Annotated in this window: 203 protein-coding genes, 1 tRNA gene, 1 other RNA gene, 3 pseudogenes and 1 riboswitch (2 of these 209 running past the window's edge); of the genes and pseudogenes, 121 read left to right on the plus strand and 87 right to left on the minus strand. The window is 62.9% G+C overall.

Annotated features, from left to right (window positions below):
- Together NKJ55_RS02330 and NKJ55_RS02335 are read left to right on the plus strand one after the other, a co-directional pair.
- Window positions 1–253 carry the 3' portion of an isocitrate lyase/PEP mutase family protein gene (locus NKJ55_RS02330; protein ID WP_352448503.1) on the plus strand. Its footprint begins 551 nt before the window's first position, so 253 of the gene's 804 nt are visible here — the last part of the coding sequence; the start codon falls outside the window, past its left edge; its stop codon occupies window positions 251–253.
- Between the two features lie 14 nt (window positions 254–267).
- A complete protein-coding gene (locus tag NKJ55_RS02335) occupies window positions 268–1,266 on the plus strand; it encodes a proline racemase family protein (RefSeq protein WP_352448504.1) in 999 nt (332 codons plus the stop codon).
- Here the strand turns inward: NKJ55_RS02335 and NKJ55_RS02340 are convergent.
- Window positions 1,263–1,958, minus strand: a complete 696-nt coding sequence (locus tag NKJ55_RS02340; RefSeq protein WP_352448505.1) for a sulfate transporter family protein — start codon at window positions 1,956–1,958, stop codon at window positions 1,263–1,265. The two genes, NKJ55_RS02335 and NKJ55_RS02340, sit on opposite strands and share 4 nt — an antisense overlap.
- Before the next feature lie 215 nt (window positions 1,959–2,173).
- Here NKJ55_RS02340 and NKJ55_RS02345 point away from each other — a divergent pair, with 215 nt between their 5' ends.
- Window positions 2,174–3,166, plus strand: coding sequence for an adenosine kinase (locus tag NKJ55_RS02345; protein WP_352448506.1), 993 nt, complete (start codon window positions 2,174–2,176; stop codon window positions 3,164–3,166).
- Window positions 3,167–3,350: 184 nt separating this feature from the next.
- Here NKJ55_RS02345 and NKJ55_RS02350 read toward each other — a convergent pair whose 3' ends face one another.
- Complete coding sequence (locus NKJ55_RS02350) at window positions 3,351–5,630, minus strand: NADP-dependent malic enzyme (protein ID WP_352448507.1); 2,280 nt, start codon at window positions 5,628–5,630, stop codon at window positions 3,351–3,353.
- 203 nt (window positions 5,631–5,833) lie between these two features.
- Between NKJ55_RS02350 and mutS the strand changes: the two genes are divergently transcribed.
- Entirely contained in the window at window positions 5,834–8,482 is a 2,649-nt protein-coding gene (gene mutS, locus NKJ55_RS02355; protein WP_352448677.1) for a DNA mismatch repair protein MutS, read from the plus strand.
- A 75-nt stretch (window positions 8,483–8,557) separates the two neighbouring features.
- On the opposite strand, the gene NKJ55_RS02360 is transcribed toward mutS, so the two are convergent.
- From NKJ55_RS02360 to NKJ55_RS02370, 3 genes are all read right to left on the minus strand, one after another.
- Window positions 8,558–9,403, minus strand: a complete 846-nt coding sequence (locus NKJ55_RS02360) for an aldo/keto reductase (protein WP_352448508.1) — start codon at window positions 9,401–9,403, stop codon at window positions 8,558–8,560.
- A gap of 109 nt (window positions 9,404–9,512) precedes the next feature.
- Window positions 9,513–9,899: a CopM family metallochaperone gene (gene copM / locus NKJ55_RS02365; protein ID WP_023676379.1), complete on the minus strand. Its 387-nt coding sequence runs from the start codon at window positions 9,897–9,899 to the stop codon at window positions 9,513–9,515.
- Window positions 9,900–9,942: 43 nt separating this feature from the next.
- The gene (locus tag NKJ55_RS02370; RefSeq protein WP_352448509.1) at window positions 9,943–12,447 is read right to left on the minus strand and encodes a heavy metal translocating P-type ATPase; all 2,505 of its coding nucleotides are present in this window, start codon (window positions 12,445–12,447) and stop codon (window positions 9,943–9,945) included.
- Window positions 12,448–12,674: 227 nt separating this feature from the next.
- On the opposite strand from NKJ55_RS02370, the gene NKJ55_RS02375 reads away from it, so the two are divergent.
- The 5 genes from NKJ55_RS02375 to NKJ55_RS02395 all read left to right on the plus strand — a co-directional run bounded on the left by NKJ55_RS02375 (window position 12,675) and on the right by NKJ55_RS02395 (window position 20,007).
- Window positions 12,675–15,473: a [protein-PII] uridylyltransferase gene (locus tag NKJ55_RS02375; RefSeq protein ID WP_352448510.1), complete on the plus strand. Its 2,799-nt coding sequence runs from the start codon at window positions 12,675–12,677 to the stop codon at window positions 15,471–15,473.
- Between the two features lie 46 nt (window positions 15,474–15,519).
- On the plus strand, window positions 15,520–17,118 hold the full coding sequence (murJ, locus tag NKJ55_RS02380; protein WP_352448511.1) for a murein biosynthesis integral membrane protein MurJ: 1,599 nt from the start codon (window positions 15,520–15,522) through the stop codon (window positions 17,116–17,118).
- 281 nt (window positions 17,119–17,399) lie between these two features.
- Window positions 17,400–18,482, plus strand: a complete 1,083-nt coding sequence (trpS, locus tag NKJ55_RS02385) for a tryptophan--tRNA ligase (RefSeq protein WP_352448512.1) — start codon at window positions 17,400–17,402, stop codon at window positions 18,480–18,482.
- A gap of 185 nt (window positions 18,483–18,667) precedes the next feature.
- Window positions 18,668–19,159, plus strand: coding sequence for a universal stress protein (locus NKJ55_RS02390; protein WP_023676385.1), 492 nt, complete (start codon window positions 18,668–18,670; stop codon window positions 19,157–19,159).
- A gap of 278 nt (window positions 19,160–19,437) precedes the next feature.
- Window positions 19,438–20,007, plus strand: coding sequence for a NifU family protein (locus NKJ55_RS02395; RefSeq protein ID WP_023676386.1), 570 nt, complete (start codon window positions 19,438–19,440; stop codon window positions 20,005–20,007).
- A 110-nt stretch (window positions 20,008–20,117) separates the two neighbouring features.
- Here NKJ55_RS02395 and NKJ55_RS02400 read toward each other — a convergent pair whose 3' ends face one another.
- The 4 genes from NKJ55_RS02400 to NKJ55_RS02415 form a co-directional block, all read right to left on the minus strand.
- Entirely contained in the window at window positions 20,118–20,735 is a 618-nt protein-coding gene (locus tag NKJ55_RS02400; RefSeq protein WP_352448678.1) for a L,D-transpeptidase, read from the minus strand.
- Between the two features lie 338 nt (window positions 20,736–21,073).
- Window positions 21,074–21,199, minus strand: coding sequence for a hypothetical protein (locus NKJ55_RS02405; protein WP_352448513.1), 126 nt, complete (start codon window positions 21,197–21,199; stop codon window positions 21,074–21,076).
- On the minus strand, window positions 21,200–21,328 hold the full coding sequence (locus tag NKJ55_RS02410) for a hypothetical protein (RefSeq protein ID WP_302893588.1): 129 nt from the start codon (window positions 21,326–21,328) through the stop codon (window positions 21,200–21,202).
- A gap of 112 nt (window positions 21,329–21,440) precedes the next feature.
- Window positions 21,441–21,767 carry a GYD domain-containing protein gene (locus NKJ55_RS02415; RefSeq protein ID WP_023717906.1) on the minus strand — a complete coding sequence of 109 codons (327 nt, stop codon included), beginning with the start codon at window positions 21,765–21,767 and terminating at the stop codon, window positions 21,441–21,443.
- Between the two features lie 150 nt (window positions 21,768–21,917).
- On the opposite strand from NKJ55_RS02415, the gene NKJ55_RS02420 reads away from it, so the two are divergent.
- Complete coding sequence (locus NKJ55_RS02420; protein WP_023717905.1) at window positions 21,918–22,217, plus strand: DUF1330 domain-containing protein; 300 nt, start codon at window positions 21,918–21,920, stop codon at window positions 22,215–22,217.
- Window positions 22,218–22,885: 668 nt separating this feature from the next.
- Here NKJ55_RS02420 and NKJ55_RS02425 read toward each other — a convergent pair.
- The gene (locus NKJ55_RS02425) at window positions 22,886–23,209 is read right to left on the minus strand and encodes a hypothetical protein (protein WP_352448514.1); all 324 of its coding nucleotides are present in this window, start codon (window positions 23,207–23,209) and stop codon (window positions 22,886–22,888) included.
- Between the two features lie 213 nt (window positions 23,210–23,422).
- Here NKJ55_RS02425 and NKJ55_RS02430 point away from each other — a divergent pair, with 213 nt between their 5' ends.
- Window positions 23,423–23,923: an MmcB family DNA repair protein gene (locus NKJ55_RS02430; protein WP_352448515.1), complete on the plus strand. Its 501-nt coding sequence runs from the start codon at window positions 23,423–23,425 to the stop codon at window positions 23,921–23,923.
- A 424-nt stretch (window positions 23,924–24,347) separates the two neighbouring features.
- Here the strand turns inward: NKJ55_RS02430 and NKJ55_RS02435 are convergent, their stop codons facing one another.
- From NKJ55_RS02435 to NKJ55_RS02475, 9 genes are all read right to left on the minus strand, one after another.
- A complete protein-coding gene (locus NKJ55_RS02435; protein ID WP_352448516.1) occupies window positions 24,348–24,710 on the minus strand; it encodes a nuclear transport factor 2 family protein in 363 nt (120 codons plus the stop codon).
- Window positions 24,711–24,787: 77 nt separating this feature from the next.
- On the minus strand, window positions 24,788–25,261 hold the full coding sequence (locus NKJ55_RS02440) for a carboxymuconolactone decarboxylase family protein (protein WP_352448517.1): 474 nt from the start codon (window positions 25,259–25,261) through the stop codon (window positions 24,788–24,790).
- A 110-nt stretch (window positions 25,262–25,371) separates the two neighbouring features.
- Window positions 25,372–26,925, minus strand: a complete 1,554-nt coding sequence (locus tag NKJ55_RS02445) for an alpha/beta fold hydrolase (protein WP_352448518.1) — start codon at window positions 26,923–26,925, stop codon at window positions 25,372–25,374.
- A 104-nt stretch (window positions 26,926–27,029) separates the two neighbouring features.
- Complete coding sequence (locus tag NKJ55_RS02450; RefSeq protein WP_352448519.1) at window positions 27,030–27,338, minus strand: formate dehydrogenase subunit delta; 309 nt, start codon at window positions 27,336–27,338, stop codon at window positions 27,030–27,032.
- Window positions 27,328–28,158: a formate dehydrogenase accessory sulfurtransferase FdhD gene (fdhD, locus tag NKJ55_RS02455; protein WP_352448520.1), complete on the minus strand. Its 831-nt coding sequence runs from the start codon at window positions 28,156–28,158 to the stop codon at window positions 27,328–27,330. The genes NKJ55_RS02450 and fdhD overlap by 11 nt, the downstream gene beginning before the upstream one ends.
- 3 nt (window positions 28,159–28,161) lie before the next feature.
- Complete coding sequence (gene fdhF / locus NKJ55_RS02460) at window positions 28,162–31,074, minus strand: formate dehydrogenase subunit alpha (RefSeq protein ID WP_352448521.1); 2,913 nt, start codon at window positions 31,072–31,074, stop codon at window positions 28,162–28,164.
- A gap of 12 nt (window positions 31,075–31,086) precedes the next feature.
- On the minus strand, window positions 31,087–32,643 hold the full coding sequence (locus tag NKJ55_RS02465) for a formate dehydrogenase beta subunit (protein WP_352448522.1): 1,557 nt from the start codon (window positions 32,641–32,643) through the stop codon (window positions 31,087–31,089).
- Window positions 32,640–33,119: a formate dehydrogenase subunit gamma gene (locus NKJ55_RS02470; protein ID WP_352448523.1), complete on the minus strand. Its 480-nt coding sequence runs from the start codon at window positions 33,117–33,119 to the stop codon at window positions 32,640–32,642. The genes NKJ55_RS02465 and NKJ55_RS02470 overlap by 4 nt, the downstream gene beginning before the upstream one ends.
- Window positions 33,120–33,252: 133 nt before the next feature.
- Entirely contained in the window at window positions 33,253–34,152 is a 900-nt protein-coding gene (locus NKJ55_RS02475) for a LysR family transcriptional regulator (RefSeq protein WP_352448524.1), read from the minus strand.
- A 194-nt stretch (window positions 34,153–34,346) separates the two neighbouring features.
- Between NKJ55_RS02475 and NKJ55_RS02480 the strand changes: the two genes are divergently transcribed.
- Window positions 34,347–34,988 carry a DUF47 domain-containing protein gene (locus tag NKJ55_RS02480; RefSeq protein ID WP_023676807.1) on the plus strand — a complete coding sequence of 214 codons (642 nt, stop codon included), beginning with the start codon at window positions 34,347–34,349 and terminating at the stop codon, window positions 34,986–34,988.
- Window positions 34,988–35,992, plus strand: coding sequence for an inorganic phosphate transporter (locus tag NKJ55_RS02485; RefSeq protein ID WP_352448525.1), 1,005 nt, complete (start codon window positions 34,988–34,990; stop codon window positions 35,990–35,992). Before NKJ55_RS02480 ends, NKJ55_RS02485 begins: the two co-directional genes overlap by 1 nt.
- 38 nt (window positions 35,993–36,030) lie before the next feature.
- On the opposite strand, the gene NKJ55_RS02490 is transcribed toward NKJ55_RS02485, so the two are convergent.
- Entirely contained in the window at window positions 36,031–36,408 is a 378-nt protein-coding gene (locus tag NKJ55_RS02490) for a VOC family protein (protein WP_352448526.1), read from the minus strand.
- Window positions 36,409–36,601: 193 nt separating this feature from the next.
- Between NKJ55_RS02490 and NKJ55_RS02495 the strand changes: the two genes are divergently transcribed.
- The 4 genes from NKJ55_RS02495 (at window position 36,602) to chrA (ending at window position 42,373) form a co-directional block, all read left to right on the plus strand.
- A complete protein-coding gene (locus NKJ55_RS02495) occupies window positions 36,602–37,786 on the plus strand; it encodes an Mrp/NBP35 family ATP-binding protein (protein WP_352448527.1) in 1,185 nt (394 codons plus the stop codon).
- Between the two features lie 238 nt (window positions 37,787–38,024).
- Window positions 38,025–39,830, plus strand: coding sequence for an IlvD/Edd family dehydratase (locus tag NKJ55_RS02500; protein ID WP_352448528.1), 1,806 nt, complete (start codon window positions 38,025–38,027; stop codon window positions 39,828–39,830).
- A 318-nt stretch (window positions 39,831–40,148) separates the two neighbouring features.
- On the plus strand, window positions 40,149–40,988 hold the full coding sequence (locus tag NKJ55_RS02505; protein WP_352448529.1) for a chromate resistance protein ChrB domain-containing protein: 840 nt from the start codon (window positions 40,149–40,151) through the stop codon (window positions 40,986–40,988).
- A complete protein-coding gene (gene chrA, locus NKJ55_RS02510; protein WP_352448530.1) occupies window positions 40,985–42,373 on the plus strand; it encodes a chromate efflux transporter in 1,389 nt (462 codons plus the stop codon). Before NKJ55_RS02505 ends, chrA begins: the two co-directional genes overlap by 4 nt.
- A gap of 3 nt (window positions 42,374–42,376) precedes the next feature.
- Here chrA and NKJ55_RS02515 read toward each other — a convergent pair whose 3' ends face one another.
- Together NKJ55_RS02515 and pdxR are read right to left on the minus strand one after the other, a co-directional pair.
- Window positions 42,377–43,966, minus strand: coding sequence for a trimethylamine methyltransferase family protein (locus NKJ55_RS02515; RefSeq protein WP_352448531.1), 1,590 nt, complete (start codon window positions 43,964–43,966; stop codon window positions 42,377–42,379).
- Between the two features lie 193 nt (window positions 43,967–44,159).
- On the minus strand, window positions 44,160–45,653 hold the full coding sequence (pdxR, locus tag NKJ55_RS02520; protein WP_023676815.1) for a MocR-like pyridoxine biosynthesis transcription factor PdxR: 1,494 nt from the start codon (window positions 45,651–45,653) through the stop codon (window positions 44,160–44,162).
- 255 nt (window positions 45,654–45,908) lie between these two features.
- Between pdxR and pgi the strand changes: the two genes are divergently transcribed.
- Window positions 45,909–47,552 (plus strand): glucose-6-phosphate isomerase, encoded by a 1,644-nt coding sequence (pgi, locus tag NKJ55_RS02525; RefSeq protein WP_352448532.1) that lies wholly within the window; start codon window positions 45,909–45,911, stop codon window positions 47,550–47,552.
- Between the two features lie 5 nt (window positions 47,553–47,557).
- On the plus strand, window positions 47,558–48,280 hold the full coding sequence (locus NKJ55_RS02530; RefSeq protein ID WP_352448533.1) for an HAD family hydrolase: 723 nt from the start codon (window positions 47,558–47,560) through the stop codon (window positions 48,278–48,280).
- Here the strand turns inward: NKJ55_RS02530 and NKJ55_RS02535 are convergent.
- Together NKJ55_RS02535 and NKJ55_RS02540 are read right to left on the minus strand one after the other, a co-directional pair.
- Window positions 48,264–48,998: a class I SAM-dependent methyltransferase gene (locus tag NKJ55_RS02535; protein ID WP_352448534.1), complete on the minus strand. Its 735-nt coding sequence runs from the start codon at window positions 48,996–48,998 to the stop codon at window positions 48,264–48,266. The genes NKJ55_RS02530 and NKJ55_RS02535 overlap by 17 nt on opposite strands.
- A 7-nt stretch (window positions 48,999–49,005) precedes the next feature.
- Window positions 49,006–50,637, minus strand: a complete 1,632-nt coding sequence (locus NKJ55_RS02540; protein WP_352448535.1) for a long-chain-fatty-acid--CoA ligase — start codon at window positions 50,635–50,637, stop codon at window positions 49,006–49,008.
- Between the two features lie 16 nt (window positions 50,638–50,653).
- On the opposite strand from NKJ55_RS02540, the gene NKJ55_RS02545 reads away from it, so the two are divergent.
- The 6 genes from NKJ55_RS02545 to NKJ55_RS02570 all read left to right on the plus strand — a co-directional run bounded on the left by NKJ55_RS02545 (window position 50,654) and on the right by NKJ55_RS02570 (window position 56,728).
- Window positions 50,654–51,349: a hypothetical protein gene (locus tag NKJ55_RS02545; RefSeq protein ID WP_352448536.1), complete on the plus strand. Its 696-nt coding sequence runs from the start codon at window positions 50,654–50,656 to the stop codon at window positions 51,347–51,349.
- A gap of 94 nt (window positions 51,350–51,443) precedes the next feature.
- Window positions 51,444–53,036, plus strand: coding sequence for an ABC transporter substrate-binding protein (locus NKJ55_RS02550; RefSeq protein ID WP_352448537.1), 1,593 nt, complete (start codon window positions 51,444–51,446; stop codon window positions 53,034–53,036).
- A 58-nt stretch (window positions 53,037–53,094) separates the two neighbouring features.
- Window positions 53,095–54,102 carry an ABC transporter permease subunit gene (locus NKJ55_RS02555; protein WP_352448538.1) on the plus strand — a complete coding sequence of 336 codons (1,008 nt, stop codon included), beginning with the start codon at window positions 53,095–53,097 and terminating at the stop codon, window positions 54,100–54,102.
- A 1-nt stretch (window position 54,103) separates the two neighbouring features.
- Window positions 54,104–55,021: an ABC transporter permease subunit gene (locus tag NKJ55_RS02560; protein ID WP_023676823.1), complete on the plus strand. Its 918-nt coding sequence runs from the start codon at window positions 54,104–54,106 to the stop codon at window positions 55,019–55,021.
- Window positions 55,022–55,025: 4 nt separating this feature from the next.
- A complete protein-coding gene (locus NKJ55_RS02565) occupies window positions 55,026–55,901 on the plus strand; it encodes an ABC transporter ATP-binding protein (protein ID WP_023676824.1) in 876 nt (291 codons plus the stop codon).
- Window positions 55,898–56,728, plus strand: a complete 831-nt coding sequence (locus tag NKJ55_RS02570; protein WP_352448539.1) for a dipeptide ABC transporter ATP-binding protein — start codon at window positions 55,898–55,900, stop codon at window positions 56,726–56,728. Before NKJ55_RS02565 ends, NKJ55_RS02570 begins: the two co-directional genes overlap by 4 nt.
- A 22-nt stretch (window positions 56,729–56,750) precedes the next feature.
- On the opposite strand, the gene NKJ55_RS02575 is transcribed toward NKJ55_RS02570, so the two are convergent.
- The gene (locus NKJ55_RS02575) at window positions 56,751–57,671 is read right to left on the minus strand and encodes a LysR family transcriptional regulator (protein WP_352448540.1); all 921 of its coding nucleotides are present in this window, start codon (window positions 57,669–57,671) and stop codon (window positions 56,751–56,753) included.
- 93 nt (window positions 57,672–57,764) lie between these two features.
- On the opposite strand from NKJ55_RS02575, the gene NKJ55_RS02580 reads away from it, so the two are divergent.
- Complete coding sequence (locus NKJ55_RS02580; RefSeq protein ID WP_352448541.1) at window positions 57,765–58,637, plus strand: NAD(P)H-dependent oxidoreductase; 873 nt, start codon at window positions 57,765–57,767, stop codon at window positions 58,635–58,637.
- Here NKJ55_RS02580 and NKJ55_RS02585 read toward each other — a convergent pair.
- The 16 genes from NKJ55_RS02585 to NKJ55_RS02660 form a co-directional block, all read right to left on the minus strand.
- Window positions 58,568–59,860 (minus strand): cysteine desulfurase-like protein, encoded by a 1,293-nt coding sequence (locus NKJ55_RS02585; RefSeq protein WP_352448542.1) that lies wholly within the window; start codon window positions 59,858–59,860, stop codon window positions 58,568–58,570. The two genes, NKJ55_RS02580 and NKJ55_RS02585, sit on opposite strands and share 70 nt — an antisense overlap.
- A gap of 29 nt (window positions 59,861–59,889) precedes the next feature.
- Window positions 59,890–60,564 carry an amino acid ABC transporter permease gene (locus tag NKJ55_RS02590; protein WP_292656040.1) on the minus strand — a complete coding sequence of 225 codons (675 nt, stop codon included), beginning with the start codon at window positions 60,562–60,564 and terminating at the stop codon, window positions 59,890–59,892.
- Between the two features lie 108 nt (window positions 60,565–60,672).
- Window positions 60,673–61,464 carry an ABC transporter substrate-binding protein gene (locus tag NKJ55_RS02595; RefSeq protein WP_352448543.1) on the minus strand — a complete coding sequence of 264 codons (792 nt, stop codon included), beginning with the start codon at window positions 61,462–61,464 and terminating at the stop codon, window positions 60,673–60,675.
- A gap of 178 nt (window positions 61,465–61,642) precedes the next feature.
- Window positions 61,643–62,038, minus strand: a complete 396-nt coding sequence (locus NKJ55_RS02600) for a RidA family protein (protein ID WP_352448544.1) — start codon at window positions 62,036–62,038, stop codon at window positions 61,643–61,645.
- Between the two features lie 72 nt (window positions 62,039–62,110).
- The gene (locus tag NKJ55_RS02605) at window positions 62,111–63,259 is read right to left on the minus strand and encodes an acyl-CoA dehydrogenase family protein (protein WP_352448545.1); all 1,149 of its coding nucleotides are present in this window, start codon (window positions 63,257–63,259) and stop codon (window positions 62,111–62,113) included.
- Between the two features lie 224 nt (window positions 63,260–63,483).
- Window positions 63,484–64,296 carry an enoyl-CoA hydratase family protein gene (locus NKJ55_RS02610; RefSeq protein WP_352448546.1) on the minus strand — a complete coding sequence of 271 codons (813 nt, stop codon included), beginning with the start codon at window positions 64,294–64,296 and terminating at the stop codon, window positions 63,484–63,486.
- Window positions 64,293–64,763 (minus strand): MarR family winged helix-turn-helix transcriptional regulator, encoded by a 471-nt coding sequence (locus tag NKJ55_RS02615; RefSeq protein WP_023676834.1) that lies wholly within the window; start codon window positions 64,761–64,763, stop codon window positions 64,293–64,295. Before NKJ55_RS02615 ends, NKJ55_RS02610 begins: the two co-directional genes overlap by 4 nt.
- A complete protein-coding gene (locus NKJ55_RS02620) occupies window positions 64,757–65,530 on the minus strand; it encodes an SDR family NAD(P)-dependent oxidoreductase (protein WP_352448547.1) in 774 nt (257 codons plus the stop codon). Before NKJ55_RS02620 ends, NKJ55_RS02615 begins: the two co-directional genes overlap by 7 nt.
- Window positions 65,527–67,821, minus strand: a complete 2,295-nt coding sequence (locus tag NKJ55_RS02625; RefSeq protein WP_352448548.1) for a bifunctional salicylyl-CoA 5-hydroxylase/oxidoreductase — start codon at window positions 67,819–67,821, stop codon at window positions 65,527–65,529. The genes NKJ55_RS02620 and NKJ55_RS02625 overlap by 4 nt, the downstream gene beginning before the upstream one ends.
- 143 nt (window positions 67,822–67,964) lie before the next feature.
- A complete protein-coding gene (locus tag NKJ55_RS02630) occupies window positions 67,965–68,564 on the minus strand; it encodes a VOC family protein (protein ID WP_352448549.1) in 600 nt (199 codons plus the stop codon).
- An 80-nt stretch (window positions 68,565–68,644) separates the two neighbouring features.
- A complete protein-coding gene (locus tag NKJ55_RS02635) occupies window positions 68,645–69,475 on the minus strand; it encodes an ATP-binding cassette domain-containing protein (RefSeq protein ID WP_352448550.1) in 831 nt (276 codons plus the stop codon).
- Window positions 69,468–70,358, minus strand: coding sequence for an ABC transporter ATP-binding protein (locus tag NKJ55_RS02640; protein ID WP_352448551.1), 891 nt, complete (start codon window positions 70,356–70,358; stop codon window positions 69,468–69,470). The genes NKJ55_RS02635 and NKJ55_RS02640 overlap by 8 nt, the downstream gene beginning before the upstream one ends.
- A complete protein-coding gene (locus tag NKJ55_RS02645) occupies window positions 70,355–71,203 on the minus strand; it encodes an ABC transporter permease (protein WP_352448552.1) in 849 nt (282 codons plus the stop codon). The genes NKJ55_RS02640 and NKJ55_RS02645 overlap by 4 nt, the downstream gene beginning before the upstream one ends.
- Window positions 71,196–72,203, minus strand: a complete 1,008-nt coding sequence (locus tag NKJ55_RS02650; protein ID WP_352448553.1) for an ABC transporter permease — start codon at window positions 72,201–72,203, stop codon at window positions 71,196–71,198. Before NKJ55_RS02650 ends, NKJ55_RS02645 begins: the two co-directional genes overlap by 8 nt.
- A 64-nt stretch (window positions 72,204–72,267) precedes the next feature.
- Window positions 72,268–73,794 (minus strand): ABC transporter substrate-binding protein, encoded by a 1,527-nt coding sequence (locus NKJ55_RS02655; RefSeq protein WP_352448554.1) that lies wholly within the window; start codon window positions 73,792–73,794, stop codon window positions 72,268–72,270.
- Window positions 73,795–73,901: 107 nt separating this feature from the next.
- Window positions 73,902–75,476 carry a phytoene desaturase family protein gene (locus NKJ55_RS02660; protein ID WP_352448555.1) on the minus strand — a complete coding sequence of 525 codons (1,575 nt, stop codon included), beginning with the start codon at window positions 75,474–75,476 and terminating at the stop codon, window positions 73,902–73,904.
- A 117-nt stretch (window positions 75,477–75,593) separates the two neighbouring features.
- Between NKJ55_RS02660 and NKJ55_RS02665 the strand changes: the two genes are divergently transcribed.
- From NKJ55_RS02665 to NKJ55_RS02685, 5 genes are all read left to right on the plus strand, one after another.
- Window positions 75,594–76,385: a cyclase family protein gene (locus NKJ55_RS02665; protein ID WP_352448556.1), complete on the plus strand. Its 792-nt coding sequence runs from the start codon at window positions 75,594–75,596 to the stop codon at window positions 76,383–76,385.
- 149 nt (window positions 76,386–76,534) lie between these two features.
- Complete coding sequence (locus tag NKJ55_RS02670; protein ID WP_352448557.1) at window positions 76,535–78,106, plus strand: phytoene desaturase family protein; 1,572 nt, start codon at window positions 76,535–76,537, stop codon at window positions 78,104–78,106.
- Window positions 78,106–78,585, plus strand: a complete 480-nt coding sequence (locus NKJ55_RS02675; protein ID WP_352448558.1) for a MarR family winged helix-turn-helix transcriptional regulator — start codon at window positions 78,106–78,108, stop codon at window positions 78,583–78,585. The genes NKJ55_RS02670 and NKJ55_RS02675 overlap by 1 nt, the downstream gene beginning before the upstream one ends.
- 42 nt (window positions 78,586–78,627) lie before the next feature.
- Complete coding sequence (locus tag NKJ55_RS02680) at window positions 78,628–80,781, plus strand: thiamine pyrophosphate-dependent enzyme (protein ID WP_352448559.1); 2,154 nt, start codon at window positions 78,628–78,630, stop codon at window positions 80,779–80,781.
- Entirely contained in the window at window positions 80,774–82,369 is a 1,596-nt protein-coding gene (locus NKJ55_RS02685) for an indolepyruvate oxidoreductase subunit beta family protein (protein WP_352448560.1), read from the plus strand. Before NKJ55_RS02680 ends, NKJ55_RS02685 begins: the two co-directional genes overlap by 8 nt.
- 183 nt (window positions 82,370–82,552) lie before the next feature.
- On the opposite strand, the gene NKJ55_RS02690 is transcribed toward NKJ55_RS02685, so the two are convergent.
- On the minus strand, window positions 82,553–83,638 hold the full coding sequence (locus tag NKJ55_RS02690) for a DUF4238 domain-containing protein (protein ID WP_352448561.1): 1,086 nt from the start codon (window positions 83,636–83,638) through the stop codon (window positions 82,553–82,555).
- Window positions 83,639–83,855: 217 nt separating this feature from the next.
- Window positions 83,856–84,896, minus strand: a complete 1,041-nt coding sequence (locus NKJ55_RS02695) for a DUF4238 domain-containing protein (protein ID WP_352448562.1) — start codon at window positions 84,894–84,896, stop codon at window positions 83,856–83,858.
- A gap of 544 nt (window positions 84,897–85,440) precedes the next feature.
- Between NKJ55_RS02695 and NKJ55_RS02700 the strand changes: the two genes are divergently transcribed.
- A complete protein-coding gene (locus NKJ55_RS02700) occupies window positions 85,441–86,010 on the plus strand; it encodes a hypothetical protein (protein WP_352448563.1) in 570 nt (189 codons plus the stop codon).
- A gap of 84 nt (window positions 86,011–86,094) precedes the next feature.
- Here the strand turns inward: NKJ55_RS02700 and NKJ55_RS02705 are convergent.
- Window positions 86,095–86,170: transfer RNA gene (locus NKJ55_RS02705), tRNA-Thr, on the minus strand.
- Between the two features lie 354 nt (window positions 86,171–86,524).
- Here NKJ55_RS02705 and NKJ55_RS02710 point away from each other — a divergent pair.
- A complete protein-coding gene (locus NKJ55_RS02710) occupies window positions 86,525–87,676 on the plus strand; it encodes a hypothetical protein (protein ID WP_352448564.1) in 1,152 nt (383 codons plus the stop codon).
- A 102-nt stretch (window positions 87,677–87,778) separates the two neighbouring features.
- Here the strand turns inward: NKJ55_RS02710 and NKJ55_RS02715 are convergent, their stop codons facing one another.
- Both NKJ55_RS02715 and NKJ55_RS02720 read right to left on the minus strand, forming a co-directional pair.
- On the minus strand, window positions 87,779–89,380 hold the full coding sequence (locus NKJ55_RS02715; RefSeq protein WP_352448679.1) for a cisplatin damage response ATP-dependent DNA ligase: 1,602 nt from the start codon (window positions 89,378–89,380) through the stop codon (window positions 87,779–87,781).
- A gap of 238 nt (window positions 89,381–89,618) precedes the next feature.
- A complete protein-coding gene (locus tag NKJ55_RS02720) occupies window positions 89,619–90,629 on the minus strand; it encodes a ligase-associated DNA damage response exonuclease (protein WP_352448565.1) in 1,011 nt (336 codons plus the stop codon).
- Window positions 90,630–90,737: 108 nt separating this feature from the next.
- Here NKJ55_RS02720 and NKJ55_RS02725 point away from each other — a divergent pair, with 108 nt between their 5' ends.
- Together NKJ55_RS02725 and NKJ55_RS02730 are read left to right on the plus strand one after the other, a co-directional pair.
- The gene (locus tag NKJ55_RS02725) at window positions 90,738–91,682 is read left to right on the plus strand and encodes a class I SAM-dependent methyltransferase (RefSeq protein WP_352448566.1); all 945 of its coding nucleotides are present in this window, start codon (window positions 90,738–90,740) and stop codon (window positions 91,680–91,682) included.
- A gap of 55 nt (window positions 91,683–91,737) precedes the next feature.
- On the plus strand, window positions 91,738–92,094 hold the full coding sequence (locus NKJ55_RS02730; protein ID WP_352448567.1) for a hypothetical protein: 357 nt from the start codon (window positions 91,738–91,740) through the stop codon (window positions 92,092–92,094).
- A gap of 7 nt (window positions 92,095–92,101) precedes the next feature.
- On the opposite strand, the gene NKJ55_RS02735 is transcribed toward NKJ55_RS02730, so the two are convergent.
- Together NKJ55_RS02735 and NKJ55_RS02740 are read right to left on the minus strand one after the other, a co-directional pair.
- Window positions 92,102–92,965, minus strand: coding sequence for a prephenate dehydratase (locus tag NKJ55_RS02735; protein ID WP_023717847.1), 864 nt, complete (start codon window positions 92,963–92,965; stop codon window positions 92,102–92,104).
- A 32-nt stretch (window positions 92,966–92,997) separates the two neighbouring features.
- Window positions 92,998–93,726 carry a 3-deoxy-manno-octulosonate cytidylyltransferase gene (locus NKJ55_RS02740; RefSeq protein ID WP_023676856.1) on the minus strand — a complete coding sequence of 243 codons (729 nt, stop codon included), beginning with the start codon at window positions 93,724–93,726 and terminating at the stop codon, window positions 92,998–93,000.
- 191 nt (window positions 93,727–93,917) lie between these two features.
- On the opposite strand from NKJ55_RS02740, the gene NKJ55_RS02745 reads away from it, so the two are divergent.
- From NKJ55_RS02745 to NKJ55_RS02775, 7 genes are all read left to right on the plus strand, one after another.
- Window positions 93,918–94,571 carry a c-type cytochrome gene (locus tag NKJ55_RS02745; protein WP_352448568.1) on the plus strand — a complete coding sequence of 218 codons (654 nt, stop codon included), beginning with the start codon at window positions 93,918–93,920 and terminating at the stop codon, window positions 94,569–94,571.
- A 173-nt stretch (window positions 94,572–94,744) separates the two neighbouring features.
- Window positions 94,745–96,628 carry an extracellular solute-binding protein gene (locus tag NKJ55_RS02750; protein WP_352448569.1) on the plus strand — a complete coding sequence of 628 codons (1,884 nt, stop codon included), beginning with the start codon at window positions 94,745–94,747 and terminating at the stop codon, window positions 96,626–96,628.
- Complete coding sequence (locus NKJ55_RS02755) at window positions 96,628–98,496, plus strand: extracellular solute-binding protein (protein ID WP_352448570.1); 1,869 nt, start codon at window positions 96,628–96,630, stop codon at window positions 98,494–98,496. Before NKJ55_RS02750 ends, NKJ55_RS02755 begins: the two co-directional genes overlap by 1 nt.
- A 279-nt stretch (window positions 98,497–98,775) precedes the next feature.
- A complete protein-coding gene (locus NKJ55_RS02760) occupies window positions 98,776–99,870 on the plus strand; it encodes a microcin C ABC transporter permease YejB (protein WP_352448571.1) in 1,095 nt (364 codons plus the stop codon).
- The gene (locus NKJ55_RS02765) at window positions 99,870–101,009 is read left to right on the plus strand and encodes an ABC transporter permease (protein ID WP_352448572.1); all 1,140 of its coding nucleotides are present in this window, start codon (window positions 99,870–99,872) and stop codon (window positions 101,007–101,009) included. The genes NKJ55_RS02760 and NKJ55_RS02765 overlap by 1 nt, the downstream gene beginning before the upstream one ends.
- Window positions 101,006–102,637, plus strand: coding sequence for an ABC transporter ATP-binding protein (locus NKJ55_RS02770; RefSeq protein WP_352448573.1), 1,632 nt, complete (start codon window positions 101,006–101,008; stop codon window positions 102,635–102,637). The genes NKJ55_RS02765 and NKJ55_RS02770 overlap by 4 nt, the downstream gene beginning before the upstream one ends.
- 95 nt (window positions 102,638–102,732) lie before the next feature.
- Window positions 102,733–103,674: a 2-hydroxyacid dehydrogenase gene (locus tag NKJ55_RS02775; RefSeq protein ID WP_352448574.1), complete on the plus strand. Its 942-nt coding sequence runs from the start codon at window positions 102,733–102,735 to the stop codon at window positions 103,672–103,674.
- Window positions 103,675–103,699: 25 nt separating this feature from the next.
- Here NKJ55_RS02775 and NKJ55_RS02780 read toward each other — a convergent pair whose 3' ends face one another.
- The 3 genes from NKJ55_RS02780 to NKJ55_RS02790 are packed head-to-tail and all read right to left on the minus strand — an operon-like array spanning window position 103,700 to window position 105,427.
- On the minus strand, window positions 103,700–104,002 hold the full coding sequence (locus NKJ55_RS02780) for a Dabb family protein (RefSeq protein ID WP_352448575.1): 303 nt from the start codon (window positions 104,000–104,002) through the stop codon (window positions 103,700–103,702).
- A 25-nt stretch (window positions 104,003–104,027) separates the two neighbouring features.
- Window positions 104,028–104,969 (minus strand): NAD(+) diphosphatase, encoded by a 942-nt coding sequence (gene nudC, locus NKJ55_RS02785; RefSeq protein ID WP_352448576.1) that lies wholly within the window; start codon window positions 104,967–104,969, stop codon window positions 104,028–104,030.
- A gap of 38 nt (window positions 104,970–105,007) precedes the next feature.
- On the minus strand, window positions 105,008–105,427 hold the full coding sequence (locus NKJ55_RS02790) for an HIT family protein (protein WP_352448577.1): 420 nt from the start codon (window positions 105,425–105,427) through the stop codon (window positions 105,008–105,010).
- A gap of 358 nt (window positions 105,428–105,785) precedes the next feature.
- On the opposite strand from NKJ55_RS02790, the gene ffs reads away from it, so the two are divergent.
- From ffs to NKJ55_RS02855, 13 genes are all read left to right on the plus strand, one after another.
- Window positions 105,786–105,882, plus strand: an RNA gene (gene ffs, locus NKJ55_RS02795) — signal recognition particle sRNA small type.
- Window positions 105,883–105,986: 104 nt separating this feature from the next.
- Complete coding sequence (locus tag NKJ55_RS02800; RefSeq protein WP_352448578.1) at window positions 105,987–107,807, plus strand: DNA polymerase III subunit gamma/tau; 1,821 nt, start codon at window positions 105,987–105,989, stop codon at window positions 107,805–107,807.
- A 32-nt stretch (window positions 107,808–107,839) separates the two neighbouring features.
- Window positions 107,840–108,163 carry a YbaB/EbfC family nucleoid-associated protein gene (locus NKJ55_RS02805; protein ID WP_023676870.1) on the plus strand — a complete coding sequence of 108 codons (324 nt, stop codon included), beginning with the start codon at window positions 107,840–107,842 and terminating at the stop codon, window positions 108,161–108,163.
- 221 nt (window positions 108,164–108,384) lie between these two features.
- Window positions 108,385–109,323: a cell wall hydrolase gene (locus NKJ55_RS02810; protein WP_352448579.1), complete on the plus strand. Its 939-nt coding sequence runs from the start codon at window positions 108,385–108,387 to the stop codon at window positions 109,321–109,323.
- A 122-nt stretch (window positions 109,324–109,445) separates the two neighbouring features.
- On the plus strand, window positions 109,446–110,051 hold the full coding sequence (gene recR, locus NKJ55_RS02815) for a recombination mediator RecR (RefSeq protein ID WP_352448580.1): 606 nt from the start codon (window positions 109,446–109,448) through the stop codon (window positions 110,049–110,051).
- A gap of 178 nt (window positions 110,052–110,229) precedes the next feature.
- Window positions 110,230–111,507 (plus strand): lytic murein transglycosylase, encoded by a 1,278-nt coding sequence (locus tag NKJ55_RS02820; RefSeq protein WP_352448581.1) that lies wholly within the window; start codon window positions 110,230–110,232, stop codon window positions 111,505–111,507.
- Window positions 111,508–111,708: 201 nt separating this feature from the next.
- Window positions 111,709–113,352, plus strand: coding sequence for an ABC transporter substrate-binding protein (locus NKJ55_RS02825; protein ID WP_352448582.1), 1,644 nt, complete (start codon window positions 111,709–111,711; stop codon window positions 113,350–113,352).
- A gap of 31 nt (window positions 113,353–113,383) precedes the next feature.
- Entirely contained in the window at window positions 113,384–114,451 is a 1,068-nt protein-coding gene (locus tag NKJ55_RS02830) for an ABC transporter permease (RefSeq protein WP_352448583.1), read from the plus strand.
- A 13-nt stretch (window positions 114,452–114,464) separates the two neighbouring features.
- Entirely contained in the window at window positions 114,465–115,385 is a 921-nt protein-coding gene (gene nikC, locus NKJ55_RS02835) for a nickel transporter permease (RefSeq protein WP_352448584.1), read from the plus strand.
- Window positions 115,386–115,395: 10 nt separating this feature from the next.
- A complete protein-coding gene (locus tag NKJ55_RS02840) occupies window positions 115,396–116,229 on the plus strand; it encodes an ABC transporter ATP-binding protein (protein WP_254816190.1) in 834 nt (277 codons plus the stop codon).
- Entirely contained in the window at window positions 116,226–116,975 is a 750-nt protein-coding gene (locus NKJ55_RS02845) for an ABC transporter ATP-binding protein (RefSeq protein WP_352448585.1), read from the plus strand. Before NKJ55_RS02840 ends, NKJ55_RS02845 begins: the two co-directional genes overlap by 4 nt.
- Window positions 116,976–117,019: 44 nt before the next feature.
- On the plus strand, window positions 117,020–117,334 hold the full coding sequence (locus NKJ55_RS02850) for a hypothetical protein (RefSeq protein WP_352448586.1): 315 nt from the start codon (window positions 117,020–117,022) through the stop codon (window positions 117,332–117,334).
- A gap of 286 nt (window positions 117,335–117,620) precedes the next feature.
- Complete coding sequence (locus NKJ55_RS02855; protein WP_352448587.1) at window positions 117,621–118,898, plus strand: 4-aminobutyrate--2-oxoglutarate transaminase; 1,278 nt, start codon at window positions 117,621–117,623, stop codon at window positions 118,896–118,898.
- A 63-nt stretch (window positions 118,899–118,961) separates the two neighbouring features.
- Here the strand turns inward: NKJ55_RS02855 and NKJ55_RS02860 are convergent, their stop codons facing one another.
- A complete protein-coding gene (locus NKJ55_RS02860; protein WP_084643033.1) occupies window positions 118,962–119,564 on the minus strand; it encodes a sulfotransferase family protein in 603 nt (200 codons plus the stop codon).
- Between the two features lie 117 nt (window positions 119,565–119,681).
- Entirely contained in the window at window positions 119,682–120,935 is a 1,254-nt protein-coding gene (locus NKJ55_RS02865; RefSeq protein ID WP_352448588.1) for an NAD(P)/FAD-dependent oxidoreductase, read from the minus strand.
- A 426-nt stretch (window positions 120,936–121,361) separates the two neighbouring features.
- On the opposite strand from NKJ55_RS02865, the gene NKJ55_RS02870 reads away from it, so the two are divergent.
- From NKJ55_RS02870 to trmB, 18 genes are all read left to right on the plus strand, one after another.
- On the plus strand, window positions 121,362–122,651 hold the full coding sequence (locus NKJ55_RS02870) for an imelysin family protein (RefSeq protein WP_352448680.1): 1,290 nt from the start codon (window positions 121,362–121,364) through the stop codon (window positions 122,649–122,651).
- A gap of 56 nt (window positions 122,652–122,707) precedes the next feature.
- Entirely contained in the window at window positions 122,708–123,019 is a 312-nt protein-coding gene (locus NKJ55_RS02875; protein ID WP_023676882.1) for a (2Fe-2S)-binding protein, read from the plus strand.
- A complete protein-coding gene (bfr, locus tag NKJ55_RS02880) occupies window positions 122,985–123,470 on the plus strand; it encodes a bacterioferritin (RefSeq protein WP_023676883.1) in 486 nt (161 codons plus the stop codon). The genes NKJ55_RS02875 and bfr overlap by 35 nt, the downstream gene beginning before the upstream one ends.
- 12 nt (window positions 123,471–123,482) lie before the next feature.
- Complete coding sequence (locus tag NKJ55_RS02885) at window positions 123,483–125,081, plus strand: di-heme oxidoreductase family protein (RefSeq protein WP_352448589.1); 1,599 nt, start codon at window positions 123,483–123,485, stop codon at window positions 125,079–125,081.
- Window positions 125,081–126,154 carry an imelysin family protein gene (locus NKJ55_RS02890; RefSeq protein WP_352448590.1) on the plus strand — a complete coding sequence of 358 codons (1,074 nt, stop codon included), beginning with the start codon at window positions 125,081–125,083 and terminating at the stop codon, window positions 126,152–126,154. The genes NKJ55_RS02885 and NKJ55_RS02890 overlap by 1 nt, the downstream gene beginning before the upstream one ends.
- Before the next feature lie 2 nt (window positions 126,155–126,156).
- The gene (locus NKJ55_RS02895; protein ID WP_352448591.1) at window positions 126,157–127,263 is read left to right on the plus strand and encodes a DUF1513 domain-containing protein; all 1,107 of its coding nucleotides are present in this window, start codon (window positions 126,157–126,159) and stop codon (window positions 127,261–127,263) included.
- A 160-nt stretch (window positions 127,264–127,423) separates the two neighbouring features.
- Window positions 127,424–128,206 (plus strand): tRNA (adenosine(37)-N6)-threonylcarbamoyltransferase complex dimerization subunit type 1 TsaB, encoded by a 783-nt coding sequence (tsaB, locus tag NKJ55_RS02900; RefSeq protein ID WP_352448592.1) that lies wholly within the window; start codon window positions 127,424–127,426, stop codon window positions 128,204–128,206.
- On the plus strand, window positions 128,206–128,700 hold the full coding sequence (gene rimI, locus NKJ55_RS02905; protein ID WP_352448593.1) for a ribosomal protein S18-alanine N-acetyltransferase: 495 nt from the start codon (window positions 128,206–128,208) through the stop codon (window positions 128,698–128,700). The genes tsaB and rimI overlap by 1 nt, the downstream gene beginning before the upstream one ends.
- Before the next feature lie 21 nt (window positions 128,701–128,721).
- A complete protein-coding gene (gene olsA / locus NKJ55_RS02910; protein WP_352448594.1) occupies window positions 128,722–129,522 on the plus strand; it encodes a lyso-ornithine lipid O-acyltransferase in 801 nt (266 codons plus the stop codon).
- Window positions 129,523–129,585: 63 nt separating this feature from the next.
- A complete protein-coding gene (miaB, locus tag NKJ55_RS02915; RefSeq protein WP_352448595.1) occupies window positions 129,586–130,995 on the plus strand; it encodes a tRNA (N6-isopentenyl adenosine(37)-C2)-methylthiotransferase MiaB in 1,410 nt (469 codons plus the stop codon).
- Window positions 130,996–131,021: 26 nt separating this feature from the next.
- Entirely contained in the window at window positions 131,022–132,071 is a 1,050-nt protein-coding gene (locus NKJ55_RS02920; RefSeq protein WP_023676891.1) for a PhoH family protein, read from the plus strand.
- Between the two features lie 17 nt (window positions 132,072–132,088).
- Window positions 132,089–132,586 carry an rRNA maturation RNase YbeY gene (gene ybeY, locus NKJ55_RS02925; protein ID WP_352448596.1) on the plus strand — a complete coding sequence of 166 codons (498 nt, stop codon included), beginning with the start codon at window positions 132,089–132,091 and terminating at the stop codon, window positions 132,584–132,586.
- A 28-nt stretch (window positions 132,587–132,614) separates the two neighbouring features.
- The gene (locus tag NKJ55_RS02930; RefSeq protein ID WP_352448597.1) at window positions 132,615–133,688 is read left to right on the plus strand and encodes a hemolysin family protein; all 1,074 of its coding nucleotides are present in this window, start codon (window positions 132,615–132,617) and stop codon (window positions 133,686–133,688) included.
- A gap of 17 nt (window positions 133,689–133,705) precedes the next feature.
- Window positions 133,706–134,176, plus strand: coding sequence for a VOC family protein (locus NKJ55_RS02935; protein WP_352448598.1), 471 nt, complete (start codon window positions 133,706–133,708; stop codon window positions 134,174–134,176).
- A gap of 87 nt (window positions 134,177–134,263) precedes the next feature.
- Window positions 134,264–135,850, plus strand: coding sequence for an apolipoprotein N-acyltransferase (gene lnt / locus NKJ55_RS02940; protein WP_352448599.1), 1,587 nt, complete (start codon window positions 134,264–134,266; stop codon window positions 135,848–135,850).
- Between the two features lie 137 nt (window positions 135,851–135,987).
- Complete coding sequence (locus NKJ55_RS02945) at window positions 135,988–136,407, plus strand: helix-turn-helix domain-containing protein (RefSeq protein WP_023676895.1); 420 nt, start codon at window positions 135,988–135,990, stop codon at window positions 136,405–136,407.
- Window positions 136,408–136,737: 330 nt separating this feature from the next.
- Entirely contained in the window at window positions 136,738–138,027 is a 1,290-nt protein-coding gene (gene metK, locus NKJ55_RS02950; protein ID WP_023676896.1) for a methionine adenosyltransferase, read from the plus strand.
- A gap of 11 nt (window positions 138,028–138,038) precedes the next feature.
- A complete protein-coding gene (trmB, locus tag NKJ55_RS02955; RefSeq protein WP_352448600.1) occupies window positions 138,039–138,740 on the plus strand; it encodes a tRNA (guanine(46)-N(7))-methyltransferase TrmB in 702 nt (233 codons plus the stop codon).
- 60 nt (window positions 138,741–138,800) lie between these two features.
- Here trmB and NKJ55_RS02960 read toward each other — a convergent pair whose 3' ends face one another.
- Entirely contained in the window at window positions 138,801–138,965 is a 165-nt protein-coding gene (locus NKJ55_RS02960; protein ID WP_352448601.1) for a hypothetical protein, read from the minus strand.
- 281 nt (window positions 138,966–139,246) lie between these two features.
- Here NKJ55_RS02960 and rimP point away from each other — a divergent pair, with 281 nt between their 5' ends.
- The 10 genes from rimP to NKJ55_RS03010 all read left to right on the plus strand — a co-directional run bounded on the left by rimP (window position 139,247) and on the right by NKJ55_RS03010 (window position 151,622).
- The gene (gene rimP, locus NKJ55_RS02965; protein WP_023676900.1) at window positions 139,247–139,879 is read left to right on the plus strand and encodes a ribosome maturation factor RimP; all 633 of its coding nucleotides are present in this window, start codon (window positions 139,247–139,249) and stop codon (window positions 139,877–139,879) included.
- Window positions 139,880–139,926: 47 nt separating this feature from the next.
- The gene (gene nusA / locus NKJ55_RS02970) at window positions 139,927–141,522 is read left to right on the plus strand and encodes a transcription termination factor NusA (RefSeq protein ID WP_023676901.1); all 1,596 of its coding nucleotides are present in this window, start codon (window positions 139,927–139,929) and stop codon (window positions 141,520–141,522) included.
- Window positions 141,523–141,560: 38 nt separating this feature from the next.
- Window positions 141,561–142,211, plus strand: coding sequence for an RNA-binding protein (locus NKJ55_RS02975; RefSeq protein WP_352448602.1), 651 nt, complete (start codon window positions 141,561–141,563; stop codon window positions 142,209–142,211).
- Entirely contained in the window at window positions 142,208–144,775 is a 2,568-nt protein-coding gene (gene infB, locus NKJ55_RS02980) for a translation initiation factor IF-2 (RefSeq protein ID WP_352448603.1), read from the plus strand. Before NKJ55_RS02975 ends, infB begins: the two co-directional genes overlap by 4 nt.
- A 123-nt stretch (window positions 144,776–144,898) precedes the next feature.
- Window positions 144,899–145,324: a 30S ribosome-binding factor RbfA gene (rbfA, locus tag NKJ55_RS02985; protein ID WP_352448604.1), complete on the plus strand. Its 426-nt coding sequence runs from the start codon at window positions 144,899–144,901 to the stop codon at window positions 145,322–145,324.
- A complete protein-coding gene (gene truB / locus NKJ55_RS02990) occupies window positions 145,324–146,283 on the plus strand; it encodes a tRNA pseudouridine(55) synthase TruB (RefSeq protein WP_352448605.1) in 960 nt (319 codons plus the stop codon). The genes rbfA and truB overlap by 1 nt, the downstream gene beginning before the upstream one ends.
- 134 nt (window positions 146,284–146,417) lie before the next feature.
- The gene (gene corA, locus NKJ55_RS02995) at window positions 146,418–147,512 is read left to right on the plus strand and encodes a magnesium/cobalt transporter CorA (protein ID WP_352448606.1); all 1,095 of its coding nucleotides are present in this window, start codon (window positions 146,418–146,420) and stop codon (window positions 147,510–147,512) included.
- Between the two features lie 140 nt (window positions 147,513–147,652).
- Window positions 147,653–147,964 (plus strand): 30S ribosomal protein S15, encoded by a 312-nt coding sequence (gene rpsO, locus NKJ55_RS03000; RefSeq protein ID WP_280940423.1) that lies wholly within the window; start codon window positions 147,653–147,655, stop codon window positions 147,962–147,964.
- A 407-nt stretch (window positions 147,965–148,371) separates the two neighbouring features.
- A complete protein-coding gene (gene pnp, locus NKJ55_RS03005; protein ID WP_352448607.1) occupies window positions 148,372–150,519 on the plus strand; it encodes a polyribonucleotide nucleotidyltransferase in 2,148 nt (715 codons plus the stop codon).
- An 89-nt stretch (window positions 150,520–150,608) separates the two neighbouring features.
- Window positions 150,609–151,622, plus strand: a complete 1,014-nt coding sequence (locus tag NKJ55_RS03010) for a class I SAM-dependent methyltransferase (RefSeq protein ID WP_352448608.1) — start codon at window positions 150,609–150,611, stop codon at window positions 151,620–151,622.
- 36 nt (window positions 151,623–151,658) lie between these two features.
- Here NKJ55_RS03010 and fabI read toward each other — a convergent pair whose 3' ends face one another.
- The 3 genes from fabI to fabA all read right to left on the minus strand — a co-directional run bounded on the left by fabI (window position 151,659) and on the right by fabA (window position 154,347).
- Window positions 151,659–152,471, minus strand: a complete 813-nt coding sequence (fabI, locus tag NKJ55_RS03015) for an enoyl-ACP reductase FabI (protein ID WP_023676910.1) — start codon at window positions 152,469–152,471, stop codon at window positions 151,659–151,661.
- A 13-nt stretch (window positions 152,472–152,484) separates the two neighbouring features.
- Window positions 152,485–153,705, minus strand: a complete 1,221-nt coding sequence (gene fabB, locus NKJ55_RS03020) for a beta-ketoacyl-ACP synthase I (protein WP_352448609.1) — start codon at window positions 153,703–153,705, stop codon at window positions 152,485–152,487.
- A gap of 123 nt (window positions 153,706–153,828) precedes the next feature.
- Window positions 153,829–154,347, minus strand: a complete 519-nt coding sequence (gene fabA / locus NKJ55_RS03025) for a 3-hydroxyacyl-[acyl-carrier-protein] dehydratase FabA (RefSeq protein ID WP_023676912.1) — start codon at window positions 154,345–154,347, stop codon at window positions 153,829–153,831.
- A gap of 240 nt (window positions 154,348–154,587) precedes the next feature.
- Here fabA and irrA point away from each other — a divergent pair, with 240 nt between their 5' ends.
- Together irrA and NKJ55_RS03035 are read left to right on the plus strand one after the other, a co-directional pair.
- A complete protein-coding gene (gene irrA / locus NKJ55_RS03030; RefSeq protein WP_023676913.1) occupies window positions 154,588–155,019 on the plus strand; it encodes an iron response transcriptional regulator IrrA in 432 nt (143 codons plus the stop codon).
- A 10-nt stretch (window positions 155,020–155,029) separates the two neighbouring features.
- Window positions 155,030–155,391, plus strand: a pseudogene (locus tag NKJ55_RS03035) (DUF4260 domain-containing protein).
- A gap of 81 nt (window positions 155,392–155,472) precedes the next feature.
- Here the strand turns inward: NKJ55_RS03035 and NKJ55_RS03040 are convergent.
- The gene (locus NKJ55_RS03040; protein WP_023676915.1) at window positions 155,473–156,030 is read right to left on the minus strand and encodes an SH3 domain-containing protein; all 558 of its coding nucleotides are present in this window, start codon (window positions 156,028–156,030) and stop codon (window positions 155,473–155,475) included.
- A 157-nt stretch (window positions 156,031–156,187) separates the two neighbouring features.
- On the opposite strand from NKJ55_RS03040, the gene NKJ55_RS03045 reads away from it, so the two are divergent.
- Entirely contained in the window at window positions 156,188–157,189 is a 1,002-nt protein-coding gene (locus NKJ55_RS03045) for a 2-hydroxyacid dehydrogenase (RefSeq protein WP_352448610.1), read from the plus strand.
- A 56-nt stretch (window positions 157,190–157,245) separates the two neighbouring features.
- On the opposite strand, the pseudogene NKJ55_RS03050 reads toward NKJ55_RS03045, so the two are convergent.
- From NKJ55_RS03050 to NKJ55_RS03090, 9 genes and pseudogenes are all read right to left on the minus strand, one after another.
- Window positions 157,246–157,733 (minus strand): annotated as a pseudogene (locus NKJ55_RS03050) (GNAT family N-acetyltransferase).
- Window positions 157,730–158,491 (minus strand): molybdopterin-synthase adenylyltransferase MoeB, encoded by a 762-nt coding sequence (locus tag NKJ55_RS03055; RefSeq protein WP_352448611.1) that lies wholly within the window; start codon window positions 158,489–158,491, stop codon window positions 157,730–157,732. Before NKJ55_RS03055 ends, NKJ55_RS03050 begins: the two are co-directional and overlap by 4 nt.
- Before the next feature lie 76 nt (window positions 158,492–158,567).
- Window positions 158,568–159,716, minus strand: a complete 1,149-nt coding sequence (recF, locus tag NKJ55_RS03060; RefSeq protein ID WP_352448612.1) for a DNA replication/repair protein RecF — start codon at window positions 159,714–159,716, stop codon at window positions 158,568–158,570.
- 26 nt (window positions 159,717–159,742) lie between these two features.
- On the minus strand, window positions 159,743–160,861 hold the full coding sequence (dnaN, locus tag NKJ55_RS03065; RefSeq protein WP_023676920.1) for a DNA polymerase III subunit beta: 1,119 nt from the start codon (window positions 160,859–160,861) through the stop codon (window positions 159,743–159,745).
- Between the two features lie 199 nt (window positions 160,862–161,060).
- Window positions 161,061–162,533 (minus strand): chromosomal replication initiator protein DnaA, encoded by a 1,473-nt coding sequence (gene dnaA / locus NKJ55_RS03070; protein ID WP_023676921.1) that lies wholly within the window; start codon window positions 162,531–162,533, stop codon window positions 161,061–161,063.
- A gap of 915 nt (window positions 162,534–163,448) precedes the next feature.
- A complete protein-coding gene (gene rpsT / locus NKJ55_RS03075; protein WP_023676922.1) occupies window positions 163,449–163,715 on the minus strand; it encodes a 30S ribosomal protein S20 in 267 nt (88 codons plus the stop codon).
- A 160-nt stretch (window positions 163,716–163,875) separates the two neighbouring features.
- Entirely contained in the window at window positions 163,876–164,649 is a 774-nt protein-coding gene (locus NKJ55_RS03080; protein ID WP_352448613.1) for an enoyl-CoA hydratase, read from the minus strand.
- 24 nt (window positions 164,650–164,673) lie between these two features.
- On the minus strand, window positions 164,674–165,564 hold the full coding sequence (mutM, locus tag NKJ55_RS03085; protein WP_352448614.1) for a bifunctional DNA-formamidopyrimidine glycosylase/DNA-(apurinic or apyrimidinic site) lyase: 891 nt from the start codon (window positions 165,562–165,564) through the stop codon (window positions 164,674–164,676).
- Window positions 165,557–166,798: a phosphopentomutase gene (locus NKJ55_RS03090; protein WP_352448615.1), complete on the minus strand. Its 1,242-nt coding sequence runs from the start codon at window positions 166,796–166,798 to the stop codon at window positions 165,557–165,559. The genes mutM and NKJ55_RS03090 overlap by 8 nt, the downstream gene beginning before the upstream one ends.
- 159 nt (window positions 166,799–166,957) lie before the next feature.
- Here NKJ55_RS03090 and NKJ55_RS35570 point away from each other — a divergent pair.
- A pseudogene (locus NKJ55_RS35570) lies at window positions 166,958–167,086 on the plus strand (phosphate/phosphite/phosphonate ABC transporter substrate-binding protein); the annotation flags it as partial.
- A gap of 102 nt (window positions 167,087–167,188) precedes the next feature.
- Here NKJ55_RS35570 and NKJ55_RS03095 read toward each other — a convergent pair.
- The 3 genes from NKJ55_RS03095 to NKJ55_RS03105 all read right to left on the minus strand — a co-directional run bounded on the left by NKJ55_RS03095 (window position 167,189) and on the right by NKJ55_RS03105 (window position 168,974).
- On the minus strand, window positions 167,189–167,809 hold the full coding sequence (locus tag NKJ55_RS03095) for a TadE/TadG family type IV pilus assembly protein (protein WP_352448616.1): 621 nt from the start codon (window positions 167,807–167,809) through the stop codon (window positions 167,189–167,191).
- Window positions 167,810–167,839: 30 nt separating this feature from the next.
- Window positions 167,840–168,400 carry a TadE/TadG family type IV pilus assembly protein gene (locus NKJ55_RS03100; RefSeq protein WP_023676927.1) on the minus strand — a complete coding sequence of 187 codons (561 nt, stop codon included), beginning with the start codon at window positions 168,398–168,400 and terminating at the stop codon, window positions 167,840–167,842.
- 151 nt (window positions 168,401–168,551) lie between these two features.
- Complete coding sequence (locus tag NKJ55_RS03105) at window positions 168,552–168,974, minus strand: pilus assembly protein N-terminal domain-containing protein (protein ID WP_352448617.1); 423 nt, start codon at window positions 168,972–168,974, stop codon at window positions 168,552–168,554.
- A gap of 342 nt (window positions 168,975–169,316) precedes the next feature.
- Between NKJ55_RS03105 and NKJ55_RS03110 the strand changes: the two genes are divergently transcribed.
- From NKJ55_RS03110 to NKJ55_RS03150, 9 genes are all read left to right on the plus strand, one after another.
- Entirely contained in the window at window positions 169,317–169,487 is a 171-nt protein-coding gene (locus tag NKJ55_RS03110; protein ID WP_023676929.1) for a Flp family type IVb pilin, read from the plus strand.
- A gap of 148 nt (window positions 169,488–169,635) precedes the next feature.
- The gene (locus NKJ55_RS03115) at window positions 169,636–170,154 is read left to right on the plus strand and encodes an A24 family peptidase (RefSeq protein WP_352448618.1); all 519 of its coding nucleotides are present in this window, start codon (window positions 169,636–169,638) and stop codon (window positions 170,152–170,154) included.
- A 189-nt stretch (window positions 170,155–170,343) separates the two neighbouring features.
- Window positions 170,344–171,159: a Flp pilus assembly protein CpaB gene (gene cpaB, locus NKJ55_RS03120; protein ID WP_023676931.1), complete on the plus strand. Its 816-nt coding sequence runs from the start codon at window positions 170,344–170,346 to the stop codon at window positions 171,157–171,159.
- On the plus strand, window positions 171,156–172,682 hold the full coding sequence (locus NKJ55_RS03125) for a type II and III secretion system protein family protein (protein WP_352448619.1): 1,527 nt from the start codon (window positions 171,156–171,158) through the stop codon (window positions 172,680–172,682). The genes cpaB and NKJ55_RS03125 overlap by 4 nt, the downstream gene beginning before the upstream one ends.
- A 14-nt stretch (window positions 172,683–172,696) precedes the next feature.
- On the plus strand, window positions 172,697–173,431 hold the full coding sequence (locus NKJ55_RS03130) for a CpaD family pilus assembly protein (protein ID WP_352448620.1): 735 nt from the start codon (window positions 172,697–172,699) through the stop codon (window positions 173,429–173,431).
- 55 nt (window positions 173,432–173,486) lie between these two features.
- Complete coding sequence (locus NKJ55_RS03135) at window positions 173,487–174,770, plus strand: CpaE/TadZ family protein (protein WP_352448621.1); 1,284 nt, start codon at window positions 173,487–173,489, stop codon at window positions 174,768–174,770.
- 29 nt (window positions 174,771–174,799) lie between these two features.
- Window positions 174,800–176,308, plus strand: coding sequence for a TadA family conjugal transfer-associated ATPase (locus NKJ55_RS03140; protein ID WP_352448622.1), 1,509 nt, complete (start codon window positions 174,800–174,802; stop codon window positions 176,306–176,308).
- Between the two features lie 29 nt (window positions 176,309–176,337).
- Window positions 176,338–177,351, plus strand: a complete 1,014-nt coding sequence (locus NKJ55_RS03145) for a type II secretion system F family protein (protein WP_023676935.1) — start codon at window positions 176,338–176,340, stop codon at window positions 177,349–177,351.
- Window positions 177,352–177,360: 9 nt separating this feature from the next.
- The gene (locus NKJ55_RS03150) at window positions 177,361–178,377 is read left to right on the plus strand and encodes a type II secretion system F family protein (RefSeq protein ID WP_023676936.1); all 1,017 of its coding nucleotides are present in this window, start codon (window positions 177,361–177,363) and stop codon (window positions 178,375–178,377) included.
- A 112-nt stretch (window positions 178,378–178,489) separates the two neighbouring features.
- Here the strand turns inward: NKJ55_RS03150 and NKJ55_RS03155 are convergent, their stop codons facing one another.
- Window positions 178,490–179,311 (minus strand): tetratricopeptide repeat protein, encoded by an 822-nt coding sequence (locus NKJ55_RS03155; RefSeq protein WP_352448681.1) that lies wholly within the window; start codon window positions 179,309–179,311, stop codon window positions 178,490–178,492.
- A gap of 123 nt (window positions 179,312–179,434) precedes the next feature.
- Here NKJ55_RS03155 and NKJ55_RS03160 point away from each other — a divergent pair, with 123 nt between their 5' ends.
- The 5 genes from NKJ55_RS03160 to pdeM all read left to right on the plus strand — a co-directional run bounded on the left by NKJ55_RS03160 (window position 179,435) and on the right by pdeM (window position 185,396).
- Window positions 179,435–180,799, plus strand: a complete 1,365-nt coding sequence (locus tag NKJ55_RS03160; RefSeq protein ID WP_352448623.1) for a leucyl aminopeptidase family protein — start codon at window positions 179,435–179,437, stop codon at window positions 180,797–180,799.
- A gap of 69 nt (window positions 180,800–180,868) precedes the next feature.
- A complete protein-coding gene (locus NKJ55_RS03165; protein WP_023676939.1) occupies window positions 180,869–181,219 on the plus strand; it encodes a MarR family winged helix-turn-helix transcriptional regulator in 351 nt (116 codons plus the stop codon).
- Window positions 181,220–181,232: 13 nt separating this feature from the next.
- A complete protein-coding gene (locus NKJ55_RS03170) occupies window positions 181,233–182,093 on the plus strand; it encodes a C40 family peptidase (RefSeq protein ID WP_352448624.1) in 861 nt (286 codons plus the stop codon).
- 67 nt (window positions 182,094–182,160) lie between these two features.
- Window positions 182,161–184,683 carry a ligase-associated DNA damage response DEXH box helicase gene (locus tag NKJ55_RS03175; protein WP_352448682.1) on the plus strand — a complete coding sequence of 841 codons (2,523 nt, stop codon included), beginning with the start codon at window positions 182,161–182,163 and terminating at the stop codon, window positions 184,681–184,683.
- Window positions 184,680–185,396, plus strand: a complete 717-nt coding sequence (gene pdeM, locus NKJ55_RS03180; protein WP_352448625.1) for a ligase-associated DNA damage response endonuclease PdeM — start codon at window positions 184,680–184,682, stop codon at window positions 185,394–185,396. The genes NKJ55_RS03175 and pdeM overlap by 4 nt, the downstream gene beginning before the upstream one ends.
- A 2-nt stretch (window positions 185,397–185,398) precedes the next feature.
- Here pdeM and NKJ55_RS03185 read toward each other — a convergent pair whose 3' ends face one another.
- The 3 genes from NKJ55_RS03185 to NKJ55_RS03195 are packed head-to-tail and all read right to left on the minus strand — an operon-like array spanning window position 185,399 to window position 190,007.
- Window positions 185,399–186,334 (minus strand): dimethyl sulfoxide reductase anchor subunit family protein, encoded by a 936-nt coding sequence (locus NKJ55_RS03185; protein WP_352448626.1) that lies wholly within the window; start codon window positions 186,332–186,334, stop codon window positions 185,399–185,401.
- 11 nt (window positions 186,335–186,345) lie between these two features.
- Window positions 186,346–187,080, minus strand: coding sequence for a 4Fe-4S dicluster domain-containing protein (locus tag NKJ55_RS03190; protein ID WP_352448627.1), 735 nt, complete (start codon window positions 187,078–187,080; stop codon window positions 186,346–186,348).
- Window positions 187,077–190,007 (minus strand): molybdopterin oxidoreductase family protein, encoded by a 2,931-nt coding sequence (locus NKJ55_RS03195; protein ID WP_352448628.1) that lies wholly within the window; start codon window positions 190,005–190,007, stop codon window positions 187,077–187,079. Before NKJ55_RS03195 ends, NKJ55_RS03190 begins: the two co-directional genes overlap by 4 nt.
- A gap of 278 nt (window positions 190,008–190,285) precedes the next feature.
- On the opposite strand from NKJ55_RS03195, the gene NKJ55_RS03200 reads away from it, so the two are divergent.
- Window positions 190,286–191,188 (plus strand): LysR substrate-binding domain-containing protein, encoded by a 903-nt coding sequence (locus NKJ55_RS03200; protein ID WP_352448629.1) that lies wholly within the window; start codon window positions 190,286–190,288, stop codon window positions 191,186–191,188.
- A 5-nt stretch (window positions 191,189–191,193) separates the two neighbouring features.
- Here the strand turns inward: NKJ55_RS03200 and NKJ55_RS03205 are convergent, their stop codons facing one another.
- The 4 genes from NKJ55_RS03205 to NKJ55_RS03220 all read right to left on the minus strand — a co-directional run bounded on the left by NKJ55_RS03205 (window position 191,194) and on the right by NKJ55_RS03220 (window position 198,325).
- Window positions 191,194–192,450: an Hsp70 family protein gene (locus tag NKJ55_RS03205; RefSeq protein ID WP_352448630.1), complete on the minus strand. Its 1,257-nt coding sequence runs from the start codon at window positions 192,448–192,450 to the stop codon at window positions 191,194–191,196.
- A gap of 108 nt (window positions 192,451–192,558) precedes the next feature.
- Window positions 192,559–193,350 carry a TIGR02186 family protein gene (locus NKJ55_RS03210; protein ID WP_352448631.1) on the minus strand — a complete coding sequence of 264 codons (792 nt, stop codon included), beginning with the start codon at window positions 193,348–193,350 and terminating at the stop codon, window positions 192,559–192,561.
- Entirely contained in the window at window positions 193,350–194,273 is a 924-nt protein-coding gene (locus NKJ55_RS03215; protein ID WP_023676949.1) for a sulfite exporter TauE/SafE family protein, read from the minus strand. The genes NKJ55_RS03210 and NKJ55_RS03215 overlap by 1 nt, the downstream gene beginning before the upstream one ends.
- A gap of 191 nt (window positions 194,274–194,464) precedes the next feature.
- The gene (locus NKJ55_RS03220; protein WP_352448632.1) at window positions 194,465–198,325 is read right to left on the minus strand and encodes a peptidoglycan-binding protein; all 3,861 of its coding nucleotides are present in this window, start codon (window positions 198,323–198,325) and stop codon (window positions 194,465–194,467) included.
- 552 nt (window positions 198,326–198,877) lie between these two features.
- Here NKJ55_RS03220 and NKJ55_RS03225 point away from each other — a divergent pair.
- From NKJ55_RS03225 to NKJ55_RS03255, 7 genes are all read left to right on the plus strand, one after another.
- Window positions 198,878–199,339 carry a MerR family transcriptional regulator gene (locus tag NKJ55_RS03225; protein WP_023677331.1) on the plus strand — a complete coding sequence of 154 codons (462 nt, stop codon included), beginning with the start codon at window positions 198,878–198,880 and terminating at the stop codon, window positions 199,337–199,339.
- 237 nt (window positions 199,340–199,576) lie between these two features.
- A complete protein-coding gene (locus NKJ55_RS03230) occupies window positions 199,577–201,373 on the plus strand; it encodes an acyl-CoA dehydrogenase (protein WP_352448633.1) in 1,797 nt (598 codons plus the stop codon).
- Window positions 201,374–201,612: 239 nt separating this feature from the next.
- On the plus strand, window positions 201,613–202,782 hold the full coding sequence (locus tag NKJ55_RS03235; RefSeq protein ID WP_352448634.1) for an acyl-CoA dehydrogenase family protein: 1,170 nt from the start codon (window positions 201,613–201,615) through the stop codon (window positions 202,780–202,782).
- Between the two features lie 31 nt (window positions 202,783–202,813).
- Complete coding sequence (locus tag NKJ55_RS03240; RefSeq protein WP_352448635.1) at window positions 202,814–204,022, plus strand: acetyl-CoA C-acetyltransferase; 1,209 nt, start codon at window positions 202,814–202,816, stop codon at window positions 204,020–204,022.
- A 12-nt stretch (window positions 204,023–204,034) separates the two neighbouring features.
- Window positions 204,035–206,254: a 3-hydroxyacyl-CoA dehydrogenase NAD-binding domain-containing protein gene (locus NKJ55_RS03245; RefSeq protein ID WP_352448636.1), complete on the plus strand. Its 2,220-nt coding sequence runs from the start codon at window positions 204,035–204,037 to the stop codon at window positions 206,252–206,254.
- Between the two features lie 82 nt (window positions 206,255–206,336).
- A complete protein-coding gene (locus tag NKJ55_RS03250) occupies window positions 206,337–206,981 on the plus strand; it encodes a S24 family peptidase (protein WP_352448637.1) in 645 nt (214 codons plus the stop codon).
- An 11-nt stretch (window positions 206,982–206,992) separates the two neighbouring features.
- On the plus strand, window positions 206,993–207,832 hold the full coding sequence (locus NKJ55_RS03255) for a thermonuclease family protein (protein ID WP_352448638.1): 840 nt from the start codon (window positions 206,993–206,995) through the stop codon (window positions 207,830–207,832).
- Here the strand turns inward: NKJ55_RS03255 and NKJ55_RS03260 are convergent.
- Window positions 207,795–209,450, minus strand: coding sequence for a lysine--tRNA ligase (locus NKJ55_RS03260; protein ID WP_352448639.1), 1,656 nt, complete (start codon window positions 209,448–209,450; stop codon window positions 207,795–207,797). The two genes, NKJ55_RS03255 and NKJ55_RS03260, sit on opposite strands and share 38 nt — an antisense overlap.
- Window positions 209,451–209,696: 246 nt before the next feature.
- On the opposite strand from NKJ55_RS03260, the gene NKJ55_RS03265 reads away from it, so the two are divergent.
- On the plus strand, window positions 209,697–210,107 hold the full coding sequence (locus NKJ55_RS03265) for a tellurite resistance TerB family protein (RefSeq protein WP_352448640.1): 411 nt from the start codon (window positions 209,697–209,699) through the stop codon (window positions 210,105–210,107).
- Window positions 210,108–210,121: 14 nt separating this feature from the next.
- Here NKJ55_RS03265 and NKJ55_RS03270 read toward each other — a convergent pair whose 3' ends face one another.
- A complete protein-coding gene (locus tag NKJ55_RS03270) occupies window positions 210,122–210,973 on the minus strand; it encodes an ABC transporter substrate-binding protein (RefSeq protein ID WP_352448641.1) in 852 nt (283 codons plus the stop codon).
- Between the two features lie 269 nt (window positions 210,974–211,242).
- On the opposite strand from NKJ55_RS03270, the gene NKJ55_RS03275 reads away from it, so the two are divergent.
- The 3 genes from NKJ55_RS03275 to NKJ55_RS03285 all read left to right on the plus strand — a co-directional run bounded on the left by NKJ55_RS03275 (window position 211,243) and on the right by NKJ55_RS03285 (window position 213,475).
- Window positions 211,243–211,974 (plus strand): helix-turn-helix transcriptional regulator, encoded by a 732-nt coding sequence (locus tag NKJ55_RS03275; RefSeq protein ID WP_023677341.1) that lies wholly within the window; start codon window positions 211,243–211,245, stop codon window positions 211,972–211,974.
- A 97-nt stretch (window positions 211,975–212,071) separates the two neighbouring features.
- Entirely contained in the window at window positions 212,072–212,710 is a 639-nt protein-coding gene (locus NKJ55_RS03280; protein ID WP_023677342.1) for an acyl-homoserine-lactone synthase, read from the plus strand.
- A 15-nt stretch (window positions 212,711–212,725) separates the two neighbouring features.
- Entirely contained in the window at window positions 212,726–213,475 is a 750-nt protein-coding gene (locus tag NKJ55_RS03285) for an enoyl-CoA hydratase-related protein (RefSeq protein WP_023677343.1), read from the plus strand.
- Between the two features lie 24 nt (window positions 213,476–213,499).
- Here the strand turns inward: NKJ55_RS03285 and ppk2 are convergent, their stop codons facing one another.
- Window positions 213,500–214,402: a polyphosphate kinase 2 gene (gene ppk2, locus NKJ55_RS03290; RefSeq protein ID WP_352448642.1), complete on the minus strand. Its 903-nt coding sequence runs from the start codon at window positions 214,400–214,402 to the stop codon at window positions 213,500–213,502.
- Window positions 214,403–214,599: 197 nt separating this feature from the next.
- On the opposite strand from ppk2, the gene NKJ55_RS03295 reads away from it, so the two are divergent.
- The 3 genes from NKJ55_RS03295 (at window position 214,600) to NKJ55_RS03305 (ending at window position 217,828) form a co-directional block, all read left to right on the plus strand.
- Window positions 214,600–215,862 (plus strand): ATP-binding protein, encoded by a 1,263-nt coding sequence (locus NKJ55_RS03295; protein WP_352448643.1) that lies wholly within the window; start codon window positions 214,600–214,602, stop codon window positions 215,860–215,862.
- A 116-nt stretch (window positions 215,863–215,978) separates the two neighbouring features.
- A complete protein-coding gene (gene phoU, locus NKJ55_RS03300) occupies window positions 215,979–216,704 on the plus strand; it encodes a phosphate signaling complex protein PhoU (protein WP_023677346.1) in 726 nt (241 codons plus the stop codon).
- Window positions 216,705–216,820: 116 nt separating this feature from the next.
- A complete protein-coding gene (locus NKJ55_RS03305) occupies window positions 216,821–217,828 on the plus strand; it encodes a magnesium and cobalt transport protein CorA (RefSeq protein WP_023677347.1) in 1,008 nt (335 codons plus the stop codon).
- A gap of 158 nt (window positions 217,829–217,986) precedes the next feature.
- Here the strand turns inward: NKJ55_RS03305 and NKJ55_RS03310 are convergent, their stop codons facing one another.
- Window positions 217,987–218,511: a GcrA family cell cycle regulator gene (locus NKJ55_RS03310; RefSeq protein WP_023677348.1), complete on the minus strand. Its 525-nt coding sequence runs from the start codon at window positions 218,509–218,511 to the stop codon at window positions 217,987–217,989.
- A gap of 355 nt (window positions 218,512–218,866) precedes the next feature.
- Between NKJ55_RS03310 and NKJ55_RS03315 the strand changes: the two genes are divergently transcribed.
- The 3 genes from NKJ55_RS03315 (at window position 218,867) to NKJ55_RS03325 (ending at window position 222,165) form a co-directional block, all read left to right on the plus strand.
- Window positions 218,867–220,066: an aspartate aminotransferase family protein gene (locus NKJ55_RS03315; protein ID WP_352448644.1), complete on the plus strand. Its 1,200-nt coding sequence runs from the start codon at window positions 218,867–218,869 to the stop codon at window positions 220,064–220,066.
- Between the two features lie 14 nt (window positions 220,067–220,080).
- Window positions 220,081–220,992, plus strand: coding sequence for an ornithine carbamoyltransferase (argF, locus tag NKJ55_RS03320; protein WP_254816329.1), 912 nt, complete (start codon window positions 220,081–220,083; stop codon window positions 220,990–220,992).
- Window positions 220,993–221,154: 162 nt separating this feature from the next.
- Entirely contained in the window at window positions 221,155–222,165 is a 1,011-nt protein-coding gene (locus NKJ55_RS03325) for an Hsp33 family molecular chaperone (RefSeq protein WP_352448645.1), read from the plus strand.
- Between the two features lie 6 nt (window positions 222,166–222,171).
- Here NKJ55_RS03325 and apaG read toward each other — a convergent pair whose 3' ends face one another.
- Window positions 222,172–222,564, minus strand: coding sequence for a Co2+/Mg2+ efflux facilitator ApaG/CorD (gene apaG / locus NKJ55_RS03330; protein ID WP_023677352.1), 393 nt, complete (start codon window positions 222,562–222,564; stop codon window positions 222,172–222,174).
- Between the two features lie 226 nt (window positions 222,565–222,790).
- On the opposite strand from apaG, the gene NKJ55_RS03335 reads away from it, so the two are divergent.
- Window positions 222,791–223,945 (plus strand): glycosyltransferase, encoded by a 1,155-nt coding sequence (locus tag NKJ55_RS03335; RefSeq protein ID WP_352448646.1) that lies wholly within the window; start codon window positions 222,791–222,793, stop codon window positions 223,943–223,945.
- A gap of 36 nt (window positions 223,946–223,981) precedes the next feature.
- Here the strand turns inward: NKJ55_RS03335 and NKJ55_RS03340 are convergent, their stop codons facing one another.
- Complete coding sequence (locus NKJ55_RS03340; RefSeq protein WP_031211967.1) at window positions 223,982–225,172, minus strand: O-succinylhomoserine sulfhydrylase; 1,191 nt, start codon at window positions 225,170–225,172, stop codon at window positions 223,982–223,984.
- Window positions 225,173–225,242: 70 nt separating this feature from the next.
- Window positions 225,243–225,320: riboswitch (SAM riboswitch) on the minus strand.
- Window positions 225,321–225,455: 135 nt separating this feature from the next.
- On the opposite strand from NKJ55_RS03340, the gene NKJ55_RS03345 reads away from it, so the two are divergent.
- Window positions 225,456–226,550 (plus strand): 2'-deoxycytidine 5'-triphosphate deaminase, encoded by a 1,095-nt coding sequence (locus NKJ55_RS03345; protein WP_352448647.1) that lies wholly within the window; start codon window positions 225,456–225,458, stop codon window positions 226,548–226,550.
- Between the two features lie 16 nt (window positions 226,551–226,566).
- Here NKJ55_RS03345 and NKJ55_RS03350 read toward each other — a convergent pair whose 3' ends face one another.
- The 3 genes from NKJ55_RS03350 to mmsB form a co-directional block, all read right to left on the minus strand.
- Entirely contained in the window at window positions 226,567–227,019 is a 453-nt protein-coding gene (locus NKJ55_RS03350; protein ID WP_023677356.1) for a hypothetical protein, read from the minus strand.
- Between the two features lie 27 nt (window positions 227,020–227,046).
- Window positions 227,047–228,039: an AraD1 family protein gene (araD1, locus tag NKJ55_RS03355; protein WP_352448648.1), complete on the minus strand. Its 993-nt coding sequence runs from the start codon at window positions 228,037–228,039 to the stop codon at window positions 227,047–227,049.
- Window positions 228,040–228,229: 190 nt separating this feature from the next.
- Window positions 228,230–229,182, minus strand: partial view of a multiple monosaccharide ABC transporter permease gene (gene mmsB, locus NKJ55_RS03360; protein WP_292659525.1) — the 3' portion only. Its footprint extends 340 nt past the window's final position; only the last 953 of its 1,293 coding nucleotides appear in the window; its start codon lies beyond the right edge, outside the window; its stop codon occupies window positions 228,230–228,232.

Here is a 229,182-nt window from a genome sequence, read left to right on the forward strand (position 1 = left end):
CGAGATGGTGCGAACCGTCTGCTCGGCGCTGACCAAGCCGGTCAACGTCATGGCCAGGCCCGGCTTCACCATCGCCGACCTGGCCATGGCGGGGGTAAAGCGCGTCTCGCTCGGCCCATGGCTGACCAATTTCGCCTTCGGCATGCTGGAGACCGCGGCGCGCGAGATCCAGCAGGATGGCACGTTCGGCTTCATCCGCGCCGCCATGCCGTTCGGCAAGCTGCAGGCGCTGTTTGCCAAATCTTCAGCCTAGGTCGGGCCCGGCGAATGACGCTCACCGTCGTCGACATGCACACCGGCGGCGAGCCGCTGCGGATCGTCACCGGCGGCTACCCCGACATTCCCAAGGGCACGATCCTCGAAAAGCGTGCCTATGTGCGCGACTATCTCGATCATCTCAGAAAGATCCTGATGTTCGAGCCGCGCGGCCATTACGACATGTATGGCGCGCTGCTGGTGGAGCCCGACCTGCCGGGCGCCGACCTCGCGGTGCTGTTCATGCACAATGAGGGCTATTCGACGATGTGCGGCCACGCCATCGTCGCGCTCGGCCGCTACGCGGTCGACGAACGGCTGGTGGCGCCACGCGAGCCGCTGACGACGGTCAACATCGAAGCGCCATGCGGGCTGATTTCGGCTGCGGTCGAGGTGAGGGACGGCAAAGCCGGTGCGGTGTCCTTCGAAAGCGTGCCGGCGTTTCTGTTTGCCGGCGACCAGCGGATCGAGCTGCCGGGCTATGGTCCGGTCGGCTTCGACGTCGCCTATGGCGGCGCCTTCTATGCGCTGGCCGAATGCCGCCAGTTCGGGCTGGAATTCGGCAGGAACCGCGTCCGCGATTTCGTCGATGCAGCGACCGCGCTGACTGATAAGCTGAAGGCCGAATTGCCGCTGTTGCATCCCGACCACGCCGATCTCGCCTTTCTCTACGGTACCATCCTGACCGACGGACAGGATGCGTTCTCCGATACGCCGACCAAAAACATCTGCGTTTTCGCCGAGGCCGAGGTCGACCGTTCGCCGACCGGCTCCGGCGTCACCGCGCGGCTGGCGGCCATGCACGCCAAGGGCCAGATCGAGATTGGCCGAACGCGGCTGTTCGAGAGCATCGCCGGCTCGCGCTTTTCCGGCGCCGTCGTACGCACGGCCACAGCCGGGCCGCATGACGCGATCATCGCCCGCGTCGGCGGCCGCGCCTATTACTCAGGGCGGGCCGAATTCATCGTCGAGGACGATGATGAACTGGGGCGCGGCTTTCTGCTGCGCTAGCTCCCTTCCCGTGCCGAGATCGCCTTGTGCAGATGCACCATCATGGCGGCGGCGAACAGCGGCGTCAGAAGGTTGAGCAGCGGCACGGCGAGGAAAGCGGCGACCACCAGCCCGGCCAGGAACACGGCGATGGAGTGCTTTCTGCGCAACGCCTTGGCCTCGGCCTCCGGGCGAAAGCGCATGGCGGCGAACTCGAAGAATTCGCGCCCGAGCAGATAGCCGTTGACGACGAAGAAGGCGGCAATGTTGATGCCCGGCACCAGGAGCAGCAGCAGGGCGACGATATTGCCGAGGATGACGACGCCGAAGAACCGGATCGCCAGCACCAGCGAGCGCAACGCCGGCACGGCGCGGCCGGGCGGGTCGTTTGGATAATCCGTGCGCTCGACCACTTCGGCGACGTCGTCGAGGAACAGGCCGGCGATGATCGCCGTCACCGGCGCGATGAGCAGCGCCAAGCCCAGCGCAAGGCCGATGCCGGCGACGACGGCGCCCAGCCATCCGGCCCAGGAGGGTAGGGCGGGCAGCCATCCATCGATCCACGGCCAGGCCAGCCATTCGAACAGGCTCTTGATCCCGAACCAAAGCGCCGCCAGCGCCAGCAAGGTCAGCGCCAGCGTCTTCAGGAACACGGAACGGAATTCGGGCGAGAACAGCCGGCTCAAGGCGGCGCGGGCGGCGTCGAGGATCACGGCGTTTCCAATTCCATGTCAAACGAGGCCCATGGGCGATATTTCGGGATAGGCGGAGACAGGTCGCGAGACAAGCGCAAACCGCGCGATACGAAGCATCTGCGTTCTGCCCGGATTTATAACTCGCGGCCTAGGCAAAGCCGCATCAAACCGCTAGACCCGCCCGCGCCCGGCGTGGCAGAAAGCCGGTGGGTTTTTGGCGGAGACATGAATTGATGCCGGACTATGACGTGCTTTGTATCGGGAATGCCATCGTCGACATCATCGCCCAGTGCGACGAGGCGTTCCTGGAGACGAACGGCATCATCAAGGGCGCGATGAATTTGATCGACACGAGGCGCGCCGAACTGCTCTACAGCCGCATGGGCCCGGCCATCGAAGCCTCGGGCGGCAGCGCCGGCAACACGGCGGCGGGCGTCGCCTCCTTCGGCGGCCGCGCCGCTTTCTTCGGCAAGGTCTCCAACGACGCGCTCGGCGAAATCTACGCGCATGACATCCATGCCCAGGGCGTCGCCTTCGACACCAGGCCGCTTAACGGCGAACCTCCGACAGCGCGCTCGATGATCTTCGTCACGCCCGACGGCGAGCGCTCGATGAACACCTATCTCGGCGCTTGCGTCGAGCTCGGCCCGGAGGACGTCGAGGCCGACAAGGCGTCGGGCGCCGCCGTCACTTATTTCGAGGGCTATCTGTGGGACCCGCCGCGCGCCAAGGAGGCGATCCGGCAGACGGCGAAGCTCGCCCATGCCGCCGGGCGCGAAGTGTCGATGACATTGTCGGACTCGTTCTGCGTCGACCGCTACCGCGACGAGTTCCTCGATCTCATGCGCTCCGGCACCGTCGACATCGTCTTTGCCAACAGCCACGAGATCAAGTCGCTCTACCAGACCGCGTCGTTCGACGAGGCGCTGGCCCAGATCCGCAAGGATTGCAAGATCGCCGCCGTCACCCGCTCGGAAAAGGGCTCGGTGATCGTGCGCGGCGACGAGACCGTGACCATCAATGCGACCAGGATCCGCGAGCTGGTCGACACCACCGGCGCCGGCGACCTCTACGCCGCCGGCTTCCTCTACGGCTACACGCAAGGCCGCAGCCTGAAGCAGTGCGGCGATCTCGGCTCGCTAGCGGCCGGGCTGGTCATCCAGCAGATCGGCCCAAGGCCACGCCAGAATTTGCGCAGAGAGGCCGAGCAGGCGGGGCTGCTGTAGCGGCACCTCTTCCTTCTCCCCCTGTGGGAGAAGGTGGATCGGCGCGCAGCGCCGAGACGGTTGAGGGGTGCTGGACGGAGTGCTGCCGGTGCCAAGCTGGAACACCCCTCATCCGACCGAGCTTCGCTCGGCCACCTTCTCCCCCAGGGGGAGAAGGGAGAGGCGCTGCTGCTGCCCCCGCTCGTCAAGCTCCCGCGCTATACGCCGCAATCGCTGCCATGTTGACGATGTCCGAATCCTTGGCATTGAGCGAGACGATCTGAACCGGCTTGTTCAGGCCGACCAGCAGCGGGCCGATGACGGTCGAGCCGCCGAGCTCCTGCAGCATCTTGGTCGAGATCGAGGCCGAGTGGAAGGCCGGCATGATCAGCACATTGGCCGGGCCGGTCAGCCTGATGAACGGGTACTGCGCCATGGCGCGGGCGTTGAGCGCCACGTCGGCGGCCATCTCGCCGTCATACTCGAAATCGACGCGGCGCTTGTCGAGGATGCGCACCGCTTCCTGGACGCGCTCGGAGCGCTCGCCCTGCGGATGGCCGAAGGTTGAATAGGCGAGCATGGCGAGCCTCGGCTCGTAGCCCATGCGGCGGGCGAAACCGGCGGCCTCCTCGGCGATGTCGGCGATCTCGACGGCATCCGGCATGTCATGCACCGCGGTGTCGGCAACGAGGACGGTGCGACCGCGCGCCAGCACGATCGACACGCCGATGACGCAATGGCCAGGCCTTGCGTCAATGACGCGGCGGATGTCGTCGAGCGCCGTCGAATAGTTACGGGTAACGCCGGTGACAATGCCGTCGGCATCGCCCAGCGCCACCATGCAGGCGGCGAAATGGTTGCGGTCGTTGTTGATCAGCCGCTGGCAGTCGCGGAACAGAAAGCCTTTGCGCTGCATGCGCTCGTAGAGATAGTCGGTGTAGACCGAGTTGCGCCGCGACAGCCGCGCATTGATGATCTCGATGCCTTGCTTGCCGAGATCGATGCCGGCGTTCCTGGCGTTTTCCTTGATGATGTCGTCGCGGCCGAGCAGGATGGCGGTGCCGAGCCGCTGGTTCACATAGGAGACGGCGGCGCGCATCACCTGCTCCTCCTCGCCCTCGGCAAAGACGATGCGCTTGGGCTGGCGGCGCACCCGGTCGTAGATGCGCTGCAGCGTCGAGGCGATCGGGTCGCGGCGCGCGGAAAGCTCCTGCGCGTAGCGGTCGAGATCGAGGATCGGCTTGCGCGCGACGCCGGAGTCCATCGCCGCTTTGGCCACCGCAATCGGGATGGCCGAGATCAGGCGCGGATCGAACGGCACCGGGATGATGTAGTTGGGGCCGAATTTCGGCCGCATGCCCTGATAGGCGGCGGCGACGTCGTCGGGCACGTCCTGGCGCGCCAGTTCGGCGAGCGCTTTGGCCGCGGCGATCTTCATGTCGTCGTTGATGGTGGTCGCCCGCACATCGAGCGCGCCGCGGAAGATGTAGGGGAAGCCAAGCACGTTGTTGACCTGGTTGGGATAGTCGGACCGTCCCGTCGCCATGATGGCGTCGGTGCGGATCTCGGCGACCTCCTCAGGCGTGATCTCGGGGTCGGGATTGGCCATGGCGAAGATGATCGGGTTCTTGGCCATCGACTGCACCATTTTGGTGGTCAGCGTGCCTTTGGCCGAGAGGCCGAGGAACACGTCGGCGCCGTCCAGCGCCTCGGCCAGCGAGCGCGCGCCGGTTTTCACGGCATGCGCCGATTTCCACTGGTTCATGCCTTCGGTGCGGCCCTGGAAGACGACGCCCTTGGTGTCGCAGAGGATGATATTTTCGGGCGCAAAGCCCATCGCCTTCATCAATTCGATGCAGGCGATGCCGGCAGCGCCGGCGCCGTTGCAGACCATTTTCGTGGTCTTCATGTCGCGGCCGGTGATTTCCAGCGCGTTGATCAGGCCGGCAGCCGAGATGATGGCGGTGCCGTGCTGGTCGTCATGGAAGACCGGGATATCCATCAGCTCGCGCAGCCGCTGCTCGATGATGAAGCATTCCGGTGCCTTGATATCCTCGAGGTTGATGCCGCCGAAGGAGGGTCCAAGGAAACGCACGCAGTTGATGAATTCGTCGGCATCCTCGGTGTCGACCTCGAGATCGATGGAATCGACATCGGCGAAGCGCTTGAACAGCACCGCCTTGCCTTCCATCACCGGCTTCGAAGCAAGCGCGCCGAGATTGCCGAGGCCGAGGATGGCGGTGCCGTTGGAGATGACCGCGACCATGTTGCCGCGAACCGTATAGTCGAAGGCGCGGCTCGGGTCCTCGGCGATGGCGAGAACCGGCACGGCGACGCCCGGCGAATAGGCAAGGCTGAGATCGCGCTGCGTCGCCATTGGTTTTGTGGCGACGATCTCCAGCTTGCCGGGGCGGCCCATGGCATGGAATTCCAATGCCTCCTGGGCGCTGACGGAGGGCCCGTTGCTTTCGGTTTTCTTGGCCATGGTACTTTTGGTTTCCTCGCCCGTACGGCACCGCTTGAGATGGGTGCGCATGCTTTCTTTTGTGGAAGGTTCGGGATTAAGGCTACACTTCGCCGCTGTAAACCGCCAAGCATGGCTTGCAAAATTTTGGAAGCAGCTTCTTGAACGACGAGACGCCCATTCGAAGCGACAACGCCACGCCGGCCTTCGCGCCGGCGACGCCGATGATGGAGCAGTATATCGAGATCAAGGCGGCGAACCCGGATTCGCTGCTGTTCTACCGCATGGGCGATTTCTACGAGCTGTTCTTCGACGATGCCGAGAAGGCAAGCCGGGCGCTCGGCATCGTGCTGACCAAGCGCGGCAAGCATCAGGGGCTCGACATCCCGATGTGCGGCGTGCCGGTGCATGCCGCCGACGATTATCTGCAGAAGCTGATCGGCCAGGGGTTCCGCGTCGCCGTCTGCGAGCAGATCGAGGATCCGGCCGAGGCGAAGAAGCGCGGCGGCAAATCGGTGGTGCGCCGTGACGTGGTGCGGCTGGTGACACCCGGCACCATCACCGAAGACAAATTGCTGGCGCCGTCGGAATCGAGTTTCCTGATGGCGCTGGGACGGGTCAAGGGCGGGGCAGAGCACGCTTTTGCCTTAGCCTGGATCGAGATCTCGACCGGTGTCTTCCGCGTCGCCGAGACAACCGCCGACCGGCTGCTCGCCGATGTCTTCCGCGTCGATCCGCGCGAGCTGATCGTCGCCGAACCGGTGTTTTACGACCCGGAGCTGAAACCGGTCTTCGACGTGCTCGGCCGCGTCGCCAGCCCGCAGCCGCCGTCGCTGTTCGATTCGGCTTCGGCCGCCGGCCGCATCGCCCGCTTCTTCGAGGTGGCAACGCCGGATAGTTTCGGCACATTTTCGCGCGCCGAACTGTCGGCGATCTCAGGTGTCATCGCCTATGTCGAAAAGACGCAGAAGGCCGAGCGGCCGCCGCTGTCGCGGCCGCAGCGCGAGGAGCAGGGTTCGACGCTGTTCATCGACCCGGCGACGCGCGCCAATCTGGAGCTGCTGCGCACGCTGTCCGGCAGCCGCGACGGGTCGCTGTTCAAGGCGATCGACCGCACGGTGACCGGTGGCGGCGCAAGGCTGCTCGCCGACCGCTTGATGGCGCCGCTGACCGACCCGGCGGCAATCGCTGCAAGGCTGGACTCGGTGTCGTTCTTCCGCTCCGAAACGCGCCTCTGCCAGGCGGTGCGGGCAAGCCTGAAGAGCGTTGCCGACATGCCGCGCGCCCTGTCCAGGCTGGCGCTCAACCGCGGCGGCCCGCGCGACCTCGGCGCGCTGCGCGCTGGTTTCGAAGCGGCCGGCGCCGTCGCCGAACTGTTCGGCCAAACCGCCTTGCCGGGCGAACTGACCGCGGCGTTGGGAGCCATCAAGGCACTGCCCAGTGAACTGGCGGCGCATCTGACGCAGGCGCTCAGCGACGAGCTGCCTCTGCTGAAGCGCGACGGCGGCTTTGTCCGCGGCGGCTACCACGCCGAACTCGACGAGATGCGGGCACTGCGCGACGAGTCGCGAAAAGTGATCGCCGGGCTGGAGCGTTCGCTGATCGACGAGACCGGCATCCGCTCGCTGAAGATCAGGCACAACAATGTGCTCGGCTATTATATCGAGGTCACCGCAAACCACCATGCGCTGATGACCGGCAGCGACGGCGCCAAGGCGCGCTTCATCCATCGCCAGACCATGGCCAACGCCATGCGCTTCACCACCACGGAGCTCGCCGAGCTGGAATCGAAGATCGCCAATGCCGCCGACCGGGCGCTGGCGATCGAGCTTGCCGCTTTCGAGGCGCTGACGGCGGAAGTCGTCGGCCAGGCCGACACGATCCGCGCCGGCGCCGAAGCGCTCGCCGTGCTCGACGTTTCGGCCGCACTTGCCTTGCTTTCCGAGAGCGAGGCCTGGTGCCGGCCGCTGGTCGATGCGAGCCTTGCCTTCGAGATTTCGGGTGGACGTCATCCGGTGGTCGAACAGGCGCTGCGGCGTTCCGGCGAAGGCCCGTTCGTCGCCAATGATTGCGATCTGTCGCCGCAAGGCGATGCTAAGGCCGGCGCGATCTGGCTGCTGACCGGCCCCAATATGGGCGGCAAATCGACCTTCCTCAGGCAAAACGCGCTGATCGCCATCCTCGCCCAGACCGGCTCCTTCGTGCCGGCGGCATCAGCCCATATCGGCGTCGTCGACCGGCTGTTTTCGCGGGTCGGCGCCTCCGACGATCTGGCGCGCGGCCGCTCCACCTTCATGGTCGAGATGGTCGAGACGGCGGCGATCCTCAACCAGGCAGGCGAACGCGCACTGGTCATCCTCGACGAGATCGGCCGCGGCACCGCCACCTTCGACGGCCTGTCGATCGCCTGGGCGGCGGTCGAATATTTGCACGAGAAAAACCGCTGCCGGGCGATCTTCGCCACGCATTTCCACGAAATGACGGCGCTGGCCGGAAAACTGCCGCGGCTCTCCAACGTCACCATGCGGGTCAAGGAATGGGAGGGCGACGTGGTCTTCCTGCACGAGGTCGGCAAGGGTGCGGCCGACCGTTCCTACGGCGTCCAGGTAGCGCGGCTGGCCGGCCTGCCGGAAGCGGTCGTCGGCCGGGCCAAGGAAGTGCTGCACCAGCTTGAAGCAGGCGAGGTCTCGGGCAAGGCCAACCGTCTGGTCGACGACCTGCCGCTGTTTTCCGTGGCGGCGAAGCGGGAAGCGTCGAAGCCGGCGAAGAGTGACGGGCTGGGCGCGGCGCTAGCGGAGATCAATCCCGACGAGATGACGCCAAGGGAAGCGCTGGAGGCGCTGTACCGGCTGAAGGGGATGGCTGGGAAGTAGTGCTCGTCCGATAGCGCTCTACGGCACCCCCCTCTGTGACGGAACGCTGCTTTGGCTTGCCTTCCGCCCCACCCCTCAAATCATCGCCAGGCCCGACTTCCGCCTCGGCGGCGGAAAAGCGCGATCAATTTCGGCGAAATCTTCGCTCGTGAGCGCGATGTCCAACGCCGCGACATTCTGCCGGATATGCTCCGGGCGGCTGGCCTTCGGAATGGCAATGATGCCGTCCTGCGCCATCACCCAGGCAAGCGCGATCTGCGCCGGAGTCGCATCGTGGCGAGCGGCGATGGCATCTAACCTGGCATTGCGCGCCAATACCCCCTGATCGACCGGCGAATAGGCCATCAGCGGCATGCCGCGTTGCCGGCTCCACGGGGCGAGGTCGAACTCGACGCCGCGCTGCGACAGATTGTAGAGCACCTGGTTGGTCTGGACATTGCCGCCGGCCGGCAATCGGACCAGCTCCTCCATCTCGCCGGTATCGAAATTGCTGACGCCCCAATGGCGGATCTTGCCGGCTGCCTTCAACGCTTCGAACGCCTCTACCGTTTCCATCAAAGGCACGCTGCCCGGCCAATGCAGCAGATAAAGATCGATGCGGTCGGTGGCGAGATGCCTCAGGCTGTTCTCGCAGGCCCGTTTCACGCCGGCGCGTGAGGCATTGGACGGCAGCACCTTGGAGACCAGGAAGACCTCGTCGCGGCGCCCGGCGATGGCCTCCGCCACCACCTCCTCGGCGCCGCCGCTGGCATACATTTCGGCGGTGTCGATCAGCGTCATGCCGAGATCCAGCCCGAGCATCAGGGCATTGGCCTCGTCGCCACGGCGGCGGCCGTCCTCGCCCATCTTCCAGGTGCCCTGGCCGAGCACCGGCACGGCTTCGCCGCAGGGCAGGGTGGTCGTTCTTATCGTCGATGGCATGGCATGCTCCAGTCCGAGGCCCGGATAGCACCATAGCCGCCAAGGGAAATCCAGGTGAAGCAGAAATCCAGGTGAAGCCTCTCGCCCGGATTCCCCGACAGCGTGACGCCTACTTCACCGGATGGGCAGCGAGCCAGTCCTGCATCTGCTTGATCTCGGCTTGCTGCGCGGCGATCACTGCTTCCGCCAGCTTGCGGATTTCCGGGTCCTTGCCATTGGCGAGCTCGACCTTGGCCATGTCGATGGCAGCCTGGTGATGCGGGATCATGCCGCGGGCGAAATCGACATCGGCATTGCCGGAATATTCGATTGCCATCATGTCGGTATGCATCTTGTCCATCGCCGCCTTGTAGCCCTCGGTCGAGGGGCTCTGCGCGCCCATTGCGCCCATGTCGTGCTTCATCTCCTCGGCTTGTGCCGGAACACTTTCGAGGAAAACGGCAAGCAGCATTCCCGCCGCCATCATCAGCAGCACGATCTTCTTGGCCAAGGTCATTCATCGTCTCCTTTTTTGAACAGGGTCTATCTGGAATGTTTACTCAGAGTTTCAACGTCCTGAGCCGCAATGCGTTGGCGATCACCGAAACCGAAGACAGGCTCATCGCCGCCGCCGCGATCATCGGCGACAGCAGCGTGCCGGTGAGCGGATAAAGCACGCCGGCAGCAACCGGCACGCCGAGCACATTGTAGAGGAAAGCAAAAAACAGGTTCTGGCGGATGTTGCGGATCGTCGCGCGGGCCAGCGTCCTCGCCCTGACGATGCCGTTGAGATCGCCCTTGACCAGCGTAATTCCCGCACTTTCGACCGCAACATCGGCGCCTGTGCCCATGGCGATGCCGACATCGGCGGCGGCCAGTGCGGGCGCATCGTTTACCCCGTCGCCGGCCATGGCAACGCCGGCACCGCCGGCGCGCAATTCCTCGACCAGCGCGTTCTTCTGTTCGGGCAAGAGCCCGGCACGCACCGCGTCGATGCCGAGCTTGGCGGCGATGGCCTTGGCGGTGCGCTCGTTGTCGCCGGTCGCCATGACGATCTTCAGCCCGCTGTCATGCAGCGCCTTGATCGCCTCGGCGGTGGTCGCCTTGATCGGGTCGGCAACGGCGACGAGGCCGGCGAGCCGGTTGCCGACAGCAACGAACATCGCGGTCTTGCCGTCGGCCTGCAGCGCCTCGGCGCTGGCCAGGACCGCCGCCGTGTCGATGCCGAGATCGGCCATCATCGCGGCATTGCCGAGCGCCACCTTCTGCCCCGAAACCGTGCCGGAAACACCCTTGCCGGTGACGGCCTCGAAACCGCCGGCGTCCGGGATATTCACCCCGCGTTCGCGGGCGCCGTCGACGATCGCCTCGGCCAGCGAATGCTCCGAGCCTTTTTCCAGCCCGGCGGCGAGCGCCAGCAGCTCGTCCTGCGGCATACCCTCGACGCCGACGACGTCGGTCAGTCGCGGCCGGCCTTCGGTCAGCGTTCCCGTCTTGTCGACGATCAGCGTATCGACCGAGGCAAAGCGCTCGAGCGCCGCCGCTTCCTTGATCAGCACGCCGGCATGCGCGCCGCGCCCGGTGGCGGTCATGATCGACATTGGCGTGGCAAGGCCGAGCGCACAGGGGCAGGCGATGATCAGCACCGAGACCGCCGAGACTATGGCAAAGACCAGGCTGGGTTCCGGTCCGACGATCGCCCAGGCGACAAACGCTATGATCGCGACCAGCACGACGGCCGGGACGAAGTAGAACGAGACGCGGTCGGCCAATCCCTGGATTGGCGCGCGTGAACGCTGCGCCTTGGCGACCAGCTCGACGATGCGCGCCAGCGTCGTCTCGGCGCCGATCTTTTCGGCGCGCATGATCAGCGAACCATTCTTGTTGAGCGTGCCGCCGGTGAGGTTGTCGCCTTCGGTCTTCTCGACCGGCAGCGGCTCGCCTGTGATCATCGATTCATCGATGGAAGAGCGTCCTTCGAGCACAGTGCCGTCGACCGGCACGGCGTCGCCTGGGCGGATGCGCAAGCGGTCGCCGGCCTTGACCGTATCGAGCGGCACGTCGTTTTCGGAACCGTCCGCGCCGATCAGCCGCGCCGTCTTCGGCGCCAGGTCGAGCAGCGCGCGGATCGCCGAGCCGGTTTTCTCGCGGGCGCGCAATTCCAGCACCTGGCCAAGGAACACCAGCGCGACGATCACCGCCGCCGCCTCGAAATAGACCGGCACGGTGCCGTCATGGCCGCGGAACTGGTGCGGAAAGAGGCCTGGAAACAGCGTGGCGACGACGCTGTAGAGATAGGCGGCACCGACGCCGAGCGAAATCAGCGTCCACATATTGGGGCTGCGGTTGAGGACCGAGTCCCAGCCGCGGTGGAAGAACGGGAATGCCGCCCACAGCACCACCGGGCTGGCCAGCGCCAGCTCCAGCCAGACCTTCGCCCGCTCGTCGATAATGGCCTGAAACGTCAGGCCGAGCATCGGCGCCATGGCGATGAGCAGCAACGGCACGGACAGCACCGCGCTCACCCAAAAGCGCCTGGTGAAGTCGACCAGTTCCGGGTTAGGCCCCGCGTCGCCGGTCGGCACGCCCATCGGCTCCAGCGCCATGCCGCAGATCGGGCAGGAGCCGGGCTTGTCGCGGATGATTTCGGGATGCATCGGGCAGGTGTATTGCGTGCCCTTGGGCATCGGCTGCGGCGCCGGCCTGTCGCCGAGATATTTTGCCGGCTCGGCTTCGAACTTCGCCTGGCAAGCGGCCGAGCAGAAATAGAAGCCCCGGCCCTCGTGCCGCAAAAAGTGCTTGGCCGTGGCGCGATCGACGCTCATGCCGCAGACGGGATCGGTTGCGGTCAGGTATTTTCCCGGCTCGGCGACGAATTTCGCGCGGCAGCTCTCGCTGCAGAAATGATAGCGATGGCCGTCATGCTCGGCCGTCGGCTTGCCGGCAGCCGGATCGACGGTCATGCCGCAGACCGGATCGCGGACGACGGCGTCCGCAGCAGAGGAGGCGCCTTTTGCCGAGCAGCAGCTGCCATGGGTGTGATGATGGTGATCGGAATGCGTCATGCCGAAAGCCCCTGTATTTCGATGTTGCGGCGGAGGTAGTGCTTCCAGTAACTGGAAGGTCAAGGGCTGATTTCGATTTTTCGTGGCCAGGCCCAAACTGCACCGGCCGCGGGCATGAGACGATCGTCCCGTTCCACGGCTGCGGAGAACGCGTCCGTCCGCCCCATACCCAGCGCCGCGAAAACGCGCTATAGACGCCGCCGAAACGGCGAGGCCGAACGGCATTTATGGCAAGAATATCCCTGAAGCTCGAGGAACTGATCGACGGCGAAGCCTTGCGCCGCGAGATGACCGAACTGACCGCGGCCACGGCAGGCGACGGCTCCGGCAAGGCCGCGCGCAGCGGCGTTCTCAAGCTTCTCAAAAGCCGACTAGCCGACGGCCGCACGGTCGCCGAACGCATGCTGATGGACGATGGCAGCGGTACCGCCTGCGCCGCCCGGCTGTCGCATCTGATGGATGAGATCATCCGCGCGCTCTACGACTTCGCCGCCACCCATGTCTATCGCGTCAAAAACCCGTCATCGGCCGAGCGCATGGCGGTCGTGGCCGTCGGCGGCTATGGCCGTGGCACGCTGGCGCCCGGGTCCGACATCGACCTGCTGTTCCTGCTGCCCTACAAGCAGACGCCATGGGGCGAGCAGATCGTCGAATACATGCTCTACATGCTGTGGGACCTCGGGCTGAAGGTCGGCCATGCCACCCGCAACATCGACGAGTGCCTCAGGCTGTCGCGCACCGACATCACCATCCGCACCTCGATCCTGGAGGCGCGCTTCCTGTGGGGCGAGCAAAAGCTCTATGACGAGCTTTTGCAGCGCTTCGACCACGAGGTGGTGCGCACCACCGGCCCCGAATATGTCCAGGCCAAGCTCGCCGAACGCGACGAGCGCCACGCCAAGGCCGGCGAGAGCCGCTATCTGGTCGAGCCCAACGTCAAGGACGGCAAGGGCGGCCTGCGCGACCTGCAGACGCTGTTCTGGATCGCCAAATATTTCTACCGCGTGCGCACCGGCGAGGAACTGGTCGACAAGGGCGTCTTTACCGACGCCGAATACAGGGAATTCCAGAAGGCCGAGGATTTCCTATGGGCGGTGCGCTGCCACATGCATTTCCTCACCGGCAAGGCCGAGGAGCGGCTGCATTTCGACATCCAGCGCGACATTGCCGAGCGGCTGGGCTACACCACCCATCCCGGCCTGTCGGCGGTCGAACGCTTCATGAAGCACTACTTCCTCGTCGCCAAGGATGTCGGCGACCTGACCCGCATTTTCTGCGCCGCGCTGGAAGAAGAGCAGGCCAAGCATGTGCCGGGCTTCAACCGCATCTTCCTCACCTTTTCGCGCCGCAAGCGCAAGCTCGCCGGCACGGCCGATTTCATCGTCGACAACCACCGCATCAACATTGCCGACGACGAGGTGTTCGAGCGCGATCCGGTTAACCTGCTCAGGCTGTTCTGGTTTGCCGACAAGCATGGCCTTGAATTCCACCCCGATGCGCTGAAGCTGTTGACCCGTTCGCTCGGCCTCGTCGGCAAGGCGCTCAGGCGCGACGAGGAGGCCAACCGGCTGTTCCTCGACATCTTGACCTCGGACCGCAATGCCGAGCTCAATCTGCGGCGCATGAACGAGGCCGGACTGCTGGCAAAGCTGATCCCGGATTTCGGCAAGATCGTCGCCATGATGCAGTTCTCGATGTACCACCACTACACGGTGGACGAGCACCTCATCCGCTGCATCGGGGTGCTGGCGGAGATCGAGCGCGGCGACGGGGAAAAGATCCATCCACTCGCCCACTCGCTGATGCCGGGGCTGAAGAAGAGCCGCGAGGCGCTCTATGTCGCCGTGCTGCTGCACGACATCGCCAAGGGCAGGCCGGAGGACCATTCGCAAGCCGGCGCCAGGATCGCCCGGCGCATCTGCCCGCATATGGGGCTCTCGCCGGCCGACACCGAAACGGTCGCCTGGCTGGTCGAGAACCACCTCGTCATGTCGATGACGGCGCAGACCCGCGATCTCAACGACCGCAAGACGATCGAGGATTTTGCCGCCATCGTGCAGTCGGTCGAACGGCTGAAGATGCTGCTTGTGCTTACCGTCTGCGATATCCGCGGCGTCGGGCCTGGGGTCTGGAACGGCTGGAAGGGCCAGCTGCTGCGTACGCTCTATTACGAGACCGAGCTTTTGTTGACCGGCGGGTTTTCGGAGGTGTCGCGCGCCAAACGGACGGCGGCGGCGCGCGAACAACTGGCCGAGGCGCTTGCCGACTGGCCGGAAAAGGCCCGCAAGCGTTATGTCGGCCAGCACTACGAGAACTATCTGCTGGCGGTCGATCTTCCCGACCAGCTCCGCCATGCCGAATTCATCCGCGAGGCCGATCACGCCGGCAAGAAGCTCGCCACCATGGTGAAAACCCACCAGTTCGAGGCGGTGACCGAGATCACGGTGCTGGCGCAGGACCATCCGCGCCTGCTTTCGGTGATTGCCGGCGCCTGTGCCGCGGCCGGCGGCAACATCGTCGACGCGCAGATATTCACCACCTCGGATGGTCGGGCGCTCGACACCATCCTGATCTCGAGGGAGTTCGACCTCGACGAGGACGAGCGCCGCCGTGCCGAGCGCGTCGGCCGGCTGATCGAGGACGTGCTGTCGGGCAAGAGCTGGCTGCCCGAAATGATCGAGAAGCGGACCAAGCCGCGGCGCGGCGCCAAGGTTTTCCGTATTCCGCCACGCGCCGAGATCCGCAACACCCTGTCGAACCGTTTCTCGGTGATCGAGGTCGAGGGGCTGGACAGGCCGGGCCTTCTGTCGGAGATCACCGGCATGTTGTCGGACCTGTCGCTCGACATCGCCTCGGCCCACATCACCACCTTCGGCGAAAAGGTCATCGACACGTTCTACGTCACCGATCTCACCGGCCAGAAGATCGACAGCCCGTCGCGCACCGCGACCATCCGCAACAGGCTGATCGCGGTGCTCGAGGGCACGGCGTCCGAGCGCGGCAAGACCAAAACGGCCGCCGAGTGACCGTTACCTTCCATTTGCCCCAATCGCACAGGCAGTCTTCAAGCGCATGAGCCTTGTCAAGAAATTCGCCACGGTCGCTTCCGGCACTCTGATGAGCCGCGCCCTCGGTTTCGGCCGCGAGATGCTGATGGCTGCCGCACTCGGCACCGGGCCGATCGCCGACGCCTTCAACGCCGCCTTCCAGTTTCCCAACACCTTTCGCCGGCTGTTTGCCGAAGGCGCCTTCAACGCCGCCTTCGTGCCGCTGTTCGCCAAGGAGATCGAGACGCACGGCACCGACGGCGCCAAGCGCTTTTCCGAAGAGGTGTTCGGCGTCTTGTTCACGGCGCTGCTGGCGCTGACCATCGCCATGGAACTGGCGATGCCGCTGATCGTGCGCTATCTGGTGGCGCCGGGCTTTGCCGACACGCCGGGAAAATTCGAGACGACGGTGGCGCTGGCGACCGTCATGTTCCCCTATCTGATCTGCATGTCGCTCGGCGCCATGATGGCCGGCATGCTGAATTCGCTGCGCCGCTATTTCGCCGCCGCGGTGGCGCCGGTGTTCCTCAACGTCATCCTTATCGCCGTGCTTGCCTATGCCTGGTACAAGGGTTCGGACGCCCGCACCGTCGGTTTCGGGCTGGCCTGGGGCGTGCTGGCGGCCGGCCTGGTGCAGCTGGCGATCGTCTGGGCGGCGGTGCGCCATGCCGGCATTTCGATCGGCTTCCGGCGGCCGAAGATGACGCCGAACGTCAAGCGGCTGCTGATCCTGGCGCTGCCGGCGGCGATCACCGGGGGCATCACCCAGATCAACCAGCTGATCGGCACGGCGATCGCGTCGGCGCAGGACAGCGCGGTGTCGTCGCTGGCCTATGCCGACCGCGTTTACCAGCTGCCGCTGGGCGTCGTCGGCGTCGCCGTCGCCATCGTGCTTTTGCCGGAACTGTCGCGGGCGCTGAAATCGGGCAATCTGGTCGAGGCCGCCAATCTGCAGAACCGCTCGGTCGAGTTTACCCTTTTCATGACCTTGCCTGCGGCGGCCGCGCTGCTGGTCATGTCCGAGCCGATCGTGCGGCTGGTCTATGAGCGCGGCGCCTTTGCCGCCAACAATTCGACGCCGACGGTCGCGGCAATCCTGGCGATCTTCGGGCTCGGCCTGCCGGCCTTCGTGCTGATCAAGGCGTTCACCCCAGGCTATTTCGCTCGCGAGGACACGCGCACGCCGATGATTTTCGCCGCCATCTCGGTGGCGGTTAACATTACGACGGCACTGACGCTGTTTCCGACGATGGGCGCGCCCGGCATTGCCGTTGCCTCCGCTGTCGCCGGCTGGGTCAATGCGGCAATGCTGCTCGCCGTGCTGATCCGGCGCGGCCATTGGGGCCGCGACGTGCCGCTCATGAAACGCATCCCGCGGCTGGTGCTGTCGGCGGCGGTGATGGCAGCGGCGCTCTATTTTGCCGAACACTGGTTCGCCGCAAGGCTCGCCTCCGGCTCGCCGCTGGTGATCAAGGCGGTAACGCTGCTTGCGCTCGTCGCCGGCGGGGCGCTGCTTTACTTCGTCACCGCCTTCGCCATCGGCGGTGCCGATTTCGGCATGATCCGCCGCAATATCGGGCGCAAGGGCTCCCAGCCGGTCAAGGAGCAATCTCCGGATCCGTGAGGGGGAAAATTCATCAGCGCCAATTTTGTTCTTGCTTTGTGCCGGCAGCTATGCTATTAATCCCGGTATGGTGCTAATTGGCTCCAACAACCCGCCCACCGAGGCGGGTTTTTGTTTCTGGTCGGCGCCATCCCTCAAACAGCCTTCTGTTCGGCCGACGTCAAAGCCTGCGCGCCCTGGCCAACGCCCCTCTTGATCGTCTCCTCGCTCTCGTCCATAAGCGCGCCGTCGCAAGACTTTCGCCGCGCGCGAAACGGCCCTCCACAAGCCAGGGAAACACCATGACCGACCTCAACCGGCCCGCCTTCAAGCCACTCGTCTTTTCCGGCGTCCAGCCAACCGGCAATCTGCATCTCGGCAATTATCTCGGCGCCATCAAGAAATTTGTCGCCCTGCAGGACACCTCCGACTGCATCTACTGCGTCGTCGATCTGCATTCGCTGACCGCACAGCTCGTCTATGAGGATCTTCAGGACCAGACGCGTTCGATCACCGCGGCGTTTCTCGCCTCCGGCATCGACCCGACCAAGCACATCGTCTTCAACCAGTCGCGGGTGATGCAGCACGCCGAGCTTGCCTGGATCTTCAACTGCGTGGCGCGCATCGGTTGGATGAACCGCATGACGCAGTTCAAGGACAAGGCCGGCAAGGACCGCGAGAACGCCTCGCTCGGCCTGCTCGCCTATCCCTCCCTGATGGCCGCCGACATCCTCGTCTACCGCGCTACCCACGTGCCGGTCGGCGACGACCAGAAGCAGCATCTGGAGCTGACCCGCGACATCGCGCAGAAATTCAACAACGACTTTTCGGACCGCATCGCCGCGCTTGGCGTCGGCGTCGAGATGCAGGTCGGCGAAGAGACGGTGAACGGCTATTTCCCGCTGACCGAGCCGGTCATCGGCGGCCCGGCAGCGCGCATCATGTCGCTGCGCGACGGTTCGAAGAAGATGTCGAAATCCGATCCGTCGGACCTGTCGCGCATCAACCTGACCGACGATGCCGACGCCATCTCGAAGAAGATCCGCAAGGCCAAGACCGACCCGGAGGCTTTGCCCGGCGAACTGGACGGGCTTGCCGGCCGGCCGGAAGCGGAAAACCTCGTCGGCATCTATGCCGGCCTCGCCGAAATCTCGAAAGAGGCGGTGCTGAAGGAATATGGCGGCCAGCAGTTTTCGGTGTTCAAGCCGGCGCTGGCCGACCTTGCGGTGGAAAAACTGGCGCCGATCGCCGGCGAGATGCGCCGCATCTCCAGCGACCGCGCCTACGTCGACGCGGTGCTGCGCGATGGCGGCGAGCGTGCCGGCACATTGGCCGAAGCGACCATGAAGACCGTGCGCGACATTATCGGCCTGCTGCAAGGCTAATGCATGTCGCGCAAAAGTGTGCAGCGGTTTTGCGATAACGACATGCATAAAACAAGAACCTGAAGCGCGTCGCTGGTCGAACGCGACGCGCTTTAAGCTGCACCAGCATTGCCACAGCCGCCGGTCGCTTGCGGGCGGGCTGTGGCGGTGGCAGATTGCGGCCGAAACCATCGAACAGGGTGAATATGGTCTCCAAACGCCTCAGCCGCGAAGTCGGTCATCGCCGCAAGTTCCTGGCGATCATCGACGACACGCCCGAATGCGAGCGCGCCGTCGCCTACGCCTCGAAGCGGGCGCAGAGCACGGGCGGCGTACTGGTGCTGCTCTATGTCATCGAGCCGGATGATTTCCAGCACTGGCTGGGTGTCGAGAAGATCATGCGCGAGGAGGCGACCGCCACGGCGCGTGCCGCACTCGACAGCTACGCCAACAAGGTGCGTCAGAAGCTCGGCATCGAGCCGGAACTGGTGGTGCGCGAGGGCAAGCCGACCGAAGAGATCCACAAGCTGATCGAGGAAGACCAGGACATTGCCATCCTGGTGCTGGCGGCAGGCGCCGGCAAGGAAGGGCCTGGGCCGCTGGTCGGCGCGGTCGCCGGCAAGGGCGCCGCCTTTCCGATTCCCGTCACGGTGGTGCCGCAGAACCTGTCGGACGAGGAGATCGACAGCCTCGCCTGAGATGTGCTGATATTCAGGTGAGGCCGGCCTGCAAGTGGCGGCTTCCTGCGCTTCCGGTGCTCACGTACCAAAAGTACGCTCCGCTCCGGTTCTCGGAAACCACCATTTTCGGCTCGGCCTGACCTGAATCTCAACACATCTCCAATCGTTTCAGCGAACTAGCAAAACATTCCGCCAGCCAGCCGTTCCCCCCGATGCCTTTCGCTTGAATGTCGGGCGGATAAAGCCTAATTAGAATTATTCCAAACTAGCTGCCCGAAACGGGCACGGAGACGGCCATGTTCATCCAGACCGAGTCGACGCCAAACCCGGCGACGCTGAAATTCCTGCCCGGCAAGGAAGTGCTGCAAGAAGGCACCGCCGATTTCCGCGATGCCGATAGCGCCGCGACGGCTTCGCCGCTCGCCGGCCGGCTGTTCGAAATCCCCGGCGTCACCGGCGTCTTCTTCGGCTATGATTTCATCACCGTGACCAAGGACGGCCCCGACTGGCAGCATCTGAAGCCGGCTATCCTCGGCGCCATCATGGAGCATTTCATGTCCGGCGCCCCGGTGATGGCCAAGGCCGGCCCCGCCGCCGAGACCAGCCAGACCGGCGAATTCTACGACAAGGCCGACGAGGAGCTGGTCGTCACCATCAAGGAGCTGCTCGACACGCGGGTGCGCCCGGCGGTGGCCCAGGATGGCGGCGACATCACCTTCCGCGGCTTCGAGAACGGCACCGTGTTCCTGCACATGAAGGGCGCCTGCGCCGGCTGCCCGTCGTCGACGGCGACGCTGAAGCACGGCATCCAGAACCTGCTCCGGCACTTTGTGCCGGAAGTGCAGCATGTCGAACAGGTCTCCTGACGCGACGTTCCATCGTCAACATGGATAGACAACAAAAAACCGGGCCAAAGTGCCCGGTTTTCTGTTTGCGACGTCTGTGTTGTTGCCTAGACGGTCCGCGTATAAGGGTTTTATATCACAATGACCTTGGCGCCGACCGAGGTGCGGTCGTAGAGGTCGATAATGTCCTGGTTCATCAGCCGGATGCAGCCCGATGACATCGCCTTGCCGATCGAATTCCATTCCGGGCTGCCATGCAGGCGATAACCCATGTCGCCACCCTTGTTGAACAGGTACATAGCGCGCGCGCCGAGCGGGTTCTTCAACCCCGGCTCCATGCCACCGGCAAACTTGGCCAGTTCCGGCTGGCGCTTGATCATCTGCGAAGGCGGTGTCCAGGTCGGCCATTCGCGCTTCAGTGCGATATGGGCGGTGCCGTGCCATTCGAAACCCTCACGGCCGACGCCGATGCCGTAGCGCATCGCTTCGCCGTCGCCCATGACGAAATAGAGGAACTTGTTCTGCGTATCGACGATAATGGTGCCCGGCTTTTCCCTGGTGTCGTAGTCGACGATCTGCCGGCGGTATTTGAACGGCACCTTTTCGATCGGAACGCGCGGCAAATGATAGCCGGCGTCGGTCACCGCGCCGTAGTTGTTGGTGAAGATCTGCGAGCCGATGGTGCTGCAACCGGCGACAGCCGTCGACAGCGCCAGGGCCGCGACGATTGCAAGTGACTTCATGCGCATGAAAAGGTCCGATGCCTGCCCAAACAACAGCGGCTCGAGTCGGCCGCTTTTTTCATCTTCATTCATGCTGGCATTTGCTTTGCTTGCCAAGCGGGCGATGCCTACATCCTTGGACTTGCGTGCTGGTAAACCTGCGACTATGGCATTTCGGCAACAGCCCCCGCAGGATTATGTTGCAAAATCAATGGGCCAGGAACAAGAACCCCGAGCCGAGGAAATCACTCATGGATGTCGGTGACGCTGCCCGGCGCTCTGGCCTGCGGCCAAGATCATCCGTTGCAACGAGGAGATCGGCCTGAGACGCGGCCGCCGCAAGGGAAAGTCCAGACAGGCCGGGTTTAATAAAGGACGCCGCGAAGCACGGTCCAAGCCAGAAGCCCGAACGTGCCGATCACCACCAATGCACCAAGGACCGTGCCGATCTTTTCAGGCAATCCATCGGGGCGACCAGGATCGTTGGCCATTCAACTATCGATCATGACGTAGGCCGCACCAAACACGGCAACGATAATTGCCCCAAGCACCGCCCAGCCTCTGATGGCCGAGCGGATTTCCTCCGGCGTCGCCGATTTCCGGTCGTCATCTTCCGTCATCTAATGCTCCTCCTAGAATCCGTGGCAGACATTGAAAGCGCAAGCTGCAACGTGCGCCGTCCGAGAGCAAGCGTTCCCCAGCCTTCGACACTCCGCAAAGCGCGGGCGGCGGTCACGATCCCGGCGGGCGGTACCGGATCGACTTCGCTTTGCCAAGCGCGTCCATCGTCTCTTCGACACTTAACAGGACGGTGGTCTCGTACGAGCTGAGCGCGCCTCCCGCACCGATGGCGAGCATGACGGATGCCATCGACACGTTGTCCGGCGCCTCCCATAGGTTCCAGCCATCGTACTCCCCGAAGGCATACCAGAACCCGTGCAGCTTTCCGCCGACCGACTCGATGTAGGAACGGGCAGCCTCGCGTCTATCCTCGGGATTATCCATCAAGCGCGCCCAGGTTTCGGGCCTGTAGCTGAATCGCGTGAGATACATCGGCATGGTTCGTCTCCTCCCAGAGCTGCCCCCACCAAGACAGTTAAGCGCCCCAATCCGGGAGAACGCGAGTCGTTTCCGAGGCGTAGTACCGCTGGCTTAGTTGCGGGGGCGCTAATAGACCTGTTTCAATGTTTTTTTCAGGGAGTAAGGTCAATGGCCGCGTATCTCATTGCTGATGTAGACATAACCGACGCCGCCGTTTTCGAGGAATACCGCCGGGACGTGCCGGCAACCGAAGCCCGCTATGGGGGGAGGTACATCGCTCGCGGCGGAGCCACCAAAGTTCTGGAGGGCGATTGGGAACCTCATCGCCTCGTCATTGTCGAATTCCCGGACATGGCGTCCCTCCTGGCATGGTACGACTCTCCAGAATACGGCCGCCTCAAAGCCATCCGCGAACGCTGCGCAAAGACGAGAATTATTGCTCTGGAGGGGATGATGCCGGTTAGCTGAGGGCCGGGTCGATGACAATGGCAAATCTAAGTTGCCATATCTGGTGCGGCCCGGCGACGGGACAGGAGCATTCTGATATGAATCAGCAAGCTTTGAACTTGCGGGCGGGAAATGACGGTCAATGATGGGAGGATGGCGCCGGAAGCACTCATTGAACGGGACCTACAAATCAATATGACCCAACACCAGATCGGCAGGCGGTGTTACAGCGTGACCTAGGGTTGTGTCATGGCGTTGAAAATGCCGGCGCCAACTATCGCACATAAGGCTGCGGCCCCAAGCCCTCCCACAATGATGCACCACCAGGCGCGGCCATTTCCCGGAAGCACGGGATTCATTTTTATCATCCGTCGCGCCAGAAGCCCCTGGTAGAGTGCATAAGAAGACCCGAAACCGGCGAGCCAAATGACGGAAAATACGACGCCCCGCGCGAGCATCCTGTTGAGCCTGGTTTGCTCGGCCGTCAAACTCGTATTCTCAGTAGCCATGCTTCGCCACCTTTGTGGTCACGCTATGACCACTCGGGCCTGCAGCGGTGAATATTAGATCAACGGCGACGCCTCGCGAAAACATAGCTCCGTCACCCGTAGGAATTGCATTGCTAACGCGAGCGGCACGCCTTGTGGAAGGGCGGGCCTTTATCGTTTCTCAAAAGGCAATTATGTACTTTACAAACGGGAAGGCCTGAAGACGCGGGTAGGTCCTTCTTCGGGGTCGATCACCAGCACAACGTTTTCTGGGTTTTGCCAAGGCAACAACATCACGTAGGCCGCAAAATCGTCTTCAGGGAAATGGTTGAAGCCACCACCGGCTACAAACATTTGCGGGTGCTTGCTGCCGCCAAAGCTATCCTCGACGCTGTTAAGTTGTTGGAAGGGGGCGCGCTCTGCCAGCCATTCCTGTATGCTCTCGAAGAGAATGGGCAGGCCGTTCGGGCTCGATAGAGCTTCAGCAGAAGACGTACAAAGCACCACACCGCTCACGACGCTCATTGTGACTCAGCCATTGCCTAACGGGCCTTCTTGCCCGTCTCCAGCCGTTCGAAAGCAGCTTCTTCGTTGTGGAAGTGTGGCTCGAAAAGGACACTCATAACCCGGATTCCTACTGTGGATTCAAGGTATCAGGCACATCGCCGTGTTTGTAAAGTGCGTAATCGCCCGCAAAAACGGTTCAAACCGTGAACAAAATCTGCCATGGTATCCTCCATGCCGATCATCTCACCTCTACCCCTCAATCCGCTCATCGACGGCCGCCAGTCGGAGCGTGCCATGCTGGTCAGGCGTGGCGTGCAGCGGCTGCTCAAGCAGATGGGCGCGCATGTCTTGCCCGAACTGTCGCTGGCCACCGGCCGGCGCGCCGATCTCGTCGCGCTGACCCGCCAGGGCGACATCTGGATCATCGAGATCAAATCCTCGATCGAGGATTTCAGGGTCGACCGCAAATGGCCGGACTACCGGCTGCATTCCGACCGGTTCTTCTTCGCCACGCATCCCGGCGTGCCTTCCGAAATCTTTCCGGAGGAATGCGGCTTCATTCTCTCCGACGGCTATGGTGCCGAGATTCTGCGCGATGCGCCCGAGCACCGCATGGCGGCGGCGACGCGCAAGGCGCTGATGCTGCGGATCGCACGCGCCGGTGCGTCGCGGCTGCTCGCGGCCGAGCTTGCCGGCGTGTCGGTGCCGGCGCTGGACGGCGAGAGCGAGTAGGGGTTTGCGCTCTCCGTACTTATAGACGTCGCGCTGCCCCTCATCCGGCTGCCGCCACCTTCTCCCCGTAAGTGACGGGGAGAAGGGAGTAAGCCGGACTGCTATTCCACGATGCGGTAGATGTTCCACAGGCTGGTGCCCGACACGACATAGGGCTCCATTTCCTTGCCCCATTTGGCGTGCGCGGCGATCTTGCCGATCCTGGCGAAGAACGCCTCCAACTGGCGAGGCTTTCGACCTGCTGGTGGGACTCGACCGTCGCTTCCCGCGCGCCGATCGATCCGGTCATGGTCTGGAACTTGAGGTCGTCGAGACCGACCTGCGTGCCGATCTCGCGTTCTCATTCTTTAACAGTTCGAGCACGGTCTGCTTGTGGCCGAACTTGGCGTCGATCTGCCATCTGGCACTGAACATCGCCGCCTCCTTATTCGTCCCAGGCCTGCACGACCGTCTGCCGTGCGATCTGGCCGTTCTTCAGCTCCAGCATCGCCGCGCAGAATACCTTGGTCCCGTCCGGATAGGAGCAGGCCTGGGTGAAGGCGAGATTGTTGCCGTCGGCGATGGTGGTGTCGACCTTGTGGGTCATCGCCCGACTGCAAATGTCGTCCCAGAACGTGGTGATCGCTGCGCGCCCGCGGATTTCGCGCGGCTTGCTCGGCGGGTTGTTGCGGTCGATCACCCGCACCAATGCGTCGTCGGCATAGAAGCTCGCCAGCAATTTTCCATCACGGCCCTCAATCGCCTTCTTGATCGCAGCGCCGTCTATCGTCTGTGTCTTGGTCAGCATTTTTTCCTCCATAGGCCCGTCTTCACCGGGCGTTCAATTGATCAGAACCGCCCGGCGCTCATAGACGGGCAGGTGGTTCACTGCGACTTCGCCTTGACGGCCGCGAACACCTCGTCGGACTGCTTCTTGAAAGTGGCGAGATCGACCTGGCTGCCGTTGAGCATCGTCGACCAGTGGCGCACGATCGCCGCCATCGCCACCGCCTCCTTGATCTCCTCGTCGCTGGCGCCATTGAGCTTGGCCGCCTGCGTGTGGAAATAGATGCAGTACTGGCAGGGGATCTGCGAGGCGACGGCGAGGCCCATCAATTCCTTGGTCTTGCCGTCGAGCGCGGTGTTCGGGTTGAGCTGCACGCCCTTGATCTCGGCCCAGGCGCCGGCAACGGCGACATCCGGCAGCGTCTTGAACATGTCCGGCACCGAGCCGAGCGTTGCCTGGATGTCCTTGTAGGCAGCGGTCGCTGAGGCGTCTTCGGCCTTGGCAGGAACGATCGCCAACAGCGCGCCAACGCCTGCCGCCAGCACCAGTGATTTGAGTGTCGACTTCAGCATTTTATTCCTCCCTTCGCAGCGCCTTCCCGGCGACATCCGCCTGGCCTGCATGGGACGAAGTGATAGCGCTTACGCATGCCTGGCCGCTTCGTCCGAAAGCGCCATGGCTCCTATGGCCCGTGCGGGCCAGCGTGCCGGGCCGAGAACGCCGCCGCCGCCGCCCGCGACGGCAGGTCCAGCTTGAGCAGAATATTGGCGACGTGGCGCTTGACGGTGTGTTCGCTCAGCCCGAGTTCGGCGGCGATCGCGGCATTGCTCTTGCCATCGGCGATGAGGTTCACCACCTCGCTTTCGCGCGCCGTCAGTGCGGCCGGCTCGGCAGCCTTGGCCTTCGGCCGGCAGGCCGGCTCCAGATGCTGTTCCGAGGTCGCCTGCACCAGCGCCAGCGGCTCATCCAGCTCGTCAAGCGCGATGCGCCCGGCGTCATTGAAATGAAGGCCTGAACCGGCGGCGAGGTCGGCGACCAGCCGCGAAGCGAGGATGTCGCCGCGCCCGGCATGCGCGGCAAGCTGCATCGTCACGCGCGCCGTCAACCCCGTCGGCGGCCCACGCAACTCGACCTCGCCGACATGCACGCCCTGCGCGCTGGCGATGCCGATCTCCTGCGCCGCATCGCGCAGCGCCGCCGCGCAGCGTACGGCCCGCGCCGGGCCGTCGAAGCGCGCCATCATCAGCTCGCCATGCGTGCCGGCCGGGCGGCCGCCATGGCGCCCGACCAGCAGCCGCCATGTTTCCTGAAAACGCTGGGTGCGCTCGCTCCATATGCGGTCGCCAAGCCGCGCCGTGTCGTAGATCCGGGTGACCAGCAGTGCAGCCAGCACGCGCTCGGCCTCGGCAACGGCGCGCGCGCCGGTCAGGAACTCCTCGATCAGATCGGCCACCCGATCGACATCGCCGGTCCAGATCGGATGGTCGCGCCCGGCCACCTCGACCAGCCGCGAATTCGGGATCTTCCTTGCCAGGAAGCGGCTGGCCTCCGGGTCGACGCGCGCATCGTTGCGGCGATGGATGAGCAGCGTCGGTGCGCTGATCGCCGCCAGCACGCCGCGCACGTCGATAGCTGCATTCATGCGGGCCAGGGCGATTGCCGCGGTCGGGCTCGCCGACAGCCGCTCGAAGCGCGCCCACCATGTGGCGAAACGCGGATCGTCGACGCGGCCGGGCGCGAAATGCGGCAGGGTGGCGCCGGTGCCCCATGCGGTCTCCGCCGTCGCGATGAACGCCTCAAGGCGTTCCGGCGGCATCACCCATTTGTGGAAATGCGCATAGCCGCCATAAAGCGCCAGCGCCCGCGTCCGCTCCGGGTAGGTGGCGGCGAACAGCATTGCCATCGGCGCGCCTTCCGAAGCGCCGAGCAAGGCGGCGCGGCCGCTGCCGGTCGCATCCATCACCGCGCGCACATCGTCCATGCGGGTTTCGAGGCTGGGCAGGTGGTGGACATCGACGCGGTCGGACAGACCGGTGCCGCGCTTGTCGAACAGGATCAGCCGTGAGAACGCGGAAAGCCGCTTCAACAGCCGGGTGTAGCCCTCGTCTTCCCAGTGCAGGTCGAGATTGGAAATGAAACCCGGCACGAAGACGAGATCGAGCGATCCCTGGCCGACCACCTGATAGGCGATCCGCACGTCGCCACTGAGCGCGTATCGAGTTTCGATCGGCCTCACGAGTTGCCCGCCCGACCCGACGATTTCCTGTCGCCGATCATAGCAGAGGCGCGTAGCTTGCGGCAGATGAAACCTTAGAGCGAGTGAATATAGGCCCGCGGCGCCTACTTCTGTGACGCGGCGGTCGTCTCGGTGTTCGCTCCGCCAGCGCTGAAACCTGCGCCCTCCGGCGCGCCCGGCCGCTTGATCCTGGGCGCGGCCGCGACGACAAGTTCGTTGAACCCTTCGCCGCCGCTGTCCAGCATCTCGAACAATTGCCGGCGCATCCTCGGCTCCCAGAACTTGTTGATGTGCTCGGCGACGCCGGCAATGCCTTGCTCGCGCGGCTTTGAGTGGAAAAAGGCGGCGATCTGGTTGGCCATGCGAACCAGCTTTTCGCTGGTGCTCATGAGGTGGCCTTCGTCATGCGACATGCTTGGCAACTCCGGAAACCACGCGGTCAGGATGGGTGAAAATATCGAAATCGTCGCCGCGCACCAGCGCCACCAGCGTCATGCCGGAATCGTCTGCGGTGCGGATGGCAAGTGCGGTCGGCGCCGAGACGGCAATGATGACGGCCGAGCCGATCGCCGCGGTCTTCTGCACCATCTCGACCGAAACGCGCGACGTGACGACGACCGCACCGTTGGCGCCGTCGATACCGGCTTTGGCCAGCGCGCCGGCCAGCTTGTCCAGCGCGTTATGGCGGCCGACATCCTCGCGCGCCATGACGATGCCCTTGCCGGGAAGGTAAAAACCGGCGGCGTGGACGGCACCGGTCTCGGCGTGCAGCGGCTGCAGCTTCGACAAAAGCTTGACCGAGCGGACGATGTCATTGGCCTGAAGTGTAAGTTGCGACGCACCGACCGGGTTTACCGAGCGCATTGCCTCCTCGATGGATTCGATGCCGCACAGCCCGCAGCCGACCGGCCCGGCGAGCCTGCGCCGCCGCGCTTCGAAGCGGGTGTTGGCCTGGTCCTTCAGCCGGATCTGGATATCGATGCCGGCGCCGTGATCCTCGACCTCGATCGCTTCGATTTCGTCCGGCGAGGCAATGATGCCTTCGGTCAGCGAGAAGCCGAGCGCGAAATCCTCGAAATCAGCCGGGCTTGCCATCATCACCGCATGCGTGGTGCCGGCAAAGGAGAACGCCACCGGCGTCTCTTCCGGCACCATGCGGTTGGCGGCCGCAGTGCCGCCGGCGCGGCGCGCGAGACGCGAGATCTGCGAAATGGCTTTGCGGCGCGCGGTCAAGGACTACTCCGCCGCTTCCAACTTCGCGATGCGGCGGCTTTGCTTTGCCTGCTCGTCATAGTCGCGCTGCCATTCCGACGGGCCGTTGGATGCACCCACCTGCACCGCGGTCACCTTGTATTCCGGGCAGTTGGTCGCCCAGTCGGAGAAGTCGGTGGTGATGACGTTGGCCTGGGTGTCGGGATGGTGGAAGGTCGTATAGACGACGCCCGGCGACACCCGCTCGGTGATCAGCGCGCGCAGCGTCGTCTCGCCGGAGCGGCTGGTCAGCCGCACCCAGTCGCCGTCGCGCAGGCCGCGATTTTCGGCATCGTGCGGATGGATCTCCAGCCGGTCCTCGCTATGCCAGACCACATTGTCGGTGCGCCGGGTCTGCGCGCCGACATTGTATTGCGACAGGATGCGGCCGGTGGTCAGCAGCAGCGGGAAGCGCGGTCCGGTCCTTTCGTCGGTCGCGACGTATTCGGTGCGGATGAACTTGCCCTTGCCGCGCACGAAGCCGCCGATATGCATGATCGGCGTGCCTTCCGGCGACTTCTCGTTGCAGGGCCACTGCACCGAGCCCACCCGGTCGAGAAGGTCGAAGGAAACGCCGGCGAAACTTGGTGTTGTCTTGGCGATCTCGTCCATGATCTGGGACGGATGCGTGTAGTTCCAGCCGAGGCCGAGCGCCTTGGCGAGCTCCTGCGTCGCTTCCCAGTCGGCATAGCCGCATTTCGGCTCCATCACCTTGCGCACCATGTTGATGCGGCGCTCGGCATTGGTGAAGGTGCCGTCCTTCTCGAGGAACGTCGAGCCGGGCAGGAACACATGCGCGTAGTTGGCCGTCTCGTTGAGGAAGAGGTCGTGCACGACGACGCATTCCATCGCGGCGAGACCGGCGGCGACATGCTTGGTGTCGGGGTCCGACTGCAGGATGTCCTCGCCCTGCACATAGAGCCCCTTGAACGAGCCGTCGACGGCGGCGTCCAGCATATTGGGGATGCGCAGGCCGGGCTCGTCGTCGAGCTTGACGCCCCACAGGCTCTCATAGATGGCGCGCACCGCGTCGCCTGAAATGTGGCGATAGCCGGGAAGCTCGTGCGGGAACGAGCCCATGTCGCAGGAGCCCTGCACATTGTTCTGGCCGCGCAGCGGATTCACGCCGACGCCCGGCCGGCCGATATTGCCGGTCGCCATGGCGAGGTTGGCAATGGCGATGACGGTGGTCGAGCCCTGGCTGTGCTCGGTCACGCCGAGGCCGTAATAGATCGCGCCGTTGCCGCCGCGGGCGTAGAGCCGCGCCGCGCCGCGTATGTCGTCGGGATCGACATTGGCAAGCTGGCCGACCACTTCCGGGCTGTTTTCCGGCAGCGCCACGAACGATGCCCAGTCCTGGAACTCGTCCCAGTCGCAGCGCTCGCGGATGAACGCCTCGTCGAACAGGCCTTCGGTGACGATGACATGGGCAAGCGCGGTCAGCATGGCGACGTTGGTGCCCGGCTTCAGCGGCAGATGGAACTGAGCTTCGACATGGGCCGAGCGCACGATGTCGGTGCGGCGCGGATCGAGCACGATCAGCCTGGCGCCCTGGCGCATGCGCTTTTTCATGCGCGAAGCGAACACCGGATGCGCATCGGTCGGATTGGCGCCGATCAGCAGGATCACGTCCGTCTGCTCGATCGAATCGAAGTCCTGCGTGCCGGCGGAGGTGCCGAAGGTCTGGCCGAGACCATAGCCGGTCGGCGAATGGCAGACGCGGGCGCAGGTATCGACATTGTTGTTGCGGAAGCCCTGCCGGACAAGCTTCTGGACGAGGTAGGTCTCCTCGTTGGTGCAGCGCGAGGAGGTGATGCCGCCGATCGAGGTGCGGCCGTACTGGTATTGGATGCGGCGGAATTCATTCGCCGTGTGGGTGAGCGCCTCTTCCCACGACACTTCGCGCCACGGATCACTGACCCGCTCGCGGATCATCGGCTTCAGGATCCGGTCCTTGTGCGTCGCATAGCCATAGGCGAAGCGGCCCTTGACGCAGGAGTGGCCGTGGTTGGCCTTGCCTGCCTTGTAGGGCATCATGCGGATGACCTCGTCGCCCTTGACCTCGGCCTTGAACGAACAGCCGACGCCGCAATAGGCGCAGGTGGTGACGGTCGAGCGCTCGGGCAGGCCTTTCGCCAGCACGGTCTTTTCCCTCAGCGCATCGGTCGGGCAGGCCTGCACGCAGGCCCCGCACGACACGCATTCGGAATCGACGAACGCCTCGTGCATGCCGGCCGAGACCCTGGATTCGAAGCCGCGGCCCTCGATGGTCAGCGCGAAGGTGCCCTGCACCTCCTCACAGGCGCGCACGCAGCGCGAGCAGACGATGCACTGCGTCGGATCGTAGGTGAAATACGGGTTCGATTCATCGCGGGCGATGTAATCGATGGTCAGCGAGCCATGGCCGGGCGCCACGCCGTTTTCCTGCTTGACGTGGTTGCGGCCGTCCACGCCAAAGCGGTTCTCGATCAGGCCGACCGTCCTGACGATCTTGTCGAACTCGCTGGCGCCAGTGCCGGCCTTCTCGCCCCACGCCGCAGGATGGTCGGAGACGTAGAGTTCCATCACGCCGCGGCGAATGGCGTCTAGCCGATCGCTCTGCGTATGCACGACCATGCCTTCGCCGACCGGCGTCGTGCACGAGGCCGGCGTGCCGCCGCGCCCGTCGATCTCGACGAGGCAGACCCGGCAGGAGCCGAACGAGTCCAGCATGTCGGTTGCGCACAGTTTCGGGATTTCGACGCCGGCTTCCATCGAAGCGCGCATGATCGAGGTACCGGCCGGCACCGTTATCGACTTGCCGTCGACGGTCAGCGTCACTTGCTGCTCGGCTTCAGAGGCAGGTGTGCCGTAGTCGATTTCTTGGACCAGCGATTTGATGTCGAATGCCGCGTTCATGCCTGTCCGCTCCTATTCCGCTGCTTCGGCGACCGGCGTCGGCCGAAAGTCGTCCGGGAAATGGTTGAGTGCACTCATCACTGGATATGGGGTGAAGCCGCCGAGAGCGCAAAGCGAGCCGAACTTCATCGTGTTGCAAAGGTCGGTGACCAGCGCGATCTGCTTTTCCGGTTCGACGTTCTGGGCGAGCCGGTCCAGCACCTCGACACCGCGCGTCGAGCCGATGCGGCACGGCGTGCACTTGCCGCAGCTCTCGATGGCGCAGAATTCCATGGCAAAGCGTGCCTGCTTCAGCATGTCGGCGCTGTCGTCGAAAACGACGATGCCGGCATGGCCGATCAGCCCGTCCTTGGCGGCAAACGCTTCGTAGTCGAACGGCGTGTCGAACAGCGCGCGCGGGAAATAGGCGCCGAGCGGGCCACCCACCTGCACCGCTTTGACCGGGCGTCCCGTCGCCGTGCCGCCGCCGATATCGTCGACGATCTCGCCCAGCGTCATGCCGAACGCCGCCTCGTAGAGACCGGGATACTTGACGTTGCCGGCAATCTGGATCGGGATGGTGCCGCGTGAACGGCCCATGCCGAAATCCTTGTAGAAGGCGGCGCCCTTGTCCATGATCACCGGCACCGAGGCCAGCGAGATGACGTTGTTGATCACTGTCGGCTTGCCGAACAGGCCCTTGTGCGCCGGCAGCGGCGGCTTGGCCCGCACCTGTCCGCGCTTGCCTTCGAGGCTGTCGAGCAGGGCGGTTTCCTCGCCGCAAACATAGGCGCCGGCGCCGACGCGCACTTCCATGTCGAATGAATTGGCCGAGCCGAGCACATTGACGCCGAGCACGCCGGCCTTGCGGGCGATCTCGACGGCCTTCTGCATCACCGCCACCGCGTGCGGATATTCGGAGCGGATATAGATAAAGCCCTTGGTCGCGCCGGTGGCGATGCCGGCGATCGCCATGCCTTCGATCAGCACGAAGGGGTCGCCTTCCATGATCATGCGGTCGGCGAACGTGCCGGAATCGCCTTCATCGGCATTGCAGACGATGTATTTGCGGTCGGCCGACGTATCGAGCACAGTTTTCCATTTGATGCCAGTCGGGAAGCCGGCGCCGCCACGACCGCGCAGCCCGGACTCGGTCACCTGCTTGACGACCTCGGCCGGCGTCATCGCCACTGCATTCTGCAGGCCCTTCAGCCCGCCATGCGCCTTGTAGTGATCGAGCGACAGCGGATCGGTGACGCCGCAGCGCGCAAAGGTCAGCCGCGTCTGCCTGGCAAGGAACGGGATCTTGTCCGGTGCGCCCAGCCAGCGCTTGTGGTGGCCGCCGGTGAGAAAGCCGCAGTCGAACAGGCTTTTGACGTCGGAGGGCTTCACCGGCCCATAGGCGACGCGGCCACTAGCTGTTGCCACTTCGACCATCGGCTCGAGGAAATAGGCGCCGCGCGAGCCGTTGCGCACGATCTTGGCCTCGATGCCGCGCTCGGCCAGTTCCGCCCGAATCGCCTTGGCGACCTTTTCCGCGCCGAGCGCCAGCGCGCCGGAATCGCCGGGAATATAGATACGCGGGATCATGAGCGCACCTCGGCAACGATCTCGTTGAGCTTTTCGTCGTCGAGCCGACCGATCACCTCCCCGTCCAGCATCGCCGACGGTGAGCAGGCGCAAAGGCCGAGGCAATAGACCGGCTCCAGCGTCACCGAACCGTCACGGGTTGTCTCGTGGAAGCCGATGCCCAGCAATGATTTGAGCTTGGCGGCGATCGCATCCGAACCCATCGACTGGCAGGCTTCCGCCTGGCAGAGCTTCAGCACATGGCGGCCAGCCGGCTGGCTGCGATAATCGTGATAGAAGGTCACGACGCCGTGCACCTCGGCCCTGGAGATGTTCAGCGCCTCGGCGATGACCGGAAGCGCGTCCTGCGGCACATAACCGAACTCTTCCTGGATGCCGTGCAGGATCGGCAGCAGCGGGCCTTCGAGGCCTTTCAGCTCGTGGATGATCGCCGCGGTGCGCGATGCGATCTCGGTACTTGCAGGCTGCATCGTCATGCAGCGCCCTCCCTGGTCGTGGCGGTCTTCCGCTAAGTGCTTAGGAAATCAGAGGAAACCCGCTAAATCAATAAAGCCGATCCGTTGCTCGATAGAAATTTTCTATCGTTCGCAGTCACCAGCATTGTCTAGCCTAGCGGCGGCCGCGGAAATCGTCCGCCAGCGCCATTGCCTCGTCCAACAGCGCCGAGACGAGCGGCGTGTGCGGTTCGCGCCGCGCCGCCACCAGCCCGACCGTGTGGCTTGCGTCGGGCTCGACGATCGGGATCGCCCGGATCGGCTCGGAAAAACCGAAGGTTTCCGAGAGGTTAAGCGGCATGATCGACGACCATTTGCCGGTGCGGATATGCGAAAACAGCACGATCATCGAGTTGGATTCCAATGTCGGCCGCACCTGCACGCCGGCTTCGGCCAGATGCTGGTCGATGATGCGGCGGTTCTGCATGTCCGGCGTCAGCAGGCAGAGCGGCAGCTGGCTGAGTTCCGCCCATGTCACTTTGTCGCGGTCGGAATAGGGGTTCCCGACGGCGGTGATCAGTTGGTAGCGCTCGTCGTAGAGCGGCACGCTGGTGACGCGTCCGAGCGGCTCGTTGTCGAGATAGGTGACGCCGGCGTCGATGTCGAAATTGCCGAGCAGCGACAGCACCTCGATTGAGGTCCGCGACAGCACCGAGAAGGTGACGCCGGGGTGCTTTGCCCGAAACGGCGTCGTCAGTCGCGCCACCATGGCCAGCGCCGTCGGGATCGCGGCGATGCGGATGCGCCCTGACAGGCCGTGGCGTGCCGCCCGCATCTCCTCGCGCATGGTCCTGCTGTCGCCGACGATGCGGCGCGCCCACACCAACACCTGCTTGCCTTCCGGCGTCAATCCCTGGAAGCGCGAGCCGCGCAGCACCAGCATCACGCCGAGCTGGCCTTCCAGCTGCTTGATGCCGGCCGAAAGCGTCGGTTGGGTGACGCCGCACACCTCCGCCGCCCGACCGAAATGTTCTTCCCTGGCAAGTGCTATGAAGAATTCCAGCTTGTCGATCATGCCGTCGGGAGCCTGTCACGGACGCTGTGTCCGATTGTAGCGCGCAACGTCGTGGAAATCGCCTTCGGCCGCAAGCCGCCTGTGTAAATCGCCCGCATCCACATCTTTCAGCCGGCTTACTGTTTCCCGCGATGGAATGCGGCGCTATGTGGATGAGACGGGGGTCGTGGACTGGACACGACGGGAGATCGAACATGCTGGGCTGGTTCCGCAAGCTTTTGCCGCGCGAAGATCGCTTCTTCGACCTGTTCGAGCGGCATTCCCGCACCGTGGTCGGTGGCGCCGAGGCACTGCAGCAGCTTTTGCAGGGCAACGACATCGACCGCTGGTGTCAGACGATCATCGATCTCGAGGACGAAGCCGATCAGATCACCGCGGAAGTGCTGCTGGCCGTGCGCCGCTCCTTCATCACGCCCTTCGACCGTGGCGACATCAAGGACCTGATCCAGTCGATGGATGATGCCATCGACATGATGCACAAGACCGTCAAGACGGTAAAGCTGTTCGAAAAGAAGGAATTCGACCCGCTGATGCAGGAAATGGGGGGCGTCATCGTCGAGGCCGCCAAGTTGGTGGCCGAGGCGATCCCGCTGCTCGGCAAGGTCGGGGCGCATACGGTGCGCCTCAACGCCATCGCCGAGGAAGTCATGCGCGCCGAAGGCCGGGCCGACGACCTGCACGAACAGGGCCTGAAGGACCTGTTCAAGCGGCACGGCCGCAGCGATCCGATGGCCTATCTGATCGGCAGCGAGATCTACGGCCAGCTGGAAAAGGTGGTCGACCGCTTCGAGGACGTCGCCAACGAAATCAGCGGCATCGTCATCGAGAACGTATAGTGGAAGCCGCGATAGCCTTTCCGGTGCTGGTCGGCCTTGTCGTCGTCGCGCTGTTCTTCGATTTCCTCAACGGCCTGCACGATGCCGCCAACTCTATCGCCACCATCGTCTCCACCCGGGTGCTGCGGCCGCATTATGCGGTGTTCTGGGCGGCCTTCTTCAATTTCATCGCCTTCATGTTCTTCGGTCTCCACGTAGCGGAGACGCTCGGAACCGGCATCATCGACGCCAGCATCGTCACGCCGGCAGTGGTCTTCGCAGCACTTGTCGGCGCCATCGTCTGGAATATCGTCACCTGGCTCGTCGGAATTCCGTCCAGCAGCTCGCACGCGCTGATCGGCGGTTTGGTCGGCGCCGGCGTTGCCAAGGCAGGCACCGGTGCCATCGTCTGGACCGGGTTGGGCAAAACGACGGCGGCCATCGTGCTATCGCCGGCGGCAGGTTTTCTGCTGGCGCTCGTCCTGATCCTCGCGGTCTCCTGGCTGTTCGTGCGGCGGACGCCGTTCGCCGTCGACAGCACCTTCCGCGTCATGCAGTTCTTTTCCGCCTCGCTCTATTCGCTCGGCCATGGCGGCAACGACGCGCAGAAGACTATGGGCATCATCGCCGTGCTGCTCTATTCGCAAGGCATGCTCGGCGCGAATTTTTACGTGCCGCTGTGGGTCGTCATCACCTGTCAGTCGGCGCTGGCGCTGGGCACGTTGCTCGGCGGCTGGCGCATCGTCCACACCATGGGCTCGAAGATCACCCGGCTGAACCCGATGCAGGGTTTCTGCGCCGAGACCGGCGGAGCGATCACCCTGTTCGCCGCCACCTGGCTCGGTATTCCTGTATCGACCACGCACACGATCACCGGCGCCATCATCGGCGTCGGCGCCGCCCGCCGCGTCTCCGCCGTTCGCTGGGGCATTGCCGGTAACATCGTGGTGGCATGGATCGTCACCCTGCCGGCAACCGCGGCGATCGCGGCTCTCACCTACCTCGCGGTCGGCCTGGCATGGTGACAGCACCGTAGCACTGCGCGGCAGGCGATGCGCCGTATCTACCTATCCACAAGGTTCAGGATGTTGCCGTCCGGATCCTTGAACCATGCGACCTTCATGCCCTGACCGACATGAACATCGCCCTCCAGCGTCAGGCCTGGCATGTCGTAATGCTCGAAGGTCACGCCCTTCGATTTCAATGCCTCAACGATCTTGCCGAGTTCGTCGCCGACCGTCCATGTCACAGCCGTCGCCTTGTTGGTTCCAGCGAAGTTCGAACGGTAGACGTTGATGCTGGTGTCGCCGCTTTTATAGACGATCAGTTCGCCACCTTCATTGTGCACCTCTTTCAGGCCAAGGACCCCTTCGTAGAATGCCCTGGCCTTGGCCAGGTCCTTCACGGCGAGATTGGCCGTCGCGTTGCTGTTTGCGAGCATGATTCGTCTCCTTCCCTGGCTGTCATTCCATGCTCATGAAATAGGCTGCGTTGCCGATTTGGCGACCGCTGCTCCCACTGGAAATGCCGTCATATGCTCGCTGCCTCCCCGATACGCCGCTGCAATTGGTGGTCCATCGCTTGGTTCTGTTCCGGAACTGCATTATCTGGAGCGGAAAAGTAGAGGAAAACTCATGCCCGCCGCCAATGAAAACGTGACCAAGGAAATCGTTATCGAGCGCCTGAAGACGGTCAATGGGCCGGATTTCACCGGCAATATCGTCGACCTCGGCCTGGTTTCCGAGATTTTCATTGCCGATGCCAAGGTGTTCTTTTCGATCACCGTTCCCGCTGCCCGTGCCCAGGAGATGGAACCGCTGCGTGCGGCGGCCGAACGTGTCGTCAAGGCGATCCCCGGTGTTGCCGGCGCCGTGGTCGCGTTGACGGCGGAAAAGAAGGGCGGCGGCATGGAGGCGCCGGTTCCGCAAAGACCGGCTCAGAGGCCCGCTCCGCCGGCCGCACCTGCGCGTCCCGCGCCGCAGGCGCCCGCCTCGCACAGCCAGGGCAAGCGCGGCGTACCCGGCATCGAAGCGATCATCGCCGTCGCTTCCGGCAAGGGCGGCGTCGGCAAGTCGACCACCGCCGTCAATATCGCCCTTGGGCTTGCCGCCAACGGGCTGCGGGTCGGGGTGCTCGATGCCGACATTTATGGCCCTTCCATGCCGCGTCTGCTCAACATTCGTGGCAGGCCGCAGACCGTCGACGGCAAGATCCTGAAGCCGATGCAGAATTATGGCCTCAAGGTCATGTCGATGGGCTTCCTCGTCGATGAGGAGACGCCGATGATCTGGCGCGGGCCGATGGTGATGTCGGCATTGACGCAGATGCTGCGCGAGGTCGAATGGGGACCGCTTGATGTGCTCGTCGTCGACATGCCGCCCGGCACCGGCGACGCCCAGCTGACCATGGCCCAACAGGTGCCGCTGGCCGGCGCCGTCATCGTCTCGACGCCACAGGACTTGGCCCTGATCGATGCGCGCAAAGGCCTCAACATGTTCAGGAAGGTCGACGTGCCGCTATTGGGTATCGTCGAAAACATGAGCTATTTTCTCGCCCCCGATACGGGAAAACGCTACGACATCTTCGGCCATGGCGGCGCGCGCCGCGAGGCCGAGCGTCTCGGCGTCACCTTCCTTGGCGAAGTGCCGCTCGAGATGGGCATCCGCGAAAGCTCCGATGCCGGCACGCCGGTGGTGGTCTCCAAGCCGGATGGCGCTGAGGCGAAAATCTATCGCGACATCGCCGCCAGGGTCTGGGACCGCGTCAATGAAGAGCGCGGCGCGGCCGAGGCTGCAGTGCCGAGCATCGTGTTCGAGTGATGCGGATGTCCCTCCCCCAAGTGGGCCCCTTGAGGGGGAGGGTGGCCGGAAGGGTCAGGTAGGGTCCGCGGCGACGCGCTCCAACTCTCCGGGATAGCGGGCTGACAAACCACGATCCCGTCTAGCGCGGAGGCAGATGTATGTCTTTCGTACCAAAGAGCGGATTCGGATGGCGCGTGCCCCTTGCCTGCTCCCGCGCGTTGTCATATCGATTTGTCATACAAATACGGAGACCACGATGGCAGGCCCCCCCACTCACAAGAAAAAATTTCGCTCGCAGGAGTGGTTCGACAATCCCGACAATCCGGGCATGACGGCACTCTATCTGGAGCGCTACCTGAATTACGGGCTGACGCGGGCCGAACTGATGTCCGGCAAGCCGCTGATCGGCATCGCCCAGACCGGCTCGGACCTGTCGCCCTGCAACCGCCATCACATCGAACTGGCCAAGCGCGTGCGCGAAGGCATCGTCTCGATGGGTGGCATCCCTTTCGAGTTCCCTTGCCACCCGATCCAGGAGACCGGCAAGCGGCCGACTGCTGCACTTGACCGCAACCTTGCCTATCTCAGCCTGGTAGAGGTGCTCTACGGCTATCCGCTCGACGGCGTGGTGCTCACCATCGGCTGCGACAAGACGACGCCGGCCATGCTGATGGCCGCGGCCACCGTCAACATTCCGGCTATCGCGCTTTCGGTCGGCCCGATGCTCAACGGCTGGCACAAGGGCAAGCGCACCGGCTCCGGCACTATCGTCTGGGAATCGCGCCAGCGCCTGTCGGCCGGCGAGATTGGCTATGACGAGTTCATGGATATCGTTGCCTCCTCGGCGCCGTCGACCGGCTATTGCAACACGATGGGTACCGCCACCACGATGAATTCGCTGGCCGAGGCGCTCGGCATGCAATTGCCGGGCTCGGCCGCTATCCCCGCCCCCTATCGCGAGCGCGGCCAGATCGCCTACGAGACCGGAAAGCGCATCGTCGACATGGTGCATGAGGATCTGAAGCCCTCCGACATCATGACCCGTAAGGCCTTCGAGAACGCCATCGTCGTCAACTCGGCGATCGGCGGCTCGACCAATGCGCCGATCCACCTCAACGCCATCGCCCGCCATCTCGGCGTTTCGCTCGACAATGACGATTGGCAGAAGGTCGGCCTCAACATACCGCTCATCGTCAATCTGCAGCCGACGGGCGAATATCTCGGCGAGGACTATCACCATGCCGGCGGCGTGCCGGCCGTGGTCGCCGAACTGATGAAGGGCGGCCTGCTGCCCTATCCGGAAGCCATGACAGCTAACGGCAAGACCATCGGCGACAATTGCAGCGGCGCCGTCAACGAGAACCTCGACGTCATCCGCACGGTTGCCGAGCCGTTGAAAGCCAATGCCGGCTTCATCAATCTCAAGGGCAATCTGTTCGATTCGGCGATCATGAAGACCAGCGGCATCTCGCCCGAATTCCGCGAGCGCTATCTGTCGAACCCGAAGGACCCCGAAGCCTTCGAGGGCAACGCCATGGTCTTCGACGGCCCCGAGGACTATCACGCCCGCATCGACGACCCGGCACAGGGCATCGACGAGCACACCATCCTGTTCATGCGCGGCGCCGGCCCGATCGGCTATCCCGGCGGCGCCGAAGTCGTCAACATGCAGCCGCCTGCCTATCTGATCAAAAAGGGCATCCACGCGCTGGCCTGTATCGGCGACGGTCGCCAGTCGGGCACGTCGGGCTCGCCATCGATCCTCAACGCCTCGCCGGAAGCCGCCATCGGCGGCGGCCTGGCGCTGCTGAAGACCGGCGACCGCGTCCGCATCGACCTGCGCAAGGGCACCGCCGACATCCTCGTCAGCGACGACGAGATCACGCGGCGCCGCGCCGAGCTGCAAAACAATGGCGGCTATCAGTATCCGAAGCACCAGACGCCCTGGCAGGAAATCCAGCGCGGCATGGTCGACCAGTTTTCCGAAGGAATGGTGCTGAAGCCGGCGGTGAAATACCAGGATGTGGCTCATACAAGCGGCGTGCCGAGGGACAATCACTGACCAGGGTCCGTCGCACGAGCCAGCCGCCGGTGCAGGCAATTTGCCGAGGTCAGCGCCAGGAGGGGTAGGGGTGGGGGTACATCGTAGAGCGAAAGCCTCGGCTTTCCACCTGCGATAGCCTGCCGTTAATGGGCAGAAATGCCCGGCACAGGGTTGGACGCGGTCATTTGTCAACAGCGATTGCTCCCGCGAGAACGGCAATGCTTGACAAGCGGGCGTGACAAATCCACGATCATCGCAAGGGGTGCATCGCGACGACCCCGTGAGGCGTCAGCCCAACGTTCGCGTCCAAGCTTCTCTTTCAAGGAGGTGGACGCCATGCCGTCAACAACCGCTATCACTGTATCGCAACTGTCCCGTCTGATTGGGCTGCCGGGTGCACCCGCAATCATCGACGTCCGCATCGATGATGACTACAACGCCGATCCGCGCCTGCTGCCGGGGTCGGATCGTCGTGATTTCAGGAGTGTCTCGAACTGGGCTGCCGACTTCGCCGGCAGGCAAGTGACAGTTGTCTGCCAACAGGGAAAAAAGCTCTCGCAAGGCGTGGCCGCATGGCTACGGCAGGAGGGCGTTGCCGCCGAATCGCTCGATGGCGGGTTTGAAGCGTGGCGCGATGCCAAGGGCCTTCTCGTTCACGCCGACAAGATACCGCCCGCCGATGCCAAGGGCCGCACCGTTTGGGTGACGCGTACGCGCCCGAAGATCGACCGCATCGCCTGCCCCTGGCTGATCCGGCGCTTCATCGATCCTCACGCGGTCTTTCTCTTCGTCGAGCCGGCCGAAGTGGCGGCCGTCGCCGATCGCTTTCAGGCCATCCCCTTCGACATCGAGAACGTGTTCTGGAGCCACCGCGGCGAACGCTGCACCTTCGACACCATGATCGAGGAGTTCGGGCTCAAATCCGAAGCGCTCGATCGCCTGGCCACGATCATACGCGCTGCCGATACTGCGAGCCTCGATCTTGTTCCACAGGCGGCCGGGTTCCTGGCCGCCTCGCTTGGCCTGTCACGGATGTTTCGCGACGATCTGGAGCAGCTCGAGGCCGGCATGCTGCTTTACGATGCGTTCTTCCGCTGGTGCCGCGATGCCACCGAGGAGACGCATAACTGGCCGGTCGCCGGCGCAGTCAGTCTCGGCACAGGCAAACCATCGTGAGCGCCGTCCTTTCGAAAAAGCCGGCGGAGATTCAGGAGCCCGCTGTGCCGAGCTTCCGGCAGGCCGTGAAGGTCTGGGCAAAAATCGGCGTGCTCAGCTTTGGCGGCCCGGCCGGGCAGATCGCGCTCATGCACAAGGAACTGGTCGAGGAACGGCGCTGGATCGGCGAACAGCGCTTTCTGCATGCGTTGAACTACTGCATGCTGCTGCCTGGCCCCGAGGCCCAGCAACTCGCCATCTATATCGGCTGGTTGCTGCACAAAACGGCCGGCGGCCTTGTTGCCGGCATTCTCTTCGTCGTGCCGGGCGCGCTTGTCATGCTCGTCCTGAGCAGCCTCTATGCGCTCTATGGCGATGTACCGCTCGTCGCGGCGCTGTTTTTCGGGGTCAAGGCGACCGTGCTCGCCATTGTCATCGACGCGGTGATCCGGATTGGCAGACGCGCGCTGAAAAACCCGGTCATGGTGTCGATCGCACTCGCCGCCTTCATTGCCATCTACGCGTTGAACGTGCCGTTTCCGCTGATCGTGCTGCTTGCCGGGCTGGCAGGCTGGATCGGCAACCGTAGTGCGCCGGCAGTTTTTTCCGGCGCCTCGCATGGCAAGGGCGATGTTCCCGACATAAAGGGCGTGGTCGATCTGATGTTCGAGCGCGGTGAACTGACCCACGTCAGGCCGACACGATGGCACGCGCCGCGCACTTTGGCGATCTGGCTGCCGATCTGGCTGGGGCCTGTTCTGCTGGTCTGGGCTTTCACCGGCCCTGCCAGCGTTTGGACTCAAATCGGTGGCTTCTTCAGTGTCATGGCGGTCGTCACCTTCGGCGGCGCCTACGCAGCCCTTGCCTATGTCGCGCAGGCAGCGGTCGAGTACTTCGGCTGGCTGGCACCCGGTGAAATGGTCGACGGCCTCGGACTTGCCGAAACCACGCCGGGTCCGCTCATCCTGGTCTTGCAGTTCGTCGGCTTCGTTGCCGCGTTCCGCCAGCCGGGCTTGCTGGCGCCGCTGCTTGCCGGACTGTTTGGCGGGCTGTTCACGCTGTGGGCGACGTTTACCCCATGTTTCCTATGGATATTCCTTGGGGCGCCTTACATCGAAGCGCTGCGCGGCAACAAGGCGCTGTCGGCGGCGCTCGGTGCGATCACCGCCGCCGTCGTCGGCGTCATCATGAATCTCGCTCTATGGTTCGGCTTGCACGTCATCTTCGGCGAAGTGCGCAATGTCGGGCTTGGAATGGACGTGCCGGTGCTTTCATCGATAGACTGGCGCGCGGCGCTGCTTTCCTGTGCCTCGATGATCGCCATTCTGAAGCTGAAGATCGGTATGCTGCCGACGCTTGCCGGATCGGCGCTGGCCGGTGTCTTGTTGCTGGCGGCGAGCGGGTAACGCTCAGCCGCCCATTCTGCTTCGCGGCAGCTTGATCATATCGCCGAAGCGGGCGCGCAATTTGTCGTCGACCGGCTTTGGCACATGGCGCGGGAAGCGTTCGGCAAGCACGCGTTTCTTCTCGATGATCGCCCGCTGCAGGATATCGGGCCTGCCTTTCTCATTCCATTCCTTCGGCGAAAAGCGGTCGCCGACGGCCGGATAGAAATATTCGGTCTGCATCAGCCGCAGCGTCTGCTCGTTGCCGAGATAATGGCCCGGGCCCTTCAGGCAGACATCGGCAATCGTGTCGATCGACAGCGACTCGTCCGTCACTTCGATGCCGCGCACGCAGCGCAGGCAGTGGCCGAGCATGTCGTTGTCGATGATCAGGCTCTCAAGGCAAAAGCCGAGCAGCGAGGCGTGCATGCCGGCCGATTCGTAAACCAGGTTGAGGCCGGCAAGACCGGCCATCACGTCGGTTATGCCCTTTTCGTAGCCGGACTGAATATCAGGCAGTTTCGAATCTGTCATGCCGGCGGCCGAACCACCCGGCAGGTCGTAAAATTGCGCCATCTGCGCGCAGGCCGCGGTCAGCACCGCCTGCTCGGCCGAACCGCCCGACATGGCGCCGGTCCGGAGATCCGAGACAAACGGCCAGGTACCGAAAATCGCCGGATGGCCTGGCTTGATGGCGTTGACGTAGATGAGGCCGACGAGCACTTCGGCGACCGCCTGCACCACGGCGCCGGCAATCGCCGCCGGTGCCGTCGCACCCGCCTGTCCTGCCGACAGCAGCAGGATCGGAATGCCGCCCTCGACGCAGGCTTCGAGAACGCCACAGGCGTCCTCGGCAAACTTCATCGGCGGCACGACAAAGCAGTTCGAATTGGAGACGAAAGGCCGCGCGCGAAAATTCTCTTCGCCGCCCGCGATCGCATAGAGCATGTCGAGCGCCGGCTTGACGTTCTCACGCACGGTAAACGAGGTGCCGACATGCTTCGACGTGCCCATGACGCAGGCGTAGAGCGTGTTGAAATCCATATCGAGCGGGTCGGGAATGTCGCGCGGCACCATCGGCCGCTGAAAGAAATGGATGTTGTCGAGCCCTTCGACCAGGCGCGCGGCATCATAAATGTCCTGCAGCAGCGACTCGCGATACTCACGCTTTTCGACATCGACAAGATGCACCGCAGCACCGGCCGTGCCGTAGTGCACACGCTTGCCCTGGATCACCATGTCGTGCTTCGGATCCTGGCCGTGGAGGGTGAAATGCCGCGCCGCGTTCTTGATGGTGTCGAGCACAAGGCCGCGAGGAAAGCGCAGGCGGCCGTCCTCACTGAAGGTCGCGCCGGCTTTGGTCAGCGCCTCGATGCAGGAGGGGATGGCGTTGGCGAAGCCGACCGTCTCCAGAAGGGTAAGCACGGCCTCGTGGATACGTTCGCAATCGCTGCCGCTGAGCGGGCTGTAGCTTCCGCCTTCGAGGCCGGCACGCACCGGCTTGACGTCGTCGGCAAGCGGTGCCGCCCGCATGGCGCGGCGCGCCTCGCGCCCGCCGGACCGCCGCGAACGCTGGTCTGCGGACACGTCCTGCTTCTCATGGGCCATTGGCATGAAGGACTCCAACTTTAGCTGCGGAGCGGGCGCAGCGGTTGGTCCACCATCGGCCTGCTCCGTCCCCTCTATACAGCGACTATGCCGCCGGCATTGGCACAGCCTATGTGCCAGCCGGTCCCGTCGCATATGCCAAGGAGCTAAAGAACCGGAGCCGCACTACATGCGCCAGGCTCCGGTCGGGGAAGGGAGATCAGGCCGCTGCCGGCCTGCGTCCAGCTGCCGTCGCAAGTTCGCGGATACCGGGTTCGATGTGCTGCAACGCGATCGAGGAAATGCCCAAGCGCATGAAACGCGATGGCTTTTCGGTGCGGTCGAAGAAGCGGTCGCCAGGCTCGATGATGACGCTGCGCGAGGCCGCGGCCTCCGCCAGCCCGCGCGAATCGGTGCCGCGCGGCCCCTCGAGCCAGAGCGACGTGCCGCCGGCCGAATCGGTCGAGCGCCACTCCGGCAGGAAGGCGGAAATCGCATGGACCAGACGCTTGCGCCTCTCGTCGAAGGCGCTCGACAGCCGCCGCACCAGCGCCTCGTGATGGCCGAGCGACAGGAACAATGCGACGGCGCGCTGGTTGTTCGCCGGCGGATGGCGCAGCATGAAGCGGCGGAGCGCCCGAAGCTCGGAGATCAGCCCGGCCGAGGCGACGATGTAGCCGAGCCTGAGGCCGGGAGCCAGCGTCTTCGACATCGAGCCGACATAGACGACGCGGCCGGAGCGATCGAGGCTCTTCAGCGCCTGCTGCGGCGCCTCGTCCAGGAGCTGGCTGTCATATCCGTCCTCGATGATGATCTGGTTGTGCCGGTTGGCGCGCGCCAAAAGCTCCTGCCGCCGCTCTGCCGACAGCGGCACCATGGTCGGGCAATGGTGGCTGGGCGTGACGAAGACGAAGCCGGAATCATTGGGAATGGCCGAGGTTACGATGCCGGAGTGGTCGACCGGAACCGGCTGGATCTCGGCGCCGGCCAGCCGGAAGATCGAACGTGCATCGGGATAGCCGGGGTCCTCCATCGCCACCTTGGAGCCCTTGGTCATCAACAGCGTCGCCAGCATGTAAAGCGCGTTCTGGGCGCCCAACGTCACGATGATCTCGTCCGGATTGGCGAAGATGCCGCGTCGCGGCAGCAGCCGTGCCTGGATCTGCTCGATCAGGAGCGGATCGTCGCGGTCGACCATGTCGGATGCCCAGTTGCGGATTTCGAGCACCGCCAACGCCATGCGGTTGCACTCGCGCCATTCGGCGGTCGGGAACAGCGCCGGGTCGAATTGGCCATAGACGAAGGGGTATGACGACTTGATCCAGTTGTCGTGCTTGGCCGGCGGCGGCATGTCGCTCGCCGCGATCTGCCGACGCGCCTTCCAGTCGATCTCGTTGGCCTGGTCGGGCGCCTTCTGATGCGGCTTGGCCGGCGTCGCCAGCACTTCGGGATTGACGAAATGGCCGCGGCGCTCGCGCGCCACCAGGAAGCCCTGGTCGACCAGTTGCTGGAAGGCCAGCACCACGGTGCCGCGCGCCACGCCGAGTTTTTCGGCAAGAATCCGGCAGGACGGAAGCGGCATGGAAGCCGCGATCTGCCGGTCGAGGATGGCGGCGACGATCGCCTGGCGGATCTGCGCCTGCAGGGTCTGACCGGATTCCGCCGAAATCCGGAACAGGCCGGACCAAATGGCCGTGTCGTTTCGCTGTGGCATGGGAGATGTTCCTCGATGGCCAGCTTTTTTCACATGGCTGGACCAGTCGAATGTACCGGTGGCACAAGGTGTTGCGCCAATCAATTTTTCTGATCGCTGGGATTTATGCCAGTGATCCTTTGAGCCGGCCCACGCTGCGCTGCGGCATCGCTGCGCATTGAAACAGATGGGATTCGACCCGATAGTTTGCCGCGACGACACGCGCCGGAAACATCCGGCCTGATAAGATGCATCTCAAGAGACCGGAGCGAAGCAGTGGATCAATCGCCCTTTCAAAAGCAGCTCGACGCATTGCGCGATCACCGTGCGGCCAAATCGGGCTCGATGCGCGAGGCTTTCGCTGCCGATCCGCAGCGCTTCGAGAAATTCTCCGCCAGTGACGGCGACCTGCTGCTCGACTGGTCGAAATGCGCGGTCGATGCGCGGACTATGGAGTTGCTGGAGAAACTGGCTGAGGCCGCTGACCTCGAAGGCCGGCGCGACGCGATGTTTGCCGGCAAGAAGATCAACGTCACTGAAGGCCGCGCCGTGCTGCACACGGCGCTGCGCAACCTGACCGGCAAGGGCATCGTGCTCGACGGCCAGGACGTGAAGGCGGAAGTCCTTGCCGTACTCGACGCGATGGGTGCCTTCGCCGACGCGGTGCGTTCCGGCAAGGCGGCCGGCGCGACCGGCAAGAAGATCACCGACATCGTCAACATCGGCATCGGCGGCTCCGATCTCGGCCCGGCCATGGCGACGCTGGCGCTGGCGCCCTATCATGACGGGCCGCGCGCGCATTACGTATCCAATATCGACGGTGCCCATATCCACGACACGCTGAAGGGTCTTTCCGCCGAAACCACCCTGTTCATCATCGCCTCCAAGACCTTCACCACGGTCGAGACGATGACCAATGCCGAAACCGCGCGCAGATGGGTCGAGAAGGCGCTCGGCAAGGAAGCGGTCGGCAAGCATTTCGCCGCCGTCTCGACGGCGCTCGACCTGGTCGCCAAATTCGGCATCGCGCCCGATCGCGTCTTCGGCTTCTGGGACTGGGTCGGCGGGCGCTATTCCGTCTGGGGTGCGATCGGTCTGCCGGTGATGATCGCCATCGGCCCGAAGGATTTTCGCGCCTTTCTCGACGGCGCCCATGAGATGGACGAGCATTTCCGCACCGCCCCGCTGGCGAAGAACCTGCCGGCGCTGATGGGGCTGATTGGCTGGTGGCACCGCGTGATCTGCAAATACCCCGCTCGCGCCGTCATCCCCTACGATCAGCGTCTGTCCAGGCTGCCGGCCTATCTGCAGCAGCTCGACATGGAATCGAACGGCAAGAGCGTCACCCTGGACGGCGGCGCTGTAACGACGCCGACCGGCCCGCTGGTCTGGGGCGAGCCCGGCACCAATGGCCAGCATGCCTTCTTCCAACTTCTGCATCAGGGCACCGATTTCATTCCGGTCGAATTCCTCGCCGCTGCCGTCGGCCACGAGCCGGAACTGAAGCATCACCACGACCTTCTGCTTGCCAATTGCCTGGCGCAGTCGGAAGCCTTCATGAAGGGCCGCACGCTTGAGGAAGCCCGAGCGCAGATGCTGGCGAAAGGCATGAAGCCGGCCGATGTCGACAGGATTGCTCCGCACCGCGTCTTCTCCGGCGACCGCCCCTCAGTGACGATCCTCTACAGGAAACTCGACCCCCACACGTTCGGACGGCTGATTGCGCTTTACGAACACCGCGTCTTCGTCGAAGGCACGCTGTTCAACATCAACTCCTTCGACCAGTGGGGCGTCGAGCTCGGCAAGGAACTGGCGACCGGGCTGCTGCCCGTCGTTGAAGGCAAGGAGAACGCCGCAAAGCGGGATGCCTCGACTGCTGGACTGGTGGAATACATCCACCGCTTGCGCGGCCCGGAGTGAAAAGCTTGGCGGACATCAAGGGAATATTGTTCGACAAGGACGGCACGCTCGTAGATTTCAACGCGACATGGCTGGGCATCGCCGACTTCATGGCGATGGATGCGGCCGAAGGCGATCGCTGGAAAGCAGACAGGCTGCTTGCGGCGGCGGGCTTCGACTTCGCCACCAAGCGCTTCAAGCCGGATTCGATTTTTGCCTCCGGCACCAACATGGACGTCGTCGAGCTGTGGTTTCCACGGCTGTCCGACGAGGACCAGATGCTTGCCGTCGCCCGCTTCAACGCCATCACCTCGGCGCAAGGATCGGCAATGGCGGTGGCGCTGCCGGGCGTGGTCGAGACGCTTGGCCTGCTTCACAGAAAATCCTACCGGCTTGGTGTCGCCACCAACGACTCGACCAGCGGCGCGGAAAAGACCCTGGTCACGCTGGGCGTCGCGCAGCTTTTCGACGCCGCCTATGGTTACGACGCGGTGGCCAATCCAAAACCGGCGCCGGATACGATCCTTGCCTTCTCTGATCTGACGGGGCTCAGGCCCTCGGCAATCGCCATGGTCGGCGACAACCGTCACGATCTTGAAATGGCGCGGGCGGGCGGCTGCGGTCTGGCGGTCGGCGTGCTGTCCGGCACCGGCACACGTGAATCGCTGTCCCAGATAGCCGACGTCATTCTGGATTCGGTGGCCGACCTGCCTGATTTTCTTTCGGCGCGGGTCAGCGAGACAGTCTAGACTCGCAGCTAGCTAGTCCGAACGAGAACACGCCGCTCGGTTTCATCGCCGCATTCCTGCCTTCGCCGACATCCGGCACCTCGTATTCGGCCAGCAGGCGAAGCCGCGAGCGGGGCAGATAGGCGCGGCCCGGATCGCCGATCAGCACGGCGATGCCGGCTGCAAGGCAGCGGTCGAGGAAGGGGACGACCCGGCCGGCGAGATCATGGGCGTAGAACAGGTCGCCGACCACCACGACATCCACCGGTGGCGGCGGACCGCTGGTGATGTCTTCGCCAATGATCATGATAGCGACGCCGTTCGCAGTCGCGTTGAGGCCGAGCGCAACCACACCGTTGTGATCGATCTCGGCCGCGATCACCGCGCTGGCTCCGGCCTTCGCCGCCGCGATGCCGACGAGGCCGGAGCCGGCGCCGAGGTCGAGCACGCGACGGCCGGCCACGGTCTCCGGCCGGTCGAATATGTAGCGGGCGAGCACCGCGCCGCCGGCCCAGACATAGGCCCAGTACGGTGGCTCCGGTTCAGGTCCGTCTTCTTCGGTCGCATGTTGGTTCCATTCGAGAAGCCGCCTGAGCCCGCTTCCCGGATGGGCGGTGTAAAGCCGAATTTCGGGAAGCGCGGGCACGGGGGCGATCCGCATGTTCGCCCGGATGAACTGTGCCGGCTCCGGGCGCGAACCTATGCTCACGGCGTTGGCGCCGGCGATGCAATCGCTCAAGCTGCGCCTAGCCCCGCAACGCCCGTCGCAGGATCTTGCCGACCGGTGTCTTCGGCAGCTCGGTGCGGAACTCAATATACCTGGGACGCTTGTAGCCGGTCAGGTTCTCACGGCAATAAGCCGTCAGCATGTCGGCGGTCACTGCCGGGTCCTTCTTGACGACGAACAGCTTCGGCACTTCACCCGAATGCTCGTCCGGCACGCCGATCGCGGCAACTTCGAGTACGCCTGGATGCTGCGCCACCACTTCCTCGAGTTCGTTCGGATAGACGTTGAAGCCGGAAACCAGGATCATGTCCTTCTTGCGGTCGACGATCTTGGTGTAGCCAAGCTCGTCCATGAAGCCCATGTCGCCCGATTTGAAGAAGCCGTCCTCGGTCATCACCTTGGCGGTCTCGTCCGGCCGGTTCCAGTAGCCGGCCATCACCTGCGGTCCGCGGATGCAGATTTCGCCGACTTCGCCGAGCGGCAAATTGTTGCCGTCGTCGTCGCGGATCGCGATCTCGGTCGAGGGCAGCGGCAGGCCGATCGTGCCGGTGTAAACGCCGTCGCTGAATTTGTTGATCGTTGCTCCCGGCGAGGTCTCGGTGAGCCCGTAGGCCTCGCTGATCGGGCAGCCGGTCAGCGCCTTCCAGCGTTCGGCGATGGCCCTCTGCACCGGCATGCCGCCACCCAGCGTCAGGATCAGCGGCTTGAAATCGAGCTTGCGAAAATCCTCATTATTGAGCAGCGCATTGAACAGCGTGTTGAGGCCCGGAAAGATGTGGATCGGGTATTTCTGCAGCTCCTTGACGAAGCCGGGAATGTCGCGCGGATTGGGGATGAGGACATTCTGCGCGCCTTGCTGCATGCCTACCAGCACGTTCGCCGTCAGCGCAAAAATGTGATAGAGCGGCAGCGCGCAGAGGAAGTTCAGATGCGCCGGCTTCGGCTTGACGGTAAAAGCGTCTTCGGCCCACAGCGCGTTCTGCGCGACGTTCGCCAAAATGTTGCTGTGCAAAAGCATCGCGCCCTTGGAGATGCCGGTCGTGCCGCCCGTGTATTGCAGGAAGGCGATGTCGTCGGCCGCGACCCTTGCGGGCCTGAAGGCCTTGCCGGTGCCCGCCTTCAGCGCGGCGTTGAACTTGACATGGCCGGGCAGCGACCATGCCGGCACCATCTTCTTGACGCGGCGTACAACGAAGTTGACGATCGTTCCCTTGAGCCCGCCGAGCATGTCGCCCATCGAGGCGACCACGACATGCTTGACCGCGGTCCTGGCGATCACCGCCTGCAGGGTGCAGGCAAAATTTTCGAGGATGACAATGGCTTGAGCGCCGGAATCCTTGAGCTGGTGCTCCAGCTCGCGCGGCGTGTAGAGCGGATTGATGTTTACCACGACATAGCCGGCGCGAAGCACTGCCATCATCGCCACCGGATATTGCAGCACATTCGGCATCATCAGCGCGACGCGCGCGCCCTTCTGCAGCCCCGTTGATTGCAGATAGGCGCCGAAGGCGGCCGACTGTCGCTCGAGGTCGGCATAGGTGATCGATTTGCCCATGCAGACGAAAGCCGGCCGGCTTGCAAACTGCTTGCACACGGTGACGAGAAAGTCGCCGATCGAGCTGGAGGGCAGGGCGCCGATCTCGGCCGGCACGATCTTTGGATAACTCTTGAGCCACGGTTTTTCCGGCAGGCCGGCGGCCAGCGACGTGATCGCCTTTGGTAATCTCTTGGCCGGACCTGCCGGCAGTCGTGGCGCTGTCGGCACTGCCTTCGCCGCCGGCTTGGCGGCAGACTTTGCAGCAGGCGCCGTCTTGCCGGTTGCCGGTTTAGCAGCCGCTCCAGCCGTGGTCTTCGCCGCCGGCTTCGCGCTTGCCTTCGCGGTAGCCGTCGGCTTGGCGGCGGCCGCTTTTGACTTGACTGCTTTCGATGTTGCCTCGGCCTTTGCTTTCGCCGCGTTGGTTGTCTTTGCCGGTTTTGCCACCTGTCGCTCCCTCAATCGTTCTTATTGTTTCGGCATGCTTGCGCGCCACCACCGCCCTGATCACAACGATATCCCACGCTTGCCGCAATGTCCGGAACGTGGGAAAATCCGGCACGCTGCCCACCTATCTATGTATTGCCACAAGCGACGGCCGTGCAAGCCTCGCCACCTGGAGCGCGGTAAGACTTGCCGTCAAACCTCTCGGCCGCGACCGGTTTTCGGATGCGCATCTCTTGAACCGAACGGCTCGATTCCCACAATTGGCGGCATCGCCGATCAACAAAAAATTGAAGTCGCTAATAATGTCGTGATCTGCGGATTCGGCTCGTTTTTTCCACAATTTGCCGCGTGCCGGAATTTTTTTCTGCTTCCCGTGGGTTAGGCAAACAAGCAGTTCCAAAGCTAGAAAAACGGTGCTTATATGCGGCCTTCGCGAGCCTGATAGAGGGGCTTGGAAGAACATCAGGGAGTGCTCAATGAAAAAGAAACTGACTTTTGCAGCCGCGTTGCTGGCTGCAAGCGTCCTCGGCGGCATGGCCAATGCAAAACAACTGGTCTATTGCTCGGAGGCTTCGCCGGCCGGCTTCGACCCGTCGCCATGGAGCGGCGGCAACGACTTCGACGCCTCGTCGCGCACCATCTATTCGCGCCTGGTCGAGTTCGAGCATGGCAAGACCACCATCTCGCCCGGCCTGGCCGAGAGCTGGACGGTTTCCGACGACGGTCTCGAATACACCTTCAAGCTTCGCCCGGGTGTGAAATTCCAGACGACCGATTATTTCACGCCGACGCGCGACCTCAACGCCGACGACGTGATCTTTTCCTTCGAACGCCAGTGGAAGAAAGAAAGCCCGTGGTACAGCTATCTGGAAGGCACCGGCTGGGAATATTTCACCGGCATGGGCTTTCCCGACCTCCTGAAGGAAATCGTCAAGGTCGACGACCTGACGGTGAAATTCGTGCTGAACAAGCCTGAAGTCGCGTTCCTGCCGGACCTCGGCATGGATTTCGCCTCGATCGTCTCCAAGGAATATGCCGACCAACTCGACAAGGCCGGCACCAGGCAGCAGTTCACCCAGAAGCCGGTCGGCACTGGTCCGTTCCAGTTCGTCGACTATCAGGTCGATGCGGTCGTGCGCTATGCAGCATGGGACGGCTACTATGGCGGGCGACAGAAGATCGACGATCTGATCTTCGCCATCACGCCCGATCCGGCCGTACGCGCGCAGAAGCTGAAGGCAGGCGAGTGCGATATCATGTCATACCCGGCGCCGGCCGACATTGCCGGACTGCAGGCTGACGCGAACCTCAAGGTCGACGAGCAGGAAGGCCTGAACATCGGCTACATGGCTTACAACACGACGCAGCCGCCCTTCGACAAGGTCGAGGTCCGCAAGGCCCTCAACATGGCGGTAAACAAGAAGGCGATCATCGACGCGGTCTATCAGGGCGCCGGCGCGCCGGCCATCAACCCGATCCCGCCGACCATGTGGTCCTATAACAAGGACATCAAGGACGATCCCTATGATCCGGAGGCGGCCAAGAAGATGCTGGCCGATGCAGGCGTCAAGGATCTGTCGATGAAGATCTGGGCTATGCCGGTCAGCCGCCCCTACAACCCGAACGCCCAACGCGTCGCCGAGTTGATCCAGGCCGACTATGCCGCCGTCGGCGTCAAGGCGGAGATCGTCAGTTACGAATGGACCGAGTATCGCCAGCGCGGCAAGGCTAAGGATCGCGACGGCGCCTTCCAACTGGGCTGGACCGGTGACAATGGCGATCCGGACAACTTCTTTTTCCTGCTCGGTTGCGATGCCATCGGCCAGTCCAATTATGCGATCTGGTGCAACCAGGAATTCGAAGCCCTGCTGAAAAAAGGCAAGGCGACGACGGACGTCGCCGAGCGCACCAAGATCTACGAGGAAGCTCAGGTGGTGTTCAAGCGTGAGGCTCCGTGGCTGACCATCGCCCACTCCAAGGTCTTCATGCCGATGAACAAGAAGGTGTCGGGCTTCGTTATGGACCCGCTCGGCATTCATCGGTTTGACGGCGTCGACGTCACCGAATAAGTCCTGAGAAATTGAGCGGCGGCGCTGGACTTCCCGCGCCGCCGTTCTATGAAGCAAGATGCTCCGTTATCTCGTCCACAAGCTCGCTTTGATCATCCCGACCGTGTTCGGCATATCGCTGGCGGCGTTTGCTTTCGTCCGGCTTCTGCCCGGCGATCCTATCCTGGCCCTGGCGGGCGAGCGCGGCGTCAGCCCCGAGCGCTACGCCCAGCTCATCGAGCAGTTTGGCTACAACCGGCCCTATGTCATCCAATACCTGGAATATATCGGCAGGGTCCTGACCGGCGATTTCGGCATATCTATTGCCACCAAGCGGCCAGTGCTCGGCGAATTCCAGGCGCTGTTTCCAGCCACGCTGGAACTGGCGACAGTGGCGTTGATCATCGCCGTCCTGCTCGGCATTCCTGCCGGTATCTTCGCCGCGGTCAAGCGCGGCTCGTGGTTCGACCAGGCTACGATGGGTGTCGCGCTGACCGGCTATTCGATGCCGATCTTCTGGTGGGGGTTGCTGCTCATTATCTTCTTCTCCGGCTATCTCGGCTGGACGCCGGTTTCCGGCCGCATCGGCCTGCAGTATTTCTTCAGGCCGACGACCGGGTTCATGCTCATCGACAGCCTGATCTCCGGCGGGAGCGGCGCTTTCAAATCTGCCGTCAGCCATTTGATCCTGCCGTCGATCGTGCTGGCGACGATCCCGCTTGCCGTCATAGCGCGCCAGACGCGCTCGGCTATGCTCGAGGTGCTGGGCGAGGACTATGTCCGCACCGCGCGCGCCAAGGGCCTGGCGCCTCGCCGCGTCATCGGTCTGCACGCTTTTCGCAACGCGCTGATCCCGGTAGTCACCACCATTGGACTGCAGGTCGGCACCTTGATGGCGGGCGCCATTCTGACCGAGACCATTTTTTCCTGGCCGGGCATCGGCAAATGGATGATCGATGCCATCGGCAAGCGCGACTATGTCGTCGTCCAGAGCGGATTGCTGATCATCGCGCTGATCGTCATGGCGGTGAACCTGATCGTCGACGTGCTCTACGCCGTCATCAATCCGCGCATCCGGGTACAGTGAGATGACCGACGAATCCGCCGCCGAAGCTACCGCCGCCTCCATCCCGACAGGCGGCAGGCAACGGGCTTTCGCCGAGTTCTGGCACTACTTCTCGATGAACACCGGCGCGGTCATCGGCCTTGTCGTGTTTTCGGCGCTGGTGCTGGTGGCGATCTTTGCGCCGTTCGTCGCCCCACATTCGCCCGACGAGCAGTTTCGCGATGCGCTGCTGGCACCCCCTGCCTGGCAGGAAGGCGGCAAATCGATGTTCCTGCTCGGCACCGACGCGGTCGGCCGCGACATGCTTTCACGGTTGATCTTCGGGGCGCGTTTCTCGCTGTTCATCGGTCTGGTGGTCGTTGTCTTCTCGCTCACCAGCGGCATCGTGCTTGGCGTGCTCGCCGGCTATTTCCGCGGCTGGGTCGACACTCTGATCATGCGCATCATGGATATCATCCTGGCCTTCCCGTCGCTGCTTCTGGCGCTGGTGCTGGTGGCGATCCTCGGCCCGGGCCTGTTCAATGCCATGCTGGCGATCGCGCTGGTGCTGCAGCCGCATTTTGCGCGCCTCACCCGCGCCGCCGTGATGGCCGAAAAGAACCGCGAATATGTCATCTCCGCCAAGGTGGCTGGTGCCGGTCATCTTCGCTTGATGGTGAGGACGATCCTGCCGAACTGCCTGGCACCGCTGATCGTGCAGGCGACGTTGTCCTTCTCCAACGCTATTCTCGAGGCTGCGGCGCTCGGCTTCCTCGGTGTCGGTGCGCAGCCGCCGACGCCGGAATGGGGCACGATGCTCGCCTCGGCGCGCGAGTTCATCCTGCGCGCGCCTTGGGTGGTGACCTTCCCCGGCCTTGCTATCCTGATCACTGTGCTTGCCATCAATCTGATCGGCGATGGCTTGCGCGATGCCTTCGATCCCAAGCTGAAGAGGTCATAATCCAATGCCTCTTCTCGAGATCAAGAACCTGACCGTTTCCTTCGACACCGCCGCTGGACCATTCATGGCGGTACAAGGCATCGACCTGTCGGTCGAACCGCGCGAGGTGCTGGCGATCGTCGGCGAATCCGGTTCGGGCAAGTCGGTGGCGATGCTGGCGGTGATGGGGCTTTTGCCCAACACCGCGACGGTGAGGGCCGACCGCATGGCCTTCGACGGCATCGACCTGCTCAAGCTCGGCCCATCCGAGCGGCGCAAGATCGTCGGCAAGGACATTTCGATGATCTTCCAGGAGCCGGTCGCCAGCCTCAACCCGTGCTTCACCGTCGGCTTCCAGATCGAGGAGGTGCTGCGCTTCCATATGGGCATGGACCGCGCCCAGCGCCGGGCGCGTGCCATCGAATTGATGAAGTTGGTCGGCATCGCCGACCCCGAGGAACGGCTGGGCTCCTTCCCGCACCAGATGTCGGGTGGTCAGTGTCAGCGCGTCATGATCGCCATCGCCATCGCCTGCAATCCCAAGCTTTTGATCGCCGACGAGCCAACCACGGCGCTCGATGTCACCATCCAGAAGCAGATCCTCGATCTGCTGGTCGGCCTGCAGGCCAAATATGGCATGGGCCTGATCATGATCACCCACAATATGGGGGTGGTTGCCGAGACCGCCGACCGTGTCATCGTCCAGTACAAAGGCCGCAAGATGGAAGAGGCCGACGTGCTGTCGCTGTTCGAGTCCCCCAAGAGCAACTACACGCGCGCGCTCCTGTCGGCGCTGCCCGAAAACGCCGTCGGCGACCGGTTGCCTACTGTTTCCGACATGCTGTTTGAGCCGGCCCCATCTGTAGTCGCAGCCCGGTCCGCAGGAGGAACCGCCTCATGAGCGTGACGGTAGTCGAAGGCAAGAACATCGTGCGCGACTATCATGTCGGTGGCGGGCTTTTCCGCCCTTCCCGTACGGTTCATGCGGTCAAGGGTGTTTCGTTCAGCGTCGACAAGGGCAAGACGCTGGCCATCGTCGGCGAGAGCGGCTGCGGCAAGTCAACACTCGCCCGCATCATCACCCTGATCGACCCGGCGACCTCCGGCGAGCTTTTCATCGACGGCAAGAAGGTAGACATCGGCAGGAACGGCCTGTCGAAGGAAATGCGCCGCAAGGTCCAGATCGTCTTCCAAAACCCTTATGGTTCGCTCAATCCACGCCAGAAGATCGGCGACGTGCTTGCCGAGCCGCTGCTCATCAACACCGACAGCACGGCCGACGAGCGGCGCGATCTTGCCATGAAGATGCTAAAGAAGGTCGGTCTCGGCCCCGAGCACTTTAATCGCTATCCGCATATGTTTTCGGGCGGCCAGCGCCAGCGGATCGCCATCGCCCGCGCGCTGATGCTCAACCCCAGCCTTCTGGTGCTGGACGAGCCGGTCTCGGCACTTGATCTTTCGGTGCAGGCGCAGGTGCTGAACCTGCTCGCCGACCTGCAGGACGAGTTTCAGCTAACCTATGTTTTCATTAGCCACGACCTGTCGGTGGTGCGCTACATCGCCGACGACGTGATGGTAATGTATTTCGGCGAAGCGGTCGAATACGGCTCGCGCGACGAGGTCTTCGCCGACCCCAAACACAGCTACACCAGGACGCTGTTCGCTGCGACGCCACGTGCCGACGTTGCCAGCATCAAGGCACGTTTGGCGAAGAAGAAGGCCGCCTGATCCGGCGAGGTTTGCCGGTCGGCTACCGCTTCTCGATCCCCGGAATGCCGGAGATCTGCTCGGCGAGAAAGTCGACCAGCAGCCGCACCCGGGCAATGCCCACACGCTCCGGAACGATCAGCATGCTCAGCGGGACGGGAGGCGGAAAATAGCCCGGCAGGACCACTTCCAGCCGGCCGGCCGCCAGGAGATCGTCGACAAGCCAATGGTGGGCGGGTGCGATACCGCGTCCGGCGACAAGGGCTTCGCGCGCGGCAAGCCCATGGTCGACCCGAAATCGATCGCCAAAGGGCACCGCAAAGCGTTTGCCGCCCGGCCCCTGCAGGGCGAGTGTGTCGCTTCCCGCGATGTTCGACATCCGGATGCCTTCATGGCCAGGCAGATCCTGCGGGACAGCCGGTCTGCCCCGCGCCGCCAGATAGGCCGGCGCCGCCACCAGCAGACGCCGGGATTGCCCGAGCGCCCGCAGTTTCATTGAGCTGTCGGTGAGCGGACCCAGGCGAAGCGCAATGTCGACGCCCTCCCGCACAAGATCGATGCGCTCGTCGGTGAGGCTAAGATCGATGCCGATATCGGGATAGCGGTCCTGAAAGGCGAAGATCAGCCGGCTGACGTGCAAGACCCCGAGCGCCGCCGTGCAGGATATCCGGATCGTGCCGGCCGACGCGCCGCGCGTGCCCCGCGCCTCATCGCCGGCCTGCTCAACGAGGCGCAGGACCTGGACGCTGTCGGCATAGTAACGGCTGCCTTCATCAGTCATCGTCACACGCCGGGTGGTCCTGCTGAGCAAGGGCACTCCGACGGCCTCCTCGAGTTCTCGCAAATGCCGTGTGACCGTCGACTGCCCAATTCCGAGCTCGCGCGCCACCGCCGAGAGGCTGCCGCGCTCGGCGACGCGAACGAAGGTGCGCATGCGCTCGAGAGTGACGTCCGATCTATCCATTATTCGGCATTATCTTATACATTTCCTACATATAGTGGATCATTCCGCGGCTGGCTACCTTTGGTGTCTATCGTCCTTCTTCGGAGTAGACCCATGAAAGTCCTGCTTGTTTTTGCTCATCCTGAACCGCGTTCGCTCAACGGCGCGCTGCGTGACGTCGCCATCAGGGAACTCGAGGCCCAAGGCCACGAGGTGCGGGTGTCGGACCTCTATGCCGACGGCTGGAAAGCCGAGGTGGACCGTGCCGACTTTCCGTCGTGGCCGCCCGAAGCACGCTTCCTGCCGGCCGGCGCCTCCAAAAAGGCTTTTGCGACCAACACTCTGACCGATGACGTCAAAGCCGAGATCGACAAGCTGCTATGGGCCGACACCCTGATCCTCCAGTTCCCGCTGTGGTTGTACGCCATGCCGGCGATCCTCAAGGGCTGGGTCGATCGCGTGTACGCCTACGGCTTCGCCTATGGCGTTGGCGAGCACAGCGACAAGCGGTGGGGTGACCGCTTTGGTGAGGGAACGCTCGCCGGCAAGCGCGCAATGCTGATCGTGACCACCGGCGGCTGGGAGGAGCATTATTCCGCCCGCGGCGTTAACGGCCCGATCGACGACCTGCTGTTCCCGATCAATCACGGGATTCTATACTATCCGGGCTACGACGTGCTTCCGCCGTTCGTGGTTTACAGGGTGGACCGTTTCGGGGAGGCGGATTTCGAGCCTGTCGCGGAGCGACTGCGCGAAAGGATGCGAACGCTCGAGACGATCCGGCCCATTCGTTATCGGCAGCAGAATGGCGGCGATTACTTGATCCCAAGCATGCAATTGCGCCCCGGCTTGGAGAACCCGGGTGCGACCGCCTTTGCGCTTCACGAGGATCGCGCCGGCGTCGCCGCCCAGTCCGATCAGGACAGCCGGGCGATGATGATGCGCAGCGCCTCGCCGAAGCGCCGGACCTCCTCGATCGTATTGTAATGCACCAGCGAGGCGCGCACGGCGCCGCTGTCCATGCTGAGGTTGAGCCGCTTCATCAGACGCGGCGCATACATGTGGCCGTCGCGAATGCCGATCTGCATCTCGGCCATTTCCTCGACGATCCTCTGCGGCGACAGCGTGCCGACATTGAAGCAGAAGGTCGGCACGCGTTCGCTGAGGCGTGCCTCTTCGGCCACGCCGTAGATCGTCGCGCCGCAATCTTTGAGCACCGCCAGCATTTCGCGCGCCAGCACCTGTTCGTAGTCGCGGATTGCATTCATGCCGGCGACGATGTTGTCGCGGCGCGACCGATTGTTCTCGGACAAGAAATTGCGGCCGATCGATTCGAGGTAACGCACCGCGGCATCCATGCCGGAGACGTTCTCGTAGATGAACGTGCCGGCTTCGATTTTGTGGGGCGGCTCGTCGGGGATGAAATCCTCGCGGAAGGTCGGCAGGCGCTTCAGAGTTTCGAAGCGGCCCCACAGGAAGCCCATATGCGGCGAGAAATTCTTGTAGCCGGAGCAGACCAGATAGTCGCAATCCCAGGCCTGCACATCGATCAGCCCGTGCGGCCCGTAATGCACGCAGTCGAGGAACACTTCGGCGCCTGCCGCATGCGCAATCGCAGCCACGGAAGCAACGTCGACAATCGAGCCGATCGAATGCGCCGTGACCGTGCAGGCGACGAGCCGGGTGCGCTCTGAGACCAGCGGGCGCAAATCGTCGACATGCAGATTGCCGTCGTCGCGCATCCGCCACCATTTGAACTTGGCGCCGGCGGGCGCCAGCGCCAGCCACGTCGCGATATTGGCGTCGTGATCCATGTCGGTGATGACGATCTCGTCACGCTCCCCGTTTGGGCGCTCGGAAAGCATCTGGCCGATGCCGAGGCTGACCAGGCGGATGAACGAAGTGGCGTTCATGCCGAAGCAGATCTCCGCCGGGTTGGTGGCGTTGATCAGCAAGGCCACGCTTTCGCGAGCGCCGGCGACGGCTTGGTCGACGGTGACGCTGCGGCCATAGCGGCCGCCGCGCTGCACATTATGCGCGACCAAATGGTTGGTGACCGCATCGAGCACGCTTTGCGGGATCTGCGCGCCGGCGGCATTGTCCATGAAGACGAAGTCCCCGGCTTGCTGCAAGGCGGGAAACATGGCGCGGATCGTCTCGACCGGGAAAGCCGCGGCATCGCCGGTTTTCGAAATCTGATGCTGGTTCAAGGTCGTCTCCTGCGAAGTGCGCTGACAGATTAGCGGGTCTTTTCGGTTTGAAAGCGGCGTTCAAGGAGGCTGACGAGACGGACCATCGGCCAGAGAAAGATGAGATAGACCAGCGCCGCGCCGATCAGCGGTGAAGGATTGGCATAGAGCGATTGCGCGTTGGTCGCTTCCTTCAGCAGTTCGGGCAGCGCCACGGTGGAAGCGAGCGAAGTATCCTTGAACATCGAAACGCAATTGCTGGTCATTGGCGGAATGACGACGCGGATCGCCTGCGGCAGCACTACCTTGCGCAAGGTCAGCAAGAACGGCAGGCCGAGCGCCTGCGCCGCCTCGAACTGGCCGCGCGGAATGCTCTCTATACCGGAGCGGAACACCTCGGCCGAATAGGCCGCCATGATGATGGCGAAGGCCATCACCGCGGACGTCCACGATGACAGGCGAATGCCAAGGAACGGCAGCGCATAGTAGATCAGGATCAGCACGACCAGCACCGGCATCGCCCGGAAAATGTCAATGTAGCCGACAGCCAGCAGCCGAAGCGGCTTTGGCGCATAGAGCCGCACCAGGCTGATCGCGAGGCCGACGGGAATACCGATGCCGATGCTCATGATTCCGAGCAGCAGGGTGTTCAGGAAACCGCGCAGCAGCGCCGGCAGGCTGGAGACCATGACGTCGGCGTTGAAGAAGGTGTCCAGCAGCGACATCGCAGCATTTCCGAAACGTTTGGCGTCCCGCGACGCTCGAGCCCGAGCCCGAAATCCGAATCGTGCCGGCATCGAAAGCCGGCGCGACATTTAAGCGTGAACTGCCGCTCAGGCCTTCGGCATAGGAATTTCCTTGACGGTCGAGGAATCGGCAGGTGCGTCGCTGCCGAACCACTTCTTGTGGATCGCGGCCAGCGTGCCGTCCTTCTTCATCGCGGTCAGCGCGTCGTTCAGCTTGCCGAGCAGCGGGTGGTCCTTGGTCATCATCAGACCGTACTGCTCGCCGGTCTTGATGCGCTCTTTTACGGCGAGATCCTTCATCCTGGTGAAAGAATATTCCAGGCCCGGAATATCGCTGACCGCCGCATCGACGCGGCCTGAGCTGAGATCGAGTAGCAAATTCTGCTGCGTGTCGTAGCCCTTGACGTCACTGAACCCGTCCGCTTCCTGGTGGGCCTTGACCCAGGCTTCGCCGGTCGAGCCGGACAGCACGCCGACGATCTTGCCCTTGAGGTCGGCCTCGGCCTTGATCGGGCTGTCGGCCTTCGCGGCGATGCCCATGTCGGAATCATAGTAGGGCTGCGTGAACGACTGAGACTTCAGCCGCTCCGGCGTGATGGTGATCGACGAGATGGCGACGTCGATGCGCTTCGAGGTGGTGGCGGCGAACAGCGCCTGGAAACCGAGATCGGCGATATCAGTGGTCATGCCGATACGCTTTGCCGCCTCATTGATGATGTCGACTTCGAAACCCTCGAACGTGCCGCTCTCGTTCTTGTATTCAAAAGGCGGATTGGTCGGATAGGCGCCGACATTCAGCGTGCCTTCGGCGTAGGCCGGGCCGCCGGCGATGCCGATGGCAGCAGCAAGAAGCAGCAGGTTGCGACGGGTGAAGTTCATTTTCGTTCCCTCTGGTTGTGATCGGACGGGTTTGGCCCCGCACGGTTTTGATGCGTCAAGTGACGGGACTGCCGGAAAGCCCTCCCGGCACGGCAGTCGCAAGACATCGGATGCTATCCAAAGTACCGCGCTTTTCAAGGCGAAAGTTTTAAGCTTAAAAAATTGCCGCGTGTTGCCGTCACTCCGGAATAACCGCCGTGGCCTGGATCTCAACCTTGGCGCGATCCTCGACCAGCGCCATCACCTGCATGGCGGCCATCGCCGGAAAATGCCGGCCGATCACCTCGCGATAAACCTCGCCGATCCCCTTGAGATTGGTCAGATATTCCGCCTTGTCGGTAAAGTACCAGGTCATAGAGGTGATATGTTCCGGCTTGGCGCCGGCCTCGGCGAGCACAGCAACAATATTGGCCAGCGTCTGCCGCACCTGGCCGACAAGATCATCGGTCTCGAAGCGGCCCTGTCCGTTCCAGCCGACCTGCCCGCCGACGAAGACAAGCTGCCCGCGCGCGGCGACGCCATTGGCGTAGCCGACGGGTTTCGCCCAGCCTTCCGGCTGCAGGATGGTGTGCATGTCAAAACCTCCCAATGCTCAAATCCGGTCGCTCAAAACTCGAAGACAATAATTTTCACGCAAACTCCTGTCTCAGGCCGCTCCCATCACTTGCCGTGCAATCACCACCTTCTGCACGTCGGACGCTCCCTCGTAGATGCGTAGCGCCCGGATCTCGCGATACAGGCTTTCGACGATATGGCCCTTGCGGACGCCGTCGCCGCCATGCAGCTGCACAGCCTTGTCGATCACCTCCTGCGCTTTGTCGGTAGCGAACAGCTTGGCCATGGCGGCTTCGCGGGTAACCCGAGCCGCGCCCATGTCCTTGGTCCAGGCGGCACGATAGACCAGCAACGCGGCGGCATCGACATCCAGCGCCATGTCGGCGATGTGGCCCTGCACCATCTGCAGCTCGGCCATCGGCGCACCGAACAGCCTGCGCTCGGCCACTCTTGTGATGCTTTCGTCCAGCGCGCGCCGGGCAAAGCCGAGCGCCGCTGCGCCGACGGTCGAACGGAACACGTCGAGCACGGACATGGCGATGCGAAAACCGTCACCGGGTTTGCCGATCAGCGCCGAGGCTGGAATGCGTGCATTGTCGAAGGACAGCCGGGCGAGCGGGTGCGGCGCGATCACCTCCAGCCGCTCGGCAACGATCAGCCCCTCGGTTTCGGAAGGCACGACGAAGGCGGAAAGCCCCTTGGCGCCGGGCGCCTCGCCGGTACGGGCAAAGACAACATAAAAGTCAGCGATACCGCCGTTGGAGATCCAGGTCTTTTCGCCGGATAAGAGATAGCGGTCGCCGTCACGCGCGGCCGTCATTTCCATATTGGCAACGTCCGAGCCCGAACGCGGCTCCGACAGTGCGAACGCCGAAATCGCCTTACCGGCCCGTGTCTTAGCCAGCCAATGCTGCTGCTCGGGCGTGCCGAACAGGCTGAGTGCGCCGGTGCCGAGCCCTTGCATCGCGAAGGCGAAATCGGCCAGCCCGTCATGACGGGCCAGCGTCTCGCGCGTGAGGCAGAGCGTGCGCACGTCGAGCGGCCCCGGATTGTCCGTGTCGATCGCCGTCGGCTTCAGCCAGCCGTCCTTGCCAAGCCTCGCCACCAGCTCGCGGCAGGCGGCGTCGACATCGTCATGCGCGACCGGCAGGTTCTTGGCGCACCATGCCTCCAGCCGCTCCGCCAGATCGCGGTGGCGATCCTCGAAGAACGGCCAGGAGAGGAAGGAACGGTCAGGCATTGCTGCCTCCACAATTCTCCGGCCCTGGCGCTCCACGGCGCCCCCCTCTGTCCTGCCGGACATCTCCCCCTCTAGGGGGGAGATTGGCGGCTTCGCTACCACGGCTCTCCCTGCGATGTTGGAGATTGGCGAAAGCGGGCCTGATATCCAATCTCCCCCCTTGAGGGGGAGATGGCCGGCAGGCCAGAGGGGGGTGCTGTCCCGCCAGCGTGGAAGCGATCATCTCAATTTCCCTCGAACACCGGCTTCTCCTTAGCCACGAAAGCCGTGTACGCCCGCTCGAAATCGCGGGTCTGCATGCAGATCGCCTGCGCCTGCGCTTCCGCTTCGATCGCCTGGTCGAGACCCATCGACCATTCCTGGTTCAGCTGCGTCTTGGTCATGCCATGGGCGAAGGTCGGGCCGGAAACGATGCACGCGGCCATGTCGAGCGCGTCGGCCTCAAGCGTTGCGGCATCGACCAGCCGGTTATAGAAGCCCCAGCGCTCGCCTTCCTCGGCACTCATCGTGCGGCCGGTATAGAGCAGCTCGGCGGCGCGGCCCTGGCCAATGATGCGTGGCAGGATCGCGCAGGCGCCCATGTCGCAGCCGGCAAGGCCGACGCGGGTGAACAGGAATGCTGTCTTGGCCTGGGGCGTGGCGATGCGGATATCGGAGGCCATGGCGATAATCGCGCCGGCGCCGACCGCCACGCCATCGACCGCCGCAATAATCGGCTTGCCGCAATTCAGCATCGCCTTGACGAAATCGCCCGTCATGCGGGTGAAGGCGAGCAGCGCCTTCATGTCCATCTTGACCAGTGGGCCGATGATTTCGTGGACATCGCCGCCCGAGCAGAAATTGCCGCCATTGGGCAGGAACACCACAGCATCGACATCATCGGCGTAGACAAGGTCGCGAAATATGTCGCGCAATTCGGCATAGCTGTCGAAGGTCAGCGGGTTCTTGCGCTCCGGTCGATCGAGCCGGATCTTTGCGATCTTGCCTTCGACCTGCCAGAGGAAATGCTTCGGCTTGCGGCCGGCCAGCTTCGTCATTCCCGTCCCTCCCAATTGCTGCGGAAGGAGGTCAGCATGCCGGTCAGCCGGCGCGCCTCATCCTCGCTCACATTGCCCAGCAACTCGCCGACCCATTTTTCATGCGCGGCGGCGATCACGGCGAAAATCTTCGATCCCTCTTCCGTCAGCCGCACCATCGAGGTGCGGCGGTCGCCATTGCGTCGGGCCCGCATCACCAACCCTTCCGAGACCAGCCGGTCGATGATGCCGGTGACATTGCCGTTGGACACCAGCAGGAAGCGCGAAAGATCGCTCATCAGCATGCCCTCCGGCGCGCGGTAGAGCGCGGCCATCACGTCGAAGCGTGGCAGCGTTGTGTTGAACTCTTGCCGCAGTCGTTCGCGCAGCTCGGCCTCGATGGTGCGCGAGGCGCGCAGCAGGCGTATCCACAGCCGCAGGCGGTCCTTGCCGGGTCCGGACGGGGCGGGCAGGGGACCGGCTACCATGTCTCACCTCCGGAGATCGAAATCGTCTGCCCGGTAATCGACCGGGCGGCGTCGCCACACAGATAAAGTACCGCGGCCGCAATTTCTTCCGGCTGGATGAAGCGGCCTTGCGGGTTGGTCGCGGCTAGGCTTGTCCGTGCCTGCTCGGACGAGCGGCCGGTCGTTTGGACGATGCGCTGGACGGTGCTCTCCAGCATCTCGGTTTCGACAAACCCTGGGCACACGGCATTCACTGTTATGCCGGACTTGGCGGTCTCGACGGCGAGTGCCCGCATCAGGCCGACGACGCCATGCTTGGCGGCAACGTAAGCTGCGACATAGGGATAACCTTTCAGTCCGGCGGTGGAAGCGACGAAGATGATACGGCCAGTCTTGCGCACTGCCATGCCGGCCAACGCCGGCTTCACCGTCAGGAACGCACCGGTCAAGTTGACGTCGAGCGTGCGCTGCCAGTCTGCCAGCGAGGTCCGCTGCGCCGGGGCACTGCCGGACATGCCGGCATTGGCAACGACGATGTCGAACGCTCCGCGTGCCGCTTCCGCTGCCTCGTAGAGCGACGCCATCGACGTCTCGTCGGTGACGTCGGCGGCAATGGCGAAGATGGACTTGTTCTCCGCGGCGACCTCGGCAAGCGGCTCCACGCGCCGGCCGCAGATGGTCACGTCAATGCCCGCGCCGGCCAGCGCCAGCGCGATCGCGCGGCCGACGCCGGAGCCGCCGCCGGTGACCAGCGCATGACGCCCCGAAATCGTCGCCGCGGCACTCATACTTTCAACCCCGCTGCCGCTTCGCGTTCGGCCAGCCGGTAGAGCTGGTCGCGGCCGGGCAGATAGGGATCCGGCCATTTGACGCCGCGATCGCCAAGCGTGACGGCCGCGTGCAGCGTCCAATACGGATCGGCAAGATGCGGCCTAGCCAGTGCGACGAGATCGGCGCGGCCCGCCATCAGGATCGAGTTGACGTGGTCCGGCTCATAGATATTGCCGACCGCCATCGTCGCCATGCCGACCTCGTTGCGGATGCGATCGGAAAACGGCGTCTGGAACATGCGGCCATAGACCGGTCTTGCCACGGCCGAAGTCTGGCCGGCCGATACGTCGCAGATGTCTACGCCGGCCTCATGCAGCAGCCGCGCGATCTCTACGGCATCGGCCGGCGTCACGCCTTCGATGCCCAGCCAGTCATTAGCGGAGATGCGCATCGAGATCGGCTTCTCGGCCGGCCACGCGGCGCGCACCGCATGAAAGATTTCCAAGGGGTAGCGCATGCGGTTTTCCAGCGAGCCGCCATAGGAGTCGGTGCGCCGGTTGGTCAAGGGCGTGATGAAGGAGGACAGGAGATAGCCGTGCGCGGCGTGGATTTCGAGCATGTCGAAGCCGCAGCGCGCCGCCATCTCGGCCGAAGCGACAAACTGGTCGCGCACCATATCCATGTCGGCGCGGTCCATCGCCTTCGGCACCTGGTTTTCCCGCGACCACGGCACGGAAGACGCTGCCATGACGGGCCAATTGCCTGAGGGCAGCGGCACGTCGGTTCCCTGCCAGCCGAGCCTGGTCGACCCCTTGGCACCGGAATGGCCGATCTGGGCGCAGATCTTGGCCTCGGTTTCGGCATGGACGAACTCGACCAGCCGCTTCCAGGCGACCTCATGCTCGGGCGCATAGAAACCGGGGCAGCCAGGCGTGATGCGGCCCTCCGCGCTGACGCACGTCATCTCGATATAGAGGAGACCGGCGCCGCCCTTGGCCCGTTCGGCGTAATGGGCGAAATGCCAATCGGTCGGACAGCCGTCGACCGCTTTGTACTGCGCCATCGGCGAGACGACGACGCGGTTCTGCAGCGCCATGCCGCGCAGCCGGAACGGCGCGAACATCGGCGCGCGACGCAGATTGTTGCCCCCGGCGCCGGCCTGGCGCTGGAACCACTCCTCGGCGCCGGCCAGCCATTCGGCATCGCGCAGCCGCAAATTCTCGTGACTGATGCGTTGCGAACGCGTCAGCAGCGAATAGTTGAACTGCACCGGATCGAGGCCGAGATAGCGCTCGACCTCCTCGAACCATTCGAGCGAATTGCGCGCCGCCGACTGCAGCTTCAGCACTTCGGTGCGGCGGGCGTCCTCATATTTGCTAAAGGCGGCCTCGAGGTCTGGCTCGGACTCGACATAGTCGGCCAGCGCCACCGCGCTTTCCAGCGCCAGCTTGGTGCCGGAACCGATCGAGAAATGCGCGCTCGCCGCCGCGTCGCCCATCAGCGCCAGGTTCTTGTAGGACCAGCGTTCGCACAAGACGCGCGGGAAATTGATCCACGCCGAGCCGCGGATATGATTGGCGTTGGTCATCAGCGCGTGGCCGCCGAGATGACGGGCAAAGATGCGCTCGCAGACGGCAATCGATTCCTGCTGCGACATCGCGCCGAAGCCGAAGCGCTGCCAGGTCTGCTCGCTGCATTCGACGATGAAGGTCGCGGTATCGCTGTCGAACTGGTAGGCATGCGCCCACACCCAGCCATGCTCGGTCTTTTCGAAGATGAAGGTGAAGGCGTCGTCGAATTTCTGGTGGGTGCCGAGCCAGACGAACTTGCATCTACGAATGTCGATATCGGGCTTGAACACGTCGACGAAGGCGCTCCGCGCTTTCGAGTTCAACCCGTCGGCGGCGACAACCAGGTCGTGCGTCTCCATATATGGCTTGGGATCGGCTATGTCGGTTTCGAAGGCCAGCTTGACGCCGAGTTCGCGCGCCCGCCGCTGCAGCAACGTGAGCAGCCGCTTGCGGCCAATGCCGCAAAAGCCGTGACCGGTCGAGACCGTGCGCACGCCGTCATGGATGACGGCGATATCGTCCCAATAGGCGAAATGCTTGCGGATCCACACGGCGCTGACCGGGTCGTTCTTGGTCAGGTTCGCCAGCGTTTCGGCCGACAGCACGACGCCCCAGCCAAACGTATCATCGGCACGGTTGCGCTCGAACACCGTGACCTCATGCGCGGCATCCCTGAGCTTCAGCGAGATTGCAAAGTAGAGCCCGGCTGGTCCGCCGCCGAGAACCGCAACTTTCATCGTGCGATCTCCTCTTCGCTTCTGTTTGTCGAGTTTACGCCTGAGACGGATTAATTCAAGCTTGAAGTTTCAGGATTGAAACAATCCGCCCCAGAAACCCAGCTTGCCGGCAGTCGGCTTGCGCAGGCCAGGGACGCCCCGGGCTATTTTTCCGGGTTCTTCGGGCTCCACAGCACCGTCTCCGCATCTTTTTCATAGGCCATGCCATTGGGATAGCTGATCGCTTCCAACTGCAAGCCCCAGGGCGCCTGGAAGTAGAGGATGGTCTGGCCGGCGGCAGGGCCTTCGGTAACCGGCAGCGGTCCCATCCGCGTCTTGACGCCCTTGCCGTCAAGATAGGCTTTTGCGGCGGCGATGTCGTCGACATAGAAGGCGATATGGAAGCCGCCTATGTCGCTGTTGCGAGGCGTCAGGTCCTTCTGGTCCGGCGCGGTGTATTTGAACAGCTCGATGTTCGACCCGTGTCCGCAGCGGATCAGGGTGATCTCCTCAATCACCGCCTTGGGATCGACGCCCAGCAGATCCTGCATGAATGTGCCCTTGTCGTCGGCGAACGGGCCGAACGACATTGCCTTCTTGCAGCCAACCACCTCGGTGAAGAAATCGACCGCCTGCTCCATGTCGGGGACGGTGACGCCGGTGTGGTCGTGGCCACGCATGCCGGGAATGGAACTGGCGTAAGCCGTGCCGATGCCTCCCAGCACGGTGGCGGTGAGCACTGGGTAGCGGATTGCATTCTTCATGTCAGTCATCCTCCATCGCGGGACATTTTGCCGGGTGCACGCCTGAGGCCCGCTCTTTAGCGTGCGAATAGGATTGTGTTTCATGCCGGCGCCTTTGCGGCGGGAAGTAGCCAGGCATCATCGATCTCGGGCAGCGGAATGGCGGCGAGCAGATCGCGCGTGTAGCCCTGCTGCGGCTGCTCGAACAAAGCGTCGGTCGCGCTGGCTTCGACGATCGCGCCTTCGCGCATGACGATCACTTGCCGGCAGAGCCGCCGGATCACCGACAGGTCATGGCTGATGAAGGCAACGGTCAGGCCCATCTCCGCTGCAAGCTTTTCCAGCAGCGTCAGGATCTGCGCCTGCGTCGACACGTCGAGGCCGGAGACGATCTCGTCGGCCAGCACGAATTTCGGCGACAGCGCCAGCGCGCGGGCAATGCCGACGCGCTGGCGCTGGCCGCCCGACAATTCATGACGATAGCGGCTGGCGAAGCCTTGCGGCAGGCCGACGCGCTGAAGCGCCTCCGCGACACGATCCCTGAGGTTGTCGCCAAGCCCGTTCTGCTTGAGCGGTGCTGCGATGATGCTGAAGATGGTGCGGCGCGGGTTGAGCGACGACATCGGATCCTGGAAGATCATCTGCAGATTGCGGCGCAGCGGCCGGAGCTCGGCCTCAGGCAGATGTGTGATGTCGCGGCCGTCGAAGATGACCTTGCCGGCGCTCGGCTCCAGAAGCCGCACTAAGGCGCGGCCAAGCGTCGATTTGCCGGAGCCGGATTCGCCGACAATGCCGGTCACCGATCCCTTTGGCAGGTCGAAATCCAGCCCTTTCAGAATCTCGGCCAAGGGCGCGCGGCCGATCAGCGGCTTGCGCGTCATGTCGGGCAGCGCGACCTTCAGCCCGCGCACGGAAAACAGCGGCTCAGCCATGCAGGCGCCTCCAGGCCTGATCGGCGGCGGCGATCTCCGAAGCAAGCCCGGCCAGCACCGCCTCGTCCACCGGCTTCAGCGAAGCGAAGGGGTCGGTGTAGCGTGGCGTCGCGGCCATCAGCGCTCGCGTGTAGGGGTGCTGCGGAGCGGCGAAGAGAGCGGCCGTTTCGGCCTCCTCGACCACCTTGCCGGCATAGAGCACCGAGACCTTCTGGCTGATCTTGGCGACGACGCCGAGATCATGGGTAACGAACAGGATCGCCGTGCCGTGCTCGCGCTGCAGTTGCGCGATCAGCCGCAGGATCTGCTTCTGCACAGTCACGTCGAGCGCCGTGGTCGGCTCGTCGGCGACGATCAGCCTTGGTTCGGCTGCAAACGCCGCGGCGATCAGCACGCGCTGGCGCATGCCGCCGGACAGCTCGTGCGGATAGCATTTGAGGACACGCTCGGGGTCGCGAATCTGCACCTCGTCCAGCAATTGGCGAATACGTGTATCGGCCTTCTCGCCGCTCCAGCCGAGGATGCGCACCAGCCGGTCGGTCATCTGTGGGCCGATTCGCCGTGACGGATTGAGCGCGGTCAGCGGGTCCTGCGGGATCAGCGCGGTGCGCGCGCCGATCAGCGTGCGCCTTGCCTTTGGCTGAAGCTTGCCGAGGTCCTCGCCCTCCAGCAGCATGTCGCCTTCGACGATGCGCACGCTCGAGGGCAGCACGCCAAGCACCGCCTTGCCGATCATCGTCTTGCCGGCGCCGCTCTCGCCGACCAGCGCGCGCACCTCGCCGGGCTCGACGGCGAGCGACACCGAGCGCAGCACGCGCAAGCCATCAGGCAGCACCGCGCTAAGGCTGCGTATGTCAAGGCAGGGTTTCGCCAGCGCGTTCATCGCAGCACCGGATCGAAACGTGCCCTGAGACCTTCGCCGAACTGGCTGAACGACAGCACTGTCAGGATCAGCGTGACCAGCGGGAACACCAGCACCCACCAGGCCTGATGGATCGACAGGCGGCCCTCGGCGATGATGCCGCCCCAGGTTGGGTCGTCGGTCGAGATCGACAGATTGACGAAGGACAGGATCGCCTCGACGATGACGGCAATGCCCATCTCCAGCGACAGCAGCGCGACGATCGACGGCACCACATTGGGCAGCACTTCGCGCAGCATGATGCCGATGCGGCCGTAGCCGGCGATGCGGGCGTTCTCGACATAGTCCATGCGCGACTGGCCCAACGTCTCGGCGCGGATCACCCGGCAGAAGCGCGTCCAGTCGATTACGGCAATGGCAATGATAACCGAGCTCAAGCCGGTACCGAGCACTGCGACCAAAAGGATGGCAAACAGCACCGGCGGAAACGCCATCCAGACATCGACGATGCGCGAGATGATGCGGTCGGCCCAGCCGCCGAAATAGCCGGCGATCAGCCCCAGCGTCGAGCCGACCAGGCAGGCGGCAAGGGCTGCCGCGAAGGCGACGATGAAGGCGATGCGGGCACCGAAGATCAGCCGTGACAGAAGATCGCGGCCGAGGCTGTCGGTGCCGAGCCAGTAGCCGGGCTCAGCACCGCTCAGCCAGAACGGCGGCAGCCGCTCCAGCATCAAATCCTGCGCCAGCGGGTCCTGCGGCGCGACCAACGGCGCAAGAATTGCGGCCAGCAGCGCAATCAGCAGCCAGCCGCCGGCCAGCCACAGGCGGGCGCGCGAGCCATGTCTTGAAATGCGGGCCTCATCCATGGCGCAGCCTCGGATTGAGCAGGGCGTACATCATGTCGACGGCAAGGTTGATCAGCACGAACAGCAGCGCGAAGACCAGGACGATGCCCTGGATCAGCGGCAGGTCGCGGTTGATGACGGCATCGATCGCCATGTTGCCGAGACCTTCATAGGAAAACAGTCGTTCGACGATGACCGTGCCGCCGATCAGGAAGGTGAACTGCACGCCGACCAGCGTCAGCGTCGGCAGGGCCGCGTTCTTCAGCGCCTCGCGCAGGATGACCTGCGTTTCCGAAAAGCCCTTTACCCGCGCCAGCACGACGTAGTCGAGGTCGAGCACTTCCTTCAGCGACTGTTTCAGCAGCTGCGAGATGATCGCGGCCAGTGGCAGCGCCAGCGCAATCGCCGGCATCAGCATGTGTGCCAGCAGGTCCCTGGTCAGGTCGAAGCGCAGCCGTACGATGCTTTCGAACAGATAGAATTGCGTGACGAAGGGCAGATCGAGTTGCGGCGACACCCGGCCGGAAATGTCGAAAACCGGCACCAGCACGCCGAACAAAAGGATCAGCACCAGGCCCCACAGGAAATCGGGAATCGAGAGTGCCGCACCGCTGGCAATGTCGATGCCGGCTTCGACCGCGGTGCCGCGTTCGCGCGCGCCGAGGATCGCCGTCGTGCCGCCGATCGCCAGCGCCATCACAAGCGCGACGATCGCGAGTTCCAGCGTCGCCGGCAGGCGGTTGAAGACCAGGCCCAGAACATCCTGCCGGAGCGAAATCGAAGTGCCGAAATCGCCCCTGACGACACCTGCCAGCCAGATGAAAAATTGCTGGACGATGGTCTTGTCCAGCCCGTAAAGCGCGCGCAGACGCGCGATGTCGGCATCGGTTGCACCGGGCGGCAGCATCATCGCGATCGGATCGCCTGGCGCGACACGGATGACGACGAAGACGACGACGGCCACGCCGAACAGCGTGATCGCCATCGTCAGAAGACGGATCAGGAATCTTTGCAGCAGCATGGTCGCCCGTGGCGGAAAATGCGCGCCGTCATTCCGGACGGCGCGCGACAAGCCGAAGACTGTCTCAGGCCGGGCTCATCAGCGCCGGCAGAAGTGCGCCCGACACATGCTGCACGACATTGACGCCCTTGGCATGCACGATCGGCTGCGCATACTGGATCAGCGGCAGCACATAGGCCTGTTCGGCGATGTATTTGTCGACGGCCTTCCAGCCGGCAATGCGCTTGGCCTCGTCCTTCTCGCCCCATAGTGGATTGATCATGTCGATCAGATCCTGACTGTCCCACACCGAATGCGGGCTCGGGCCATACATGGCAAAACCGGTCGAGGTGGTCGGGTCGCCGATGGCGTTGCCCCAATTGTAGAAGGCCGCCGGCGCCAGCTTGTCGGCGGCGCGCAGCTCGTAGTGCTTGGCGATCTCGTAGACCTCGATCGTCGCCTCGATGCCGACCTTGCGCCACATGCCGACGATCGCCTGGATCATCTCGTAGTCCTTGGGCTTGAAGCCCTTGGTCGTCTGTATCGTGAACTTGACCGGCTTTTCCGGCGAATAGCCGGAGGCGGCCAGCAGTTCCTTGGCCTTGTCCGGATTGTGCTCCACCTTGATCGACGCATCGTAGGCCGCGTATTCCGGCGTCTCCAGCGTATCGATGGGCTGGCCGTAACCGCGCAGCAGCCGGTCGACCAAAAGCTTTTTGTCGACGGCCATCACCGCTGCCTGGCGCACGTTCTTGTCCAGCATCACGTCGATGTCGTTGAAGAAGATCATGCCGATGTCGGAAACGTTCTTGCACGAGCCGGCAAGTCCATCCTTGGCGATCAGGCGGTCATATTCCTCATAGGGGATTTCCAGCGTCACCTGCGAGGAACCGGACTCGATCTCGGCGACGCGGCTCGCCGCATCGGTGACGAACTTGATGGTTACGTTTTCGAAGGCCGGCTTGCCGCCCCAGTAGTTCGGGTTGGCCTTGAGCCGCAGGAAGGCGTTGCGCTCGAATTTGTCGACCATATAGGGCCCGGTGCCGATCGGGGCTTTCTCAAAACCCTCGGCGCCGACCTTTTCGTAATAGGTCTTCGGCATGATGTAGCCGGTCAGGAACGACATCCACTTGAAATACACCGGGTCGAATTGCACGACGTCGCCGGTGATCTTGTTGCCGTCGATCTTGAAGTTGTTGACGTTCTTCCAGACGAACTGGATCGGGTTGCCGGTCTTTTCATCGCCCGCCCGCTGCAGCGACCAGACCACGTCTTCGGCCGTGAATGGCGAGCCGTCATGCCAGGTGACGCCCTCGCGCACCGTCATCATGATCTTGCTGCGACCCTCGTTCCAGCCCCATTCGGTGAGCAGGCCGGGCGCGAAAGAAAGATCCGGCTTCTGCGGGATGAACTGGTCGAACACCGACTGGTAGAGACCCTGGATGGTCGGGTTGACCGCCGAAGGCCCGGTGGTCGGGTCCCAGGACGGCAAATTGACATTGTAGGCGATGGTCAGTTCGCCGGCAGCCTTGGCGATTTGCGGCAGGCCGAGCGCCGTGGCGCCAAGTGCGGCCGCGCCATATCCGAGCAATTCTCGTCTGTTGATTGTCATGGTCGTTCCCCTGTTGCTTTTATGCGCGGTGTCGTTGTCAATCGGTGGGTTCAGGCTCCTTGGGCAACCGCGCCTTGTCCTCCTTCACCCTAGATGAAAAATGGAGCCTACCTCCCGCCAAGTTGTTGCGCGAGCATGAAGCCCGACGCCGCCCCGGTGCCGGCGCCGGGCCATGTTGCCGCCCCGGTCAGATGCAGATTGCCGACCGGCGTGTTCCAGCCAGCGTAACCGCGCGCCGGCCGGAACAGGAAATTCTGCGCCAGATGATGACTGCCGCAGATCTGGTCGCCGCCGACAAGGTTCGGGTTCTCGCGTTCGAGGTCGATGGGCGAGAACACGGCGCGGCCGAGGATCTTCCGACGAAGGCCGGGCGCATAGCGCTCGATAATGTCGAGGACGCGCTCGGCGTAGTGCTCCCTAGCCTCGTCCCAGTGAGCCGCCGCGATCGTGCCCGCCGCATCGCCCACAATCTCGGCCGGCAGCATGCGCACCTGCACCCAAAGCACGTGCTTGCCGTCCGGCGCGCGCGAGGGATCGACGGCCGTCGGCTGGCCGACGACCAGCACTGGTTCGTCCGGCAGCATGCCTGCCATCGCCTGCTGGTAGGTCAGCGACATGGCGTCGAGCGACGGCGAAAGGTGCACATAGGCGAACTGCCGAAGCTCGGCGCCGGCGCGCCAGTCCGGCAGATCGTCGAGCGCCAGATGGATCATCAACGTCCCCGGCGCGTGGCGGAGTTTTTTCACGGCCGTGTCGAAGCCGGTGTCGCCCGATCCGCTAGGCAACAGTTTCCCGGTCAGCGCCTTGGGCGCGACACCGGCGATGACGGCCTTGGTGGCTGTGTGGGTCTCGCCGGAAGCGAGCCGCACGCCGGTCGCTTTGCCGGCCGAAACCGTGATCTCGGCTACATCAGCCCCGGTGACGATCTTGCCGCCGGCGGCCGTGAGCATGCCCGACAAAGCGCGGATAATCGTGTCGGCGCCGCCTCTGCCGAGCACCATGCCGAAGCACTGGTTGGCCATGGATTCGAGGTAAGGGAACACCGCGCCGCCGGCGATATCGGGCGCGAAATCGAGATGCATGCCCCAGGTGGCCAGCGTCGCCCTGACATGCGGTGACTGGAAAGTCTCCTCGAGCCACGCGCGGGGTGAGGAAAGCAGTAATCGACCGGTATCGAGCGCGCCGGCCAAACCCTTCTTGCGCCAGAGGTTCCAGGCGGTGCCGGCGAGCGCACGGCCGCTCATCGGCGAGCCCAGCAGCCGGAACAGATGCTCGGCCTCCGCCGGGAATGCCGCAACCAGACGGCGCCATGTCTGTGCGTCGGCGTCGGAAAAAGCGGCCATGCGCGAGGCGGTCTTTTCCAGGTCGCTGCTGACGCCGAACCAGCTTCCGTCCGGGAAGGCGCTGGCAAAGCAATCGGCCACCGGCGCGAATTCCAGCCCGTGGGTTTTCAATTCATTTGCATATTTCTTGTGAAAGGCCGAGCCGGCGAACAGGCTGAGATTCATCGCGCCGAAATCGTGCCGGAAGCCCGGAAGCGTCAATTCGCGCGTCTGGACGGCGCCGCCGATCGTTGCATTACGCTCGAAAACTGCCGTTTTCCAGCCTTTGAGCGCCAGATGCGCGGCGCATGCCAGACTGTTGTGGCCTGCTCCGACAAATATGGCGTCGAACTCGCTCACGCCCCGTCCCATTTCCTTTATGCTTAAAGATAATTGCAGATGCATATGTTTTCGTCTAGTAGGATATTAAGGGCCGCGAGAGCCTTCAGCACCATCGAGAAAGAGGGAACAGAGACCATGGACACACAACAACTTCTAGGCGAAGTCGCCGGCCAGCTGCTTTCAGGCGCCATCCAGGTGGTCGACCTGACGGCGCCGCTCGGGCCCAACACGCCACTGATCAAGCTGCCGCCGGAACTGGCGGTCGACACGCCGAAGATCGAGATCCACGCCATCTCCGCCTATGACAAGAACGGTCCGTGGTGGGCGTGGAACTGGCTCAAGCTCGGCGAGCATTCGGGCACGCATTTCGACGCACCCAACCACTGGATCACCGGCAAGGATTATCCGGACGGCGCCACCGACACCATTCCGGCGCAGAACTTCGTCGGCCCGGTCAACGTCATCGACTGTTCGAAGCAAGCGGCAGGCGATCACGATTTCCTGCTCACCGTCGATCACATCAAGGCATGGGAAGCCGAACATGGCGCTATCAACCCCGGCGAGTGGGTGGTGATGCGCACCGACTGGTATAAGCGCAACGGCTCGGAAGCCGAGTTCCTTAACGCCAATGAGACCGGACCGCACACGCCTGGCCCGACCGCCGAAGCCATCCAGTATCTGATTAGCAAGGACATCAAGGGCTGGGGCAGCGAGACGATCGGCACGGATGCTGGAAAAGCAGGGGGAATGGAGCCGCCGTTCCCGGCGCATAGCCTGATGCACAAGGCTAACCGCTACGGCCTCGCCAGCCTTTGCAACCTCGACCGGCTGCCGCCGAAAGGCGCGATCCTGATCGCCGCGCCGCTCAAGATCGAGCACGGCACCGGCAGCCCGATCCGCGCGTTGGCGTTGGTGCCAAGGCAATAGGATAGCTGCGGTCTTCGGGAGAAGATCATGTGTGGAAGTGGCACTGTGGTGACGGAGTGGGAGCGGCAGCCTTGCAAAGCTGCGGCTCTACGGCGCGGTAGAGCGCCAATCTCTGCAATTGAACTCCTGCCGGCTAGGAGCACGCATCGATGAGCGCTCCCGATCACATCGTCGTCGGCAGCGGCATCAACGCGCTGGTCTGTTCGGCGATGCTTGGCGGCAAGGGGGCGAAGGTGCTGGTGCTCGAGCGCAACGACCGCATCGGCGGCTGCATGCGCACCGAAGAAATCACCGCGCCCGGCTTCATCCACGACGTGATGGCGACGACCTTTGTCCTGTTCATCACCTCGCCGGCCTATGCGGCGCTGGGCAAGGATCTGGCCCGGCACGGCCTGGAGTTTTGCAACACCTCCACGCCGACCGGTGTGCTGCGCCCGGACGGCAGCCATGCCGTCCTGCGCATCGATCGTATCGCCAATGTAGCGGCGATCAATGCGCTTGCCGCGGGCGACGGCGACCGGCACGCAAACGATGTCGGCGAGATCGAGCGCAACGCCGGTCTGCTGTTCGGACTGCTCGGTGGCAGCCTGTGGTCCTACCCGACGGCCAGGCTGCTGGCGGGTGAAGCCTGGCGGCGCGGCCCGCGTGGCCTTGCCGCCTTTCTCGGCAGCGCGCTGGTGCCGGCGCGCGGTTGGCTGGAAAGCACCTACCAGTCGGAAACCATGCGCGCGCTGTGGGCGCCCTGGGTGCTGCATGCCGGCCTCGGGCCTGAGGACGCGTTCTCCGGCCAGATCGCCAAGGTCATCGCCTTCGCGCTTGAGGCGGCCGGCGCGCCGATCGTCAAGGGCGGTGCCAGGAATCTGCTGGCCGCCTTCGAAGCCCTGATCAGGGAACGTGGCGGCGAAATCCGCACCGGCGCCGACGTCGCGGCTATTGTCCAAAGCGGAGGCCGCGCCGCCGGCGTGCGGCTGGCTTCGGGCGAAACGATCAACGTGAACAAGAGCGTCATCTGCTCGGTCACGCCAACCCAGCTCTACGAGCGGCTGCTCGGCGACGCGGCGCCGAAAGCCGACGTCGAGGCAGCGCAAAAATACCGCTACGGCAAGGGCAATTTCCAGATCCACTATGCCTTGGACAAGCCGCCGGCATGGCGCGGCGAGGGCCTGGACAAGGTCGCGCTGCTGCATCTGACGCCGGGGCTCGACGGCGTCTCGAAGGCCTGCAACGAAGCCGTGCGCGGCATGCTGCCGGAGGTGCCGACCATGTGCGTCGGCCAGCCGCACGCGCTCGACCCATCGCGCTGCCCGGACGGCAAGGCGGTCCTGTGGCTGCAACTGCCCGAGGCGCCACGGCATATCAAGGGCGATGCCGCCGGCAAACTGCAAACACCGGCAGACGGTCGCTGGACCGAGGCGCTGCGCGAAGCCTATGCCGACCGTGCCGAAGCGATCCTCGCCAGCCATATCGATGGGTTCAAGGACAGCGTCATCGCACGCCGCGCCTGTTCGCCGGCCGACCTGGAAGCGATGAACATCAATCTGGTCGGCGGCGACCCCTATGGCGGTTCCTCGACCATCGACCAGTCGTTCCTGTGGCGGCCGTTCAAGACGAGCCGCAATCACGCCACCGGGGTCAGGGGTCTCTACCACATCGGTTCCTCGACCCATCCGGGTGCTGGCTTGGGCGGCGGCTCCGGCTTTCTCCTGGCGGGGAGGCTGTGATGGAACAGAAGGTTGAAAAGCGCCAGCGCATCTCGACTTTGGGCCAGATCGGCCTGCAGCAATTCGCGCCCTATCTGATGAACCGCATCATGGGCCGCTACAACGCCACTTTGCGTGACAATTTCCGCAGGCAGGGCCTGACCATTCCGCAGGTGCGCACGCTGGCCGTGCTGTCGGTCACCGATGGCGTCACCGTCAACGATCTCTCGGTCTATACCGTCATCGAGCAGTCGACCTTGAGCCGGACGCTCGACACGCTGGAGGGGCAAGGGTTTGTGCGGCGCGAGCAGGGGGTCACCGACAGCCGTATCCGCCATGTGCTCCTGACCGACGATGGCCGCGCCGAGTTCGCGCGCGCCTGGCCGGCCATGCACGACGCTTTCGAGGCAATGTTCGACGATGTCGACGATGCCGAATACGCGGCGCTGATCGCGACATTGCAGAAGATGCTGAAGAACATTCGCAAGCACGACATCTGATCTTACGCGCCGCCATCGGGGCGGTAACGGAAGGAGCCCAAAATGGCCGAACGGTCTTTTGCCAAGGAAGTCGAAAAGCTCAGGCTCGGCGCCGGCGAGGAGTTTTCCGGCGAAGGCATTCTCGCCATCACCAAGGCGCTGCTGCAATGCGGCGTCGGCTATGTCGGCGGCTATCAGGGCGCGCCGATCAGCCATTTGATGGACGTGCTGGCCGACGCGCAGGATATCCTGGGCGAGCTCGGCGTGCATTTCGAGGCGAGCGCCTCGGAAGCGACCGCCACCGCCATGCTGGCGGCATCGGTGCACTATCCGATCCGTGGCGCGGCCACCTTCAAGTCGACGGTCGGCACCAATGTCGCCTCCGACGCGCTCGCCAATCTCGCTTCCGGCGGCGTCACCGGCGGTGCGCTGATCATCGTCGGCGAGGATTACGGCGAAGGCTCCTCGATCATGCAGGAGCGCAGCCACGCCTTTGCCATGAAGAGCCAGGTCTGGCTGCTCGACCCGCGACCGAACCTGCCGTCGATCGTCAAGGCGGTTGAGGACGGCTTCGAGCTGTCCGAGGTTTCCAACACGCCGGTCATGCTGCAGGTCCGTATTCGCTGCTGCCATGTCCACGGCCATTTCATCGCCAAGGACAACAAGCGCCCGGCAATGACTGTGGCCGATGCGCTGGAGGCGCCGCGCCGCGACACCGGCCGCATCGTGCTGCCGCCCGCGTCCTTCCTGCACGAGAAGGAAAAGGTGCAGAAACGCTGGCCGGCGGCGGTGGATTTCATCCGCACCAACAAGATCAACGAGTTTTTCGGCCCGGAGCACGGCTCGGTCGGCATCGTCATGCAGGGCGGCATGTACAATTCGGTCATCCGGGCGCTGCAGCGGCTCGGCCTCGCCGACACTTATGGTGACACCGACGTACCGCTCTATGTGCTCAACGCTGTCTACCCGCTGGTCGATGACGAATTCCTGTCCTTCTGCGAAGGCAAGGACGCCGTGCTCGTCGTCGAGGAAGGCCAGCCCAACTACATCGAACAGGCCTTTGCCGCGATGCTGCACAAGGCCGGCCGCGGCACCAAGCTCGTCGGCAAGGAACATCTGCCTATGGCCGGCGAATATACCGGCCAGGTGATGCTCGACGGCATCGGATCGTTCCTGCGTGCCACCATCCCGCATCTGCTGCCAAGCGAGGTCCGCGCGCCGAACAGGATCGGCGACGGGCTCGACACCGCCGACCTGATCAACGTCGTCCCGGGCCGGCCGCCTGGCTTCTGCGTCGGCTGCCCGGAGCGGCCGATCTTCGCCGCCACCAAGCTGGTCGAGCAGGAGCTGGGCAAGCACCACATCGCCTCCGACATCGGCTGCCACCTGTTCTCGATCATGCCGCCTTTCGAGCTAGGTGCCACTACCATGGGCTACGGGCTGGGGCCGGCTTCCGCCTCGGCGTTCAATTCGCCCGATGCCAGGCGCCGCTCGATCTCCTTCGTCGGCGACGGCGGCTTCTGGCACAACGGCCTGACCTCCTCGATCGGCAATGCCGTGTTCAACAAGAACGACGGCGTCATCGTCATCGTCGACAATTTCTATTCGGCTGCGACCGGAGGGCAGGACATCCTGTCGTCCCGCGCCGGCAACAAGACCAAATCGACCAAGCATCCGATCACCGAGGCGGTGAAAGGCATGGGCGTCAAATGGCTGCGCCACATCGACCGCACCTACGACGTAACCAAGATGCAAGACACGCTGCGCGAGGCGCTGACGACGGACGAGAAGGGCCCGAAAGTCATTGTCGCCTCGTCCGAATGCATGCTCAACCGGCAGCGCCGCGAAAAGCCGCTGGTCGACAAGGCGATCAAGGGCGGGACGCGCATAGTCAAGCCGAAATTCGGTGTCGACGAAGATATCTGCACCGGCGACCATGCCTGCATGCGGCTTTCCGGCTGTCCGTCGCTTTCGGTGAAGTCGCTCGACGATCCGTTGCGCGACGATCCGGTGGCGCATATCGACCAGAGCTGCGTCGGTTGCGGCAATTGCGGCGAGGTCGCCGATGCGGCGGTGCTCTGCCCGTCCTTCTACCGCGCCGATGTCGTGCACAATCCGAGCCGCTGGGACCGTTTCCTTGAAGCCGCGCGTCGCGCCACGATCAGTCTCTTGCAGCGGCGCCGTGAAAGCCGGCGCCTGATATTCGCCGATGCTTGACGCCGTTCCATCAACCCGTTCAAAGGCCGGCGCGCCGGATGACGAGCGCGTCATCAAGCTTGCCGTGCTGGCGGTCGGCGGCCAGGGCGGTGGCGTGCTGGCCGACTGGATCACCGACGTCGCCGAGCGCAACGGCTACGTCGCGCAATCGACCTCGGTCGCCGGCGTCGCCCAGCGCACCGGCGCCACCATCTATTATGTCGAAATGTGCCGCGACACCGGCCGCCTGCCGGTCTTCGCGCTGTCGCCGTCGCAGGGCGACGTCGACATCCTGATTGCCGCCGAACTGATGGAGGCCGGCCGCGCCATCATCCGCGGCTTCGTCACGCCCGAGCGCACGACGCTGATCGCCTCGTCGCACCGCATCGCCGCGGTCTCGGAGAAGATCGAGCCCGGCGATGGCCGCGCCTCGTCCTCGAAGGTGCATGCCACGGCGGAAGCCGCGGCCAAGCGCTTCATCGCCTTCGATATGGAGAAGATCGCCGCCGACAATGGCTCGATGATCTCGGCCAGCCTGCTCGGCGCGCTGGCCGGCTCCGACGCCTTGCCGTTTACACGCGAGAGCTACGAGCAGGCGGTCAGTGCCGGCGGCCGCGGCGTCAAAGCCAGTCTCGCCGCCTTCGGCGCCGCCTACGATCGGGCGCGCGGCATCGCGAGTGTGCATTCGGGCGACAAGACTGCACAGCCGGCAGCCGCTGAAACCGGCTCAGCCGCGACGACAAAAGTCAGCGGTCCGGAAAGCCTGTTAAAAGGCTGGCAATCGCTGGCCGCCCGGGTCGATGCTTTGCCGGCTCCTGTCCGCGACATGGCGATGCGCGGCCTGAAAAAAGTGGTCGACTATCAGGACGTTGCTTATGGCGGCGAGTATCTCGACCGGCTCGACCAGGCAGTCGCGCTGGACGATGCCGAACACGCCTACGCGCTGTCGATCGCCGCCGCCAAGCATCTGGCCAACGCGATGTGCTACGACGACATGATCCGCGTCGCCGACCTGAAGACACGCTCTAGCCGCGACCGACGCGTACGCCACGAGGTCGGCGTCAAGGACGGCTCGGTCCTGCAGGTGACCGAATATTTCCATCCGCGCATCGAGGAATTCTGCGGCACGCTGCCGGCCGGGCTCGGCAGCTACATCGAGGCGCGGCCGAAGCTCGCCGCCTTCCTCGACCGCCGCATCAACCGCGGCCGCCATATCCGCACCGACAGTTTCGTCGGCTTTGCCGCATTGTGGTTCATCGGCGGCCTGCGCCGCTGGCGCAGCCGGCTGCTGCGCCACAAGGTCGAGACCACCCATCTCGAGCGCTGGTACGCGCTGGCGCTGGGCCAAGTCGGCCAGGACTACGCGCTTGGCACGGAGATCCTCAACTGCCGCCGGCTGATCAAGGGTTACAGCGACACCCACGCCCGCGCGCAGTCGAAATTCGACCGGGTGCTGTCGGCGCTCGACCTGCTCAAGGGCCGCCCGGACGCCGCAGACTGGATCCGGCGCCTGCGCGAAGCCGCGCTGAAGGACGAGAAGGGCGACATGCTCGACGGCGCGCTGAAGACCGTGGCGTCGCTGGGTGATAGCGACGTTCCATCGAGTTGATCTGTGAAATCTTGGTGCCGCCGCTGATAGCACCAAAACACGAATTCAGTGGAAGCGCTGATCGAGAACTTCCTCGACTCGGACGACGGTGCAGCGTTTCCGGGCAAGCTCCGTGCAGCTCGTCCGACGACCATCTCACGAATCTCATCGCAGGCATGAAGCAGCGGCGCTAGGCAGGGTCAATTAAGTGAGTTCGCTTCCTCTCCGACCCCATGCACCAGCAACAACGCCTTTTAACGCCGTTGAACCAATAAGTTCGTTAGCCGTGTTGATTTCCTTTGATGCTCTCTCTCCAAGCTGTTGGGAATAGACTTCCGCGTAAAACTCTTCATATGAAGTCGATATTGATCCTGTGACAATTTCGGTGACATTCAGTTTTGGGCGATCACTGTGACGAGCGCCAACAACAGTCATGGACGGACTAATCGGTAGGTAGACCTCATTCCAGTCGCTGGATATGCCGATCAACGGACAAATAGACCCCGACGAAGTAACAGCAAAGGTACCGGCGTCACTTAGAACAAAGTTGCGCTCGTCGCTTGGGATGACATGCCAATGAGCTGGCCTGATACTGTCCGGGCATTGACCTCCTGAGTCAAGAAACCCACGCAATCCCTCATTGTGACCTTCGTCGAGTGCTGTGGTATTTTCCAGGAATCTTGCCGTCCGCTCAAACCCAGTCCGCATAACATCATCGAACACGCCGCTCGTAAGTGCACCCTCAATTTGGGTTCGGACGAACCGCAGGCGGCTTTGAAATTCAGCACTGTTCTTCACACGCAGGCGGTCAAAAACGTTAAGACCGGAGAGCTCTTTTGAGATCTCCTTCTCTAGTCGTTCGTCAATAGCTTCCTTGTAGCGAGTACGAGCAAGCTTTGAACTCGCTGTTTCGGCCATCAATGATATCGCAGAGGTGACACTGCCACGTATCCGCTCTCTCATTGATCGAGTTCGAAATGCCAAAATCCAGAATAGATCTCCTAGCTCTTTGGAGTGTCGGCTAATTCCGGTCGGATTTGCTAAAATATCCTTGAAAATACTCCCTGACCTTCCCTCGATTTTCGCGAAAGCGTCTTCGAGAATGTCGTCGTCTTCTCCATAAAAATTGGGTGATGAAGCGACAAACCGAATATTTCTGGGCTCCGGCGCACGTTTAGCGTCGTATACCCACACATAATTCTTTCCTGGCTTCTTTGGCGGCGGAGCGCAAAGGAAATGCTTTAGCTGGAACCTTGAGATGAAGTGATTATTTTCTTTTTGCTTACCCATCGATCAAACTTTCCAGAATCGCCCGGGAGCATTACGTCATCTGCATCAAAGAAGCAAAAGGGCATCTCATTTCCGAGACGAGCCCAGAAAGGAAACGCGGGCAAGCGACTGGAGAAGGCAATAGCCGACCTAGCGGCGAAACATGAAGTTGACATAGCGCAGGAAGGCGAGCACGGCGACCGGAGTGCTTCACCGCTGGCTGAGCGGCGGTAGCGCATTACGTCATCTGCATTCGGCGACCTCGAACGTACCTAGGATCTCTCCTTAGCATTTCGCGGGGAAGGTCGAAATCGGCATTCTTTGAGATCAGAAAGCGTTCCGCGTGCGAAACCTGTAATGCGTTTTGTCTTTTGACATTTTGCTCATTCAATTCGATTGTTTCCAAAAGGAGCTTTCCATGTTTATTTTCTAGCTCATCTGTCCTCTGGTCAATGTCATCGGCCAGCGTTGTCAATGTAACTGCCAGCTCCGCCTTTATGATGACAGATCGCTCACGCATATTTGCGGCCTGCAATCGAAATCTTTTGACGTTATCGGTTATATAATCAGCAATGGTGGGGCACCAGAAAGCAAGTGTAATTTTCGGAGACAGCGGAAGATAAATCTCGATACCCTTACATAAGAGTCCAAGGTTGCTCCACAGGCCATCTTGAGGGGTGGAATTTGTGATCGCTACGGGATTGTCGCCAATTATAAATTCATGCCCGTCTGGGGCGATCATCAATCTGCAATCTTTAGCTGCAAACGTTTTGGCATACTCTTGGAGATCATCGAGTGAGGTCACGATCCCCATTTTTTTCTTTTCGTTCTCGCTGGAAGCGTCCTTTATCTCGTCAGGTAAATTGTCTTCACCGACTATCTCAGCAATGCGGCCCCTAAGCTGATTGATCATATCCTCCAGGACATTTCGTGCTCCGGTCCCTCGATTCATCTGGAGAGCGACGAAAATACACAACGTCGCGAAGTCGGATTCCGACACTGATTTGAACGAAATTTCTGATAATATTCGATCAATAATGGGAGCGGCTGCACTCTCGATAGACGTCATATTGTCTTCGACGGAGACGACACCCGAACTAGTTTCCACCCGGTTGAAGTGAGTTTCGCCAAAAATGCTGTCAACATTCGCCGGGAACGTTCTCCCATTTGATTTGTCGAAGACATTTGCAAAATATTTTCCCGGCCTCCGCTCTTTGGCAAAGCGGCGCAACATAAATTGCGGAACATAGTGGTGAAATTTCGCTGTCTTCGTAGCCATGTGGAGCCTGATCAGTGGAATCAATCCAAGCCTACTATCATACATCAATTGAGCGCTCAGAAGCCTAGGCCTGCCGCAGTGAGCACTGGAGCCCACACACTTGGGGCGGCGTGCATGCTTGTCGCGCTGTGGGCGGCGGCTTTGGCCGCAGCTAAAGAATCAAATACTCCAATTGCGGGTCAACATAGAAAGGTCGCCTTTGGCTGAGTCTCGACCATGCGCCTTTTGCGACCAAGTCTCACAGTTGCGGGCAAGTCACATCCTGCCTGCATTTCTGTTCCGGTGGCTGAGGGAAACAGGTGGCACCCCCCACATTCGTAACTCGAAGAACCCAAACGTTCGTGTTCAGGACGGCCTAAAAGTTCCGATGCTCTGCGATGTGTGTGAGAAACAGTTCAATCGGTATGAGACCGACTTCAGCAAGAGACTTTTCTATCCTGTTTCCCAAGATAGCGCGCTCATGGTCCCATACGGCGAATGGCTGCTGCGGTATTGCGTTTCGGTATCTTGGCGGATTCTTCGTCACGCTTTCGATACAACCACAATGGCCGAATTCAGTGATGAGCAGCGGGACCTGATCGACAGCGCCTTAAACACTTGGTCAAGATTCCTGAATGGCGAGGCCTCGAGCCCGGGAATCCATGAACAACACTTCTGGCAGATGGGCGCAATCAGTGAACATAGCATGCCGGACATGCCAACCAACGCAAATCGCTACCTGATGCGGGCTATGCACATGGATATCGCCTGGAAAAGCGATCTTGTGATGACGTACGCTAAAATGGGTCCATTTATTCTCTTTGGATATGTGCAGCCCCCCAAGAGCAAATGGGTTGGAACAAAGGTTCATGTTAGGCAAGGGGTCATCAAGCCAGGACAATTTGAATTGCCAGGAGATATATACTGGTACATACGAGACAAGATGCTGGAAATGAGTTATTTAAATCAAAATATTTCAGAAACACAATGGGATAAGATTGATGCTACGGTCATGGACAACCTCGACCGCATGAGGGGTTCGAAGCAATTCGAGGCCATACTTCATGATCGGCGCTTGTTCGGCGAAGCCGCCATAATCAGAAAATCCAAAAAGACTAAGCCCACCGACAGATAGCGTGTTTCCTTATTTGTGAACCAAGCCCAAATAAGTTTTTGCGGACGAACCCAGCGCAAGCGGTTTCTAGTTATTGGAGAATTTTGGTGCCGCTTAGGTGACTCGAACACCTGACCCCATCATTACGAATGATGTGCTCTACCAACTGAGCTAAAGCGGCCCGGGAAGCCGAGCTTCCAAGATGGGCTGCGTGATAGACGCAACCGGCCGCGAATTCAAGATGGCAGTCGCGATTTCAGGACGAGGCAATTCGTGCCGCCTCCGGCCGGGCGCAAGGGCAGCCGCCGCGCGGATCTGCCGTTGGCCGCGTGATGCCGTATCGGCAGGCCGTCCCATCCGCCACGTTGGCCGTGACGGGAAAATCAGCGAAAAATGTTGATTCCTTTACCGAAAACCGCCGAAATGAGCTTTGTGCCCCTCGGCAAGGCAGAATGCGGCCGCTCGCTTGTTGATTGATTGGTCGCCTGCGGCTAACGATCATGGCAATGTGAATGAAATTGCAGAGGGAATTCGCTTGGACGCGATCGAAAAAGCGATCCGCAATGCCTTCGAGAAAGGCAATGCCGACGACCGGGCGTTTCGCGAGCGGGTCTATCGATCGGCTTTCGCGGCACTCGACCGTGCCCTGCAGGCCAATCCAAACGTCACGGTGGAGGTCGCCATCAAGCGCCGCAAGGCGGTCCAGGCGAAGATCACCGAAATCGAATCGGAATTCCTGCCGGCGGTTGCCGACGTCGCCGCGCCGACCGACAGTTTGGAGGCAGCACCGGCGGTGGAGCCCCCGGCCGAAGCTGAAGCCGCGCCGTCGCCCGATGTCGTCGTTGACGGTCCGGCGCAGCCGCCCGAAGCCGATGCGCCGCGGTCGCGCGTCCTGCCGGTCGTTCCCGACATCATGCCCGATGCGCCTGTTGCCGAGGCGCCGGTGATCGACATGGGGGCCTCGGTTCCGACCGAAGCCGACGTCGAAACCGACGACGCGGAAGTGACGCCCGACCGCGACGACCGGCGGGCGAGGCGGCGGCGCCTGCCTTTTACCGCGATCTTCTTCGGTGTGACGCTGCTCGCAGCCGCCGGCATCGGCCTTTATTTCGCCAACCAGACCGGCGTCTTCAAATCGGCGACCGAGCTCGACACAGCGCCACCGGAAGCGCCGCCAACGGTCGATGGCGAAGATTTCACGCCGGACGACACCGCTTCGCCGCCGAAGCAGGGCGAGCAGGACGAGGCGCGCGACTGGATCAACGTCTTTTCGCCGGGTGACCCGACGCAGGTCAATGCACCGTCGGACGCCAAGGCCGACGTCATCCAGGACGAAAGCGGTTCCTTCCTGCGCATCCGCTCGGGTGCATCCGGTTCGGCCATCAGCTTCGACGTCGGACAAGGCGTGTTGGAAAAACTAGCCGGCAAGCATGCCACATTCGACATCATCGCGCGCTCCGAGGAGGGGCAGGAGACGCAGATTTCCGTCGATTGCAATTTCGGCGAACTCGGCGACTGCGGCCGCAAGCGCTATGCGGTCGGTCGCGAGCGCAATGAATATCTGTTCGACGTGCGCTTTCCCGACAAGCGTCCGGGTGCTGCCGGCACCATCGCCATCAATTCCGACTTCGACAAGCAGGGCAAGTCGGTCGACATCTACGAGATCCGCGTTTCAGTCGTTCCCTAAAGCACGTCGCGTTCGGACCGGCCTCATGCGACGCACTTTCGGTTCTTGTTTTGATGCATGTCGTTACCGCAAAACCGCTGCACACTTTTTGCGCGACATGCATTAACTATCGAGCAGCGCCTGCAGCGTCTCGATGCGGTCGGCTTCGGCCGCCGGCTTGTCCCAGCGCAGCCGCGAAATGCGCGGAAAGCGCATGGCAACGCCGGATTTGTGCCGCGTCGAGCGGTTGAGCCCTTCGAAGGCTACCTCAAGCACCAGCCCGTTCCTGCGGTCGGCACGGACCGAGCGGACCGGGCCAAAGCGCTCGATCGTATTGTCGCGGACATATTTGTCGATTTGCCTCAGTTCCTCGTCGGTAAAGCCGAAATAGGCCTTTCCCACCGGCACCAGCTCCTCCGATCCTTCCGGCCCGGACCAGACGCCGAATGTGTAGTCGGAATAGAAGCTCGAGCGCTTGCCATGGCCACGCTGGGCATACATCAGCACCGCGTCGACCGTGTGCGGATCGCGCTTCCATTTGAACCACGGGCCCTTCGGCCGCCCGGCCATATAGGGCGAATCCCAGCGCTTCAGCATGACGCCTTCGATGACCGGATGCAGCGGCTTGCGGCGCAATTCCTCGAGTGCCTGCCAGTTGGTGAATTCGACCAGCGGCGACAGATCGAAGCGGCTCGGATCGAGTGTCCTGACGAAGGCCTCGAGCCGGCCGCGCCGTTCGCGGAAGGGAAGTCCGCGCACATCCTCGTCACCAATCTGCAGCGCATCGTAGCAGCGCATAAAGGCCGGGTATTGCTGCTGGATCTTGGGTGACACGCTCTTGCGGTTCAGCCGCTGCTGCAGGTCCGAGAACGTGCCCGTCGCCTGCCTGGGGTCACCGACCAGAAGCTCGCCGTCGAGGGCGCCTGAAAAATCCATCGCCTCCGCAAGATCCGGAAAGGCGCCGGAGACATCGTCACCGGTGCGCGAATAGAGCCGGCGAATGCCGCCTTCGCAAACCGCCTGGACGCGGATGCCGTCCCATTTCCATTCGGCCGCGTAGTCAGCCGGGTCGAGCTTTTCGAGGTCGCCGTCGCCGACGGCGTTCGACAGCATCACTGGCCTGAACAGCGCCAGCGCCGTTTTCCTGGGTTTTTCCGCTTTACCCTCCAGCCAGGCGAACAGCCCGATATAGGGCGGCGTCAGCCCGTGCCAGAGTTCCTCGATCTCGGCGATATCGACCTTGCCGAAATCGGCCAGTGCCTGCTTGGCAAGCCGCGCCGAGACGCCGATGCGCAGGCCGCCGGTGACCAGCTTTATGATGGCGAAGCGCGCCGAAGTGCTGGCGCTGTCGAGCAGCCGGGCCAGCACCTGCGGCCCGTCGGAACGGCTCGCCGCCTGCAGCTTGGCCACCACCTCGGCCAGCGTCGGCGCGTGGTTCGCAATATCGAGAGGCGATTGCGGCCAGACCAGTGACACGGTCTCGGCCAGATCGCCGACATAGTCGTAGGAATAGCCGAACAGCACGGGATCCATGCGCTCGATCACCAGAGTGCGCAGCATTGCCGGCTTGACCGCGGCGATGGACAGATCGCCGGTGATGGCCGCCAGCGCCAGCCCGCGATCCGGATCCTCGACGCTGCGGAAATAGTCGGTCAACAGCGTCAGCTTGCCGTTGCGCGACGGCGTCAGCACCAGCCGGTCGAGAAGCTCGGCGAAGCGGTTCATGACGGTGAGAACCATGGGCGGGCGTCGCGTTCTGTCGCGCCCCCCTCTGTCCTGCCGGACATCTCCCCCTCAAGGGGGGAGATTTGCTGTCGCGACTGCTTTCGCCAATTTCCAACGTTGCAGGATGAGCGGCAAAACCAAAGCTGCCGATCTCCCCCCTTGAGGGGGAGATGTCCGGCAGGACAGAGGGGGGCGCCGCAGAGCGCCGTACCGGCGATTGCTGGATCCAAAAACACCATCAATCGCCCTCGTCCTCGTAACCAACCAGATGCAGCGGCCTGGCGGCGATGCCTTCGAGTTCGCACCAGCGCACCAGCGCCTCCTCGCGGCCATGCGTCACCCAGATTTCTTCCGCGCCGGTCTCCTTGATCGTCGCCGTCAGCTCGTCCCAGTCGGAGTGATCGGAGATGATCAGCGGCAGCTCGACGCCGCCCTGCTTGGCGCGCTGGCGGATGCGCATCCAGCCTGAGGCGAAGCACGACATCGGATCGGGAAAACGCCGCGCCCAGCGATCGGCGAAGGCGGATGGCGGGCCGACGACGATGGCGCCGGCAAAGTCGCTTTTTTGGCCGGTCTCGACGGTCGCCGGTTCCAATGTGCCGAGATCGATATTCTGGCTCTGGTAATACTCGCTGAGCTTGGCCAGCGCGCCGTGGATGTAGATCGGCTTTTCGTAGCCGGCATCGCGCAGCAGCCGCATGACGCGCTGCGCCTTGCCCAGCGCATAGGCGCCGACCAGATGCGTGCGCTCGGGAAACTGCTCGGTCGATTTCAGCAGCCGGGCGATCTCTTCGGTATCGGGCGGATGCCGAAACACCGGCAGACCGAACGTCGCCTCGGTGATGAAGACGTCGCATTTGAGCGGCTCGAACGGCTCGCAGGTCGCGTCCTTCTGGCGTTTATAGTCGCCGGACGCGACGATGCATGTGCCCTGATGCGCGACCTTGATCTGGGCCGAGCCAAGCACATGACCAGCCGGGTGAAAGCTGACGGCCACACCGCCAAGCGCAATCGTCTCGCCGAGCACGGCGGCTTGCGTCGTTCCGGCAAAACTGTCGCCGTAGCGCAGCCCCATGATGTCGAGCGTCTGCTGTGTCGCCATCACCGAGCGGTGGCCGGAGCGGGCATGGTCGGAATGGCCATGTGTGATCAGCGCCCGGTTGACCGGCCGCACCGGGTCGATGAAGAAATCGCCGGGCGGGCAATACAGCCCTTCCGGCCGGGGATGAAGCAGGTCGCTGGCGCGCATGGCCCCAAGATAGGCGCTAATTCCGGCGCGGGAAGCCTGTTGTAAGTCACTGCTGACTCCAGCATAGAGCGCAAGCCGGCTGCAAACAACCGGCGGAACCCGATCGCCATGAAACCGCTCCAGACCTCGTCCGGCGATTTGAATGCCGACCGCCGCGCCGACTATGCCGAAATGCTCTATGCATCCGGCGATCATGCGGCAGCGGCGGAATTGCTGCGCGGCGCGCTCGAACTGACGCCGCACTGGGCGGCCGGATGGTTCCGTCTCGGCGAGATGCAGGAGGCGGCAGGCGCGCGCGATCTCGCCGCGCAGGCCTGGATGACGGCGCTGCGGCTCGACCCGGCGGACAGGCTCGGCGCGGTGCTCAAGCTGCAATTGATCGGCAGGGCAGCGGCGGCCCAGGCGCCGCCCAGCGCCTTTGTCGAGACGCTTTACGACCACTATGCCGGGAGCTTCGAGGGTGAGCTGGTCGACAGGCTCGGCTACCGTCTGCCCGAATGCCTCGACCGCGCCATCCAGGCAGCACGGCCGGGCCGGTTTTCGCTGGCGCTCGATCTCGGCTGCGGCACCGGCCTCATGGGCCAGAAGCTGCGGCCGATCGCCGATCGGCTGGAGGGTTACGACATCTCGGCCGGCATGCTGAGGCAGGCGCACGCCAAAGGCGTCTACGATCTGCTCGTCAAGACGGACCTGCAGGATTTTTGCTATTCTGGCCCGAAAGCCGATCTGGTGACGGCGGCCGATGTGTTCATCTATGTCGGCGCACTCGACAAGGTGGTGAACAAGATTGCCGGAATGCTTGCCGGCGGCGGTCTGTTTGCGTTCTCCGTCGAGACGCTCCCGGGCGGAGAATCGTCTGACAGCGCCGGCTTCGCCCTGCAGCCGTCGCGCCGCTACGCGCATTCGCAAGGCTATGTAGAGCGGGTTCTGGATGCCGACGGCTTTTCGATCCTGTCGCTGCAGGCAACGATCATCCGGCAGGATCGCCGCGAACCGGTCGAAGGGCTGGCCGTACTGGCAAGCTTGCTTTCCGGCAGCGTAAAATCTGGCTAAGACTCCTGCCGCTGCGCATGAGAAGCCGCAGCTGCGAACGACAAGGAGCACGTTCATGCGCTGGAACATGACGGTCTTGGCATCTTGCCTGGCGATGGCCGGCTGCGTCGGCAATTCGATGTCCGAACGGCAGGACGAAAACGTCCAGTCCTCGCTGCTATATGACAAGGTGCCTTGCGATCAATTGCTGGCGCGACGAAACGGCCTGGCGCAGCAATATCATTTGCCGGTGGACGCCAAGCCGTCCTTCTCCAATCCGGCGACGGGCTTTGGCCCGTTCACGCCGGATATGCGCTCGAAAGCCAAACGCGAAGCCGACCAGGCAAGCGGCAAGATCGACGCCATGAACCGTTCGATCAGCCGGCGCGAATGCGGCAAGCCGGCCAAGCAGAACAAGCTCGGCCTGACCTGACCGGATCCTAATCCGCTACCTTCCACTGCTCGCGCGACGCGCTGGCGGGATAGACGCCGAGAATGCGCATTTCACGCGAGAAAAAGCGCAACTCGTCGAGTGCCAGCTTCACCAGCGGATCGTCGGGATGGCCCTCTATGTCGGCGTAGAACAGCGTCGCCGTAAACGCGCCGAGCTGGTAGCTTTCCAGCTTGGTCATGTTGATGCCGTTGGTGGCAAACCCGCCCATCGCCTTGTAGAGCGCCGCCGGCACGTTGCGGACGCGGAAGATGAAGGTCGTCATCATCCTGGCGTCGGCCGAGGGACGTTCGGCCCATTGCTTGTTCTTGGTCAGCACGACGAAGCGGGTGACGTTGCTGTCGGTGTCCTCGACATTCTCTTCGATGATGTCGAGCCCGTAGAGCGTCGAGGCCAGCGCCGGCGCCAGCGCGGCCATGGTGCGGTCCTTCATTGCGGCGACCATCTTGGCGGCGCCCGCGGTGTCGCCGGCCACCGTCGCCTTCCAGCCGTTCTTGCGGATGTATTTGCGGCATTGGCCGAGCGCGTGGATGTGGCTGTGCACGGTCCTGATCTCGTCGCGCCTGACGCCGGGCAGCACCATCAGCTGGAAGTGGATCGGCAGAAAGTATTCGCCGATGATGTGCAGCTTCGATTCCGGCAAGAGGTGGTGGATGTCGGCGACGCGGCCGGCAATGGTGTTCTCGATCGGGATCATGGCCAGATCGGCCTTGCCGGTCTCGACCGCGTTGAAGGCGTCCTCGAAGGTCGGGCACGGCAACGGCTCCATCGACGGGAACATGTTGCGGCAGGCGGTGTCGGAATTGGCGCCCGGCTCGCCCTGGAAGGATATTTTGTTGGTCTTTTCAGGCATGCGCAGTGTCTCGGGATTGGGGGAGGAATTTCTTAGTTGGAAAGGAGCGCCCTGGCGCGTTCGAGATCGTCCGGCGTATCGACGCCAAGCGGCACCGACTGGACGATCTCCGCATCGATGCGCATGCCGGCCTCCAGCGCCCGCAATTGCTCCAGCCGCTCGCGGCGCTCCAGCGGCGACGGCCTCAGCGCAACGAAGCGTTCTAGTGCGGCGCGGCGATAGGCATAGAGGCCGATATGATGGTAGAGCGGGCCTTCGCCCCAGGGGGCGGTGGCGCGGGTGAAATAGAGCGCCCTGAGCCGCGTCGTCGAGAGTGGCGAGCCGACCAGCTTGACGACGTTCGGATTGGTCTTTTCCTCGTCGCGGACGATCTCGACGCAGAGCGTGGCGATATCGACCGCTGCGTTCTCGAAAGGCTTCAGCGCGGCGCCGATAACAAGGGGGTCGATGGTCGGCAGATCGCCCTGCACATTGACGATGGTCTCGACGCTGTTGCCAGGGTCGAGAATGGTCAGCGCTTCGAAGATGCGGTCGGAACCGGTTTCGTGGTCCGCCCGCGTCATCACCGCCTCGAAACCATGCGCGCGCACCGCCTCCGCAACGCCTTGCGTATCGGTGGCGACGACCACCCGGCCGAGCCCGGCCTCGGCAGCACGGCGGGCGACGTGGACGATCATCGGAGTGCCGGCAATGTCGGCGAGCGGCTTGCCCGGCAGGCGCGTCGAGGCCATGCGGGCCGGGATCAGGATGAGCGTGGACATGAGGCGGGCAGGGGCTCGAAAAAGAGGAGGACAAAGTGGCAAAAGGTCTCACTGGCAGCGCCCTTATAGGTGTTGCAACGCCGGAGCAAAAGACCTAGTTTCCGCGCGATTTGGCCGGTTCCACCGGGCGGATCACGATACCGACGGACGGAGTGGACGGATCGGTCCGCCGGAAAGGGAGCCTGGGGCGTATGGATTCCAACGAAGTCAACAAGCTGCTCGCCGGTCTCCTCGGAACCGTGTTCATCGTCTTTTCCGTTGGCATCGTGTCCGACGCGCTGTTTGCCTCGCCGGCGCCGGAAAAGCCCGGCTTCGCCATCGAGGCGACCGAGCCCGCCGAAGGCGGCCCGGCCGCTCCCGCCGCGGCCGTGAAGCCGATTGCCGAGCTGCTGACCACTGCCAACGCCGAAGCGGGCGCCGCCATCTTCAAGAAATGCCAGGCTTGCCACTCCGGCGAAAAGGGTGGCCCCAATAAGGTCGGCCCCGATCTCTGGGACATCGTCGACCGTCCGGTCGCCGAGCATGAGGGCTTTGCCTATTCGGCCGGCATGAAGGAGTTCTCCAAGGGCGGCAGCGAGAAGTGGACCTACGACAATCTCAACCACTTCATCACCTCGCCGAAGAAGTTCGTGAAGGGCACCGCGATGGGCTTCGCCGGCCTGCCCAAGGATGAGGACCGCGCCAACGTCATCGCCTATTTGCGCACGCTGTCGGACAATCCGAAGCCGCTGCCGGCGCCCGGCGCCTCGGCCGAAAACGCGCCCGCCAAGCCGGCCGAAGGTGCAGCCCCTGCCAAGCCGGCAGAAGGCGCGGCGCCAGCCGCCCCGGCGGCACCCGCAAAATAACAAAACTGTAATGACATTATCCTTGAAAAAGCCGGGTTCAGCCCGGCTTTTTCGTTAGGAAAAATGCATATGCGACGACAAAGCCGCTCGGTTGCGGTTTTCAGCGCCGCCAAATGATCTAGATTGGGCCCAGACGCTATGGTGACGGCGCTATATCGCGAAGAGGAGAACGCATGACGGTTGGCCGAGCGCGGGCGCTTCTGAAATCAGTGCTGTTTGTGGCTGCTTTTGCCGGCGGCCTGCAGGCGGCCTTCGCGGACGAATGGCGCACGACCTCGTCGCTGATCGGCGAATCCAAATACGGCGACAATTTCCAGCACTACGACTACGTCAATCCGGATGCGCCGAAGGGCGGCACAGTGAACTCAGTGGTGCTCGGCACGTTCGACAGCTTCAACCCCTATATCGTGCAGGGTTCGCCGGCCGCCGGCTTCGCGCAGTTCGGCGGCGGGCTGCTCTACGACACGCTGATGGAGCAGGCGACGGATGAGGGCAGCGTCAACCATCCGCTGATCGCCGATGCCTACAAATACCCGGCCGACTATTCCTCGGCGACCTACAGGCTCGATCCGCGCGCGAAATGGCATGACGGCCAGCCGATAACGACCGACGATGTGATCTGGTCGTTCCAGGTGCTGAAGGCCAACAGCCCGATGTACAGCCGTTATTTCGAGAACGTCACCGACGCGGTTGCGATCTCCGATCGCGAGGTGGAGTTCCATTTCAACCAGAAGGGCAATCGGGAGTTACCTCAAATCCTCGGCGGTCTCGTCGTGCTGCCCAAGCACTGGTGGGAGGGCACCGACGCCAACGGCAAGAAGCGCGACGTCACAAAGCCGACGCAGGAGCCGCCGCTCGGCTCCGCCGCCTACAAGATCGCCAGCTTCAAGCCGGGGTCCGAAATCATCTGGCAGCGCGTGCCGGACTACTGGGCGGCCAAGCTGCCGGTGAAAGTTGGCCGTGAGAATTTCGACAGGCAGCGTTTCACCTATTTTCTCGACGACAATGCCGCCTGGCAGGCCTTCACCAAGGGCGGGCTGGACGACATCAAGCCGGAGAACAGTTCGAGGCGCTGGAACACGGCCTATGACTTCCCGGCAGTTCAGGCCGGCGACGTCATCAAGAAGGAATTCAAGACCGCGTCGCCCGAACCGATGCAGGCCTTCATGCTCAACACCAGGCTCCCGCTGTTTAGGGATCGCCTGGTGCGCGCCGCGTTGATGTATCCGTTCGACTTCGAGACGATGAACCGGACCCTGTTCTTCGGATCCAACACCCGCACCAGCAGCTATTTCCAGGGCACTGAGCTGGCGTCGAGCGGCCTGCCGCAAGGCAAGGAACTGGAAATCCTCGAGCAGTACCGCGACAAGCTGCCGCCTGAAGTCTTCACACAGGAATTCAAGCTGCCGGTCTACGACACCGCCCAAGCGGAGCGCAAATACCTGAAAACCGCGGTCGATCTGTTCGCCAAGGCTGGCTGGGTGATCAAAGGCGGCAAGATGGTCAACGCCAAGACCGGCGAGCCATTCAAGTTCGAAATCCTCGGCTGGAACGACACCGACCAGGTCATCGCCAGCCCCTACATCGCCAATCTGCGCAAGATCGGCGTCGACGCAACGCTGCGCCTGATCGACCAAACCCAGTATATCAACCGAGTCACTCACTTCGACTTTGACGTGGTCACTTCGATACTCGGGCAGTCGGACTCTCCTGGCAATGAACAGCGCGATTTCTGGAGTTCCAAGGCCGCCGATTCGCCGGGATCGCGCAATTACGCCGGCATCAAGAATCCGGTCGTCGATGCCTTGGTCGACCGGGTCATCTTTGCCACCGACCGCGACGATCTGGTTGCCGCCACCCATGCGCTCGACCGGGTGCTGCTGTGGAACTACTATGTCGTGCCGCAATATTACCGTGCCGTGGTCTGGCTCGCCTACTGGAACAAGTTCGGCATGCCGGAGAAGCAGCCCGCCTATAGCGGCGTCGACCAGAATTCCTGGTGGATTGATCCGGTCAAGGAAAAGGCGCTGGCGGCCAAATACAAGAGTGGCAATTGATGACGGCGCTGCCCCGTCGCGACTTCCTCGCCCTGGGCGGTGCCGCCGCGGCCGCGGCGCTGCTGCCCGGCCGGGCTTTCGCCGCCATCCCGACCGGCGTGAAGCTGCACGGCCTGTCGGCCTTCGGCGATCTCAAATATCCTCCGGATTTCGCGCATTTCGACTATGTCAATCCGGACGCTCCCAAGGGCGGCCGGATGAATTTCGCCCCGCCGAACTCCACCCTCAATCAGAGCTTCCTGACCTTCAACACGCTGAACTCGCTGGTGTTGAAGGGGGATTCGCCGCCGCGCACCGAGCTCTGCTTCGATTCCCTGATGGCAAGGGCAGTCGATGAGCCGGATGCGGTCTACGGCCTGCTTGCCGAATCCGTTACCTTGTCGCAGGACCGCAACGGCTTCCGCTTCAGCCTGCGGCCACAAGCGCGCTTTCATGACGGCTCGCCGCTGACGGCTGAGGACGGTGTCTTCGCATTGAACCTCTACAAAGACCGGGGACACCCGAACCTTTCCCAAGCGCTGCGGCATATGACGGATGCGGCCGCAATCGATCCGCTTACAGTCAGCCTTACCTTCAACGGCCAGCAGTCCGCGCAGAATATCCTCGCCATCGTCGTAATGCCGATCGTGTCCAAAGTTTTCTACACGGCCAATGATTTCGACGCCTCGACGATGACCCCGCCGCTCGGTTCCGGGCCGTACCGAATGGGGCGGGTGGTGGCCGGGCAGACCATCGAATATGAACGCGTCGCCGATTATTGGGGCCGCGATCTGGCCGTGAACCGCGGGCTTAATAATTTCGACCGCATCCGTATCGATTTCTACCTTGATCGCCAGGCAGCGTTTGAAGCGTTCAAGAAAGGGGATACGCATTTTCGCGAGGAGTTCACCGCGCGGGTATGGGCGGCCGGCTACGACTTTCCAGCGCTGAAGGATGGCAGGGTCGTCAAACGCGAATTTCCCGGCGAGAAAACGCCATCCATGCAGGCTGTCGCACTCAATCAGCGCCGTCCGCAGTTCCGCGACATTCGCGTGAGACAGGCAATCGCCTATTGCTTCGACTTCGAATGGACCAGGCGGGTTCTGTTTTTCGACTCCTACGAGCGTTCGCAATCGAACTTCGAGCGGTCGGATTACAAGGCCAAGGGCCTGTCCTCACCCCAGGAATTGAAACTGCTGGAGCCGTTTCGAGCCGAGTTGCCGCCGGAGACCTTCGGCGATCCGGTGATGCAACCCGTCTCCGACGGTTCGGGCCACGACCGCAAGCTGCTGCGCGAGGCTTCGAGACTGCTTGCCGAAGCCGGCTGGAAGCGAACGGGCAATTTCGTAGTCAATGACAAGGGCGACCGGCTGCGGGTGGAAATGCTGGCCGAGGACGATGGCCTCGTTCGCATCTTCCTTCCGTGGTCCGAGAATATGAAGGCGATCGGCATCGACGCTTCGGTCCGGCAGGTCGATTCGGCGCAGTTTGAAGCGCGGCAGAGCAATTTCGACTTCGACTTCAACATGCTCGCATGGTCGATCGGAGCGACGCCAACCGCCGATGGTTTGGAGATCCTCTATGCTTCCCGGATGGCGAAAACGCCGGGGATGCGCAACTATCCGGGTACGGAAAGCAAAGCCATCGACGCGCTGATCGAGGCAGTCGGCAAGGCGCAGAGCCGGATCGAACTCGTCACCGCGCTCAACGCGCTCGATCGGGTCTTGCGCGCGCGGCTAGACTGGATTCCAACATACCATCTGGCGAATCACCGGGCAGCCTTCTGGGACATGTTCGGCTTTCCCGCTCAAAAGCCGGATTACGACTTTCCGGTCGAGACGTCGTGGTGGTTCGACAAAGACAAGGCGGCAAAAATTGGCAAAGCCTGAATTTCTTGCGAGCGTTGGCGCCGCCCCTCACCTGCCTGCCGGCATCCTCTCCCCGTATAGCGACGGGGAGAGGGGCGCCTTCATCGATGGTTTCGCCGACCATAAGCGTCGCTATAGAAGCGCCGAGACTACGGCCAGCCCCTTTCTCCCCGTCACTATACGGGGAGAAATGTCCGGCAGGACAATGAGGGGCGGCACCGACTTCGGCAATTGGCGTGGGGCGATTGCCTTGGGGGCACCTTTAGACACAATGGTCGTCCTCAAGGAGGGTAAAGCCTGATGGGCGCCTACATACTGCGCCGCATCCTTTTGATGATCCCGACCCTGTTCGGTATCATGGCGGTGTCATTTGCCGTCATCCAGTTTGCTCCAGGCGGGCCGGTCGAGCAGGTCATCGCCAGGCTGACCAACCAGGGCGGCAGCGATCGCCTCGGCGGCGGCGGCGGTGATGCCGGCGGCGCCAATGTCGATGTCGCCGGCGACGTCGGCTCGAAATACCGCGGCGCGCAAGGGCTCGATCCCGAATTCATCAAGAAGCTGGAGAAGCAGTTCGGCTTCGACAAGCCGCCGCTCGAGCGCTTCGGCATGATGCTGTGGAACTATCTCCGCTTCGATTTCGGCGACAGCTATTTCCGCGACATATCGGTGCTCGACCTGATCCTGGAAAAGATGCCGGTGTCGATCTCGATCGGGCTGTGGATCACGCTTTTGTCCTACCTGATCTCGATCCCGCTCGGCATCCGCAAGGCGGTCAAGGACGGCTCCACTTTCGACGTCTGGACCAGCGGCGTCGTCATCGTCGGCTACGCGATTCCGGGCTTCCTGTTCGGCATCTTGCTGATGGTGCTGTTTGCCGGCGGCTCGTTCTGGGACTGGTTTCCGCTGCGCGGCATCACCTCCGACAATTGGGACCAGCTGTCCTGGCCGCAGCGGATCGTCGACTATTTCTGGCATATGACCCTGCCGCTGACCGCGCTGGTGCTGTCGGCCTTCGCCACGACGACGCTTTTGACCAAGAATTCCTTCCTCGAGGAAATCCGCAAGCAATATGTGGTCACCGCCCGCGCCAAGGGCCTGTCGGAGCGGCAGGTGCTTTATGGCCACGTCTTCCGCAACGCCATGCTGATCGTCATCGCCGGTTTTCCCGGTGCCTTCATCTCGGCATTCTTCACCGGGTCGCTGCTGATCGAGAACATCTTTTCGCTCGACGGCCTCGGCCTGCTTGGTTTCAACTCGGTGGTGCAGCGCGACTATCCGGTGGTCTTCGCCAATCTCTACATCTTCTCGCTGCTTGGCCTGTTCGTCGGGCTGCTGTCCGATCTGATCTATACCTGGGTCGATCCGCGCATCGACTTCGAGCGGAGAGACGTCTGATGGCGCAGGTGACAGCCGAAACGGCGCCGCCTCGGATCGCGCGGCCCTTTCTGTCGCCGCTCAACCAGCGGCGCCTGCAGAACTTCAAGTCCAACCGGCGCGGCTACTGGTCGTTGTGGATTTTCCTGTTCCTGTTCGTGCTGTCGCTGGTTTCCGAACTGATCGCCAACGACAAGCCGATCATCGCCTCCTACAAGGGCGAGATCCTGTTCCCGGTCCTGGTCGCCTATCCCGAGGAGAAGTTCGGTGGCTTCTATGCGGTCACCGACTACCGCGACCCGGTCATCCAGGACGAGATCAACGCCAATGGCTGGATGGTCTGGCCGCCGGTGCGCTACTCCTACCAGACCGTCAACAACGCTATTCCCGAAGCAGCACCGACCAAGCCGTCCTGGCTCTACGACAAGAAGACGCGCTGCAACCAGTATCCGAAAGGCGAGGCAGACCCCAATTGCAACGTCGGCAACTGGAACTGGCTGGGCACCGACGACCAGGCCCGCGACGTGCTGGCGCGCGTCATCTACGGCTTCAGGATCTCGGTGCTGTTTGGCCTGATCCTGACTGCCGGCTCGGCGCTGATCGGCGTGGCGGCCGGCGCTCTGCAGGGCTATTTCGGCGGCTGGACCGACCTTCTTTTCCAGCGCTTCATCGAGATCTGGTCGGCCATCCCGGTGCTGTATCTGCTCCTGATCGTCGCCGCCATCCTGCCGCCCGGCTTCTTCATCCTGCTCGGATTGATGCTGCTGTTCTCCTGGGTGGCACTGGTCGGCGTGGTGCGGGCCGAGTTCCTGCGCGCCCGTAACTTCGAATATGTCAATGCGGCGCGCGCGCTCGGCGTGTCCAACGTCACCATCATGTTCCGGCATCTGCTGCCCAACGCCATGGTGGCGACGCTGACCTTCCTGCCCTTCCTGCTCAGCGGCTCGATCTCGACGCTGACCTCGCTCGACTATCTCGGCTTCGGCCTGCCACCCGGCGCCGCCTCGCTGGGTGAGCTGTTGAAGCAGGCACAGCGCAACCTCAACGCGCCCTGGCTCGGCATTTCCGGCTTCGTCGTCATCTCGCTGATGCTGTCGCTGCTGGTCTTCGTCGGCGAGGCCACGCGCGACGCCTTCGATCCGCGCAAGACGTTCAGATGAGCGACACCCCTCTCCTTTCGGTCCGGGATCTCAGCGTCGCTTTCACGCAAGGCGGCAACCAGTCGATGGCCGTCGACCATATTTCCTTCGACCTCGCCAAGGGCGAGACGGTGGCGCTGGTCGGCGAATCCGGCTCCGGCAAGTCGGTCACCGCGCTGTCGGTGCTGAAGCTGCTGCCGTATCCGACTGCCAGCCACCCTTCGGGAAAGATCCTGTTCCTCGGCGCCGACCTGCTTGCCGCCGACGAGAGAGACCTGCGCCGCGTGCGCGGCAACAAGATCACCATGATCTTCCAGGAGCCGATGACCTCGCTCAACCCGCTGCATACGATCGAGCAGCAGATCGTCGAGGTATTGAAGCTGCATCAGGGCCTGGGGGATCGCAAAGCCAAGGCGCGCACGCTGGAACTTCTGCACGAGGTCGGCATCCGCGAACCGGAAAAGCGGCTCGACGCCTATCCGCACCAGCTATCCGGCGGCCAGCGCCAGCGCGTCATGATCGCCATGGCGCTGGCCAACGAGCCTGAACTTTTGATCGCCGACGAGCCGACGACGGCGCTCGACGTCACCGTCCAGGCGCAGATCCTCGAATTGCTGGCCGGCCTGAAAAGCCGCAAGAACATGTCGATGCTGTTCATCACCCACGATCTCGGCATCGTCAGGAAGATCGCCGACCGGGTCTGCGTGATGACCAAGGGCAAGATCGTCGAGACCGGCCCGACCAAGGAGATATTCGCCAATCCGCAGCACGCCTACACGCGGCATCTGCTTGCCGCCGAGCCGAAAGGCAAGCCGCCGGCGGCCAACCAGACCGCCAAGCCGGTGATGGTCGGCAAGGACGTCAAGGTCTGGTTTCCGATCAAGAAGGGCTTCTTCCGGCGCACCGTCGACAATGTGAAGGCGGTCGACGGCATCGACGTCGCCGTGCGGGCCGGCCAGACGCTTGGCGTCGTCGGCGAATCCGGCTCAGGCAAGACGACGCTCGGCCTGGCGCTGGCCAGGATGATCTCGTCGACCGGGACCATCCAGTTCAACGGACGCGGCATCGATCAGCTGTCCTTCAACGAAATGCGGCCGTTGCGGCGCGCGTTGCAGATCGTCTTCCAGGATCCGTTCGGTTCGCTCAGTCCGCGCATGTCGGTCGCCGAGATCATCGAGGAAGGGTTGAAGATCCATGAGCCGAAGCTGTCGCCCGATGAGCGCGACAGCAGAGTCGTCGACGTGCTCGGGGAAGTCGGCCTCGATCCGGCGACGCGCAACCGCTATCCGCACGAATTCTCCGGCGGCCAGCGCCAGCGCGTCGCCATCGCGCGCGCCATGGTGCTCAACCCGCGTTTCGTCATGCTGGACGAGCCGACCTCGGCGCTCGACATGAGCGTGCAGGCGCAGGTCGTCGACCTCTTGCGCAGCCTGCAGGCCAAGCACGACCTCGCCTACCTCTTCATCAGCCACGATCTGAGGGTCATCCGCGCGCTCGCCAACGAAGTCATCGTCATGCGCAACGGCAGGATCGTCGAGGCCGGTCCTTCCGAACAGATTTTCGGCAGCCCGCGGACCGACTATACAAAGGCGTTGATCTCGGCCGCGTTCAAGATCGAAACGGCGCCGGTCGGCATCGTCAGCGAGTAGATTTTCGCCAGAGATCATGCACAAAATCAAAACGCTGCCGCGCCTTGCGCGTCGGGACTCGAACGCTGTTGGTAAAAAGGGAAAAACAATCCGCAATGGAAAAAGGCCGCATCCTGCTTGCCCTCACCGGTATTCATCCGCTGCGCTGGCGCGAACTGCTGTCGGCGGAGCGCGAGGTGGTGCTCGAGCCGAATGGCGCCGGCGATCCCTCGATTACCTATGCTGTGGTGTGGAAACAGCGGCCGAACCTGTTGTCGTCGCTGCCCAATCTGCGCGCCATCTTCTCGATCGGCGCCGGCGTCGACCACATCTTCGCCGATCCCACCTTGCCCGACGTACCGGTCGTCAAGGTGGTGGCCGACAACCTGACCCAGTACATGACCGAATACGTCGTCTGGCGGGTGCTCGACCACCATCGCCAAGGCATGCTCTACCGCGCCCAGCAGCAGAAGAAGATCTGGCATGAACCGCAGCAGCGGCCGGCCAGCGACATTTCGGTCGGCATTATGGGGCTCGGCACGCTTGGCCGCGCGGCGGCATCGGTGCTGTTGTCGCTCGGCTTTCCCGTCAATGGCTGGTCGCGCAGCGATCGGCCGATGCAAGGTGTCTCGACTTACGCGGGCGAGGCCGGCCTGATCCCGTTCCTCAACGCCACCGATATCCTGGTGGTGCTGCTGCCGCTGACGCCAGAGACGCACGGTATCATCAACCACGGCGTGCTGAAGGAGCTGCGGAAGCGCAACGGCCTCGGCGGCTCAGTGCTGATCAATGCCGGGCGCGGCAGGCTGCAGAAGGACGCCGACATTTTGCGCGCGCTGGACGACGGCACGCTGAAGGAAGCCAGCCTCGACGTGTTCGAGGTCGAGCCGCTGCCGAAGACCAGCCCGCTATGGAGCCACCCCAAAGTGTTCGTGACGCCGCACGCGGCGGCAACCTCCGATCCGGTCCACCTGGCGCCGATCATGCTGCGTCAGATGGATGCTTTCGAGCGCGGCGAAGCGCTGGAAAATGTGGTGGATCGCGACGCCGGGTATTGATTTGTTAGAGCGCCGCTTTCCAGTCTCAGCCCCAGCCGAGCGGCACGTAGTCGATCTCCATAAACGCCTCGACTTCCGGGATCCAGCGGTCGCGGACGAAGGCGACGTGGTCGGGATGGTCGTTGTAGCCGGAATAGGCCCGCTGATCGGCGAACTCCATCGAGAAGCCGAAGCGGTAGTCGTTCTTGGGACTGACCTGCCGCAACTGCTCGAAATGCGTGACGCCCTTTATCGCCGTGAGAATCCTCTTGGCGTCGGCGAGGAACCGTTTTTCCTCGAGCGAATGCGGCGGGTGTTTCAGCGTGAACGCGACGGTATGACGGATCATTTTTTGCTCCTGCGATGTCTTCGTGTCACGCGCTGTCAGCCCAGGCGCGGATGAGGTTATAGGCGATCGCCCCCTTCGGCGGTGTCACCAGGCCGCCCGGATGCTCGCGGGCCAGCATCGAGAGCACCTCGTCGCGAAAGAACCAGCGGCAATCTTCCAGCTCGTTGAGGTCGGGCTGGATATCGTCGTTGAGCGGTTCGCCGAAGCAGCCGATCATCAGCGAATAGGGAAACGGCCAGGGCTGGCTGGCGTGGTAGACAACGCGGCCGAGCCTGATGCCGGCTTCCTCCAGCGTTTCGCGGCGCACCGCCGCCTCGATCGTCTCGCCCGGCTCGATGAAACCGGCGAGCGCCGAATACATGCCGGGCCCGAAATGCCGGCCGCGGCCGAGCAGGCATTTTTCGCGTGTTGCCGTCAGCATGATCGCCACCGGGTCGGTGCGCGGAAAGTGCTCCGTACCGCAGGCCGGGCAATGCCGCTTGTAGCCGCCCGCCCGCATCTCGGCTTCGGTGCCGCATTTGCTGCAGAAGCGATGGCTGGCATGCCAGGCGAGCAGCGCCGCCCCTTGCGCCAGCGCGCCGGCCGCCGCTTCGTCGATCAGCCCCTGCATATAGACCGAGCGATAGTCGATCGCCTTGATCGTCTCGGGAAGCTGCTCGGGCTCGACCCCGGCCGGCAGCGCCAGCACCGGGCCGCTTTCGGAAAAACCGAGCAGGACGCCGTTTTCGAGCGATGCTTCGAGCGGCCGGCATTCGGCCACGCCGAACCAGGGGTCGAATGCGCCTTGCGCAAGCTTCAGATAGAGCCGGCCGCCACGCATCAGCAAAAGCCGCGCCGAGGGATCGGCGAGTGCGTTTTCGACGGAATCGTCGGCGCGGTTTTCGGACTGCCGGTCGATAATGTTGCCGGCGAAGCCGACGAACTGGCTCGGCTCGCGCAAGGGCGCGTCAAACAGGCGAAAGCTCATGCGGACTCGGGAAGGTTCAAGGTGGACACGGGAGAGGCTTATAGCGCTGCCTTGATCTTTTCCGCAAACTTGCGAAGGTCGGAGCGCTGGTAGGGCTCGCGCAGGCCGTGCCCCCACACCGGGCCGGGCCAGCCGGGATCGCCTTCCGAGCGCGCAACGACGTGCACATGCAACTGGCGCACGATGTTGCCGAGTGCGCCGGTGTTGATCTTGGTGCAGCCGGTCACCCGCTTCAGCGCCAGCGCCACCATGTTGGTCTCGAAGGTCAGCATCGCCTGGTCGAGCGGCGTCATGTCGTGGATTTCCTCAATGCCCGGCCGCTGCGGCACCAGCAGCAGCCATGGCCAGCGGCGGTCGTTCATGACGCGCAATTCGCACAGGCCGAGCCACATCAGCTGTTCGCTGTCGGCTTCCAGCTGGGCGTCAAGCGTGAATCCGGCCTTGAGGCCCGGCAACATCGGCGTTTCCCTCACTTTTGATGTTTTTTGAACTCCATCGACGCTAGAGCGGCTTCCGAAGGGCCGCAAGGGGCAGCAAGCAACATTGGCCGTCGCGGCGCTGATTGTGCGCGAAGAAGTGAGGGCCCGGGCAAATTGCATCAGCTTGGCGCTGCCCCGCCGAGGTCAACGATTTTGATCGCGGCCACATTTTGTTCTTGCTTTGTGCCGGCAGCTATGCTACTAATCTCGCTATGGTGATTATTTCGCACCAACGACCCGCCCGCCGAGGCGGGTTTTTGGTTTCAGCTTTCGCCGTCGCTCAAGGCCCTATCATCCGCACTTGCATTTCATCGCCGGATTGCCGATATGGAGGCTGGGAGGTTGGTGGTGGACGGTCCACTCGCCAACCGGGTCAGGTCCGGAAGGAAGCAGCCCTAACGAGCCCGGAACGGGTCATTGTTCCAGCCTCCCGCCTCTTCGCCTTTTGCCCCGACATTGACGGCGCCAAGCCGTGCGGGCGAAACTATGCGCAGGAATCGGCCGCCTCCAGTGGCAGCCCTTGGAGCTTAACGGGCGAATGAGCGAAGCCGGAAACGAGGCCGGGAAATTGGACAAGCCTGCCGCCTACCGCGTGCTGGCGCGCAAATACCGACCGTCGAATTTCTCCGAACTGATCGGCCAGGAGCCGATGGTCCGCACGTTGACCAATGCCTTTGCCACCGGCCGCATCGCCCAGGCCTGGATGCTGACCGGCGTGCGTGGCGTCGGCAAGACGACGACCGCGCGCATACTCGCGCGGGCCCTGAACTACAAAACATCGACCGTCGACCAGCCGTCCGTCGACCTTGCCGTGCTCGGCGAGCATTGCCAGGCGATCATGGAAGGCCGGCATGTCGACGTCATCGAGATGGACGCCGCCTCGCATACCGGCATCGACGACATCAGGGACATCATCGAGCGCGTGCGCTACGCCCCGGTATCGGCGCGCTACAAAGTCTACATCATCGACGAAGTGCACATGCTTTCCAACCAGGCCTTCAACGGCCTGCTGAAGACGCTGGAAGAGCCGCCGCCGCACGTCAAGTTCATCTTCGCCACCACCGAAATCCGCAAGGTGCCGATCACCGTCCTGTCGCGCTGCCAGCGTTTCGACCTCAGGCGCATCGATGCGGCAATGATCAAGGCCGACCTTGCCAGGATAGCCGGTCTGGAGGGCATCGAAGTCGAAGACGATGCGCTGGCGATGATCGCGCGCGCGGCCGAAGGCTCGATGCGCGATGCGCAGTCGATCCTCGACCAGGCGATCGCCCATGGCGGCGGCGCGGTCAGCGCCGAAGCGGTGCGTGCTATGCTCGGCCTTGCCGACCGTGCCCGCATCGTCGACCTGTTCGAACATGTCATGAAGGGCGACGTCGCCGCCGCACTTGCCGAATTCCGTGCCCAGTACGATACCGGCGCCGATCCTGCCGCGGTGCTGACCGACCTTGCCGAGTTCAACCATCTGGTCACCCGTCTGCGTTTCGTGCCGGCTGCCATCGACGACGCCTCGCTGTCCGAGGACGAGCGCCGGCGCGGCGCCGATTTCGCCAGCACGCTGTCGGTCAAGGTGCTGTCGCGGACGTGGCAGATGCTCTTGAAAGGCATTCCCGAGGTGCAGACTTCCAACCGCCCGGTCAGCGCCGCCGAGATGGTGCTGATCCGGCTGGCCCATGCCGCCGACCTGCCGACGCTGGACGAGGCGCTGAAATCGCTGGAGAACGGCGGTACCCTGCCGGGCGCCGCGCCGCGCGCGAATGGCACGCCGGCAAGCCCCGGCCCCGCAAACCATGCGCCTGCAAGCGGTGGTGCCGGCGCCGTGGCGCAGGCGCGGATGCCGACGGCCAATGGCGGCGCCCAGACAATGCGCCTGGTCGAGGCCGAGCCCGTGCCGACCAACTTCGTTGCTCCGCCGGAGCCGGCGGTCGAGGCGCCGCCGGTGCCGGTGAAATCGCTGGCCGACATTGTCGCCCTTGCCGACGCCCAGCGCGACATGGCCTTCAAGGTGCTGGTGAAGCGTTGCGTGCGGCTGGTGCGCATCGAGCCCGGTCGTATCGACGTCAGCCTGACCGACGATGCGCCGAAGATGTTGCTCAATGATTTGACCGCCAAGCTGCGCGCCTGGACCGGCCGCAACTGGCTGGTGTCGCTGTCGAAGGACGAGGGCGGCCAGACCTTGGCCGAGATGGAATCGACAAAGCGCGAAAACGCCTTCCTCGATGCCAAGAGCGACCCGACGGTCGCCGCCATCCTGGCGCGCTTTCCCGGCGCCAAGATCATCGACGTGCGCATTCCCGACGCGCCGGAAGCCGACGAGGCCGAAGTGCCGGTCGAGCCGCCGGCCGACGACGACGAAACCTGAAACAACCAGCACCAGCTGCAAAGGACCGTGCGATGAAAGACCTTCTCGGCATGATGGGCAAGGCAAAGGAAATGCAGGCCAAGTTCCAGGCAATGCAGGATGAGATCGCCACGCTGGAAGCCACCGGGCAGGCCGGCGGCGGCCTGGTCAGCGTGACGCTGACCGGCAAATTCGAGATGAAGTCGCTGAAGATCGACCCGTCGCTGTTCAAGGAAGACGAGGTCGAGATTCTCGAGGACCTGCTTCTCGCTGCCCACAACGACGCCAGGACCAAGGTCGAGCAGATCATGCAGGAGAAGACCAGGGCGCTGACCGCGGGCCTACCGATCCCGCCGGGAATGAAGCTGCCGTTCTAAGGTGTGTTGATATCCAGGTGATGCCGGCCTGCAAACGGCGGCTTCCTGCGCTTCCGGTGCTCACGAAACGTACGCTCCGCTCCGGTTCTCGGAAGCCCGCCAGCTGTGTCTATTAGGCAACTCCCCACACTTAATAACGCTTTAGCCATCTTTTTGCCTGAAAGTGTCTCATTCTTGCCGCAACCAGGGGCGGGCTGGCAGCAGAATTGAGGGGACACCTGTTGATCTCTACCCGATGGAAGACGCCGTTGCGGCTCGGCGTCGTTATCTCGCCGCTGTTTTTGGCCGCTTGCAGTCAGACCGCCTCGCACGGCATGTCCAGCCTGACCGATGCCATTACGCCGAGTTTCCTGAGCTCGCGCTCCTACAATTCCACGCCGAAGGAGAAGGAATGCCTGGAGCGGGCGATGTTCTTCGAGTCCAACCGGTCGAGCCGTGACGGCATGATTGCGGTCGGCACGGTGGTGATGAACCGTCTGCGGTCCGGCAATCACGGCAACACCATCTGCCAGGTCGTCGGCGAGCGCGGGCAGTTCGCGCCGGGCGTCATGACACGGCCGATGAATTCGAAGGCGATGCCCGACGTCGAGGAAGCCGCCGAGGCGGTGCTCAAGGGCGAGCGCAAAGCCAAGCTGAAGAACACCATGTTCTTCCACACCGCCGGCCTGCGCTTCCCCTACAAGAACATGCACTACACCATGGTCGCCGGCGGCAATGCCTTCTATGAAAAGCGCGGCCGCAACTGGCAGCCGCTGCCGGACGAGCCGGTAGTCGCCATGGCCCAGGCCAAGCCGCAAGCGCCTGCCGCTCAGGCCATACTTGTCGCCTCGGCGGAGCCGGCACGCGAGGTCAAGCCGACATTCGCCAAAGCGACTTATGTGACCGCCGCGGCATCGCAGCCGGCAAAGCAGACAAGGGTGACTGCCGGGATAGCAACCGCGGCGAGGGCGACACCGGAGAAGCCGATGCTTGTAGCGCTGCAAGAGCCAATGCAGGAGCCGGATGCGGCCCGCTTCGGTGGAACCGTGAGCGCGCGGCCTGTCACCTCCTTCGAGGCAGCGCCGGCAGAGCCGACAATGTCGTTCGAGACAACGCCCGAGAATACCGACGCCATCGGCGCGATGATCGCCGGCCAGACCCGGCCACTGGAAGAAAACTGAGGACGGCAGCACTGGCCGCGACGTCGGCCTTCCCTTCTCCCACAACAAGGGGAGAAGGGAAGAGCGGAGCCCCTGGCCGCTCAACTGTTCCAAAGCGTGCGGAAAAATCCTAAACCGGTGCGATGTCGAAGCGAATCGCCGGTCCCGAGATCGAACGCCTGATCCAGCTGCTGGCCAAGGTGCCGGGGCTCGGTCCGCGTTCGGCACGCCGCGCCGCGCTCCACCTCATCAAGAAGAAGGAACAATTGCTGGCGCCGCTCGCCGCCGCCATGGGCGAGGCGGTCGACAAGGTGCGCATCTGCTCGACCTGCGGCAATGTCGATACCTCGGATCCATGCATGATCTGCACCGACCCCCGCCGCGACCCCACTACGCTCATCGTCGTCGAGGACGTGGCCGACCTTTGGGCGCTGGAGCGGGCGACAGCCATGAACGTGCGCTACCATGTGCTCGGCGGTACGCTGTCGCCGCTCGACGGCATTGGTCCTGATGAGCTAAACATCCGTTCGCTGGTCGATCGCGTCGCCGGCGGCGAAGTCAAGGAAGTGATCCTCGCCGTCAACGCCACGGTCGAGGGCCAGACCACCGCGCACTACCTCACCGACCAGCTTTCCGGCTTCGACATCAAGGTGACGCGCCTGGCGCACGGTGTTCCGGTCGGCGGCGAACTCGATTATCTCGACGAAGGCACGCTGGCCGCCGCACTGCGCTCGCGGACGGTGTTTTGAGGCGAGTTGCGGGGAGAGTGCTTCCGAGATGATTGCGTTCCGTCGCGCCCCCCTCTGTCCTGCCGGACATCTCCCCCTCCAGGGGGGAGATCGGCTGTCGCGCTGGCTTTCGCCAATCTTCAACGGTGCAAGGCTGGAGCAGAAATCGAAGCTGCCAATCTCCCCCCAAGTGGGGGAGATGTCCGGCAGGACAGAGGGGGGCGCGACAGAACGCCGAGCTTGCACACTAGCCTGCCTCTCGTTTCTAGCAGCCCTACTTGGGTTGATCCTCGCCACCCCTGCCTCGGCGGCAAAAATCGACGACCAGTTCCACGCCTGGCTCAGCAACGACCTCTGGCCCGAAGCCAAGGCCAAAGGCATCTCCAGGAAAACCTTCGATGCCGCCTTCGAAGGCGTCAGGCCGGACCTGAAGCTGCCCGACCTGGTGAAGCCGGGCGAGAAGGCGACGACGCCGCAGAAGCAGCATCAGGCCGAGTTCGGTTCGCCGGGCGCCTATTTCGCTGAAAAGATAGTCCGAGCGGTGACCGCCGGCGGCCGCACCCGCGAGGCGACCAACGCTGGGACTCTTGCCGCGATCGAGAAACGCTACGGCGTGCCTGGCGAAGTGCTGCTGGCGATCTGGGGCCGCGAGAGCGGCTTCGGCGCGGCGAAGATGCCTTATGACGCCTTCGAGGTGCTGGGCACCAAGGCGTTCATGTCGACCAAGAAGGAATTCTTCCGCACCGAGCTCTTGGCTGCGCTCGAGATCGTCGAGCGCGGGCTTGCCCCGGTCGGCGCGATGAAATCGTCTTGGGCAGGCGCGCTTGGCCAGCCGCAGTTCATGCCGACATCGTTCCTCAAGCATGCCGTCGATTTCGACGGCGACGGCCGCACCGACATCTGGAATTCGACGCCCGATATACTGGCATCGATCGCCAATTATCTCGTCCATTATGGCTGGGTCAGGGGCCGCGGCTGGGGCTTCGAGGTGACTGTGCCGGACAGCGTCTCGTGCTCGCTCGAAGGTCCGGACCAGGGCAAGAAGATTTCCCAATGGGCTGATACGGGCATCAGGCGAGTGTCGGGTAAACCGTTCCCGGCGAGCGAACTGAAAGCCGAGGGCTTTCTTTTGATGCCGGCCGGGCGTAGCGGCCCGGCCTTCATCGTCACCCCCAATTTCTATGTGCTGAAGCAGTATAACACCAGCGATCTCTATGCCCTGTTCATCGGCCATGGCGCCGATCGCATCGCCCATGGCGACAGCAATTTCTCGGGCAATTGGGGCGCGGTCGGCGGGCTCTACCGCTCCGACATCGCCGCCCTGCAGCGGGCGCTGGAAGCTAAGGGCTACGATGTCGGCAGCGCCGACGGCCTGCCCGGCTTCAAGACGCGCCGCTCGATCGGCAAATGGCAGGCCAGCAACGGCCGTTCCGCTACCTGCTTTCCCGACGCCGACCTGGTTACCGCGCTGAAATAGCCGGATTTTCGCACCGCCGGTCTGGCCCAATCGACCGTTCTGCAAATGCTCGTTGCCGCGCTCGAAACCGCCGGATATGGTGAACCGGAACCGCACAAAAAATTGCCAAGACAACGGTCCGGGGATCACCGTTCGACGCGGCAAGAAATGCCACAACCCTGAGCCGGGAACTCAGGTCAACAAAAACAGGGAACAGTTAAAATGATGATGGAAAAGTTTGCTCTACGCTCCCGCTTCTTGCTCGCGGGCGCGGCCATGTCCGCGCTGCTTCTGGCCGGTGCGCCTGCCTTCGCGGTCACGCCCGCCGACACGCTGGTCGAGGGTTTCGCCATCGACGACATCATCACCATGGATCCGGGCGAAGCATTCGAATTGTCGACCGCCGAGGTCACCGGCAACACCTATGATCTTCTGGTACGCCTCGACCTCAGCGACACATCCAAGGTCAAGGGCGATCTCGCCGAAAGCTGGAGCGTCTCCGACGACGGCCTGACCTACACATTCAAGCTCAAGCCCGGCCTCAAATTCGCCTCCGGCAATCCGATCACGGCGGCCGACGTCGCCTATTCGTTCGAGCGCGCCATCAAGCTCGACAAGAGCCCGGCCTTTATTATCGGCCAGTTCGGTATCGATGGCGGCAACGTCACCGAGAAGGCCAAGGCCGTTGATGACACGACGTTCCAGTTCACCGTCGACAAGGCCTATGCGCCGAGCTTCGTGCTGAACTGCCTGTCGGCGACGGTCGCCTCTGTCGTCGATGCCAAGCTGGTCAAGGAGCATGTCGCCGCGGTCACGCCGAGCGCCGACTACAAATGGGACAATGATTTCGGCAACGCCTGGCTGAAGACCGGCTATGCCGGCTCCGGTGCCTTCAAAATGCGCGAATGGCGGGCCAACGAGGCCGTCGTGCTGGAGCGCAACGACAATTACTACGGCGAAAAAGCCAAGCTTGCCCGCGTCATCTATCGCAATATGAAGGAAAGCTCGGGCCAGCGCCTGGCGCTGGAAGCCGGCGACATCGACGTTGCCCGCAATCTCGAGCCGAACGACCTCGATGCCATTGCCAAGAATGCCGACCTCACCACCACCAGCGCGCCGAAGGGCACGGTCTATTACATCAGCCTCAACCAGAAGAACCCGAACCTCGCCAAGCCCGAGGTTCGCCAGGCTTTCAAATATCTCGTCGACTACGACGCCTTGAGCTCGACCATCCTCAAGGGCATCGGCGAGATCCATCAGACCTTCCTGCCCAAGGGCGTGCTCGGCGAGCTGGACGAGAATCCGTTTAAGCTCGACGTCGCCAAGGCCAAGGAACTGCTCGCCAAGGCCGGCCTCGCCGACGGCTTCAGCGTCACCATGGACGTGCGTACCGGCCAGCCGACGACGGGCATGGCGGAATCGATCCAGCAGACGCTGGGACAGGCCGGCATCAAGCTGGAGATCATCCCCGGCGACGGCAAGCAGACGCTGACCAAATACCGCGCCCGCAACCACGACATCTATATCGGCCAGTGGGGCCAGGATTATTTCGATCCGAACTCCAACGCCCAGACCTTCGCCAGCAACCCCGACAATTCGGATGAAGGCAAGACCAAGACGCTGGCCTGGCGCAACGCCTGGGACATCCCGGACTTGACCAAGCAGACCGAAGCCGCCCTGCTCGAAAAGGACGCGGCCAAGCGCGCCGCAATGTACCAGGATCTCGAGAAGAAGATCCTCGATACCAGCCCCTTCGTCATCATCCACCAGCAGCTGGAAGTGGCCGGCCTGCGCAAGAACCTCAAGGGTTTTGCGCTCGGCCCGAGCTTCGACACCAACTTCGTCGGCCCCGTCTCGAAAGAGTGATGCCGGGGAGTGACGCCGGCGGACGCGCCGTATGAGCGTAGTTGAAAGCGAGGTGACGGCAGGGCGCGGCGGCGCCCGCGCCGTTGCCGTGGCGTCATCTATCGCCCGGTTCCTGGTCATCGCGATAACGACCTATCTCGGTCTGCTCGCGGTGACCTTCTTCATCGGCCGCGTGATCCCGATCGACCCGGTGCTGGCGGTGCTCGGCGACCGGGCGCCGGCCAACGTCGTCGAACGAACGCGCCGCGAGATGGGCCTCGACCTGCCGCTGGTCGAGCAGTTCTACATCTATGTCAAACATGCCCTCAACGGTGATTTCGGCACCTCGGTGCTGACCACCAATCCGGTGATGACCGATATCCGCCGCGCCTTTCCGGCGACGCTCGAACTGGCGACATTGGGAACATTGATCGGTTCGGTGATCGGCGTGCCGCTCGGCGTGCTGGCCGCGGTGCGGCGCGGCAGCGTCATCGACCAGATCGTGCGCATCATCGGCCTTGTCGGCTATTCCGTGCCGATCTTCTGGCTGGGGCTGCTGGCGCTGGTGCTGTTCTACGCCAAGCTGCAATGGGTCGCCTTTCCCGGCCGGCTCGACGTCGTCTACGAATACACCTTCACGCCGATTACCGGCTTTTACCTGCTGGATGCGCTCTGGCAGCGGCAGTGGGACGTATTTGCCGATGCCTTCCGCCACATCATCCTGCCGGCCTCGCTACTCGGCTATTTCTCGCTCGCCTACATCAGCCGCATGACGCGCTCGTTCATGCTGAACGAACTCACCCAGGAATACATCGTCGCAGCGCGCGCCAAGGGCCTGTCGGAAACGCGCATCATCTGGGGTCACGCGCTGCGCAACGCCGCGGTGCCGATGGTCACGGTGATCGCTCTGTCCTATGCCGGGCTGCTCGAAGGCTCGGTGCTGACCGAGACAGTGTTTTCGTGGCCGGGCATCGGCCTCTACATCACCAACTCGCTGCAGAACGCCGACATGAATGCCGTGCTTGGCGGCACGATCATCATCGGCTCGGTCTTCATCGCCATCAATCTATTCTCCGACCTGCTCTACCGGCTGCTCGATCCAAGGACCAAGGCAGGATGAGGACCAAGGCAGGATGAGCACGGAAGCGATTCAAACCCGCCGCGACTGGCTGCTCAGCGAGCGGCCGGCGTCGCGCGTGCAGGCGAGGCTCGGCCGCGCCTATGTGGCGTGGCGGCGCTTTTCCGCCAACCGGCTGGCGTTTGCCGGCCTGCTCATCATCGTCGCCCTGCTGGTGGTCGCGGCATTCGCCGATGTGCTGGCGCCCTATTCGCCGACATTCGGCGACCTCAAGGGCTCGCGGCTCCTGGCGCCGAGTGCGGCGCACTGGTTCGGCACCGACGATCTCGGCCGCGATATCTATTCGCGCATCATCTTCGGCTCGCGCTGGACACTCTACGTCGTCATTCTGGTTGCCATTATCGCCGCGCCCATCGGCTTGCTGGTCGGCACCGTCGCCGGCTATGCCGGCGGCTGGACCGATGCGATCCTGATGCGCATCACCGACATCTTTCTCGCCTTTCCGAAGCTGATCCTGGCGCTGGCCTTTGTCGCGGCGCTCGGCCCCGGCATCGAAAATGCCGTGCTTGCCATCGCCATCACCTCGTGGCCGCCCTATGCGCGCATTGCCCGCGCCGAAACGCTGACGGTGCGCAATTCCGATTATATCAAGGCGGTGCAGTTGATGGGCGCCTCGCCGTTTCGCATCGTGCTTCGCCACATCATGCCGCTCTGCATCTCCTCGCTGATCATCAGGGTGACGCTCGACATGGCCGGCATCATCCTGACCGCGGCCGGCCTCGGCTTCCTCGGCCTCGGCGCGCAGCCGCCACTGCCCGAATGGGGCGCGATGATCGCGTCGGGCCGCCGCTTCGTGCTCGACCAGTGGTGGGTGGCGGGCGCGCCGGGCTTTGCCATCCTCATCGTCAGCCTCGGCTTCAACCTGCTCGGCGACGGACTGCGCGACGCGCTCGATCCCCGAAGTGGCGACCAATGAGTGGCGACCGATGAGCACGCTTCTCGAAGTCGACGACCTGCGCGTCACCTTCCCGACGCGCACCGGCCTGATCGAGGCGGTGCGCGGCGTCTCCTTCTCGCTCGGCCGCGAGCGGCTCGGCATTGTTGGCGAGAGCGGTTCGGGCAAGTCGCAGACCGGCCGCGCCATCATGGGCGTCACCCCGCCGCAGGCCGAGGTGACCGCGAAGACGCTCGCTTTTGACGGCATCGACCTGCTGGCCGCCTCGCCGCGCGAGCGCCGCGCGCTGCGCGGCAAGCGTATCGCCATGATCCTGCAGGATCCGAAATATTCGCTCGACCCGGTGATGAGCATCGGCCGCCAGATCGTCGAGACGCTGCGCACGCATGAGAAGGTCTCCAAGGCCGAAGCCCGCGACCGCGCGCTGGCCATGCTGGAGGCTGTGCAGATCCGCGATCCGGCCCGTGTCTTCGACCTGCATCCGCACGAGGTTTCCGGCGGCATGGGCCAGCGCGCCATGATCGCCATGATGCTGATCGCCGGGCCGGAAATGATGATCGCCGACGAGCCGACCTCGGCACTCGACGTCACTGTCCAGCTCGACGTGCTCGGCATCCTCGACCGGCTGGTCAGCGAGCGCGGCATGGGGCTGATCTTCATCTCGCACGATCTGCGCCTGGTCTCGTCCTTCTGTGATCGTGTCATCGTCATGTATGCCGGCAAGGTGGTCGAACAGCTCAAAGCCTCGGAGCTCGGCCGCGCCCAGCATCCCTATACGCGCGGCCTGCTCAACTGCATGCCCAAGATCGGCGCCGACCGTCACCCGCTGCCGGTGCTCGACCGCAAGCCGGAGTGGGCGGCATGACGGCAGCCCTTTCCGTCGACAGGCTGGAGGTGGTCTTCGACCGCTTCCGCGCGTTGAAAGGCGTCAGCCTCGAGGTCGAATCCGGTGAATCCTTCGGCCTGGTCGGCGAGTCCGGCTCCGGCAAGTCGACGTTGCTCAGGGCAATCGCCGGCCTGGCGCCGGCCGCATCAGGCACCATTGCGGTCAACGGCAAAACGCTCGGCGCGCGTCGCGACAAGGCGTTTTACCGCGAGGTGCAGATGGTCTTCCAGGACCCGTACGGTTCGCTGCACCCGCGCCAGACCGTCGACCGCCTGCTGCAGGAGCCGCTCGCCATTCACGGCTTCGCCGACGGCGAAAAGCGCATCCAGCGGGCACTCGAAGAGGTCGGCCTCGGCACCGGGTTCCGTTTTCGCTATTCGCATCAATTGTCCGGCGGTCAGCGCCAGCGCGTGGCGATCGCCCGCGCCCTGATTCTGGAACCGTCGATCCTGCTGCTCGACGAGCCGACCTCGGCGCTCGACGCTTCGGTGCAGGCGGAGGTGCTGAACCTGCTGGAAGAGATCAGGCGCCGCCGCAAGCTGACCTTCCTGATGGTCAGCCACGACCTAGCCATCATCACCCACATGTGCGAGCGGCTGATGGTGATGCAGAACGGCGAGGCGGTCGAGCACCTCAGCGCCGGCGACCTCGTCGATCGCCGCGTCACCAAGGACTACACGCGCAATCTGCTGAGGGCGAGCGAGGGGTTTGTGAGAACCGCTTGAAGCTTCTCACCGTGCGCAGGACCAACTGTCTTCGGGAGATTCCCATGCAGCAATGGACGTTCCCAGACCCGCCCAATGTCGCGGTGTTTTTGGATCGGGTCATAATTACCCGCGGCGACTGGATTGCACACGTCTCGCATGACGATGACGACGGCAGTTGGCAATTCCACAACAGCGAAATTGGACCTGTTGACGAAGGCGACATAATGATTGTCAGCTTGCAAAACGTTGTGCAGCGGGATGAAAGTATCCTTGCGTTGGCCGACTTGCCGGAAGGCTGGCATGCTTGGCGCGAGTCAAAATCGTCGCCATGGCAGCGAGCCAGGTCGCGCCCTGTACCCTCCAACGATAACGAATGATCCGGCAAAGCCTTAAGTCGGACCTTGCACCGGTTCGCCGGTCTCCAAAACGGGTAGCTCGTTCCAGCCTTTCGGCTCCTTGACCTGAACCACGCCGCATAGCGCGCCGGCAGGAACAGCAGCATGATCGCTGCGCCGGCGATAGTGCCGGCCATCATCGCGTAGCTGCCGGACCGCAGGCCCAATCGCCCGCCGCCAGTGCCAACTTGAGGAAAACCTGAAATAAGCCCAGAAGAGTATCAACAGCCATCAAACGAGAGCGGGCGCCGGCCCGGTGAGGGATACGATGACAAATTCAGCCATTTCCGAACGCAAGAGCCAGTCGATTTCGCGCGGCGTCGGCATGACCACTCAGATCTATGCCGATCGCGCCGAAAACTCGGAGATCTGGGATGTGGAAGGCCGCCGCTACATCGATTTCTCGTCCGGCATCGCCGTCGTCAACACCGGCCACCGTCACCCCAGGGTGATCGAAGCGGTCAAGGCGCAGCTCGACCGCTTCACCCACACCTGCTATCAGGTCGTGCCCTATGAGAGCTATATCAGGCTGGCCGAACGGCTGAATGGCATGCTGCCTGGCAAGTTCGACAAGAAGACGATTTTTGTCACCACCGGCGCCGAGGCGGTCGAGAACGCGATCAAGATTGCGCGCAACGCCACCGGCCGGCCGGCCGTCATCGCTTTTTCCGGCGGCTTTCACGGCCGCACCTTCATGGGTATGGCGCTGACCGGCAAGGTCGTGCCCTACAAGGTCGGCTTCGGCGCCATGCCGGCCGATGTCTTCCATGCACCGTTCCCGGTGGCGCTGCACGGCGTCTCGGTCGCCGATTCGCTGGCGGCGCTCGACCGGCTGTTCAAGGCCGACGTCGATCCGGCCCGCGTAGCCGCCATCATCGTCGAGCCGGTCCAGGGCGAGGGTGGCTTCTACGAGGCGCCGCGCGACTTCATGACCGCATTGCGCAAGATCTGCGACCAGCACGGCATGCTGCTGATCGCCGACGAGGTGCAGACCGGCTTTGCCCGCACCGGCAAGATGTTCGCCATGGACCACCACGAGGTGGCGGCCGACATCACCACCATGGCCAAGAGCCTGGCCGGCGGCTTCCCGTTGGCGGCGGTCACCGGGCGTGCCGAGATCATGGATGCGCCGAACCCCGGCGGACTCGGCGGCACCTATGGCGGCAGCCCGATCGGCGTCGCCGCGGCGCATGCCGTGCTCGACGTCATCGACGAGGAGAAGCTCTGCGACCGCGCCAACACGCTGGGCAACCGTCTGAAGCAGCGCCTGCAAGCGATCCGCGACGAAGCCCCGGAAATCGTCGATATCAGAGGCCCCGGCTTCATGAACGCGGTCGAGTTCAACGATGTGACGAAGGGGCTGCCGTCGCCGGAACTCGCCAATGCGGTCCGGCTGAAGGCGCTCGACAAGGGCCTGATCCTGCTGACCTGCGGCGTCTACGGCAACGTCATCCGCTTCCTCGCGCCGATCACCATCCAGGACGGAGTCATGAACGAGGCGCTCGACATCCTGGAAAGTTCGATCCGCGAGGCCCGCGCCGCCTGAGCGGCGAGGATATCGCCTAGGATTCAACTGCGGCGAAGGCCGAGATAGGTGGCAAGCCGCCGTTCAACGCCCTATGCGAGCACGAAATTCGGCAGTCGAATTGGTGCGTGGAAACGGTTCGGAAGGCAACTGTACACCGAGAAAGGCACAAAGCGGCTCCCACCCTTCGGAGGCCTGATAAGTAAGAAGGCGTTCAGGTGGCAGCGTTGATTTCACGGAAGCGTTATGTGCTTCATAGACAGCGATTGCGTGATCACGGTTATCAAATCGACCGCCAAAGACAGTGTTTCCAACCACCGCCACACCAAAGGACTGTGGATCATTGGTAGCAGCATCCATCGTGAGCCCTATTGTTTGCGCCATGCTGTCATACCAGGCTTCCGGGTCACGAACTGTCAGGATAACCTTTGCATGAGGGTAGTGGTCACTCACTTCGCGCCAAAAATGCGCCGTTGGCCAATCGACCGCGGAAAGATAGCCGGCATATGCCGCATCCCAGGTCGGGAGTTGTCCCTGGCCGGCGGCGCGCCACAGCGCCTTCTGCTCGGGATTGGCGTGGACATCTGCCATGTGATGACACGGCCCGAACCCAAGATGCTCCAACGCGAGCTTCAGCGAATATGTGCCAGTGCGACCCATGCCTGCGCCAATGACATATAGAGCCATGAGCACCCCCCGACGAATTTCAATTGGTCAAAATACCGCTGTTTCCTTTACTTCGCTATATGTTTTGAAGGTCAGCTCCCGGTCGAACTCGGTCATTCAGGGTGATTGGGTTTGATCTTATCCTGCCGCGCGGGCCGGCTCTGCCTGCTGGAAGGCGGCGAGCGCGGCCTTCAGCCCGTCGGGCCCGGTCGCGACAATCTGCGGCGACGGCGAAAAGCCGGCGCCGAGCATCTTGCGGCCAAGCATGTGGTCGCCGGGCCGGTTGACCGATTCGATGCCGAGCAGCCGGCTTCCGGCATAGTGGTAGATGGAGAATTTGTTCTCGACCACGTCGCCCAGCACGACATGGCTGTCGCCACCCGCAATCAGGCCGACCATCTGCAGCTTCATGTCACCGATATCGGACCAGAACCACGGCACTGCCGAGTAATTGTCGGTGTGGCCGACGATGGTGCGCGCGGCGAGCCGCGCCTGGTCAGTGGCGTTCTGTACCGATTCCAGCCGCACATCGCCGCCGGTGAACCAGTGCCGGTAGGAGGCGGCATCGCCGATGGCGAGGATTTCCGGCACCGACGTACGCATCTGCTGGTCGACGCGGATGCCGTTGCCGATGGCAATGCCGGCGGCTTCGGCCAGTTCGACATTCGGCACGACGCCGATGCCGATGACGACCATCTGCGCCGGCAATCTTTCGCCGGATGAGGTGATTGCAGCCGAAACACGGCCGTTCTCGTCCTCCAGCCGTTCGATGGTGGTGCCGGTAAGGATGCGCACACCGGTGGCCTCCAGCCGCTGGCGCACATGGCCGGCGATGACCGGTGCCACGGCGCGGCCGAGCAGCCGGTCGACCGCCTCGACCACCGTAACCTTGCGGCCTGCCGCGGTGAGCGTCGCGGCAATCTCCAGGCCGATGAAGCCGCCGCCGAGGATGACGACCTCCTCGCTTTGCGCGCTCAATTCGCGGATCAGGCGGGCATCGCCGAGCGAGCGCAGCGACACAACGCCGGAAAGCTCCGAACCCGGCAGCGGCAGCAGGCGCGGCCGCGCGCCGGTGGCGAGGATCAGCCGGTCGAACGGCAACACACCGCCGCCCGATATCTCCAGCCTGCGGCCGCCTACGTCGATCCGCTCGACCCGGATGCCTGGCCGGAAGTCGATGGCGCTGCCGGTATAAAAAGCCTCGCCGCGCAACGGCTGCGGCTTTGCTTGCTGATCCTTGATGAAGGTCTTCGACAGCGGCGGCTTGTGGTAGGGCAATTCGTTTTCGTCGCCGACCAGGATCACCGGGCCGTCATAGCCTTCTTCGCGCAGGCTGGCGGCCGCTTGCACGCCCGCATGACCCGCACCGACAATGACGACCCCGTTCTTCATAGCAGCCCGATTCCTCATCCAAATCTAGGACGTCTCGCCAGGTGGCGATTGTCCGGCGCCGCCGCAAGAGCGCCGATCCGGGTCGCACCCGGAACGGCCGCCTGTCAACTGCGTCATGCGCCGGCATTCCTCATACGTCGGTGTTAAAGTTGACAGTTCTAGTTTAGAATAATTCTAAACTGTTGTTTCAATTGAATTTTTTCTATGCCACCAGTTGACATCCGGCGTCTTCGCCGTTTTATGGAAGCTCGCGCGTCAGCGCATCCCTTTGATGTCTGGGCCTTGAACCCTTTCGATTGGAGGCATTTCGGTGTCTTTCTTCCGCGAACCGCGCGATGGCGCGACCCTTCTTTGCCCGCTGGCAACTGCCCGCCGCGGCGCCGGCATTTCATTGATTCCCGAGGAGAGACAATCATGAGAACGATGATGACCGCGCGGTATGGCGGCAGGCTTGCAGCGATCGGCGCCACCGCGATGCTGACGGCGGCCGTGTTCGTGCTGCCGGCCAAGGCGCAAACCGATGCCAAGGCGGTCATCAAGACCTATTCCGACATTGCGCTCGCCAAATACGAGGATTCGCTGATCACGGCCGAGGCGCTCGACAAGGCCGTCGATGCGCTGCTCGCCAAGCCATCTGCCGAAACGCTGAACGCCGCCCGCGAGGCCTGGAAGGCATCGCGCGTTCCCTATCAGCAGACCGAGGTCTATCGCTTCGGTAACGCGATCGTCGACGACTGGGAAGGCAAGGTGAACTCCTGGCCGCTCGACGAAGGCTTGATCGACTATGTCGCCAAGAGCTACGGCACCGAGTCGGACGCCAACGCGCTCTACACCGCCAATGTGATCGCCAACAAGTCGATCGAGATCAACGGCAAGAAGATCGACGCCACCGACCTGACGCCGGAGTTCCTCTCCGGCACCCTGCAGGAGGCCGGCGGTATCGAGGCCAATGTGGCGACCGGCTATCACGCCATCGAATTCCTGCTTTGGGGCCAGGACCTGCACGGCACCGGTCCGGGCGCCGGCGAACGGCCCTACACGGATTACGACCTCGCCAATTGCACCGGCGGCAATTGCGACCGTCGCGGACAGTATCTGAAATCGGCGAGCGACCTTCTGGTTTCCGATCTAAAAGATATGGTCGACGACTGGAAGGAAGGCGGCGCCGCCCGCAAGAACCTTGTCGATGGCGAGCCGAACACCGCCATTTCGACCATCTTCACCGGCATGGGCTCGCTGTCCTATGGCGAGCTCGCCGGAGAGCGGATGAAGCTCGGCCTCTTGTTGCACGACCCGGAAGAGGAGCACGATTGCTTCTCCGACAATACCTACAACTCCCATCTTTACGATGCGATCGGCATCCGTGCCGCCTATCACGGCAGCTACAAGCGGCTCGACGGCACTGTCGTCGAGGGGCCGTCGGTGGCCGACATGGTCAAGGCGGCCGACCCGGCGGTTGCCAAGGAATTGTCGGACAAACTGGACGTCACCGTCGCCAAGATGGAGGCCATCAAGGCGCGGGCGCTTGCCGGCGAGGCCTATGACCAGCAGATCGGAGAAGGCAACACGGAAGGCAATGCCACTGTGCAGGCGGCGATCGACGCGCTGGTCGATCAGACCAAGTCGATCGAACGCGCCGTCGGTACCCTGAAGCTCAATGCGATAGCCTTCGAGGGCTCGGACAGCCTCGATTCACCGGACAAGGTGTTCCAATAGACTATCGAAACCACCAGCCGCGCGACGCAACGAAGCGCCGTTAGCCAGAGCGACAAATGCTGATCTGCCATTGCAACATCATCACCGAAAAGGAGATAGAGCAGACGATCGTCGGACTGCTGGATGAGGACCCCTGGCAGCTGATCGTGCCGGCGAAGGTCTATCACGCCATGCACAAGCGCGGTCGCTGTTGCGGCTGCTTCCCAAATGTGGTCGAAACGATCATTCGGGTCACCGAAAATTACCATGCCCGCTCGGCGGCGAGTGGCGTGGACATCGTTTCACACCTGGATCGCGTCAGAGGCCTGCGCGTCCAATACGGGAGCAGAACCCATGAAAGGCGAACAGCAGATCATAGAGCGGCTTAACGAGGCTCTGTTTCTGGAACTTGGGGCGGTCAATCAATACTGGGTGCATTTCCGGCTGCTGGAAGACTGGGGATACGCCAAGCTAGCGAAGAAGGAACGCGCTGAATCGATCGAGGAAATGCACCATGCCGACCGGCTCGTGGCGCGCATCATCTTCCTCGAGGGCCATCCGAACCTGCAGTCCGTGGCGCCGCTGCGCATCGGGCAGAATGTCAAGGAAGTGCTCGAATCCGATCTTGCCGGCGAATATGACGCGCGCACCGCCTACAAGCGTTCGCGCGAGGTTTGTAACGAAGCAGGCGACTACGTGACGATGAAGCTGTTCGAGGAATTGCTGGCTGACGAGGAAGGTCACATCGACTTCCTCGAGACGCAACTCGACCTGCTCGCCTCGATCGGCGAAGAAAAGTACGGCCAACTCAACGCAGCGTCGGCCGACGAGGCGGAATAAGGACATGCCGGAATGCGGCGCCCCCTAGATTTCATGCGCCGCTTGCGGCCGGCCGAGCATTGTGGCCTGCCGCCTCCGCGATACGGTATCCTTCGCGGCGCCTTTCTTGCCGTGGTGGCGACGCTCACAGCCTCGGCGCTGGCCGGGGCGCCGCAACCGGCGGGGCTTGCCACCAGCCGCACGGATCTGACGCCGAAGGATCTGGCGCGCGTCATCGCCATCACCAGGCCGACCAGCGATTTCTCCAAGCCCGAGCAATTCGAGCTGATGCAGGGCGGCGCCGGCACCTCGAAGAAGGACGTCAACAAGGACGCCTTCTCGCAATCCTCCGCCAACATCAGCTTCGAGGAAGAGGGTACCTTCAAGCTCGGCAATGCCATTTTCCGCAAGAACTGGGTGTCCTCGCCATCCTCGACACAAGCCTCGGATGGGCTCGGTCCGCTGTTCAACGAGCGCGCCTGCCAGAACTGTCATCTGAAGGACGGTCGCGGCCATCCGCCCGAAGGCGACAGCGGCACCACCTCGATGTTCCTGCGCCTGGCAAGGGAAGCCAGTACCGAGGAGGAGAAAGCCGCGCTCGCCGATCACAAGGTGCTCAACTTTCCCGACCCGGTCTATGGCACGCAGCTGCAGGAATTGGCCGTTCCCGGCCTGCAGGGCGAAGGCAGGATGCATGTCGACTATCAGGACGAGAAGGTGAAATTGGCGGACGGCAGCACGGTGTCGCTGCGCAAGCCGAGCTATTCGGTCGACGGTCTCGCCTACGGGCCGCTCGATCCGCACACCACGCTGTCGCCGCGCATGACACCGCCGATGATCGGTCTTGGCCTGGTCGAGCAGATCGCTCCTGCCGACATCCTTGCGCGTGCCGATGCGGCCGACCGCGATGGTGACGGGATTTCCGGCAGGCCAAACATAATACGCGACGCCAGCAGCGGTGAACTGACGCTCGGCCGTTTCGGCTGGAAGGCGCAGGCGGCATCGATCCGCCAGCAATCGGCGGACGCTTTTGCCGGCGATATCGGCATTTCGACGCCTGAGGTGCCGAAGCACTGGGGCGATTGCAGCGCCGCGGAAAAGACCTGCCTTGCCCTACCTAACGGTGTACAGGAGCGCCTCGGTCCGGTCGAAGCGCCGCCGCCGGTCATGGACCTCGTGACCTTCTATTCGCAAAACCTTGCTGTGCCGGCCCGGCGCGATCTCGACAGACCGGACGTGCTCGCCGGCAAAAAACTGTTCTACGATATGGGCTGCATCTCCTGCCATACGCCGAAATTTGTCACCCGTCGCGGCACCCCGAACAAGGCGCAGGCCTTCCAGCTGATCTGGCCTTATTCCGATTTCCTGCTGCATGACATGGGACCCGGTCTTGCCGACGGACAGGCGGTGGGCGAGGCCACGGGAAGCGAATGGCGCACGCCGCCACTGTGGGGCATCGGGCTCACCCAGACCGTCAGCGGCAACACCTTCTTCCTGCATGACGGGCGCGCACGAAGCCTGGCCGAGGCGATTCTGTGGCATGGCGGCGAGGGCCAGAAGGCGCGTGACCGCTTTGCCGCTGCCGATGCCGCCGACCGCGCCGCGCTGATCAAGTTTCTGGAGTCGCTCTGATGCGGAAGCGTCTTGCATTCGCTCTGATGCTGGTCCTCGCCGGTGCGCTGCCGGCATCCGCGGCGGTGAAGGCTTCGGATGTGATCCAGCGGGCGATCGACGGCTTCGTCCGCCCGGCCTATGCCAGACTGCATGACCATGCGGACAGCTTGGCCAAGACCATGCACGCGCTTTGCCAAGCGCCCTCGCGAGACAATCTCGATGCGGCACGCGCCGAGTTCGCCGGTGTCGTGGATGCCTGGTCGGTGGTGGAAATCATCCGTTTCGGGCCGATCGCGGAAAACAACCGGCTTGAGCGCATGCTGTTTTGGCCGGACCGCAAGAGCATCGGCCTGAAGCAGGTGCAGGCGGCACTTGCCGGCAAGGATCCGACAGCCGCCGATCCGGCCCAGCTGGCTACAAAGAGCGTCGCCATGCAAGGGCTCGGCGCACTGGAATTCGTCCTCTACGGCGACGGAGCCGGTCAATTGGTCGGCAGGGACGACGCCTATCGCTGCGCCTACGGTGCGGCCATTGCCGGCAATGTCGAGACGATTGCCGGCGAGGTTGGCGATGCCTGGAACGAGCCCAACGGCTTTGCCGCGCTCTGGGCCAATCCGGGTCCGCAGAACGCGCTCTACCACGACGGAACTGAAGCGGTGACCGAACTGGTCGGCGTCTTCATCAACGAGCTGGAAATGGTCCGCGACGTACGCCTGAAAGGCTTCCTGGGCGCCAAGCCGGAGGCCGACAAACCGAAACAGGCGATCTATTGGCGCTCGCAAAACACCGCCCGCTCGCTGACCGGGAATCTGGCGGGCATGGACACGCTGTTCCAGGCCTCGCAGCTTGGCGACGCGCTGCCGGCCGATGCGCGCTGGATGGCAGAATCGGTCCACATCCAGCTCACCAACGGGATCGAGGCGGCCAAGGCGATCAGGGGACCGATCGACAAGGCACTTGCCGATCCGGCGCTGCGCCAGAAGCTCGACTATTTCTCGCTGGTGACATCCAGCCTGACGACCCTGATCGGCACCAGGCTGACCGCCGAATTCGGCCTGACCGCCGGGTTCTCGTCATTGGATGGCGACTGATCATGAGGACGCCGCTGATCGATCGGCGCGATTTCCTGAGGGCCGCAGGCGCTGGTTTCGTAGCGGCGATGGCGCCGTCGGCCTGGGCAAAGACACTCGACGCCGACTCGGTCTTCGCCACCGCTTTCGTCAAGCGCGACGGCAGCTATGGCGCGGCCGTCCTGTCCGAGGCCGGCAAGTTGTTGCACACGATCGATCTGCCCGATCGGGGCCACGACGTTACCTTCGACCCGGTGTCCAAGCGTTCGGTGGTGTTTGCCAGGCAGCCGGGCACCTTTGCTGTCGTCTTCGACCATACCGGCCGCGATGAACCGCAGACCGTTGCCAGCGTTGCCGGCCGGCATTTCTTCGGCCACGGCGTGTTCTCGGCCGACGGTACGCTGCTCTACGCCACCGAGAACGATTTCGACAATGCCGCCGGCGTCGTCGGCGTCTATGACGCGCATGCGAAATTCAAGCGCATCGGCGAGTTCCCGACCTACGGCATAGGCCCACACGAGCTTTTGCTGCTTTCCGACGGCAGGACGATTGCTGTGGCTAATGGCGGCATCGAGACGCATCCGGATTATGGCCGCGCCGAGCTCAACATCGCAACGATGCGGCCATCCTACGTGCTGGTCGACCGTCTCACGGGCGATCTCACCGAAAAGCACGAATTGCCGCCGGCGCTGCACCAATTGTCGATCCGCCATATGGATGCCGACCGGTCCGGCACCGTCTGGTTCGGCTGCCAGTACAGGGGGCCGGGCACCGATCGTCCCCCGCTGCTCGGCCGCGCGCCGCCGGGCAAGGACTTGAAATTGCTCGACATGTCGCAGGACGTGCTCTCGGCCTTCAGGAACTATATCGGCTCGGTCGCCGCCAACCCTGCCGCCGGCACTATCGCCGTGTCTTCGCCTGAGGGCAATTCGCTCGCCGTGATCGACACGGCCAGCGGCCGCATCGTCGCCACCAAGGCGCTGGTCGAGGTTTGCGGCGTTGCAGCCGATGGGGAAAGCTTCATGGCGACGACCGGCGCCGGCGAAATCATCGAAGCCGGTGGTGCGACCCGTTCCGAGCCGGACTATGTCTGGGATAATCACGTGCTGCGTATCGAGCAGATCGGCTAGTCCTGGCACCGATTTGTGGCAGTTACGTTCGTCGAAACTTACCGTCTTGAACCTGAGCCGAAGCAAAGTCGCCTGACGATTTATCCATTATGCCCTTGCGGTGATGAGCCCTGGCGGGCAGAGGGAAGCTGTTTTCGAAACTGTCTCAACCGGCCGCTTCATGAATTTACTTGCCATCGACTGTGCCGCCAATCTCTGCGCCGCCTGCGTCTACGACGCGGCGGCTGGGAAGGAACTCGGCCGTTCGGTGATCGATCTTGGCAAGGGCCATGCGGAACATTTGATGGCCGTGATCGAGGGAGCATTGAAGGCGGCTGGAACCGATTATGCCAGCCTCGGCGCCATTGCCGTTTCCACCGGTCCGGGCTCCTTCACCGGTCTGCGCGTCGGCGTCTCGGCGGCGCGCGGCCTTGCGCTGGCGCTGAAAATCCCGGCGATCGGCGTGACGACTCTGGAGGCCCTGGCGGCGCAAGCGAGAGCGGCATTTCCCGGTCGCGCCGTGCTCGCCGCGCTCGATGCAGGGCGCGAGGAAATCCATGCGGCACTCTACGATGAAGCATCCGTTTTGATTTACGGTCCCTCGGTGACCACGCTCTCGCAAGCCGCCGCCATCGCGGTTGACAGCTCCGCGGTTCTCGCCGGTACGGCGGCAACGCAAATTGCCGCCTCGGCCGGGCGCGCCTTCGACGTCGGCGCGACAGCGGCCACCGCCGACATCGCCGTCTATGCCCGGCTGGCCGCCGCCCAACGTGCCGGTAAAAAGGGCAAGGGCGAAAAGCCGAAACCGCTCTATCTGCGCGGCGCCGACGCAAAGCCTCAGGGACTGCGCGGCGCCGACGCAAAGCCTCAGGGAGGCTTTATTCTATCGAGGCAAGACCATGATCCCAAAAAGTGGAAACCGGTTTTGGGAAAAGATCATGGTCCAAACGGAAACAAGTCCTGATGCGCATTCCCTTCCTCCAGTCGCGCCGCAGGGACTATGCGCTCGAGCCGTTGACGGTTGCCGATAGCGCGGCCATGTCGGTGCTGCATCGCGAGGATTTCGCGCGGCCGTGGACCGACGACGAATTCGCCGCGCTGCTCGAGCAGGACACGGTGTTCGGCTATGCCGCGCGCGAGACCGGACAGGGTGCCAAGCCGCCGGTCGGCTTCGTGCTGGCGCGGCTGGCGGCCGGCGAGGGGGAGATCCTGACGGTCGCGGTGGCACGCTCGCATCGGCGCCGGGGGCTCGGCTGGCAATTGATGGATGCGGTGCTGCGTGAACTGCACGCACAGCGCGCCGAGGCGCTTTTCCTGGAGGTCGACGAGACCAATGTCGCCGCGACCGCGCTCTACCGGCGGTTCGGCTTCCGCGAAGTCGGCAAGCGTGCCAACTATTACAAGTCGCCGGAGCACGGCCCGACCGGCGCGCTTGTCATGCGCCGCGATCTTCGTTAGCCAAACGCCGGGGTGGTGCGGATGATCGGAAAAATCAGGATTTTCCTGGCGCTGGGGCTGGTTGTCGTCGGCTCGCTGGTGCTTGTGCCGCTGCAGATCTTGTCGATGCGGACCGGGCTCTGGCGCGAGACCTTCATCCTGAAAATCTGGCACAGGATGATTGTCAGGACGCTGGGGCTGCGCATCCATGTCAAGGGAGCGCTGTCCGGCCAGCGCCCATTGCTGATTGCTGCCAACCACATCTCCTGGACCGACATCATGGTGCTGGGGTCGATGGTCGACGTGACGTTCATCGCCAGGGCCGATATGGCCGGCTGGCCGTTGATCGGCATGCTGTCGAAGCTGCAGCGCACGGTATTCATCGAACGTGAGCGCAAGCGTTCGTCGGGCGACCAGGCCAGCGAGATCGCCGACCGCATGGCCAAGGGCGACGCCATGGTGCTGTTCGCCGAAGGCTCGACCGGCGACGGCAACATGATCCTGCCGTTCAAGAGCACGCTGTTCGGCGCCGCCACAATGGCGATTGCGGAAGGGGCGGCCGAACAGGTCTTCATCCAGCCGGTGGCGATCGTCTATACGCGCCTGCATGGCGTGCCGCTCGGCCGCCGGCATCGGCCGGTTGCCGCCTGGATCGGCGACGAGGAGCTGATGCCGCACCTCAAGGTGCTGATGGCCGAGGGCGCCCTCGACGTCGAGGTGCATTTTGGCGAGGCGATTGCTTTCTCCAAGGGCTCAAGCCGCAAGGAGACGGCAAAGCAGATGGAACGCCAGGTGCGCGAGATGGTGCAGGCGGCGCTCGCCGAACCGCGTCCGAGCCGGTAGGCTGCGCAGGTCCCGGCCAGATTCGTCTGTTTTTTGTCGGGGAAAGGCGCTAGAAGCCGCGAAATGGAATTGAACACGATAGAACGCGACGACATCGGCGCTGCCGCCGAAAACCTGGTCGTTCCGCCTGCCGCGACCAGAAAGGTCTTCGTCAAGACCTATGGCTGCCAGATGAACGTTTACGATTCGCAGCGCATGACCGATGCGCTGGCGGCCGACGGCTATGCCGCGACAGACGCTATCGGCGAGGCCGATCTGGTGCTGCTCAACACCTGCCACATCCGCGAGAAAGCGGCGGAAAAGGTCTATTCCGAACTTGGGCGCATCCGTGAGTTGAAGGCCGAGCGTGCAAAGGCCGGGCGCGAAATGCTGGTCGGCGTCGCCGGCTGCGTGGCGCAGGCCGAGGGTGCCGAGATCATCCGCCGCTCGCCGGCCGTCGACCTGGTCATCGGCCCGCAGACCTACCACCGGCTGCCCGGTGTGCTGGCGAGGGTGCGTGGCGGCGAAAAGATCGTCGAGACCGACTATGCCGTCGAGGACAAGTTCGAGTATCTGCCGCAGCCGAAGCGCGCCGAACTGATCAGGCGCGGCGTGACGGCGTTCTTGACCGTTCAGGAAGGCTGCGACAAGTTCTGCACCTTCTGTGTCGTGCCCTATACGCGCGGCTCGGAAGTCTCGCGGCCGGTCGCACAGATCGTCGCCGAGGCCGAGCGCCTGGCAGATGCCGGCGTGCGCGAGGTGACGCTGCTCGGCCAGAACGTCAATGCCTGGCATGGAAGAGGCGAAAACGGCGAGGAATGGGGCCTTGGCCGGCTGCTGTTCAGGCTGGCCGAGATTCCAGGCCTGGCGCGGCTGCGCTACACAACCAGTCATCCGCGCGACATGGACGATGAATTGATCGCCGCCCATCGTGATTTGCCGACGCTGATGCCCTATCTACATTTACCGGTGCAGTCCGGCTCCGACCACATACTCAAGGCGATGAACCGCAGGCATATGGCCAAAGACTATCTGACGTTGATCGACCGCATCCGTGCCGCACGGAACGATATTGCACTGTCGGGCGATTTTATTGTCGGCTTTCCCGGCGAGACGGAAGACGATTTCGAGGCGACCATGCAGTTGGTCGAAGACGTCAACTATGCCTCGGCCTTTTCGTTCAAATATTCGCCGCGCCCCGGCACGCCGGGCGCCGAGATGAGCGATCACGTGCCGGAGGCCGTCAAGGACGAGCGCCTGCAGCGGCTGCAGGCGCTGCTGCTGAAACAGCAGCAGGATTTCGGCACCAGCCTGATCGGCAGGACCATCGACACGCTGATCGAAAAGCCGGGCCGCCAGGCCGGCCAGAAGGTTGGCCGCTCGCCCTGGCTGCAGCCGGTTATTGTTGATGAAAAGGCCGGCGAAATCGGTGACATTATCCAGGTACGAATCACGAAGACGGGCTACAACAGCCTGTTCGCCGAATTGGCCTGAAGGTCTCGGCAGATGAGGAGAGACGGTTGAGCGCTGCTGAAGTGAAGAACCTGCCCCAGAACCTACCCTCGGGGGCCTCGGATATCGCGCACATCGTACTGACTTTCGACAACAACAAGCTTGCCAGCGCCCTTTACGGCCAGTTCGACGAGAATCTGGCCCGACTCGAGCAGAAGCTCGGCGTCGATATCCGCTCGCGCGGCAATCAATTGACCATCAAGGGCTCTTCCTCGGCCGCCGAGCAGGCACGCCGCGCCTTGGACAATCTTTACGGCATTCTGCAGAAAGGCACCGACATCGGCCAGTCCGATGTCGATGGCGCCGTGCGCATGGCGATCGCCAGCGACGATCAGCTGACGCTGCCGACGCTGGAGCGCAAGGGCAAGGTGTCCGCCGCCCAGATATCGACGCGCAAGAAGACGATCTATGCCCGCTCGCTGAACCAAGACGCCTACATGCGCGCGCTGGAGCGGTCGGAACTCGTCTTCGGCATCGGCCCGGCCGGCACCGGAAAGACCTATCTGGCGGTGGCGCATGCGGCAATGCTGCTCGAACGCGGCATGGTGGAACGCATCGTGCTGTCGCGCCCCGCGGTCGAGGCCGGCGAACGGCTTGGCTTTCTGCCGGGTGACATGAAGGAGAAGGTCGATCCCTATCTGCGGCCGCTCTATGACGCGCTCTACGACATGATGCCGGCCGACAAGGTCGAGCGGGCGATTGCCGCAGAGGTCATCGAGATCGCGCCGCTGGCGTTCATGCGCGGCCGTACGCTGGCGCACGCTGCCGTCATACTCGACGAGGCGCAGAACACCACGCCGATGCAGATGAAGATGTTCCTGACCCGGCTCGGCGAGAACTCGCGCATGATCGTCACCGGTGATCCGACCCAGATCGATCTGCCGCCAAACACCAAGTCCGGCCTGGTCGAGGCGCTGAGAATCCTCGACGGCGTCACCGGCATGGTGACGGTCCGCTTCAACGAAGGCGACGTCGTCAGGCATCCGCTGGTCGCCGAGATCGTCAAGGCCTACGACCGGGACGGCAAGCTGGCCAGGGGTTTGGGTGTCGAAAGCTGATACGATTATGCGGCCGCATGGCTGAGGAGCAAAAGGCGGGGGGACCGCTTCCCGTCGAAATCGATATCGCGATCGAGGCGGGCGACTGGCCCGACGAGACGACGCTGACGCGGCTGGTCGACCACGCCGTCTCGGCCGCCTTTGCCGAAACCGGTGCCGACGGGCGTTCCGAGCTCAGCATCGTCTTTTCCGACGATGCCCGTATCCGCACGCTCAATGCCGGCTGGCGCGGCAAGGACAAGCCGACCAACGTCCTGTCTTTTCCCGCTTTTCCGTTTGCCAGGGGCGGGCCTCTGCCGCCGATGCTCGGCGACATCGTGCTGGCCGCCGAGACTGTCGCGCGCGAGGCGGCACTGGAAGACAAGCCCATCGAGGACCATATCTCCCATCTCGTCATCCATGGCCTGCTGCATTTGCTGGGCTATGATCACGAAACCGATGCCGAAGCGGAACTGATGGAAGCGACAGAGCGCGCAGCACTTGCGAGGCTTGCCATTCCCGATCCCTACACGTAATTACAAAAGACCAATTGACCGGACGATGATGAACGACAAACCAGAGACTGCCGCCCGCTCCGACGCCGGCAGTGTGATCAAGCCTTCCGAAACGACGGAAGAGGGCTCGAGTCCGAGTACCACGACCGGCAGCTTCGCCAGCGAGGCATCGCCTGCCGGTCCTTCCCTGTTCGATCGCGTGCTCGGGCTTTTCAGGCACCGCAACGGCACCAGCCTGCGCGAGGAGATTGCCGGTGCGCTTGCCGAAACGGCGAGCGATGCAGAATCCTTCTCGCCCGGCGAACGCGCCATGCTTAACAACATCCTGCGCCTGCGCGAAGTGCGCGTCGAGGACGTCATGGTGCCGCGCGCCGACATCGAGGCGGTCGAGATCACCACGAAGCTGGGTGATCTTCTGGGGCTGTTCGAGCAGTCCGGCCATTCCCGCATGCCGGTCTATTCGGAGACGCTCGACGATCCGCGCGGCATGGTTCATATCCGCGACGTGCTGGCGCACATCACCAAGGTCGCCCGCGTCAGAAAGGGCAGGACGACCAGGAAAACTCCGGTCGCGACGGTTCTCGATCTCGCCCAGGTCGATCTGGCGCGCACCATCGGCGATCTCAACCTGATCCGACCGGTGCTGTTCGTGCCGCCGTCGATGCTCGCCTCCGACCTGATGGGGCGGATGCAGACGACGCGGACCCAGATGGCTTTGGTCATCGACGAATATGGCGGTACTGACGGTCTCGTCTCGCTCGAGGACATCGTCGAGATGGTGGTCGGCGACATCGAGGACGAGCATGACGAGGACGAGCCGATGATCACCCAGGCCGGTGAAGGCGTCTTCATCGTCGACGGCAAGGCCGAGATCGACGATGTCGCCAAGATGATCGGCGAGGATTTCGCCGCCGGCGAGCACGGCGAATATGTCGACACGATCGGCGGCATGATCTTCAACACGCTTGGCCGGGTGCCGGCGCGCGGCGAAGTGGTGCAGGCCATACCCGGCTTCGAGTTCCATGTGCTCGACGCCGATCCGCGCCGCGTCAAGCGCGTGCGCATCGTCGAGACCCTGAAGGGCGAGCGCCGCCGCCGCGCCGTCCGCACCGAGCAGGCTTGAAGGACGCGGCTTGCCCGATGCCGGTTGAGGACCCGTTCAAGCACTCAACCTTGGGCTCGGGTGTCTTCTACCAGAATCCGCGGGCCGCATTGACATGGCTTGAAAAGGCTTTCGGCTTCGAGCCGAGCATGGTGGTCAGCGATGCTAATGGCAGGCTCGTCCATTCCGAGATGCGGTTCGGCGACGACTATATCATCGTCGATTCCGAATGGGCCGACCATATAGCCAGCCCGGCTTCAGTTGCAGGCAAGAACACGCAGTCGGTCTATGTACGCCTGAAGGACGGGATAGATGCCCACTGCGATCGTGCAAGGGCGGCGGGAGCCGAGATCGTCGAGGAGCCTGCCGACCAGCTCTACGGTGAACGGCAGTACAGGGCGCGCGATCCTGAAGGCCATGTCTGGACCTTTTCCCAGACTGTCCGCTCCGTCCCGCGCGAAGAGGCTGAGCGGCTGGGCGGGCTGAAGATACAAGGCTGGCATCGATAGCTATGAGCGGACTAGGTCGCCCGGTTTGGAGCCAAGCCCGCAGCCTGATAAATCTTGCTTCCTGATTCGCACGACTCGGAAGCATAGATGGAGCGCCAGGCCGGCCGGATAATTCTGCTTTGGGGCTGGCGGCGCGCGCTGGTGGCGTTTCTTGCCGGCGCGCTGGCGGTTCTTGCCCAGGCGCCGTACGATTTCTTCGCCGTCTGTTTCGTTTCGTTTCCCCTGCTGGTGTGGCTACTCGACGGCGCGACCGGCGAAGCCTCGGACGGTTTTCTGCGACGCTTGCTGCCGGCTTTCGCCATCGGCTGGTGGTTCGGTTTCGGCTACTTTCTTGCCGGTCTCTGGTGGGTCGGCTCGGCGCTTCTGGTCGAGGCCGACAGCTTCGCCTGGGCCTTGCCGTTCGCGGTGGTCGGCATCCCCCTCGCGCTCGCCTTCTTCTATGGCTTCGCCGCCGTGGTCGCCCGGCTGTTGTGGAGCAATGACATCGGCCGCATCGCGGCACTTGCCTTCGGCTTTGCCTTGGCGGAATGGCTGCGCGGCTTCCTGTTCACCGGCTTTCCCTGGAATGCCGTCGGCTATGCGGCGATGCCGGTGCCTTTGCTGATGCAGAGCGTATCGGTGACCGGCATGGTCGGCATGAACGCGCTTGCGGTCTTCGTCTTTGCGCTGCCGGCGCTGCTTGCGGCGCGCCGGCATCTCCGCCTCGGCGCGGCATTGCTTGTCGTTCTCGTCGCCGCCCATGCCGGCTTCGGCTATATCCGGCTCGCCGCCCCCGAAAAGCCGGCCGCCCGCAGCCTTGACGTCCGTATAGTGCAGCCTGCCGTCGACCTTACGGAAAAATGGGATACCTCGGTGCGTGACCGCATCTTCGCCACCATGATGGGGCTTTCGGCCAAGGCGCCGGAACCCGGCCATGACAGGCCGCAATTGATCCTGTGGCCGGAGACGTCCGTGCCGTTTCTATTCACCGAACGTCCGGATGCCCTGCCTGCGATCGGAGAGATGCTTGGCGATGGCCAGATGCTGGTCGCCGGCGTCGTTCGCGAGGAAGGCGGCTCGGCGGCCGGCAGCCGTTACTACAACTCTGTGGTGGCGATCGACGAAAGGGGCGAAATCGTCGATGCCGTCGACAAGGTCCACCTGGTACCCTTCGGCGAATACCTGCCTTTCGCCGATCTGCTCGGCCGCTTCGGGCTTGAGCAGGTTGTTGCCGGTCCAATGACCTTCGCGGCGGGCAATGAGCGGCATCCGATCGCGCTGCCCGGCGGTATCCGGGCGCTGCCGTTTATTTGCTATGAGGTCATCTTTCCCGATCTGGTCGCAGTTGACGCAACGTCAGCCGAGCTTATTGTGAACGTCACCAATGACGCCTGGTTCGGCGACACGCCGGGGCCGTACCAGCACTTCAGGCAGGCGCAGATCCGGGCGGTGGAGAATGGGGTGCCCCTGTTGCGCGCGGCTAATAACGGCATTTCGGCCGTTGTCGACCCGCGCGGTCGCATCGTTGACGCGCTGGCAATCGATGCACGCGGCGCGATCGATGTGCGTGTGCCGATCTCCAACACAGCCATCGTTTCCTCCGGCCAACGACGCATTAACGGAATGCTGATCATGTTTTTGCTTGCCGTTGCGGCATGCATTTTGAACGTAAGGCAAAGGCTACGGGCGAATTGACAGCCGACACATTAGAAACTCATACTGTAAGCGCCTGAAAATTTTCGAAGTCGATAAGGTCGTTCTGTTGGGGCACGGGCCGCGGCGTCGTTTGGGCAGCAAAATAGAAAAAGCCGGAAAAATTCGGCGAGGAAAAAATGACAGAAGAAAACAAGAAAAAGCCGAATCCGATCGACATCCACGTCGGAAGCCGCATCCGGCTTCGCCGCAATATGCTGGGAATGAGCCAGGAAAAACTGGGTGAAAACCTCGGCATAACGTTCCAGCAGATCCAAAAGTACGAAAAGGGCACCAATCGCGTCGGCGCCAGCCGTTTGCAGGCAATCGCCTCCATACTCGGCGTCCCCGTCGCCTTCTTTTTCGAGGATGCGCCCGGTCAGGAGCCCGTGGGCAACCGTGGATTTGCCGAGGATGCTTCGATGACCTCCGCCGTCGAATTCTGCGGCAGCCCGGAAGGCCTCCAGCTGAATCGCGCCTTCGTCAAGATCGCTGACGTGAAAGTGCGCCGCAAGATCATCGAGCTGGTGAAGTCGCTTTCCACCGACGAAGTCGATTGACTGGCCCCTGAAGAGTTCAACAAGGAAGGGGTCGTCGTAGCTGGGCATGCAATTTCTCGCGGCTGCGCGCATTGAGGGATGTTCATTCCGCAGATGCGCTAAAGCGCAGATCGATTTCGCTCGACACGCTTCCTCGAAGCCGGTTTCCTCAGTCTGTTGGTGCCAGGGCTGATCGCAGTGCGCGCTGCGGCCGTCTCGGGATGCAAAGATAATAACGTCAAAATTCATGCCGGAACGGCTGCATGGCTTGACGAGCGACGCCCGGCACCGTTAACAACTGGCGCGCCAAAATCGGCGGCCTGCCGATATTTTTTTCAAGAGGGGACACCCGTGACGCGGCACAATTACTTCTTCACCTCGGAATCCGTTGCCGAGGGCCATCCCGACAAGGTCTGCGACCGCATCTCCGACGAGATTGTCGATCTCGTCTATCGCGAAGCCAGAAAGACCGGCATGGACCCGTGGAAGGTCCGCGTTGCCTGCGAGACGCTTGCGACGACCAATCGCGTTGTCATCGCCGGCGAGGTGCGCGTCCCCGAGACGCTGCTCAAGAAGGACAAGGAGGGCAACGTCCTGAAGGATGCGGCCGGCCATCCGATTGTCAACCCGGCCAAGTTCAAGTCGGTCGCTCGCAAGGCGATCCGCGAAATCGGCTACGAGCAGGCCGGCTTCCACTGGAAGACAGCCAAGATCGAGGTCCTGCTGCACGGCCAGTCGCCGGATATCGGCCAAGGCGTCGACAACGCCTCCGACCGGCAAGGCGAGGAGGGAGCCGGCGACCAGGGCATCATGTTTGGCTATGCCTGCCGCGAAACCCCGGACCTGATGCCGGCGCCGATCTATTACAGCCACAAGATCCTCGAATTGCTGGCGGCTGCGCGCCATGAAGGCAGCGGTGATGCCGGCAGGCTCGGGCCGGATGCCAAGAGCCAGGTCACCGTCCGCTATGTCGACGGCAAAGCGGCGGAAGTGACGCAGATCGTGCTGTCGACCCAGCATCTCGATGAGACGTGGGATTCGAAGAAGGTGCGCAACGTCGTCGAGCCCTATATTCGCGAAGCACTGGGCGACCTGAAGATTGCCGACAATTGCAACTGGTACATCAATCCGACCGGCAAGTTCGTCATCGGCGGGCCTGATGGCGACGCCGGCCTGACCGGCCGCAAGATCATCGTCGACACTTATGGTGGAGCTGCGCCTCATGGCGGCGGCGCTTTTTCTGGCAAGGACACCACCAAGGTCGACCGCTCGGCGGCCTATGCGGCGCGTTATCTCGCCAAGAACGTGGTTGCCGCAAAGCTCGCCGATCGCTGCACCATCCAGCTTTCCTATGCGATCGGTGTCGCCCAGCCGCTGTCGATCTACGTCGACCTGCACGGCACCGGCAAGGTCGACGAGGCAAAACTCGAGCGTGCCCTGCGCGCCGTGATGGACCTGTCGCCGTCCGGCATCCGCCGCCACCTCGATCTCAACAAGCCGATCTATGCCAAGACCTCGTCCTACGGCCATTTTGGCCGCAAGGCCGGCCGCGACGGATCCTTCTCCTGGGAGAAGACCGATCTCGCCAAGGCGCTCAAGGACGCTCTCGCCGAACCGGTCGCCGAAGCAGTCGCCGCCTAACCGCGGCGCCTATGGATCCGAAGGACCGGCCAAGCCGTGCGACTGAGGCCTTTTTCGGTCGCCGGCGCGGCAAGGCCATTCGACCACAACAGGCAGCGGCGCTGGAGAGCGGCTTCGCCGCCTACAGGCTCGATCTGACGGTTGAACCGCCGGCCGACTTGCGGAGCCTTTTCGAAGCCGAAGTTTCGGCTGTCCAGCTCGAAATCGGTTTTGGCGGCGGCGAACATCTTCTGCACCGTGCTACGGCCAGCCAGGCGACCGGCTTTATCGGCGTCGAGCCTTTCGTCAACGGCATGGCCAAGATGATGATGGCGGTCCGGGAGCGGCCGCTTGCCAATCTGCGCGTCTACGACGACGACGCCACACGTCTGCTGGACTGGCTGCCGCAGGCTTCGCTTGACGGCATTGACCTTCTCTATCCGGATCCGTGGCCGAAGAAGAAGCACTGGAAGCGGCGCTTCGTCAGCCCGGTCAATCTCAACCGCTTCGCGCGCGTCCTGAAGCACGGCGGAAAGTTCCACTTTGCGTCCGATATCGATAGCTATGTGAACTGGACGCTCCTGCATTGCCGGGCGCACGACGCCTTCACGTGGCAGGCAAGCGAAGCAGCCGACTGGCACCGGCCCTATGATGGCTGGCCGGGGACGCGCTATGAGGCCAAGGCCATTCGCGAAGGCCGACGGCCCGCCTATCTCACCTTCGTGCGGAAATAAGCGGGAAATTAGAGCTGAGCACAAGGCGAGCGGGCCGAAGGCTCTCGGCGCTCACTTGGCTCAGAAGCGACGGATCTTGTCGAAGGCTGCCGGCTCCATGCCGAGATTGCGCAGATCATGCGCACGCGGCTTGCGACCGCTTTCCACAGCCCGCGACGCGGCTACGGCGCTGCCGAACACGCTAAAGACATCGCCTATGGCTGAAAAAAATCCACGATTGTTCATGATGGTACCCTTTTGAGCGCAGTGAGCGCTCCAATTGTGCAATGCAACATAGATAGTCGTGCGTGGCCGGTGCTCAAAGGGGGATCACTGCATGGGCGCCATGCATTTGGCGCAGCGCTGCGGACTCGGAGCCTTGCCGTCATGCAGGACGGGCTTGAAACGAGGACCACGATCGTCTATATCAGCTTCAAATTCTTGGTCGCTATGACGAAGAGTGGGTCCACCCGGTCCCGCTCTTTTTTATTACCTGCCGACCAACAGAAATCGAGTGACAGGACCGAATGACAGTGACGGCAAGCGAAGGCGACGACCGCATCATCCGCGAAAGCGGCATCGATGCGCGCATCGCGCTGATCGTTCAGCCGGTACTGCGCGCCATTGGTTTCCGCTTGGTACGTGTGCACCTGTCGGGCCAGAACGGGCTGACGCTGCAGATCATGGCCGAGCGCGAGGACGGCACCATGACAGTCGAGGATTGTGAAGAGGTCAGCCGCGCGGTGTCGCCGGCGCTCGATGTCGATGATCCGATCGAGAAGGCTTATCATCTCGAAGTGTCGTCGCCGGGCATCGACCGGCCGCTGGTCCGCAAATCGGACTTTGCAGCCTGGACCGGCCATCTGGTGAAGATGGAAACGTCGGTTCTCGTCGCCGACCGTAAGCGCTTCAAGGGCAAGATCGCCGAAAGCGACGCGGACGGTGTGCTGATCGAGCGTGACAAGGCCGCTTACGGCGAGGAGCCGACGGTACGTGTTCCCTACGATGCGATTGCCGAAGCGCGGCTGATTCTGACCGACGACCTTATCCGCGATGCGCTGTCGAAGGACAATCGGGCGCGCAAGGAAGCCAGGAAACGCCGCGGCGAACCCGAAGACGCACCAGAGGGTGCGGAAGACGAAACCGAACAGGAAATGTGATTGGGCTGCCGGCCGTAAAGGTCGGCAACAAGCTCGGGAGAAAGAAGATGGTTGTAAGCGCCAACAGGCTTGAACTGCTGCAGATCGCCGATGCGGTCGCGCGTGAAAAGTCGATCGACAAGTCGATCGTCATCGCCGCCATGGCCGATGCGATCCAGAAGGCCGCGCGCTCGCGCTACGGCCAGGAAACCAATATCCGCGCCGACATCAATGCCAACACCGGCGAGATGAAGCTGCAGCGGCTGATGGAAGTGGTCGAGAAGGTCGATGACTACGCGACGCAGATTGCCATTTCCTCGGCGCGCGAGCGCAATCCGGACGCCCAGCTCGGCGATTTCATTGCCGAACAGCTACCGCCGATGGATTTTGGCCGCATCGCCGCCCAGTCCGCCAAGCAGGTCATCGTGCAGAAGGTGCGCGAGGCCGAGCGCGACCGGCAATATGACGAATACAAGGACCGTATCGGCGAGATCGTCAACGGTACCGTCAAGCGCGTCGAATACGGCAACGTCATCGTCGATCTCGGCCGCGGCGAAGCGATCATCCGCCGCGACGAGCTGATTCCGCGCGAAAACTACAAGTATGGCGATCGCGTCCGTGCCTATGTCTATGACGTGCGCCGCGAACAGCGCGGCCCGCAGATCTTCCTGTCGCGCACCCATCCGCAGTTCATGGCGAAGCTGTTCACCATGGAAGTGCCGGAAATCTACGACGGCATCATCGAGATCAAGTCAGTCGCCCGCGATCCGGGTTCGCGCGCCAAGATCGCTGTCATCTCGCGCGACAGCTCCATCGATCCGGTCGGTGCCTGCGTCGGTATGCGCGGCAGCCGCGTCCAGGCGGTCGTCGGTGAATTGCAGGGCGAGAAGATCGACATCATTCCATGGTCGCCTTCGGCGGCGTCCTTCATTGTCAATGCATTGCAGCCGGCGGAAGTCGCCAAGGTCGTGCTCGACGAGGATGCCGAGCGCATCGAGGTCGTCGTTCCCGACGATCAGCTGTCGCTGGCCATCGGCCGCCGCGGCCAGAACGTCCGTCTTGCCTCGCAGCTCACCGGCTGGGATATCGACATCCTGACCGAGCAGGAAGAGAGCGAACGCCGCCAGAAGGAATTCGTCGAACGGTCGTCGCTGTTCATGGAAGCCCTCGACGTCGACGAGATGGTCGGCCAGGTGCTCGCTTCCGAAGGCTTCACCAGCGTCGAGGAGGTCGCGTATGTCGACTCCGGCGAAATCGCGTCGATCGACGGCTTCGACGAGGACACGGCTTCGGAAATCCAGACCCGCGCCCGCGAATATCTGGAGAAGATCGAAGCCGAGCATGACGAGAAGCGCAAGGCGCTCGGCGTCAAGGACGAGCTGCGCGAGATTCCCGGCATCACCACCGCCATGATGGTGACGCTCGGCGAGGACGGCGTGAAGACGATCGAGGATTTCGCCGGCTACGCCGCCGACGACCTGACCGGTTGGAAGGAACGCAAGGACGGCGAGACGAAGGTATTCCCGGGTGTGCTCGCCAACCACGGCGTATCACGCGCCGATGCCGAGCAGATGGTCCTGGCCGCTCGCCTGAAGGCTGGCTGGATCACCGAAGACGAGCTTGCCGCCGAGGGCGTGCCGGCTGACGAAACCGTCGGTGCGTGAGGTGAAACCGCATCGCACCGAACCCGCCCTTGGACGAGATGAACGATCGCACCTGCATCGTCACCCGCAGGCAAGCCGAACCGGATGAACTGATCCGTTTCGTCGTCGGCCCGGATTCGGCCGTCGTTCCGGACATCAAGAGAAACCTGCCCGGCCGCGGTTGCTGGGTGACGGCCGACCGCCTACATATAGAAAAGGCAGCGGCCAAAAACCTGTTTGCCCGTGCTTTTAAGGCGCAGGTGAGCGTGCCGGCCGATTTTGGCGGCATGGTCGACGCGCTGCTTTCCAGGTCCGCTCTGGGCATGCTTGGCCTGGCCCGCAAGGCGGGCGCCATAGCGCTCGGAGCGACCAAGGTCGAGAGCGCCGTGCGCGGCGGACTTGCACTTTTCGTGCTCCACGCGACCGAGGCTTCCGACGATGGCGTCCGCAAGATAAGCCAGGCGCGACGGGCAACCGTCCACCTCGGCGGGCCTGCGATCCGCGCTTACAAACTTTTCTCCGAGGCGGAGTTGAGCTTGGCATTGGGGGGTACAAATGTGATACATGCTGCCGTTCTCGCGGGAGACGCGGGCAGGGCGGTCCAGAAGCGCATGGTTGCGCTCGACCGATATCGGGGCGGTTCCCCGGACGATCTGGCAATGCTTGCGGCCGTTGCTGACGAAGATGATGCCGCAGAGGATATGGAATGAGCGATACGAAATCGGGCGACGACAAGACGCTGAGTGTTACGCCGAAGAAGACCTTGACGCTGAAGCGCCCCGGTATGGAACAGGGCACGGTGCGCCAGAACTTCTCGCACGGCCGCACCAAGTCGGTGGTCGTCGAGACCAAGAAGCGCAAGTTCTCGCTGCCCGGCGACAAGCCGGAGCCGGCGGCAGCGCCTGTGTCTGTCTTCACGCCGAAGCCGGTCGCGGCAGCGCCTGCCGTGCAGGAAGCTCCCAAGGCGCCTCCCCCTCCGCCGCCGGTCGAACGCGGCGGCATGGTGCTGAACGAGTTGTCGCGCCAGGAAATGGAAGCACGCCGCCGGGCTCTCGAGGGCTCGAAGGTCCGCGATGTCGAGGATCGCCAGCGCGCCATCGAGGAAGCCAAGCGCCGCAGCGAGGACGAAGAGCGCCGCCGCCGCGAGCGCGAGGAATCGGCTCGCCGTCAGGCCGAGGAAGAGGCACGGCTGCAAGCCGAGGCCGAATCCCGCCGCCGTGCCGAGGAAGAGGCGCGCCGCCGTGCGCCGCTCGCCGCCGAACTGGCAACAGTCGATGACGAGGAAGAGGTCAAACCGAAGCGGACCGGTGCCGGCGCACCAGTGCGCCGTCTGGTCACGCCGGAAGTGGCGCGTCCGGCCAAACCGACGAAGGGCGAGGAAGACCGCCGCCGCGGCAAGCTGACGCTGAATTCGGCACTTTCCGACGAGGATGCGCGCGCCCGCTCGCTCTCGTCGATGCGCCGCCGTCAGGAGAAATTCAAGCGCGCGTTGCATAACGAGCCACGCGAGAAAGTCATGCGTGAAGTGATCCTGCCCGAAACCATCACCATCCAGGAGCTAGCGCAGCGCATGTCCGAGCGCGCTGTCGACGTGGTCAAGTTCTTCATGAAGCAGGGCCAGATCCTGAAGCCTGGTGACGTCATCGACGCCGACACGGCCGAACTCGTCGCCACCGAATTTGGCCACACGGTCCGCCGCGTCGCCGAGTCCGACATCGAAGAGGGCTTGTTCAACATCGCCGATCGTCCCGAGGATCTGCAGCCGCGTCCGCCGGTGGTAACGATCATGGGCCATGTCGATCACGGCAAGACCTCGTTGCTCGATGCCATCCGCAATGCCAACGTCGTCTCCGGCGAGGCCGGCGGCATTACCCAGCATATCGGCGCCTATCAGGTCGAGAAGAACGGTCACAAGATTACCTTCATCGACACGCCCGGCCATGCCGCCTTCACGGCGATGCGTGCCCGCGGTGCCCAGGCGACCGATATCGCCATCCTCGTGGTGGCAGCTGACGACAGCGTCATGCCGCAGACGATCGAATCGATCAATCACGCCAAGGCGGCCGGCGTTCCGATCATTGTGGCGATCAACAAGATCGACAAGCATGACGCCGACCCGCAGAAGGTGCGTTCGGAACTGCTGCGCCACGAGGTGTTCGTCGAATCCATGGGCGGCGAGGTGCTGGATGTCGAGGTGTCGGCGACCAAGGGCATCAATCTCGACAAGTTGCTCGAAGCGATCCTGCTGCAGGCCGAAATCCTCGACCTGAAGGCCAATCCGGACCGCACCGCCGAAGGCGTGGTCATCGAAGCCCAGCTCGACAAGGGCCGCGGCCCAGTCGCTACCGTGCTGGTGCAGACCGGCACGTTGATGCCGGGCGACATTCTCGTCGCCGGCAACGAATGGGGCCGGGTACGCGCGCTCATCGATGATCGCGGCGAGCAGGTCAAGGAAGCGCCGCCGGCAATCCCGGTGGAAGTCCTCGGTCTGCAAGGTACGCCGCAGGCCGGCGACCGCTTCGCCGTGGTCAACAACGAAGCCCGCGCCCGCGAGATCACCGAATATCGCCAGCGTCTGGCGCGTGAGAAGGCGGTGGCCAGGCATGCCGGCCAGCGCGGCTCGCTTGAACAGATGATGTCGCAGTTGCAGACGAGCGGACTGAAGGAATTCCCGCTGGTCATCAAGGGCGACGTGCAGGGCTCGATCGAGGCGATCAACGCAGCGCTGGACAATCTCGGCACCGACGAGGTGCGCGCCCGCATCGTCCATGCGGGGGCTGGCGGCATTACCGAAAGCGACGTGTCGCTGGCGGAAACTTCGGGGGCTGCGATCATCGGCTTCAACGTTCGCGCCAATGCGCAGGCCCGCGCAGCCGCGGCTGCGGCAGGCATCGAGATCCGCTACTATTCGATCATCTACAATCTGGTCGATGATGTGAAAGCGGCTCTTTCCGGCCTACTCTCGCCGGAGCGGCGCGAGACCTTCATCGGCAATGCCGAGATCCTCGAGATCTTCGACATCACCAAGGTCGGCAAGATCGCCGGCTGCCGTGTCACCGAAGGCAAGGTCGAGCGTGGTGCGGGCGTGCGCCTGATCCGCGACAACGTCGTCATCCACGAAGGCACGCTGAAGACCCTGAAGCGCTTCAAGGACGAGGTTTCGGAAGTTCCGGGCGGCCAGGAATGCGGCATGGCCTTCCAGAACTACGAGGACATGCGCGTCGGCGACGTCATCGAGTGCTTCCGCGTCGAGATGGTGACCAGGACGCTCTGAGCTCGAACGTTCGAGTTCGGGCATCCATCGAGACCGGGCGGTGGTCGAAAGACCGCCGCCCAAACCATATGAGACATGTGGTGCGGTCCTATCCCGCGCCCCACGATTTCAGGATAGAGAAAAATGCCCCGTTCAATCACATCAGGCCCATCCCAGCGCATGCTGCGTGTCGGCGAGCAGGTGCGCCATGCGCTGTCCGAGACCTTGCAGCGCGGCGAGATCCTCGATCCGCTGATCGAGAACACGGTGGTTTCGGTCTCGGAAGTGCGCATGTCGCCCGATCTGAAGATCGCCACCGCCTTCGTCTCGCCGCTTGGCGCCAAGGATGCCGGCGTGGTGGTCGAAGCGCTCAACAAGCATGCGAAGTTCGTCCGCGGCCGTGTCTCCGGCGCGCTGCGGCAGATGAAGTACATGCCGGAATTCCGCTTCCGGCTCGACACCAGCTACGACAATTTCCAGAAGATCAACGAATTGCTGCACTCGCCCGAAGTGGCGCGCGATCTCAGCGCCGACGACAAAGACAAAGACGACCGGAAGGACAGCGAATAGTGGCGCGTCGCGGCAAGAAGAAGGGCCGGCCGATCTCGGGCTGGCTGGTACTGGACAAGCCGGTCGGCATGGGCTCGACTGAAGCCGTCTCCAAGATCAAATGGCTGTTCCAGGCGGAAAAAGCCGGCCATGCCGGCACGCTCGACCCGCTGGCGTCCGGCATGTTGCCGATCGCGCTCGGCGAAGCGACCAAGACCGTGCCATACGTCCAGGACGGCGCCAAGGTCTACCGCTTCACGGTTGCCTGGGGCGAGGAGCGTTCGACCGACGACCTCGAAGGCCCGACGACCAAAAGCTCGGACCGCCGTCCGGCGGAAGCCGACGTACGGGCGCTGCTTTCGAAATATACCGGCGTCATCATGCAGACGCCGCCGCAATTTTCGGCGATCAAGATCGCCGGCGAGCGCGCCTACGACCTTGCCCGCGATGGCGAGACGATCGACATTCCGCCACGCGAGGTTGAGATCGGCCGGCTCGATCTGGTCGAGCACATGGCCGATCGCACCATCTTCGAGGTCGAATGCGGCAAGGGCACCTATGTCCGCTCGCTGGCGCGCGACATGGGGCGCGACCTTGGCTGTTTTGGTCACATCGCCGAGCTGCGGCGGGTCGAGGTCGAGCCGTTCACGCAGGAAGATTTCGTCACCTTGGCCGAGCTGGAAGCCGCCCGCTTCGGCGAACAGAGCGAGGAAGGCTCGCAAACAGCGGACGCGCCGATCGACTTCGGTGCCATCGATGCACTTCTGGTCGACACCGCCGCGGCGCTCGAATGCTTGCCGCAGGTCGCGATCAGCGACGATGCGGCAACCAAAATCCGCCTCGGCAATCCGGTCATCATTCGCGGCCGTGACGCGCCGGTAGAAGCGGAGGAGGCCTGCGCCACCGCGCGCGGCAAGCTGGTCGCCATCGGCGCCATCGAGCAAGGCATGTTCAAGCCAAAACGGGTCTTTGTCGGGTAACAGCTGTCGCCCGGCGCATGATCTCCAAACCGGATTCTATTTTGGGAAAGGATCATGCGCTAAATCAACAGGGCGACGGCGTCGTTTGCCGTCCGAAGGGATGCGCGGCACCGACGCTGCATTCGAGGGGGCACATGGCAAAGGCTGACACGGTCAACAAACGAGCGGCGCTCAAAACACGGAGGCCGCCGGTCGGGGCTTCGCCGGGCACGCTGATCGCCGACCCGGCGGCGCGCCGCTCCGAGCTCAGGCTGACGTTGATCTCGCCCGAAAAGTTCAAGACTATCGACAATGCCAGCATCGACGACGTCAACACCCATTGCCACAATTGGCCGGTTATCTGGCTCGATTGCACAGGCCTCGCCAACATCCAGCTGATCGAGGAGATCGGCCGGATTTTCAACCTGCATCCGCTGGCGCTGGAAGATGTCGTCAACACCGGTCAGCGGCCGAAGGTGGATTTCTTCGAGGACCACGCCTTTGTCGTCGTCAGGATGATCGACGACGTCACCGCGCACCGTTACGAACAGATCGCCGTCTTCTTCGGCAGGAACTTCGTCGTCACCTTCCAGGAGCGCGAAGGCGACCCGTTCGATCCCGTGCGCAAGCGGATCGCAAGCTCGGTGCCCAACCGCTTGCGCTCGCGCGGCGCCGACTATCTCGCCTATGCTTTGATCGACGCCATCGTTGACAGCTATTTCCCGCCGATCGAGGCTGCCGGCGAATTGGTCGACAGCATTGAGGACCAGATGCTGAACCAGGCGCACAAGCATCAGATGCGGCAGCTTCATGAATTGCGGCGCGATGCCAATGTGCTGAAGGGCGTGCTTTGGCCGATGCGCGATGCGCTGGCGACCATGATCCGCAACGACGTGCCCTATGTGAAGGCCGAAACCAAGATATTCCTGAACGACACGCTCGATCATTCGCTGCGATTGATCGAACTGGTCGAAACCCAGCGCGACATGCTGACCGGCCTGATCGAGATGCACTTGTCGCTCAGCCAGGCGCGCACCAACGACGTCATCAGCTATCTGACGATCGTCTCGGTGATCTTCATGCCGCTTACCTTTCTCGTCGGCGTATGGGGCATGAATTTCGACCCCGACACCTCGCCCTGGAACATGCCGGAGCTGAAAGCCTATTACGGCTATCCCCTGTCGCTCGTCTTCATGGCGCTTGTTGCGGTCGGGCTCTTTGCGTACTTCAAATGGAAGAAATGGCTCTGACTAGGCGGAAGTGCCCGTTTATGCAGCAAAAAGCCGGCTTGTGAATTAGGCTGGCCTTTTTGTCGGAATTGCACTATATGCGCCGCAGCCTCGCGCTTTGACGCGTTGCTTGCACCGGCCCCTGCTGGACGACATCCCGGCTGAGGGCGTCCCGTTTCCTCAAACAGACAAGGAAAAACACGATGTCGATTACTGCCGAACGCAAGAAGGAATTGATGGGCGAATTCGCAACCGCCAAGGGCGATACCGGGTCTCCGGAAGTCCAGGTGGCCATCCTTTCGGAGCGCATCAAGAACCTGACCGACCATTTCAAGGACCACAAGAAGGATAACCATTCCCGCCGTGGTCTGCTCGCTCTCGTTTCCCAGCGCCGCAGCCTGCTTGATTATCTCAAGCGCAAGGACGACGCGCGCTATCAGACGCTGATCGAGAAGCTCGGTCTGCGCCGTTGACGAATTGACCGGCGGGTTCTTTCGAGAGCCCGCCGGTCGCGCATTGGAGCATCGGGTCATCCAAGGCTCCATGAAGGAAGTAGAGCGCCGCGCATCGGTTTGGATGCGCAAAGGACGCTCTGAAGTTTAGATTTGCGCAGGATATTTTCCGAAAACCTGGTTTTCGGGTTCACGCGCAAGGCCACTCGGATCGATTGGCCAACCCGGTTTCGAAACAGCAGAGGGCCGCTCGAAACCGCCCATGGACGGTCATGGGGCAGGATTGCAGGACGCTCGTGCGGCAAATGCGCTGAATAGCCGAGCTTCCCGTTGTCTTGCCCGTGGCTGCCCGAGAAAGGAAGCCAAGGGAAAGGGGCATCCGCGCACGCTGAAACGGCGCGGCCCTTTCCGCATACGAAGGACAAGACATGTTCAATTACCACAAAGTGGAAATCGAATGGGGCGGCCGTCCGCTCATTCTCGAAACCGGCAAGATCGCACGTCAGGCTGATGGCGCGGTGCTGGCCACCTACGGCGAAACCAAGGTTCTCGCCACCGTCGTCTCGATGAAAGAGCCGAAACCCGGCCTCGATTTCTTCCCGCTGACGGTCAACTACCAGGAGAAGACTTACGCGGCCGGCAAGATCCCGGGTGGCTATTTCAAGCGTGAAGGCCGTCCGAGCGAGAAGGAAACGCTGGTTTCCCGCCTGATCGACCGCCCGATCCGGCCGCTCTTCGCCGAAGGCTACAAGAACGACACCCAGATCGTCGTCACCGTCGTCCAGCACGATCTCGAAAATGACCCGGACATCCTGTCGATCGTCGCCACCTCCGCCGCCCTGACCTTGTCCGGCGTGCCGTTCATGGGCCCGGTTGGCGGCGCCCGCGTCGGCTACATCAACGGCGAATATGTGCTCAACCCGCATGTCGACGAGATGCAGGAATCGAAGCTCGACCTGGTCGTCGCCGGCACCGCCGACGCCGTGCTGATGGTCGAGTCCGAAGCCAAGGAACTCGGCGAGGACCTTATGCTCGGCGCCGTCATGTTCGGCCACAGGGGCTTCCAGCCGGTGATCGACGCGATCATCAAGCTGGCTGAAGTCGCGGCAAAGGACCCGCGCGACTTCACCGCGCCGGACTATTCCGCACTTGAAGCCGAGATGCTCAAGATCGTCGAAGGCGAGCTTCGCGACGCCTACAAGATCACCGACAAGCAAAAGCGCTATGCCGCCGTCGACGCCGTCAAGGCGAAGGTCAAGGCCGCGTTCGCGCCGGCAGAAGGCGAAGAGGCCAAATACACGTCCGAACAGATCGGCACCGTGTTCAAGGAACTCCAGGCCAAGGTCGTGCGCTGGAACATCCTCGACACCGGCTCGCGCATCGACGGCCGCGACCTGAAGACGGTCCGCAAGATCGTCTCGGAAGTCGGCGTCCTGCCGCGCACGCACGGCTCGGCGCTGTTCACTCGCGGCGAGACCCAGGCATTGGTCGTCGCCACGCTCGGCACCGGCGAGGACGAGCAGTATGTCGATTCGTTGACCGGCATGTACAAGGAGAAGTTCCTCCTGCACTACAACTTCCCTCCCTATTCGGTCGGTGAAACCGGCCGCATGGGTTCGCCGGGCCGCCGCGAAATCGGCCATGGCAAGCTCGCCTGGCGCGCCATCCGGCCGATGCTTCCGACCGCCGACCAGTTCCCCTATACGTTGCGCGTCGTTTCGGAGATCACCGAGTCCAACGGCTCGTCGTCGATGGCTACCGTCTGCGGCACCTCGCTGGCTCTGATGGACGCGGGCGTGCCGCTGGCCAAGCCGGTCGCCGGTATTGCAATGGGCCTGATCAAGGAAGGCGGGCGCTTCGCCGTGCTCTCCGACATTCTTGGCGACGAGGACCACCTCGGCGACATGGACTTCAAGGTTGCCGGCACCGCCTACGGCATCACCTCGCTGCAGATGGACATCAAGATCGAGGGCATCACCGAGGAGATCATGAAGATCGCCCTCGACCAGGCCAAGGATGGCCGTCAGCACATTCTCGGCGAAATGGCCCACGCGCTGTCCGGCGCACGTGCCGAGCTCGGCGAGTTCGCGCCGCGCATTGAGGTCATGCACATCCCGACCGACAAGATCCGCGACGTGATCGGCTCGGGCGGCAAGGTCATCCGCGAGATCGTCGAAAAGACCGGCGCCAAGATCAACATCGAGGACGACGGCACGGTCAAGATCGCTTCGGCCAACGCCAAGGAGATCGAGGCGGCGAAGAAGTGGATACACACCATCGTCGCCGAGCCGGAAGTCGGTGAAATCTACGAAGGCACGGTCGTCAAGACCGCCGACTTCGGCGCTTTCGTCAATTTCTTCGGTCCGCGTGACGGTCTCGTCCACATCTCGCAGCTCGCCAATGATCGTGTCGCCAAGACCTCCGATGTGGTCAAGGAAGGCGACAAGGTCTGGGTCAAGCTGATGGGCTTCGACGAGCGCGGCAAGGTCCGCCTGTCGATGAAGGTCGTCGACCAGGCCACCGGCAAGGAGATCGTGCGCGACAAGAAGAGCGAAGGCGAAGAAAACGCCGCCTAAGCTGATCTAACTATGCAATCGAAGCGGGCGCGCCGGAAGGTCGCGCCCGTTTGCGTTTCAACAACAGCCTTGCAGTTCAAGAGTGGTGAATGTCCGCCGAGCCGCTGAAAACGCTTTTCCATCCGTTCGAGGCCGGTGCTGTTTCCCTGCCACGAAAGGATGAACGCATACTCTTTCTCGGTGCCGAGCCCGGCTTTCGCTTGCCGGAAGGGTCTGATGCCAAGCTTCATCTTGTCCAAGGCTTCAGGCCGCACTTTCGCGCCTTGCAGGCGTCCGGCTTCACGGTCACGCCGCAGGTCGAAGGCGAGGCTTTCGACGCGGCATTTGTGCTCGCTGGCCGCCATCGCGGCCAAAACGAGTTGCGCGTTGCCGAAGCGGTCGAACGCGCAGCACCAGGCGGGTTGATCGTCGTCGCCGGCAGCAAGGACGATGGAATCGCCAGCCTGCGCAAGCATGTCGGCGCCCTTGTGCCGCTCGAAGACCACCTGCCGAAGCATCACGGCATTGCCTTCTGGTTTCGCCGGCCGGCCGATACCGTTGCCGCGGCAACGCTTCGCGCCGCCAATCCGGACTTGGTGGTCGAGGACCGCTTCCGCACGGCCCCAGGCATGTTTTCCTTCGACAAGATCGATGCCGGATCGAAGCTGCTGGTCGAAAATCTGCCCAACGATCTGCGTGGCAGCGTTGCGGATTTCTGTGCCGGTTGGGGCTATGTCGCCGCCGAAGTCGCCGCCCGCTCACTCGGCATATCGGCGCTTGACCTTTACGAAGCGGATTTCGAGGCGCTGGAGGCGGCCAAGGCCAATGTCGGCAACACAGGCGTGGAGCCACATTTCTTCTGGATAGATCTTTTGAGCGAACCGGTCGAGCGCCGCTACGACGTGGTCGTCATGAACCCGCCCTTTCACCGCAGCCGGGCGACTGAGCCGGAAATCGGTGCCGGCATGATCCGCGCGGCAGGCAAGGCGCTGAAGCCCGGCGGCCGGCTGTTCATGGTGGCAAACCGTCAGCTTCCCTACGAACCGGTGCTGGCGGCCGCCTTCTCCAGCAATGCGGAGCTCGCCCGCGACGGCATGTTCAAGGTCTTATCGGCGCGACGCTGAAATCCTGCGGGGCAAGCCCGCGATACGTCGCTCGCGCTATTCCCGCCCGCCGTCGGTCTGCTTCAATTCGTCAAGCGTCGGCATGGAAACGATGTGATAGCCGGAATCGACATAGTGGATTTCGCCGGTGACGCCGGAGGACAGGTCGGACAGCAAATAGAGCGCGGAGCCGCCGACTTCGTCGATCGTCACTGTACGGCGTAGCGGCGAGTTGCGCTGCTGGTAGGAGAACATGTGGCGTGCGTCGGAAATCCCGGCGCCCGCAAGCGTCCGTACCGGTCCCGCCGATATGCCGTTCACCCTGATGCCGCGCGGGCCGTAGTCGTTGGCGAGATAGCGGACGCTGGCCTCCAGCCCCGCCTTAGCGACACCCATAACGTTGTAGTTCGGCATGACACGGACCGAGCCGGCATAGGTCAGCGTGATCATCGAACCGCTATCCTTCATCAATGTGGCGGCGTGACGGGCGATCTCGGTGAAGGAGTAGCAGGAGATCACCATGGTGCGGATGAAGTTGTCGCGGCTCGTGTCGGCGTAGAGGCCTTTCAGCTCGTTCTTGTCCGAAAAGCCGATGGCATGGACGACGAAATCCAGCCCGCCCCACGCCTTCCCCAAAGTCTCGAAAGTCGCGGCGACCGACACGCTGTCCTCGACGTCGCAAGGCACCACCAGGGATGCGCCCAATTTCTCGGCGAGCGGCTTGACCCGGCGCCCGAAGGCCTCGCCCTGATAGGTGAAGGCGAGGTCCGCGCCATGTTCGGACAGTTTGCGGGCGATACCCCAGGCGATCGAATGATCGTTGGCAACACCCATGACAAGCCCGCGCTTGCCCTTCATCAATCCGTCCATGGTCGGCAAATCCTTATGCGGAATAGCGCTGGAAAATCAGCGTTGCGTTGGTGCCACCGAAACCGAACGAATTGGACAAAACGGTGTCGATCCTTGCATCGTCGATGCGCTTGCGCACGATCGGCATGCCCTCGAATTCCGGATCGAGGTTCTCAATGTGGGCGCTCTCGCCGATGAAGCCGCCTTGCATCATCAGGATCGAGTAGATCGATTCCTGCACGCCGGCGGCGCCCAGAGAATGGCCGGTTAGCGATTTGGTCGACGTGATGAAAGGCATCTTCTCGCCGAACACCTCGCGGATGGCGCCCATTTCCTTGGAGTCGCCGACCGGCGTCGAGGTGCCGTGCGTATTGATGTAGTCGACCGGCGAGGACACCGTTGCGAGCGCCTGCTTCATGCAGCGCGCCGCGCCTTCGCCCGACGGCGCCACCATGTCGTAGCCGTCCGATGTCGCGCCATAGCCGACGATCTCGGCATAGATCTTGGCGCCGCGTGCCTTGGCATGCTCGAGCTCTTCAAGAATCAGCACGCCGGCGCCGCCGGCAATGACGAAACCGTCGCGATCGACGTCGTAGGCGCGTGAGGCGACCGATGCCCTGTCGTTGAACTTGGACGACATGGCGCCCATGGCATCGAAGAGATCCGACATCGTCCAGTCGAGATCCTCATGGCCGCCGGCGAAGACGATGTCCTGCTTGCCCCACTGGATCAGCTCGTAGCCATTGCCGATGCAATGCGCAGACGTCGAGCAGGCCGATGAGATCGAATAGTTGACGCCGTGGATCTTGAACCAGGTGGCAAGCGTCGCCGACGCGGTCGACGACATCGCTTTTGGCACTGCGAACGGCCCGATCCGCTTGGGGCTGCCGTTTTTGACCGTGGTCTCGGCCGCCTCGACGATTGCACGGGTCGACGGTCCGCCGGAGCCCATCACGATACCGGTGCGCTCGTTGGTGATGTCGGCCTCGTCGAGGCCGGCGTCTGCGATCGCCTGGTCCATTGCGACATGGTTCCAGGCAGCACCCTGCGACAGGAAGCGCATGGCGCGACGGTCGATCATGCCCGATGGGTCCAGCGTCGGCGCACCCCACACCCGGCAACGGAAGCCATGCTCGGCGAAAGAGTCGGAGAAGCTGATGCCGGATCTGGCATCGTGCAGCGAGGTCTGCACCTCGTTGGCATTGTTGCCTATCGACGACACGATGCCGAGACCTGTGACTACGACCCGTCTCATTCGCAACTCCTTCCAGCGCGGACCCCGAACCTGAAATCAATTTCCGGAATGGAACCATGCGCAAAATTAAAAGTGCTACAGCGTTCATCAGACGTCCAAGACGTCGTACTGTAGGGTCTTCGTTCAGACGGCGGCCGATTGCTTGGACAGACCGACCTTCAGATCCGTTGCCGCGTATATGGGCTCGCCATCTGCCTTCAGCCAGCCATCGGCGATGCCAAGCACAAGCCGACCGCGCATCACTCGCTTGAAGTCGACGCCATACTCCACCTTCTTGACCGAAGGCGTGACCATGCCTTTGAACCTCACCTCACCGGTCGACAGCGCCATCCCCTTGCCGGGTTCACCGAGCCATCCGAGATAGAACCCCGTCAACTGCCACATGGCGTCCAGGCCTAGGCATCCTGGCATGATCGGATTACCGATGAAATGGCAGGCGAAAAACCACAAATCCGGCTTGATATCGAATTCCGCGCGGATGAAACCCTTGTCGAACGCACCGCCGGTCTCGCTGATCTCGGTGATGCGGTCGAACATCAGCATCGGCGGATAGGGCAGCTGCGCATTTCCCGGTCCGAACAGCTCGCCGCGGGCGCAGGCAAGCAATTCCTCGTAACCGTAGCTGGATTTCGAACCCGCCATCAATCTCGTCCCCGTGATCGTCCCGGGCGATAGGCGCCCTTGTCGGTGGTTTCCTAACACAATCTGTTTCAGGCCGGAAACCGGCGCTTGCGCTTAACCTGCCCGTCTGCCCGGGTCAATGCGCGCTATTGATCGCATTCGGTCGACAGAATATATGTCAGGACACGTCCGGTTTCGGCAGATGCTCAATTTCTGCCATTTTGGACCTGTCTGAGGCGGAACTGTGAGCGCGACGGATAGATGGATCTGGGTTGCCGGAAGGATAATGTCGCTGTGGACAAGCGCGTTCGCGAGGCCGGTCTGAGGCCGACACGCCAGCGCATCGCGCTGGCCGATCTGCTTTTCGCCAAGGGCGACCGCCATCTTTCGGCCGAGGAACTGCACGAGGAGGCGCTTGCCGCCGGCGTGCCGGTGTCTCTGGCCACCGTCTACAATGCTCTGCACCAGTTTACCCAGGCCGGTCTTCTCCGCATCCTTGCCGTCGAGGGATCGAAGACTTATTTCGACACCAACACCTCCGATCACCATCATTTCTATATCGAGGGCGAAAACAGGATCTTCGATATCGACAGCGGCCCGGTGACGGTTTCCAACCTGCCGGAACCGCCGGAGGGCATGGAGATCGCCAATGTCGATATCGTGGTGAGACTGCGTCCGAAACGCTGCGACTGACCGGCGCCTTATGAAATTCCTGGATTTGACGCTCCGGCTCGAATGGGTCGCCGTCGCGGTGGCGGCTATTGTCTTCTATGCAATCGCCGGTGTTTCCTGGTGGCTGTTTGCCGTGCTCATTCTGGCGCCCGACCTGTCGATGCTGGGTTACATGGCCGGGCCGCGCGTCGGGGCCGTCGCCTACAACGCGCCTTGCACATACTGATCTTGCCCGTTCTGCTGGCGCTTGTCGGCAGCGTCTTTGACAATGCAATGGCGATAGCTGTCGCGCTGATCTGGATCGCCCACATCGCCATCGACCGCGCTCTGGGCTATGGTTTGAAGCTGTCGAGCAGTTTCCAGGATACCCATCTCGGCCGCATCGGCCGCTAAACCATCCCCGAACCGAAGATCAGCGAAACAAATGCCGGATCCGGTGCTTGCAGCGCTGGCCTGACCTCCGGTTCGGAAAGGTCAGTTCTTGACCTTTTCGCCGGGATAGGCACCCCAGACGAGCGACTGTGCGAGCCAGCCGGTATGGCCGTCGAAGGTCATTTCGCACCATTGGCCATCGCAGGACTTGATTGTGCCCATCACCCCCGGTTCGAGGATCGCGATGACGCCTGCATCTTTTGCCGGGTCGTCAAGGAGGTTGACGCGAGCGTCCTTGCCGCGCTGCCAGGGGGCGACGATCGCCGTGCGACGGCCCGAAAGCAGCGACTGATTGATCCAGCCTTCCGAGCCGTCGGCATCACGCACACGGCGCCACGTATCGAACTCCTGGATGATCTCCATCGGCAGGCCTGGCTTCATATACATCCAGTCGACGGAATAATTGACGCCCGGCCCAACGCGCGAGTTGACACGGCCGGATTTCAGGCTGACGAAGCGCGGCAGCGGCAAGCCGCTTGGTCCGAGCGTGACGCTCTGGGCGGGTGCGGCGGCACTTTGCGCCATCACCAGTGGGCTATGGATGAGAGCGCCGAGGAATGCTGCACTGAGGGTCAGGCGGAGCGACGCGAAACCAGACACTTTCGTTCCTTTCGGCGCCCGCCCATCGGCCTTCGCGCCCATTTTTCTTTGTCTTCGGCGGAACCGCTTGTTACATGGATGACCGGTACCGCGATCGGCTCTCAGTTTCGCCGTTCTTGGTTAAAGAGGTCTCAACGAGATCGGGTTCGAGGAAACAATGACAGGCAAAAAGAAGCCCCTCGTCGTCATCACGCGCAAGTTGCCCGACGTAGTCGAGACCCGCATGCGCGAGTTGTTCGACGCCCGCTTGAATGTGGAGGACAGGCCGATGACGCAGCCGGAACTGGTGGCGGCGGTCAAGGAGGCCGACGTGCTGGTGCCGACTGTGACCGACAATATCGACGCGGCGCTGATTGCCCAGGCCGGCGACAACCTCAAGCTGATCGCCAACTTCGGCAATGGCGTCGACAAGATCGACGTTGCGGCAGCGGCCAAGAAAGGCATCACCGTCACCAACACGCCGAACGTGTTGACCGAAGATACGGCCGACATGACCATGGCGCTGATGCTGGCCGTACCGCGGCGGCTGGCTGAAGGCGCCAACGTGCTGACCGGCGATAAGAAATGGGCGGGCTGGTCGCCGACCTGGATGCTCGGCCGGCGCATCTGGGGCAAACGGCTCGGCATTGTCGGCATGGGTCGCATCGGCACCGCTGTCGCCAGGCGCGCCAAGGCGTTTGGCCTCTCGATCCACTACCACAACCGCCACCGCGTACTGCCGGCAATCGAGGACGAGTTGGAAGCCACGTATTGGGAAAGCCTTGACCAGATGCTCGCCCGCATGGACATTATCTCGGTCAATTGTCCATCGACACCGGCAACCTTCCACCTGCTTTCGGCGCGGCGGCTGGCGCTTCTGCAACCGTCAGCTTACATAGTCAATACCGCGCGCGGCGATATCATCGATGAGGAATCGCTGGTCAAGCTCATCCATGACGGCAAGATCGCCGGCGCCGGCCTCGACGTCTACGAGCACGAGCCGGCGCTGAACAGCAAGCTGCTGAAACTTGCCCACAAAGGCAAGGTCGTGCTGTTGCCGCATATGGGCTCGGCGACGCTCGAAGGCCGTATCGACATGGGCGAGAAGGTAATCATCAACATCCGCGCCTTCTTCGATGGTCATCGCCCGCCCGACCGCGTGCTGCCGCTGCGGGCGTGACCGGCCAGCGAATTCTGGTCGGGGCAGCTGCCGGCTCGCTTTTAGTTAGCGTTTGCTTACAAAAGCACCTTGCGCATGGTGATTGAGGTCGGCCGGTCGTAACCTTTGTGCGCTGTCCGTTCGGTTTCGCGAAAGCCGAGGCGGGCGAAGGCAGCGTGGTTTCCAGTCAGTTCGACCCGGGTCTGGAGCTCGATGGCGGTCCTGTTGCGGCTGCGGGCAAGATCTTCGACGGCCTGCATCAGCTGTTTTCCGACGCCTTGTCCCTGAAGCGTCGGCTCGACCGCGAGCTTTCCAATATAGAGGTCGTCTGCACGCTTCAGGATGAAGACGCAACCGACGATCTCGTTTCCTTCAGCGCCAGGAATGCTGTCTCTTCCAGCGCTCTAGCCCTGAGATTTTCAACGGTGAGCCGATGCGCCGAGGACGGCGGGTCAATAACCCCGTCCATAAAGGCGAAGGCGCGCATGACCAGCGCCAGCACCTCGTCCCAACGGTCGAAATCGGCCGCAAGCTGCACGATGGAAACGTCGGCGGGCAGGCTCACGGGCTGGTTCGCTTGTAGCGGATCGTGTCGAAGCGTGCCGCCAGCGCATCGTAGAGCAGCAGTCGTCCGACCAGCGGCTCGCCAATCCCGGTGATCAGCTTGATCGCTTCCATGGCTTGCAGCGTGCCGATGACCCCGGTCAACGCGCCGACAATGCCGGCCACCGCGCAGGATGGCACCAGTCCCGGCGGCGGCGCCTCGGGAAAGAGATCGCGGTAGCTTGGGTTCAACTTGCCGTCCGCGCCGGTTTCGAATGGCTTCAGTACGGTGACCGAGCCGTCGAAGCGGCCAACGGCGGCATGCACGAGCGGCCGGCTTTCCGCGGCGCAGGCGTCGGCCACCGCGTAGCGTGTCTCGAAATTGTCGGAGCCGTCAACGACGATGTCATAACGGGCAATGAGGGTAGGGGCGTTGTCCACGGTCAGCCTGAAATTGTGCTCTTCCACGACGACGTTTGGATTGATGCGGATGATCGCCGCTCTGGCGCTGTCGGTTTTCGCCACCCCGACATCGCCCGTGGCGTGGATCACTTGTCGTTGCAGGTTGGAAAGCGAAACGATGTCGTCGTCGACGATACCGAGAGTGCCAATCCCTGCGGCGGCGAGATATTCGAGCACCGGCGCTCCCAATCCGCCGGCGCCAATGACGAGCACCCGCGCCCGCTTCAGCCGCTGCTGGCCGGCGCCGCCGATCTCGGGCAGCACGATGTGGCGGGCGTAGCGTTCGAGCTCTTCATCGGTGAGGGCGGCTGTGATCATCGCCGGACCATATAGCGGAGGAAAAAGCTTGTCAGGTATCAATGCATGCCGCTCAGAAGTGCGCCATGAACCAAGTTCAAATGGTCGGCCTGACCGTGCCGTGATCGACGATCAGGAATTGCGCGCGTCCCTTGAGGCTGTCAAACAACGCGGCATCGGTCCCGGTCATGAAGGCCTGGCAGTTTAGTTCCTCCAGGATCGAGAACAAGGCCGCCCGTCGACCGCCGTCGAGATGGGCGGCGATCTCGTCGAGCAGCAGGATCGGTGTCATGCCCGACATCTCGCCGGTTAGCCGCGCATGCGACAAGACAATGCCGACCAGCAGCGCCTTCTGCTCGCCGGTCGAACAGAGCTCGGCCGGCATCGCCTTGGGCCGGTGGCGCACCACGAGGTCGGAACGGTGCGGGCCGTCGAGCGTGCGTCCGGCGGTGCGGTCGCGGTCGCGCCCCTGGGCAAGCGCACGACGGAACCGTTCCTCTACGTCGACGGCCGGCAAAATACCGAGTTCGCCTTCCAGTTCGCCAGAGATGCCGATGTCGGCTTGCGGAAACGGTCCGTCGCCGGGCAGCCGGTCGATCATGGCGGCGAGCAGGCGCACCAGTTCGGCACGCGCCGCGGCAATCGCCACGCCGGTCTCGGCCATTTGCATCTCGATCGCATCGAACCAGGCACCGTCGCGTGAACCGTCGGCGAGCAGTCTGTTGCGGCCGCGCATTGCCTTTTCGTAGTCAAGCGCGCGCTGGCCGTGGCCAGGATCGATCGCCAGCACCAGCCGGTCTAGGAAGCGCCGGCGGTCGGCAGCCGGCCCGGGGAACAGGCCGTCCATGGCCGGTGTCAGCCAGACCACGCGCAGCCATTCCAGCATGTCTTCGGCTGAGCGTGCCGTCGCGCCGTTGATCCGCACCCGCCGGCCGGCTTCGCCGTCGCTGCCCGATATTCCGGTACCGATCTCGACCTGGCCTTCCGGCCCGTCAAGCCGGGCATGCAGCGCAAAGCCACCGTCGCCGCCTTCGCGCGCCACCTCGGAATAGGGTGCGCGGCGCAGGCCGCGGCCCGGCGTGAGCAGCGAGATCGCTTCAAGCAGATTGGTCTTGCCGGCGCCATTGTCGCCGGAGAAAACCACAGCACCGGGATCAAGGTCGATTGCCAACGCCGCATAGTTGCGGAAATTCGTAAGTGTGAGCTTACTTATGTACGTCTGCTGCGGTTTTGCAGATCTGGTCACGACAGCAAGATGGCCCCGTTCGGGCCCTACACCCGCATCGGCATCAGCACGTAGAGCGCGGTCTCGTCGGCCATGTCGTGGATCAGCGTCGGGGAACCGGCATCCGCCAGCATGAACTTCGCCTCCGTGCCGGTCAGTTGCGCGGCAACGTCGAGCAGGTATTTGGCGTTGAAGCCGATTTCGATCGGATCGGACGAATAGTCGGCCGCCAGTTCCTCGGTGGCACTACCCGAATCCGGGTTGTTGACCGCAAGCGTGACCTGCCCTTCGGCGATCGAAAGCTTCACCGCCCGGCCGCGTTCGGACGAAATGGTCGAAACGCGATCGACGGCAGCGGCGAAACTCTGGCGATCGATAATCAGCTTCTTGTCGTTGCCGGTCGGAATGACGCGCTGGTAGTCCGGGAAAGTGCCGTCGATCAGCTTGGAGGTCAAGATAACGCTGCCGATGGTGAAACGGATCTTGGTGTCGGACAACTCGGTGGTGACTGCAACATCGGGATCGTCGACCAGCTTTTGCAGCTCGCTGACCGTCTTTCGCGGGATTATGACGCCAGGCATGCCCTCAGAGCCTGCGGGCGCATCGATCTCGGCGCGCGCCAGCCGGTGGCCGTCGGTCGCGACAGAGCGCAGCTTCAGCTTGCCGCCGGCCTCGTGCGTGTGCAGATAAATGCCGTTCAGATAATAGCGCGTCTCCTCGGTCGAGATGGCGAACTGGGTCTTTTCGATGAGGCCCTTTAGTCCGACGGAATCGAGCCGGAAAATATGCGAGAACGACCCGGCTGAAAGCTCGGGAAAGTCGGACTGCGGCAGGCATTGCAGGCGGAAGCTCGAGCGCCCCGACGTCACCGTCATGGCGTTGCCGTCTTCGTCGGTCTTCAGCGCCACCTCCGCGCCGTCGGCAAGCTTGCGCACGATGTCGTAGAGCAGATGTGCCGGGACCGTCGTCGCCCCGCCACGTTCGACCTTTGCCGGCGTTGCTTCGGTCACCTCCAGGTCGAGGTCGGTCGCCTTCATTTCAAGGCTGGCCCCCTCGGCGCTAAGCAGCACGTTCGACAGGATCGGAATGGTATTGCGCCGCTCGACCACGCGGTGAACATGGTTGAGCGACTTCAGGAGATTTGACCGTTCCAGGATAACACGCATGACGAAACAGGCTCGCTTGAATGAATGAACGGGTCTCCGGCAAGCGGCGCCCCGCGAAAGGTCTGAACAGGCTCAGAATCTGCGTAAACTGACAGGAAAAACCCGGCAAACGCAAGCCCGCGCCACCGGTTCGGACCGGCTGCACGGGCTTTCTGGGGATAAAAAGGCCGGAGTCCGCGAGCCGGCGTTTTTCGGGCCGTCAGGCCTGGTCGTTGATCAGCCTTCTCAGCAATTCGAGTTCCTGCGCCAGTGTGTTGTCGGCACCGGAAAGATCCTCGATCTTGCGCACCGCATGCAGCACGGTCGTATGGTCACGACCGCCGAACCGCCGCCCGATCTCCGGCAGCGAGCGCGGCGTCATCACCTTCGACAGATACATGGCGACCTGCCGTGGCTTGACGATGGTGCGTGTGCGCCGGTTGGACAGAAGTTCGGTCTTCGACACGTTGTAGTGGCGCGCGACGATGCGCTGGATGTCCTCGATACGCACCCGCTTGGGTTCGCCCGAACGATAGATGTGGCCAAGGATCTCGTCGATGCGGTCGATGGTGATCTGCGGTTCAAAGGATTGGCGAAACAAAAGCTGGTTGAAGGCACCTTCGAGCTCGCGTCCGCTGCCGGTCACAGTGCGGGCGACGTGGTTGAGGATCTCTTCGGAAATATCGAGCGACGCATCATCGAGCTTGGCGGTGGCAAGCCTGAGCTTGAGCATACCGATACGCATGGCGAAATCCGGGGCTGACATTTCCAGCGCGACGCCGCCGTTGAGGCGCGAGCGGACGCGTGGCTCCAGCGACTCCAATTCCGACGGCGGCCGGTCGGCAGCGACCACCACTTGCTTGGCGCTGTCGAGCAGCATGTTGATCAAATGGCAGAATTCGTGCTGGATCGACTTGCCCTGCAGGAACTGCATGTCGTCGATGATGAGGAGGTCGATGTCGCGCAGCTGTTCTTTCAGCGTCAGTGCGTTGTTGTCGCGGATCGCGGTGGCGAACCGCCACATGAAATACTCAGCCGTCAGATAGACGACCCGCGATTTCGGATTCTGCTTCAGCGATTCTGCGGCGATCGCCTGCAACAGGTGCGTTTTGCCCAGCCCGACCGTCGCGTGAAGAAAGAGCGGATTGAAACGCACCGCGCTCGACTGCGATTCCGCGACCGCCTTGGCGGCGGCAAAAGCCACTCGGTTCGATGGTCCTTCGATGAAGGAGGTGAAAGTATAGCGTGGATCGAGTGGCGAACCGAGAACATTGTGCCGGAACTCGGTTTCTGCCGGCATCCCCGGGCGGGGTACCGGGACCCGTTCGACCCTGCTGGGGCTCGCCGTGCCCGCAGAGAGCGCGGTTTGCGTCTGCCTGGTCATCTTGCGCGCCGGGGCCACTTCTGGCTCGACGCTGTTGCGGCCCTGCCGTGTGGCGGTGCGAACCACGATCTCGATCTTGAGGATCTCCGGATCCTCGTGCTTCCACAACTCGGTGATGAGATCGAGATAGTGGCCGTTGATCCATGAACGCAGGAATGCGGTTGGCACTGAGATGCGGACAATGCCCTTAGAGGATTCAGCGACCTTCATGCGCCCGAACCAGCTCGAATAGACCTCGGTTCCCAGACGCGCCTTCAACTGGGCCTTGACCCGATCGAACTTCTGTTCAGCTTCATTGGAAGCCGCCATGTCGTTCCTTCCGATTAACGTTCCAGGAAATGGGAGGTCGCCTGTAAGCTCCCTTTCGATGCCGCCGCTCTGCATGATCGAGTTCCTTGTCTCTTGTACCTGTTTTCCGCCGGGGATGCGCCTCCTGCATCCATGTTTCCGGCGACCGTGTCTTCGCTGCGACACCATCGCCGCCGCCGGCTGATGAATCGCCTCGTTGTCGGTCCGGCGCCGAAGAGCCGATCCGCTTTGGTCATGTCAGGGCAACAAAATGCCGTCCGGCGAAAAACCGCCGGCGCACCGTCGACCTGCCATGTACAATTACGCCAGTCCCCTACCGTATCGAAAAGACAAACCAACCCCGTCCGCGGAGTTGAATCCGCGGTGTAAACTCTGCCAATTTGAGCTGGCCGGTTTCAGGCTGGTCAAGGGCCAAGGGCCCGTCCCTTCGATGGACAGACATTACCGAAATCGCTGTGGATAGGGCAAGGCCACCCCTAACGGATTTTTAAGGAATCTGACTAGCAAGGGACGTTTCGAACGCCATGCTGCAACAGTTGATTTTGACAAAGCCATTGTGATTCAAACCCTTTTCCGGCGAATATGAAAAAGGCCACACAACGCGAAATTTTCTGAAATAATTCACTTGACAGCCAATTGTCGCCTATCGGCCGCAGCTGATGTGAACAAGCTGTGGATCACCATCGGTAAGCTTCTGAAAAGAAAAGGTAATCTGTGACGCTCGGAAATTTTCGCATTGGCAGTTTCGAAGGCTCCGAATATCAGCGGGCATGTATATGCCGGCAAAGCATTTCGAACTTTGAAATGCACCCGGAGCGCCATTTTGCGGGCTTTCTTTTAAGTACTTGCCGGCAAACGAAAAAAACCCGGCGCGATTGGCCGGGTTTGAAGAAGCGCAGTTCAGGAAAAGGTATATTAGGCCGACAGCACCTTGACCCGTTGGGCCAACCGCGACACCTTGCGCGATGCCGTGTTCTTGTGCACCACGCCCTTGGTCGCGGCGCGCATCAATTCCGGCTCGGCCACCTTGAAGGCAGCCTGTGCGGCCGCCTTGTCGCCAGCCGCGAGCGCCTCTTCGACCTGGCGGATGTAGGTCCGGACGCGGGAGCGGCGGTTCTTGTTGATCGCTGCGCGACGGGCGATCTTGCGCGTTGCCTTTTTGGCCGAGGAGGTATTGGCCATGGTGCCTCTCTTCTGATCTGGTGGGCGCTTGCGGGATACCGCAGGGCGCAAAAAACAAACGGGCAGCCACAGGGCCGCCTCGGTTGGTGCGGCTTATAGTTCAGCTTTTCCGGCGCGTCAACGCTGCAGCGATTTCTTTTTGACCGGCGCCTTCGTCATCTCATCGGTTCGTGAAATTCGGCTTCCGCTTGCCGCTGAAGGCCGCCATGCCTTCCTTCTGGTCATCCAGCGCAAACAGCGAATGAAATAGCCGGCGCTCGAACCGCAGACCCTCGGTGAGCGTCGTCTCATAGGCGCGGTTGACGGCCTCCTTTGCCATCATCACCGACGGCAAGGAAAAACCAGCGATCTTGGACGCTGCCTTAAGCGCTTCCTCGATCAACTCGCCGGCTGGCACCACGCGCGAGACAAGGCCGGAACGCTCGGCCTCGGCTGCGTCCATCATTCGACCCGTCAGGCACATATCCATCGCCTTCGACTTGCCGACAAAGCGGGTCAGGCGCTGCGATCCGCCCATGCCGGGCATGACGCCCAGCGTGATCTCGGGTTGGCCAAACTTGGCGGTGTCGGCGGCGATGATGAAGTCGCACATCATCGCCAGTTCGCAGCCGCCCCCCAGCGCATAGCCCGCCACCGCCGCGATGATCGGCTTTCGTGCCCGCGTAAATTCTTCCCAGCCGACGAAGAAATCCTGCAGATAGGCATCCACATAGGAGATGGACTGCATTTCCTTGATATCGGCACCTGCCGCGAAAGCCTTTTCCGAACCAGTGATGACCATGGCGCCGATGTCGGCATTGGCGCCCATGCTATTCACCGACGCGACCAGTTCCGCCAGCACTTGTGAATTCAGCGCGTTGAGCGCCTGCGGCCGGTTCAGCGTAATCAGCCCGACCTTGCCGCGGGTTTCGACGATGATGGTTTCATAGCCCATGCTTTGCTCCTCCTCGCTTCTGGTTCAAGCCTGACAGGCCCGGCAGTGGAAAGTCGAACGACCGCTTTGCACGATACGCTCGATGTGGCCGCCACAACCAGGCTTGGAGCAGGCTTCCCCCTCGCGATCGTAAACCGCGAAGGAATGCTGGAAGTAGCCCAGCGATCCATCGGTCTGCATATAATCGCGCAACGACGAGCCGCCGGCGGCGATCGCATCGGCGACGACCGAGCGGATTGCTTCGGCCAGGCGTTCGCTCTGCTCTTTGGCTTTCTTGCCGGCTCTCGCGAGGGTGCCCGCTTCGCGCAGCGGCGACAGGCCGGCCCGCCAAAGCGCTTCCGAGACGTAGATATTGCCTAGCCCGGCAATCAGCCTCTGGTCCAGAAGTGCCGCTTTCAGCGGTGACTTGCGACCTTTCAGCAACGAAGCGAGCAGCGCGCCGTCCAGTGCGTTGCCTGTAGGCTCGACGCCTAATCCCGCCAGCATCGGATGCATGTCGGGCTCGCCTTCCGAAAACAGCATGAACCCGAAGCGGCGCGGGTCGTTGAAGATCACGCGAGAGCGGACGCCGGCAGGGGATGCGATGTCGAAGACGACGTGATCGTGAGCAGTGTTTTTCGAACGTTCGTGGTGGAACGCGCCGGGCGTTGCGCTCTCGTCGGCCGTTTCGATGCGAAACGAACCCGACATGCCGAGATGGCAGATCAGAACCGGGCCGTTGTCCATGTGCATTGTCAGATATTTGGCACGGCGGCCGAGCGCCGCAATCGTCTTGCCGGTCAGCCGCTCCGAAAATCTCTCGGGGAACGGAAACCGCAAATCCGGCCGGCGTGCCTCGACACCGACAATGCGGGCACCTTCAAGGGCCGGCTGCAGACCGCGCCTGACTGTCTCTACCTCCGGCAGCTCAGGCATGGCCACCTATCGTGGCATGGAAGGAGGTGCCGTAACGGCCGCGCGCCAGCCCGAGATGTTCGGCCACGGTTTCGCCGATGTCGGCAAATGTTGTCCTCAGTCCGATGTCTGCGCCTTTGAAACCCGGCCGTGTCCCGATAATCGGAATACGCTCGCGCGTGTGGTCGGTGCCGCGCCACGTCGGATCGTTGCCGTGATCGGCGGTCAAAATGAGCAGATCGCCTGGCCTCAGCCGTGCGAATGCCTCGGGCAGGCGCCGGTCGAAAGCTTCGAGTGCGGCGGCATATCCCGCAACGTCGCGCCGATGCCCGAACTCGGTGTCGAAGTCGACAAAGTTCGCGAAGACGAGGTCGCCGTCGCGGGCGTCTTCCATGGCACCAAGCGTTTTGTCGAACATCGCCATGTTGCCGGCAGCCTTGCGGACTTCCGAGATCCCCCGATGGGCGAAAATGTCGCCGATCTTGCCGATCGCGATAACCCGGCTGCCGCGCGCCGTCAGCCGATCGAGCAGCGTCGGTTCCGGCGGCGGTACGGCATAGTCGCGACGATTATGCGTTCGCTCGAACGTGGCGGCGGTTTCACCGATAAACGGCCTCGCGATGACGCGGCCGATATTCAGCGGATCGACGAGCCTGCGCACCACTTTGCAGAACTCGTAAAGCCGTTGCAGGCCGAAATGAACCTCATGCGCGGCGATCTGCAGGACGGAGTCGATCGAGGTGTAGCAGATCGGCTTGCCGGTGCGGATGTGGTCTTCGCCGAACCGTTCGATAATCTCGGTGCCCGGAGCATGGCAATTGCCGAGGATGCCAGGCACCTTCCCTTCACGCACCATTGCTTCGGTCAACTCGGCCGGAAAGGCGGGAATCTTGTCTGGGAAGTAACCCCAGTCGAAACGGACCGGCAGGCCGGCTATTTCCCAATGGCCCGATGGCGTGTCCTTGCCGCTCGAAACCTCTTGGGCCGCGCCGTGAAAGGCGGCGGCAAGCGGCGCACTGCCGGCATTCTCGAACCTGAAACCCGTCGCCGTTGCCGCGGCCTGGCCGAGGCCGAGCGCGAGCATGTTTGGTACAAGAAGGGGTCCGGCACGCAGGCCTTCGCGATCGGCGCGGCCTTCTGCGCAGGCCCGCGCGATGTGTGCGAACGTATTGGAGCCGGTGTCGCCATAACGTTCGGCATCGGCCGCGCCGCCGATGCCGAAGGAGTCGAGGACAAAAAGGAAGGCGCGTGCCATCGAAAGGTTCATCATTGCCTGTGCGTTGGCTCAGACATAGGGTTCCGCGCCGCCATTGGCAATTCGGAAACCCAACGGCACGGCTTGGCGTGCTGGTCCCGGAGAGACGAATCGCGGCATGGTCGATCCGCGGATGGAAATGCGCGGCGCGGAGCTCGCATGAGGCTTGCCCTGACAGCATTCGCCGCCGTACTGGCTTTGCTGCTGGATGCGTCTTGCACAAACCTGGCGCGAGCCGATTGGCGCGATGTTATCGGAACGTTCCGTATCGGTATCGTCGCCGAACCGTTGCCGGTCCGAGGGACTATGTGCTGGCTGCAGCCATCGTGCGTCTAGTCTCGGCCCGTGGTCGCAAGCAATAGCAACAGACCGGTTAGCGGGCTTCAGGCGTCAGCAATCGCTGCACGGAATGGTCGGGCTCCTGCGCGGCCGCAGATAATAAGTCTCCGCCATCGATATCGAATTGAAGACCGAGCTCAACCCGAACCGGCTTTGGCCGTCCGCCGACCAGGTGATGATTGGCTTGTAGGCGAGATCGCTTTCGACCCGAATGAGGAACGTGCCTTTGATCTTGAGCGCGCTCGGGACCGTTGTGGTGGAATCCTTGACCGCGTCGACGCTAGAGACGCCATCGACCAGTTTGCGCGACCACACGACCAGGACTTTCGGCGACGTCTCGTTCGTCACCTGTATCGCCGTGATAATGATCTTCGGTTTCGAGCGGTTGTAGGGCTGGAGCGTGGAACTGCCGATCGCCATGATGGCATCGACATCGGCCGCCTTGACGGTCTGCTGCTGCGTGACGAGGTCCGCTACCATGCTGCCGATGCGGCTGACCTTCTTGCTGGTCTCGATGGCTTGCGAGGCCTCCATTGTCATAAAGTACATGATCAACAGGACAGGCACGATGAGGGCAAACTCGACAGCCGCAATACCGCGGCGGTCCGAGCAAAGCCGGACTGCTCTTGTACAAATCCCTGCGATGCCCAGCTGTGCCCCCGCACGAATCATGGCTTTGCCCTTTTCAAGCGACTACGTGGTTCAGTTGTCGAACGGCTCGTTCTGCCAAGTGATCGAAGCAAAATGCAGCGTTTTGCCGTCCTTCAGGTTGGCCATCGATTTGGCCATGAAGTCGGTCATCACCGGCCATTTGTAAAAAACACGCAGCATGTTTCTCGACTCCGCCAGGCCAGGTGCGACGGTGAAGGTCTGTGTGCTCGTGCCCTTGGTCAGCACGACGTCGCCATCCTGGATCTTGAAACCGGCCAGCGCCGCATCGGCGAAGGTCGGATATTCGCGCAAGTCCACCAGCAATCCGGGACAGGTCTTGGCGACCATGATCTCCAATTTGGTGCAGATCATATCCCGCAGCTTGGTCCCGGACACATCGGCCGGTCTTAGTTGGCCGGTACGCAGCTGGCGCGCGATGTCGTCGGTTGCGTTTGCCATCACTTCCTGTGCGGCAAAAGAAATGCAGCTCTCCAGGATGGCGAAGACAAGAAGCGCGAAAGGAATTGCAAGCATGGCGAATTCGATCGCCGTGCTTCCGCGGCGGTCGCCCAAAAACCGTCTTGGAGAACCTGCTCGTCCTGCCTTGCTCATGTCCTCTGCCCGCCGATGCCGCTTCTGTATCGGTCCCACCCTTAGTCGGAACCGATTGAAGTCCGGTTGGAATGACCGTTAAATTCAACGGGAAGGCCTTAACCCGGCGATAACCGAAGCACGTACTCGCCAAAGACGGAGACGTCGGCTACTAATGCGCGGCGCTCATTTCGGCTTCAGAGGCCTTCTCGGCATCGCTCTTATACGAGCTTTCGCAATATGGCGCGCAGGACATGGTCTGTACTTCGGAACGCCGATAGATGCGCACCGACGACGCTGCCTGGCGCACGACGGTTATTTGCTCATCGACGATCGGGTTGCCCTCCTGGTCGAGGACGACGAGATTGGTGACGCCAAATCCCTTGCCGGTCAGTACGATCGTCGATGCGTCCTGCACGGAGGCGTCGGCGATCGCCGGATTGCCGACGACAATCGTATCGGCGGCGCGCGACAATTTGATGATCTTTGCCTGGTTCATCGTCACCTCGATGCCGGCGCCGGCCTTGGCTGGAAAGGCGAAAGCCGCTGCGGCAAAAAGCACGGCAACTGGAAATGATGATCTCGGCCCGGCCATTGAGGCGCCCCCTGGCAAACTGTTCAACAGAACATGAACGAGATTGGTGAACCAACCGTTAAGCGGCTGGAGTTCAGGATCAAACCGGAACCGGCATTGGGCCTAGCCGGCACGGCTGGAACGTCTTTGCCGAATTGCGCCTTTTGCGCCTTTGTCAGCCCGGTGGCCTGGCGGCGGGTATTTTAGTTCTGGGTTAACCACGCAATGTCGTCGAAGCGGGAAAGGAATCGGTAAGCCTGTTTATTAAGCCGATTGAAACAGCTTCTCCTTAGATTCGCAGTATCCGATCAGCCACCAAGAGAAGTTGACGGAAGTGCTGTAACAATTGGAGTAGGAGCTCGAATGTCTAACCTCATCGCACGTTTTGTGAAGGACGAATCCGGCGCGACCGCTATCGAATACGGTCTGATCGCCGCTCTTATCGCACTCGCCATCATGGTCGGCGCCGGCCAGCTCGGCAACTCGCTGAACGCCAAGTTCACCGCCATCTCCACCAAGGTGAACGGTAGCTGACCGTAACGGGTTCGGTTGTTCTGAAATAAGGGCCGCCGCTCTGGCGGCCCTTATTTAGTCCTGGTATGATTTGAAACTTAGGCCTCATCAGTCGTTAATCGAATAGGATTAGGTTGGGGCCAGATGCAATTGGGTCATAGGCGCGCCGATGCTTGAAGCCTTGATCTTCGTCGTGTTTCCGTTTTGCATGCTTTTTGCCGCGATCTCCGACATGCTTTCGATGACGATCGCCAATCGCGTGCCGGTGTTGCTTGTGGTTGTCTTCGCCTTGGTTGCGCCTTTGACCGGTATGGACTGGGCCACCTATGGCTGGCATTTCGCCGCCGCCGGCCTGGTTCTCGCGGTGACGTTCGGCCTGTTCGCGCTGGGCGGCATGGGCGGCGGCGACGCCAAGCTTCTGGCTGCCACTGCCATGTGGATGGGACTGAACATCCATCTCATCGAATACCTCGTCGCCTCGACATTCATCGGCGGCCTGCTGACGCTAGCCATCCTCGCCTATCGAAAATCGCCGCTTGCCGCCGTCACAAGCCACAATCCGTTCCTGCGCCATTTCGCCGATGAGGCGACCGGCGTTCCGTACGGCATCGCGCTTGGCATTGGCGGTCTGCTCACCTATTCCGACTCGCCATTGATGGCCTGGGCACTTACCAGGCTGGCGGGCTGAATTTCGCTTTACGCCTTTGGCGCCGAGCAGGCGAGTTGACCACGTTTTCCTTCGGGCCGGGCTTGTCGGTCCAATTTATATAAACGTTAAATTAATCACGATCGTAAGTATAACATTAACCTTGTTTTGACGATTGCCGCTGCAAAGTCCCGCTTGGCTACGTGGTTTGCCAAGGCGAGGTTCGGACAGATGCCAGCATCCCGATTGATTATTCTGAGCGTGGCGATAGCCGCGGCCGGTGGTGCAGGCTATGTCGCGAAGAACATGGTCGTGGCTCCGCCGCCTCCGGTTGTCGATTCCGGTCCTCAGGCGCCGGCGATCGCGCTGCAGGATGTGCTTGTCCTTTCCGGCGACGTTCCGATGGGCAGTCCGCTTGAAAACAACATTTCCTGGGAGTCATGGCCGTCCGCCGGCATCAACGCAAATTTCATCACCCGCGCCGCCGAGCCTGAAGCGCTGGACAAGCTGAAGGGCGCCGTCGCTCGCGTGGCGCTCTACGCCGGCGAGCCGCTGCGGCGCTCGAAGCTGATCGGTGAAGGGCAAAGCTTCATGTCGTCGATCCTGCCCTCCGGCATGCGGGCCGTTGCCACAAGCATCTCGGCCGACACCTCGGCCGGTGGCTTTATTCTTCCCAACGATTTCGTCGACGTCATCATGACCCGCAGAGCCGATCCCGCCAATGGCGGTGGTCCGGGCTTCACGACCGAAACTATCCTGAAGAACATTCGCGTCCTGGCGATCGACCAGACCATTCAGGAGGACGAGGAAGGTAAGAAGACCAGGGTTGGCCAGACCGCCACCCTGGAACTGACGCCGCAGCAGTCCGAGATCATCACCGTCGCACAGCAGATGGCGGATCGCCTGACATTGGCGCTGCGCTCGATCAAGGACAGTCAGGACAAGAATGTGGGCGAAGCCGATTACCTGGTTTCCGGCAATGGCCGGCGCGGAACCGTGCGGCTGATCAAGTCGGGCGAAGTTTCCGAAGTGGGGGCAAGGAAATGAGGCTAAAAACCAAACTGCCGCTCATCCTGGCTGCGGCGATCGGCCTGTTTCTCCTTGGAACGAATGCATATGGCATTGTCGATGCCAGTGCGGCGGGCAATGCCAGGGTGACGGCTTCGACCGCCACCCAGCGGGTCAAGCTCGGACTGAACAAGTCGGTGGTCATCGACCTCCCGAGCGATGCCTACGACATTCTCGTCGCCAACCCCGCTGTAGCCGACGCGGTGACCCGCACTGCTAGGCGCATCTATCTGTTTGGAAAGGCGGTCGGCGAGACAAATATCTTCGTCTTTGGCCCGAATGGCGAGCAGATCGTCAGCCTTGACCTAGCGGTCGAACGTGACGTTGCCGGGCTGGAGGATTATATCAAACGCTTCATCCCGTCATCGGAGGTTAAGGTCGAGTTGCTGAACGACAACGTCGTTCTGACCGGAACCGTGGACACTCCTCTGGACGCTAAGCGCGCGGCCGATCTGGCAACCATTTTCGTGTCCGGCGGCGAGGCAACCACGGGTCAATATTCGCAGACCGCTGCCGGCGGTTCGGCTGAAGCCGGCGTCGCGATCGATAACCCGGATGCCGAGCGCCGCGTCAGCAAGATCGTCAACTTGCTGCAGATCATCGGCGACGACCAGGTGACGCTGAAGGTGACGGTCGCGGAAGTCAGCCGCTCGGTGATGAAGCAGCTCGGCGTCAACATGGTGGGCAACGGCAGCAGCAACGGCATCAGCTGGGGCGCGGTAAGCGACAATTTCACTGGTTTGGGCAAGTCGCTGTCGAACTCGGGCCTCTCTATCGGCAGCTCGACGCTGCAGGCCTACATCAATGCCATGGAACAGTCCGGTGTCATGAAAACCCTCGCCGAACCAACATTGACGGCCGTATCCGGCGAGAAAGCGACCTTCAAGGTTGGCGGCGAATACAATATGGTGACCAGCGTTTCCCAAGCCGTATCAAATGATAACCAGACCGGTCTGAAGACGTATTCTGTCGAGAAGATCGAATACGGCATTGGCCTGGAATTTCAGCCGGTGGTGCTGTCTCCCGGCCGTATCAGCCTGAAAGTCAGAACCTCGGTTTCCGAGCCGACAACGGAGGGGTCTGTGTCTTTGTCCGAAGGTGTAACGAGCCCGGGCATGAATGCCCTGTCTCTCCGCAAGCGCTTGGCCGACACAACGGTGGAACTGCCTTCGGGCGGCTCGATGATGATTGCCGGCCTTGTCCGCGATGATCTCAGGCAAGCTGTTAACGGCTTGCCCGGTCTGACAAAGATTCCAGTGCTTGGCGCGCTGTTCCGCAGCAGGGATTTCGTTCGCAACGAGACCGAGCTCGTCATCATCATTACGCCCTATCTGGTGAAGCCGGTGGCGCGCAATGATCTTGCCAAGCCGGATGACAATTTCAACGCCGCCAGCGATGGCGCCGGCATTTTCCTTGGCCGCGTCAACCGTGTCTACGGCACCATGCAGACCGACAAGCCCAACGGCCGTTACCACGGCGTTGTCGGCTTTATCTACAAGTAAGCGGGGAAGCGGTCATGTCTAAGGCAACATCGAAGGCACGGGCGATCACCGCGACGCGGTCAGTCCATTCGCGAATCTGGCGGCCGGCCGTTCCCATTATGGCGATCGCGGTGGCGGCATTGCTGGCCGGCTGCGCCAATCGCGACAGCGTCACGGTGGGTGCCATACCGGACGATTATCGCACCACCCATCCGATCGTCATAGCCGAGAAGATACAGAAGATCGACCTTCCGGTCGGCGCCGGCGACCGTGGCATGACCAGATCCCAGCGTGACACGCTCCTGGGCTTTCTGGACGGATACGACAGGAGCGCGGCTCCGGTGCTGACGATCGAGATTCCGAGCGGCTCAGCCAACGAAATCGCAGCGGCCGCGGCCGGCCGCGATTTCGCCAGGCTGGCCATAGCCAGCGGCATCAGCCGGAAGCGGATCGACATGCGGTCCTACCAGTCTGTTTCGGCCGAAGCGTCGGCACCGGTCCGTGTTGCCTACGTCTCGGTGAAGGCTCAGACGGATAAATGCGGTCGCTGGCCCGAAGACCTGCTGCAGACTTCGGAAAACAAGCACTATGCCGATTTCGGCTGTTCGTATCAGAACAACCTGGCTGCCCAGATGGCCAATCCGTCCGATCTGATCGGGCCACGCAAGCCGACGCCGATCGACGCGGAAAATCGCGGTGCTGTGATCGACGTCTATCGTGACAGAGGTATTTCGGACGAATTCCTCGGCAATTCGGAAGTCGAATATTAACGAGTGTTGAGGCTCAACAAACCCTAAGCCGCGCAAGTCACGGAAAGTGATGACAATGAGCAATCTTGCCTATGACACAGAGGTACCGGGCGGCGAAACCTCGGAGCAGGATCTTGCCGCGATGCAGGCGTTGCGGCCGATCCCGCGCATTTCGATCCAGGCATTTTGCGAGACCGAAGGCGTAGCCAATCCGGTCGAGCGCGCCGGCGAGGATCGCCGCATGGCCAAGGCCCATTTGAAGGTGCATATGGGGGGCATCCCCACCGCTATCGAATTCTATCAGTCGGCGCCGACGCCGAACCTGATCCTGCTTGAATCGCGCAGCGAGCCGAAGCTGTTGCTGGAACAACTCGCCCAGCTCTCCGAGCATTGCGACCCGACCTCCAAGGTGGTGGTTGTCGGCCACTACAACGACGTCGGCCTGTACCGCGAACTCATCCGTTCGGGCATTTCCGAGTATGTCATCGCGCCCGTATCGATGGCCGACATCGTCAGCGTGGTGTCTTCGATCTTCGTTGATCCGGAAGCTGAGCCGATCGGCCGCTCGATTGCCTTCATCGGCGCCAAAGGCGGCGTCGGCTCGTCGACCATAGCCCATAATGTGGCCTGGGCCATGTCGTCCCTTTTCAAATCCGAAGTGGTTGTCGCCGATCTCGACCTCGCCTTCGGAACGGCCAATATCAATTTCGACCAGGATCCGGCGCAAGGCATTGCCGAGGCAGTCTTCTCGCCGGAACGCGTCGACGAGGTCTATCTCGACCGGCTGCTCGCCCAATGCGCCGAGCACCTGTCGCTGCTTGCGGCCCCTTCGACCCTGGAGCGGGTCTACGATTTCGATCCCGACGCCTTCACCCAGCTTATCGACATAGCCCAGCGTAGCGCGCCGCTCCTCGTGCTCGATGTTCCCCACGTGTGGGCCGGCTGGACCAAGAACACGCTGGTCAAGGCCGACGAGATCGTCATCACGGCGACGCCCGAACTGGCCAATCTGCGCAACACGAAGAACCTGGTCGACATGCTGAAGCGGCTTCGTCCGAACGACCCCGCGCCAAAGCTTGTGATCAACCAGGCCGGTGTGCCGAAACGTCCTGAGATTACGCCGTCCGACTTCTCCGAATCGCTCGGCCTTTCGCCGATGTCGGTCGTCCCGTTCGAGCCGCTTTTGTTCGGAAATGCTGCGAACAACGGACGTATGCTCGGTGAGATGGATGCCAAGAGTCCGGTTGTCGCCACGATCAACGAGATCGCCCATGTGCTGACAGGGCGCAGCGAAATCAAGGTGAAGAAAAAGGCTGGCCTCGGCAATCTGATCGGCAAGCTTTCGCGCAACAAGAAGTGATGCCTCAGCGGTGGAATTGGTAAGCGATCATGTTTGGTAAAAGAGGCAGCGACGACGGCAACCGGACCATTCCGGAATTCCGTCAGCCAGCACCCGCACCTGCTGCGCCGGCGGCCGCGAACCCTGTGGAAGCGGCTGTAACTGCCAGGCCGGCGGCGCTGCCGCCATCCGGCGCGCCTGCCGCGCCGGCGGTTCGCCGTGCGGTCGAGCCGCCGCCATTGGCCCCGGAGCCGAAAAGTATCCAGCGCCAAAAGAGCGAAACCTACTACGACACCAAAAGCCAGGTCTTCGCCGCACTCATCGATACGATAGATCTGTCGCAGCTCGCCAAACTCGATCCCGAAAGCGCGCGCGAGGAAATCCGCGACATTGTCAACGACATCATCGCGATCAAGAATTTCGCGATGTCCATCGCCGAGCAGGAAGAGCTTCTCGAGGATATCTGCAACGACGTTTTGGGCTACGGGCCGCTGGAGCCACTGCTTGCCCGCGACGATATTGCCGACATCATGGTCAATGGCTCCAAGAACGTCTACATCGAAGTCAACGGCAAGGTCGAGCAGACCGGCATCCGTTTCCGCGACAACCAGCAGCTCCTCAACATCTGCCAGCGTATCGTCAGCCAGGTTGGCCGCCGCGTCGATGAATCAAGCCCGATCTGCGATGCGCGTCTTCCTGATGGCTCCCGTGTCAACGTCATCGCACCGCCCCTGGCTATCGACGGCACCGCACTTACCATCCGCAAGTTCAAGAAGGACAAGCTGACGCTCGACCAGCTGGTCAAGTTCGGCTCGATTTCTCCGCAAGGAGCCGAGATTCTCAAGATCATCGGGCGTGTCCGCTGCAACATTGTCATCTCGGGCGGTACCGGCTCAGGCAAGACGACGCTGCTCAATTGCCTGACCAACTATATTGACCGCGAAGAACGCGTCATCACCTGCGAGGACTCAGCTGAGCTGCAATTGCAGCAGCCGCATGTGGTGCGTCTCGAAACCCGTCCGCCCAACCTCGAAGGCGAGGGCGAAGTGACCATGCGCGACCTGGTCAAGAACTGTCTGCGCATGCGCCCCGAACGTATTATCGTCGGCGAAGTGCGCGGACCCGAAGTGTTCGACCTGCTGCAGGCGATGAACACCGGCCATGACGGCTCGATGGGAACGATCCACTCGAACAGCCCGCGCGAATGCCTCAACCGCATAGAGTCGATGATCGCCATGGGCGGCTACACGCTGCCGCAAAAAACCGTGCGCGAAATCGTCGTCGGCTCCGTCGACGTGATCATACAGGCTGCACGCCTGCGCGACGGATCGCGGCGTATCACCCACATCACCGAGGTGATCGGCATGGAAGGCGACGTCATCATCACCCAGGACATCGTTCTCTATAACATCAAGGGCGAGGACGCGAACGGCCGGCTGCTGGGCGAGCACGTGTCGACTGGCATCGGCCGTCCGCATTTCTGGGAGCGCGCCCGCTACTACGGTGAGGAGCAGCGCCTCGCGGTTGCGCTCGAGGCGATGGAGAAACGCGCTGATTGATCCGTCTGGAAGCGTGGGGGCCAGGGTCGATGTTCGGAATTGACGGCACCGTATTGGCATTCGTCGTGCTCGCCGGCTTCAGCGCCGGCGCGGTGGCCTATGCTTTCCTGTTCAACCGGATCAGCACCGAGAAGCAGGTCGGCAAGCGGCTTGAATCGATCAAGACCGCCGAGACGGATCGTTCCGTCGTCAAGGCGTCGCGCGATCGCGTGGCGGAAGCGGCCAAGCGTCGCAAGTCCGTCCAGGATTCGCTGAAGGATCTCGATCAAAAGCAAAAGTCCAATCAGAGCCTGGTCAAGAAACCACCGCTGAAGATCCAAATCCGTCAGGCCGGCATGAAGATCTCGCTTGAGCGCTTCTATGTCTACTCGGCGGTCTGCGGCGTCGTCTTGACGGCTCTTGTCTATTTCATCGGCGCACCGTTGCTGGTCTTGCCGGCTGCGCTGCTGGTCGGCGTCTTGGGTCTGCCCCGCTGGTTCGTCTCGTTTCGCCGCGCGCACCGCGTCAAGGCGTTCCTCAACGAATTTCCGAACGCGCTCGACATCATCGTGCGTGCGGTAAAATCCGGCCTGCCGCTGAACGACGCCGTGCGTCTGATCGCCAACGAATCCCCCGAGCCGGTCAAGACCGAGTTCCGCCGCATAGTCGATTCGCAGCAAATGGGTTTGTCGATCCCTGACGCGGCCATGCGCATGCCAGAAACGATGCCGTGCACCGAGGCGAGCTTCTTCGGCATCGTCATCCAGATCCAGTCTCAGGCCGGCGGCAATCTTTCCGAAGCGCTGGGCAATCTTTCGCGCGTGCTTCGCGACCGCAAGAAAATGAAAGCCAAGGTCCAGGCATTGTCCATGGAAGCCAAGGCATCCGCCGTGATCATCGGCGCGTTGCCTTTCGTCGTCGCCTTTCTCGTCTATTTGACGAGCCCGAACTACATCATGCCCCTCTTCATCACCAGCACCGGCCATCTGATCCTCGGTTGTTCCGGCATCTGGATGTCGATGGGCGTCCTGGTAATGCGCAAGATGATGAATTTCGAAGTCTAGGACTCGCGTATGACCGATCACGTCATCAGAACTCTCACCGACCCGTCCCTGCTGATCGCACTGCTGGTCGGCATCGCGGTGTTTGCGACCGTCTTCACGCTGCTGCCCGCTTTTGGCGGGAACCAGCTCAAGGCGCGCATGAAATCCGTAGCGCTGGAGCGCGATGAGCTGCGCGCCAAGCAGCGCGCGCGGCTGGCAGTCGAAGCCGACCGCCGCCGCAAGGGCCTGCGCGAAGAACAGTCGGTCGGCATGCGCAATATTGTCGATCGCCTGGATCTCAGGCGTGCGCTGGCGGATGAAGGTACCTTGCAGAAATTGAAAGTGGCGGGTTTTCGCGGGCAAAATCCGCTGACGCGCTTCCTTTTCTTCCGTCTCGTCCTGCCCTTCATCGGCTTTGCATTGGCGGCGATGTATCTGTTCGTGCTCGGCGGATTGCCCGAGCAGCCGCTTTTCGTGAAGCTGTTCGTGTGCATCGTGGTAGCCTATGCGGGATTCTACGCGCCGGTGCTCTACGTCAACAACCGCGCTACCAAGCGCAAGCAATCGATTCAGATGGCGTGGCCGGACGCGCTCGACCTGTTGCTGATATGCGTCGAGTCCGGCATGTCGGTGGAAGCGGCGCTTCGCAAGGTCGCCGATGAGATCGGCGCGCAATCGGTGGCATTGGCGGAAGAATTCATCCTGACAAACGCCGAGCTTTCCTATCTGCAGGAGCGCAAGCAGGCCTACGAGAACCTTGCAAGCCGAACTGGCCTGGAATCCGTCAGGTCGGTGTCCCAGGCGTTGGTTCAGGCCGAGCGCTACGGCACGCCCGTGGCGCATGCGTTGCGGGTGCTTGCCAGTGAGAGCCGCGACATGCGCATGAATGCCGCCGAGAAGAAGGCGGCCGCGCTGCCGCCGAAGCTCACCGTGCCGATGATCCTGTTCTTCCTGCCGGTGCTGTTCGCCATCATTCTGGGTCCCGCCGGCATCCAGGTGAGCCAGCGCGGCATCTTTGGCGACCAGCCGAAATCCAGCAGCGAGTAGCGCCAGCGGCGTTGCCAGAAACGCTGATACGATTCAGGGCCACGCTGCCGGTGCAGCGCGGCTCTGCTAGACATGTTGCGGAATTCGCGCGCCGGTTCGGCGCTCGAAGCGGTCAGTTGGTGGCGGGCTTTGCCTTGTCCTGGTCCTTGAGCTGGCTCCAGGCATTCTGCTGCGCCAGCATCTGGCGAAGGTAAGCGACGTTAGCCTGCGCCTGATCCGGCGACAGCTCTTGCGAGGCGATCTTCTCGGCCTCGTCGAAACGGCCTTGCAGACCGACGACCAGCGCAAGGTTCTGGCGGACGCGGCTATCTGCATTCGGCTGCTGGGCGGCTGAGCGCATATAGGTTTCGGCCGTGCGCAAATCACCTTCCAGCACGTACGACATGCCGAGATTGGAAAGGATCGACGGTTCGTTCGGCCTGAGATCCAACGCCTTGCGATAGCCTTGGCGCGCCTCGTCCTTTTGGCCGAGCTGGTCGAGAATGGCAGCTTCCGCCGACACCAGTTTCCAATCAGGATATTCAGGGGTCTGCGCGCGGCGCACGGCATCGAGAGCCGGTTCGAACTGTCCGTTGGCGGCAAGCGCCTTGCCATAGGCGGCGAGCACGTCGCGGTCCTTCGGCAGGGCGATCGCCAGCTTGCGCATCACCGCAAGCGATTGGTCTGCGTCGCCGTCCATCTGCAGCGCCGCGGCATAATTTGTCGCGATCCGCTTGTCGCTGGGGTTTTTCGAATAGGACTGGCCGAGCGCCATCGTAGCGTTGTGCAGTTCGCCCGCCGACATTGTTTCCAGCGGCTTGCCGCTTGGACGAGAAATCGAGCCAGTCGTCAATTTGCTGGTTCCGCAGCCAGCGACGCCTGCGGCAAGCGCCATCATCAACGCCGTGCTGATCAGCCTATTTGCGCTGGCGTTCATCCTGCGGTTGGTCGGCATCGGCACCAGGGCTCCGTTCATGCGCGTGACCATTTGCGAGGTCATCTTTCCTCCCGCAGAAATATTCTGTTAACCCTAACGGAGAGTTAAGAAACGCCGACTCGGAAGCCGGAGGCCAGCGAAATGCCTGTCGAACTCGTCGAGAAAGAATTGAGCAATGCGCTGCCGGTCCATCTGGTGGCGAAGGATGCTCTGGCGGCGGCGGGCCTTGCGCCATCGTCGGTCGCCTGGGCCAAGGCCAACGGCTTTTCCGGCGAGGCCGGCCGGACGCTGATCGTGCCTGGCGACAACGGCGCGATTGCCGGAGCCCTGTTCGGCACCGGTGATGGCGAGGGCGCACTGGCCATCGGCGCACTAGCGAGAGCCTTGCCCGCAGGCGAGTGGCATTTTGCGTCCGCACCGGCCAAGCCGGAGCTTACGGCACTCGCCGTGGCGCTCGGCGGCTATGTCTTCACCCGCTACGGCAAGAAGCCAGGCAAGACGCTTCGCCTCGCGCTGCCGGCAGGCACCGACGCCGCCCGCATCCGCCGCCTCGCCGATGGCATTTTCCTGGCGCGCGATCTGGTTAACACGCCGACCAGCGATATGGGCCCCGGGCAGTTGGAGAAGGCCGCCCGGACCTTGGCCGCGACGCACAAGGCCGAAATATCGGTGACCAAAGGCGACGATCTTCTTACCGCCAACTTTCCGATGATCCACGCCGTCGGTCGGGCTTCTGCCGACGCGCCACGCCTGATCGACATGATTTGGGGGCCGAACAATGCCCCCAAGATAACGCTGGTCGGCAAGGGCGTCTGCTTCGATACAGGCGGTCTCGACATCAAGCCGTCCTCGGGCATGCTTTTGATGAAGAAGGACATGGGTGGCGCTGCCAACGTGCTGGGTCTCGCTTCCATGATTATGGCCACCGGGTTGAAGGTTCGGCTGCGCGTGCTCATCCCGGCTGTCGAGAATTCGATAGCCGGCAACGCCTTCCGGCCAGGCGACGTGCTGGTGAGCCGCAAGGGCATTACCGTCGAAATCGGCAACACCGACGCCGAAGGACGGCTGGTGCTCGCCGATGCCCTGGCCTTGGCCGATGACGAAGAGCCGCAGATGCTGGTCGATATGGCAACGCTGACAGGCGCTGCCCGTGTTGCGCTCGGTCCTGACTTGCCGCCGTTCTATACCGGTGACGAGACGCTTGCATCCGAGCTGGCGGACGCGTCCGTTGCGGTCGAGGATCCGCTATGGCGGATGCCGCTGTGGAAGCCCTATGACGCCAAGCTGGCGTCGAAGGTGGCCGACGTCAACAACGTCACGCCGGACGGTTTTGCCGGCTCGATCACCGCGGCGCTTTTCCTGAAGCGCTTCGTGGAAAAGACCGCCGGCTGGGCGCATGTCGACATCTTCGCCTGGAACCCGTTCGACCGCCCGCACGGCCTTGCCGGTGGCGAAGCGCAAGGCATCCGGGCGCTGGAGCAGGTCATTTCGAACCGCTACGGCTGATTCTCGGGCATAGCCGACGAAGGTATTGACTGAAACGGAACCGAAACAATTTTCCGTCATGCTGGACGGATGTCGATTATCATGCGTCCAAGCCAGGCCTTGCGACTATGGCAACAGGTGGTGTTATCCGAGGTGCGTGACGACGCGCCCGATCTCACTATGCGCCAGACGGCGATCCTGTTCACCATCTATCTCGATCCGCCGCCACATACGGTGCGGGGGTTAGCCGCCCGCCTCAACGTCACCAAGCCGGTGATCACCCGTGCGCTCGATACGATGGGGGCGCTGAAACTGGTGTCGCGCCACCGCGACGAGCTCGACAAGCGCAACGTGCTGGTCAGGCGTACAGTCGAAGGCGCGCTCTTTGTCGAGCGCTTTGGCGATGTTATCATTGCCAGAGCCCAAGAGTTGCCCATTTGAACGAGTTGCCGATTTGACCGCCAGGGATGCCCGCCTCCATGCCTTCCGCTCCGATCTCGCCGACGCCAGGCTGAAAGGCGAGGTTTCCGCCGACCGTTTCGTCGCCGGCCGGCCGGCTCGCATATCAGCCTCCGTCGCCGATGTCCGCAAGGCTCCGCGCCCGGATGCCGGCGTCGATACCCAGCTTCTGTTCGGCGAAGACGTCCTCGTCTTCGAGGACGTTGAGGGCTGGGCCTGGATACAGGCCGAGCGCGACGGCTATGTCGGCTATGTCGCCGACACTGTGCTGGGCGGTCGGGACCATGCGCCCACGCATGTTGTCTCGGTGCCGCGCACTTTCCTCTATCCGGGACCGGATTTGCGGTTCCCGATCAGCGGGCAACTCTCGATGGGATCGGCGGTAACAGTGAAAGGCGCGACTGAAACACGCCGCACGTACTATGCTCTGCTGCCATCCGGCGAGGCGGTCATATCTGACCATCTCAGGCCTGTCGCCGAGGTTGCCCCCGACTACGTCGCGGTCGCCGAGGCGTTTCTCGGCACGCCCTATCTGTGGGGCGGCGTCTCCGGATTCGGCATCGATTGTTCCGGTCTCGTGCAACTTGCAATGCACATGGCTGGCAGGCAAGTGCTGCGCGACACCGACATGCAGGCGGCGACCGTCGGTGAACCGCTCGACCTCGGGCCGGATTTTGCCGGGTTGCGGCGCGGCGACCTGGTCTTCTGGAAAGGCCACGTCGCGATCATGACGGACCCGGAGACCATGATCCACGCCAACGGCCACACCATGCTGGTGTCGCGTGAAGGACTGGGGGAGGCGATCGCCCGTATCGGTTATCTCTATGGCGGCCCGACCGGGTTTCGCCGGCCGTAACGCGAATCGATCACCTTTTGTTCTGATTCTGCTTGGCGATTGCGCGTTGCCGCGCTACCTCTGGCGCGTGACAGAGCAGCCGCGCCTTGCCCAACAGAATGCCGCCGTCGTCCTGCCCCAGCCATTCGTCAAATGGTTTGCGGAAAAGGGCTGGTCGCCGCGCGCCCACCAGATCGATTTGCTGGCCAAAGCCCAGGGTGGGCAGTCGGTATTGCTGATCGCCCCGACCGGCGCCGGCAAGACGCTGGCCGGGTTCTTGCCATCGCTGACCGAACTGGCCGGCCGGCCGAGGAGAAGGCCGGGGCAGGCGCATCGAGGCATCCACACACTCTACATCTCGCCGCTGAAGGCGCTGGCCGTCGACATCGAGCGCAATCTCGGCAAACCCGTCGAAGAAATCGGGCTGCCGGTCACCGTCGAGACGCGCACCGGCGACACGCCCGCACACAAGCGCCAGCGGCAGAAGCTGGCGCCGCCCGACATTCTCCTGACCACGCCCGAGCAATTGGCGCTGCTGATTGCTGCGCCCGATGCCAAGCGCTTCTTCGAGGACCTGCGCTATGTCGTGCTCGACGAATTGCATTCGCTGGTGACCTCGAAGCGCGGGCATCTCCTGTCGCTCGGGCTGGCCCGGCTGCGCTCGTTTGTGCCCGCCCTGCAGACGATAGGCCTGTCGGCGACGGTCGCCGAGCCTGACGAATTGCGGCGCTGGCTGGTCAGCCAGAATCCACCGGGGCCGATGGCCGAACTGATCGTCGTCACCGGCGGCGCCAAGCCCGACATCTCCATTCTCGATTCGGAGGAGCGCGTGCCGTGGGCGGGACATTCGGCCCGCTACGCAACGCCGGAAATCTACAACGAGATCAAGCGCCACAAGACAACCCTGCTGTTCGTCAACACGCGCAGCCAGGCGGAGTTGCTGTTCCAGGAGTTGTGGCGGGTCAACGAGGAGACCTTGCCGATCGCGCTGCATCACGGCTCGCTCGACGTCGCGCAGCGCCGGCGTGTCGAAAAGGCAATGGGCGAGAACACCCTGCGCGCCATCGTCGCCACGTCGACGCTCGACCTCGGCATCGACTGGGGCGATGTCGACCTGGTCGTCCATGTCGGCGCGCCGAAAGGTGCCAGCCGGTTGGCGCAGCGCATCGGCCGCGCCAACCACCGTATGGACGAGCCGTCCAAGGCGATCCTGATACCGGCCAACCGCTTCGAGGTGCTGGAATGCAGGGCGGCGCTCGACGCCAATTATCTCGGTGCCCAGGATACGCCGCCGCTGGTCGATGGCGGGCTCGACGTCCTGGCGCAGCACGTGCTGGGCTGTGCCTGCGGTGCGCCGTTCCATGCTGATGCGCTGTTCGAGGAGGTGCGGACGGCAGCACCCTATGCCGATCTCGATCGCCCGACATTCGATCGCGTCATCGATTTCGTCGCCACTGGCGGCTATGCGCTAAAGAACTACGAGCGCTATGCCCGCATCCGGTTGAACAAGGACGGACTGTGGCGGGTCTCAAATCCTCGCGTCGCCCAGCAATACCGGCTCAACGTCGGCACCATCATCGAAGTGCCGGCGCTCAACGTCCGCTACGTCCAGGCCGGCAGCAGAGGCGCGGCTTCGCGTGGCGGCCGGGTTCTGGGCAAGATCGAGGAGGCGTTCCTCGAAACGCTGACGCATGGCGACACCTTCATGTTCGCCGGCAAGGTGCTGCGCTTCGAAGGTATCCGCGAGAATGAGTGCTTTGTCTCGAATGCACCCGGCAGCGACGCCAAGGTGCCGTATTACGGTGGTGGCAAATTCCCGCTTTCGACGTACCTGGCCGAACAGGTCCGCGCCATGCTGGACGATCCGCAGCGCTGGAAGAAGCTGCCGGAGCAGGTCGCCGACTGGCTACGCTTCCAGGCCGACAAGTCGGTGCTGCCGAAACGCGACGATCTGCTGATCGAGACCTTTCCGCGCGGCAACCGCTACTATCTGGTGGCCTATCCGTTCGACGGCAGGCTGGCGCACCAGACGCTCGGCATGCTGCTCACCCGCCGCCTCGACAGGGCGGGAGCCAAGCCGCTCGGCTTCGTCGCCACCGACTATGCGCTTGCCATATGGTCGCTGGCCGATATGGGCCATATGTTCAGGGCGAAGAAACCGTCGCTGGCTGCGCTATTCGATCAGGACATGCTGGGCGACGACCTCGAAGCCTGGCTCGCCGGCAGTTGGTTGTTGAAGCGCACCTTTCGCAATTGCGCGCTGATCTCGGGATTGATCGAGAAACGCCACCCGGGGCAGGAGAAGAGCGGCCGCCAGGTAACCGTGTCGACGGATCTCATCTACGACGTGCTGCGCAGCCACGAGCCCGACCATATCCTTTTGCAGGCGACGCGTGCCGATGCCGCGACCGGTCTCTTGGATGTCAGCAGACTTGCCGAGATGCTCTCGCGCGTCCAAGGTCGAATCATGCATAAGAACCTCGAGCAGATATCGCCGCTCGCCGTGCCGATCATGCTCGAGATCGGCAAAATGCCGGTGCATGGCGAGGCCGATGACACGCTGCTGATGGATGCAGCCACGCTGGTCGAGGAGGCCATGGGGACGAAATGACTGTCGCGCTCGCCATGGCTGCGCCTCTGGCGGATGCGGGCGCTGTCCGTATCGCCGGCGAACGCGCGATCTGCGACCGTCGCGGCGTGCTCTATTTTCCCGAATTCCGGCTTCTGACCGTATCCGACCTGCATCTGGAAAAAGGCTCATCACTGGCCAGGCGCGGCACGCTGGTCCCACCTTACGACACCGGTGCGACGTTGCTCCGGCTGCAGGCGGTGATCGCCGATTATCAGCCTGCGATCGTTATCAGCCTGGGCGACAGTTTTCACGATGGCGGCGCCGCCGCACGTATGCACGCGAGCTTTCGCCAAAGGCTGGAAGGGCTGATGGTCGGGCGCGACTGGTTCTGGGTCGCCGGCAATCATGATCCTGAAGCGCCGGCCGACTTGCCAGGCGAGACCGTGCACGAGCTGGCCATAGGCTCGCTACTCTTCCGGCACGAGCCTTCGGCGGTGAGAGTGGAAGGCGAGATATCAGGCCACCTGCATCCTTGCGCCCGCATCGTGCAGCAAGGCCGTTCGGTGCGGCGTCGTTGCTTTGCCGGCGATGGCGGCCGCATGATCATGCCGGCTTTCGGCGCCTATACCGGCTCGCTCAACGTGCTCGATCGCGCCTATGCCGGGCTGTTCCGCCGCGAAACGCTGATGGCCTATATGCTTGGCACAGAGCGCATTTTCGCGATTTCCCACACGATGCTCAGGCCGGGCTAAACCTACCTGCCGTAGTACAAAGCGACCGTGTGCTTGGCCTCGGCGAAGAACAGCCAGCGCTCGACCAGCATTCCGGCGAGTTGGGCGATTGCGGCGAGTATCGACAGTGCTGCCGCATAGGGCCACGGCAAGGCGAACGCCGCGACCAGCAGCAACGCGGGCAAAGCAAAGGCCAGCACCTGCGTGATCTGGCGGAGTTTAGCGCTGTGCTTGCGCGCAATGCGAAAACCCATCTCCTTGAGCAGATAGTTTTCCTCGGTATGCGGCCATTCCAGCGACCGCACCGTGCCGCCGGAAAGCCCGGTTGCGGTGTTGGCGTTGGTCGGGATCTCCAGCCTGTCATTGTATCGCCAGGTCGCCAGCTTCAAACCCCAGCCGAGCGCGGTCAGCAACAGGGCAGCCGCCAGAAGCATATTCGAGCCTGCGGCAAATCCCTGCAGCAGGGCGTTGAGCAGTACGCTGCCGGTCATCGCCGAAAAGACCAGGTAGGCGGGCAGGGTGAAGCGGCTGTGCCACTGGGCAATCGGCTTCAACGACGCGTAGATCATGCCGGTGGTGCAGACGGTGACAACCGCGCCGATGGCAGCGAGCAGCCCGGCGACAGCCGCCCAGCCGCTCGTACGGCCGAGGACCACCCAGCCAATACCGAACAGTCCCGCCGGCACGAAGGTGGCGACCGAGGCAACACCTTCGCGCGACAGCCATGAGCTACGCCATTGCGAGAAGGCACGCCAGGCGCGTTCGGGCCGGCCGAGATGGCCGGCCGACGACAGCAGGCCTGTCGAGATCAGGCCAAGCGCCAGCCCCATGCCGGTGAGGCCAAGCCAGAAATCGGGCGGGATAAAGCCCTGTCCGGCGAGCACGCCAAGTAGTGCGAGCAGGCCGTAACCGGCGCCCGTGGCGGTGGTGAAAAAGACGACGGAGAATGCTGGATGCATGAAGGCGCTGGTCAGTTCGAAAGCATGCGGTCGACCCAGCCGAGGAAACCGCCTTCGGCCCGCACCGCTTCAAGCGCCGGCGCCGGCACCGATGCGGCGCGGGTGGTGTGGGCACGTGGCGGCAGATATTTGTTGATTGGCTTATAGCCCATTTCCGGCATCAGATCGACACCGCCGCGCTCGGCCACCAGTTGCGAGATAGCCGATGCCGGATCGCCCAGATCGCCGAAATGCCGCGCGCTGGTCGGGCAAGCAGCGACGCAGGCCGGCACGCGATCTTCTTCCGCCAGATTGTCGTTGTAGATACGGTCGACGCACAGCGTGCATTTCTTCATCACGCCGACATCGGTGTCGAACTCGCGCGCGCCATAGGGGCAGGCCCAACTGCACAATTTGCAGCCGATGCACTTGTCCTCGTCGACCAGCACAATGCCGTCCGAGGCCCGTTTGTAAGAGGCGCCCGTCGGGCATACGGTGACACAGGCCGGTGTCTCGCAATGCAGACAGGAGCGTGGGAAATTGACCGTGCGCCCACCCATCTCCGTGATGTGCTCATAACTGTGCACCCGATTGAACCAGACGCCGTCGACATTGCCGCCATAGGGGTCGATGTCGGTCAGCGGCGCCATGTGGCCGCCGGTGTTCCATTCCTTGCAGGCAGTAACGCAGGCCTGGCAGCCGACGCAGGTGTCGAGGTCAATGACCAGGCCGAGCTTTTTGTCGGTGTGGGTGGGAAGGCAAGTCATTTGGCAGCTTCTCTTTCCCGACGGAATTCGGCGCCGAAACTAAGCTTATGGGGCGGGGGCTCAAAATGCGGCGGCTGTCGGAACCGCTCGAACTGCGGTTCGGTGAAGCCTGCTTCCTCGTCTGCGCATTTGACGATGCGCACGCGCAGGTCGAACCATGCCGCCTGGCCGGTGACAGGATCGGAATTCGAATAGTGTTTGCCATTCGCATCGGCAGAGGTCTGGTCGCCGATGATGTGGTTGAGTAGAAAGCCGCGATTGGATTCGGCCGCGTCGTCCTTGAGCCCCCAGCTGCCGCGCCGTTTGCCGATCGCGTTCCAGGTCCACACCGTATCGGCGTTGACGCCGTCGGCCAGCTTGATCTGTCCTTTGACCTTGCCGTTGATGCTCTCGATCCAAACCCAATCGTCGTCGACAAGGCCGAGGCCGGCTGCCGTCCGGTAGTGCACGAACAGTCGGTTCTGGCTGGTGATCTGCCTTAGCCAGGCATTCTGCCCGCCCCAGGAATGGTACATGTGCATCGGCCGCTGCGTCAGCGCGTGCAGCGGATAGGCTTGGCTGTCGACCGCAGCCTCTTCGAAGGGCGCATACCAGAATGGCAACGGATCCATATAGGTCTCGATGCGGCTGCGCTCCGCCTCCGGCGGCAGCACCCCGCCATGGCCGCGCGCCGCAAGGCGAAAGCGCTGCATCGGCTCCGAATAGAGTTGGAAGACGATCGGCTCGGCCTTCGGCATGAAGCCCATGCTCTCAGCGAATTCGAGATACGAGCGGTTGGCCATCTTGTAGTAGCGCTGATCGGCGGCGAAATCCTGGTGCCAGAAGCCGCCATTATCTATGTAGCGTTGCAACTGGTCGGGATTGACCTCGCCCTTGCCGACCGAGGCCCCGTCCTTGCCGCGCCAGCCGGCGAGCGGACCGACACCTGGCGTGCGCTCGTGATTGACGATGTAGTCGGCATAGTCGCGGTATTTGGCGGAGCCGTCGTCGTCAACGAAGCCGGGCAGGCTGAGCCGCGCGCCGAGTTCGATCAGCACCGTCTGGAACGGCCTGACGTCGCGGTCTGGCTCGACGACGGGATGGCGGATGGCGTCGCCCGGCCCGTCGGCGTGGCTGATCGGCCGGTCGAGCAGACTGATACAGTCATGACGCTCGAGATAGGTCGTGTCCGGCAGCACCAGATCGGCAAAAGGCACGGTCTCGGAATAATAAGCGTCGGAATAGATGATGAACGGGATCTTGTATTCGCCCGATATGTCCGCGTCGGTCAGCATCGCCATCGTCTCGACGGTGTTCATCGACGAGTTCCAGGCCATGTTGGACATGTACATGAACAGCGTGTCGATCTTGTAGGGATCGCCGGCCCAGGCGTTCCGAATGACCGTGTGCATGAGCCCGTGTGCGGCCAGCGGCGCATCCCAGGAGTAGGCCTTGTCGATACGAATGGGCTTGCCGGCTTCGTCGATCAGCAGATCCCCCGGTCCGCTGACGAAGCCGAGCGGCATGCCCTCGAGCGGCGTCATCGGCTTCACATTCTTGCCGGCTGGCTTGGGACCCGGCGGCGCGGACCGCGGATAGGGAGGCTTGAAGCGGAAGCCGCCCGGCACGTCCACCGTGCCGAGAAGCACCTGAAGCAGATGAATGGCCCGGCAAGAGTGAAAACCGTTCGAATGGGCCGAGATGCCGCGCATCGCATGCATCGACACCGGGCGGCCCTTGATGGTCTCGTGCCGGCGGCCAGCCCAGTCCGTCCAGGCCACCGGCAATTCGATTTGCCGTTCGAAGGCGACATGGGCGAGTTCTGCGGCAATGCGTCGGATCGTGTCGGCGGAGATGCCGCACCGGTCAGCGACGGCATCCGGTGAATAGGTCCCGTCCAGATAACGGTCGGCGACGAGTTGGAAGACCGGCACGCAGCGGCGGCCGTCGACGAGAAAGCTGCCGGTCAATGCGGGCTTTGCGTCGGCATCGCTGGCATTGACAGGCGTCTTCGCCACCCTGTCCCAAGCCAGCGGATTGCCGTCGCCATTGCGCATGAACAGCCCGTCATCGACAGCTCCAGGCTCCTGAACGACCAGGATGTGGGCATTGGTGTAGCGCAAGAGGTACTCGAGATCGATGCGGCCGGCCTTCAACAATTCATGGATGAGGGCGAATACGAACAGGCCGTCGGTGCCGGGCCGGATGCCGATCCAGTCGTCGGCAATTGCATTATAGCCGGTGCGGCAGGGATTGATTGAAACCACCTTGGCGCCGCGCGCCTTGAGCTTGCCGAGGCCGATCTTGATCGGATTGGAATCATGGTCTTCGGCAACCCCGAACAGTATGAAATATTTGGTGTTGTCCCAGTCGGGCTCGCCGAACTCCCAGAACGAACCGCCAATCGTGTAGAGGCCGCCGGCCGCCATATTGACCGAGCAGAAGCCGCCATGGGCGGCAAAATTCGGCGTGCCGAACTGGCTCGCCCACCAGCCGGTCAGCGATTGCGACTGGTCGCGCCCGGTGAAGAAGGCAAGTTTCTTCGGATCGGTTCGGCGGATGTTCGAAAGCCGTTCTGTCGCGATCGACAAGGCTTCCTCCCACTCGATTTCGCGGAACTCACCCGAGCCGCGCGGGCCGGTGCGCAGTAGCGGCTTCTTCAGCCGGGCCGGGCTGTAATGCTGCATGATGCCGGCGCTGCCCTTGCCGCACAGCACACCGCGGTTGACCGGGTGATCCTTGTTGCCGTTGATATACCGAACCTTGCCGTCCTTGATATGGACGTCGATGCCGCAGCGGCAGGCGCACATATAGCAGGTGGTCTTGGCGATGCTGTCGGAGACATCAGGCGAAGTATCGACGCCGTCGCGTTCAGCGGGCGCGCGCGTATCGGCAAGCGGCCGTTGTGATGGTGCCGAATTGGCTCCGCGCAGCAGGTTGTTGGTCATGATCCGGTGATGCTCTTGCGCTCCGCGACCTTGGCTCTCGTCTTCGGGCCGGGGCCGCGCATGTAATGCTCTTCCGGCCGATAGCGTTCACCCAAGAGCCGCCGCCGCAGGCTGCGGGTCCAGTGCGCAAACACGGATTTGAACCGCCCCACCAATTCTACCCTCGACTGCTAGGCGCGACTTTTTTCCAATTTCGGGTCAAAATTTAGAACAAAGCGACCGATCCGTCTAACAACTTGCTCTTGTAATTCCAATCGGATTTGCTTCTTAGTGCCGGAATGACCCTGGACCAGTTGCGGATCTTCGTCGCCGTCGCCGAACGGGCGCACATGACCAAAGCGGCCGAGTTGCTGGGCATCTCACAGTCGGCCGCGTCGGCCGCCATCCGCTCGCTCGAACAGCAGCACGGCGTCCAGTTGTTCAACCGAGTGGGCCGCAATATCGAGCTCGCCGAGACCGGACGCCGATTCTTGCCCGAGGCCAAGGCGGTCCTCGAGCGGACTGCGGCCGCCCACAATGTGCTGGAGCATGTCGCGCAGACGATATCAGGCAGTCTCTCGATCGCTGCCAGCCAGACCATCGCCAGTTATTGGCTGCCGCGCCGGCTCGCCTCTTTCCACGAAGCCTATCCTGCCGTCAGGCTGAGCGTGAGCATTGGCAACACCAGGCAGGTCGAGACCAATGTACTTGATGGCGCAGCCGATTTTGGCCTGGTCGAGGGGCGCACCGAATCCGACATTTTGCGCCGTGCCAAGGTCGATATCGATCGCATGATGCTGGTCGTGGCGCGCTCGCACCCTGAGATCGCAGAAGTTTCGCCTGGACATCCCGACCTTGGCGGGCTTCGCTGGATCATTCGCGAAGGCGGGTCGGGCACGCGCGAGGCGCTGGAGGACCTTGCCCGACGCGACGGGATTTCGTTCGCGGACCTGCAGATATTCCTGGTATTGCCGAGCAATGAGGCTATTCGCCAGGCGGTCGAGGCCGGCGCCGGCGCCAGCATCATTTCGGAACTCGTCGTCGCGCGCGCGGTCGCCGAAGGCAGTCTGCGTTCCGTGCCGATCGATCTGCCGAAGCGCGAATTTGCCATGATCACGCATCGCGACCGGCAGCCAAGCCTGGCCCAGATGGCGCTCAAGGCGCATCTTGGCGGCAAAGCTGAGAGATCCGCGCCGCTTTAAGCCGATCAGCCGAACTTCCGCTGCGCGTCGAGCGCCAGCCCAAGCCCGACCGAGCCGAACACATCGCCTTCGATTACCGACGCCTGCGGCACCAGCGCCAGGATCTGCTGCCTGGCCAGCGGGATCGCGGTCGATCCGCCGGTCAAGAACACCGCGGTGATATCCGAGGCCTTCACCTGTGCGTCGCGGATGGTCTGCTCGACCGTAGCCGCAACACGCTCAATGTCCCTGGCTATGGTGGCTTCGAGACTCTTGCGCGTGATTTCTGCCGTGAACCTCACCTCCGGCAGCGCGACCTCGACATCGGCCGACGATCGGTCCGTCAGCTCAATCTTGGCCTTTTCGACCAGTGCCGCCAGCGCGTGGCCGTAACGATGCTCGACGATGTGGATGAACCGGTCGACCAGGTCTGCGCGTTCCGCCTCATAGCGGATCTGGCGCAGATGCGTCATCGCCCTTGCGGTATAGACCAGGTTTATGCGCTGCCACGTCGCCAGGTCGATGAAGTAGCTCGCCGGCAGATTACGTTTGCCATCCTTGGTCGGTGAGAGATGGCCGAGCTGCGGCATCACATGGGCGATGCTCAACAGCCGGTCGAAGTCGGTGCCGCCGATATGGATGCCGCGGCTGGCCAGGATGTCGCCCTTGCGGTCAAGCGAGCGGGCGCGCTCGGGCGAGACCCGCACGATTGAGAAGTCGGACGTGCCGCCGCCCATGTCGACGATCAGCGCCAGTTCCTCGCGCGTCACCTTTTGTTCGTAGTCGAGTGCCGCGGCAATCGGTTCGAACTGGAAAGCGATGTGCTTGAAGCCGTGGGCACGAGCGGCATTTTCGAGTTCGTGCTCCGCCTTGGCGTCGGCCTCGGCATCGTCGTCGACGAACTGCACGGGCCGTCCCAGCACGACGCTGTCGACCGCGTCATGGGCTTCTTCTTCCAGCTTCTTTTTCAGATAGCCGACGAACAGGCCGACAATCTCCATGAAGCCGATCGAGCGCGCCTTGATGCGCGTCTTTTCGTGGGCGAGCGAGCTGCCGAGCACACTCTTCAACGAGCGCATCAGGCGGCCTTCGATACTGTCCGTATAGTTGGCAAGGGCGCGTCGCCCGAAATAGGTGCGGTTGTCCTCGAAATTGAAGAATACCGCACTGGGCAGCGTGACCTGGCCGTCTTCCAACGCCACCAGCCGCGGCTGCCCGTTCCTGACCACGCTCACGGTGGAATTCGAAGTGCCGAAGTCAATACCGGCAAATGCTGGTCGCATCGTGCGTTCCTGTAGTTCTGATTTGGGGAGCAGCAGCTCGTATCCGGTCGGGCCGGGGGTCGCGGTCTAACCCATACCCTCGGAAAGGGAAACCACTTTTACGAGAGTTCAGTCTTTCCTGAACACCAGTCTTCCGAGCCAGCCGGTCAGCATGGCCAGCGATACGGCAAAGACACCGTAGAGGAAGGAATAGTCGTGCGCGACGCGGAAGATCGACTGTTCGAAACCGGACTTGCGGATTTCGAGCTGGGCGGAGCTTTCCTTGATGAACAGGCCGCTCTTGAACAGGAACGCGCGGGCCTTATGGGTGCCGACCGGAACGTTTGGGGCGAGCCTGACGGTGGCGCGGAACAGGTTCTGCGACAGGAACTGCACACCGCCGACATTCTCGCTGTAGAGGCCGGTCGCCGCCTTGCGTTCGCGCAGCGCGGCGGTGAACTCCTCGATTGTCGCCGGGCTGTCCTCCGCGTCGGCCGGCTGCAAATAGAGGTTGGAGGCGCCAAGCGACAGCTGCTTGTAGCTGTTCGGATCGGTGACGTCCTGCAGCGGCCGCGTCGTCGCCACCGAATAGGAGACAGGTACGTTTTTGAAGGTCTCCGACTCCAGATTGACCCAGACGCCGAGCACCCGGTCCTTGCGGCGCACGACGACCGGCCGAGCCGGGCCTTCCAGCACGACGATCACGTCGTAGCGCCCTTGCCGCGCGACAAGCGGATCGGCATTTTCCAGTGAGCCGAAAATGGTCAGGTCGGCGCCGGAAAAGCCGGCGGTAATCGAGACATTGTCGGTGGAAAGGCCGATCTGGATGTTTTCGGTTAGTGGCGCCTGCGCCTTCGCCGGTGGCGCAGCAGCCAGCAGCGACAGCAAGACGGCGGCCGCGAGCGTCCTTAGGCCGGCCATCAGCTCAGGCCCACGCCGGACAGAGAATAGAGATTGGGCGGCGTGACGAAAAGATCGATGGCAAGCCGGATGGCTACCGCCAGCACGAGCAGCGCCAGCAGCGCCCTGAGTTGCTCGCCCCGCAGCCTCTGACCAGCCTTGGCGCCATATTGCGCGCCGGCGACGCCGCCTGCCATCAACAGGAAGGCGAGCATGACGTCGACCGTCTGGTTGGTGGTGGCGTGGACCAGCGTGGTGTAAGCCGAGGTGAAGATGATCTGGAACAGCGAGGTGCCTATGACGACGTTGGTCGGCACTTTCAAAAGGTAGATCAGGGCCGGCACCATGATGAAGCCGCCGCCGACGCCCATGATCGAGGACAGGAAGCCAATCGCCGCGCCCAGCCCAAGCACCGGAATGACGCTGACGAAGAGCTTCGAGGCCCTGAACCGCATCTTCAGCGGCAGGCGGTGGATCCAATTATGCTGGCCGGATTTCTTCAACACCGGTGCGGCGCCGCTGCGAGTGGCGCGCAGCGCATTGACGCTCTCGACCAGCATCAGTCCGCCGACGGTGCCGAGCAGCACGACGTAGAGCAGCGAGATGAACAGGTCGAGCTGGCCGAGCCGGCGCAGGAGCGCAAAGACATAGATGCCACCGGTCGAGCCGACGATGCCGCCGGCTAAAAGCACGCCGCCGAGCTTGAAGTCGAGCGTGCCGCGCTTCATGTGCGACAGGGCGCCGGAGAAGGAGGAAGCGATGACCTGGTTGGCGCCGGTGGCGACCGCAATTGCCGGCGGTATGTTGTAGAAGATCAGCAGCGGCGTAATGAGAAAGCCGCCGCCCACGCCGAACATGCCCGACAGGAAACCCACCGCCGCACCCATGGCCAGCAGCACGAAGATGTTGACGGAAATTTCCGCGATCGGGAGATAGATGCCCACCCGTCAGTCTCGATCAGTTTGCCTCCTGGCGAATGCAACCGTTGCGGGCATTTTGCGTCAGAAGGCTATCTCGTTCTTGCGCCGGCCGGGCCGTGAAGTCAAACTTCGCCGCACCGCCGAAACAAAAAACAACTCAATCAGTTAACAGGCAAATCTGTGGCAAGGGCGTCGCGGAAACGACGCATCCGCCGTTATTTACGCGCAAGCAGCGCCTTGACCAGCTTTTCGTCGATCGCGCCGGTTGCCTTCATATCGTTGTCGGCCTGGAAGGCCATGATCGCGTTCTTGGTTTTCTGGCCCATCATGCCGTCGGGATTGCCGGCCTCGTAGCCGTTCTTGTTGAGAATGCGCTGGATGTTCTGGACCGCTTTCTTCATGTCGATGCCGGCGGTCGTCTGCGGTGTGCCGTCCTGCCACGATTCAGGAACGTCGGCCGAATTGGCGGCTGGATCGAGCGGCTTGGCCTTCCACAGTTCAGCCGCGGCCCGCGCACGCTCCAGCTGCTCGGGCCTCAGCGCCTTGGCGATCTCGTCGCGCTTGGCTGCCGCATCCTTGTCGCCGGTCTTGGCGACGAGTGCGAACCATTTGTAGCTCTCCTCGAGGTTCTGCTTCATGCCGACGCCCTTCGCCGCGAGGATGCCGAGATTGAACTGGCTATCCTTGACACCGAGATCCGCCGCCGCCTGGAACCAGCGCGCTGCCGATTCATTGTCGGTCACGCCATCCGCCGCCATCGCAAACAGCACGGCAAGATTGTGCATCGCGCTGGCATTGCCCTGCGCTGCGGCAAGCTGGTACCAGGTTTTCGCTTTCTTGATGTCGCGTGCGACGCCGATGCCCTTCTCGTAAAAATTGCCGATGCGGTATTCTGCCGGTGCGAAACCGAGTTCGGCAGCTTTCTCATACCATTTGGCCGCCGCCGCCATGTCTTCTTTGACGCCGCGAGACTCGGCGTAGCGCGAGCCGATCTCGAACAGCGCCTTGGCGTCGCCGCCGGCCGCTGCATCGCGCAGGGCGGCCGGACCGGCATCGGCCGGAACGTCGATCTTGGCAACGCCTGCCGCGGCAGCATCCGCCGGCGGCACCGTGCCGGTCGTGTCCTGCATCGCAGCGGTGGCTATAGCAGGCGCGGCAGCCATTGGCTCGGCGTCGCTGGCCGTCGCCGCTGCCGGCGCGGGCACTGCGGCCGCGGTGTCTTGCGCCGCCAGGTCAGCGGGCGCCGCGGAAGCCGAGGGCGCCGTCGATGTCTCGGCTGCCGGTGTAGCGGGGCCGGTTTGCGCCGCCGTGTCGTCCTTGGTCATCGATGCGGATGGCTCTGCCTGCCTGACGGTGGGCGACGGCGCTCTCTCCTGTGTTGTCGTCTGCGCGTCCGCCTTCGGCTCGCTGGCAACGCTGGCCAAAGCGGTTTCCACCGGCTGTACGGCCACGGCCGGTGCCGCCTCATTGTTGGTGACTTCGACCGGGTCGGAGAAGAAGGCTTTGCCCAGTTGCAGGCCGGCAAGCGCCAGCATGATGGCGATTGCCCCCATCAGGATCGGCTTGCGCCGCGCCTTGAGCAGGTCGCCGATCCTGAGTGCCTTGACCGGGCCTTTCATCGTCGACTGGCGCTTGAGGGCGTCCGCCTCGGCGGCCGCCGCCTGCGCAGCCCGTCTGGCTGCCGCGATGAAGTCCGATTTCGCCGCCTCAGCGCCGCCTTCCCGGGTCGGCTGCCCGCGCTCGTCGCGCACGCGCTTCATGATGGCGCTGAGGTCGGGTGCGCCGGAGCCGGGTTCCAGTGGTCGGTTGGCGAGCTTGGGGTCGAGGGGCTCGTCGAGATCGACGCTGGGTATCTCGGCGCTCTGCGCCGAGCCTGCAAGCGGCGGCATCTCGGCGTCCTTCTTGCCCTTCAAGGCGCGCGCCAGCCCGCCTAACATCGATTTCCTGCCGCCGCCTTGCTCGGTTTTTTCACGCGTCGTGTCTGAACCGAGAGCCGCCAGGGCTGCTGCGGCGGCGGCCTCGGCTGGCGTACGCGGACCTGGCTCGTCGCGCACGAGCGCCGCGGCGCGGCCGTCGAGATCGGCCATGCTGCCCGTCAACGGCAGCGGCTGGTCGAGGTCCATCGACGGTGCGTCCTGCACCGAGATCTTGGATGGCCGGCCGAAACGCTTGCTCAACTCCGCGCTTGCCGGTTCACCCGTCTCCAATGAACCAAGCCTGTCAACGATCTTGAGCAGCGTATCGTGGATAGCCTCGAACGTTCTCGAATTGCGCTCGTCCGAACGGCGCGTCAGTGCCTCGAGCGTCTTCAGGTCCTGGGCGAGGCCGGTAACGGCCGCCGTGTTGGCGCTTGATCCGGCCAGTGAGCGGACGGCGCTCTCAGCCGCCTCGCGCGCCGCGCCGAGGACGGAATCGCGGGTTCCGGCCAGCGACTTCTCGATTTCGTTGAGACGCGGGCTGATGTCGTCGAATTCCGGCAGCGGCGTGCCGGGCTTGGAAAGATGCGCCGTCAGGCCGGCGACCTGCGCTTCAAGGCTGCGGATCAACGCCGGGTCGATGCTGGCGACCTGTGCCGCGGACGAATCCAGCCGGCTTGAGATGTCTTCGAGCCGGCTCTCCAGGCCACGGATCGCCGCCTCGTTGGCGGGATCTGGAACGCGCGTCTCAATCCGCTTGGCCAGCGCGGTGAAGCGGGCGTCGATGGCATCCATGATGCCAGCGCTATCGACCTGCGGCATGCGCTGGTCCAGCCTGTCGGCGACCTCGTCCAACCGGCGCTCAAGGTCGCGAAACAGCATGTTGCCTTGTTCGATTGCGTCGCCCTGGCGACGTTCCATCATGCTGGACAGCACGTCGAAGCGCTGCTCGAGCCCCTGGAAGATGTAGTCGGCGTCGGGCATGGCAGGTGCGTGGTCGATCTTGTCGGCAATAAGCGCGACTTGCCTGGCAAGGCGCTCCATCGCCTGTTCCGGCAGATTGGCTCGGCCGGCCAGTTCATCCACGCGGCTCGACAATGTGTTGAGACGGTCAATGACCTCCCGACCCGGACGATCCTGCGACACTTCTTCGATTTGCTGGGCCAGTGAATCGATCCGCTTCTCGATGCGTTCGAAGGGCTCGGGGTCGAACGAATTGGCTTGCGCGGCAACCGTCGAGGCGACGATCGCGCGGGAAATCTCGTCGAGCCGCTCGTCGATCTGACTGAATGTGTCGCCGCCGCGATTGTCCTGCTGGCGGGCGAAATGGTCGACCGCTCCGGCAAGCGTGCGGACCTTTTCCTCGAGCGAGCGCAGCGACAGCGATTCCGGCAGATTGCTGACGGCATTGCTGATCTGTTCGAGCCGCTCCGTCAGCGCCGACAGGCCGGGTGCATCGGAACGCTTGCGCTGATCGGCCTCGACGCGATCCTCGAAAGCGTTCCAGCGGCGGTCGAAATCGTCCCAGCGGCGTCCGACCGCCTGCACGCTCTCCTCGCGCGCCAGCGTATCGAGCGCGGCTTTGACCTGCTCAAGCTCGAGCCGCAGCATATTGACGCTTCTGTCGTCGCTTTTTTCGGCCAGTGTCTGGATGGCGCCGGAAAGCCGCTCGAATTCGACGCTGAGTTCGGCGCTGCCTTTGCCGCCGCCATTTGACTGGAAGGCTCGCCCAATATTCTTGCGCAGTACCTCGAACTCGCGTTGCAGGCCGGAGGTCATCTGCTGGCGCAAGTCTTCGCGCAGGCCGCGCAATTCCCCGGCGATCTTGCCGGCTAGGGCGACGCTGTCCTCCTGGCCGCGCACCCGGTCGATATCGCGGGCGATCGCCTGGTAATTCTGGTCGAAAGCCGCTGCTGGACCTTTCGGCCGCTGCGCGCGTGGATCCTCATACCGGCGCTGCTGGCCATAGGGTTGGGCGCTGGGATAGCGTGGTTCTGCCGCTGGTCGGCGCGGATCGGGGTGGCTTGCCGTCTCCTCGCGCGTCCGCTCCAGCCGCTGCTCCAGAGTTTCCAGGGAGCGGTTGAGCTCTTCAAGCGTCGTGTGCGGCCGGCGTTGCCTGCCGGCGTTGAGTGTATCGAGGTAGGACCGCTTGCTGTTCATCAATGCGCCCGTTTCAGAATTGCTGGCTTTCACCAGGTTCCCAAAGTCCTGCCGGGACGAACGCGACTGCCTGGCTTGTTGCAGTGGAAGACGAGCTTCCCGGGTCTCATCCGCGCTCCGAAAAACCGTGAAAAATTCAGTACAGGATAGACACGGGTAACCGACATGCGCACATTTCGCCCCAACGTGGTAAACAACGCGTTAACCAAGCTTAAGAAGTTGCAACTTTGTCGGCTGGCTGCCGACGGCGCCGGGTGTCTTTTTTGGACGCGCAAAAGACGTTGTAGAATTTTGATCAGCCGCATGATCGCTCCCGAAATCGGCAACGACCTTTTAGGTTGTCCGCTGGTGCTGCGGCATAAAGTTGCAAGACCAGAACGCTCTTGCGTGGTGAGGCGGCTATCGATATAGAATTGACGTAAACGTAAATGAGCGGATTACGCCGTTTGCGATTTGTTTGTTGAAACCACGAGTGGAAGCACGCCCCCGCTTTCACTCAGGCGACGCAAGGTCCGCGACCGCGACGCCACCAGACGGGGAAAGCCAGTGACCATGAAACTTATTTCGCCCGGCCAAGCCGCGGCCAACACCAACGATATGTCGAGCGAAGCCGGTGAAGAGCTTGTCCGCATCGGCGAAATGGCCAAGAAATATGGAGTGACGCTGCGTACGCTGCGTTTCTATGAGGACAAGGGTCTGCTCAACCCGCAGCGCGACGGCTCGACCCGTCTCTATACACGCCGCGACAGGGCCCGGCTGAAGCTGATCCTGCTTGGCCGCAAGGTCGGGTTCTCGCTGCGTGACGTCAAGCAGATGATGGACCTCTACGATCCGAACGGCTCCAACACCAAGCAATTGCGGCTGGCGCTCGACAAGTCGGAGAAGCAGCTTGCCCGTCTGCAGAAGCAGCGGGCGCTGATCGACGACGCCATCAGCGAACTGAGTGCTTCGATGTCGACCGTCCGGCAAATGCTGATCGAGCGCTCGACGCCGCAGGCCAGCGTAGCGAGCTAAACTAAGCTTTCGATTTGTGACGAATAAGAGCCGCGTGGCTTTCGCTGCGCGGTTCTTCGTCGTTTGCCGTGCTTTGTCGTTTGTCGTCCTGGCGCGCGGGAGAAAATTTGCCGCAGCGCAGAATTGACGTTTACGCAAACGTCAATATTTGTTATCTCGACCACAACGTTGGTCCGTCTGCCATCCTCATATGCTGGGGCTGATTTCGGGGCCAAGACCGCATGGTGGAGGAAACGCATGCCGATCTACAGAGCGCCGGTCCGGGACACGCTGTTCGTGCTGAACGAAGTGCTGGGATATCAGCGTTATTCCAATCTTCCCGGATTTTCCGACGCGACGCCGGATGTGCTCGAGGCCATCCTTGCCGAGGGCGCGAAGCTCGCCGAAAACGTGATGCAGCCGCTGAACCGCGTTGGCGACGTGGAAGGCTGCATGCGCCATGACGACGGTTCGGTAACGACGCCGAAAGGCTTCAAGGAAGCTTTCGACCAGTATCGCGAAGGCGGCTGGATGGGGCTCGCGGCACCTGTCGAGTTTGGCGGGCAAGGGTTGCCCTACGCGGTGCACACTGCGGTTGCCGAATACATGGTGTCGGCCAATATGTCGCTGATGATGTATGCCGGCCTGACGCAAGGCGCGATCGCTGCGATCATCACCCATGGCACCAAAGAGCAGAAGGCAACATGGTTGCCGAAGCTAGTCGAGGGCGCCTGGACCGGCACCATGAACCTGACCGAGCCACACTGCGGAACCGATCTTGGCTTGCTGCGCACCAAGGCCGTCCCCAATGGCGACGGCACCTACAGGATCTCCGGTCAGAAGATCTTCATCTCGGCCGGCGAGCATGACATGTCGGACAATATCGTCCACCTGGTGCTGGCCCGTATCGAGGGCGCGCCGGATGGCGTGAAGGGCATCTCGCTGTTCATCGTGCCGAAGCTCAAGCTCGATGCCTCAGGCAATCCGGGCGAGAAGAACACCGTCTCCTGTGGCTCGATCGAGGAGAAGATGGGTATCCATGGCAACTCGACCTGCGTCATGAATTACGACGACGCTGAAGGCACGCTGCTCGGCGAGGCCAATGGCGGGCTGAAAGCAATGTTCACCATGATGAATGAGGCGCGGCTTGGCGTCGCCCTGCAGGGACTTTCGCTATCTGAGGTTGCCTACCAGAATGCGGTTTCCTACGCCAAGGATCGTCTGCAGGGCCGCTCGCTGTCAGGGCCGAAGGCGCCGGACAGGAAGGCCGATCCGATCATCGTCCATCCGGACATCCGCCGCAGCCTGATGACCATGAAGGCTTTCAACGAGGCCGGCCGCGCGCTGGCGCTGTGGACGGCGATCAAGTCCGACATCGCTCACCGCTCCGGTGACGACAAAGATCGCCAGGTCGCAGACGACTACACCGGCCTGATGACGCCGGTGGTCAAAGGCGTGCTCACCGACAAGGGGTTCGATCATGCGGTAATGGCGCAGCAGGTCTTCGGCGGCCACGGCTATATAGAAGAGCACGGCATGAGCCAGTTCGTCCGCGATGCGCGCATCGCCATGATCTATGAGGGTGCCAACGGCATCCAGGCGCTCGACCTCGTCGGCCGCAAGCTGGCCTTGAATGGCGGCCGCGCGGTCCAGGCTTTCTTTAAGGAAGTCGGAGAGTTCTGCGAGGAAAACCGCACCGACGAGACGATGGCGCCCTTCACCAAGGCGCTGAAGAAGGGCCTCAACGATCTGCAGACGGCGACGATGTGGCTGGTGCAGAACGGCATGGCCAAGCCCGATAACGCCGGTGCCGCCTCGACCGATTACATGCATCTCTTCGGCCTGGTGGCGCTGGGCTATATGTGGGCGCAGATGGCCAGGGTGGCCGCAGCGAAATTGGCGAATGGCGCCGACGGCGCTTCGTCTTTCTACGACCACAAGCTGGTGACGGCGCGCTTCTTCATAGAGCGGATCATGCCGGAGACGTCGGCGCATCTTGCCCGCATCTCCAGCGGTGCCGACACATTGATGACACTGCCGGCGGAAGCGTTCTAGCTTCGGCGTTCCCCTCCCCCTCGAGGGGAGGGTGGCCCGAAGGGCCGGGAGGGGGTCCTGCGTGCAGTGCGCCGACCTCCATTCTGGTGCATGCCTTGGAGGAAAATGATCGCAATGCCGTGGCACATGGCGCAGGTTGTAATAGATAAGGTCAAGCAAGTCATCGGCGACCCCACCCGGCCGCTTCGCGGCCACCCTCCCCTCGAGGGGGAGGGGAACGTCGGCGCGAGGGAGAAACCATGACCCACCCCGCCGAAATCCTTGGCCTTCCCAAGCCCGCCTGGGCGGCGGACGAGGTCGGCATGCTTTACGACATGGCGCACCGCTTCATGTCGGAAGAGATCGCGCCGCGTTACGACGAGTTCGAGAAGAACGAAATGGTCGACCGCGAGAGCTGGCTGAAGGCGGGTGCTGCCGGCCTGCTCTGCGCCTCTATGCCGGAGGAATATGGCGGATCGGGCGGCACCTTCGCGCATGAGAGCGCCATCATCGAGGCGATCGGCCATGTCGGCGTCGACGGGTTCGGCATTGGCCTGCACAATTCGATCGTTGCCCCCTACATCCTCCATTACGGCTCGGACGAGCAGAAGAAGAAATGGCTGCCGAGGCTGGCGACCGGCGAGCTGATCGGCGCCATCGCCATGACCGAGCCCGGTGCGGGCTCCGACCTTCAGAGCGTCAAGATGCGCGCCGAAAAGGACGGCAACCAGTACAAGCTCAACGGCTCGAAGACCTTTATCACCAACGGCCAGCTCGCCAATTTCATCATCGTCGTTGCCAAGACCGATCCTGAGAAGGGCGCCAAGGGCATCTCGCTGATCGTCGTCGAGACTGACGAGGTGGAAGGTTTCGAGCGCGGCCGCAACCTCGACAAGATCGGCCTCAAGGCCAACGACACGTCGGAACTGTTCTTCAACGACGTGCGTGTGCCGACCTCGAACCTGCTCGGCAACGAGGAAGGCCAGGGCTTTGTCCAGTTGATGCAGCAATTACCGCAGGAGCGGCTGCAGATCGGCACCACTGCTATTGCCATGGTCGAGCGGGCGCTGGCGCTTACCATCGACTACGTCAAGGAGCGCAAGGCCTTCGGCAAGGCCATCATCGAATTCCAGAACACCCAGTTCAAACTTGCCGAATTGAAGACCGAGGCGACCATCGGCCGCGTCTTCTATAATGACTGCGTTGCCCGCCACATCAACGGCGGCCTCGACCCGGTGACCGCGTCTATGGCCAAATACTGGCTGTCGGACCTGCAAGGAAAAGTCGTCGACGAATGCCTTCAATTGCATGGCGGCTATGGCTACATGAATGAATATCCGATTGCGCGCATGTTCCGCGATGCCCGCGTCCAGCGCATCTACGGCGGCACCAACGAGATCATGAAATTGCTGATCGGGCGCTCGCTCTGAGCGAGTTTCAGCAAACCCAAGGAGCAGGAAAATGGCCGAAGCTTATGTCTATGATGCCGTGCGCACGCCGCGCGGCAGGGGCAAGAAGGATGGCTCGCTGCACGAAGTGCCGGCGGTGCGGCTCGGCGCCAAGGTGCTCGAGGCTATCCGCGACCGCAACGGGCTGGACACCGGCACCGTCGACGACATCATCTTCGGTTGTGTCGATCCGGTTGGCGAGGCGGGTGCGGTCATTCCACGTGCCGCCGCTTTCGAGGCCGGCTACGACACCAAGGCGCCTGGCATGCAGATATCGCGCTTCTGCGCCTCGGGCCTCGACGCCATCAATTTCGGCGCCGCCAAGATCGCACAGGGCGCCGACGAGATCGTCATTGCCGGTGGCATCGAATCGATGTCGCGCGTCGGCATGGGCGCCTCCGGCGGCGCCTGGTTCATGGACCCATCGGTCGGCCTGCCCGGCTGGTTCGTGCCGCAAGGAATCTCGGCCGACCTGATCGCCACCAAATACGGCTTTTCGCGCGACGACGTCGATGCCTACGCGGTCGAAAGCCAGAAGCGTGCCGCCAAGGCGTGGGGCGAGGGCCGCTTCAAGAATTCGGTGATCTCGGTCAAGGACCAGAACGGCCTGACCATCCTCGACCATGACGAACATATGCGGCCCTCGACCGACATGCAGTCGCTGGCCGCGCTCAACCCGTCCTTCGTCATGCCCGGCGAAATGGGCGGCTTCGACGCCGTCGCCGTGCAGAAGCATCCCGAGGTGGAACAGGTCAACCACGTCCACCATGCCGGCAATTCCTCCGGCATCGTCGATGGCGCGGCCGCCGTGCTGCTCGGCTCGAAAAAGGCGGGAAAGACGCTCGGCCTCAAGCCGCGCGCACGCATCCGTGCGTTCGCCAACATCGGCTCCGAACCGGTGCTGATGCTGACCGGCCCCGTCGACGTCACCGAGAAGCTGTTGAAGCGGGCGAAGATGAAGCTGTCGGACATCGACCTGTTCGAGCTCAACGAGGCCTTCGCTTCGGTGGTGCTGCGCTACATGCAGGCTTTCGACATTCCGCATGACCGGATCAACGTCAATGGTGGGGCCATCGCCATGGGCCATCCGCTCGGCGCCACCGGTGCGATGATCTTCGGTACGGTGCTGGACGAATTGGAACGCCGCGACCTCAACACCGCGCTGGTGACGCTTTGCATCGGCGCCGGCATGGGCACTGCAACGATCATCGAACGCGTCTGACGGAGAGAGATGATGAGCTACACCAATTTCACCCTCGACATCGACGCCGACGGCATTGCGCTGGTCACCTGGGACATGCCGGACCGTTCGATGAACGTCTTCACCGAGGAGGTGATGCTCGAACTGAATACCATCGTCGACAAAGTGGCGAGCGATGCAGCGATAAAGGGCGCGGTGATCACCTCCGGCAAGGATACGTTCTCGGGCGGCGCCGACATCACCATGCTGCAGAAGATGCTGGCGACCTTCGCCGCCGACAAGGCGAAGGACCCGGAGAAGGCGACCAAGGCGCTGTTCGACAATGCGGGCACCATGAACGGCCTGTTCCGTAAGCTGGAAACTTCGGGAAAGCCATGGGTTTCGGCGATCAACGGCACATGCATGGGTGGCGCGTTCGAATTGTCGCTCGCCTGCCATGGCCGTGTCGCGGCCGATTCAGACAAAGTGAGGATGGCGCTTCCCGAAGTGAAGATCGGCATTTTTCCGGGCGCCGGCGGCACCCAGCGCGTGCCACGGCTGACCGACCAGCAGCAGGCGCTGCAAATGCTGACGTCCGGCCAGACGCTGTCGCCTCAGAAGGCCAAGTCGATGGGCCTGATCCATGAGATTGCCGAGCCGGACAAGCTGGTCGAAACCGCCAAGGCGATGATCAGGAACGGCTTGAAGCCGGTGGCGCCATGGGATGAAAAGGGCTTCAAGCTGCCCGGCGCCCCGATCTATTCGGTGGCCGGTGCCAATCTGTGGCCCCCGGCCATCGCCATTCTGCGCCGAGAGACCTATGGCAATTATCCCGCCGCTGCCGCCATCCTGAAATGCATCTATGAGGGCCTGTTGGTGCCGTTCGACACCGCCTTGCGGATCGAGCAACGCTATTTCACCGAGATCATGCAGACAAGGGAAGCGGCAGCGATGATCCGTTCGTTGTTCGTGTCGCTGCAGGAACTGAACAAGGGCGCGCGCCGCCCGGCCGGTGTGCCGGAAACGAAGTTCAAGAAGATCGGCGTACTCGGCGCCGGCTTCATGGGCGCCGGCATCGCCTATGTGACGGCCAAGGCCGGCATTCCGGTGGTGCTGCTCGACCGCGACATGGAGTCCGCCGCCAAGGGCAAAGCGCATTCCGACAACCTGATCTCGGATCAGGTCAGGAAGGGCCGCGCCAAGCCAGAGGACAAGGAAAGATTGCTGTCGCTGATCACGCCGACGGCCGATTACGCCGATCTTGCCGGCTGTGATCTTGTGGTCGAGGCGGTGTTCGAGGATTCGGCCGTTAAGAAGGATGCCACCGAACAGGCCGAGGCGGTGCTGAAGCCGTCGGCGATCTTCGCGTCGAACACGTCGACCATCCCAATCACATCGCTGGCCAGGAATTCGGCGCGCCCGAAGAATTTCATCGGCATTCATTTCTTCTCGCCCGTCGACAAGATGATGCTGGTCGAGATCATCCTCGGCAAGAAGACCGGCGACAAGGCGCTGGCCACCGCGATCGACTTCGTCCGCGCCATCAAGAAGACGCCGATCGTCGTCAACGATACGCGCGGCTTCTATGTCAATCGCTGCGTGCTGCGCTACATGTCGGAAGCCTACAAGATGCTGATCGAAGGTGTTCCGGCGCCGATGATCGAAAACGCGGCCAAGGCCGCCGGCATGCCGGTCGGTCCTCTGGCGTTGACCGACGAGACTGCGATCGACCTTGCCCAGAAGATCATGAAGCAGACCATGCGCGACCTCGGCGACAAGGCGGTCGACCCGAAGCAGATGGCGCTGATCAACACGATGGTCGACACGCATGGTCGCTTGGGCCGCAAGAACGGCAAGGGCTTCTATGACTATCCGGCAAAACCGGCCAAGAAGAAGCTGTGGCCAGGCCTCAGGGACCTCTACCCGCAGCTGTCGCCGGAGCAGGTCGATTATGAGGAACTGAAGCAGCGGCTGCTGGTCACCATCGCGCTTGAGGCGGTACGGGTGATGGAAGAGGGCATCGTTACCGACCCACGCGAGGCCGATGTCGGCTCGATCCTGGCCTTCGGCTTCGCGCCCTATACCGGTGGTGCACTGTCCTACATAGACGGCATCGGCGCGAAAAAATTCGCTAAGATCGCCAAAGGCCTGCAGAAGAAATACGGTGCCGAGTTCAAGGCGCCGAAGCTGCTGCTCGACATGGCCGAGAAGGGCGAGACCTTCTACGAGCGCTTCGATCCTTATACCAGAAACGAGGCCAAGGAGGCGGCGTGACGCCGTCTTCGACGGTGGACAAGATGGCGGCCAAGGGATAGAACAGGGAAGGTATTTTTTCCTGTTTCGAAGGAAGAGCAAGGTGCTCTCGCACGACCGCGTTTGGGCCGCCATCGACGCTCTTGCCGAGCGTTATTCGCTTTCGGCCTCTGGACTGGCCAGGCGCGCTGGCCTCGACTCGACCGCCTTCAACAAATCGAAGCGGCTGTCCTCAGATGGACGGCCGCGCTGGCCGTCGACCGAATCGCTGGCCAAGATCATCGAGGCGACCGGCGCCTCGCTGGATGAATTTGCGGGGCTGGTCGAGGGTCGGGGTAATTCCGACGCACTACCCGTGCAGAGATCGTCGGTGCCGCTGCTCGGCTTCGCCCAGGCGGGCGCCGGTGGCTTCTTCGACGACGCCGGGTTTCCAGCGGGGCAGGGATGGGACCTGATCGAGCTTCCGGCACGGGCAACCGAAACCTCCTATGCCTTGAAGGTCCAGGGCGATTCCATGCTGCCGCTCTATCGCAATGGCGATGTCCTGATCGTCGAGCCAGGGGCTACCATACGAAAGGGTGATCGCGTCGTCGTCAAGACCAATGCCGGCGAGGTGATGGCCAAGGTGCTCGACCGCCAGACACCGAGGTCGATCGCGCTGGTCTCCCTCAATCCCGATCACCCGGACCGCGACATCCCCATGCGCGATGTCGAATGGGTGGCGCGGATTGTCTGGGCAAGCCAGTAGGCGCGGGGCCGGTGCGTCTGCCTCACCTTGCCTTGGCTGTTCTGGCGATCCCGGCGATGGCCACGGCAATTGTCGCCGGCGGCCGCGCCGTCCAGAGCGAAAGCGGCGGCCCCTGGGAGCAAATCCAGGTCGGCGCTGAACCGCAGCCCGCCGCGCCGGCTACGTCGGCCATCCCGAAATCAGTGCCGGCCAAGCAGGCGGCGCATTCGAGGGCAATCGATCCAGAAATCGTGGTGCCGCCGCAGCTCGGTTCCAACGAGCTTGAACGGATAGAGCCGCGCGCCCCGTTGAGCGATCTGGCATTGGCCGGACCGCCCAAGCCGCCAAAAACGAAAATGCCCGACGACTGGAAAGGCACGAAACTATTCCAGCCCGTCGCGTCGGCCGCCGGGGTCATCGAAGCAAAGGGCTATTCGATTGCGGTTTCCGGTATCGACATCGTCAAGCAGGAGGAGACTTGCACCGACGGCGGCGAGTCCTGGAATTGCGGCATTCGGGCGCGAACGGCCTTCCGCGCCTTTCTCCGCAGTCGTGCGGTGGTCTGTGCCGTGCCGCCCGAAGGCGGTCGTGATCTGATCGCCGCCGAGTGCCGGATCGGCAATCAGGATATCGGCCAATGGCTGGTCGAAAATGGCTGGGCGCGCGCCGCCAAGGGCGGCCCTTACGTAGAAGCCGGCGAGAAGGCGCGTGCAGCAAAAAAAGGCGTCTTCGGGCCGGCGCCGAGCGTTTCAGGCCTGCCGCCGCTCCCGGCTGCTGCGTCGCGATCCGCGCCTGTAGCGCCTAGCTCGATCCTGGAGGAGCAAGACGGCGTCCTCATGCCGCCAGCTGACCAGCCAGCGCCCGCTGAATGAGCTCGCGCGTTTCGGCGATGCCGTAGAGCGCGGCGAAGGAGCCGAAGCGCGGCCCGCGTTCCTGACCTATCAGCACCTGATAGATCATCTGGAAGAAGGCGACGGAGACACCGGGTCCGCCCTCCGGGCTCTGCTTGGAATGATCCTGGTAGCGCTCGATCTTGCGCGCAACATTGAGGGCAGCGTTCTGGATTGCCTCGCTGTCGGCATCAGCCGGCAGCTCGGCGAGCGCTTCCGAAAGCTTGGTCAGCGCCTCGCGCTCGACCGCGTCGGCAGCACGGTACACTTTCGCCGGCTTCACGAAATCGTCGAAATAGCGGATGGCATATTCGGCCAGCCGGTCGAGCTCGGGATGGGTTGTCGGCGTCACACCCGGCGCGTGGCGCGAAATGAAACCCCACAGCACGTCCCTGTTCTGCGCATTCGAGGCGCTGACCAGGTTGAGCAGCAGCGAGAACGGAACCGGCAGGTCGACTGCCGGGGGATTGCCGTCATGCATGTGCCAGACCGGATTGCCCAGCCGCTCCTTCCAGTCCTGCCTCTGATAGGCAGAGAGGAACGTGTAATATTCGTCTACCGCCTTCGGGATGACGTCGAAATAAAGCTTCTTCGCGGTTCGCGGGCGCTGGAACATATAAAGGCTAAGGCTCTCGGTCGGCGCGTAAGTCAGCCACTCGTCGATAGTCAGCCCATTGCCCTTCGACTTCGATATCTTCTGGCCGTTCTCATCGAGGAACAGCTCATAATTGAAGCCCTCCGGTGCCGGAGCATCGAGCGCGCGGCAAATCTGCCCGGCGAGCTTGACGGAATCGATCAGATCCTTGCCGGACATCTCGTAATCGACGCCGAGTGCTGCCCAGCGCATCGCCCAATCTGGCTTCCATTGCAGCTTGGCATGACCGCCGGTCACCCGCGTCTCGAAGCGCTCGCCGGTGTCCGGGTCGCGCCACACGATGGTGCCGGCGTCGAGCTTGCGCTCGTCGATCGCGACTTGCATGACGATGCCGGTCTTGGGATGGATCGGCAGGAAGGGCGAATAGCTCAGCGCCCGCTCCTCGCGCAGTGACGGCAGCATAATTGCCATCACCCTATCGAAGCGCTCGAGCATCTTGAGCAGCGTCGCGTCGAAGCGGCCGGAAGTATAATAGTCGGTCGAGGAAGCGAATTCGTAATCGAAGCCGAAACGGTCGAGGAAAGCGCGCAGCCGTGCGTTATTGGCGGCGCCGAAGGACGGATACTCATTGGAGAACGGGTCCGGTATCCTGGTCAGCGGCTTGCCGAGATAGGCGCGCAGCATGTCCTTGTTAGGCACATTGTCCGGCACCTTGCGCAATCCGTCCATGTCGTCGGAGAAGCACAGCAGCCGCGTCTTGACCTTGTCTTCAGTCAGCACGCGGAAGGCGTGGCGCACCATAGATGTGCGCGCCACCTCGCCGAACGTGCCGATGTGCGGCAGGCCGGACGGGCCGTAGCCAGTCTCGAACAGCACCGTTTCCGGGTAGCCGCTGCTCGCATAGCGGGCGACGATCTTTTTCGCTTCCTCGAATGGCCACGCCTTGCTTTCGGCGGCGGCGGCGAGGACTTCCGGGCTGAGATCGATCGGCTGTTGTTCGGCCATGATGCTATTCCTGCAACTTTGCCAGCATCCATGCCGGCAGCCGCATGCTCTAGACCATGATCCCGAAAAGTGGAACCCGGTTTTCGGGCAGGACCGTGATCAGGCAAGAAGATTAAGAGCCCCCGTCCCGATAGTCAGGATGGATCAAGTTCCAAGGCGTGATCGGAGCGCCAACGATCGCGGCTGTTTTTCCTTGCGGCGCCGGTCCCTCGTTCCTAACTTCGGGACCATCTCAAGGAGTTGTAAATGCCATTGTCGCCACACGAAGCCATGATCTACCTGATGGTCATCACCTCGGCGTCAGACCGCGACATGACCGACGTCGAACTGGCGCGGATCGGCGACGTCGTTCGATCCTGGCCGGTGTTTGAGGATTTCAACCAGGAGCGGCTGGTCGAGGTCGCCCAGGCCTGCCAGAAAATGCTGCATGAAAAGGATGGGCTGGAGGGCGTCCTGGCGCGCGTCGCCGAGGCGCTGCCCGAACGCCTGCGTGACACCGCCTATGCCGCCGCCTTCGAGGTCGCAGCTGTCGATCTCGAAATGCGCCTGGAGGAGGTGCGCGTCCTGCAGCTCGTCCGCCGGGAACTCGACCTCGATGCGCTGGCGGTCGCCGCCATTGCGCGAGCCGCCAAGGCCCGCCTTCGCACGCTGACCTGAGCCGGCGGCCAAGCTCAGAAAAAACTGACGGGAAAATAGCGCAGATAGAACTCGGCGAACGTGCCTTTCACCGAGATTTCCTGCAGCGCGTAGTCGAAAGCGGCGGCCAGTGCCGGATCGTCGGCCCTGGTGGCGATTGCCATGCCTGAGCCGAGATATTCGGGCGCCAGATAGGGGCCGCCGGCAAAGCGGCAGCAGCCCGCTGCATCCGAACCGCCGAGCCAGAAGGCGAAACGCATGCCGTCGCCGAAGGCGGCGTCGATCTTGCCGGCTTTCAGCTCGCCATAAAGCTCCTCCGGCTTTGCGAACGGGACGATTTGGACGTCGCCGAAATAATCGCGCAGCATCCGCTCGTGCGCGGAGCTGGCGATCACGCCGACACGCTTGCTGCGCAACTTGTCGAACATTGGTTCGGTCAGCGCCTGTGTCTTCAGCATGATGAAGCGTGCCGGAAATTGCAGGTAGGAGCGTGAAAATGCGTATTTCGACCGCGACTCCGGCGTCGCGGCGATGCCGGCAATGATCGCTTCGCCCTCGCCTTTCTCGAGCGCACCTTCGAGCTCGGCCCAGGGCAGCGCCTGGATCTGGCATTTTTCGGCAATGCCGAGCTCGGCGCAGATGGCGCGCGCCAGGTCGACATGGAAGCCCGACAGCCGGCCTGCCCCATCGAGGAAATTGAACGGCGGGAAATCCGTGGTGGTCAGGAATCGCAGCCGCGGCAGCATCGAAAGGTCCGGCTTTGGCAGCCGCTCCTTGGCGTCCCAGAACACCGGCACCTGCGGCTCCGCGGCGAGCGCAGCAACCGCAAGCGATTGCGCTCCGATCAATATCGAGATCAATGAAATGGATATGCGCCGAAACGCCACGCGACGACTCCGTCCGGTCTTGCCCCGGCTTTCGTACGAAATAACAGGTTTTTGTACGAAAAAAACACAGGTACGACGGTTTTTGGTTTCATCATTGCAATTTAGGGATATTGTTTAGTGAGTTTGCAAGTGACTGCGTGATGCCGGCTGAAGAGGAGCAGTAGGACGCACAGGGGAGGCAGCTTTGCAGTCCGGGGTTGATGGCGTGGTGCGGGTTGATCACTGCCATTGGCGTCAAGAGCGGAAGGCAACATGGGGTAGATGTTGCGATGGGTCATTTCGATCGTACGCTGGAGTTGATAGATCAGTTGCAGCACGCCGGCACAGCCGCCGCCGTCTGCGAAAAGCTGCTGGGGGTAACAAGCGGGTTCGGGCTGACGGCGCTGATGGCCGGGACGGTTCCGCAACCTGGCACGCCGAGAAACCAGCAAAAGGACCATGTGCTGCTCTGCGACTGGCCGGCTGAATGGCTTGAGCGCTACGTCGCGCGCAACTACGTCGATCACGACCCCGTCGTCAGCCACATGAAGCAGCTTCAAGCGCCATTCCAGTGGCGGGAAGCATCTCAGGGCATCCGCATCGGCAAGAGCGGCGGCGAGGTGATGGGCGATGCCGGCGAATTCAAGCTGCGCGACGGGTTGGCCTTCCCGCTAATCACGCTCGATGGCCAGATCGTCATGGTGTCGCTAGGCGGCGAGGCTGTCGAATTGTCGAGTGCCGAGTTCGGGTTGGTGTCGCTGGTCTCGACTTATGCGATTGGCCGCGCAATGCAGCTCCACACCATGGCGGGCAAAACCATCGATCATGTCGAATTAACGCCGCGTGAGCGCGAATGCCTGCAATGGGCTGCTGTCGGCAAGTCCGAATGGGAGATTTCACAAATTCTCGGCATTTCGGAACACACGTCAGAGAAACACCTTCTTAACGCCAAAAGCAAACTCGGTGCCGTCAACCGGGTCCAGGCCGTCGCGGAAGCGATAAGGCGCGGCTATATTAACTAGGTCGGCCGCGCCGGCCTAGAAATTCTTGCTTGCGTGATCGCGTAATTTTTTTGGGAAAGCACGGCCGTATCTTCCTATTGAAACTAGGAGACGGCAAATGCTTTTTTCCCTCACGACCCAGGAATTGATGGAACGGCCCGACCTCTGGGAGGCAGTTCATCGTTTGCGTTACAGAGTTTTCGTCGAAGAGATGGGATGGACCGATCTGCAGCGCCCTGATGGCCTCGAGATCGATCAATTCGACCACGACGAGGCAGTGCACCAGATCGTCATCCGCAATGGCGAGCTCGCCGGTTATCAGCGGATGTTGCCGACGACCCGGGCACATCTTCTAACCGATGTGCTGGCGGACCTTTATGAGGGAACCCCACCGTCGGGCCCGAATGTCTATGAACTGACCCGCTATGCGGTTGCGCCGGGATTCCGCGACGGTCGGCGCGGCGTGTCGACGGTCGGCACCGAGCTGATCGCCGGCTTCGTCGAGTGGGGTCTGAAGCGCAACGTCAACCAGGTGATCATCGAATTCGAGCCGATGTGGGTGCTTCGCGCGCTGCAGCTGCATTTCCTGGCAACGCCGCTCGGTTACCAGCGTACCTATGGCAACCAGCAGGTGGTTGCCACACTGCTCACCTTCAACGAGCACACGCTCGACGTGGTGCGTTCGCGCCGCAACCACTTTGCGCCGGTGCTGGCCAGAGGGTACCCGGACATGCTCGGACAGAGACGCGCCTCGTGAGATTGGAGAGAGGCCATGAACGTTCACTCAAAAGCAGAATTCCGCAATCACACGCTGATCGTCACGGTATCGTCGGGTGACGGCCGCCCGGTGCTGGACAGGCGGGCCTATGAAAGCCTGGCCAGAACATTCCACGAAGCCGCTGTCGACGACGACGTCCGCGTCGTGGTCCTGCGCGGCTTGGCCGGGTGCTTCTGCCTCGGTGCCGATTTCTCCGAATTTCTCGACGCCACCAAACATCGGCGACTGATCGCCGCCGTCACCGATATGTTCCGCACGCTGGCGACGTTCCCGAAACCGGTCCTTGCCTGTGTCGACGGCGACGCCGTCGGCGTCGGTTGCACCATCCTGTTCCACTGCGACATGGTGATCGCCTCGAGCAAGAGCACGTTTCGGGTGCCGTTCGTCGATTTCGGCCTGGTGCCGGACGCGGCGACCAGCATTCTGGCGCCGCAGAAGCTCGGCTATGCCGGGGCGTTCCGCTTCTTCTGCCTGGGCGACACGCTCGCCGCCGAAGATGCCAGGGCACTGGGCCTTGTCGGCGAGATCGTGACGGACGGCAGCGTCGAGGAAGCCACGTTGGCAAGAGCCAGGCAACTCGCCAAGAAGCCTGTCGCGGCGCTGCTACAGACGCGCGACCTGCTTAGGGGCGACACCGGCGCGCTCTGCGACCGCATCGACCAGGAGATCTCGCTTTTCCAGCAGGCGCTGCAGGACGACACCACGCTGAAGCGACTGCAGCGGATTGCCCGGCTGGCGGCATGAGAGCCGCGTATCGATGAGGTGAGCTTATTTTTCGAGGAAAGTCGGCCCTTCGCCGATGATCTTCTTGTCCTCCTTGCCGATGACGTCGAGGTCGCGGCCGTCATAGGGAAGCGAAAGGAGAATGCGCTGCATGACGGCCAGCCGCGCGCGCCGTTTGTCGTTCGCCCGCACAATGATCCAGGGCGCGAACTCCTTGTGCGTGCGCTCGACCATCAGGTCGCGCGCTTTGGTGTATTCGTCCCATTTGGTGATGCCGGCGATGTCGATTGGCGAAAACTTCCAGCTCTTCAGCGGGCTCCAGCGGCGGTCGTGGAATCGTTCGAGCTGCGTTTCCCGGCCGATGTTCAGCCAGAATTTGAAGAAATGTATGCCCTCGTTGCGGATCATCCGCTCGAAATGCGGAACCTCGTCCAGAAATTGCTCGTGCTGCTCGGGCGTGCAGAATCCCATCACCGGTTCAACGCCGGCGCGGTTATACCAGGAGCGGTCGAAGGTGACGAATTCGCCCGACGTCGGGAAGTGGTCGACGTAGCGCTGGAAGTACCATTGTCCAAGCTCGGTGGGCGTTGGCTTGGTCAGCGCCACGTTGCGCGCCGTGCGAGGGTTCAGATACTGGCGCAAAACGAAGATCGTGCCGCCCTTGCCGGCAGCGTCGCGCCCCTCGAACAGAGACATTACCCGCTTGCCCGTCGACTGCAGCCACGCCTGCGCCTTGACCAGCTCGATCTGCAGCTTCTCTAGCCTCTCGTCATACTCCTCGCTCTTCATCTTCTTGTCGTAAGGGTAACCGCCGGCGGTGAGCTTGCGGTCCCCGACCCAGTCGGGAAGCGCGGGGGCCTCGATGTCGAACGCCCTCTCCTTGCCGTCGATCATGATCTTCAGCGGCCCCGATGAGGGTGCGGCGGGGCTTTCCTTAGCGTTTTTCATCGAGGCGAACCTTTCCAGCTTCCGGACTCGTGCTATTGGGAGCCTTACTGCATCGGCCCAAAAATCGGAATCGATTTTCGGAAAGAACGATGCAGCAGATAAAGTGGTAGAGCGTCCTTTGTGCGTCCAATTGGACGCACTGCGCTCTAGCGCCGGTCCAGCAAGAAGTTCTTGAAGTGGCCGCAGACGGAGCGCAAATGGCCGACATCGGCACGGAGCGGAGAGGCAGGGCGCAAGCCGTCGCCATGCGGCTGTGGAACAGCCGCTGGCTGCTGGCGGCCGGCCTCGTTGCGGTTCTGATGGTCTATGGTTTTGCCGGCATGTCTGGCTATGTGGTGCTGCTGGCTGGCGCCGTGCTGGTTGCCGCTGCGATGCTGCCGGCCGGCATCGCCCGCCAATCGACCGAAAATGCCGCGGCCATCGAGTCGAGCGTGCAACAACTTTCCGGCGAATATCTCGCGGCGGCGGTTGCCGATCCGCTGATCATTTTCGATCGCTCCGCCGCCATCGTCCACGCCAACGCTGCTGCCTTTGCCGCCTTCGGCGGGATTGCGCCCGGCATGTCGCTGTCGCTGAAATTCCGCGCGCCGGAAATGCAGGCCTTGCTGGATAGTATCTTGGCGGGCAACGTCGCTTCGGACAGCGTCGACTACATAGAAAAGCTGCCGGTCGAACGAGCCTATCGGGTGAGCGCGTCTTCAGTCGGCCATGCCACGGATCTCTACGTGCTGGTGTTCAAGGACCAGAGTGAGGCGCGCCGGATCGACAGAATGCGTGCCGACTTCATTGCCAATGCCAGCCACGAGCTGCGCACGCCTCTCGCCTCGATCGCCGGCTTCATCGAGACGCTGCGCGGGCCGGCCCGCAACGACCCCGCGGCGCGCGAGCAGTTCCTGCAGATCATGCAGAACCAGACCAGCCGCATGGCGCGCCTCATCGACGATCTTCTGTCGCTGTCGCGCCTGGAGATGAAGCCCTATCTCAAGCCGGGAACCGAGGTCGACCTGCGCCAGGCCATCGACAGCGTCATCGATTCGCTTGGGCCGCTCGCAAAGGAAAACGGCGTCGTCATCGAGCGTGATTTCGCGGAAGGGCCGCTCGACGTGCCCGGCGATCGGGACGAGCTTTTCCAGGTCTTCGAAAACCTGCTGGAAAACGCCTGCAAATATGGTCAGTTGGGCGGACGCGTCGTGGTGTCGATCATACGCAGCGACAGCGATCCCGAACCGGGCATCGACGTCACCATCAGGGATTTCGGCCCCGGCATCCCCGAAGAGCACATCCCGCGCATCACCGAGCGCTTCTACCGCGTCGACGTCGAGAACAGCCGAACCCAGAAGGGCACCGGCCTTGGCCTGTCCATCGTCAAGCATATCCTGACCCGCCACAACGCCAGACTCTCCATCAGGTCGGAGGTCGGCAAGGGTGCGGCGTTCACGGTCCATTTGCCGGCTCGCTAACGTAGTACTATCTCTAGCACATAATGGGCCGTTTCTTTTTTCTGTCATCCGGCTAGCGTATCAGCGGGGATTCGAGGGAACGACTCAACCACGAGATCCCGGGAAGGCATTTCGTCATGCAGTCCGTGCATATCGTCAGCGCCTATGACGAGGAGCTGAAATATCTGTCGAAGCGCATCGCGGCGATGGGCGGGCATGCCGAGCGCATGGTCGAGCAGGCGGTCGCGGCGCTGGTCAATGCGGATCCGGGGCTTGCCCAGAAAGTCATTCGGGACGACCTGGTTCTGGATGAGGGACAGCGCGAGATCGACGACAAGGCGATCATCATCATCGCCAAACGCCAGCCGATGGCGACGGATCTGCGCGAGATCGTCGGCGCGATCCGCATCTCGGCTGACCTCGAACGGGTAGGCGACCTCGGCAAGAACGTCGCCAAGCGGGTGGTTGCCGTCGCAGACGGGCGCCAGCCGAACAGCCTGTTCCGCGGCCTCGAGGCTTTGGCCAATCTGGCACTGACCCAGCTCAAGGAAGTACTCGACGTCTATGCGTCGCGGTCGGTGGAGAAAATCGGTTTCGTGCGCGACCGCGACGACCAGATCGACGCCATGTACACCTCTCTGTTTCGCGAATTGCTGACCTACATGATGGAAGACCCACGCAACATCACGCCCTGCACACATCTCCTGTTTTGCGCCAAGAACATCGAGCGCATCGGCGACCACGCTACCAACATCGCCGAGACGATCTACTATATCGTCACCGGCGATCAGATGCCGGCCGATCGTCCGAAGGGCGACAAGACGGACAAGATTATTCTTCCCGCAACCCAACCAGCGAAGTGAGTTCTCTCAGCACTGATGCGAATTTCGGATTCGCCACCTGACAGAAAATTGCGCTAAGCTTTCGACGCGCCGACTTCTCAGTTCCGCGATGAAGGCCCCGCCTTCAGGAGGCTGCGATGGAATACGTCCGCGAGTTTGCTCCTGCGCCGCCGATGTCGGGTATAATCGCTTGCGGCGTCTATACGGCTGGGCGGCGCATCGCCGACATTCCGATCGAGGAAGCCGGCGAATGGGCCGGGAAGCCGGGCCACGTGGTCTGGATCGGACTGCTGGAGCCCGACCGCAATTTGTTGCTGCGCGTCCAGGCGCAATTCCATCTGCATGAGCTGGCGATCGAGGACGCCGAGCATCCGCACCAGCGACCGAAGATCGAGCAATATGGTGATGCCCTGTTCATCGTTGCCCGCACGGCGCAGCTGATCGACAGCCGCGTCACCTTCGGCGAGACGCATCTGTTCGTCGGCGCGGGCTACATTGTCAGCGTCAGGCATGGCCCGTCGACCTCCTACGCCGCCGTTCGCCAGCATTGGGAAAGCTGCCCACATTCCCTTGCCAAGGGCGAGGATTTCGTCCTCTACGCCATTCTCGACTTCATCGTCGACAACTATATGCCGGTGCTTGAGCAGATCGAAAACGAGGTCGAGGCGATCGAGGACAAGGTTCTGCTGAAACCGATGACCGGCTCCGATATCGAACGGCTTTATATGCTGCGCCGCGATCTCTTGCGCCTGCGTAATGCGGCCCTGCCGCTGGTGGAGGTCTGCCGGCGGCTCACCAGCGCCGATCTGCCGCAAATCCACACAGCCATGCACCCGCTGTTTCGCGACGTCACCGACCACATCCGCACTGTCCAGGAAAAGATCGACAGCCTGCGTGAGGTTCTCGCCTTCGCCTTCGAGGCGAGCCTTCTGGTCGGTCAAAGCCAGGAGACGGCGATCTCCAAGAAGCTTGCCTCATGGGCCGCAATCTTGGCCGTGCCGACGGCATTCGCCGGCATTTACGGCATGAATTTCAGCGACATGCCGGAACTGAGGATGGAATATGGCTACCCGGCCGTCCTGGCGGCAATTGCCCTGATCTGCACGTTTCTTTACTGGCGGTTTCGCAAGAATGGGTGGCTTTGAAGCGAGGGCAGTAGGGCAGTAGGGCAGTAGGGCAGTAGGGCAGTAGGGCAGTAGGGCAGTAGGGCAGTAGGGCAGTAGGGCAGTAGGCTATCGCTTCGGGAGCGCGCTTCTCTACAATTCACCTACTGCCGTACTGCCTTACTCCCCTATTCCCCTAACTATCTGCTCCGCCGCCGCTCCGATGCCGGCTGGAACGCCACACGGGCGTGGTACTTGCAGTAGGGGCCGGTTTCGGCGGCGTCGTTGCCGCAGAAATGGAAGTCTTCCGAAAGCGGATCGCCGTTCGGCCATTTGCAAGTGCGCTCGTTGAGTTCGACAAGTTGCAGATGCCGCGAGATCGGCACCACGACGTTCTCGACCGGGCGGATATAGTGGCGCGCCACCGGTTCGGCATCGAACTGCGCCTTGAGCGCGGTCGCACCGATCGACATCGAGGTGGTGGCATGGCGTGTGGCGCTTGCTGCCCGGGACACCGATTTCTGGATCGTCGATCCCTGCACCGTCTTCTTCTGGCGTGCCGGTGAGGCGGTCGTGCGTCCGCGACCGGACAGTTTCAGCCGGTGCACTTTGCCGATGACCGCATTGCGGCTGACCCCGCCAAGCTGTGCGGCGATCTGGCTGGCGCTGAGGCCCTCCGACCACAATTTTCTGAGAAGTTCGACTCGCTCGTCAGTCCAGTTCATGAGACCGCGCTCCTGCTGAAACGTGCGGCAATCGGAATCCATTCCCGACCCGGCTTCTGCCGGGCAGACACCACATATATCGGGTGATTAGGTCCGCCGCACGAAATCTAGTTATTTCTCTACTACAATTACCTTATGCGCTGACTCGGTGACAAGAGTCCCAAGGCCAACACGAATCGGTTTTTTCGGTTTTCCCCAACTTGCCCGGTCGCTTATGAGCCGGCGTTATGCTGGGGGGCTTGCCGCGCGACCTTGCGCGACCTTTTCGTTGACTTCACGGCCGAAAAACACGATAAGCCACAAGGGCCGCCGCTTTGGCGGCTTTTTGATTTTTCCGGTTCCGGAGACGCATATAATGAGCGGTTCGGCGCTTTTCGAGACCTTTGTTCGCGCACCCCTGGCTTTCGACCATGGTGAAGGCACCTGGCTGGTCACCGACAAGGGCGAGCGATATCTCGATTTCGCCGGCGGCATCGCCGTGAATTCGTTGGGCTACAGCCATCCGCATCTGGTCGCGGCCCTCACCGAGCAGGCCGCCAAGCTCTGGCACGTCTCCAATCTGTACGAGATTCCGGGACAGAGCCGGCTCGGCGAGCGGCTGGCCGACGCAAGCTTCGCCGACAAGGTGTTCTTCACCAATTCCGGCGCAGAGGCGCTCGAATGCGCCATCAAGACGGCGCGGCGCTACCACTTCGTCAAGGGCCATCCCGAGCGCTACCGCACAATCACCTTCGAAGGCGCCTTCCACGGCCGCACCCTGGCGACCATCGCCGCCGGCGGCCAGTACAAGTATCTGGAAGGTTTCGGCCCCAAGGTCGACGGCTTCGACCAGGTCGGTTTCGACGATATGGATGCCGCCGAGAAGGCGATCACGCCTGAAACCGCGGCGATCCTGATCGAGCCGGTGCAAGGCGAGGGCGGCATCAGGCAAGTGCCGACGCAATCGCTGAAGCGGCTCAGGCAGCTCTGCGATCAGCACGGACTGCTCCTGATTTTCGACGAGGTCCAATGCGGCGTCGGCCGCACCGGAAAGCTGTTCGCGCATGAGTGGGCGGGTGTCACACCCGACCTCATGGCGGTGGCCAAAGGCATCGGCGGCGGCTTCCCGATGGGTGCCTGCCTCGCCACCGACGAGGCAGCGGTCGGCATGACCGCCGGCGTGCACGGCACCACCTTCGGCGGCAATCCGCTGGCAATGGCGGTCGGCAACGCCGTGCTCGACGTGGTGCTGGAAGACGGCTTTCTCGAAGACGTCCGGCGCAAGGCACTGCTGTTGAAGCAGGGGCTCGCTGGCGTCGCCGACGAATTTCCGGATGTTATCGAAAGCATCAGGGGCACCGGGCTGATGCTCGGGCTTAAATGCGCGATGCCCAACACTAAGGTCACGGTGGCACTGCGTGACCAGCATCTCTTGACGGTTCCGGCCGGCGACAACGTTATCCGCCTGCTACCGCCTTTCACCGTCACCGACGCCGAGATCCACGAAGCGCTCGAGCGCATTCGTGCCGGCGCCAAGAGCCTGGCAGATGCCATCGTCGCTGCCGCCGCGAAGTAATCCTGGAATTCCTGATGTCCCTTCGCCATTTCACCGATCTTTCCGCCGTTTCCGAAGGCGATCTGCGCTTCATGCTCGACGACGCAGCGGTGCGAAAGGCAAGGCTCAAGGCCGGCGAACGCAGCAAGCCGCTCGAAGGCAAGGTGCTGGCGATGATCTTCGACAAGCCGTCGACGCGCACGCGCGTGTCGTTCGACGTCGGTATGCGGCAGTTGGGTGGCGAGACGATCATGCTGACCGGCACCGAGATGCAGCTTGGCCGCTCGGAGACCATTGCCGACACGGCCAAGGTGCTGTCGCGCTATGTCGATGCCATCATGATCCGCACCACCTCGCATGACCGGCTGTTGGAACTGACGGAAAACGCTACGGTCCCCGTCATCAACGGGCTGACCGACGAGACCCATCCCTGCCAGCTGATGGCCGACATCATGACCTTCGAAGAGCACCGCGGTCCGGTGGCCGGTAAAACGATCGCCTGGACCGGCGACGGCAACAACGTGCTGCATTCGCTGCTGGAGGCATCCGCGCGGTTCCATTTCAAGCTGAACGTCGCCGTGCCGGAGGGCAGCGAACCGGCCCAGAAGCATGTCGACTGGTCGAAAGCCAATGGCGGCAAGCTGAAATTCACCCGTTCGCCCGAGGAGGCCGTTCACGAGGCCGACTGCATCGTCACCGACTGCTGGGTGTCGATGGGCCAGGAGCACCGTGCCCGCGGCCACAATGTCTTCCTGCCATATCAGGTCAATGCGGCACTGATGGCGAAAGCCAAGCCGGACGCGCTGTTCATGCACTGTCTACCGGCGCATCGCGGTGAGGAGGTTACCGACGAGGTCATCGACGGACCGCATTCGGTGGTGTTCGATGAGGCCGAGAACCGGCTCCATGCCCAGAAGGCGGTCTTGGCCTGGTGCCTGGGCGCTTGATACGAGCCGCGGTGATCCGGGCCGGCCTGATCTGCGCCGCCTTGATCTGGGCCGCCTTGATCCGCGAGTTGGTGGTGCCTATCTCAGGCGCATCACGCAAATCGAGCGCGTCTCGTCGCATGCGCCCCGGAGGGCGGCATCGCCGCGCCCCGGAGCTTTGTCATGTTGGAAACTCATCAATTGGCTGAACATAAACCCAAGCTCGGCGAATTCGGCTACGCCGGCGACGACCATGTCGTGCCGTTCGAGGTCGGCCCGCTCGACGTGCGCGGTCGCACCGTCCAGCTCGGGCCGATGCTCGATGCTATTCTCAGCCGCCACGACTATCCCGAGCCGGTCGCCCGGCTCCTGGCTGAAGCCTGTGTGTTGACGGTATTGCTCGGAACTTCGCTGAAGTTCGAGGGCAAGTTCATTCTGCAGACCCGCACCGACGGGCCGGTCGACATGCTGGTCGCGGATTTCTCCACGCCGCACGCGCTGCGCGCTTATGCCCGCTTCGATGCCGACCGGCTGCAGGCTTTGACTTCTGCCGGCGAGACGTCACCGCAGACGCTGCTCGGCAGCGGCGTCCTGGCGCTGACCATCGACCAGGGCGCTCACACACAACGCTACCAGGGCATCGTCCAGCTCGACGGCGTCACACTGGAAGATGCCGCACGCACTTATTTCCGCCAGTCGGAGCAGATTCCGACCGACCTCCGGCTTTTGGTTGCCAAGCTTCTGACGCCCGGCGTCGGCGGTGCCCGCGAGCAATGGCGGGCCGGTGGCCTGCTGGCACAATTCCTGCCGCAGTCGGCGGAGCGCATGCGCGTACCCGACCTTCCCGGTGGCGACGGCGATCCGCGTGAGGAAATCCACGACCCGACCGACAATTCCTGGCAGGAGCTGCTGGCGCTGCTTGGTACTATTGAACCGACCGAGCTGATCGATCCGACGATCGGCGCCGAACGGCTGCTTTACCGGCTTTTCCACGAGCATGGCGTCCGCGTGTTCGGCGGGGTGCCGGTCGCCGACCAGTGCTCATGCTCGAGGGAAAAGATCCACGGCATCCTCGAAGGCTTTTCCGCCGAGGAGATCAGGGACAGCACCGAGGATGGCAGCATTCACGTCGCCTGCGAATTCTGCTCGAAGCAATATGACTTCGACCCGGCGGAGTTTGCAGCGGCCGGATGACGGCCGTCAATTGACGGTGCGCCGCATTCCCGGCAAGTCGAGCGAGAAGGCGGGGATGGCGACGTCGAACGTCTCGCCCCGCTTGTTGCGCATGGTGTAGTGCCCGACCATGATGCCGGACGGCGTCGAGAGCGGGCATCCAGACGTATACTGATAGCTGTCGCCGGGGTTGAGTCCGGGTTGCTCGCCGACGACCCCGGGGCCGCGCACTTCCTCGACCTTGCCGGTGCCGTCGGTAATGTGCCAGTAGCGCGACAGAAGCTGCACGAACTCATCCGACTGATTGTCGATGGTCACCTGATATCCCCAGACATAGCGGTTTTGCGGCGGGTCGGAGTGATCCTCCAGATAGAACGGCCTGACCTGCACTTCGATGTTGCGGGTGACGGCGCTGTACATAAACTACTCCAAAGCAATGTAGATGGAACTTCGACGCTCAGCGCAGTTTGATCAACGATGCGCGTCATCTCCTTGCCCGACTCGAGCGCAGGTGCCGAAAAACAATGTCATTTAAGTGACACATGACAATGATGGTGTGCAGGCTTGTGCCGGGCGACTCAGCGTTCTGTCGAATTGTTGAAAACGGCCGTCATGCGGCCGGCACTTCTGGAGTGACCAGATCTCGATGGAACCGACATTCGCAGCCGCCCTCCTTTCCATAGCCCTCCTTCTTTCAAATCTCGCCAGCATCCTGTTAGCTTCGCTGAAGCTGAAGCGACCAGGCAGGATCGCACCGCCCGCGGCCAACGCGCCGCCGGTATCGATCGTCATCCCGGCGCGCGGCGTAGAGCCGTTTGCCGAAGAGACGCTGGAGCGCGCCTTCTCACTCGACTGGCCGCGCTACGAACTCATCTTCTGCGTTGCCCATGCCGACGACCCGGTGGTCAAGCCGATCACCGCCGCAATGGCGCGCTTTCCAGCTATTCGCGCCCGCCTTCTAGTCGGTGACGACCGCATCAGCGGCAATCCAAAACTCAACAATTGCGTTAAGGGTTGGGAAGCGGCGCATTATAGCTGGGTCATCCTTGCCGATTCCAACGTGCTTATGCCGAGCGACTACGTCCAGCACCTGATGGCGGCGTGGCGGCACGACACCGGCCTCGTCTGCTCGACGCCGATCGGCTCGCGGCCGGACGGCTTCTGGGGGGAGGTCGAATGCGCCTTTCTCAACACGCTGCAGGCACGCTGGCAGTACGCCGGAGAGGCGCTCGGCCTCGGCTTCGCGCAGGGCAAGAGCATGTTGTGGAATAAGCCGATGCTCGACGCCAATGGCGGCATCTGCGCGCTTGCTGCCGAGATCGCCGAAGACGCCGCCGCGACCAAGCTGGTCAACGGGCTCGGACTGCGGGTCAATCTTGTCGCCTCGCCCTTTGAACAGCCGCTCGGCCGGCGCACGTTTGGCGAGATCTGGTCGCGGCAGGCGCGTTGGGCGCGGCTGCGCCGCGTCACCTTCGCGCTGTTCTTCGCCCCCGAGATCCTGATCGGCGCAGCGCCGCCGCTGGTGCTTGCGCTGATCGCGGCGGCTGACGCCGGCGTCAGCCTGCCGGCAACCGCCATCGCCGTGCTGGTCGCGGCCTACCTGCCGGAATGCGCCTTGGCCTCGGCCAAGGGATGGCACCTGTCGCTGCGCACCATCCTGGCGATGATGGCGCGAGACCTGATGCTTCCCGCCATTTGGGCGCGCGGATGGCTGAGCGGCGCCGTCGACTGGCGCGGCAATGTGATGACTATCCAGACCAAGCCCGTCGCGGAGCTGGAAGAGACCCCGTCCGGCGCCTGATCGGCGCGTCCCCGCTCGCCTCTATTCGGCCAGCCCTTATCCGGCAACTCTCAGTGCCTGCTCGATGTCTTCGAGCAGGTCGTCGGCGTCCTCAAGGCCAACTGACAGCCTGAGCGTTCCCGGTCCGATGCCGAGCTCGGCGCGGGCCTCATCGGTCAAGTTCTTGTGCGTCGTCGTCGCCGGATGGGTGATCAGGCTCTTGGCGTCGCCGAGATTGTTGGAAATCAGCACGACGTCGAGTGCGTTCTGGAAGGCAAAGGCCGCCTGCTTGCCGCCCTTCACATCGAGGCAAATCAGCGTCGAGCCACCCGACATCTGCTTCTTGACCACCGCCGCTTGCGGGTGGTCGGCACGGCCAGGATAGATGACACGGGCGATTTGCGGGCGCTCGGCGAGGAAATCCGCGATGCGGCCGGCACTTTCCGTTTGCTGGCGTACGCGTAGCGGCAGCGTCTCCAGGCCTTTCAGCAGCGTCCAGGCATTGAAGGGCGAGAGGCTTGGGCCGGTGTGGCGGAAATAGTCATGCAGGTTCTCGTCGATCCATTTCTTGTCCGACAGAACGATGCCGCCAAGACAGCGCCCCTGGCCGTCAATATGCTTCGTGGCCGAATAGACGACGATGTGGGCGCCGAGCTGCAGGGGTTTCTGCTGCAAGGGCGTAGCGAAGACATTGTCGACGATCAGCCTGGCGCCGATCGAATTGGCAAGTGCCGCGACGGCGGCGATGTCGATCACCTCCAGCGTCGGATTGGTCGGGCTTTCCAGAAAGAACAGTTTGGTGTTCGGCTTGACCGCCTTTTCCCAATTGGCGATGTCGGTGCCGTCGACCAGCGTTGCCTCAATGCCGTATTTCGGCGCCAGCGTCTCGACCACCCAGCGGCAGGAGCCGAACAGCGCGCGCGCCGCGACGATATGGTCGCCCGCCTTGGCGCTGCACAGCAGTGCTGCCGTCACCGCCGCCATGCCGGATGCCGTGGCGCGCGCGTCCTCGGCTCCTTCCAGCGCGCACATGCGTTTCTCAAACATGTCGACCGTCGGATTGGCATAGCGCGAATAGATGAAGCCCGGCTCCTCGCCCTTGAAGCGGGCCTCCGCCGCTTGCGCCGTCTCGTAGACATAGCCTTGGGTGAGATACATCGCCTCGGAGGTCTCGCCGAAGCCGGAACGCAGCGTCCCGGCATGCACGAGTGCGGTCTGAGGCTTCCAGTCGCGCTTCTTGGTCATCATTCCATCCAAACACCAAAATTGGTCCAAACAACAAAAAACCGGTCGCGAAAGTCGCAACCGGTCCATATGGCCTTGCGGCCCGACGGTCCTTTAGCGACTTGTTTAACGTGGCTGCAAGCCGACCGGCCAAATCACCACGGGATAACGAGCTTTAGACCCGCGCCACGCTTGCGTCAATTGCCGGCATGATTAAGAGGGTTGTACCAAGCAGGTGCCAAAGGCGTCCACGGTCGGACCTGCGACAGAACAAGACCTCGCCCGGCGTTCGAACGGAGCCAGACCCTTGCGGCAGACAGGCATTCTTCCCGATCAGGATATTTCCGCGCTGTTCCAGACGGGCGCGCTGAAATCGCCGCGCACGCTCGATTCCGATCAGATCCAGCCGGCCAGCCTTGACCTCAGGCTCGGCGACAAGGCCTGGCGGGTGCGTGCTTCCTTCTTGCCCGGCCCGGACTACAGGGTTGTCAACAAGCTCGACCGGCTGAAGCTGCACGAGATCAACCTCGCCGAAGGTGCCGTGCTGGAAACCGGCTGCGTCTACATCGTGCCGCTGCTCGAAAGCCTGGCGCTGCCCGCGCATATTTCCGCCTCGGCCAACCCGAAAAGCTCGACCGGACGGCTCGATATCTTCACCCGGGTAATGACCGACCGTGGCCACGAGTTCGACAAGATCGCCGCAGGCTATGAAGGTCCGCTCTATCTGGAGGTCAGCCCGCGCACTTTCCCGATCGTCGTGCGCACCGGCTCGCGGCTGTCACAGATCAGGTTCCGCACCGGCAATGCGCTCTTGTCAGAAAGCGAGCTGCACGAGTTGCACCGCGCCGAGATGCTGGTCGCCACCGAACCACCCAACATCTCAGGCGGCGGCATCGCGCTGTCGATCGACCTCGACGGCGACAAGGATGGGCTTGTCGGCTATCGCGGCAAGCACCACACCGGCCTGGTCGACGTCGACAAGCGCGCCGCGCAGGATGTCGTCGATTTCTGGGAGCCGCTCTACAAGAGCGGTGCCGGCGAGCTGGTGCTCGATCCGGACGAATTCTATATTCTGGTGTCGCGCGAGGCGGTGCATGTGCCGCCACTCTACGCCGCCGAAATGACGCCTTTCGACCCGCTGGTCGGCGAGTTCCGCGTCCATTATGCCGGTTTCTTCGACCCGGGTTTCGGCCATTCGGCGTCGGGCGGCACCGGCAGCCGGGCGGTGCTCGAGGTGCGCAGCCACGAAGTGCCGTTCATCCTCGATCACGGCCAGATCGTCGGACGGTTGGTCTACGAGCACATGCTGAAACGGCCGCAGGCGCTCTACGGCACAGATCTAGGCTCGAACTATCAGGCGCAGGGCCTGAAACTGTCCAAGCATTTCCGCGTCGCCCGCTGATCTTGTTCGCAGGCCATCAGCCGCGAAACAGATATTCTTTCGCGGCGCCAAGGCAGCCATGAAACTGACCGACAAAGAGCAGTTCTCGCACTGCCAATCGCTTCTTCCCCCAAAAACCTCTGGTTTGCTTCTCGTCGTCAAGTGAGGCGCTTGAGCTGGACTGCAAGGGGAACAACTGCTTGCCGAGACATCCCAGCACATGGGCTCTGGCGGAGTCGATACCGCAGGCTCTGCCATTGTCGTTCAGTCTGTCAGCGCGGAGTGCGGACGTCATGCGATCCGCGTTGCGCATCAGAAAGCTCACTTGCGATTTCGAATAGCCGGTGGCCAGAAGCCGGTCAGTCATCGACATTCGGGCTTCGCGATAGGATCTTGCGCTGCATTGTCCGGCGCTGTAAGCCGCTGGGGAGAAATAGGCGAGGAACAGGACTAAACTTACGAACACAGTGCCAATCCGCAGGCCGTTCATTTCTCGCCCCTGAATTATGTCACCAGTTTACAACGCCTTCACCGCCACCTTCACCGGCTGCTCGATTTCAAGCGGGTTGCGCAGAGGCAGGCCGAAATCCTGCGCCTCGATTTCGAATACGTCACCGGCCTCGGTCCTGATGCCGTCGGCGAAGGACAGCGTCGCCGTGCCGAACATGTGTACATGCACGTCACCCGGCTGGCGGAAGGCCGAGTATTTGAAGTGATGATGCTCGAGATTGCCAATGGTGTGCGACATGTTCGCCTCGCCCGACAGGAACGGCTTTTCCCAAAGCAGCTTGCCGTCGCGTAGGATGCGTGAAGCGCCGCGGATGTCGGACGGCAGGTCGCCGATCAGGATCTCCGGGCCGAACGAAGCGTTGCGCAGCTTGGAATGGGCGAGGAAGAGATAGTTCACACGCTCGGTGACGTGGTCGGAAAACTCGTTCGACAGGGTGAAGCCGACACGGAACGGGGCGCCGTCGTCGCCGATCACATAGATCCCGGCGATTTCCGGCTCCTCGCCGGCATCCTGGGCGAAGGCCGGCGACATAAGCGCCGCACCGGGCGCCACCGCCATGGTGCCGTTGCCCTTGTAGAACCATTCCGGCTGCACGCCGGTCTGGCCCTTCGCCGGCTTGCCGCCCTCAAGCCCCATGCGGAACATCTTCATGGAATCGGTCAGCTGTTCCTCGCCGTCCGTGCTGAGCTTCTTGTGCATGGAATCGCGGGTCGCGGCGGAGCCGAGATGCGTCAGCCCGGTACCGGTGAGATGGAGATGCGCCGGATCGGGATGGTTGATCGGCGACAGCAGCCGGCCCTTCTTGTAGGCTGCGTCGAGATCGACGGTTTCGCCGAAGCCCTTGCGCTCGATCAGGGCGACAAGCCCGCTGCCGGTACGCGCGGCTTCCATCGCCAGCGAATAGACGCTGCGGGCGCCGTTGATGACGCGGGTCTTGCCGCCGCTGCGGGCAACGACGCGGATCGTCTCGGCGTCGTCGAAGATTTGTGAGATCAGCATGGTAACCCTCTCTGAATTGTGGGCTTGGCGTGCCTTTCTTGGCAAACCCTGCCCTGCGCGGCCCGGACCCTGTCCGCGCCTCGGTTGAAATTCTTCGTCCGGATTGCGCTCGCGGATCAGGTCCCTCGGGGGACTTCTTTGCGCCGCCCGGCAGCGCCGCGATGTGACCCGTATGCCTCCTGGTTGCCTCTCAAGCCTTGTTCTTGTTGTAGACGTCGAAGACGACGGCGCCGAGCAGCACCAGGCCTTTGACCACCTGCTGCCAGTCGACATTGACGCCCATGATCGACATGCCGTTGTTCATGACGCCCATGATGAAGCCGCCGACCACCGCGCCGATGACCTGGCCGACGCCGCCCATCGCCGAAGCGCCACCGATGAACACCGCGGCGATGACGTCGAGCTCGCTGCCGAGGCCGGCCGCCGGCACAGCCTGCCCCAGGCGCGCTGCGATAATTAGACCGCCGAGTGCCGACAGCACGCCCATATTGATGAACACCATCAACGTCAGCCGTTCGGTCTTGATGCCCGATAGCTGGGCTGCCTTGGCATTGCCGCCCATTGCATAGATGCGACGGCCGATCGTCATGCGTTTGGTAACGAAGACGAACAACGCGATCAGCACGCCCATCACCATGAGAACGATGGGGAGGCCCCTATAGGTGGCGAATTGGTAGACGAGAAACAGCGCCAGCGCGCTGATCACCAGGGTCTTGACGACGAACAGCGAGAAGGGCTCGGCTTCGTAGCCATGCTTCTCGCGGGTGCGCCGAGCCCTGAGCCCGAAATAGGCATAGGCGAGCACGGCGACGAGGCCGATCACGATCGTCGTCAGGTGCAGCGTCAGGCCGCTGCCGACAATGGTTTTGCCGGCGGCGTTCACGGTTGGCGGTATCAGCGTCAATGGGCCGATCAGGTCCGGAATGAAGCCGGAACTGAGCGCCTTGAAGCCGACGGGAAGCGGCCCTACGGAAGACCCGCCACCCAGCAGCGCCTGGCAGATGCCGCGGAAGATCAGCATGCCCGCCAGCGTGACGATAAAGCTCGGTATTCGGTGATAGGCAATCCAGTAGCCTTGTGCCGCGCCGATCGCACCACCGACGATCAGGCAGATGATCGACACCACCAGCGGATTGCTCAATG

Origin of the sequence: Mesorhizobium sp. M0106, from assembly GCF_040322715.1 — a bacterium.
Lineage (GTDB): Bacteria > Pseudomonadota > Alphaproteobacteria > Rhizobiales > Rhizobiaceae > Mesorhizobium.

Excerpts from the sequence above, each read along its gene's own strand:
- NKJ55_RS02335 (WP_352448504.1), top strand. The coding sequence starts at position 268 with ATGACGCTCACCGTCGTCGACATGCACACCGGCGGCGAGCCGCTGCGG.
- NKJ55_RS02345 (WP_352448506.1), top strand. The coding sequence starts at position 2,174 with ATGCCGGACTATGACGTGCTTTGTATCGGGAATGCCATCGTCGACATC.
- NKJ55_RS02350 (WP_352448507.1), bottom strand. The coding sequence starts at position 5,630 with ATGGCCAAGAAAACCGAAAGCAACGGGCCCTCCGTCAGCGCCCAGGAG.
- mutS (WP_352448677.1), top strand. The coding sequence starts at position 5,834 with ATGATGGAGCAGTATATCGAGATCAAGGCGGCGAACCCGGATTCGCTG.
- NKJ55_RS02360 (WP_352448508.1), bottom strand. The coding sequence starts at position 9,403 with ATGCCATCGACGATAAGAACGACCACCCTGCCCTGCGGCGAAGCCGTG.
- copM (WP_023676379.1), bottom strand. The coding sequence starts at position 9,899 with ATGACCTTGGCCAAGAAGATCGTGCTGCTGATGATGGCGGCGGGAATG.
- NKJ55_RS02370 (WP_352448509.1), bottom strand. The coding sequence starts at position 12,447 with ATGACGCATTCCGATCACCATCATCACACCCATGGCAGCTGCTGCTCG.
- NKJ55_RS02375 (WP_352448510.1), top strand. The coding sequence starts at position 12,675 with ATGGCAAGAATATCCCTGAAGCTCGAGGAACTGATCGACGGCGAAGCC.
- murJ (WP_352448511.1), top strand. The coding sequence starts at position 15,520 with ATGAGCCTTGTCAAGAAATTCGCCACGGTCGCTTCCGGCACTCTGATG.
- trpS (WP_352448512.1), top strand. The coding sequence starts at position 17,400 with ATGACCGACCTCAACCGGCCCGCCTTCAAGCCACTCGTCTTTTCCGGC.
- NKJ55_RS02390 (WP_023676385.1), top strand. The coding sequence starts at position 18,668 with ATGGTCTCCAAACGCCTCAGCCGCGAAGTCGGTCATCGCCGCAAGTTC.
- NKJ55_RS02395 (WP_023676386.1), top strand. The coding sequence starts at position 19,438 with ATGTTCATCCAGACCGAGTCGACGCCAAACCCGGCGACGCTGAAATTC.
- NKJ55_RS02400 (WP_352448678.1), bottom strand. The coding sequence starts at position 20,735 with ATGCGCATGAAGTCACTTGCAATCGTCGCGGCCCTGGCGCTGTCGACG.
- NKJ55_RS02405 (WP_352448513.1), bottom strand. The coding sequence starts at position 21,199 with ATGGCCAACGATCCTGGTCGCCCCGATGGATTGCCTGAAAAGATCGGC.
- NKJ55_RS02410 (WP_302893588.1), bottom strand. The coding sequence starts at position 21,328 with ATGACGGAAGATGACGACCGGAAATCGGCGACGCCGGAGGAAATCCGC.
- NKJ55_RS02415 (WP_023717906.1), bottom strand. The coding sequence starts at position 21,767 with ATGCCGATGTATCTCACGCGATTCAGCTACAGGCCCGAAACCTGGGCG.
- NKJ55_RS02420 (WP_023717905.1), top strand. The coding sequence starts at position 21,918 with ATGGCCGCGTATCTCATTGCTGATGTAGACATAACCGACGCCGCCGTT.
- NKJ55_RS02425 (WP_352448514.1), bottom strand. The coding sequence starts at position 23,209 with ATGAGCGTCGTGAGCGGTGTGGTGCTTTGTACGTCTTCTGCTGAAGCT.
- NKJ55_RS02430 (WP_352448515.1), top strand. The coding sequence starts at position 23,423 with ATGCCGATCATCTCACCTCTACCCCTCAATCCGCTCATCGACGGCCGC.
- NKJ55_RS02435 (WP_352448516.1), bottom strand. The coding sequence starts at position 24,710 with ATGCTGACCAAGACACAGACGATAGACGGCGCTGCGATCAAGAAGGCG.
- NKJ55_RS02440 (WP_352448517.1), bottom strand. The coding sequence starts at position 25,261 with ATGCTGAAGTCGACACTCAAATCACTGGTGCTGGCGGCAGGCGTTGGC.
- NKJ55_RS02450 (WP_352448519.1), bottom strand. The coding sequence starts at position 27,338 with ATGTCGCATGACGAAGGCCACCTCATGAGCACCAGCGAAAAGCTGGTT.
- fdhF (WP_352448521.1), bottom strand. The coding sequence starts at position 31,074 with ATGAACGCGGCATTCGACATCAAATCGCTGGTCCAAGAAATCGACTAC.
- NKJ55_RS02465 (WP_352448522.1), bottom strand. The coding sequence starts at position 32,643 with ATGATCCCGCGTATCTATATTCCCGGCGATTCCGGCGCGCTGGCGCTC.
- NKJ55_RS02470 (WP_352448523.1), bottom strand. The coding sequence starts at position 33,119 with ATGACGATGCAGCCTGCAAGTACCGAGATCGCATCGCGCACCGCGGCG.
- NKJ55_RS02475 (WP_352448524.1), bottom strand. The coding sequence starts at position 34,152 with ATGATCGACAAGCTGGAATTCTTCATAGCACTTGCCAGGGAAGAACAT.
- NKJ55_RS02480 (WP_023676807.1), top strand. The coding sequence starts at position 34,347 with ATGCTGGGCTGGTTCCGCAAGCTTTTGCCGCGCGAAGATCGCTTCTTC.
- NKJ55_RS02490 (WP_352448526.1), bottom strand. The coding sequence starts at position 36,408 with ATGCTCGCAAACAGCAACGCGACGGCCAATCTCGCCGTGAAGGACCTG.
- NKJ55_RS02495 (WP_352448527.1), top strand. The coding sequence starts at position 36,602 with ATGCCCGCCGCCAATGAAAACGTGACCAAGGAAATCGTTATCGAGCGC.
- NKJ55_RS02500 (WP_352448528.1), top strand. The coding sequence starts at position 38,025 with ATGGCAGGCCCCCCCACTCACAAGAAAAAATTTCGCTCGCAGGAGTGG.
- NKJ55_RS02505 (WP_352448529.1), top strand. The coding sequence starts at position 40,149 with ATGCCGTCAACAACCGCTATCACTGTATCGCAACTGTCCCGTCTGATT.
- NKJ55_RS02515 (WP_352448531.1), bottom strand. The coding sequence starts at position 43,966 with ATGCCAATGGCCCATGAGAAGCAGGACGTGTCCGCAGACCAGCGTTCG.
- pdxR (WP_023676815.1), bottom strand. The coding sequence starts at position 45,653 with ATGCCACAGCGAAACGACACGGCCATTTGGTCCGGCCTGTTCCGGATT.
- NKJ55_RS02550 (WP_352448537.1), top strand. The coding sequence starts at position 51,444 with ATGAAAAAGAAACTGACTTTTGCAGCCGCGTTGCTGGCTGCAAGCGTC.
- NKJ55_RS02555 (WP_352448538.1), top strand. The coding sequence starts at position 53,095 with ATGCTCCGTTATCTCGTCCACAAGCTCGCTTTGATCATCCCGACCGTG.
- NKJ55_RS02560 (WP_023676823.1), top strand. The coding sequence starts at position 54,104 with ATGACCGACGAATCCGCCGCCGAAGCTACCGCCGCCTCCATCCCGACA.
- NKJ55_RS02565 (WP_023676824.1), top strand. The coding sequence starts at position 55,026 with ATGCCTCTTCTCGAGATCAAGAACCTGACCGTTTCCTTCGACACCGCC.
- NKJ55_RS02570 (WP_352448539.1), top strand. The coding sequence starts at position 55,898 with ATGAGCGTGACGGTAGTCGAAGGCAAGAACATCGTGCGCGACTATCAT.
- NKJ55_RS02575 (WP_352448540.1), bottom strand. The coding sequence starts at position 57,671 with ATGGATAGATCGGACGTCACTCTCGAGCGCATGCGCACCTTCGTTCGC.
- NKJ55_RS02580 (WP_352448541.1), top strand. The coding sequence starts at position 57,765 with ATGAAAGTCCTGCTTGTTTTTGCTCATCCTGAACCGCGTTCGCTCAAC.
- NKJ55_RS02590 (WP_292656040.1), bottom strand. The coding sequence starts at position 60,564 with ATGTCGCTGCTGGACACCTTCTTCAACGCCGACGTCATGGTCTCCAGC.
- NKJ55_RS02595 (WP_352448543.1), bottom strand. The coding sequence starts at position 61,464 with ATGAACTTCACCCGTCGCAACCTGCTGCTTCTTGCTGCTGCCATCGGC.
- NKJ55_RS02600 (WP_352448544.1), bottom strand. The coding sequence starts at position 62,038 with ATGCACACCATCCTGCAGCCGGAAGGCTGGGCGAAACCCGTCGGCTAC.
- NKJ55_RS02605 (WP_352448545.1), bottom strand. The coding sequence starts at position 63,259 with ATGCCTGACCGTTCCTTCCTCTCCTGGCCGTTCTTCGAGGATCGCCAC.
- NKJ55_RS02610 (WP_352448546.1), bottom strand. The coding sequence starts at position 64,296 with ATGACGAAGCTGGCCGGCCGCAAGCCGAAGCATTTCCTCTGGCAGGTC.
- NKJ55_RS02615 (WP_023676834.1), bottom strand. The coding sequence starts at position 64,763 with ATGGTAGCCGGTCCCCTGCCCGCCCCGTCCGGACCCGGCAAGGACCGC.
- NKJ55_RS02620 (WP_352448547.1), bottom strand. The coding sequence starts at position 65,530 with ATGAGTGCCGCGGCGACGATTTCGGGGCGTCATGCGCTGGTCACCGGC.
- NKJ55_RS02625 (WP_352448548.1), bottom strand. The coding sequence starts at position 67,821 with ATGAAAGTTGCGGTTCTCGGCGGCGGACCAGCCGGGCTCTACTTTGCA.
- NKJ55_RS02630 (WP_352448549.1), bottom strand. The coding sequence starts at position 68,564 with ATGAAGAATGCAATCCGCTACCCAGTGCTCACCGCCACCGTGCTGGGA.
- NKJ55_RS02635 (WP_352448550.1), bottom strand. The coding sequence starts at position 69,475 with ATGGCTGAGCCGCTGTTTTCCGTGCGCGGGCTGAAGGTCGCGCTGCCC.
- NKJ55_RS02640 (WP_352448551.1), bottom strand. The coding sequence starts at position 70,358 with ATGAACGCGCTGGCGAAACCCTGCCTTGACATACGCAGCCTTAGCGCG.
- NKJ55_RS02645 (WP_352448552.1), bottom strand. The coding sequence starts at position 71,203 with ATGGATGAGGCCCGCATTTCAAGACATGGCTCGCGCGCCCGCCTGTGG.
- NKJ55_RS02650 (WP_352448553.1), bottom strand. The coding sequence starts at position 72,203 with ATGCTGCTGCAAAGATTCCTGATCCGTCTTCTGACGATGGCGATCACG.
- NKJ55_RS02655 (WP_352448554.1), bottom strand. The coding sequence starts at position 73,794 with ATGACAATCAACAGACGAGAATTGCTCGGATATGGCGCGGCCGCACTT.
- NKJ55_RS02665 (WP_352448556.1), top strand. The coding sequence starts at position 75,594 with ATGGACACACAACAACTTCTAGGCGAAGTCGCCGGCCAGCTGCTTTCA.
- NKJ55_RS02670 (WP_352448557.1), top strand. The coding sequence starts at position 76,535 with ATGAGCGCTCCCGATCACATCGTCGTCGGCAGCGGCATCAACGCGCTG.
- NKJ55_RS02675 (WP_352448558.1), top strand. The coding sequence starts at position 78,106 with ATGGAACAGAAGGTTGAAAAGCGCCAGCGCATCTCGACTTTGGGCCAG.
- NKJ55_RS02680 (WP_352448559.1), top strand. The coding sequence starts at position 78,628 with ATGGCCGAACGGTCTTTTGCCAAGGAAGTCGAAAAGCTCAGGCTCGGC.
- NKJ55_RS02685 (WP_352448560.1), top strand. The coding sequence starts at position 80,774 with ATGCTTGACGCCGTTCCATCAACCCGTTCAAAGGCCGGCGCGCCGGAT.
- NKJ55_RS02690 (WP_352448561.1), bottom strand. The coding sequence starts at position 83,638 with ATGGGTAAGCAAAAAGAAAATAATCACTTCATCTCAAGGTTCCAGCTA.
- NKJ55_RS02695 (WP_352448562.1), bottom strand. The coding sequence starts at position 84,896 with ATGGCTACGAAGACAGCGAAATTTCACCACTATGTTCCGCAATTTATG.
- NKJ55_RS02700 (WP_352448563.1), top strand. The coding sequence starts at position 85,441 with ATGGCCGAATTCAGTGATGAGCAGCGGGACCTGATCGACAGCGCCTTA.
- NKJ55_RS02715 (WP_352448679.1), bottom strand. The coding sequence starts at position 89,380 with ATGAACCGCTTCGCCGAGCTTCTCGACCGGCTGGTGCTGACGCCGTCG.
- NKJ55_RS02720 (WP_352448565.1), bottom strand. The coding sequence starts at position 90,629 with ATGCGCGCCAGCGACCTGCTTCATCCCCGGCCGGAAGGGCTGTATTGC.
- NKJ55_RS02725 (WP_352448566.1), top strand. The coding sequence starts at position 90,738 with ATGAAACCGCTCCAGACCTCGTCCGGCGATTTGAATGCCGACCGCCGC.
- NKJ55_RS02730 (WP_352448567.1), top strand. The coding sequence starts at position 91,738 with ATGCGCTGGAACATGACGGTCTTGGCATCTTGCCTGGCGATGGCCGGC.
- NKJ55_RS02735 (WP_023717847.1), bottom strand. The coding sequence starts at position 92,965 with ATGCCTGAAAAGACCAACAAAATATCCTTCCAGGGCGAGCCGGGCGCC.
- NKJ55_RS02740 (WP_023676856.1), bottom strand. The coding sequence starts at position 93,726 with ATGTCCACGCTCATCCTGATCCCGGCCCGCATGGCCTCGACGCGCCTG.
- NKJ55_RS02745 (WP_352448568.1), top strand. The coding sequence starts at position 93,918 with ATGGATTCCAACGAAGTCAACAAGCTGCTCGCCGGTCTCCTCGGAACC.
- NKJ55_RS02750 (WP_352448569.1), top strand. The coding sequence starts at position 94,745 with ATGACGGTTGGCCGAGCGCGGGCGCTTCTGAAATCAGTGCTGTTTGTG.
- NKJ55_RS02755 (WP_352448570.1), top strand. The coding sequence starts at position 96,628 with ATGACGGCGCTGCCCCGTCGCGACTTCCTCGCCCTGGGCGGTGCCGCC.
- NKJ55_RS02760 (WP_352448571.1), top strand. The coding sequence starts at position 98,776 with ATGGGCGCCTACATACTGCGCCGCATCCTTTTGATGATCCCGACCCTG.
- NKJ55_RS02765 (WP_352448572.1), top strand. The coding sequence starts at position 99,870 with ATGGCGCAGGTGACAGCCGAAACGGCGCCGCCTCGGATCGCGCGGCCC.
- NKJ55_RS02770 (WP_352448573.1), top strand. The coding sequence starts at position 101,006 with ATGAGCGACACCCCTCTCCTTTCGGTCCGGGATCTCAGCGTCGCTTTC.
- NKJ55_RS02775 (WP_352448574.1), top strand. The coding sequence starts at position 102,733 with ATGGAAAAAGGCCGCATCCTGCTTGCCCTCACCGGTATTCATCCGCTG.
- NKJ55_RS02780 (WP_352448575.1), bottom strand. The coding sequence starts at position 104,002 with ATGATCCGTCATACCGTCGCGTTCACGCTGAAACACCCGCCGCATTCG.
- nudC (WP_352448576.1), bottom strand. The coding sequence starts at position 104,969 with ATGAGCTTTCGCCTGTTTGACGCGCCCTTGCGCGAGCCGAGCCAGTTC.
- NKJ55_RS02790 (WP_352448577.1), bottom strand. The coding sequence starts at position 105,427 with ATGTTGCCGGGCCTCAAGGCCGGATTCACGCTTGACGCCCAGCTGGAA.
- NKJ55_RS02800 (WP_352448578.1), top strand. The coding sequence starts at position 105,987 with ATGAGCGAAGCCGGAAACGAGGCCGGGAAATTGGACAAGCCTGCCGCC.
- NKJ55_RS02805 (WP_023676870.1), top strand. The coding sequence starts at position 107,840 with ATGAAAGACCTTCTCGGCATGATGGGCAAGGCAAAGGAAATGCAGGCC.
- recR (WP_352448580.1), top strand. The coding sequence starts at position 109,446 with ATGTCGAAGCGAATCGCCGGTCCCGAGATCGAACGCCTGATCCAGCTG.
- NKJ55_RS02820 (WP_352448581.1), top strand. The coding sequence starts at position 110,230 with ATGTCCGGCAGGACAGAGGGGGGCGCGACAGAACGCCGAGCTTGCACA.
- NKJ55_RS02825 (WP_352448582.1), top strand. The coding sequence starts at position 111,709 with ATGATGATGGAAAAGTTTGCTCTACGCTCCCGCTTCTTGCTCGCGGGC.
- NKJ55_RS02830 (WP_352448583.1), top strand. The coding sequence starts at position 113,384 with ATGAGCGTAGTTGAAAGCGAGGTGACGGCAGGGCGCGGCGGCGCCCGC.
- nikC (WP_352448584.1), top strand. The coding sequence starts at position 114,465 with ATGAGCACGGAAGCGATTCAAACCCGCCGCGACTGGCTGCTCAGCGAG.
- NKJ55_RS02840 (WP_254816190.1), top strand. The coding sequence starts at position 115,396 with ATGAGCACGCTTCTCGAAGTCGACGACCTGCGCGTCACCTTCCCGACG.
- NKJ55_RS02845 (WP_352448585.1), top strand. The coding sequence starts at position 116,226 with ATGACGGCAGCCCTTTCCGTCGACAGGCTGGAGGTGGTCTTCGACCGC.
- NKJ55_RS02850 (WP_352448586.1), top strand. The coding sequence starts at position 117,020 with ATGCAGCAATGGACGTTCCCAGACCCGCCCAATGTCGCGGTGTTTTTG.
- NKJ55_RS02855 (WP_352448587.1), top strand. The coding sequence starts at position 117,621 with ATGACAAATTCAGCCATTTCCGAACGCAAGAGCCAGTCGATTTCGCGC.
- NKJ55_RS02860 (WP_084643033.1), bottom strand. The coding sequence starts at position 119,564 with ATGGCTCTATATGTCATTGGCGCAGGCATGGGTCGCACTGGCACATAT.
- NKJ55_RS02865 (WP_352448588.1), bottom strand. The coding sequence starts at position 120,935 with ATGAAGAACGGGGTCGTCATTGTCGGTGCGGGTCATGCGGGCGTGCAA.
- NKJ55_RS02870 (WP_352448680.1), top strand. The coding sequence starts at position 121,362 with ATGACCGCGCGGTATGGCGGCAGGCTTGCAGCGATCGGCGCCACCGCG.
- NKJ55_RS02875 (WP_023676882.1), top strand. The coding sequence starts at position 122,708 with ATGCTGATCTGCCATTGCAACATCATCACCGAAAAGGAGATAGAGCAG.
- bfr (WP_023676883.1), top strand. The coding sequence starts at position 122,985 with ATGAAAGGCGAACAGCAGATCATAGAGCGGCTTAACGAGGCTCTGTTT.
- NKJ55_RS02885 (WP_352448589.1), top strand. The coding sequence starts at position 123,483 with ATGCGGCGCCCCCTAGATTTCATGCGCCGCTTGCGGCCGGCCGAGCAT.
- NKJ55_RS02890 (WP_352448590.1), top strand. The coding sequence starts at position 125,081 with ATGCGGAAGCGTCTTGCATTCGCTCTGATGCTGGTCCTCGCCGGTGCG.
- NKJ55_RS02895 (WP_352448591.1), top strand. The coding sequence starts at position 126,157 with ATGAGGACGCCGCTGATCGATCGGCGCGATTTCCTGAGGGCCGCAGGC.
- tsaB (WP_352448592.1), top strand. The coding sequence starts at position 127,424 with ATGAATTTACTTGCCATCGACTGTGCCGCCAATCTCTGCGCCGCCTGC.
- rimI (WP_352448593.1), top strand. The coding sequence starts at position 128,206 with ATGCGCATTCCCTTCCTCCAGTCGCGCCGCAGGGACTATGCGCTCGAG.
- olsA (WP_352448594.1), top strand. The coding sequence starts at position 128,722 with ATGATCGGAAAAATCAGGATTTTCCTGGCGCTGGGGCTGGTTGTCGTC.
- miaB (WP_352448595.1), top strand. The coding sequence starts at position 129,586 with ATGGAATTGAACACGATAGAACGCGACGACATCGGCGCTGCCGCCGAA.
- ybeY (WP_352448596.1), top strand. The coding sequence starts at position 132,089 with ATGGCTGAGGAGCAAAAGGCGGGGGGACCGCTTCCCGTCGAAATCGAT.
- NKJ55_RS02930 (WP_352448597.1), top strand. The coding sequence starts at position 132,615 with ATGAACGACAAACCAGAGACTGCCGCCCGCTCCGACGCCGGCAGTGTG.
- NKJ55_RS02935 (WP_352448598.1), top strand. The coding sequence starts at position 133,706 with ATGCCGGTTGAGGACCCGTTCAAGCACTCAACCTTGGGCTCGGGTGTC.
- lnt (WP_352448599.1), top strand. The coding sequence starts at position 134,264 with ATGGAGCGCCAGGCCGGCCGGATAATTCTGCTTTGGGGCTGGCGGCGC.
- NKJ55_RS02945 (WP_023676895.1), top strand. The coding sequence starts at position 135,988 with ATGACAGAAGAAAACAAGAAAAAGCCGAATCCGATCGACATCCACGTC.
- trmB (WP_352448600.1), top strand. The coding sequence starts at position 138,039 with ATGGATCCGAAGGACCGGCCAAGCCGTGCGACTGAGGCCTTTTTCGGT.
- NKJ55_RS02960 (WP_352448601.1), bottom strand. The coding sequence starts at position 138,965 with ATGAACAATCGTGGATTTTTTTCAGCCATAGGCGATGTCTTTAGCGTG.
- rimP (WP_023676900.1), top strand. The coding sequence starts at position 139,247 with ATGACAGTGACGGCAAGCGAAGGCGACGACCGCATCATCCGCGAAAGC.
- nusA (WP_023676901.1), top strand. The coding sequence starts at position 139,927 with ATGGTTGTAAGCGCCAACAGGCTTGAACTGCTGCAGATCGCCGATGCG.
- NKJ55_RS02975 (WP_352448602.1), top strand. The coding sequence starts at position 141,561 with ATGAACGATCGCACCTGCATCGTCACCCGCAGGCAAGCCGAACCGGAT.
- infB (WP_352448603.1), top strand. The coding sequence starts at position 142,208 with ATGAGCGATACGAAATCGGGCGACGACAAGACGCTGAGTGTTACGCCG.
- rbfA (WP_352448604.1), top strand. The coding sequence starts at position 144,899 with ATGCCCCGTTCAATCACATCAGGCCCATCCCAGCGCATGCTGCGTGTC.
- corA (WP_352448606.1), top strand. The coding sequence starts at position 146,418 with ATGGCAAAGGCTGACACGGTCAACAAACGAGCGGCGCTCAAAACACGG.
- pnp (WP_352448607.1), top strand. The coding sequence starts at position 148,372 with ATGTTCAATTACCACAAAGTGGAAATCGAATGGGGCGGCCGTCCGCTC.
- NKJ55_RS03010 (WP_352448608.1), top strand. The coding sequence starts at position 150,609 with ATGTCCGCCGAGCCGCTGAAAACGCTTTTCCATCCGTTCGAGGCCGGT.
- fabI (WP_023676910.1), bottom strand. The coding sequence starts at position 152,471 with ATGGACGGATTGATGAAGGGCAAGCGCGGGCTTGTCATGGGTGTTGCC.
- fabB (WP_352448609.1), bottom strand. The coding sequence starts at position 153,705 with ATGAGACGGGTCGTAGTCACAGGTCTCGGCATCGTGTCGTCGATAGGC.
- fabA (WP_023676912.1), bottom strand. The coding sequence starts at position 154,347 with ATGGCGGGTTCGAAATCCAGCTACGGTTACGAGGAATTGCTTGCCTGC.
- irrA (WP_023676913.1), top strand. The coding sequence starts at position 154,588 with ATGGATCTGGGTTGCCGGAAGGATAATGTCGCTGTGGACAAGCGCGTT.
- NKJ55_RS03045 (WP_352448610.1), top strand. The coding sequence starts at position 156,188 with ATGACAGGCAAAAAGAAGCCCCTCGTCGTCATCACGCGCAAGTTGCCC.
- NKJ55_RS03055 (WP_352448611.1), bottom strand. The coding sequence starts at position 158,491 with ATGATCACAGCCGCCCTCACCGATGAAGAGCTCGAACGCTACGCCCGC.
- dnaN (WP_023676920.1), bottom strand. The coding sequence starts at position 160,861 with ATGCGTGTTATCCTGGAACGGTCAAATCTCCTGAAGTCGCTCAACCAT.
- dnaA (WP_023676921.1), bottom strand. The coding sequence starts at position 162,533 with ATGGCGGCTTCCAATGAAGCTGAACAGAAGTTCGATCGGGTCAAGGCC.
- rpsT (WP_023676922.1), bottom strand. The coding sequence starts at position 163,715 with ATGGCCAATACCTCCTCGGCCAAAAAGGCAACGCGCAAGATCGCCCGT.
- NKJ55_RS03080 (WP_352448613.1), bottom strand. The coding sequence starts at position 164,649 with ATGGGCTATGAAACCATCATCGTCGAAACCCGCGGCAAGGTCGGGCTG.
- mutM (WP_352448614.1), bottom strand. The coding sequence starts at position 165,564 with ATGCCTGAGCTGCCGGAGGTAGAGACAGTCAGGCGCGGTCTGCAGCCG.
- NKJ55_RS03090 (WP_352448615.1), bottom strand. The coding sequence starts at position 166,798 with ATGGCACGCGCCTTCCTTTTTGTCCTCGACTCCTTCGGCATCGGCGGC.
- NKJ55_RS03095 (WP_352448616.1), bottom strand. The coding sequence starts at position 167,809 with ATGATTCGTGCGGGGGCACAGCTGGGCATCGCAGGGATTTGTACAAGA.
- NKJ55_RS03100 (WP_023676927.1), bottom strand. The coding sequence starts at position 168,400 with ATGAGCAAGGCAGGACGAGCAGGTTCTCCAAGACGGTTTTTGGGCGAC.
- NKJ55_RS03105 (WP_352448617.1), bottom strand. The coding sequence starts at position 168,974 with ATGGCCGGGCCGAGATCATCATTTCCAGTTGCCGTGCTTTTTGCCGCA.
- NKJ55_RS03110 (WP_023676929.1), top strand. The coding sequence starts at position 169,317 with ATGTCTAACCTCATCGCACGTTTTGTGAAGGACGAATCCGGCGCGACC.
- NKJ55_RS03115 (WP_352448618.1), top strand. The coding sequence starts at position 169,636 with ATGCTTGAAGCCTTGATCTTCGTCGTGTTTCCGTTTTGCATGCTTTTT.
- cpaB (WP_023676931.1), top strand. The coding sequence starts at position 170,344 with ATGCCAGCATCCCGATTGATTATTCTGAGCGTGGCGATAGCCGCGGCC.
- NKJ55_RS03125 (WP_352448619.1), top strand. The coding sequence starts at position 171,156 with ATGAGGCTAAAAACCAAACTGCCGCTCATCCTGGCTGCGGCGATCGGC.
- NKJ55_RS03130 (WP_352448620.1), top strand. The coding sequence starts at position 172,697 with ATGTCTAAGGCAACATCGAAGGCACGGGCGATCACCGCGACGCGGTCA.
- NKJ55_RS03135 (WP_352448621.1), top strand. The coding sequence starts at position 173,487 with ATGAGCAATCTTGCCTATGACACAGAGGTACCGGGCGGCGAAACCTCG.
- NKJ55_RS03140 (WP_352448622.1), top strand. The coding sequence starts at position 174,800 with ATGTTTGGTAAAAGAGGCAGCGACGACGGCAACCGGACCATTCCGGAA.
- NKJ55_RS03145 (WP_023676935.1), top strand. The coding sequence starts at position 176,338 with ATGTTCGGAATTGACGGCACCGTATTGGCATTCGTCGTGCTCGCCGGC.
- NKJ55_RS03150 (WP_023676936.1), top strand. The coding sequence starts at position 177,361 with ATGACCGATCACGTCATCAGAACTCTCACCGACCCGTCCCTGCTGATC.
- NKJ55_RS03155 (WP_352448681.1), bottom strand. The coding sequence starts at position 179,311 with ATGCCGACCAACCGCAGGATGAACGCCAGCGCAAATAGGCTGATCAGC.
- NKJ55_RS03160 (WP_352448623.1), top strand. The coding sequence starts at position 179,435 with ATGCCTGTCGAACTCGTCGAGAAAGAATTGAGCAATGCGCTGCCGGTC.
- NKJ55_RS03165 (WP_023676939.1), top strand. The coding sequence starts at position 180,869 with ATGTCGATTATCATGCGTCCAAGCCAGGCCTTGCGACTATGGCAACAG.
- pdeM (WP_352448625.1), top strand. The coding sequence starts at position 184,680 with ATGACTGTCGCGCTCGCCATGGCTGCGCCTCTGGCGGATGCGGGCGCT.
- NKJ55_RS03185 (WP_352448626.1), bottom strand. The coding sequence starts at position 186,334 with ATGCATCCAGCATTCTCCGTCGTCTTTTTCACCACCGCCACGGGCGCC.
- NKJ55_RS03190 (WP_352448627.1), bottom strand. The coding sequence starts at position 187,080 with ATGACTTGCCTTCCCACCCACACCGACAAAAAGCTCGGCCTGGTCATT.
- NKJ55_RS03195 (WP_352448628.1), bottom strand. The coding sequence starts at position 190,007 with ATGACCAACAACCTGCTGCGCGGAGCCAATTCGGCACCATCACAACGG.
- NKJ55_RS03200 (WP_352448629.1), top strand. The coding sequence starts at position 190,286 with ATGACCCTGGACCAGTTGCGGATCTTCGTCGCCGTCGCCGAACGGGCG.
- NKJ55_RS03205 (WP_352448630.1), bottom strand. The coding sequence starts at position 192,450 with ATGCGACCAGCATTTGCCGGTATTGACTTCGGCACTTCGAATTCCACC.
- NKJ55_RS03210 (WP_352448631.1), bottom strand. The coding sequence starts at position 193,350 with ATGGCCGGCCTAAGGACGCTCGCGGCCGCCGTCTTGCTGTCGCTGCTG.
- NKJ55_RS03220 (WP_352448632.1), bottom strand. The coding sequence starts at position 198,325 with ATGAACAGCAAGCGGTCCTACCTCGATACACTCAACGCCGGCAGGCAA.
- NKJ55_RS03225 (WP_023677331.1), top strand. The coding sequence starts at position 198,878 with ATGAAACTTATTTCGCCCGGCCAAGCCGCGGCCAACACCAACGATATG.
- NKJ55_RS03230 (WP_352448633.1), top strand. The coding sequence starts at position 199,577 with ATGCCGATCTACAGAGCGCCGGTCCGGGACACGCTGTTCGTGCTGAAC.
- NKJ55_RS03235 (WP_352448634.1), top strand. The coding sequence starts at position 201,613 with ATGACCCACCCCGCCGAAATCCTTGGCCTTCCCAAGCCCGCCTGGGCG.
- NKJ55_RS03240 (WP_352448635.1), top strand. The coding sequence starts at position 202,814 with ATGGCCGAAGCTTATGTCTATGATGCCGTGCGCACGCCGCGCGGCAGG.
- NKJ55_RS03245 (WP_352448636.1), top strand. The coding sequence starts at position 204,035 with ATGAGCTACACCAATTTCACCCTCGACATCGACGCCGACGGCATTGCG.
- NKJ55_RS03260 (WP_352448639.1), bottom strand. The coding sequence starts at position 209,450 with ATGGCCGAACAACAGCCGATCGATCTCAGCCCGGAAGTCCTCGCCGCC.
- NKJ55_RS03265 (WP_352448640.1), top strand. The coding sequence starts at position 209,697 with ATGCCATTGTCGCCACACGAAGCCATGATCTACCTGATGGTCATCACC.
- NKJ55_RS03275 (WP_023677341.1), top strand. The coding sequence starts at position 211,243 with ATGGGTCATTTCGATCGTACGCTGGAGTTGATAGATCAGTTGCAGCAC.
- NKJ55_RS03280 (WP_023677342.1), top strand. The coding sequence starts at position 212,072 with ATGCTTTTTTCCCTCACGACCCAGGAATTGATGGAACGGCCCGACCTC.
- NKJ55_RS03285 (WP_023677343.1), top strand. The coding sequence starts at position 212,726 with ATGAACGTTCACTCAAAAGCAGAATTCCGCAATCACACGCTGATCGTC.
- ppk2 (WP_352448642.1), bottom strand. The coding sequence starts at position 214,402 with ATGAAAAACGCTAAGGAAAGCCCCGCCGCACCCTCATCGGGGCCGCTG.
- NKJ55_RS03295 (WP_352448643.1), top strand. The coding sequence starts at position 214,600 with ATGGCCGACATCGGCACGGAGCGGAGAGGCAGGGCGCAAGCCGTCGCC.
- phoU (WP_023677346.1), top strand. The coding sequence starts at position 215,979 with ATGCAGTCCGTGCATATCGTCAGCGCCTATGACGAGGAGCTGAAATAT.
- NKJ55_RS03305 (WP_023677347.1), top strand. The coding sequence starts at position 216,821 with ATGGAATACGTCCGCGAGTTTGCTCCTGCGCCGCCGATGTCGGGTATA.
- NKJ55_RS03310 (WP_023677348.1), bottom strand. The coding sequence starts at position 218,511 with ATGAACTGGACTGACGAGCGAGTCGAACTTCTCAGAAAATTGTGGTCG.
- NKJ55_RS03315 (WP_352448644.1), top strand. The coding sequence starts at position 218,867 with ATGAGCGGTTCGGCGCTTTTCGAGACCTTTGTTCGCGCACCCCTGGCT.
- argF (WP_254816329.1), top strand. The coding sequence starts at position 220,081 with ATGTCCCTTCGCCATTTCACCGATCTTTCCGCCGTTTCCGAAGGCGAT.
- NKJ55_RS03325 (WP_352448645.1), top strand. The coding sequence starts at position 221,155 with ATGTTGGAAACTCATCAATTGGCTGAACATAAACCCAAGCTCGGCGAA.
- apaG (WP_023677352.1), bottom strand. The coding sequence starts at position 222,564 with ATGTACAGCGCCGTCACCCGCAACATCGAAGTGCAGGTCAGGCCGTTC.
- NKJ55_RS03335 (WP_352448646.1), top strand. The coding sequence starts at position 222,791 with ATGGAACCGACATTCGCAGCCGCCCTCCTTTCCATAGCCCTCCTTCTT.
- NKJ55_RS03340 (WP_031211967.1), bottom strand. The coding sequence starts at position 225,172 with ATGATGACCAAGAAGCGCGACTGGAAGCCTCAGACCGCACTCGTGCAT.
- NKJ55_RS03350 (WP_023677356.1), bottom strand. The coding sequence starts at position 227,019 with ATGAACGGCCTGCGGATTGGCACTGTGTTCGTAAGTTTAGTCCTGTTC.
- araD1 (WP_352448648.1), bottom strand. The coding sequence starts at position 228,039 with ATGCTGATCTCACAAATCTTCGACGACGCCGAGACGATCCGCGTCGTT.